The sequence below is a fragment of the Arthrobacter sp. AZCC_0090 genome (genome assembly GCF_014207375.1).
Classification (GTDB): Bacteria; Actinomycetota; Actinomycetes; order Actinomycetales; family Micrococcaceae; genus Arthrobacter.
This window is the reverse complement of record NZ_JACHEE010000012.1, coordinates 1-180,435: the sequence shown is the minus strand read 5'-3', so window position 1 is coordinate 180,435 and position 180,435 is coordinate 1. Positions and strand designations below refer to the sequence as shown.

173 protein-coding genes and 10 pseudogenes are annotated in these 180,435 nt (G+C 63.3%); 105 read left to right on the top strand and 78 right to left on the bottom strand.

Annotation, left to right across the window (positions count from 1 at the left end):
* Positions 1-207 (bottom strand): annotated as a pseudogene (locus tag HNP00_RS18375) (hypothetical protein); the annotation flags it as partial.
* Between the two features lie 133 nt (positions 208-340).
* Here HNP00_RS18375 and HNP00_RS18370 point away from each other — a divergent pair.
* A complete protein-coding gene (locus tag HNP00_RS18370) occupies positions 341-1,015 on the top strand; it encodes a Tn3 family transposase (RefSeq protein WP_221451627.1) in 675 nt (224 codons plus the stop codon).
* A 294-nt stretch (positions 1,016-1,309) separates the two neighbouring features.
* Here HNP00_RS18370 and HNP00_RS18365 read toward each other — a convergent pair whose 3' ends face one another.
* The 4 genes from HNP00_RS18365 to HNP00_RS18350 all read right to left on the bottom strand — a co-directional run bounded on the left by HNP00_RS18365 (position 1,310) and on the right by HNP00_RS18350 (position 5,432).
* Positions 1,310-2,263 carry a carbohydrate kinase gene (locus HNP00_RS18365; protein WP_184741157.1) on the bottom strand — a complete coding sequence of 318 codons (954 nt, stop codon included), beginning with the start codon at positions 2,261-2,263 and terminating at the stop codon, positions 1,310-1,312.
* Positions 2,264-2,381: 118 nt separating this feature from the next.
* Positions 2,382-3,176 (bottom strand): ATP-binding cassette domain-containing protein, encoded by a 795-nt coding sequence (locus tag HNP00_RS18360; RefSeq protein ID WP_184741156.1) that lies wholly within the window; start codon positions 3,174-3,176, stop codon positions 2,382-2,384.
* Positions 3,173-4,219 carry an ABC transporter permease gene (locus HNP00_RS18355; RefSeq protein ID WP_184741155.1) on the bottom strand — a complete coding sequence of 349 codons (1,047 nt, stop codon included), beginning with the start codon at positions 4,217-4,219 and terminating at the stop codon, positions 3,173-3,175. Before HNP00_RS18355 ends, HNP00_RS18360 begins: the two co-directional genes overlap by 4 nt.
* 97 nt (positions 4,220-4,316) lie before the next feature.
* Positions 4,317-5,432: a substrate-binding domain-containing protein gene (locus HNP00_RS18350; RefSeq protein WP_184741154.1), complete on the bottom strand. Its 1,116-nt coding sequence runs from the start codon at positions 5,430-5,432 to the stop codon at positions 4,317-4,319.
* A 166-nt stretch (positions 5,433-5,598) separates the two neighbouring features.
* Here HNP00_RS18350 and HNP00_RS18345 point away from each other — a divergent pair, with 166 nt between their 5' ends.
* On the top strand, positions 5,599-6,597 hold the full coding sequence (locus tag HNP00_RS18345; protein WP_184741153.1) for a LacI family DNA-binding transcriptional regulator: 999 nt from the start codon (positions 5,599-5,601) through the stop codon (positions 6,595-6,597).
* Positions 6,598-6,645: 48 nt separating this feature from the next.
* Positions 6,646-6,939 (top strand): putative quinol monooxygenase, encoded by a 294-nt coding sequence (locus HNP00_RS18340; protein ID WP_184741152.1) that lies wholly within the window; start codon positions 6,646-6,648, stop codon positions 6,937-6,939.
* A 380-nt stretch (positions 6,940-7,319) separates the two neighbouring features.
* Here HNP00_RS18340 and HNP00_RS18335 read toward each other — a convergent pair whose 3' ends face one another.
* Positions 7,320-9,944, bottom strand: coding sequence for a GH32 C-terminal domain-containing protein (locus HNP00_RS18335; RefSeq protein WP_311770612.1), 2,625 nt, complete (start codon positions 9,942-9,944; stop codon positions 7,320-7,322).
* A 463-nt stretch (positions 9,945-10,407) separates the two neighbouring features.
* Here HNP00_RS18335 and HNP00_RS23010 point away from each other — a divergent pair.
* From HNP00_RS23010 to HNP00_RS23475, 10 genes and pseudogenes are all read left to right on the top strand, one after another.
* Positions 10,408-10,530 (top strand): annotated as a pseudogene (locus HNP00_RS23010) (AAA family ATPase); the annotation flags it as partial.
* A gap of 195 nt (positions 10,531-10,725) precedes the next feature.
* Positions 10,726-11,796 (top strand): LacI family DNA-binding transcriptional regulator, encoded by a 1,071-nt coding sequence (locus tag HNP00_RS18330; RefSeq protein ID WP_184741151.1) that lies wholly within the window; start codon positions 10,726-10,728, stop codon positions 11,794-11,796.
* Between the two features lie 78 nt (positions 11,797-11,874).
* Positions 11,875-13,551, top strand: coding sequence for an ABC transporter substrate-binding protein (locus HNP00_RS18325; protein WP_184741150.1), 1,677 nt, complete (start codon positions 11,875-11,877; stop codon positions 13,549-13,551).
* A gap of 127 nt (positions 13,552-13,678) precedes the next feature.
* Positions 13,679-14,656: an ABC transporter permease gene (locus tag HNP00_RS18320; RefSeq protein WP_184741149.1), complete on the top strand. Its 978-nt coding sequence runs from the start codon at positions 13,679-13,681 to the stop codon at positions 14,654-14,656.
* A 10-nt stretch (positions 14,657-14,666) separates the two neighbouring features.
* Entirely contained in the window at positions 14,667-15,602 is a 936-nt protein-coding gene (locus HNP00_RS18315; protein ID WP_184741148.1) for an ABC transporter permease, read from the top strand.
* Entirely contained in the window at positions 15,599-16,564 is a 966-nt protein-coding gene (locus tag HNP00_RS18310; RefSeq protein WP_184741147.1) for an ABC transporter ATP-binding protein, read from the top strand. Before HNP00_RS18315 ends, HNP00_RS18310 begins: the two co-directional genes overlap by 4 nt.
* On the top strand, positions 16,561-17,631 hold the full coding sequence (locus tag HNP00_RS18305; RefSeq protein WP_184741146.1) for an ATP-binding cassette domain-containing protein: 1,071 nt from the start codon (positions 16,561-16,563) through the stop codon (positions 17,629-17,631). The genes HNP00_RS18310 and HNP00_RS18305 overlap by 4 nt, the downstream gene beginning before the upstream one ends.
* Positions 17,628-19,184 carry a glycoside hydrolase family 32 protein gene (locus HNP00_RS18300; RefSeq protein ID WP_184741145.1) on the top strand — a complete coding sequence of 519 codons (1,557 nt, stop codon included), beginning with the start codon at positions 17,628-17,630 and terminating at the stop codon, positions 19,182-19,184. Before HNP00_RS18305 ends, HNP00_RS18300 begins: the two co-directional genes overlap by 4 nt.
* Before the next feature lie 129 nt (positions 19,185-19,313).
* Positions 19,314-19,667 (top strand): annotated as a pseudogene (locus HNP00_RS18295) (glycoside hydrolase family 32 protein); the annotation flags it as partial.
* Positions 19,668-19,849: 182 nt separating this feature from the next.
* Positions 19,850-20,170, top strand: coding sequence for a hypothetical protein (locus tag HNP00_RS23475; protein WP_184741144.1), 321 nt, complete (start codon positions 19,850-19,852; stop codon positions 20,168-20,170).
* Positions 20,171-20,396: 226 nt separating this feature from the next.
* Here HNP00_RS23475 and HNP00_RS18285 read toward each other — a convergent pair whose 3' ends face one another.
* The 10 genes and pseudogenes from HNP00_RS18285 to HNP00_RS18245 form a co-directional block, all read right to left on the bottom strand.
* Positions 20,397-21,035, bottom strand: coding sequence for a TMEM175 family protein (locus HNP00_RS18285; protein ID WP_184741143.1), 639 nt, complete (start codon positions 21,033-21,035; stop codon positions 20,397-20,399).
* A gap of 760 nt (positions 21,036-21,795) precedes the next feature.
* Positions 21,796-22,239, bottom strand: coding sequence for a cytotoxic translational repressor of toxin-antitoxin stability system (locus HNP00_RS18280; RefSeq protein WP_184741142.1), 444 nt, complete (start codon positions 22,237-22,239; stop codon positions 21,796-21,798).
* Complete coding sequence (locus tag HNP00_RS18275; protein ID WP_184741141.1) at positions 22,236-22,676, bottom strand: prevent-host-death protein; 441 nt, start codon at positions 22,674-22,676, stop codon at positions 22,236-22,238. The genes HNP00_RS18280 and HNP00_RS18275 overlap by 4 nt, the downstream gene beginning before the upstream one ends.
* Before the next feature lie 137 nt (positions 22,677-22,813).
* Positions 22,814-23,266 carry a DEAD/DEAH box helicase gene (locus HNP00_RS23855; protein WP_395893836.1) on the bottom strand — a complete coding sequence of 151 codons (453 nt, stop codon included), beginning with the start codon at positions 23,264-23,266 and terminating at the stop codon, positions 22,814-22,816.
* 291 nt (positions 23,267-23,557) lie between these two features.
* Positions 23,558-24,189, bottom strand: a pseudogene (locus HNP00_RS23470) (IS701 family transposase); the annotation flags it as partial.
* A gap of 130 nt (positions 24,190-24,319) precedes the next feature.
* The gene (locus tag HNP00_RS18265) at positions 24,320-24,610 is read right to left on the bottom strand and encodes a hypothetical protein (protein ID WP_184741140.1); all 291 of its coding nucleotides are present in this window, start codon (positions 24,608-24,610) and stop codon (positions 24,320-24,322) included.
* A 52-nt stretch (positions 24,611-24,662) separates the two neighbouring features.
* On the bottom strand, positions 24,663-25,727 hold the full coding sequence (locus tag HNP00_RS18260) for a maleylacetate reductase (RefSeq protein ID WP_184741169.1): 1,065 nt from the start codon (positions 25,725-25,727) through the stop codon (positions 24,663-24,665).
* A gap of 111 nt (positions 25,728-25,838) precedes the next feature.
* Positions 25,839-26,117 (bottom strand): annotated as a pseudogene (locus tag HNP00_RS18255) (GNAT family N-acetyltransferase); the annotation flags it as partial.
* 108 nt (positions 26,118-26,225) lie between these two features.
* Positions 26,226-26,738: a YceI family protein gene (locus HNP00_RS18250; protein WP_184741168.1), complete on the bottom strand. Its 513-nt coding sequence runs from the start codon at positions 26,736-26,738 to the stop codon at positions 26,226-26,228.
* A 267-nt stretch (positions 26,739-27,005) separates the two neighbouring features.
* Positions 27,006-27,476 carry a MarR family winged helix-turn-helix transcriptional regulator gene (locus HNP00_RS18245; protein WP_184741139.1) on the bottom strand — a complete coding sequence of 157 codons (471 nt, stop codon included), beginning with the start codon at positions 27,474-27,476 and terminating at the stop codon, positions 27,006-27,008.
* 191 nt (positions 27,477-27,667) lie between these two features.
* Between HNP00_RS18245 and HNP00_RS18240 the strand changes: the two genes are divergently transcribed.
* The 3 genes from HNP00_RS18240 (at position 27,668) to HNP00_RS18230 (ending at position 30,106) form a co-directional block, all read left to right on the top strand.
* The gene (locus HNP00_RS18240; RefSeq protein ID WP_184741138.1) at positions 27,668-28,639 is read left to right on the top strand and encodes a ring-cleaving dioxygenase; all 972 of its coding nucleotides are present in this window, start codon (positions 27,668-27,670) and stop codon (positions 28,637-28,639) included.
* 7 nt (positions 28,640-28,646) lie between these two features.
* The gene (locus HNP00_RS18235; RefSeq protein ID WP_184741137.1) at positions 28,647-29,285 is read left to right on the top strand and encodes an alpha/beta hydrolase; all 639 of its coding nucleotides are present in this window, start codon (positions 28,647-28,649) and stop codon (positions 29,283-29,285) included.
* A gap of 113 nt (positions 29,286-29,398) precedes the next feature.
* Positions 29,399-30,106: a hypothetical protein gene (locus HNP00_RS18230; RefSeq protein ID WP_184741136.1), complete on the top strand. Its 708-nt coding sequence runs from the start codon at positions 29,399-29,401 to the stop codon at positions 30,104-30,106.
* A gap of 86 nt (positions 30,107-30,192) precedes the next feature.
* Here HNP00_RS18230 and HNP00_RS18225 read toward each other — a convergent pair whose 3' ends face one another.
* The 4 genes and pseudogenes from HNP00_RS18225 to HNP00_RS23840 all read right to left on the bottom strand — a co-directional run.
* Complete coding sequence (locus HNP00_RS18225; RefSeq protein WP_184741135.1) at positions 30,193-30,474, bottom strand: hypothetical protein; 282 nt, start codon at positions 30,472-30,474, stop codon at positions 30,193-30,195.
* Positions 30,475-30,581: 107 nt separating this feature from the next.
* Positions 30,582-30,785, bottom strand: a complete 204-nt coding sequence (locus tag HNP00_RS23850; protein WP_184741134.1) for a DUF1508 domain-containing protein — start codon at positions 30,783-30,785, stop codon at positions 30,582-30,584.
* Between the two features lie 126 nt (positions 30,786-30,911).
* Positions 30,912-31,187, bottom strand: a complete 276-nt coding sequence (locus HNP00_RS23845; protein ID WP_395893834.1) for a fibronectin type III-like domain-contianing protein — start codon at positions 31,185-31,187, stop codon at positions 30,912-30,914.
* Positions 31,188-31,381: 194 nt separating this feature from the next.
* Positions 31,382-31,996, bottom strand: a pseudogene (locus tag HNP00_RS23840) (glycoside hydrolase family 3 protein); the annotation flags it as partial.
* Here HNP00_RS23840 and HNP00_RS18210 point away from each other — a divergent pair.
* From HNP00_RS18210 to HNP00_RS23465, 5 genes and pseudogenes are all read left to right on the top strand, one after another.
* Complete coding sequence (locus tag HNP00_RS18210) at positions 31,892-32,611, top strand: alpha-galactosidase (RefSeq protein ID WP_311770611.1); 720 nt, start codon at positions 31,892-31,894, stop codon at positions 32,609-32,611. The pseudogene HNP00_RS23840 and the gene HNP00_RS18210 sit on opposite strands and share 105 nt — an antisense overlap.
* A gap of 103 nt (positions 32,612-32,714) precedes the next feature.
* Complete coding sequence (locus tag HNP00_RS18205) at positions 32,715-33,248, top strand: hypothetical protein (protein WP_184741131.1); 534 nt, start codon at positions 32,715-32,717, stop codon at positions 33,246-33,248.
* 557 nt (positions 33,249-33,805) lie between these two features.
* A complete protein-coding gene (lpdA, locus tag HNP00_RS18200) occupies positions 33,806-35,209 on the top strand; it encodes a dihydrolipoyl dehydrogenase (protein ID WP_184741130.1) in 1,404 nt (467 codons plus the stop codon).
* Between the two features lie 344 nt (positions 35,210-35,553).
* On the top strand, positions 35,554-35,823 hold the full coding sequence (locus HNP00_RS22995) for an MFS transporter (protein WP_311770613.1): 270 nt from the start codon (positions 35,554-35,556) through the stop codon (positions 35,821-35,823).
* A gap of 23 nt (positions 35,824-35,846) precedes the next feature.
* Positions 35,847-37,103, top strand: a pseudogene (locus HNP00_RS23465) (MFS transporter).
* A 301-nt stretch (positions 37,104-37,404) separates the two neighbouring features.
* On the opposite strand, the gene HNP00_RS18190 reads toward HNP00_RS23465, so the two are convergent.
* The 8 genes from HNP00_RS18190 to HNP00_RS18155 all read right to left on the bottom strand — a co-directional run bounded on the left by HNP00_RS18190 (position 37,405) and on the right by HNP00_RS18155 (position 46,085).
* Positions 37,405-38,442 (bottom strand): hypothetical protein, encoded by a 1,038-nt coding sequence (locus HNP00_RS18190; RefSeq protein WP_184741129.1) that lies wholly within the window; start codon positions 38,440-38,442, stop codon positions 37,405-37,407.
* A 220-nt stretch (positions 38,443-38,662) separates the two neighbouring features.
* On the bottom strand, positions 38,663-38,965 hold the full coding sequence (locus HNP00_RS18185) for a hypothetical protein (RefSeq protein ID WP_184741128.1): 303 nt from the start codon (positions 38,963-38,965) through the stop codon (positions 38,663-38,665).
* Positions 38,966-39,355: 390 nt separating this feature from the next.
* Positions 39,356-40,954, bottom strand: coding sequence for an alpha-N-arabinofuranosidase (locus HNP00_RS18180; protein ID WP_184741127.1), 1,599 nt, complete (start codon positions 40,952-40,954; stop codon positions 39,356-39,358).
* A 93-nt stretch (positions 40,955-41,047) separates the two neighbouring features.
* On the bottom strand, positions 41,048-42,145 hold the full coding sequence (locus HNP00_RS18175) for a Gfo/Idh/MocA family protein (protein WP_184741126.1): 1,098 nt from the start codon (positions 42,143-42,145) through the stop codon (positions 41,048-41,050).
* Positions 42,130-42,846, bottom strand: coding sequence for a ThuA domain-containing protein (locus HNP00_RS18170; RefSeq protein ID WP_184741125.1), 717 nt, complete (start codon positions 42,844-42,846; stop codon positions 42,130-42,132). The genes HNP00_RS18175 and HNP00_RS18170 overlap by 16 nt, the downstream gene beginning before the upstream one ends.
* Positions 42,847-42,903: 57 nt before the next feature.
* Positions 42,904-43,800 carry a carbohydrate ABC transporter permease gene (locus tag HNP00_RS18165; protein WP_184741124.1) on the bottom strand — a complete coding sequence of 299 codons (897 nt, stop codon included), beginning with the start codon at positions 43,798-43,800 and terminating at the stop codon, positions 42,904-42,906.
* Complete coding sequence (locus HNP00_RS18160) at positions 43,797-44,771, bottom strand: carbohydrate ABC transporter permease (protein ID WP_184741123.1); 975 nt, start codon at positions 44,769-44,771, stop codon at positions 43,797-43,799. The genes HNP00_RS18165 and HNP00_RS18160 overlap by 4 nt, the downstream gene beginning before the upstream one ends.
* A 3-nt stretch (positions 44,772-44,774) precedes the next feature.
* The gene (locus HNP00_RS18155; protein WP_184741122.1) at positions 44,775-46,085 is read right to left on the bottom strand and encodes an ABC transporter substrate-binding protein; all 1,311 of its coding nucleotides are present in this window, start codon (positions 46,083-46,085) and stop codon (positions 44,775-44,777) included.
* Positions 46,086-46,251: 166 nt separating this feature from the next.
* On the opposite strand from HNP00_RS18155, the gene HNP00_RS18150 reads away from it, so the two are divergent.
* A complete protein-coding gene (locus tag HNP00_RS18150; protein WP_221451622.1) occupies positions 46,252-47,274 on the top strand; it encodes a LacI family DNA-binding transcriptional regulator in 1,023 nt (340 codons plus the stop codon).
* A 28-nt stretch (positions 47,275-47,302) separates the two neighbouring features.
* On the opposite strand, the gene HNP00_RS18145 is transcribed toward HNP00_RS18150, so the two are convergent.
* The 8 genes from HNP00_RS18145 to HNP00_RS18110 form a co-directional block, all read right to left on the bottom strand.
* Positions 47,303-48,013: a CopD family protein gene (locus HNP00_RS18145; protein ID WP_184741120.1), complete on the bottom strand. Its 711-nt coding sequence runs from the start codon at positions 48,011-48,013 to the stop codon at positions 47,303-47,305.
* Positions 48,014-48,727: 714 nt separating this feature from the next.
* On the bottom strand, positions 48,728-49,096 hold the full coding sequence (locus tag HNP00_RS18140) for a Fic family protein (protein ID WP_184741119.1): 369 nt from the start codon (positions 49,094-49,096) through the stop codon (positions 48,728-48,730).
* Complete coding sequence (locus tag HNP00_RS18135; RefSeq protein ID WP_260405046.1) at positions 49,093-49,299, bottom strand: ribbon-helix-helix protein, CopG family; 207 nt, start codon at positions 49,297-49,299, stop codon at positions 49,093-49,095. Before HNP00_RS18135 ends, HNP00_RS18140 begins: the two co-directional genes overlap by 4 nt.
* Before the next feature lie 552 nt (positions 49,300-49,851).
* Positions 49,852-50,175: a 2Fe-2S iron-sulfur cluster-binding protein gene (locus HNP00_RS18130; RefSeq protein ID WP_184741118.1), complete on the bottom strand. Its 324-nt coding sequence runs from the start codon at positions 50,173-50,175 to the stop codon at positions 49,852-49,854.
* A 10-nt stretch (positions 50,176-50,185) separates the two neighbouring features.
* Positions 50,186-51,442 carry an NAD(P)/FAD-dependent oxidoreductase gene (locus tag HNP00_RS18125; RefSeq protein ID WP_184741117.1) on the bottom strand — a complete coding sequence of 419 codons (1,257 nt, stop codon included), beginning with the start codon at positions 51,440-51,442 and terminating at the stop codon, positions 50,186-50,188.
* Positions 51,435-52,694, bottom strand: a complete 1,260-nt coding sequence (locus HNP00_RS18120) for a cytochrome P450 (protein ID WP_184741116.1) — start codon at positions 52,692-52,694, stop codon at positions 51,435-51,437. The genes HNP00_RS18125 and HNP00_RS18120 overlap by 8 nt, the downstream gene beginning before the upstream one ends.
* A 107-nt stretch (positions 52,695-52,801) precedes the next feature.
* Positions 52,802-53,572, bottom strand: coding sequence for an IclR family transcriptional regulator (locus HNP00_RS18115; protein WP_184741115.1), 771 nt, complete (start codon positions 53,570-53,572; stop codon positions 52,802-52,804).
* A 57-nt stretch (positions 53,573-53,629) separates the two neighbouring features.
* Positions 53,630-55,348, bottom strand: coding sequence for an FAD-dependent oxidoreductase (locus HNP00_RS18110; protein WP_184741114.1), 1,719 nt, complete (start codon positions 55,346-55,348; stop codon positions 53,630-53,632).
* 166 nt (positions 55,349-55,514) lie between these two features.
* On the opposite strand from HNP00_RS18110, the gene HNP00_RS18105 reads away from it, so the two are divergent.
* The 6 genes from HNP00_RS18105 to HNP00_RS18080 all read left to right on the top strand — a co-directional run bounded on the left by HNP00_RS18105 (position 55,515) and on the right by HNP00_RS18080 (position 60,986).
* On the top strand, positions 55,515-56,300 hold the full coding sequence (locus HNP00_RS18105) for an IclR family transcriptional regulator (protein WP_184741113.1): 786 nt from the start codon (positions 55,515-55,517) through the stop codon (positions 56,298-56,300).
* Positions 56,301-56,405: 105 nt separating this feature from the next.
* A complete protein-coding gene (locus tag HNP00_RS18100) occupies positions 56,406-57,167 on the top strand; it encodes an SDR family NAD(P)-dependent oxidoreductase (RefSeq protein WP_184741112.1) in 762 nt (253 codons plus the stop codon).
* 73 nt (positions 57,168-57,240) lie between these two features.
* Positions 57,241-58,926 (top strand): FAD-dependent oxidoreductase, encoded by a 1,686-nt coding sequence (locus HNP00_RS18095; RefSeq protein WP_184741111.1) that lies wholly within the window; start codon positions 57,241-57,243, stop codon positions 58,924-58,926.
* On the top strand, positions 58,923-59,213 hold the full coding sequence (locus HNP00_RS18090; protein ID WP_184741110.1) for a Dabb family protein: 291 nt from the start codon (positions 58,923-58,925) through the stop codon (positions 59,211-59,213). Before HNP00_RS18095 ends, HNP00_RS18090 begins: the two co-directional genes overlap by 4 nt.
* A 47-nt stretch (positions 59,214-59,260) precedes the next feature.
* A complete protein-coding gene (locus HNP00_RS18085) occupies positions 59,261-60,640 on the top strand; it encodes an MFS transporter (protein ID WP_184741109.1) in 1,380 nt (459 codons plus the stop codon).
* Positions 60,641-60,824: 184 nt separating this feature from the next.
* A complete protein-coding gene (locus HNP00_RS18080; RefSeq protein WP_184741108.1) occupies positions 60,825-60,986 on the top strand; it encodes a hypothetical protein in 162 nt (53 codons plus the stop codon).
* A 173-nt stretch (positions 60,987-61,159) separates the two neighbouring features.
* On the opposite strand, the gene HNP00_RS23460 is transcribed toward HNP00_RS18080, so the two are convergent.
* From HNP00_RS23460 to HNP00_RS23455, 3 genes and pseudogenes are all read right to left on the bottom strand, one after another.
* Positions 61,160-61,357, bottom strand: coding sequence for a hypothetical protein (locus HNP00_RS23460; protein WP_260405045.1), 198 nt, complete (start codon positions 61,355-61,357; stop codon positions 61,160-61,162).
* Complete coding sequence (locus HNP00_RS18070) at positions 61,354-61,515, bottom strand: hypothetical protein (RefSeq protein WP_260405053.1); 162 nt, start codon at positions 61,513-61,515, stop codon at positions 61,354-61,356. The genes HNP00_RS23460 and HNP00_RS18070 overlap by 4 nt, the downstream gene beginning before the upstream one ends.
* Positions 61,508-61,555: pseudogene (locus HNP00_RS23455) on the bottom strand (hypothetical protein); the annotation flags it as partial. The pseudogene HNP00_RS23455 and the gene HNP00_RS18070, both read right to left, overlap by 8 nt.
* A gap of 643 nt (positions 61,556-62,198) precedes the next feature.
* Here HNP00_RS23455 and HNP00_RS18065 point away from each other — a divergent pair.
* The 4 genes from HNP00_RS18065 to HNP00_RS18055 are packed head-to-tail and all read left to right on the top strand — an operon-like array spanning position 62,199 to position 65,537.
* Positions 62,199-63,131, top strand: coding sequence for a sugar phosphate isomerase/epimerase (locus tag HNP00_RS18065; RefSeq protein WP_184741107.1), 933 nt, complete (start codon positions 62,199-62,201; stop codon positions 63,129-63,131).
* 1 nt (position 63,132) lies between these two features.
* Entirely contained in the window at positions 63,133-63,675 is a 543-nt protein-coding gene (locus HNP00_RS22980; RefSeq protein ID WP_221451621.1) for a Gfo/Idh/MocA family protein, read from the top strand.
* The gene (locus HNP00_RS22975) at positions 63,675-64,217 is read left to right on the top strand and encodes a Gfo/Idh/MocA family oxidoreductase (RefSeq protein ID WP_260405044.1); all 543 of its coding nucleotides are present in this window, start codon (positions 63,675-63,677) and stop codon (positions 64,215-64,217) included. The genes HNP00_RS22980 and HNP00_RS22975 overlap by 1 nt, the downstream gene beginning before the upstream one ends.
* 57 nt (positions 64,218-64,274) lie before the next feature.
* Complete coding sequence (locus HNP00_RS18055; protein ID WP_184741106.1) at positions 64,275-65,537, top strand: amidohydrolase family protein; 1,263 nt, start codon at positions 64,275-64,277, stop codon at positions 65,535-65,537.
* Here the strand turns inward: HNP00_RS18055 and HNP00_RS18050 are convergent.
* Positions 65,534-66,715 (bottom strand): ROK family transcriptional regulator, encoded by a 1,182-nt coding sequence (locus tag HNP00_RS18050; protein ID WP_184741105.1) that lies wholly within the window; start codon positions 66,713-66,715, stop codon positions 65,534-65,536. The two genes, HNP00_RS18055 and HNP00_RS18050, sit on opposite strands and share 4 nt — an antisense overlap.
* A 126-nt stretch (positions 66,716-66,841) precedes the next feature.
* On the opposite strand from HNP00_RS18050, the gene HNP00_RS18045 reads away from it, so the two are divergent.
* From HNP00_RS18045 to HNP00_RS18010, 8 genes are all read left to right on the top strand, one after another.
* Positions 66,842-67,936: a Gfo/Idh/MocA family protein gene (locus tag HNP00_RS18045; RefSeq protein WP_221451619.1), complete on the top strand. Its 1,095-nt coding sequence runs from the start codon at positions 66,842-66,844 to the stop codon at positions 67,934-67,936.
* A 57-nt stretch (positions 67,937-67,993) separates the two neighbouring features.
* Positions 67,994-68,902, top strand: a complete 909-nt coding sequence (locus HNP00_RS18040; protein ID WP_184741103.1) for a sugar phosphate isomerase/epimerase — start codon at positions 67,994-67,996, stop codon at positions 68,900-68,902.
* 160 nt (positions 68,903-69,062) lie between these two features.
* On the top strand, positions 69,063-69,233 hold the full coding sequence (locus HNP00_RS18035; RefSeq protein WP_184741102.1) for a hypothetical protein: 171 nt from the start codon (positions 69,063-69,065) through the stop codon (positions 69,231-69,233).
* A 381-nt stretch (positions 69,234-69,614) separates the two neighbouring features.
* Positions 69,615-71,135 carry an ABC transporter substrate-binding protein gene (locus HNP00_RS18030; protein WP_184741101.1) on the top strand — a complete coding sequence of 507 codons (1,521 nt, stop codon included), beginning with the start codon at positions 69,615-69,617 and terminating at the stop codon, positions 71,133-71,135.
* A 39-nt stretch (positions 71,136-71,174) separates the two neighbouring features.
* Positions 71,175-72,116, top strand: coding sequence for an ABC transporter permease (locus tag HNP00_RS18025; protein WP_184741100.1), 942 nt, complete (start codon positions 71,175-71,177; stop codon positions 72,114-72,116).
* Positions 72,113-73,927, top strand: coding sequence for a dipeptide/oligopeptide/nickel ABC transporter permease/ATP-binding protein (locus tag HNP00_RS18020; RefSeq protein ID WP_184741099.1), 1,815 nt, complete (start codon positions 72,113-72,115; stop codon positions 73,925-73,927). The genes HNP00_RS18025 and HNP00_RS18020 overlap by 4 nt, the downstream gene beginning before the upstream one ends.
* 11 nt (positions 73,928-73,938) lie before the next feature.
* On the top strand, positions 73,939-74,844 hold the full coding sequence (locus HNP00_RS18015) for an ABC transporter ATP-binding protein (protein WP_184741098.1): 906 nt from the start codon (positions 73,939-73,941) through the stop codon (positions 74,842-74,844).
* Entirely contained in the window at positions 74,841-76,010 is a 1,170-nt protein-coding gene (locus HNP00_RS18010; protein WP_184741097.1) for a Gfo/Idh/MocA family protein, read from the top strand. The genes HNP00_RS18015 and HNP00_RS18010 overlap by 4 nt, the downstream gene beginning before the upstream one ends.
* 116 nt (positions 76,011-76,126) lie before the next feature.
* Here HNP00_RS18010 and HNP00_RS18005 read toward each other — a convergent pair whose 3' ends face one another.
* On the bottom strand, positions 76,127-77,713 hold the full coding sequence (locus HNP00_RS18005; RefSeq protein ID WP_184741096.1) for a PAS domain S-box protein: 1,587 nt from the start codon (positions 77,711-77,713) through the stop codon (positions 76,127-76,129).
* Between the two features lie 109 nt (positions 77,714-77,822).
* Between HNP00_RS18005 and HNP00_RS18000 the strand changes: the two genes are divergently transcribed.
* The 8 genes from HNP00_RS18000 to HNP00_RS17965 all read left to right on the top strand — a co-directional run bounded on the left by HNP00_RS18000 (position 77,823) and on the right by HNP00_RS17965 (position 87,074).
* On the top strand, positions 77,823-78,962 hold the full coding sequence (locus HNP00_RS18000; protein WP_184741095.1) for an acyl-CoA dehydrogenase family protein: 1,140 nt from the start codon (positions 77,823-77,825) through the stop codon (positions 78,960-78,962).
* 22 nt (positions 78,963-78,984) lie between these two features.
* Complete coding sequence (locus HNP00_RS17995) at positions 78,985-79,365, top strand: hypothetical protein (RefSeq protein WP_184741094.1); 381 nt, start codon at positions 78,985-78,987, stop codon at positions 79,363-79,365.
* Between the two features lie 4 nt (positions 79,366-79,369).
* A complete protein-coding gene (locus HNP00_RS17990) occupies positions 79,370-79,867 on the top strand; it encodes a nuclear transport factor 2 family protein (RefSeq protein WP_184741093.1) in 498 nt (165 codons plus the stop codon).
* A gap of 28 nt (positions 79,868-79,895) precedes the next feature.
* A complete protein-coding gene (locus tag HNP00_RS17985) occupies positions 79,896-81,176 on the top strand; it encodes a Rieske 2Fe-2S domain-containing protein (RefSeq protein WP_184741092.1) in 1,281 nt (426 codons plus the stop codon).
* Positions 81,166-81,723: an aromatic-ring-hydroxylating dioxygenase subunit beta gene (locus HNP00_RS17980; RefSeq protein WP_184741091.1), complete on the top strand. Its 558-nt coding sequence runs from the start codon at positions 81,166-81,168 to the stop codon at positions 81,721-81,723. The genes HNP00_RS17985 and HNP00_RS17980 overlap by 11 nt, the downstream gene beginning before the upstream one ends.
* Before the next feature lie 7 nt (positions 81,724-81,730).
* Positions 81,731-82,489, top strand: a complete 759-nt coding sequence (locus tag HNP00_RS17975; RefSeq protein ID WP_221451618.1) for an SDR family NAD(P)-dependent oxidoreductase — start codon at positions 81,731-81,733, stop codon at positions 82,487-82,489.
* A gap of 48 nt (positions 82,490-82,537) precedes the next feature.
* On the top strand, positions 82,538-83,497 hold the full coding sequence (locus HNP00_RS17970; protein ID WP_184741090.1) for a PDR/VanB family oxidoreductase: 960 nt from the start codon (positions 82,538-82,540) through the stop codon (positions 83,495-83,497).
* Positions 83,498-83,606: 109 nt separating this feature from the next.
* The gene (locus HNP00_RS17965) at positions 83,607-87,074 is read left to right on the top strand and encodes an alpha-L-rhamnosidase (protein WP_184741089.1); all 3,468 of its coding nucleotides are present in this window, start codon (positions 83,607-83,609) and stop codon (positions 87,072-87,074) included.
* A gap of 53 nt (positions 87,075-87,127) precedes the next feature.
* Here HNP00_RS17965 and HNP00_RS17960 read toward each other — a convergent pair whose 3' ends face one another.
* Complete coding sequence (locus HNP00_RS17960; RefSeq protein ID WP_184741088.1) at positions 87,128-87,748, bottom strand: response regulator transcription factor; 621 nt, start codon at positions 87,746-87,748, stop codon at positions 87,128-87,130.
* Between the two features lie 233 nt (positions 87,749-87,981).
* Here HNP00_RS17960 and hpaC point away from each other — a divergent pair, with 233 nt between their 5' ends.
* Entirely contained in the window at positions 87,982-88,497 is a 516-nt protein-coding gene (gene hpaC / locus HNP00_RS17955) for a 4-hydroxyphenylacetate 3-monooxygenase, reductase component (RefSeq protein WP_184741087.1), read from the top strand.
* Positions 88,494-89,774: an amidase gene (locus HNP00_RS17950; protein ID WP_221451617.1), complete on the top strand. Its 1,281-nt coding sequence runs from the start codon at positions 88,494-88,496 to the stop codon at positions 89,772-89,774. Before hpaC ends, HNP00_RS17950 begins: the two co-directional genes overlap by 4 nt.
* A gap of 93 nt (positions 89,775-89,867) precedes the next feature.
* Here HNP00_RS17950 and HNP00_RS17945 read toward each other — a convergent pair whose 3' ends face one another.
* A complete protein-coding gene (locus tag HNP00_RS17945) occupies positions 89,868-90,137 on the bottom strand; it encodes a hypothetical protein (RefSeq protein WP_184741086.1) in 270 nt (89 codons plus the stop codon).
* A gap of 182 nt (positions 90,138-90,319) precedes the next feature.
* Here HNP00_RS17945 and HNP00_RS17940 point away from each other — a divergent pair, with 182 nt between their 5' ends.
* From HNP00_RS17940 to catA, 3 genes are all read left to right on the top strand, one after another.
* Positions 90,320-91,423 (top strand): enolase C-terminal domain-like protein, encoded by a 1,104-nt coding sequence (locus tag HNP00_RS17940; RefSeq protein ID WP_184741085.1) that lies wholly within the window; start codon positions 90,320-90,322, stop codon positions 91,421-91,423.
* Between the two features lie 47 nt (positions 91,424-91,470).
* On the top strand, positions 91,471-91,749 hold the full coding sequence (catC, locus tag HNP00_RS17935; RefSeq protein ID WP_184741084.1) for a muconolactone Delta-isomerase: 279 nt from the start codon (positions 91,471-91,473) through the stop codon (positions 91,747-91,749).
* A 71-nt stretch (positions 91,750-91,820) separates the two neighbouring features.
* On the top strand, positions 91,821-92,669 hold the full coding sequence (gene catA, locus HNP00_RS17930; protein WP_184741083.1) for a catechol 1,2-dioxygenase: 849 nt from the start codon (positions 91,821-91,823) through the stop codon (positions 92,667-92,669).
* A gap of 197 nt (positions 92,670-92,866) precedes the next feature.
* Here catA and HNP00_RS17925 read toward each other — a convergent pair whose 3' ends face one another.
* The 3 genes from HNP00_RS17925 to HNP00_RS17915 are packed head-to-tail and all read right to left on the bottom strand — an operon-like array spanning position 92,867 to position 96,361.
* Positions 92,867-93,679: an SDR family oxidoreductase gene (locus tag HNP00_RS17925; RefSeq protein ID WP_184741082.1), complete on the bottom strand. Its 813-nt coding sequence runs from the start codon at positions 93,677-93,679 to the stop codon at positions 92,867-92,869.
* A 28-nt stretch (positions 93,680-93,707) separates the two neighbouring features.
* Positions 93,708-94,523: an MBL fold metallo-hydrolase gene (locus HNP00_RS17920; protein WP_184741081.1), complete on the bottom strand. Its 816-nt coding sequence runs from the start codon at positions 94,521-94,523 to the stop codon at positions 93,708-93,710.
* Between the two features lie 29 nt (positions 94,524-94,552).
* On the bottom strand, positions 94,553-96,361 hold the full coding sequence (locus tag HNP00_RS17915) for an NAD(P)/FAD-dependent oxidoreductase (RefSeq protein ID WP_184741080.1): 1,809 nt from the start codon (positions 96,359-96,361) through the stop codon (positions 94,553-94,555).
* A 220-nt stretch (positions 96,362-96,581) separates the two neighbouring features.
* On the opposite strand from HNP00_RS17915, the gene HNP00_RS17910 reads away from it, so the two are divergent.
* The 22 genes from HNP00_RS17910 (at position 96,582) to HNP00_RS17805 (ending at position 116,871) form a co-directional block, all read left to right on the top strand.
* The gene (locus tag HNP00_RS17910; protein ID WP_184741079.1) at positions 96,582-97,538 is read left to right on the top strand and encodes a PDR/VanB family oxidoreductase; all 957 of its coding nucleotides are present in this window, start codon (positions 96,582-96,584) and stop codon (positions 97,536-97,538) included.
* 220 nt (positions 97,539-97,758) lie between these two features.
* The gene (locus tag HNP00_RS17905; protein ID WP_184741078.1) at positions 97,759-98,580 is read left to right on the top strand and encodes an IclR family transcriptional regulator; all 822 of its coding nucleotides are present in this window, start codon (positions 97,759-97,761) and stop codon (positions 98,578-98,580) included.
* A gap of 100 nt (positions 98,581-98,680) precedes the next feature.
* Positions 98,681-99,859, top strand: coding sequence for an LLM class flavin-dependent oxidoreductase (locus tag HNP00_RS17900; protein ID WP_184741077.1), 1,179 nt, complete (start codon positions 98,681-98,683; stop codon positions 99,857-99,859).
* A gap of 174 nt (positions 99,860-100,033) precedes the next feature.
* Positions 100,034-101,026 carry an alpha/beta fold hydrolase gene (locus tag HNP00_RS17895; protein ID WP_184741076.1) on the top strand — a complete coding sequence of 331 codons (993 nt, stop codon included), beginning with the start codon at positions 100,034-100,036 and terminating at the stop codon, positions 101,024-101,026.
* Positions 101,023-101,802 (top strand): SDR family oxidoreductase, encoded by a 780-nt coding sequence (locus tag HNP00_RS17890; RefSeq protein ID WP_184741075.1) that lies wholly within the window; start codon positions 101,023-101,025, stop codon positions 101,800-101,802. The genes HNP00_RS17895 and HNP00_RS17890 overlap by 4 nt, the downstream gene beginning before the upstream one ends.
* 34 nt (positions 101,803-101,836) lie before the next feature.
* The gene (locus HNP00_RS17885; protein ID WP_184741074.1) at positions 101,837-102,703 is read left to right on the top strand and encodes a 3-carboxyethylcatechol 2,3-dioxygenase; all 867 of its coding nucleotides are present in this window, start codon (positions 101,837-101,839) and stop codon (positions 102,701-102,703) included.
* 116 nt (positions 102,704-102,819) lie between these two features.
* On the top strand, positions 102,820-103,689 hold the full coding sequence (locus HNP00_RS17880) for an alpha/beta fold hydrolase (RefSeq protein ID WP_184741073.1): 870 nt from the start codon (positions 102,820-102,822) through the stop codon (positions 103,687-103,689).
* Complete coding sequence (locus HNP00_RS17875; RefSeq protein ID WP_184741072.1) at positions 103,686-104,855, top strand: thiolase family protein; 1,170 nt, start codon at positions 103,686-103,688, stop codon at positions 104,853-104,855. The genes HNP00_RS17880 and HNP00_RS17875 overlap by 4 nt, the downstream gene beginning before the upstream one ends.
* A complete protein-coding gene (locus HNP00_RS17870) occupies positions 104,852-105,304 on the top strand; it encodes a 3-ketoacyl-CoA thiolase (RefSeq protein ID WP_184741071.1) in 453 nt (150 codons plus the stop codon). Before HNP00_RS17875 ends, HNP00_RS17870 begins: the two co-directional genes overlap by 4 nt.
* Complete coding sequence (locus tag HNP00_RS17865; protein WP_184741070.1) at positions 105,301-106,602, top strand: Rieske 2Fe-2S domain-containing protein; 1,302 nt, start codon at positions 105,301-105,303, stop codon at positions 106,600-106,602. Before HNP00_RS17870 ends, HNP00_RS17865 begins: the two co-directional genes overlap by 4 nt.
* Entirely contained in the window at positions 106,595-107,092 is a 498-nt protein-coding gene (locus HNP00_RS17860) for an aromatic-ring-hydroxylating dioxygenase subunit beta (protein WP_184741069.1), read from the top strand. The genes HNP00_RS17865 and HNP00_RS17860 overlap by 8 nt, the downstream gene beginning before the upstream one ends.
* Positions 107,093-107,104: 12 nt before the next feature.
* Entirely contained in the window at positions 107,105-108,661 is a 1,557-nt protein-coding gene (locus HNP00_RS17855) for a class I adenylate-forming enzyme family protein (protein WP_184741068.1), read from the top strand.
* A complete protein-coding gene (locus HNP00_RS17850) occupies positions 108,661-109,494 on the top strand; it encodes a 2-keto-4-pentenoate hydratase (protein WP_184741067.1) in 834 nt (277 codons plus the stop codon). Before HNP00_RS17855 ends, HNP00_RS17850 begins: the two co-directional genes overlap by 1 nt.
* A complete protein-coding gene (locus HNP00_RS17845) occupies positions 109,491-109,715 on the top strand; it encodes a hypothetical protein (protein ID WP_184741066.1) in 225 nt (74 codons plus the stop codon). The genes HNP00_RS17850 and HNP00_RS17845 overlap by 4 nt, the downstream gene beginning before the upstream one ends.
* 151 nt (positions 109,716-109,866) lie before the next feature.
* Positions 109,867-111,132, top strand: coding sequence for an ABC transporter substrate-binding protein (locus HNP00_RS17840; RefSeq protein ID WP_184741065.1), 1,266 nt, complete (start codon positions 109,867-109,869; stop codon positions 111,130-111,132).
* A 25-nt stretch (positions 111,133-111,157) separates the two neighbouring features.
* Positions 111,158-112,048 (top strand): branched-chain amino acid ABC transporter permease, encoded by an 891-nt coding sequence (locus HNP00_RS17835; RefSeq protein ID WP_184741064.1) that lies wholly within the window; start codon positions 111,158-111,160, stop codon positions 112,046-112,048.
* A gap of 1 nt (position 112,049) precedes the next feature.
* Positions 112,050-113,108 carry a branched-chain amino acid ABC transporter permease gene (locus tag HNP00_RS17830; protein ID WP_184741063.1) on the top strand — a complete coding sequence of 353 codons (1,059 nt, stop codon included), beginning with the start codon at positions 112,050-112,052 and terminating at the stop codon, positions 113,106-113,108.
* Positions 113,105-113,770, top strand: coding sequence for an ABC transporter ATP-binding protein (locus tag HNP00_RS17825; protein ID WP_184741062.1), 666 nt, complete (start codon positions 113,105-113,107; stop codon positions 113,768-113,770). Before HNP00_RS17830 ends, HNP00_RS17825 begins: the two co-directional genes overlap by 4 nt.
* Complete coding sequence (locus tag HNP00_RS17820; RefSeq protein WP_221451615.1) at positions 113,763-114,494, top strand: ABC transporter ATP-binding protein; 732 nt, start codon at positions 113,763-113,765, stop codon at positions 114,492-114,494. Before HNP00_RS17825 ends, HNP00_RS17820 begins: the two co-directional genes overlap by 8 nt.
* A 48-nt stretch (positions 114,495-114,542) precedes the next feature.
* The gene (locus HNP00_RS17815; protein ID WP_395893835.1) at positions 114,543-115,520 is read left to right on the top strand and encodes an acetaldehyde dehydrogenase (acetylating); all 978 of its coding nucleotides are present in this window, start codon (positions 114,543-114,545) and stop codon (positions 115,518-115,520) included.
* Positions 115,517-116,536 (top strand): 4-hydroxy-2-oxovalerate aldolase, encoded by a 1,020-nt coding sequence (dmpG, locus tag HNP00_RS17810; RefSeq protein ID WP_184741060.1) that lies wholly within the window; start codon positions 115,517-115,519, stop codon positions 116,534-116,536. The genes HNP00_RS17815 and dmpG overlap by 4 nt, the downstream gene beginning before the upstream one ends.
* Positions 116,537-116,541: 5 nt before the next feature.
* Positions 116,542-116,871: a DUF4286 family protein gene (locus HNP00_RS17805; RefSeq protein WP_184741059.1), complete on the top strand. Its 330-nt coding sequence runs from the start codon at positions 116,542-116,544 to the stop codon at positions 116,869-116,871.
* Between the two features lie 127 nt (positions 116,872-116,998).
* On the opposite strand, the gene HNP00_RS17800 is transcribed toward HNP00_RS17805, so the two are convergent.
* On the bottom strand, positions 116,999-117,271 hold the full coding sequence (locus HNP00_RS17800; protein WP_184741058.1) for a hypothetical protein: 273 nt from the start codon (positions 117,269-117,271) through the stop codon (positions 116,999-117,001).
* Positions 117,272-117,505: 234 nt separating this feature from the next.
* Between HNP00_RS17800 and HNP00_RS17795 the strand changes: the two genes are divergently transcribed.
* The 3 genes from HNP00_RS17795 (at position 117,506) to HNP00_RS17785 (ending at position 122,052) form a co-directional block, all read left to right on the top strand.
* Entirely contained in the window at positions 117,506-119,662 is a 2,157-nt protein-coding gene (locus HNP00_RS17795) for an amylo-alpha-1,6-glucosidase (RefSeq protein WP_184741057.1), read from the top strand.
* A 742-nt stretch (positions 119,663-120,404) separates the two neighbouring features.
* Complete coding sequence (locus tag HNP00_RS17790; RefSeq protein ID WP_184741056.1) at positions 120,405-121,112, top strand: TetR/AcrR family transcriptional regulator; 708 nt, start codon at positions 120,405-120,407, stop codon at positions 121,110-121,112.
* Positions 121,113-121,230: 118 nt separating this feature from the next.
* Positions 121,231-122,052 carry a crotonase/enoyl-CoA hydratase family protein gene (locus HNP00_RS17785; protein WP_184741055.1) on the top strand — a complete coding sequence of 274 codons (822 nt, stop codon included), beginning with the start codon at positions 121,231-121,233 and terminating at the stop codon, positions 122,050-122,052.
* 73 nt (positions 122,053-122,125) lie between these two features.
* Here HNP00_RS17785 and HNP00_RS17780 read toward each other — a convergent pair whose 3' ends face one another.
* On the bottom strand, positions 122,126-122,893 hold the full coding sequence (locus HNP00_RS17780) for an SDR family NAD(P)-dependent oxidoreductase (RefSeq protein WP_184741054.1): 768 nt from the start codon (positions 122,891-122,893) through the stop codon (positions 122,126-122,128).
* 148 nt (positions 122,894-123,041) lie between these two features.
* Here HNP00_RS17780 and HNP00_RS17775 point away from each other — a divergent pair, with 148 nt between their 5' ends.
* From HNP00_RS17775 to HNP00_RS17755, 5 genes are all read left to right on the top strand, one after another.
* Entirely contained in the window at positions 123,042-124,217 is a 1,176-nt protein-coding gene (locus HNP00_RS17775; RefSeq protein WP_184741053.1) for a thiolase family protein, read from the top strand.
* 2 nt (positions 124,218-124,219) lie between these two features.
* Positions 124,220-125,116, top strand: a complete 897-nt coding sequence (locus tag HNP00_RS17770; RefSeq protein WP_184741052.1) for a PaaI family thioesterase — start codon at positions 124,220-124,222, stop codon at positions 125,114-125,116.
* 70 nt (positions 125,117-125,186) lie between these two features.
* Positions 125,187-125,969: an electron transfer flavoprotein subunit beta/FixA family protein gene (locus HNP00_RS17765; protein WP_184741051.1), complete on the top strand. Its 783-nt coding sequence runs from the start codon at positions 125,187-125,189 to the stop codon at positions 125,967-125,969.
* A gap of 13 nt (positions 125,970-125,982) precedes the next feature.
* Positions 125,983-126,954, top strand: a complete 972-nt coding sequence (locus HNP00_RS17760; RefSeq protein WP_184741050.1) for an electron transfer flavoprotein subunit alpha/FixB family protein — start codon at positions 125,983-125,985, stop codon at positions 126,952-126,954.
* 73 nt (positions 126,955-127,027) lie between these two features.
* A complete protein-coding gene (locus HNP00_RS17755) occupies positions 127,028-127,975 on the top strand; it encodes a cytochrome b/b6 domain-containing protein (protein ID WP_184741049.1) in 948 nt (315 codons plus the stop codon).
* A 458-nt stretch (positions 127,976-128,433) separates the two neighbouring features.
* On the opposite strand, the gene HNP00_RS17750 is transcribed toward HNP00_RS17755, so the two are convergent.
* The 7 genes from HNP00_RS17750 to HNP00_RS17720 form a co-directional block, all read right to left on the bottom strand.
* Positions 128,434-129,198 (bottom strand): SDR family NAD(P)-dependent oxidoreductase, encoded by a 765-nt coding sequence (locus HNP00_RS17750; protein ID WP_184741048.1) that lies wholly within the window; start codon positions 129,196-129,198, stop codon positions 128,434-128,436.
* 177 nt (positions 129,199-129,375) lie between these two features.
* Positions 129,376-130,410, bottom strand: a complete 1,035-nt coding sequence (locus tag HNP00_RS17745; RefSeq protein ID WP_311770610.1) for an NADPH:quinone oxidoreductase family protein — start codon at positions 130,408-130,410, stop codon at positions 129,376-129,378.
* A 43-nt stretch (positions 130,411-130,453) separates the two neighbouring features.
* The gene (locus HNP00_RS17740; protein WP_184741047.1) at positions 130,454-131,674 is read right to left on the bottom strand and encodes a CaiB/BaiF CoA-transferase family protein; all 1,221 of its coding nucleotides are present in this window, start codon (positions 131,672-131,674) and stop codon (positions 130,454-130,456) included.
* Positions 131,675-131,820: 146 nt separating this feature from the next.
* Positions 131,821-133,290, bottom strand: a complete 1,470-nt coding sequence (locus HNP00_RS17735; RefSeq protein WP_184741046.1) for an MFS transporter — start codon at positions 133,288-133,290, stop codon at positions 131,821-131,823.
* A 142-nt stretch (positions 133,291-133,432) separates the two neighbouring features.
* Positions 133,433-134,719, bottom strand: a complete 1,287-nt coding sequence (locus HNP00_RS17730) for an acyl-CoA dehydrogenase family protein (protein ID WP_184741045.1) — start codon at positions 134,717-134,719, stop codon at positions 133,433-133,435.
* A 60-nt stretch (positions 134,720-134,779) separates the two neighbouring features.
* Positions 134,780-135,544 (bottom strand): SDR family NAD(P)-dependent oxidoreductase, encoded by a 765-nt coding sequence (locus HNP00_RS17725; protein ID WP_184741044.1) that lies wholly within the window; start codon positions 135,542-135,544, stop codon positions 134,780-134,782.
* Between the two features lies 1 nt (position 135,545).
* Positions 135,546-136,610 carry a phosphotransferase family protein gene (locus tag HNP00_RS17720; protein WP_184741043.1) on the bottom strand — a complete coding sequence of 355 codons (1,065 nt, stop codon included), beginning with the start codon at positions 136,608-136,610 and terminating at the stop codon, positions 135,546-135,548.
* 85 nt (positions 136,611-136,695) lie between these two features.
* Between HNP00_RS17720 and HNP00_RS17715 the strand changes: the two genes are divergently transcribed.
* Together HNP00_RS17715 and HNP00_RS17710 are read left to right on the top strand one after the other, a co-directional pair.
* Positions 136,696-137,313 carry a TetR/AcrR family transcriptional regulator gene (locus tag HNP00_RS17715; protein WP_184741042.1) on the top strand — a complete coding sequence of 206 codons (618 nt, stop codon included), beginning with the start codon at positions 136,696-136,698 and terminating at the stop codon, positions 137,311-137,313.
* A gap of 96 nt (positions 137,314-137,409) precedes the next feature.
* A complete protein-coding gene (locus tag HNP00_RS17710) occupies positions 137,410-138,225 on the top strand; it encodes a tyrosine-protein phosphatase (RefSeq protein ID WP_184741041.1) in 816 nt (271 codons plus the stop codon).
* Between the two features lie 358 nt (positions 138,226-138,583).
* On the opposite strand, the gene HNP00_RS17705 is transcribed toward HNP00_RS17710, so the two are convergent.
* Both HNP00_RS17705 and HNP00_RS17700 read right to left on the bottom strand, forming a co-directional pair.
* A complete protein-coding gene (locus tag HNP00_RS17705) occupies positions 138,584-138,874 on the bottom strand; it encodes a hypothetical protein (protein WP_184741040.1) in 291 nt (96 codons plus the stop codon).
* 235 nt (positions 138,875-139,109) lie between these two features.
* Positions 139,110-139,604: a DoxX family protein gene (locus HNP00_RS17700; protein ID WP_221451614.1), complete on the bottom strand. Its 495-nt coding sequence runs from the start codon at positions 139,602-139,604 to the stop codon at positions 139,110-139,112.
* 185 nt (positions 139,605-139,789) lie between these two features.
* On the opposite strand from HNP00_RS17700, the gene folE reads away from it, so the two are divergent.
* Positions 139,790-140,416, top strand: a complete 627-nt coding sequence (gene folE / locus HNP00_RS17695) for a GTP cyclohydrolase I FolE (protein ID WP_184741038.1) — start codon at positions 139,790-139,792, stop codon at positions 140,414-140,416.
* A gap of 30 nt (positions 140,417-140,446) precedes the next feature.
* Here the strand turns inward: folE and HNP00_RS17690 are convergent, their stop codons facing one another.
* From HNP00_RS17690 to HNP00_RS17675, 4 genes are all read right to left on the bottom strand, one after another.
* Positions 140,447-141,127: a hypothetical protein gene (locus HNP00_RS17690; RefSeq protein WP_184741037.1), complete on the bottom strand. Its 681-nt coding sequence runs from the start codon at positions 141,125-141,127 to the stop codon at positions 140,447-140,449.
* Between the two features lie 38 nt (positions 141,128-141,165).
* Positions 141,166-141,978 carry a dihydropteroate synthase gene (gene folP / locus HNP00_RS17685; RefSeq protein ID WP_221451613.1) on the bottom strand — a complete coding sequence of 271 codons (813 nt, stop codon included), beginning with the start codon at positions 141,976-141,978 and terminating at the stop codon, positions 141,166-141,168.
* 62 nt (positions 141,979-142,040) lie between these two features.
* Positions 142,041-143,021: a glucosyl-3-phosphoglycerate synthase gene (locus HNP00_RS17680; RefSeq protein WP_184741036.1), complete on the bottom strand. Its 981-nt coding sequence runs from the start codon at positions 143,019-143,021 to the stop codon at positions 142,041-142,043.
* Between the two features lie 90 nt (positions 143,022-143,111).
* Positions 143,112-143,408, bottom strand: coding sequence for a hypothetical protein (locus HNP00_RS17675; protein ID WP_184741035.1), 297 nt, complete (start codon positions 143,406-143,408; stop codon positions 143,112-143,114).
* A 125-nt stretch (positions 143,409-143,533) separates the two neighbouring features.
* Here HNP00_RS17675 and HNP00_RS17670 point away from each other — a divergent pair, with 125 nt between their 5' ends.
* Positions 143,534-144,703 (top strand): amidohydrolase family protein, encoded by a 1,170-nt coding sequence (locus HNP00_RS17670; RefSeq protein WP_184741034.1) that lies wholly within the window; start codon positions 143,534-143,536, stop codon positions 144,701-144,703.
* 212 nt (positions 144,704-144,915) lie between these two features.
* Entirely contained in the window at positions 144,916-146,391 is a 1,476-nt protein-coding gene (locus HNP00_RS17665) for an MFS transporter (RefSeq protein ID WP_184741033.1), read from the top strand.
* A gap of 259 nt (positions 146,392-146,650) precedes the next feature.
* On the opposite strand, the gene HNP00_RS17660 is transcribed toward HNP00_RS17665, so the two are convergent.
* The 3 genes from HNP00_RS17660 to HNP00_RS17650 are packed head-to-tail and all read right to left on the bottom strand — an operon-like array spanning position 146,651 to position 149,477.
* The gene (locus tag HNP00_RS17660; RefSeq protein ID WP_311770609.1) at positions 146,651-147,625 is read right to left on the bottom strand and encodes an MDR family oxidoreductase; all 975 of its coding nucleotides are present in this window, start codon (positions 147,623-147,625) and stop codon (positions 146,651-146,653) included.
* 13 nt (positions 147,626-147,638) lie between these two features.
* The gene (locus HNP00_RS17655; RefSeq protein WP_184741031.1) at positions 147,639-147,977 is read right to left on the bottom strand and encodes a hypothetical protein; all 339 of its coding nucleotides are present in this window, start codon (positions 147,975-147,977) and stop codon (positions 147,639-147,641) included.
* 48 nt (positions 147,978-148,025) lie between these two features.
* The gene (locus tag HNP00_RS17650) at positions 148,026-149,477 is read right to left on the bottom strand and encodes an NAD-dependent succinate-semialdehyde dehydrogenase (RefSeq protein ID WP_311770608.1); all 1,452 of its coding nucleotides are present in this window, start codon (positions 149,475-149,477) and stop codon (positions 148,026-148,028) included.
* A gap of 196 nt (positions 149,478-149,673) precedes the next feature.
* Between HNP00_RS17650 and HNP00_RS17645 the strand changes: the two genes are divergently transcribed.
* Genes HNP00_RS17645 through HNP00_RS17630 form a run of 4 tightly spaced genes read left to right on the top strand, consistent with a single transcriptional unit; the run spans position 149,674 to position 153,291 of the window.
* The gene (locus HNP00_RS17645) at positions 149,674-150,543 is read left to right on the top strand and encodes a 3-hydroxyacyl-CoA dehydrogenase family protein (protein WP_184741029.1); all 870 of its coding nucleotides are present in this window, start codon (positions 149,674-149,676) and stop codon (positions 150,541-150,543) included.
* On the top strand, positions 150,540-151,958 hold the full coding sequence (locus HNP00_RS17640; protein ID WP_184741028.1) for a carboxyl transferase domain-containing protein: 1,419 nt from the start codon (positions 150,540-150,542) through the stop codon (positions 151,956-151,958). The genes HNP00_RS17645 and HNP00_RS17640 overlap by 4 nt, the downstream gene beginning before the upstream one ends.
* Before the next feature lie 29 nt (positions 151,959-151,987).
* On the top strand, positions 151,988-152,317 hold the full coding sequence (locus HNP00_RS17635; RefSeq protein ID WP_184741027.1) for a hypothetical protein: 330 nt from the start codon (positions 151,988-151,990) through the stop codon (positions 152,315-152,317).
* Between the two features lie 38 nt (positions 152,318-152,355).
* A complete protein-coding gene (locus HNP00_RS17630) occupies positions 152,356-153,291 on the top strand; it encodes a VOC family protein (RefSeq protein WP_184741026.1) in 936 nt (311 codons plus the stop codon).
* An 80-nt stretch (positions 153,292-153,371) separates the two neighbouring features.
* Here HNP00_RS17630 and HNP00_RS17625 read toward each other — a convergent pair whose 3' ends face one another.
* From HNP00_RS17625 to HNP00_RS17615, 3 genes are all read right to left on the bottom strand, one after another.
* Entirely contained in the window at positions 153,372-153,800 is a 429-nt protein-coding gene (locus HNP00_RS17625) for a MaoC/PaaZ C-terminal domain-containing protein (protein WP_184741025.1), read from the bottom strand.
* A 50-nt stretch (positions 153,801-153,850) separates the two neighbouring features.
* On the bottom strand, positions 153,851-154,390 hold the full coding sequence (locus tag HNP00_RS17620; RefSeq protein WP_221451612.1) for a MaoC family dehydratase N-terminal domain-containing protein: 540 nt from the start codon (positions 154,388-154,390) through the stop codon (positions 153,851-153,853).
* A gap of 74 nt (positions 154,391-154,464) precedes the next feature.
* Complete coding sequence (locus HNP00_RS17615; protein WP_184741024.1) at positions 154,465-155,829, bottom strand: VWA domain-containing protein; 1,365 nt, start codon at positions 155,827-155,829, stop codon at positions 154,465-154,467.
* Between the two features lie 70 nt (positions 155,830-155,899).
* Between HNP00_RS17615 and HNP00_RS17610 the strand changes: the two genes are divergently transcribed.
* Positions 155,900-156,568, top strand: a complete 669-nt coding sequence (locus HNP00_RS17610; protein WP_184741023.1) for an alpha/beta fold hydrolase — start codon at positions 155,900-155,902, stop codon at positions 156,566-156,568.
* 32 nt (positions 156,569-156,600) lie between these two features.
* Here the strand turns inward: HNP00_RS17610 and HNP00_RS17605 are convergent, their stop codons facing one another.
* A complete protein-coding gene (locus HNP00_RS17605; RefSeq protein ID WP_184741022.1) occupies positions 156,601-157,497 on the bottom strand; it encodes a MoxR family ATPase in 897 nt (298 codons plus the stop codon).
* A 69-nt stretch (positions 157,498-157,566) separates the two neighbouring features.
* Here HNP00_RS17605 and HNP00_RS17600 point away from each other — a divergent pair, with 69 nt between their 5' ends.
* The 3 genes from HNP00_RS17600 (at position 157,567) to HNP00_RS17590 (ending at position 160,976) form a co-directional block, all read left to right on the top strand.
* On the top strand, positions 157,567-158,793 hold the full coding sequence (locus HNP00_RS17600) for an acyl-CoA dehydrogenase family protein (protein ID WP_221451611.1): 1,227 nt from the start codon (positions 157,567-157,569) through the stop codon (positions 158,791-158,793).
* 14 nt (positions 158,794-158,807) lie between these two features.
* On the top strand, positions 158,808-160,046 hold the full coding sequence (locus tag HNP00_RS17595; RefSeq protein WP_184741021.1) for an acyl-CoA dehydrogenase family protein: 1,239 nt from the start codon (positions 158,808-158,810) through the stop codon (positions 160,044-160,046).
* A gap of 204 nt (positions 160,047-160,250) precedes the next feature.
* Positions 160,251-160,976 carry an SDR family oxidoreductase gene (locus HNP00_RS17590; protein ID WP_311770607.1) on the top strand — a complete coding sequence of 242 codons (726 nt, stop codon included), beginning with the start codon at positions 160,251-160,253 and terminating at the stop codon, positions 160,974-160,976.
* 69 nt (positions 160,977-161,045) lie between these two features.
* Here HNP00_RS17590 and HNP00_RS17585 read toward each other — a convergent pair whose 3' ends face one another.
* The 5 genes from HNP00_RS17585 to HNP00_RS17565 all read right to left on the bottom strand — a co-directional run bounded on the left by HNP00_RS17585 (position 161,046) and on the right by HNP00_RS17565 (position 164,618).
* The gene (locus HNP00_RS17585; protein WP_184741019.1) at positions 161,046-161,555 is read right to left on the bottom strand and encodes a hypothetical protein; all 510 of its coding nucleotides are present in this window, start codon (positions 161,553-161,555) and stop codon (positions 161,046-161,048) included.
* Positions 161,556-161,605: 50 nt separating this feature from the next.
* Entirely contained in the window at positions 161,606-161,869 is a 264-nt protein-coding gene (locus HNP00_RS17580; protein ID WP_184741018.1) for a hypothetical protein, read from the bottom strand.
* A gap of 66 nt (positions 161,870-161,935) precedes the next feature.
* A complete protein-coding gene (locus HNP00_RS17575; RefSeq protein ID WP_184741017.1) occupies positions 161,936-162,814 on the bottom strand; it encodes an alpha/beta fold hydrolase in 879 nt (292 codons plus the stop codon).
* Between the two features lie 4 nt (positions 162,815-162,818).
* Positions 162,819-164,309: a class I adenylate-forming enzyme family protein gene (locus tag HNP00_RS17570; RefSeq protein WP_184741016.1), complete on the bottom strand. Its 1,491-nt coding sequence runs from the start codon at positions 164,307-164,309 to the stop codon at positions 162,819-162,821.
* A 9-nt stretch (positions 164,310-164,318) separates the two neighbouring features.
* The gene (locus HNP00_RS17565; RefSeq protein ID WP_184741015.1) at positions 164,319-164,618 is read right to left on the bottom strand and encodes a hypothetical protein; all 300 of its coding nucleotides are present in this window, start codon (positions 164,616-164,618) and stop codon (positions 164,319-164,321) included.
* Between the two features lie 179 nt (positions 164,619-164,797).
* On the opposite strand from HNP00_RS17565, the gene HNP00_RS17560 reads away from it, so the two are divergent.
* On the top strand, positions 164,798-166,951 hold the full coding sequence (locus HNP00_RS17560; RefSeq protein ID WP_184741014.1) for an acyl-CoA dehydrogenase: 2,154 nt from the start codon (positions 164,798-164,800) through the stop codon (positions 166,949-166,951).
* A 196-nt stretch (positions 166,952-167,147) separates the two neighbouring features.
* Here HNP00_RS17560 and HNP00_RS17555 read toward each other — a convergent pair whose 3' ends face one another.
* Complete coding sequence (locus HNP00_RS17555; protein WP_184741013.1) at positions 167,148-168,368, bottom strand: CaiB/BaiF CoA-transferase family protein; 1,221 nt, start codon at positions 168,366-168,368, stop codon at positions 167,148-167,150.
* 267 nt (positions 168,369-168,635) lie between these two features.
* Between HNP00_RS17555 and HNP00_RS17550 the strand changes: the two genes are divergently transcribed.
* Positions 168,636-169,046 carry a Zn-ribbon domain-containing OB-fold protein gene (locus HNP00_RS17550; protein WP_221451610.1) on the top strand — a complete coding sequence of 137 codons (411 nt, stop codon included), beginning with the start codon at positions 168,636-168,638 and terminating at the stop codon, positions 169,044-169,046.
* Positions 169,043-170,188 (top strand): thiolase family protein, encoded by a 1,146-nt coding sequence (locus HNP00_RS17545; RefSeq protein WP_184741011.1) that lies wholly within the window; start codon positions 169,043-169,045, stop codon positions 170,186-170,188. Before HNP00_RS17550 ends, HNP00_RS17545 begins: the two co-directional genes overlap by 4 nt.
* A 143-nt stretch (positions 170,189-170,331) precedes the next feature.
* On the opposite strand, the gene HNP00_RS17540 is transcribed toward HNP00_RS17545, so the two are convergent.
* Positions 170,332-171,408 (bottom strand): enoyl-CoA hydratase/isomerase family protein, encoded by a 1,077-nt coding sequence (locus HNP00_RS17540; RefSeq protein ID WP_184741010.1) that lies wholly within the window; start codon positions 171,406-171,408, stop codon positions 170,332-170,334.
* A 91-nt stretch (positions 171,409-171,499) separates the two neighbouring features.
* Here HNP00_RS17540 and HNP00_RS17535 point away from each other — a divergent pair, with 91 nt between their 5' ends.
* Positions 171,500-172,813, top strand: coding sequence for a CoA transferase (locus HNP00_RS17535; protein ID WP_221451609.1), 1,314 nt, complete (start codon positions 171,500-171,502; stop codon positions 172,811-172,813).
* Positions 172,810-174,252, top strand: a complete 1,443-nt coding sequence (locus HNP00_RS17530; protein ID WP_184741009.1) for an amidohydrolase family protein — start codon at positions 172,810-172,812, stop codon at positions 174,250-174,252. The genes HNP00_RS17535 and HNP00_RS17530 overlap by 4 nt, the downstream gene beginning before the upstream one ends.
* 42 nt (positions 174,253-174,294) lie before the next feature.
* Here the strand turns inward: HNP00_RS17530 and HNP00_RS17525 are convergent, their stop codons facing one another.
* On the bottom strand, positions 174,295-175,002 hold the full coding sequence (locus HNP00_RS17525) for a pyrimidine reductase family protein (protein ID WP_221451608.1): 708 nt from the start codon (positions 175,000-175,002) through the stop codon (positions 174,295-174,297).
* A 115-nt stretch (positions 175,003-175,117) separates the two neighbouring features.
* Between HNP00_RS17525 and HNP00_RS17520 the strand changes: the two genes are divergently transcribed.
* Complete coding sequence (locus HNP00_RS17520) at positions 175,118-175,792, top strand: histidine phosphatase family protein (RefSeq protein ID WP_184741007.1); 675 nt, start codon at positions 175,118-175,120, stop codon at positions 175,790-175,792.
* Between the two features lie 101 nt (positions 175,793-175,893).
* Here HNP00_RS17520 and HNP00_RS17515 read toward each other — a convergent pair.
* Positions 175,894-177,179: pseudogene (locus HNP00_RS17515) on the bottom strand (aspartate aminotransferase family protein).
* 45 nt (positions 177,180-177,224) lie between these two features.
* Entirely contained in the window at positions 177,225-177,587 is a 363-nt protein-coding gene (locus HNP00_RS17510) for a metal-sulfur cluster assembly factor (RefSeq protein WP_184741006.1), read from the bottom strand.
* Between the two features lie 444 nt (positions 177,588-178,031).
* On the opposite strand from HNP00_RS17510, the gene HNP00_RS17505 reads away from it, so the two are divergent.
* The 3 genes and pseudogenes from HNP00_RS17505 to HNP00_RS17495 all read left to right on the top strand — a co-directional run.
* Positions 178,032-178,640, top strand: a complete 609-nt coding sequence (locus HNP00_RS17505) for a TetR/AcrR family transcriptional regulator (RefSeq protein ID WP_184741005.1) — start codon at positions 178,032-178,034, stop codon at positions 178,638-178,640.
* A gap of 365 nt (positions 178,641-179,005) precedes the next feature.
* A pseudogene (locus HNP00_RS23685) lies at positions 179,006-179,281 on the top strand (GntR family transcriptional regulator); the annotation flags it as partial.
* 225 nt (positions 179,282-179,506) lie between these two features.
* Positions 179,507-180,435, top strand: a 929-nt coding sequence (locus tag HNP00_RS17495) for an MmgE/PrpD family protein (RefSeq protein WP_184741158.1), incomplete at its 3' end; no start/stop codon positions are given.

The following is a 180,435-nucleotide window of genomic DNA, read 5'->3' as shown; positions in this document are numbered from 1 at the left end:
GCTGCTGGAGCCTTCACCGAACAACGAGATGCAACTCGCCGCGTCACCGAGCAACACCACGCGGCCGGCAGTCCACCGCGGTACGTCCACGCGGGCGATGGCGTCGAAGTACCTATCGTCGGACGCGCCCCATGCCTCGAGCGCGAGCGTGGTGAGCCATCCGCCCCCGGCGTACGTGGTCGCGACGAGGCGTCTGCCTTGTTCCACTACGAGGCGCTGCGGAACCTCTGGATCCGAGCAAGTTCATTTTTGACCTTCAAACGAGATTGACCAGGTCACTGGAGCAACTGGACAACCGGCTGCTGGCGGGGACTACCGGCGGGGTGAAGAGGCCTCGATTGTGGAGTTCGCGTTCACCGAACTCCTGTGTTTCAAGCTGTTGCCGAGGTTGAAGAATGTCGGCTCGATCCGCCTCTACCGGGCCAGCAACGACGAGGTTTACGGGGAGGTCAACCCGGTGCTCTCCAGGCCGATCGACTGGGATCTTATCGCCCAGCAATATGACCAGATGGTCAAGTACGCCACCGCCCTCAAACTCGGTACTGCCGAGTCGGAGACGATCCTGCGCCGTTTCATCCGGGGCGGACCAAAACACCCCACCTATCAGGCCCTGGAGGAGCTCGACAGGGTCGTGAGGACGATGTTCGCCGCCGACTTCCTCGCAAGCGAGGACCTCCGTCGGGAAATCAATTCCGGGCTGCAGGTGGTGGAGAATTGGAACAGCGGAAACGAAGTCGTGTTTTATGGGAAGAACCGTGACCTCACCGGTCCGGACCGGGAGACGACCGAAGTGTCTATGCTTGCCCTGCACTTGCTCCGATCCTCGCTGATCCTGGTCAACACGCTGATGCTGCAAACCGTGCTCGAGGTCCCGGAGTTCAATGGATTGATCGAGCCAGAAGACCCGCAGGGGTCTGACGCCGTTGTTCTGGACTCATATCAACCCCTACGGACGATTCACCCTCGACATGAACACCCACTTGGACCAAGGTCCGGTGTCTCCGGAGCCGCGTGACCGTGCAGTGGGGCCCCGTCTGGTCCGGGCGGCTGCTTTGTAGCGGAACGGATGATTTTTCGCGTCCTATTGGCCGGCGGCCACAAGCGCTCCCTGCGCCTGCTGACCATCATCCGAACCAGCGGCCCCGGTCGCCTCAATATTGGAACATCGAGCCGGTGGACTGCGTACGCCTCGTCGTCCCGTGGAGCGGCCTCAGATCGGGGTCTTGGAGCCTTCCAGTAGGAAGAGGTGCTTTGCACCTCTTCCTAAGTTCGCCCAGCGGAAGTGGTTTGGCGGAGACGGCTACCCGGACTAGATGGTGGCATAGGGTCGTTGAGGCTCGGCCAGCCGTGTAAGAAGCTCTTTGGAGGTCGGCGGGTTGGCTCCGGGCCGACTGACCGTGATTGCGGCGGCCATTGACGCTGTTTGTCCGATGTTTTGGAGTGCGGCCGGTCCGAATGCTTCGTCGCCCCGGGTCAGCAGTCCGAAGATGAGTGCGGCCATGTAGGAGTCGCCTGCCCCGATGGTGTCGGCAACTTCGGTTTTCACGGACGGCATGCTGAACCGGGCGCCGGGTGTGGCGAGCAGGGCACCGTCGGCGCCCTTGGTGATGACGGCCAGGCGCGCGCCATGTTGCAGCAAGTGGGCGGCCACATCGTCCGGGGACCATCCGGGGTAGAGCCAGTGTGCATCTTCGTCGCTGAGTTTGACGACGTCCGTGAGCGGAAGCAGGTCCTCGAAGATCGTCGTTGCCTCGGTGTGGCTGCCAAGGAGAGCAGGGCGGATATTGGGGTCGTAAGTGACCAGGCAGGACTGGTGGCACTGCTCGAGAAGAGTGCGGACGGTGCCGGCTCCCGGGGCCAGGAACGTGGCGATCGAGCCCGTGTGCAGAACTTTCGGGATCATGGCCGGCGCCACAGCTGCCAGCTGCCAGGCGATGTCGAACTCGTAGCTGGCTGAGCCGTCGGCAGCCAATGTCGCGGTGGCGGTTGCCGTCCTTTCAAGAGAATTGGATCCGGGAAGAAGCTCGACGCCTGCGCTGTGGAGGTGGTTGGTGATGGCGGTGCCGTGTTCGTCGTCGCCGATTGCCGTGAGCAGCCCGGTCCGGACGCCGAGCCGGCCGAGGCCATAGGCGACGTTGGCCGGGGACCCGCCCGGATAACTGATGGATCCTTCGGGGCCGTTGACGATGTCGATCAGGGCTTCGCCGATGACGATAACGTCTATCAGCTCGTGGCTGGAGCCGTCCGGTTGGGGCTTGTGCATCGGGGTTCTTTCTTCGGGTTGACTGGTGGGAGGCCGGTATGGATCCGTCCGCGGACCCGTTAGCAGGTCCGCGGACGGAGAAGGGGCTCCGGTGGAGCGGGAGGTGCCGGTGGGCCTGTCAGGCCTTTGCGGCTCCTGTCATGATGGCGACGGCGTCGGTCATACTGTGGGACTGCGGGGTGATGGTGGCCGCGCACTTGCCTAGGCGCTGGATGTGGATCCGGTCGGCCACATCGAACACGTGCGGCATGTTGTGGCTGATCAGGATGACCGGCAGGCCGCGGTCGCGCAGGTCGCGGACCAGCTGGAGGACCTGGTTCGATTCGCGCACGCCCAGGGCCGCCGTCGGCTCGTCCAGAACGACGACCTTGGACCCGAAAGCCGCCGCGCGGGCCACGGCGACGGCCTGGCGCTGGCCGCCGGAAAGGTTCTCGACCGGCACTGTGACGTCCTGCAGGGTGGAGATGCCCAGGCGGGTCAGCTCTTCCTTGGCCTTCCTGCGCATGCCTTTAGTGTCGAGCATCCGGAACAGGCTCCCCAGGGGGCCCGGGAGTCGTTCTTCACGACCGAGGAACAGGTTCGAGGCGACATCGAGGGCCGGTGAGACAGCCAGGTTCTGGTAAACCGTTTCGATGCCGTGGACCCGCGCGTCCTGCGGGCGTTTGAAGTGCACCTGCTGTCCCGATACGTAGAGTTCCCCGGTGTCGGGGATTTCGGCGCCGGTCAGGCACTTGATGAGCGTGGACTTGCCGGCGCCGTTATCGCCGATGACGGCCAGCACTTCGCCCGGGTACAGGTCCAGGCTCACGCCGTCGAGTCCGACGACGCGGCCGAAGGTCTTGACGAGGTTCCTGGCTTTGAGGATGGGTTCACGGGTGGCGGTGTGGGAGGCTGCAAATTCTGTCATGGTCATGACTTGACCTTTCGGATCCACTGGTCGATAGACACGGCAACGATGATCAGGATGCCGACGGCGAGAGTCTGGTAAAGGACGTCCAGGCCTGCGAGTGAGAGGCCGTTGCGGAAGATGCCGACGATCAATGCGCCAAGCAGTGAACCCCAGATGGAGCCGCGTCCGCCGAAGAGGCTGGTTCCGCCGATCACGACGGCGGTGATGGAGTCCAGGTTGAGATCGACCCCGGCGTTCGGGCTGGCGGCGTTGGTGCGGCCGATCTGGATCCAGGCGCCCACGGCAAGAACTGCGCCCGCGGCAAGGTAGACGCTCATGAGGACGCGGTTGACGGGGATGCCGGCAAGGCGTGCCGCTTCCTTGTCATCGCCGACGGCGTAGACGTGCCGTCCCCAGGCGGTCTTGCCCAGGATGAAAGCGACCACGACGTAGAGCAGGATCATCATGACGACGCCGGTGGAGATGCGTACGGGTCCGATCGGGAACGTGCTTCCCAGCCAGGTGAGCACCGGCGGCATCGCGGATCCGCGGACCGTGCTGCCGCCGGAGTAGAGCAGCGTCAAGGCGACGAAAATGTTCAGCGTTCCGAGGGTGACGATGAACGGCGGGAGCCGGAATCTGGTCACCAGGAAGCCGTTGAGTGCCCCGGCCGCCAGACCGACGGCGAGACCTGCAATGAGGGCGAGCGGCCCGGGGATGCCGTTGCTGACGGCGAGCTGGGCGATCACCATCGAGGACAGGATCATGACCGCCCCGACCGAGAGGTCGATGCCGGCGGTCAGGATAATCAGGGTCTGGGCGATCGCCAGGGTGCCCACCACAGCGACCTGCTGCGTGATGAGAGACAGGTTCTCCACCCGCAGGAAGCGCTCATTGAGGATCCCGAAGACCACCACCGCGATCAGCAGGACAATGGCGGGGCTGAGGGCCGGGTAGCGGTGGAGAATGTTGCGGATTCTACTGAGAGGGGTCCGGCGGTCGAGGAATTCCTCGGCCAGGTCAGCATGCCCGGCGCTCGGCGGGCCGGCGGTCTGTTGCTGGGTCACTTGAATAGCTCCTGAACTTCAATGTTCTATAACTGTTGTCGTGCTGGGTATGCTGCGGGGAGACGCCTTTAGCGCGGCCCCCCGCAGAGGGGAGGCGTTACTTGCCCCAGCAGATCTGGGAAGCAGCCGTCGTGTCGATGCTCTGCAGTCCGGAAACTGCCTTGTCGGTGACGAGTGCGGAGCCGGTGTTGAAGAAGTCCAGGCCCGCTGAGACCGTGGGTTTCTTGCCTGAGGTGGCCAGGTCCTGGATGGCCTGGACGCCCAGCTGGGCCATCTTCACCGGGTACTGCTGGGCAGTCGCGCCGATGATGCCGGACTTGACGTTGTTCACGCCGGTGCAGCCGCCGTCAATGGAGACGACCAGTACGCCCTTGTCCTTGCCCGCGGCCTTCAGGGCCTCATAGGCGCCTGCCGCGGCAGGTTCGTTGATCGTATAGACGACGTTGATGTTCGGGTTCTTCGACAGCAGGGTTTCCGTCGCCGTGCGGCCGCCGTCTTCGGCGCCCTGGGACGCCTGGTTGCCGACGATCTCGTAGTCCCCGCCCTTGCCGCCGGTGTACTTGCCGGTCTTGGCCTCGTCACCGTTCTTCGTCTTGTCGGCGGTGTCGATGCCCAAACCGGTCAGGAACCCCTGGTCGCGGTTGTAGTCAACCGAGACGACCTTGTCGCTGAACAGGTCCACCAGCGCAATGGTGGCCTTCTTGCCGTCCAGCTGCGCCGCGGTCCACTGGCCGATCTGCTTGCCGGCCGCGAAGTTGTCGGTGGCGAAGGTGATGTCCACGGCACTTGCCGGGTCCGGCGGGGTGTCCAGGGCGATCACGTACAGCCCCGCGTCGCGGGCCTTCTTGATTGCATCGACGACGGCCGGCCCGTTCGGGGTGATCAGGATGCCCTTGTCACCCTTGGAGATGGCGTTCTCGATGGCCTGGATCTGGGTGTCTTCGTCGCCATCGGACTTGCCCGCGGCGAGCTTCAGGTCAATATTGCCACCCTCCGCTGCCTTCTTCGCGCCGTCCTCCATCGCCACGAAATACGGGTTGGACGTAGTCTTCACGATCAGGGAAACGCCGATCTTTCCTGCGGCGCCTCCGCTGGACGACGAGCTGGAGGAACTGCCTCCGCAGGCGGTCAAGCTAAGTGCGCCGAGGGTCAGGACTGCGCCGGCGGCAAGAAGGCGGGTCGCGGCCGACCTCGGGGCTTTGGAACTCAACATTGAAACTCCTGTGTTTGTGGCGCCCTTCCGGCGCCAGACAACGATGTCATGTATCATGTAACCAAGCTCACACTGTGGAGTCAAGTGTTAATCGAAGATGAGGAGCAGTTCGTTGACAACGGTGTCTAATCGTTACCAATCCGTTTCCGGTCGGAGGCCTCCGACGATGAAAAACGTCGCGGATCTCGCGGGAGTAGGGATCAAGACGGTCTCGCGAGTCGTGAACAACGAATCCGGCGTTTCGGAGGAAACACGCCAGCGGGTGCTCAGGGCCACGGAACAGCTCCAGTATCACCTCGATATGACCGCGGGCAGCTTGAAACGGTCCGGTCGCAAGACCCAGTCCATCGGGTTGTTGCTGCCCAGTGTGTCCAATCCCTTCAGCGGAGAGATTCACCGGGCGCTGGAAGACGCGTTGACCGAGCGTGGGATTGCGGTTTTCGCCTCGAGTCTGGATGACGACCCGCAACGGGAGAAGAAGCTGATTTCCGCTTTCCTGGGCCGCCGGGTCGACGGGCTTGTCCTGACCCCGATCGCCAGGAGCCAGGCATACGTCATCCCGGAGCACTCACGGTCCCTGCCCATGGTGTTCATCGACCGCGAGCCGGTGGGCATCGAAGCCGACGCGGTGGTCACGGACAATGAGGTGGGCGCCTCAAAGGCGGCCGCGCACCTCATCCGCCACGGCCACACCAGACTCGCCTACCTCGGCGACCGGACGGACATCCAGACGGCAACGAAACGCCGCACGGGGTTCCTGGAAGAAATCGGCAGGGCCGGCATTGCGACATCGACCATCCCGGTGCGCAACGGACTCCACGACGAGGAGACCGCCCTCCGGGCGGCGATCGAGTTGCTCACCTCGGAGAACCCTCCCACCGCGATCTTCTCCAGCCAGAACCTGATCACCTTCGGTGCCATGCGCGCGCTGAGATCCCTCGGGTTACACCACAGGGTTGCCCTGATCGGATTTGACGACTTCACCCTGGCCGACATGATGGAACCGGGGATCACCGTGATCGCCCAGCACCCCGAGCGCATCGGCAAACTCGCCGCCGAACGGATCCTCGCCAGAATCGACGGAGACGACGGCGCCCCGAAAACCTACATCGTCCCGTCAGAACTGATCCCCAGGGGATCCGGCGAGATCCCGCCACTGAACTAACAACCAACTCTGCAAGACATCCGAACCCACCAAGCAAAAGGACCGGACATGACCAAAACACTGTACGCGGAATTCACCGTCAGGGAAGGCAGCGAAGCGAGGGTGGCCGAAATGATGGCAGAGCTCACCGGCCACGTCCGCCGGGAACCAGGGAACGTCATGTTCCTGCCCTACACCCGCGAAACCAACCCGCGGGAATACTTCGTGTTCGAGGTCTACCGCGATGAAGCGGCATTCGAGGAACACATCGGGGCGGAATACGGCCGGAAATTCAACGCCGAACTCGGCGGGCACATCGAAGGCGACGGCTCCGTCCTGACCTGGCTCCATCCACTGGCCTAGGTCCCGGGCAAGGCCGGAGGCCACGCACGGGCCGAAACGAACAGTTTCTGGCTCCTAGCGGTCGTTGCACCACCCGGATTTCCTCGGGGCGGCAACGGCCGTTGAGCATTTGACATCGAGACCAATTGGAGTCAGGAAGTCCATGTAGCCGGATATGCTTCTTCGCCGCGCCGGACGGCGGATCCAACGAGGACACGAACTGGCTGCTCAGGAGAATCCTCAAACGAGTGGGTGATGCGCGCCGGGAAATCGAAATCAGCGCTTTGCCGGTTGCGGGCCTCCAGGCTGTCGGCGATGAGCGACCCCGGGATGGGTGCTGCGCCCGCAGCGGGTACGTTGCGGGCGCAGCGGTCTGGTAGGTGTGTTGCCGGGATTCGCTGTTATTGCTGGGGGCTAGCTGATGGCAAGGCTGACTTCATCTGCTTGACGTCCAGGGAGGTGAGGGTCGCGTTTCCTCCGTTGGAGAAAGCTTCGATTCCTTGGCTGGATGGGTCGGGGAAGATCTGGTCTGTCAGGACGATCTTTCCGTCGTCGGCGAAGACTTCGACCGAGGACCAGTCGACCAGGATGTGAAGTTTGACCGCTCCTCCAGTTGTGGTTAGCGGCGCGGTCTGGACTCCGGGGAAGCTGGAGCTGAATCCTACGGCGCCGGACTTGGTCCGGTCGATGTAGACCTGTCCGGACTTATTGTCATAACCGATGAGAGTTTCCTGGCCGGACCCGGTGCGGACCTTCAGTCCATAGGAGCTGGCGGTACCGGCAGCGAAGGACGCGGTGATGTCGACCGCTTTCCCTGTGGCCGGCAGGACGGTGCTTCCGGCGGGCACGGACATTTTCTCCTCGTGGACGGACGGCCCTGTGGTGAGTTCGTTGAGCTGATTGACTGGTGCCTGCGCCAGACGGGTTACCCCGTCAAGGTTTTGAAGTGACAGCTCCCGGGGGACCGTCATCGCGCTGCGCCAGGGTGAGGTGGGGATGGATCCTCCGTAGTCCCAGTTGTTCATCCAGCCGATCATGATCCGTTTGCCGCCGGGGGCGTCGTTGAAAGTGACTCCGGCGTAGTTGTCCTTGCCGTAATCGACCCAGTGTGCGCGCTGGATTGCCGGTTGTGCAGCGGCGTCCGAGAGAGTGAACTGGTCGGCGAGGATATGCCCCCAGCCCCCTGTGTTGTTGTCGCTGATTTCGATGTGCCCGGTTTTTCCTTGAAGGTCGCTGAGGTCCCAGCTGTTCCAGTCCAGGCTTTCGCTGTCCTGTCCAGTGGAGCTTCGCACGACTTTTCCGTCCACCACGAGGTTGACGGAGGTCTGCGTGTCCCAGGGCTTGGCTGCGGCGTCGGCGAACACGATGTCGCCCACCATGAGGTGGCCCCATCCGCCGGTGGACCCGTCGTTCTGGTCCACGACCTGGATCTGTGCCTGCTGGCCCTGGTACTTGCTCACGTCCCAGTTCGTCCACGTCAGGTCAGGGCTGTTGGGGCCGGTGGTGGTCTCGACGACCTGTCCGCCGATGATCAGGTTGACCGCGGTCGGGTTCGCCTGACCCGCGGGGTGGTTCCCGCCGGCGACCTGGAGATCGATGTACGGGCTGTTGACCGTGAACGTCGGCGAGGTGATGGTGCCCGTGCCGGGATCTCCAGCGGGCGCATAGGTGTCCAGCACCTTCGGGCCGAGCTGGTTGGGCAGGCTCTCTGTCGACGGGCCGGAGTTGACGAAGGATCCGGTGGCGGTCCACCCGGCACCGTAGGTGGTCCCTGCGAAGTCATTGAAGACCTGACCAGTCGGCAGGGTGCCGAACGGTACCGTGTTGGGTACGTAGGGGTGGTTGCCGCCGCCGACGAGGAAGTTCAGGTGGGGCTTGCTGATCGTGAATGTCTGCGAGCTCAGCGTCCCGGTCGACCCGTCGCCGCCGTTGAAGCTGTTGACCAGGTAGTTGCCCGGGAATCCGGAGACGGTCTGCTGGTTGGGCAGCGTGCCGGCGGCGGGCGCGGTGCCGAACGCGGTGCCGGTGGCTGTCCAGCTCCCGAAGCTGCCGGTCTCGAAGCTGTCCAGCGGAGTTCCCGCCGGGGCGACGTAGGGTTTGTCATCGGAGGTGAACGTCGTACCGTCGAAACTTCCCGTGAAATACTGCACGCCCGAACCCCCGGCGATCCCGCCGGGGTTGAGGTTGACCGTCAGTACCCACTTCTGTTTCCCGGGATTGGCCGGGTCCGGCAAGGGGAACAGATCCGGGCACTCCCAGACGCCGCCGGTGGCACCGGCAGGTCCGAAATCACTCAGATGGTTCCACGTTTTCAGGTCAGGAGAACTGTAGAAAGTCACCTTGTGCTGGTCAGACAGCACGGCTGACATCAGCCACTCATGCCCGGCCTCGTACCAGAACACTTTCGGGTCCCTGAAATTGTTCGAGCCGATATCCAGGACAGGGTTCCCGGCGTACTTGGTAAAGGTCCGGCCTTTGTCCGTGCTGTAGGCGAGAGCCTGGGACTGCTTGCCTGTGGCTTTATCGGCCGCCGTGTAGATGGCCACCATGGCAGGGTTGCCCGGCTGTCCGAAGCCTGTGGTGTTGTTCTTGTCGATGACCGCGCTGCCGGAGAAGATCATGTCTTTCCCATCCTGCGGAATGGCCAGCGGTAGCTGGGTCCAGTGCACCAGGTCGGTGCTGACGGCGTGGCCCCAAGACATGTTGCCCCAGGTATCCCCGGAAGGGTTGTACTGGAAGAACATGTGGTATTCGCCCTGGTAGTAGAGCAGACCGTTCGGATCGTTCATCCAGTTCGTTGCCGGGCTGAAGTGGAACTGGGGCCGGTATGTCTCGGAATAGAGCGGGGAAGTTACGGCCGCTCCCGAGGCAGTTGAGGCCGCCCCGGAGTTGTCCGCAGCGAAAGCCGGTGCGGACAGCGGAAGCGCGCTCCCCGAGGCCATCACGGCGGCGAGGATCAGGGCGTTAAGGCGCTTTTTCGAGTGTGGTCCCGGTGCCAGCCCGGGACCGGAATGTGTGCGGCGCACGTATTCACCTTTCGTGTCGACAGTGACAAGCAGGTAATGCCGGTTGTCGCCCGGCCTGGTTCTGGTAGGGACTTGGTTGAATCAAATCCTGCGCGCGTTTTGCGCCAGAGTCGCCGGAACGTAGACAACGTTGTCAGGAGGGGAATCTACGACCTGTCCACCGGACAAGTCAACGGTTTCAAAGAAAATCACGGGGCAGGATATGCGATGCAGACACATCAACCCGGGGCCCTTACCGCCTGGTGGATGGATCAATCCCAGCACGCGGACCAAAGCAATCGCGGCAATTTCCCAAGCCCAATCCAACGAGTCATCTCCCGCTCGGATGCTCCGATCCTTCGGATCTGCCGGTCGGCGCGTGCCCCTATCGGGCCTACGAGGGAGCGGGGCGAACCTAACTAAATCGCCGGGCGGCGAGGAGTCGACTAGGAGGAGACAACGGTGTCGACCTCGGAGATTGGCCTTCACCGACCCGCGCCTCTGCGCGGCCATCGTGGACCGGCTCACCTTCAACGGAACCATCATCGAAACCGGGACCGGCTCCTACCGCCTCGCCCACACACTGGCCCAACAAGCGCCCAGCTAAGCCCCCACGAGGAAGTTCAAGGTGTGCTCGTGCGGGGTGGCATGCCGGTGGAAGCCGTTGACAGCTACGAGGTAACGCGTGTAACCTCGCTCACAATGCTGTAGGTAACTCGCGTTACTTACCGGCAAACGCGGGACACCCCAGACCGAACCCTGGCACAACACCCGGGACCAACAAAGACCACCGGAGCATTCAATGGCGAAAACCACGACCCCCCAGAAAGCCGCGGCTGTGCGGCAGCGGGGTGTCACCATGAGTGATGTCGCCCAGCACGCCGGTGTCTCCCGTACAGCGGTCTCGTTCGTGCTGAGCAACCGCGAAAACGCCAGCATTTCTGAGGAAACGCGCACCCGCATCAACGACGCCGTGCAGGCTTTGGGTTACCGCCCGAACGCCGGAGCACGCGCGTTGGCTTCCCAGCGCAGCGATTGGTACGGAATCGTCACCGAGATCGTGACGGCCCCGTTTGCAGTGGACATCATCAAGGGCGCCCAGGACCAGGCCTGGCTTGACCACCGGTTCCTGCTCATCGCGCCTTCCGACCAGGCCGATGCCGTAGGACCCAACCAAGGCCTGGAAGATGCAGCAACGGAAAAGCTGCTGGAACAACGAGTGGAAGGACTTTTGTACGCGGCAACATACCACCGCGGCGTGCATGTTCCGGAAAGCGCCCACGAGGTTCCCACTGTCCTGATCAATTGTTTCGACGCGGACGGGAAGCTGCCCTCGATCGTCCCGGACGAGCGCGCCGGCGGCAGGGTTGCCGTCGATCGTTTGCTCCGGGCCGGCCACAGCAGGATCGGAGTCATCAACCTGGACCCGGACATCCCCGCTGCCGTCGGGCGTTTGGAGGGTGCACGCGAAGCACTCGCGGGCGCCGGGCTGGAACTGGACCAGGAACTCGTCGTCTCAGGGCACGCGACAGCGGATGGGGGCTACGATGCGGCCTGCGAAATTCTGGACCGTTATCCAAAAGATCAAAGGCCGACCGCACTGTTCTGCCTCAATGACCGCATGGCGATGGGCGCTTATGACGCCATCAAGGAACGGGGACTGACCATCCCCGGAGACATCGCCGTGATCGGCTTCGACAACCAGGAACTGATTGCGGCCTACCTCAGGCCCAAGCTCACCACGGTTGCGTTGCCCTTCGAGAAAATGGGCGCACTGGGAGTCCAGACGCTCGCAGCTCTCACAGCAGGACAGCCGATCACTGCCGACCAGCAATTGGTCGACTGTCCGCTGCTAGAACGCTCTTCAGTCTGACCGCGAAATCACTACTGAAGAGCAAACCCTTACCCACCCCTTCACCTTGCTGATGAAGATAGGAAAGAGATACCCATCATGACACAAACCCGGTTCTTGAGGTCTGCCCGGATCACCGCGGCCGGACTGGCTGTGGGTGCAATGCTGCTGACTGGCTGCGCTGCCACCGTCAACAAGTCCGCAGGCACCGACGCCGGAGCCAACGCGAACGCCTTCCTGACCATCCCGCGTGAGGACATGAGCACCTTCGACCGTAACTTCAACCCCTTCGCCCCCACTGTGAACCCCATGGTCCAGCAGGCCATCTACGAACCCCTGCTGGTCTTCAACCCGGCCAAAGGCAACACCGTCCCCTGGCTGGGCGCCTCCTGGGACGCTGCCAAGGACGGCAAGTCCGTCACCTTCACCCTGCGTGAGGGCGTGAAGTGGTCCGACGGGCAGCCTTTCGTCGCCGATGATGTGGCCTACACCTTCCAGCTGCAGAAGAAGCTCAAGGGCGGCTTCGAGTACCTGGATTCCGTCACTCCGGTGGGCACCAACAAGGTGACATTCACCTTCAACAAGCCCTGGTCCCCCGCGCTCTATGAGATCGGGCAGCTCCCCATCCTCCCCAAGCACGTTTGGTCATCCATCGCCGATCCGGCGAAGGACACCAACGCCACCCCCGTCGGAACCGGCCCCTATACGCAGGTGGACAGCTTCCAGTCCCAGTCCTTCGTGCTGAAGAAGAACCCGAACTACTGGCAACCTGACAAGCAGAAGATCGCCGGCATCAAGATGCTCGCGATGTCCGGAAACGATGCCGCCAACCTGGCCACCGTCAACGGCGATGTGGACTGGTCCACCCAGTTCATCCCGAACATCGAGAAGACCTTCATCGCCAAGGACAAGGACCACCGCCACTTCTGGTTCCCGCCGACGGGCGCCATGATCAACTGGCAGTTGAACACCACCAAGGCGCCGTTCAACGACGACACGGTGCGCAAGGCCCTGAGCATGGCGGTTGACCGTGACCAGGTCACCAAGATCGGCATGAGCGGATACGCCACTCCGGCCGACTGCACAGGCCTCTCCGGCAACTACGCGAGCTGGAAGAACGCCGATGTGGCGAACAACTGCACTTGGACCAAGCTGAACGCCGACGAAGCGAACAAGATGCTCGATGCCGCCGGTTACCCCAAGGGCGCGGACGGCAAGCGCACCCTCAAGGACGGCAAGCCTTTCGAGTTCAAGATCTCCGTGGGCGCCAGCTCCTCCGACTGGCTCTCCGTGGCCAACGTGATCTCCCAGAACCTCCAGGCCATCGGCGTGACCGCCAAGGTGGACTCCCCTGACTGGGCCTCCGTCGTCTCCGGCTACGAGCAGGGAACGTTCGACACCGGCATCGTCTGGAGCTCGAACGACCCCAGCCCGTTCAAGTACTTCGGCTCCGCCATGGGCACCTCCACCGTCAAGCCGGTGGGCGCCAAGGCCACCGAGAACTACCACCGTTTCGGCGATCCAAAGGCCGATGATCTCCTGCAACAGTTCGCTGCTGCTGGCGACGAAGCCGCACAGAAGCAGATCGCGAACCAGCTTCAAGCAGAATACAACGCGGTGGCCCCGACGGTTCCACTGTTCTCCGGCCCCGAATGGGGCGACTACACGGACGTTCACTTCACGGGATGGCCCACTCAGGACAACCCCTACGCAACGCTCTCTGACCGCTCCCCCACCACGGTCCTGGTCCTGACCACTCTGGAACCGCGCAAGTAGCAGGCGCCAGTTCTCGGCCGGTGGCTGCCGCTACCATATTCCGGTTCCCACCGGCCGAGAACCTCTTCATCTTTCCCGCCCGGGGCCACTGTCGTCCAGGACCCCGCCTTTCCCGAACGGAGCCACCGTGCGCTTCATCCTGCGCCGCCTGGGTTTCTACCTGATTGCCTTCTGGGCCTCCATCACCCTGAACTTCCTGCTCCCGCGTTTCATGCCGGGAGACCCCGTCTCACGCATGTTCGCCCGTACCCAGGGCAAGATGCAGCCCGAACAGATCGAAGCCCTGCGCAAGATGCTCGGCGTGGATAAGCGGCCGCTCTGGGAACAGTACGTCGACTACATGCACAACATCCTGACCGGCCAGATGGGTGTCTCCATCTCGCGTTTCCCCACCCCGGTCACCGAGGTCATCGCCAGCCAAATCGGCTGGACCCTTTTGCTGGGCGGAACCGCCTTGGTGTTCGCCGCCATGATCGGCAATCTTCTCGGCATCCTGGCCGCCTGGCGACGCGGCGGCGCGATCGACTCCGGCCTGCCGCCGCTCCTGATCTTCATTGGATCCTTCCCGTACTTCTGGCTCGCCATGGGAGCCCTGTACCTGTTCGGCGTGGTGCTGGGCTGGTTCCCGATCCGCCACGCTTTCACCGATGGACTGGAGCCCGCCTTCACCTGGGAGTTCATCGGCGACGTCGGCGCGCACCTTGTGCTCCCGGCGCTGACGATCGTCCTGGTGTCCATCGGTGGCTGGATGCTGGGCATGCGGAATACCATGATCGCCACGAACTCGGAGGACTACATCACCATGGCCGAGGCCAAGGGTCTCCGGCCGGGCCGCATCATGCTCCGTTACGCGGCAAGGAACGCCATGCTCCCGTCGGTCACGAGCTTCGGCATGGGGCTGGGCTTTGTGGTGGGTGGTGCAATGCTCACCGAGGTGGTGTTCGCGTATCCCGGCGTCGGCTACCAACTCCTCAACGCCGTCCAAGGCCTCGACTACCCGCTTATGCAGGGCCTGTTCCTGACCATTACCGCCGCCGTGCTACTGGCGAACTTCCTGGTGGACATCCTCTACGTCCGCCTCGACCCGCGTGTGCGCAGCAACTGAGGGACCCATCATGACAACCGCAATTCTCAAGCAGCCCGCTGAGCCCACTGAGCCCACAGCTGCCCGCAAGCCCAACCGCAGTTTCGTCCACGGACTTATCACCAACAAGAAGGCCCTGGTGGGCATGATCGTGATGCTCGTGTTCATCGCGCTTGCGTTGCTGGCCCCCGTGCTGTTCCCCGGAGACCCGTCGCGGATCACCGCGATGGCCTCGATGGAACCGTCGCCCGAGCACTGGCTCGGCACCACGGCCAAAGGTCAGGACGTGCTTGCCCTGACAGTCCATGGCTCCCGCAGTTCCCTGTTCGTCGGGTTGACGGTGGGCTTTGCATCCACCTTCATCGGCATTTTGGTGGGCCTGGCGTCGGCGTACTTCGGCAAGTTCATTGACGAAGCACTGTCCCTGGCGACCAACGTCTTCCTGCTCCTGCCGGGACTCCCGCTCCTTGTCATCCTGGCAGCTTTTCTGCAGCCGGGTTTGGGAACAGTGATCCTGGTGCTCGTGGTCACGGGCTGGGCTGGATCGGCACGTGTGTTGCGCTCCCAGGCGTTGTCCATCCGCTCAAAGGACTTTGTGGCCGCGGCCGTGGTGTCCGGCGAACGGGCGGGCCGGATCATGTTCCGGGAAATCCTGCCGAACATGGCATCGATCGTCATGGGAACCCTGCTCGGCTGCGTGATTTACGGCATCGGCGCCCAGGCCGGCATGGAGTTCCTTGGCCTGGGCGACGTGAGCACCGTTTCCTGGGGCAACAACCTCTTCTGGGCCGGCAACGAGGGCGCCCTACTGACCGGCAGCTGGTGGGTCTTTGTTCCCTCCGGTGCCTGCATCGCGCTGGTCGCGTTCGCACTGGCCCTCATCAACTATGCCGTGGACGAGGTCACTAATCCGCGGCTACGGAAGATCAAAACCCCAAAGAATACCGAAAGGAGCGCCGCCAAGTGACAGTCTCCCAAGTTTCCTTCGGCTCCCATGAGCCCGTCCTGGACGTCAAGAACCTCAGCGTCAAGTACATCGGCGACACCCGCTCCACCACCGCCGTCGACCGTGTTTCCTTCAGCATCGGCACCGGTGAGGTGTTCGGGCTGGCGGGCGAGTCCGGCTGTGGGAAGTCCACCATCGCCAACTCGATCATGCGCCTCCTGAAGGACCCCGCGAAGATCGCCGGCGGCAGCATCTCCTTCGGCGGCAAGGATGTCCTGGCCATGAGCCCGGACGAGCTGCGGCGCTTCCGCTGGCAGGACGTAGCCATGGTGTTCCAGTCGGCCATGAACTCGCTCAACCCGGTACTGACCATCGGCGAGCAGATCGTGGATATTTTCACCACCCATGCGGGCCACTCGCGCAAGGAATCGCTGCGGCGCGCCGGCGAGTTGCTCGAATTGGTGAGGATCGACCCCGCACGCCTCAAGTCCTACCCACACCAGCTCTCGGGAGGCATGCGGCAGCGCGCCGTGATCGCCATGGCCGTAGCGCTCAAGCCGTCCCTCTTGATCCTCGACGAACCCACCACCGCGCTGGACGTCGTGGTGCAGCAGGAAATCATGGCCCAAATCAAGGAACTCCAACGCGAACTGGGATTCTCCGTCCTCTTCATCACCCACGACATGTCCCTCATGGTGGAGCTCTCGCACCGCATGGCCGTGATGTACGGAGGCCGGATCGTGGAGACCGCGAAAGCCCAGGACGTCTACGCCAACCCCCGCCACCCCTACACTCAGGCCCTCATGGGTGCGTTCCCGCCGCTCACCGGTCCGCGGATTCCGCTGACCGGACTGCCCGACGGCGTGAAGTTCCGAAACATCCCGGACCTCAGCCAAGCAGCACCCGGCCATTTCGTGGCACCGGTCAGTGCCGACGCTTCAGCGGCTGATGACACCGCCATCATGGAAGGAGCCGCACGATGAGCCACGCTGTGCTGTCATCCCGACGCCCCTCCGCCGACACCGAAGCTACGGCCCTCGAGGTCCGCGGACTAGGAAAGTCTTTCCCTATAGGTGGTTTGTTCTCCCGGGAGTCCGTCCGGGCCCTGCACGGCGTAGACCTGACCATTGGCCGCGGAGAAATCGTGGCCCTCGTGGGAGAGTCCGGGTCGGGTAAGAGCACCCTGGCCCGGTGCGTTGCCCGGCTGGAACGACCGAGCTCCGGCGCGATCCTGATCGACGGCGTCGACGTCCTCAAGCGCGACCGCTTCCAGGCATCGCGCGCCTTCCGCTCCCAACTGCAGATGGTCTTCCAGGATCCCTTCGGCTCGCTGAATCCTGCCCACAGAGTGGAGCATTTCCTGCGGAGGTCGCTAGCGATCCACCGGAAGGGCGGCAGCTCCGAGACAGAGACACAGCAGCGACTCGAGGAGCTTATGACCACCGTAGGCCTGCAGGCCGACATGCTGAACTCCTACCCGCACGAGCTCTCCGGCGGACAGCGCCAGCGAGTCGCGATCGCCCGGGCCCTCGCCGTGGAACCACAGGTCATCCTCGCTGACGAACCCACCTCCATGCTGGATGTTTCGGTCCGGATCGGCGTGCTGAACCTGATGCGCAAACTCCGCGATGAGCAGGGAACCTCCATGCTCTACATCACACACGACCTCGCTTCGGCCCGATACCTCGCGGACCGGACGGCCGTCATGTTCGCCGGTGAGCTCGTTGAAGAGGGCGAGTCCTTGGACCTCCTGGCCAACCCGGCCCACCCGTATACGCAACTGCTGGTCTCAGCCGTCCCGGATCCGGCCAGGGCGGGCTCCTACGATCCCGTCCGCCGGGCCGAGCTGCGGCAGGCTGTGATGGCTTCGACCACCTGCGCTTTCGACGGCGACCCAAACCAGGCCTGCTCGGCCGAGGAACCCGTTCGCCACGGTGTGGGCGACCCTGAAAACCTCCACTGGGTGCGCTGCCACCTCTACCGCCCGCAGGCTGGAGCCGGCGGCCACGCCCTGGCAACTGAACCTACCGACAACAAGGCCTCCGCATGACAGAATCGACGCACCCGCTCGCCACCGTCCCCCAGGACGAACTGATTGCCCGCGCCGATGCGGACCCCCTTCGGCCGCGCTTCCATTTCGTGTCCCCGGCCGGTTGGCTGAACGACCCCAACGGCGTGAGCCAATGGAACGGCACCTATCACCTCTTCTACCAGTACAACCCCGAAGGCGCCTTCCACCACCGCATCCAGTGGGGCCACGCCACCAGCACCGACCTCGTCCACTGGACGGACCAGCCGGTGGCACTGGAACCGTCCGCAGGTCCGGACGCCGACGGCTGCTGGTCGGGGGTGTTGGTGAACGACGGTGGCACGCCCACCTTGGTGTACTCGGGCCGGCTGGGCGAGAAGGAGTTGCCCTGCGTTGCCGTGGGCTCCGCAGACCTGCTGAGGTGGAGCAAAATTCCTCAAAACCCGGTCATCGCATCCCCGCCGGCCGGCGTGGAGATCACGGCGTATCGCGATCACTGCGTGTGGCGCGAGGGTTCCATCTGGCGGCAGTTGGTGGGATCGGGTATTCGTGGGCGCGGCGGTACGGCGTTCCTGTACGAGTCCCGCGATCTGCGCTCCTGGGAATACGTCGGGCCGCTGTTCATCGGTGACGCCTCCCAGGGCGATCCTGCCGATACCGACTGGACCGGGACCATGTGGGAATGCGTTGACCTGTTCCGGGCAGGCGGGGGCTCGTTGGGTACGGTTCGTACTTCTGCTGACGCGCCCGACGTGCTGGTTTTTTCCGCATGGGACGACGGCGACACCAGACACCCGCTGTACTGGACCGGTCGCTATTCGGAAAACTCCTTCGAGCCTGCCGGGCTGCATCGGCTCGACTACGGAGGACGGTTCTTCTACGCGCCGCAGTCCTTCCAGGATCAGTCCGGCCGACGCATCATGTTTGGCTGGCTGCAGGAGGGCCGCAGCAATGCCGCGATGGTGGAGGCCGGATGGTCGGGCGTCATGAGTTTGCCGCGCGTCACCACCCTGGCCGATGACGGGACCCTCCGTTTCGCACCCGTGCCCGAAATCGAGAAGCTGCGCCGGGACCACGTCGGCCTGCCGGAACAGGAATTGGTGCCCGGGGCACCTGTGCCTACCGGGGTGTCCGGCAACCAACTGGACCTCGAACTGGATGTGCAGCTCAAGCCTGGTGCTGTGCTGCGGCTGGGCTTGCTTGGATCGGCTGACAATGGTGTCTCCGGCAGTTCCAGGGAGGAAACAGTGATCGAGCTGTGCCGGACCACTGAAGGCGGCAGCCAAGGCACACTCCGCCTCGATCGTACTCAGAGCAGCCTCGATCCAACCGTTGATGTCGACGACAAGTCCGGACCGCTCCCGATGCCCGACGGCCGGGTGCACCTGCGCGTTCTGGTGGACCGGTCCGCCGTCGAAATTTTCGCCAACGGCAAGCCGCTCACCGCCCGCATTTACCCGACCCTGGCCGGTGAGCACGTGAGCATCGCCGCCGAGGGCACCGTGAGGCTGCTCTCCTTCGATGCCTGGACCATGGCTGAGATCTTTGGAGGAGCTCGGAACCTCTTCCCCTAACTCAGTCCGCCCTCTCCCGCCTTTGGAGTCATGTCCAACATCTGTTCAGCCGCCGAACAGCGCCCCGCGCCGTTCGCCGGCTGGATGGCCGCCCCACCCTTCCTCAGGAAGACGAAATGAAACGAGACTTTGATTCATGAGAACAACCCCTTCGGGAATGTCTGGGGAAACATGTCCTGGGGGCACGCCACCTCCACGAACCTCATCACGTGGACAGAACAACCCGTCGCCATTGCCTGCGACGAAAACGAGGACATCTACTCCGGCAGCGTCGTCTACGACCAGCACAACACCAGCGGACTCAGTGACGGAACTGCTGCACCCTTGGTCGCCATCTACACAAGTGCCTACAAGGAGAAGTCACAGCACGCCGGGATCCAGGCCCAGTCGCTGGCCTGGAGCACCGACGGCGGCTGCACCTGGTCCAAATACCACGGCAACCCCGTCTTGAGCAGGGACTCGGCCGAGTTCCGCGACCCGAAGTGGCGCACCGAGTTGTGGCACGCAGATCATCGACGAGACCACCGCAGGGATCGGCAGCCTGATGAATCTGGAACCAGAACCGGCCATCGCACTGCTGGATGATGCCCATGACGGGCTTCGAGCGGCTTGCGGGCCGCCCCTGATCAGGCAACCTAACGCCTTCACCCCCGGAGACGGTGGTCGTGGGCCTGCCGATACGCGGCAGGCTGCGGATTGTCGGCCGCTCCACTCCCCTGTCGGCTCGGGCAGCCCAAAATCTGGCGCGGTATCTGCACCCGCCGCAGGGGGACCATCCGTGGCCGGAGGAAATCAGCGAGAGGGTGCTGGACACGTTCAACAAGGAAAGCAGCACGGTCCGTCTGATTCTCGTTGAGCCGCTGGTCGTGGAGGTTTCGGCCGACGTCGCCTGGTCCGGGCGTGCGTTCCTGCACCCCGTGCGCCTGGTGAGGATCCGTCCCGAGTTGCGCCCGGATGAGGTTTCATTACCCTTTGATATCCCCTGAAATTCAAGGGACTCAGAAAGACGATAAGAGTTTGACGTCAGACGCCGCAAGGGAAGGCTTGCGCCATGTCTCAATGCTGTATTGGATGCAGCAACGAGTGAGCCGACGTTTGGGAACGGATTGGCAGGCACCCGCACCACTCGCACTAGTCAAGGACCCTCAGTCTTCTGAATCCCGAGACTGCACAGCAACCCAACGGTGGCACCAGAAAACGCCAGAACTCCGCCTAAGATGGCTGCGCGGCTGGCGCCAGCCGCGCAGCAGCTGATCGTCGATCGTAGACCCGTTGCAGTGGGACGGTCAGCAAAATAATCAACAGCGAGTAGAAGTTGATGGCCGGCACGAGCACTCCCACGATCAGGGCGATGAAGAACCCGATCGTCGAAACGGCGCTGGAGAAGACTTCGCGGCCGGGCATGGGATTCTCTTCCATCTCAAGCTGCGGATGCTTCCGGATCCACAACGTCATGGCCGTGAGCGTGAGGCTGCTCGCGGCCATCGTCCCGATGTATACGCCGACCGAGAGCGGCGAAGTCCTGAACTGGGACACCATTTCCGTCGGAAGCGGTAACACCACCACCGTGAACGCCCAAAACAGGCTGAGCAGCAGGAGTGGACTGCTGTAGGACCTGACATGCTCGAACGTCGAATGATGGGCGAGCCAGAGCCGGGCGATCACCACGAAACTCAACGCGAAGCCAGAGATCGCCGCGTAATTGTTCCCGATGAATTGCTCAGCACTCAACCCGTCGTGGGCTGCCTGGGTGACGGAGTCGACCAGCGGCAGCACGAGCAGAGTGATGGCGATGGCCGTCACGGCGTCCGTGAAGAAAACGAGCCTGTCCAAGCCGCGGGTTGTTTGCATTCATTCAGTATGTTCCGACCACTGTCCGAAGCGAACTCGGCGTCCGCCACCGGCACCCTCACCGGAGTCCGTTGTGGTTGGTGCAGGCGACTTCGAACTCTTCCTTGTCCGAAGTCGTCTGCACCAGCTCGCAGCTCCGAGGTATACGTCCAAAGTCGAATCCGGATGGCCTGCCGATCCCGGAGCATCTGATTGGATGACACCGTTAGAGTCGAGAAGAGAATCCGGGACGAGAGGTGCGGCGAGACCGTGTTGATTAGATACGACGGTACGGCGGATGCCGTCTACACCTGCCTCGATGCTGACATCCTCGAGCCGGCAACGCGGTCAACACCTATCCGTGAGATCCCATCGAAGTTCTAAGGGCCAAGAACAAGCTGCCACCTGAGGTACTGAGGACACACCGTCCCCAACGTCGTCGATAAGCAGAGCGCGTCTTGGAAGGTCACCGCGGCGCCGGGGGCACTCTTGCGGTGAGAAGGGCCCACAAAAAAGCTGATTTGTGCACAGTCAGAGGGCCAAAGGCCCCCTGACCAGCAGAAACACGTGCCCGAGGTGGGACTCGAACTGCATTCCAGCCCCCGGAAACACAGGGGAATTCCCGAAAACATGCCGAGTACGAGCCAGTCCGGCGGCGGTACGGCCCAGTCCGGCGGCAAGAGTGTGCACATTGTGCACACCCCTCTTTTCACGGATTTGATTGAGACGAATGTCCCGCTACAGCAGGTGAAACCCTGTCCGACCGACCGGGCCAAACGTATCAGTTGTCCTGACCGGCCCCTTGCGACATCCAGTAATCATTGATCGCCTGAACGGCCTGCTCTTTCGTCATCCGGGCAACATCTCGCTCATCCATTCCAACGGTGTGGGTGAGTTGCCAGACCAGCGCTAAGGGAATAGCCGAAGCGGGAGGGGCTGCCATTCCGCGGGCCGGCAGCGTCCCGTCATCGACGCACGCCCAAAACTCATCCTCACCGACCTCGAGCTGATCTTGGAGAATATGGTTCCAGATCGAACTCGAATACGTGGTGCGATCCACCGGGCGCGAAATCCGGGTCCGCAAGATCCGTCCATCTTGCAGACTCAACCGGTAGGTCGCGTGATGGCGCACTGGTTTCCCGCGGGCATTCGTCACCAGCTCCCAGCGCTCGGTTAGACAGAACTTTTCATGGTCGTCCCGTCCGCCCAGGCGTCGGACGCTCATGCCACCGAGCCGGTGAGCCACGCGGTCAATTGCTGATCGGTGGACAGGTCAATGAGCTGAACCAAGGCCCAGTTCTCGCGGTGATTGGGCGCCGCGTTCAAATGGTCCTCCCAATCCTCCGCGTAGTCCCGCAAAGCATCGACAAAGTCCGCCAAGGCTTCAGCCAGGTCCGTGGCCTCGGCGGCAAAAGGCTGCCCTGGCATGAAGACAGCCCATGCTCCGTCCTCATTCACGACCTGGACATTGGCGACGACCGTCAGTTCCAGATACCGACGCAAGCTCTCTCCGTTGACGACGGCGGCCGTGGCCCGGTCGGGCCGCCGTATCGTGGACAGCCCTCCCCGCTCGCTGGCATCGAGGATCGTCTTCAACGAATCCCGTGCTTGGGTAAACCCGTAGACGTGTCCACCGACTGTCTCATGTGCGGGGGTGCTCATATATCAATCATCCGCACGTACATCAAGTACGTCAAGTACTTCTACGTCGCTTTTCGTTCCGTGGTCGTCACTCGGACCATTTGGTGGCTGATGCCGTAGCAAAATCACCGAAGACTGTTCCCGCGGGGATGACGACGTCACTCGCTTGGCAATTTCCGCGGATCAGGGAACCCGAGCGAGACGCACCCAGGCGCCCGCTTGTTCAGCGAAGCTGCCAGGACCGGAGTGGACTCATCATGGTAGTCGTGAACGGTCGCCACCGTTTTCCCTGCGTATAGTCGGATGATTCGGCCGGCGTATTGGACCAGCCTGCCCTTGAAGGAAATGGGTGCCGCAAGGAACAAGGTATCCAGCTTCGGACAATCAAAGCCCTCGCCAATGTACGAGCCGGTTCCCAGCACCAGCAGCGGCTCTGGGTCATCGGAGTTGGAAAGACGCTCGACGGCGGCTTGCCGATCCTTCGCCTTCATTGCCCCGGTGAAGACCACCGGCTTCAGACCAGCTGCCTCGAACCGGGACCTGAAGGAATCAAGATGGGCTTTCCAGGTCGTCAGCAAAAGAATTCGCGAGTTCTGATCGTGAGCCGCCATGACGTCGTCGTAGATTTGCTGCAGGCGATCCTCGTTCGCGATCAAGTCCTTGTAAATGGCGGAAATCCCGCCAGGCTCGCTGGGGTCAGCGCCGCCGTCGTAAGTGTAAGACGTCCGGTGCAGCTTCAAAGCCAGCGTCGGCTCGGCAACCTCCCGCGGGTGGTGCGGAGCAGGGGGCGAGATGGTGTGCGTGATCTTGCCGAGCTGGGGGTAAATCAGTGAGTCCAGTTTGTCCCGCCGGTACGGCGTAGCCGTAAGCCCCAACCAGTACCGTGCCGGGATCTGGTTGCCGCGTTCTTCCAGGGTGCGGCGCAGCCTGTGGTACTGCCCGTAGACCGCGTCACCTGCCGCCCATTTCGCCGGAACCCCGGCGTCCAGGGCGCGTTCGATCATGTCGATGGCCAGCGCCGGCTTGGTCTTGAAACAGCGGTCCTGCGGGATGCCGGCTCCCGCACACCGGCCCGGATCATCCGTCCATTCCTTGGGCAGGTAGAGTTCCCGGTCCAGGAACGTGCGACCGTGCCTTGTGGCATAGGTGAGGAACACGCCGATCTGGCAGTTCTCCACCCGTCCCGCGGTCCCCGAATACTGGCGGGCGACGCCGGCCGACCGGCGGCCTTTCTTCAGAAAACGGGTCTCGTCGACGACGAGCACTCCGTCCGGGTCGCCGATCTTGTCCGCGACGTAGGAGCGCAGGTCCTCCCGCAGCCCGTCGGGTCCCAGTCCGTGGTCGAGAGCAGCCGCTGCATCCGGTCCGGCACCCGGTGGCCGGCGCGCTCCGAGAGCGTCCAGGAGTTCTTCCGCTCCTCGTCCGAGAGCAGCCCCCTGACATACTCCACCGCGTTCGCCCGCGGCTCTGACCGGGCGAACCGAGCCGCGATCAGCTCCCCGACCTCGACCAGCCCGTCCGCCCATTCCCGCACCTCAGCCACACAGATATCATCACTCACCGGACAGGATTAACACTTCCGGGACGAGAAATCCGGTTAAAACGCCGACATGGACGAAAATAAACGCGACTGTGTACTAGCCGTTGAGAGGCCAGCCAACCAGCTAGCCGTTCATGGGGCCTTCAGCATGCAGCTTGCCGGCTCCTGGGCCTTCAAGATGCACTGTGGCGCGGACCACCAGGCTGTCCGGGGCGGTGTCCATCTCAATCAGGGTTTCGTGGGCGTTCAAGATGGCGAAGACGTCGGAACCGGCCTCGACCGTCAACCCCTTGGCTTCCGCCGTCTGCCGGGCATTATCCAAAGCCACGCGCTGAAGCTCCTCAACATACTTGCCGTCATCTTCTCGGGCGGCATCGCCGAATGCCCAGCCGAACAAAGTCCCTGTGTTGTCCATGGCAGCGATACTACTCGCAACGGCTCGGGAAGGGTTTTCGTATCGGATGTGCTCACCCGGGCATTCCGGCGTGGGCTGCCACGAGCAACGCTGTGAGGTTTTCCTCGGTGACGGGACGGGGGTTGGAGGCAGGGATGGTGGGAAGGATGAGCCGGACGGCTTCGGCTATGCTCTCCTTGGCCAGTCCGAGGTCCTTAAGTGCGGTGGGTGCGCCCAGCGTGTCCTGCAGTGTGTCTAGGCCTTCCAAGGCGTTCTCAGTTCCGAAGGCGGCTGCGATTCTGTCGATGGCAGCGGGGGCCGCGGGGGCGTTGAATGCCAGGACATATGGGAGCACGACGGCGTGGGTTTGGGCGTGGGGAAGGTTCCATCTGCCGCCGAGGACGTGGCAGATCTTGTGGTGCATCCCGGATCCTGCGGACGCGAAGGCAACGGCGGACAGATAGGCCCCATACAGGGCCTGCTCCCTGCCGCTGAGATCGTTCAGGTTCTTGCCGATAACAGGAAGCGCGTTGTTCAGGGCGCGGATGCCTTCGGCGGCAAGTGCCTGGTTGATGGGGTCGGTGCGGTGCGCCCACATGGAGTCGATGCAGTGGGCCAAGGCGTTCAGACCCGAGGCGATGCTCAGCTCCCTGGGCAGAGACAGTGTCAGCTCGGCATCGTAGATGACGGTCACGGGCAGCACGCGGTCATCGACACCGGTGGTCTTGCGTGATGCTTCGGTCAGCCCCCACACATTGGTCGCCTCCGAGCCTGCGTAGGTGGTCGGAACGGCGAGGATGGGCAGGCCGGTTGTCAGGGCGATGGCTTTGGCGAGGCCTGTGGCGGAGCCGCCGCCGATGCTGACGAGCAGGTCGATACCGTTCCGGATGGCTGCGTTTCGGGCCGTGTCGGCCTTGTGAACGGGGACGTGCGGGGCGACGTCGTCATAGCTCAGCGTCACGTTGATGCCGGCGGTGATCTTTTCGGCTTCTGGCCGTTCCCTGGCGGAAGAGATGACCATGACGTTCCTGGCTCCAAGGCGTTTGATCTCTCCGGTGAGATGTTCGGCCGCCTTTCCGGCGCCGAACAGCACCCGCTGCCCCAGGGTGATGTGTTCAAATGTAAGTCCCGCGCCCATTCCGCTCACGGCTGGTAGACGCGGTCGACGGCGGCCAGGTGCCCGGGTCGGATCGGTGCGGCGTGCTGCTGGTAGTCCGGGTCGGATCGGTGCGGCGTGCTGCTGGTAGTCCGGGTGGCGGCGCATCCAGATCTTGATGTAGGGACACACAGGGATGATGGTCAGCCCGGCGGCGATGGTGTCGTCCAATGCATGCTTTGCCAGGACCGCGGCGAGGCCCATGCCTGCGTAGGCGTCGCTGACTTCGGTGTGGTAGAAAATCCTTTCCCTGTCGGCCGGGCCACTGGCGGGCACGTACTCGGTCTTGCCGATGGCGGTCTCCCCGTCGACGAGCTCGTAGCAGTGGTTGTCGGGGACGTGCCGGACGGTGATGGTTTTCTCTGGTTCCATTGCGACTCCTGGTGATCGGTTGCCATCCACGGAGATGCGGCTGGGTGTCGGGCAGCCCGCCTGCCCGGCCGCGTCTGCGACCTTGAGTGCGAGCCCGTTCAGGGGCCGTTAGCTCGCGGGGAGAACGAAGGCCGAGTCGATTGTGATGGTGACCTTGTCGCCGACGAGGACTCCGCCGGCTTCCAGGGCGGCGTTCCAGGTGATGCCGAATTCCTTGCGCGAGATCTGCGCGGAGGCGGAGAACCCGGCGCGGGTCGCGCCGAAGGGGTCAATGGCCACGCCACCGAACTCAACGTCGAAGGTTACCGGCCTGGTGGATTCTTTGATGGTCAGGTCGCCGCTGAGGCTGAACTTCTCCTGAGTTCCCTGGACCTCGGTTGCCGTGAAGGTCATGTTCGGGAACTGCTCAACGTTGAAGAAGTCCGGTCCCTTGACATGGGCGTCGCGGTCGTTGTTGTTGGAGTCAAACGAGGCGGTCTTCACGCTGGCCTCGACGGACGAGGTGCCGAGGGTGTCGCCGATGACAAGCGTGGCGTCTGCCTCGGCGAACTGGCCGCGGACCTTGCTGATGCCGGCGTGGCGCACGGTGAAGCCTACTTCGGTGTGTGCCTGGTCAAGCATCCAAGTGCCGGGGATGAGTTCAATCGTGGTCACGGTCTGTCTCCTTGGTGGGTCGTCGCAAGTAGCGGATTTACATGCGTATGCATATAACTATCGCCACCCCATGGGCGCTTGTCAACTAAGAAGATTCTTTTCGGCAAATAGTTTTCTGGAAAACTACTTACAGTCGAACGCGATCGAACCCTGCGTAAAGTTTCAACCCCACGGGGCCTGGAAGCGCCGCCCCGCGACACGTTCGGGCCTCTGCGCGAAGGGGCGCACGAGTACCTACAAGGTGGCGTTGGCTTCGCGCAATTCAGCCATGGCTTCGGCGACCGTTGTCGCCCTATCAGCCCCGAGGACGTCGATGTAGGTTTTGCGGACGATGTCGGCAACGAGGTTCTGGAGTTCGTCGGCCAGCCTAACACCGGCCGCGGTCAGTTCCAGATAGACCACCCTGCGGTCGTCGGCGCAAGGGGTTCGGACGACCAGGTCGCGCTTGGCCAGGCGGTCCGCGATCTTGGTAAACCCGCCCGTACTGAAGGCCGCCTCACGAGCCAGCGCCGCCATGGACATCCTGCGCTCCGGGCTTCGGGTGAGGCGCAGCAGAGTCTCGGCTTCGGCTGGATCCAGGGAGAAAGCGGCGGCCACCGCCCGGTGCAGCTTCCTGGTCGTGATCTGGAAGCCTTCAATAACCAGCCCCCACTGGGTGACCGGATCAAGACTCCGGCCAACCTCCGCTTTCGCATGCTCTGCCATGTCCAGTCCTTTCCGCTCCCAATGATACTGCGCCAGAGAAGCTACTTCCACGAAACTTACTTGGTCAGCAGTATCTTGCCGTGTTGACGAATTTATCTTCCTAGGAAATAATTTTCTCGATAGATGCATTTGCATATACGTCACCGGCCGGGGGCTTCCTGGCCGGATCAGTCCGAACAGGAGGGGTCAACATGACCGCGAATACCTCAGGCTTGCACCACGTCACAGCCATCGCCGGCGATCCGCAGGCAAACATCGACTTTTATATAAGGGGCCTAGGCCTGCGCATGGTGAAGAAGACGGTCAACTTCGATGATCCGTCCACCTACCACTTGTACTACGGCGACGAGTCCGGCCGACCCGGCACCCTAATGACATTCTTCCCGTGGCGGGGCATCGCTCCCGGCCGCATCGGGGCAGGACAGTCGACCTCCACCGCGTTCTCGATCCCGGAGGGCACGCTGGGCTGGTGGCAGAAGCATTTCAAGGCGCTGGGTGTCGAATCCACCATCACCCGTGAGTCTGCCGACGAAGAGCGCCTCTCCCTGCGGGACCCGGACGGGCTGCAGCTGGATCTGGTCGCATCCTCCACCATTGATCCCCGGAACCCCTGGGATTCCGCCTCCGTGCCCGCCGAGTATGCCGTGCGCGGCCAGCACTCCTCCGTGCTCACTGTGGCCGACCCGGACAAGACCGTGGCCGTGCTGACCGAAGACCTTGGCCTGCACCTGGTCGGCACCTCCGGTAACCGCACCCGACTGGCGGCCGGCAACGGCGGTCCCGGAAACCTCATCGACGTCATCGCCGACCCCAAAGCCCAGCCCGGTCTCACTGCAGGCGGCACCGTGCACCACATCGCCTTCAGGGTCCCTGACGTCGCCACCCAGGAGAATTGGCGCCAGGAACTGGTCGGACACGGATTCCACGTCACGGACATCCTGGACCGCCAGTACTTCACCTCGATCTACTTCCGTGAACCCGGCGGCGTGCTTTACGAAATTGCGACCGACACCCCCGGTTTCGACGTCGACGAACCGCTCCTGGAACTCGGCCGCTCCCTGAAGCTGCCGCCGTGGCTCGAGCCCTCCCGCGAGGCCATCGAACATTCCGTGGCACGCATCGAATTGCCGGCAGAGAACAACCCCGCCCTGGCTGGACGGTAGTTCGCCGATGAGTATTCCAACCAGCGCGGTCACCGGCTGGCGGCATCTCTTCAGCCCCGGCGAGGCAGGGGCCCCAGTGCTGCTGATGCTGCACGGCACCGGCGGCAATGAACACGAGATCGCCTCCCTCGCCGCCGAACTTCAACCCGGCGCCGGCGTGCTCGCACCCCGGGGGCAGGTGCAGGAGCACGGCATGCTTCGCTGGTTCCGGCGCCACGGCGAAGGGCTCTTCGACGTCGACGACGTCATCGCAAGGGCAACAGATCTGGCCGTCTTCCTGGACGCCGCCCGGGAACACTACGGACTCGGCAACAGGCCCGTGATAGCAGTCGGGTTCTCAAACGGTGCCAACATTGCCTTGGCCGCAGCCATCCTGCACCCCCAGACCTTGGATCGGGTCATCGCATTTTCCGGTATGTACCCCTTCGGGGACCGGGAAACTTCGACCGACCTCAGTGGCACCAGGCTGCTGGTCCTGAACGGCGAGTCCGACCCGATGGCCCCGCTCGCCAGCGTCAGGACACTCGTCACTGCACTCCACCAAAACGGCGCCGATGTAAAACAGGTGCTGCGTCCCGGCGGACACGGCATCGCGCACGCCGATCTCGACGCCGCAAGACTGTGGCTGGAAGAAGCCAGCAGATAAACGAAAATCCCGATGGAGCGACATCAACTGGACGACAGTGGTCATCACTTACGTGGAGTAGTGGTACTTTCAGCGAAACAAACAGTAGTCCGACAAGAGCAGAAGGGGATTCAGTGAAACGTGACGGTTCTGATGTGGCGCCGGAGGACCATGGCGATACACCAGTGCTACCCCAGGCCGGGGATTCGTTTCACGCTTTACCTGACCGGTCCCAAGCTTTCCTTAGCGCGCTGCTGACCGAGCATTTCGTGCTGGAGTCTGCCAGGGGAATAACGGTCTCCGAGTCCAGCAGCAGAGCGTCGCTGTACTTGATGACACTGTCGAGTTCCCTGGTCGCGTATGGGTTCCTTGCACAGTCTTCCGTCGCCTTCCATTTTCTCGCTGTCGTCATTCCTGTGGTCGTTGTACTGGGCCTCTTCACCTACGAGCGGCTGGTCCAGACGTCATTGGAAGACGTCGCCGCTTTGAACTCGATGCAGCGCATTCGCCGGTATTACGCTCGCATTCTCCCTGGGGCCGATGAATTCTTTCCGGTTCCACACGGACAACACGCACTGAATGAGCTACTTGAAATCGGAAGTCGAGGATCCTGGCGTGGCGTCTTCTTCACGATGTCCACGGCCATAGCTGTGGTGAATTCCATCGTGGCGGGCGCCGGCGTGGCGCTTATCAGTTACATCACTGTCCCTAGTGACACTGCCGCCATCGTGATCGGTGCAATTTTCGGGGTTATCCTCCTCGTGGGGCACGCTCTCTATCAAGTGCACCGCTACAACAAGATGATTCGCATTATTCTGGCGGGACACCGCCCTCATCGATAGTCGCAGTTGCTCATCTGGCCTCGTCGTTAGCTCCTCGGCAGCCAACTGCTCAAGCCGTCGGTCGAGCTCTTCGGGAACGCGGAGACTCATTGCCCTTTTCTGATAACGGTTAAGGGTGCTGTGTCGAAGAATCGGTATTCCCCCATGGGGGCGCGGATTGTTCCGGCGGCTTCGGCCTTCCCCCGGATAAAGTCATGGTCATCTCTGGAGAGCACCACCTGTCCTTTCGGGTCAAGCTCAACGTCCCCGCGCGAGTCTTTGCAGAATTTCGCCGACATTGCCGGGGGCAGGAGCAGACTTGCCGGATTTTCCAGAAGCCATGTCCGGGTCTCGGAATCTAGCCGGTCCCACTCATCCTTGATGTTCACGCTTACTGATACCGCCTTCCTGTTCGTCTTGCCGAAACTGAATTCCGTCCAGACTATGCCCGACCCGAAAAGAATGGGTCAATCAAAAATGGCCGGGTGCCCGGTCGTCACGACTGTCGAGAATGGGATTTGGTTGTGCAATCCACAACATGCGCCGTGGCCGCCTGTTCCCGGATGGCCCTGACAGCAGCGGCTGCTGTCGCCATGTCTTCGTACGTCTCCGACTTTGCCAGGGTTTCCCCGGCGGAATTGACGAGGTTTATCCGGACCCCTCGCGGTTCTGCGTCTACAAGTTCGAATTGGCCAGGCATCGGTGTCCCCTTCACGATTGGCTGCGTTGACGTTCGTGCTGGCGAGCGTCGCCGAAACAAATATTATATGACAAATATGTCAATAATTTTGAATTTAACGGAAAAATGCCTGTTATTCCTGCACGGTCAGCTGACCGGGCCGCCGATCGACCATGGTGTGCGCAGCACGCGCTCCGCGAGCAGTCGCCGCTCGCCGATGATAGTCACTTCGGCCGTCACTGCGGCCTCGGCAGCCGACGGGCCAGCGATGAGCCGCATCGGGCCGGGGTCGACTCCGAGCGCCCCGTCTTCGCCGGTGATCGCGAGCCGGGCAGCGTCCACGTGGAAGGAGACCGTCCGCGATTCACCGGACCCGATCGGGATCCGGGCGTACCCGATGAGTTGGACAGCCGGGCGAACCACCGGAAGGCCGGGTAGAGCTGGACGACCTCTACGGTGTTATCGCCGTCATTGCGTATCGTCACGGCCGCATCGAGCGAGCCCCCAGTGCTGAGGCTCGCGGCGGCGGTGATTATTTCGTAGACGATCGCACCCCGAGTGAGCCCGAACCCGAACGGGTACAGCGGAGTGTTGTCCAAGGCGGTAATCCCGGGGTTCGAGAGCCCGAGCGCCGGCTGGAGGTACGTCGTCGAGGCGTACGGATGCCAAGGAATCTGCACAGGCAGGCGTCCTGTTGCTGGGACGCGGCGGGAGAGTATTCCCGCAACCGCAGCGGCGCCGTCGGCTCCGGGGAAGAACGCTTGGACGATGGCGCGCGCCTTCCCGTAGTCGCCAAGGGCATACGGGCGACCAGACAGCACCACCAGGACAGTCGGCACCCCCGTGTCCAGGACGGCGGTGACGAGCCCGTGCTGCCCGCCGGGCAACCGAAGGTCCGCGGCGTCACAGCCTTCGCCTGAGGTACCGTCGCCGAACAGCCCGGCAATGTCTCCGACCACCACGACCGCGACATCGCTGTCGCGAGCGAGCGCAACAGCGGCGGAGACGGCGTCGGAGTCACCGGAAGTGATTTCACCACCGGCCTCGAATCGCACCCGGTCCGCTCCGAACTCTTCGCGGATAGCGGCCAGCACCGTCGGAATCTTAATGCCGAGGTCGTGCCCGGGGTGTTTCGAAAGCACGTGGTTGGGGAACGCGTAGCACCCGACGAGACTGCGGAATTGGTCAGCCGCCGGACCGAGGACCGCGATGTTCCCCGAACTGAGAAGCACCACCCCCTCGACCGCTCGCGAATGCTCCGCTGGACCGGACTCCTCGTCCCGCCGGAGATGCTCGGCTCTCACGTCGCCTCAACCGTCTCCTCCGTCACCGGCCGCACGAGTGATCTGCACACCCGCTGCGCGATCGCGTTCCTCGGTCATTTCGGCGTCGAGTGGGACATCAGAGAGCTGGAAGACGCGGAGGCGGTCATCCTTTCCCGCTGGATCTCCGCATATCAGGAGCATCGGGAACTCATCAGCACCGGCCGCGTCGTCGCCGACGGCGACTTTGACCCTGACGCACCGGCCCTGCGCGGTGTCGTGGCCACCGACGGCTCTGAGGCGATCTACACGATCGTGACGCCGCCTCTGTCCGCGGATTCGCGACGTCGAGTCCGCTTGCCAGGGCTTTTGGCAGAGGCGCGGTACCGTGTCGAGTCCGCTCGCCCAGGCTCCCTCGGCCCCTGGTGGCTGAGCCCGCACTGGCTGGACGAGACCGCCGGTCTCGACTCCGACGCCGACGCCGCGTCCTACTCCGGGAGCCTTCTCCGGGAGGCGGGTCTCGACCTGCTCACCCTCCACCCGGACCGGGCCCTCGTATTGCGACTGGTCCGCGTCGACGACTGACCTTTACCGATCCGCCGCGCCCGCACACCTTCGGTACGAGTTCATGGCACTTTGCGAGTTGCCCACGCCGACGCCTACCCCGCGCAACAGCGGGTCAGGCACAGTGCAGGAGTTGGCCGACTGGGTCGAGTATCTGACGGGCGCGGCCAAGTCCCGGCTGCCCGACCTGCGCCGCTCACATGGACGCGAGCAGCCGTGGGTCGTCGCATTCTGGGTCCTCGGCAACGAAACTTGGGGCTGTGGCGGCAGCATCGACTTTGTTTGGCGACTTCCGGGGCTAAGCAGACTTCTTTCTGCTCCAGGACCTGGTCACATACGATTACGGCGCAATCCGGTTCTTCCCGCCGTCCGCCGCCTCACGGCTCCTGCGGTACCGACAACGAAGTCAAATGCACCCTATTTCAACGGTCTCCTAGCCCAGCTTCAGGAAGATACCTGCTTCAGTGAGTTCGTCGACGAACGCCTGGACCGTCTCGGTTCGATTCCACTGCCCTTGTTTCGACCAGTGGCCACGTTTACCGTCGATAAGACGATCGGAATACCGAATGTGCGAGCGAGCTTTACCGTCGTCGCGATGTTTCGGATGAGTTGCGCTCTGTCGATCGAGTTGATCGACTGCACTTGTGTCGGCTGCTAGTCGATGAGGAGAAGGGCGGAGTTTTCCGGGGTGAGAAGATCGTCGGTGAGAGGATCGCGGCGAGGCTCGCTAGTCATGGGGTGAACGCCTTTCGTGCAGATGCTGATGGAGGAATGTCGCGGTGTAGTTGTATACGTCATCCAGAGCTGCGCACCGCGAGGGCTCGCCACTTAAAGTGCTGGACGAATCCGCGAATGCTCGGTGGAAGAGGACGACGGATGGCTTTGGCATAGACTCTCCCGCAGGCTCGGCAGACGTGGTGCTCGTTCCAAGCCTCTACTCTGGGTTCACTATCGTCAACGTCCCGCAGCATGAAGCGCAGCCGTATTTGTCACCCGGAGAATCTTGTACCAAAACCGTCAGGTCCGAAGGACGCGATTATCGTGCCGCAGCAGGCATTTGATGGCAGAACGGGCTATCGGCGGGCATGTTCCGGTCCTCGTGTCTACGGGGCGGGGAGGCGAATTTCACGGGTGCGCGGGCCATATCGCAACTATGCTGAATCTGCCGTCATCGGTGGGTTACCCCGTGCCCGAACCCAAGGAGAGTTGGTTGTCATGAGTGAACAATTCGACGTCGTGATCCTCGGGGCTGGCCCCGGCGGCTATGTCGCGGCGATTCGTGCCGCGCAGCTTGGCCTGCGGGTGGCGGTTGTCGAAAAGAAGTACTGGGGCGGTGTGTGCCTGAATGTCGGTTGCATCCCATCGAAGGCCCTGCTGCGCAACGCAGAGCTTGCACATATATTCAATACTCAGGGGGAAATTTTCGGGATCACGGGGGATGTGTCCTTTGACTTTGGCGCCGCCTTTGACCGAAGCCGCCAGGTTGCCGACGGACGGGTCCGGGGCGTGCATTTCCTGATGAAGAAGAACGGGATCACCGAATACGACGGCTCCGGAACCTTCAAGGACAGCCACAGCATGGACGTGGACCTGAACGCCGGGGGAACCCAGACCCTCACCTTCGACCACGCCATCATCGCCACCGGATCGACCGTGCGGATGCTGCCCGGGGTCGTGGCAAGCGCGAATGTCGTGACATACGAGGAGCAGATTCTGGACCGGGAGCTGCCCCGATCCATCGTGATAGTCGGCGCCGGCGCCATTGGCATGGAGTTCGCCTACGTCCTGCGCAACTATGGGGTCGACGTGACGATCATCGAGTTCTTGGACCGAGCGCTCCCAACCGAAGACGCGGACGTTTCCAAGGAAATCTTCAAGCAGTACAAGAAGCTGGGGATCCCAATCCTCACCTCGACGAAGGTGGAAACGGTGCTGGATGAGGGATCATCAGTCACCGTCACCTACACCGGCGGCGACGGTGCGGCCGGAAGCCTCCGGACGGACAGGGTGCTGGTCTCGATCGGGTTTGCCGCGAACGTCAGCGGCTTCGGACTGGAAAGCACAGGGGTGGCGCTAACAACCGACCGAAGGGCGATCGCCATTGACGACTACATGCGGACCAATGTTCCGCACATCTACGCGATCGGTGATGTGACGGCCAAGCTTCAGCTCGCCCATGTCGCCGAGGCGCAGGGCGTCGTAGCTGCCGAAACCATCGCCGGAGCAGAGACCATGCCCTTGGGCGACTACCGCATGATGCCGCGCGCCACATTCTGCCAGCCGCAGGTCGCCAGCTTCGGCCTTACCGAACAGCAGGCCAGCGACGAAGGCCGTGACATCAAGGTCAGCACGTTCCCGTTCACGGCCAACGGCAAAGCGCACGGCTTGGGAGGGCCCACGGGCTTCGTCAAACTGATCGCCGAAACGCAGCACGGTGAACTGCTGGGCGGCCATCTCATAGGGCCGGATGTCTCCGAGCTGCTTCCCGAGCTCACGTTAGCCCAGAAATGGGACCTCACCGCCACTGAGCTGGCACGGAACGTCCACACTCATCCGACCCTGAGCGAGGCCCTACAGGAATCTTTCCACGGGCTCACCGGACACATGATTAATCTTTGACAGTCGCAGCCGTCCCCGCCCAACCTTCTGCGCGGATTGCTCGAAGTGGTGAATATCCTCCCAATTTGGATAGCCTGGCATGTTACTTCGTATCGGGAGCGGAGCTGATCCTCCCGGGTACGACTCCGACAAAGTAGCAGCATCAACCGTCAACAATCACAGTTGACACACATTTACTGACCACAAAGATATTGAATGCGTAGAGTCGAGCCGAGCGGAACTGATCTGACGGTACGGCAGGCCGACGTGGCAACCGAGGCAGGTGGGGCCGATGGCTGACCAGGTACGTCAGGGCCCCGAGCCGTCCACCTGGGCGCCGATGGCCTCGGTGATCTTCCGAGGCCATCGGCGCCCAGCTTGGCTCCAATGTGGGCACCTGGATGCAAACGGTAGGCGCCCAGTGGACGCTAGTCACTGAACCGAATGCGGCCACCCTGGTTTCGCTGGTGCAGGTCGCGACCACGCTGCCGGTGATGCTGCTGTCCCTGCCTTCCGGCGTGCTTGCCGACCTGCTTGACCGGCGTCATTTGCTCATTTCGGTGCAGACGGCAATGGCGTTGACTGCCGGCCTGCTGGCGGTCCTCACCTGGGCCGGGGTGACCACACTCCGGTAGTGGTGTTGGTGCTTTTGTTCCTAATGGGATGTGGTCAGGCCCTGACGGCCCCGGCCTGGCAGGCGATCCAGCCGAGTCTAGTGCCAAGGGCACAGATTCCAGCGGCTGCAGCGCTCGGCAGTATGAACGTCAATGTCGGGCGCGCCGTGGGGCCGGCAATCGCCGGGGTGCTGGTGTCGATATCGGGTCCGACACTGGTGTTCGGGCTCAACGCGGTCTCGTTCATAGGGGTCGTGGTGGTCCTCATTGCCTGGCGTGAGAAGAAGCAGGCCGCGCAGTCCCTGCCGATGGAGCGCCCCGTTGCTGCGTTGGGCACCGGTCTGAGATTTATCCGCAGCGCCCCCGCGGTACGGCGAATCCTTCTGCGGTCGGTGTTGTTCATCGTTCCGGCCAGTGCCCTGTGGGCGCTGCTGCCCGTCGTTGCTCACGGCCCCCTGCGCCTGGAGTCGGCGGGCTACGATGGTCTCCTAGGTGCGCTCGGGCTGGGTGCGGTGCTTGGCGCATTCGGCCTTTCCCGCCTCAGGATGGGTTCAGCGCCAACGAGTTGATGGGCGGCCTCAGCGATCGTTTTCGGTGCCGCGACGGTGGTGCTAGCCATGGTCCCCTCCGTGATCGTGGTCGCGCTCGTCCTTATTCTGGCGGGCACCGCATGGCTGGTGGTGCTCTCCATCTTGAATTCGTCGATGCAGCTGATTCTCCCCAACTGGGTGCGAGCACGGGGCCTTGCCGCATACATGGTGGTCTTCATGGGTGGCCAGGCGGTCGGGTCGCTACTTTGGGGAGGCATTGCCGGGCTGACGAACACCGCCTGGGTGTTGATCATGTCCGCCATTCTGTTGGGTGTTTGTGCCATGTCGGTGGCAACGTGGCCGCTCCCGCCGATTATTGGCCAGCTCGACCTCACCCCCTCGGCGCATTGGCCCGAACCCGCACTGGCCTTTGAACCCGACCCCTCAGACGGCCCGGTCATGGTCCTGAAGACCTATCAGGTCGCTGCCGAAGATGTTGATTCCTTCACCTCACTGATGTGCAAGGTCGGCGAGGCACAACAACGCTCCGGCGCGATGCAATGGGGGCTCTTTGCCGATGGCAACGCCCCGGGCCGTTTCGTCGACAAGTTTCTGGTTCGCTCCTGGGAGGATCACCTGCGCCAACACCAGGAAAGGAATACTGCCGCCGATCAGGCCGTTCAAGCGCAGGCAGAAGCCCTGAGCAACGAGAGGCCAACCGTCAGGCACCTCATCGCAGCAACGGCCAGCGCACGCCGGAATGGAAAATAGACTCTCGAGTTCGATCAGTGCCGCGGTGCTTCTCGCCGCGATCACGCCAAAGTCGGATCCAGGAGGAGCCTTACTTTCCCGCCACCGGTTCCAGACTGCACAGCCCCGGCACGCTGCCGCGTCGTCCAGGTCGAAGGTGCGGATCTGCACTTCCCATACCTATCACGAGGCTGCCGGCGCCAACCGGACCTCATGCCCGAGGACGAATACCTGACCGCCGCCCGGCTCGGACCCGGAGGACAACGCCCAACACCGAAGAGCGACGGGCACGGCCCGGGCCCCTGAACCTGCGGGGCGGGCGTCAGATCCAGCCGTCCGGGACGCCCGGGACCATGCCGTCCCGGTGCACCCCGATCATCTGGGTCGCACTCATCCCCCTCAGATACCCCTCGGCCACCTGCGGGGCGGTGATCCCCGCGTCGACCAGCCTCATCAGGTCGCGCTCGCCCGGCAGGAGTGACGGCCCTGCCACCCGCGATGCCGCGGCCAAGACCTCAGCCCCGAATAGGATCAGGCGCCGCTCGAAGTCGAGACCGCGCCTCCCGCCGTAGGCGGCACGCGAGAGGCCGCTGGCAAGCCTCATGGTGCGCAGATCCCGCGGGATCCGGGCAGCGAAGTCGCCGCCGTGCCGCACGGCGAGCCGGTAGACGCCCGTCTTGACCTCATTCGGGGTCGCCAGCCCGATCCCGAACCGTTCGATCCAGCCGCTGATCTCCTCGGCGAGGACCGGTTGATCTGCGCCAGACTTCAGGCTGGCCAGCATCCCACTGAGAGTACCGTCGTCGTCCTCGGCGTCGAGGAACCGCGAGATACCGATCTGGAGGATGTCCCGCAGATCGATCCTGCGCTCCTGCACGGCGGCCCAAACCGTCCGGTGCCCCCGAAGCTTGCCGAGCAGGTCCTCCCCCAGCTTCTCCTCGAAGCCCTCCGGATCCTCATAGAAGGATACGGGCGAGTGCTGGAAACGGTCGAGTACCTCCGAAGGCATCGCCGCCCAGCGCAGCGCCGCCTCCGCGGCGTCGTGGTTGTCCTCAACGAGGTCCTCGAGGCCCTGCTCTTCGAGGAACATCACGGCTTCGTCTGCCGAGGTGATCCCCGCGTCGAGCAAGGCCACGGCGGTCTCCGGGGACGCCACGCAGAGGACCTCGCAGAAGTCGTATGGAGTGGACGTGAACTCGAACTCGGCTTTGCGCCCTCCGCGGCTCGTGCGCTTGGCGAGGGCATCCAGCAGGCTGTTGCTATTGGAGAGATCCCGGGCGTACGTCTCCACGACGCGGCCGTGCACATCGTAGGACGGAGTGTCCGGGAACCTCCCGCCCGGGACGGAATCGCTGCCCATACCTCCGAGACTAAACCTTTTCCGCGTCGCCGGAGGTCCTCAGGACGGGAACCCCGAAGCCAACTGTGGATGCGTCCCGTATAGCAACAGGATGAAGGGTACCGGCAACTTACCGAATAGCATCCGAACCAATAGCCGCCGTCCCAATGTCAAGGCTGGTGACAACTACACGAGAGTATGTCTAAGGGATTTATCGGCAGTTCATGGGCAAGGGCTGGGCTCAGTGAAAGGGAAGCCCTGAGCCTTGTGGGAAAGGCAAGACTCCTTGTGCGGGGGTCATTGTGAACCACTCGCCGCCCTGCTTGGTCGCAATAATGATAACCCTCTGACTGGTATCGAGCGGATCGCCGTCGAGGTAGGACTCGCTTCCAGAGCAGGTCTGGGGCATGGATGAGATGCGCAGGTTCCCCTCTCCGGGCTCCCCCTTGAGAACCTGCTCGACTTCAACAAGGTGGGTTGCGGCCTTGGAACAGTAAATGGTGGTCTCGCCGACCTCGCCAACAGACTTTCCGATGAGCACCACGGCAGCCTTATCGTATTGGTCCTGAGGGGTCTCGAACCGGACCCAATCAACGCATGCTATCGGGCCACCGCGCGCTTGATTGTCGCCGATTAGGATGAGTTAAAAGTGAGTCGGTTGCAATTGCGTCCCCCAGTAATGCCCGCCCTGCCCGTGTCCGTCACCATGCCCTGCTGAGCGCTGCGGATTCACCCACCAGGGACGCTTCTCGGCCTTGAATCTGGACACCTTCCGCGAACTGCCTCGGAAAGCCTGCGGCGCTAACGGAGACTTTTAGCGCGGCCGATATGCGCGGTTCCTGCACCGTTACCCGGATACGCGCCGGGGCCATCGGGGCCCCTTGCGCCCCACCGCAACCAGGGCACGATGGGGTACCTGTTGCCGTATCACTGCTCAGCAGTTGAGGCATGGCTTGCTGCCCATGGTTGAAGCGGTGGCCACCGCGGCGGCAGCAACAGTCTCGGGCATCTGACCGGCCAGTGCGCCGCGAACCGTGGCGAACGAGTGGGCCGGCAGGCGGAGTACCAGCTGGCTGTCGCGTTCCTTCACCTCCAGCGGACGGGGTGCGACGGCGTAGGGATGGGCAGGCGCATTGAACGCTGCGACGCTGTCTCCGCCGAGTACCAGGGCCTCCACTTGCTCCAGCCGGCCGCCACGCAGATCCAGGACCACCTCGCTCTCATCCTCCAGCCCAAGATTGGCCACGGAGATGAGTACCTGGCCATCCTTGGTGCTGGCAGACGCAGTAAATGTCGGGAGCTGGGCACCATCCAGCTCATGCGGGGCGCCGGAGTCCATGTGCGTGTGCAGCACCGCGGCGTCCTGGTGACCGGCGTTCATGGCGAAGACGTGGAAGGTGGGGGTCTTGACCAGGGCGCCGCTCTCCGGGTCGGTGAGCAACATGGCTTGAAGGACGTTGACGGTTTGGGCGATGTTGGCCATGACCAGGCGGTCCGCGTGGCGGTGGAAGGAGTCGAAGTGGATGGCCGCCACCAGGGCGTCCCGCATGGTGTTCTGCTGATACAGGAAGCCGGGGTTGGTGCCGGGCTCCACGTCCCACCACGTACCCCACTCATCCAGGACCAGACCCACTGCTTTGTGCGGGTCGTAGACGTCCATCATGGTCGAGTGGGCACTCAGCAGGGTCTCGATCTGCTGGGCTGCCTTGACGGTCTTCCAGTACTCTTCCTCGCTGAATTCGGTGGCAGAGCCCTTCGCGTCCCAGTGGCCGGACATTGTGTAGTAATGCAGGGAAATCCCTTGATATGGGAACGCCTTGCGGTCCACACCTCCCTTGTCATGCAGCACCTCCATCAGGGCCTTGGTCCAGGCCACGTCATCGGCGTTGGCACCGGCTGCGATCCGGTACACCTCGTTTCCATTGTGGGAACGGACGAACGTGCTGTACTGCCGGGCCACATCTGCATACGCCTCCGCGCGGAAGTGGCCACCACACCCCCAGGGCTCGTTGCCGATGCCGAAGAAAGGGACCTTCCAGGGCTCGTCCTGGCCGTTCTGCCGTCGGAGGGCGGCCATGGGTGAGTCATCGGCGCGGGTGAGGTATTCGATCCACTCGCTCATCTCCTGGACTGTGCCGGAACCCACATTGCCGTTGACGTAGGCGTCCGCGCCGAGCATTTCGCAGAGGTCCATGAACTCATGAGTACCGAAGGAGTTATCCTCAACAACGTCGCCCCAATGGGAATTGACCATGCGCGGGCGCTGCTCGCGGGGGCCGACGCCGTCACGCCAATGGTATTCGTCGGCGAAGCAGCCGCCCGGCCAGCGCAGATTGGGGATCCGGAGTTCGCGCAGAGCTTCCACGACGTCATTCCGGATGCCCCGGGTGTTGGGGATCCCGCTGTCCTCCCCCACCCAGAAACCGCCGTAGATACAACGGCCCAAGTGTTCAGCGAAATGGCCGTAGACATGACGGCTGATAGTGGGGCCCGCGATATCCAGATTGACGACGAGCCGGGGCGAAGATGCCATGGTCAATTTCTCCAAAGTCTATGAGTAGATTCAGCTAGGTTTCCGGACGATGAGCCGGAAGAGGGCGCGGTGCGCCATACGCGATTCGCGCAGCTACCAAGTGTCGGGTGCCGCGCCAAAGGGCACGACGGCCGGTCTGTCGACCGTGCTGTCCACTTCAATGACCCGACGCTCTTGACTCGCGCGCGTGATGGCATCCATGACCTCGAGGACGTGGAACGCTACCCGTCCGGAGGCTCGATGTGGGCGGTCTGTCTTGATGGCTCTGGCCATGTCTGCGAGGCCGTAACCTCGCCCGGCGTCCTCGTAACCAGCAGAGGTTGGCACCTCACGCCGTTCCGGTTCTTCACTGGTCACGAGTTCGACGGGGTCGGAGAATCGGTTCGGGTCTGGGACAGCGATGGTACCATCGGTGCCGTAGATCTCGAAGAGCGGTGTCCGGGTCGCCCAGACTTCGAAGCTGACCGTGATCGTGGTGGTCACCCCGTTCGCGTGCTCGAGGATCGCGCTGACATGGGTGTCGATCTCCACGGGAATCGGAGTGCCGGCCAGGGGGCCGGTCTCGACGGTTCGCGCACGGTCGGACCTAGTGGCCACTCCCGATACGCGGACGACCGGTCCGAAGAACATGACGAGGCTGGTCAGGTAGTAGGGACCCATATCGAATAGTGGGCCGCCGCCGGGTTGGTAGTAGAAGAGTGGTGACGGGTGCCAGCGTTCGTGTCCCGGTGCGGACCAGTGAACTTGCGCCGCTACCGGCGCGCCGATGGCACCTGAGTTGAGCAGCTGCAGGGCAGTTTGGACGCCCGTACCGAGGACCGTATCGGGGGCACTACCGACTCGAAGTCCCAAAGAGTCGGCAAGCTCCAGCATGGGGAGGGCTTCTTCCGGGGACAGCGCAAGGGGCTTCTCGGCAAAGACGTGCTTGCCGGCGTGGAGCGCCCGCGTCCCGACTTCGATGTGCGCTGCGGGGATGGTCAGGTTGATGATCGAGTCGATTCGGTCGTCGGCGAGGAGCTCATCGACTGTCAGGGCTTCAACACCCTGCTCGGCCGCGACCTCGTGCGCACGTTCTTCGTTGATGTCTGCGACAGCGACGAGCTTGAGACCGGGCAGCTTCGGGAGGCTCTCGAAGTACTGTTCGCTGATCTTTCCGACGCCGATCACTCCGACGGTTAGCGGGACGCCCACAGCAATCCCCTTTCGATGATGGTTTTGACGTTCGGGTTCTCGAGGATGTCGACACGGTGACCGGGCGTAGAGACGAAGATGCGGCCCTCGCCCCACTGCCTGGTCCAGATGGCGGGTGAGGTGATTTCGCGTTTCCACGGATCCCAGGGCCGGACGGCTTGGGTGGTGGTCGCTAGCACGTCGTTGTAGTCGTCGTGGAGTACCCAGTACTGCTCAGTGGTCAGCTCGAAGTTGGTGATGCCTTCGGTGATGGGGTGCGAGGCTGCCGCTTCGGTCATGTTGATGGTGTGAGGACGATAGTTGTCGGACTGATCGCCGGTGAGCTCTCCGGGAGCTTTGCCGGGGTGCGCAGCGAACTGACCTCCGATCAACTGCAGATAGTCGGAGTTGTTGCGATAGGAGTCGGCGATGCCGCCATGCCAGCCTGCGAGTCCCGTTCCCGCTTCGACGGCGGACTGAAGACCTTCGAACTCTTCCTTCTCGATCGAGGTCATCGTGTTCGACTGGACGATGAGGTCGACCGAGGGCATGTAGTAGCTGTCAGCATAGACCGCGGGTGATTCCTCCACACGCACCGTGTAGCCGCGCGCCTCGAGGAACGGGATGAAGAAGTTTGTGGCCTCGACGGGCTGGTGCCCGTCCCAACCGCCGCGCACGACAAGTGCGGTTTTGGTCGTGAATCGTGGATCAGGGGTACTCATGTTTTCCTTGCTGCCGCCATGCGACATGGTTCGTTGATGCGTTCTTGCAGGCGTCGCTCAGCGGCTGGAAAGCGACCCGCCGATTCCGCCGATCGAGAAGTGCTTGTTGAGGAACGCGAACAGGATGATCGGCGGGAGCATCATCACGACGGCGACCGCCATGACGAGTCCCCAGTTGGTGGCATTCTGCTGGAAGAAGGATTCCAAGCCGACCGGAAGGGTGTAATTCGGGTCGGACCGGAGGAACACGACGGCGATGAGGTAATCGTTCCAGGCCAGGAGAAACGAGAAGATCGCGGTTGAGAGGATGCCCGGCAGGGAGTTCCGGAGGACGATGCGGGTGAACGAACCGAAGATCGAGGCACCGTCTATCCAGGCGGCTTCTTCGAGAGCGATGGGGATGGAGTCGTAGTAGGCGGCCATCATCCAGATGGCGACCGACATCGTGGCACCGACGTAGATGATCACGACGCCAAAGAGGCTGTCGACCAACCCGAGGTTCGCGAACAAGATGAAGAGCGGTATCGCCGAGGTGACGACAGGCAAGGACTGCACGACGAACAGGATGAGCGAATATCCCGACACGAGCCGGTTGCGGGACCTGGACAGAACGTAACCGGCGGGAGCCGCGACCGCGACGGCGACAACGACGGTGAAGGCGGTGATGACAAGGCTGTTGCCGAGCCAGGTCAGGACCGCCGTCTGCGTGAAGATGTTCCCGAAGTTCTCGAAGGTGAGACCTTCTGCATTCGAGCCGAGTGACGGTGTCAGCGACAGTCCGAAGACGGCGACGATCGGGACCAGGACGACGGCGGTCATGAGCAGGATCAAGACGAAGCGGGGCCACTTGCCTCTCTGACGGATGTCCTGAGAGGTCTGGCGGTCGGCCGGAGGCCCGCTCCTGTCCCTGTGTCCAGTTCGGACTTCTTCTTGGGGAGCACTGGTCGTTATCATTCGACGTTGACCTTTCGGATCTGGCGGTAAAGAACGACCGAGATCACCACGAGGACGAACGTCATCAAGAACGCGATGGCGACGCCGGGCCCGGTCTGGAAGTTCTGGAACACAGTGAGATAGGCGAGGAGGACCAGCGACGTCGTCGCATGTGCCGGACCCCCGCCGGTGAGCAGGAAGATCGTCGGGAAGTCGTTCACGCAGAAGATCGTCATCAGAATCCACGACACAAACGTCGTGCGCGCAATCAGCGGGAGTGTTATGAGCCGGAACGACTGCCACCCTGTCGCCCCGTCGACCTTCGCCGCCTCGTAGACGTTCGTGTCGACTGAGGCGAGAGCCGACGACATCATCATCATCATGAACGGGAACGAAATCCACACTTTGAAGAGGCAGACGACGACCTGCGCAAGCATCGGGTCTGCCAGGAAGAGCACGTTTCCGAAGCCTAGATGCTCCGCGATCACGGGAAGCGGGCTCTGGGGTGTTGCAACCAGCCAGTTCCACGACGTCGCGGAGACCACCGTGGGAACGATCCACGGCAGGAGAAGCAGTACCTTGAACAGTCCGCCTGCCGGGATGTGGGTGCGAAGCAGCAGGCTCAGTGCGAGTCCGACGAGCCAGGAGCCGAACACGCCAACGACCGTGAAGACGACGGTGAAGGACGTCTCCGACCAGAACGAGGGCTGGGCGAGTACGTCGCCGAAATTCTTCAATCCGACGAAGGGCCCGGTTTCGAGAAGGGTTCCGTCATGGAGTGCTTGAATCAAGGCATAGACGAGCGGGTAGACGTTCAGGAGCAGGAGGAGGATGAGCGATGGTGCTGCGAATGCTATGAGTGTCCAGGTGCGCGGTGTAAACCGTTTCCTAGCCCGAGCGGCGGGCGCCGGACCGGGCTTGCGTCCCGCCCCGGCCGGTCCGACCCCACGGCGTGCGCGTTTGACGCTCTCGGCGATGCTCGTGGATGTCATGGTTCAGTCCTTGATGAGCGACGTCAACGTCGACTGGAATGTCGTCAGGGCGTCCTTCGCAGACTTACCCGAGAGAACGTTCTGGCCGAAGTCGGAGATGGCAGGCGTGCTGTCGACGTAAGAGATGTTCGAGAAAAGGGCGGTTCCACCGGGCGCCGCCCAGGTCTTGGCGATGGGCTGCCACATCTTGACGATCTTGACTGCGTTTGGGTCCGACTGGAATTCCGGGGTCGCCGCGATTGATTTCAGAACCGGGAGGCCGATGCCGGTGTTCTGGGTCCATAGGGCCTTCATGTTCTGGTAGTAATAGGTCATGAACGCCTCCGAGCCCTTCTGGCTAGGCGTGTTCTTGTACATCATGATGTTGTTCGGGAAATACAGGGCGCCCTTTTTGCCGCTGGCGCTAGTGAGCGGATCGCCGACCACCAACTGCGATGAGGACGCTCCACCGACGTTGGCCGCGAGGTTGGGGACGTCGAAGCCCATGCCGAACTTCTCGGCCTTCCACTGCGAGTTCGCGTTCGTCGCCGTGTAGCTGATGGCGGCAGGGTCCATGTAGCCCTTGCTGATGTTCTCGCGCACGAACTCGAGCGCTTCGATGTTCGCGGCGGTCACCAGATTCGGCTTGTGCTCCTCGTCGAAGATGCCGCCGCCGTTGTTGATCATCAGGCCCACGATCATCTGGAAGGCGTTACCGCCACTGGCGTTGCCGTTAGCCGCGAACCCGTACACGTCGATCTTCTTCAGAGCGGCCGCTGCGTCGAGGTAGGACTGCCAGTCGGTGGGAGGAGTCGCGCCCGCCTTTTCGAGGAGCTCCTTGTTGTACCAGTTCACCCGCATGTCAAGGTTGTACGGAACGGCGACGTATCCGGCGTCGGTCTTCATCGCGTCGAGGACTCCAGGGAGGAAGTCATCGTAGATGCCATTGGATTTCCAGCTCTCGATGAGGCCGTCCGCGGGAGCGATAAAGCCTTGCTTGGCGAATTGGAACGCCTGGGTTCCGCCGCCCGAGGAGATGGCGGGCCCGGTCTTCGACGCGAGGGCAGACGAGAACGTCTGGTTGAAGTTTGCCCACTGGATTGCCTGATACGTCGCCGCAGGAAGCCCCGACTCCGGCTTGTAGCCAAGGGTGATCTTGCTGTCGAGCGTGTTGAACGCGGGAGTACCCCAGGGCATGTTCCAGAACTTCAAACTGGCACTCGCCCCACCGCCACCGCCCCCAGTCGAGCAGGCCGCAAGAGCAGCGACGGCCGCGCCGGTTCCGACAAGGCCCAAGAAGCCCCGCCTCGATGTAGTAAAACGTGAAGTCTCCATCGACTTTCCTCCTCGACCCGCCACCGGGCCATCGACTATTGAAAAGTTGCGCAATTTTCAAATATCCTTTTGCGCAGAGAGAGTATACATATCGCAATTTGGAGATCAAAGGAAAACTTTTTTGCGCAAAAACATGAGTCCCGCAGCGGATGGCAAGAATCCGACCTTGGCCGATGTAGCAGCCGCGGCCGGCCTCAGCACACCGACGGTGTCAAAGGTGCTCCGCGGAGCGACAGACGTGTCCTTCGCAACGCGTGAACGCGTGGTCCGGATCGCACAGGAGATGGGCTACGCGAAGGCTAAGGGACCCCGCCCGGTGGGTCGCTCGCTCGCGGCCACGCCTCGCCTCGTCGACCTTGTGGTGAGCAACATCGAAGGCTCATGGGCCAACAGCATCCTCGCTGGCGTCGAAGAAGCCGCGGCGGTCGCGGACTGCGACGTGGTCCTCACGATCGCCCGCGCGGGCCGCGACTGGGTGAGCCGGCTCCTGCGCCGCCCGTCAACCGGAGCCATCGTCGTCCTGGTCGATCCCACGTCGACACAGCTGAGTGCACTCGATACGGCTGGCATACCCGTGGTCCTCGTCGATCCGATGAGCCCGGCTCCGCGTAGTGCCGCGAGCGTGGGCGTGGCGAACTGGGAAGGCGGACGGATTGCGGCGGAGCACCTACTGAGCCTCGGGCACAAGCATTTCGCCCTCATCGGAGGAGTGAAGAACCACCTCTATAGTCGAGCGCGCCTCGACGGTTTTCGCTCTGCCCTGTCGGCCACGGACCTGCACGTCGAGCCTCGGTTGGTGGGTGCCGGCGATTGGAACCGCGACGAGGCACGCGACTTCGCCGTAGACGTCCTGAGCCGCGAGGACAGGCCTACGGCCATCTTCGCAGCGTCGGACCTGATGGCTCTCGGCGTCTACGACGCCGTGCGCTACCTCGGGCTAAACATCCCCGGGGACGTCAGCGTCGTCGGATTCGACGACATTCCCGAAGCAACTTGGGCTACACCACAACTGACCACTGTGAGGCAGCCTATTCAGGAAATGGGAGCGACCGCCTTTCGCATGCTCCTGCGCCTAACGAATCAGAGAGAAGGCATCGACGCAACCACGGAGGGGCCCAGGGTTGAGCTCGCAACGAGGCTCGTCACACGGGGTTCGACCAGCTTACCCCGGGCTCAAGCGGACACGTAACTGACGGGTCTTACCCGCCGCGGCACCGCTAGGCATGGGCGGCGATCTGGTGTCGGGCCAGGGCATCCGAGGCCTTCGCAGAGGCGTAGAGGGAAGCCGCCAGCGTGAGGGAGAGGACAACACCGGCGGTGCTGAGGCCTGGGTCAACGGGCGGGGCGCCTTGGCCCGTCGCCTCGACGCGGGCCGACCCGTTGAAGACGGTAAGGGCTGTCAGTACGCCTACACCGAGGGCGACCTCGGTCCAGACGACCTTCGGGAAGTGACCAAGGGTCAGGTGCACGAGGGAGGCGGCCGGGTCGGCGTGACGGGCCAGGGCGATGCGTGGCATCAGCCAGAACGAGTTCACGGCGCCGGCAGTGATCATGCCCAGTACCAGAATGATCTTGACCAGCAGGATCAGTCCATTGGTCGTGGTCCACAGCTGCGGGATGCTGCCGATGTGCTGCCAGGTCAGCCACAGGCCAGAGATCAGTACCGCTCCGACGCTTATCAGTGCGACAAAGCCGAAACGCTGCCACATGTCCGCCCACAGCAGGCCGGCGCGATCGCTCAGACTGCGACGGGTGCCAGCAAGGACGACGAGCGGGGCCAGACCGCCGAGCCAAATGCCGCCACGGACAATGTGGGTTTGCAGGAAGACCTTGGTTACCAGAGCCTCTGTGGTCGCGAAGGGGGCCGGCGGTACGAGCCTGATCAGCGTCCCAGCCCGGACCGGAAGAAGAGTCCGGATCCCACACACCTGGACTCTGCCGACGGATCGGACCCAAGCGCCCAAAGACGTTTCCGCTGACAGGAACGTCCAATGACACCGAGGATCCAGGCCGCGATGTCATGTCGCGTGCAACAGAGATTTGCATGAACCGGTGTCGGAGACACCTGTAGGAAGGGGATCAAAATGCAGGTCCAAAAGCCGCCCGTGCACAAAGGTGTGCACAATGTGAACGCCCTCTTTGGCCGGACAAACACGCGATCAGCGGACTCTACCTGGTACGCAGAAAGCAGCTCTACGATGAAGATCCTCGAGAGAATTCGGCTTCGTCATGTCGTCCCCATAACTTCTGGCCATGAATGAGTGACGGCCAACAACTGGCCCACCGGAACAGCAAGAAAGGACGGCACTTACCCTAGATTCCACCAGGCGCACGGGCCACCAGCAAGCACCCTGACCTCGCCACCCAAACAACCGAACAGGCCGCCGCGGGGCCAGGCATAAACCGCGGCCAACGTCAGAGGGACCCGCAGAGGATCAATGTCCACACATTAAAGCAAAAACCCCTCTGACGAGAGGTCATGCTGTGCCCGAGGTGGGACTCGAACCGGGTTCCGGGCCTTGAAAATACTGGGAAGTCGCAGAAACATACGCAGTACGGGCCAGTTCGGCCCCGGTACGGGCCAGTCCGACGGCAAGAGTGTGCACATTGTGCACACCCTCTTTTGCGCGATTCAGGCGCGTCTAGCGTCGGACCAGATGCCGTGAAATCACCGCAGCGGAGTCCTGCAGTTCAAGGTTGCCGGCGGCGACGCCGACAACGACGTCGAAGCCTTCGTCGGTCGTGAAGTCGTGGCGGTAGCCATTGATCCACAAGAGCAATACCGTCAACGTCCAGGCCGTGCGTTTGCTGCCGTCGATGACCGGATGGAATCTGGCAACGGACTCAAGGAGTGCCGCCGCTTTCATGGCCAGGTCCGGATAGGCTTCGGCGCCCATGACGGTTGTTGCCGGCCGGGCCAAGGCCGAGGCGAGCAGTCCGACGTCGCGGATGCGGAAGCCGTAGCGGTCAACCACCTGGAGGGCATCCTCGATATCCAGGTACGCGGTCACGCGTCCTCAAGGCGGGTGAGCAGCCCGGCGTCATGACTCATCACAAAGTCCAGGCCCTCACTAATTTCGCGGCGGCGGGCATGGCGCTGCAGGACCAGCTCTGCCCCCTGGAGCAGAAGCGCGGACTTGGACGTATGCTCCTCGGCGGCAAGCTGCTCGAGCCGGCGATCGAGGTCTTCGGGAACGCGGAGATTCATTGCCATACCGACCATCGTACCAATGTGGTACATCGGTTCGACCCGCGCCGACTCACGTCGACGCTCGCAAGGCGGAACCCGGACAGGCGATCCACGATTCCACTCAGCCGCGCCATGGCATGGATCAGGCACCTCCCAAATCCTCACGCGTCTGCCCGCGGACCAAGACCCAGAAGACACCTACAGAACGGCCGGACGGGCAGGCACTATCGGAGGAGTTGGCCAATCCGACCATCTTCATGCTCTCGGATGCTTGTGGCTACATCACCCGCCAGACCATCACGATGGACAGGGTCAGATGCTGGCTGGCCCGGAACATTTGCCGCGCTCAACGCCATGAGTGATAACGACCGGGCCAGGCACGGGACAAGAGCAAAGCTGCCACGGCAACCACCAAGGCCCAGCGTTCCGTCTGAGACGGACCCCGCATGCCTCAGGCCCTTCGCACCTGCGCAGGGCCTGAGTCAGGCTGGTCATGGGGTCGCAGAAGATTTGCGTGTCTGGGTGGTGGCTCGGTCCACATCGCGGCGTTCGAGAAATTCCGTAGCCTTCATATTTCTAACCCTCAGGCGCCAGCGTGACCGTGACGCCGTCGAGGTTCTGGCTGAAGTCGACCTGGCAGGAGAGTCTGGAGCCGCATTCCTGGTAGCCCTCGGCTTCCACAAGCAGTTCGAGTTCGTCCTCGCTGCGTTCGCCCAGGGTTTCGAAGACCTCTTTTTCGAGGAACACGTGGCAGGTTGCGCAGGATGCGGTGCCGCCGCAGGAGGCCAGGACCGGGAGGTCGTTATCCCGGAGCGCCTCCATCAGACTCTGGTCTGGCTCCCATTCAAGGTCATGGGTGGCGCCTTCACGGTCGACGACGGTTACTTTGTTGTTGCTCATGGTGGTTCCTTTAAAGTGAGGGCTGCAGCGCAGCGTCAGTCAATGAAATGCTGGGTTCTGCGGCAAGCGAGGGATCGATTTCCGCCGCCCGGGCGATGAGTTTCTTGGCCGGGCGGAAGTCGCTGAGGCCTCCGACGGTGTCGACGGCGGAGAGCCGTCCGTTCCGGAGATAGACCACCGAGAACTTTCCTTCCGAGGGCGTTCCGCGGACAATGACGTCGTCGTCGGGGTGGCGCACTCCTGCGGTCTGCAGACGGACGCCGTGCTGAACGGTCCAGAACCAGGGGATCTCGGGATCCGACGTCGGCTGGCCGGTGATGTGCGCGGCGACGCTGTCCGCTTGGGACATGGCGTTCTGGATGCACTCGAGCCGCTGGCTCTGGCCATCGATCCTGCTGGTAAAGTGGGTGACGTCGCCGGTGGCGTAGATTTCCGGGTCCGAGGTGCGTCCGTCGTCGTCCACAAAGATGCCGTCCTTGCAGTGCAGTCCGGCCGCTTCAGCGATTTCCTGGTTGGGGATCACGCCTATTCCGGCGAGGACGACGTCGGCGGGGAACCGCGCGCCGTCGGCCGTCACCACGTGCTCGGCCCGGTCCGTTCCCTCGATGGCTGTAACCGCGGCGCCGAAGACGAAGCGGACGCCCTTTTGCCCGTGGACATTCTCGAAGAAGCGGGAAACGGGAGCCGAGGTAACCCTGCTCATGACCCGGTCCTGGAATTCGAGGACAGTGACTTTGCAGCCTCGCGCAGCCGCCGCGGCGGCGACTTCCAAGCCGATGTAGCCGGCCCCGATGATGGCAACCTGCGCGCCTGGGACCAGGACGCGCTTGAGTTCGAGCGCGTCGTCCCTGGTCCTCAAGGCCAAGACGCCCGGGAGATTGGCGCCGGGAACCGACAGTGCCCGGGCCCGTGAACCAGTGGCGATGACGAGGCGGTGGTACCCGTGACGGCCGCCGTCGGAGAGGAGGACGGCCTTGCCTGGACGGTCTATGGACTCGACGGTGAGTCCCGCCAAGCGCTCGATGCCCTTGTCTTGGAAGAACTTTTCCTTGCGCAGTGGCGTCGACTCGTCCGGGGCACCGGCCTTCAGGAGTTCCTTCGACAGTGGCGGGCGTTCGTATGGGGTTTCCTTTTCGGCGTCGAGCAGCAGGATGCGGCCTTGCCACCCCCGGGTGCGCAGTCCTGCAGCGACAGCGACGCCGGAGTGGCCGGCACCGATGATGACAACGGGCTTTTGGTTCTCCTGTGGGATCTGCTGCTCACGCATCGAACTTCTCCAGCTTCACGTGGAGGTGCTCCGGGCCCGAGTTCGTGAGGTTGTTTCCGCGGACGTAGTCAATCGGTTTGTCCTGATCCAGAATCAGGGAACCCAGTTTCTGGGCCAGGATTTCGATCGTCACCTGGGTTTCCAGCCGCGCCAAGGGGGCACCGAGGCAGCTGTGCACGCCGTGGCCGAAGCCCAGGTGGCCGTCGTTGTTGCGGTCGATGTCGAACTTCTCGCCATCGGGGTATTTGGCACTGTCCCGGTTGGCGGCGGCGGGCAGGAGCCGGACAATGGCTCCGGCAGGCAGGGTTACCCCGGCAACTTCGACTTCTTCGGTGGTGATGCGGCTGACGCGCTGCACTGTTCCTCGGTAGCGGGCAAGTTCCTCGAGGAAGAGGTTCGCGTCCTCGGGACGCTCGCGGATCCGGTCCAGCAGTTCGGGGTGTTCGCTGAAGAGCCTGAAGGCGTTGGCGAGCAGGATCGTCGTCGTGTCATGTCCGGCGACGAAGACGAACGCGCACAGTTCCTTGGCCTCTTTCTCGCTGAGCAGGCCTTCCTTCCACATCCTCGCGATGTGGCCGCCCACTGACTCGCTCTCATCTCGATAGAGGCGCTCCATGGTGTCCTTCAGGTAGGCGAAGAACGCGAAGGTGCTTTGTTCATCCGTGCCGGTCCCCTCAGCTTTGCGAGCGAGCCTGCCAAAGTAGCTGAACGTCTCGTCAGACCAGAACTTCATCTTGTCGAAGTCAGCGGCAGGCACATCAAGCAGGGCGCTGATCGTGGACATGCTCAGTGGAATCGCGTAGTCGTCCACGGCGTCCCCGCCTCTGGCGGCGATCATCGGGTCCAGGTATTTGTGCGCGTTTTCCCGGACCCGCTCCTCGAATCGGCCGATGGCTTTCGGGGTGAAGGCCTGCGCGACCACTTGGCGCAGGCGCGTGTGGTTCGGTGCGTCGAACAGAGTCAGGAAGGTCAGCGGCACCGGCTCTACGACCTGGGAGGAGAAGACCTTGGGTGCCCGCATGGCCTTGCGGACGTCGTCGTACCGGGAGATGAACCAGACATCGGAGACCGGCGAGTAAGCCCGGAGCACGGGAGCATGCTCCCTCATCCATTCATAGTGCGCGTAGGGATCGCCTTGCGATCCGTCGTCGACCACTTTGAAAGGTGCCATTCCTTCCGGCCAGTCCAGTTCATGGGAATACGGGGGCAGCGCCGCTGGGCTGCTGGTTTTTTCTGTGGTGGGGGCAGACATCGTTGTCCTTCCTTCCGGGATAGTGATCCGTGTCTCACCAAGAATGCCGACGGCGGCACGCCACCGGCCACAGGACTTCCGTTCATCGGCTCAAGTTGCCGAAACGCCTAGCGGCGCGGGGAAGTGCCGGCCGATTTCAGGGCTCGGGAAATGCCGTGGGCAGCCGTCAGCAGTGCAGGGACTGTAAAAGGAATGTCGGCTTCGTTCCTCGGAACAATCGCATTCAATGCCGCGGCAATCTCGTTGTTTGCCCCGAAGACCGGAACCGCGATGCCGGTCCATTCAGTGACGCCGATCCCAGGCAACGCCACGTAGCCCCGCTGGCGGATCTCTGCCAGATGCTTCCGAATCAGCAACGGATCGGTGATCGTCTCAGGGGTTACCTTCGCCAGAGGGGCAGAGAGCACCTCGTCCTGGAAGGCAGACGGAGAGTACGCGAGCAGCACCAGCCCAGAGGATGCCGCGTGGATGGGCATTCTTTGTGCGATGTGCGCCGCATTGAGTTTGGAATCCGGCGATGACAGACGCTCCACGTACAGCACCGTCCTCTGGTTCAACACCGCCAGGGTGGTGTGCTGGTGGACGGTGGCCTGGACATCTTCCATGAACGGAAGCGCCACCTCCTGGAGGTTCAGGGCCCGTGAAGCCCGCGCAGCGAGCTCCCACATCCGCATCCCGGGCCGCAGATCGCCGTCGGGAAGCCGCTCAATCAGGCCATGCAGGACGAGATCCTCCAGCAGCCGCCGGGTAGTGGTCAGCGGCAGGTCGGCGCGGCGCGAAAGGCCGGACAGTGTCATGCTCGGCACATCCCGGTCGAACGCACTCAAAAGACGCACGACGCGGCTGATCACGGATTCACCGGTTGGGGAATTCGCCATGATGAAATTCTCCTACGCAGCGCCCGCGGACGGCAGGACCCACGGACGCCCCACTCCTCAGTTTGCCGCCACCCGGGAGACCCCACGCTCGGCGGCGAGCCGTTCGATGTCACGGCCTGCCCGGTAGCCGAACACAAGGGCCGGGCCGATATGCGAGCCGTAGCCCGGGTAGCCGCCGCCGAAGACGCTGACCGCTGCCGCGCCGACGGCGATCAGGCCAGGAACGGGGGTTCCTTCTGCCGTCACCACCTCGGAGCGTTCATTGACACCGATTCCGGCAAAAGTGCCCAGGTCACCCATCTGGATCTTCGCCGCGTAGTACGGCCCCTTGCCGACGGGAGCAAGGTTGGGGTTCGGCTTGTGTTCCATGTCACCCCGGAAGTGGTTGTACAGAGTGGAGCCCCGGCCAAAGGCCGGATCCTCGCCACGTTCTGCCGCGGGATTGAATTCGGACACGGTAGCCTTCAGGCCTTCGGCGTCGATGCCGAGCTTGCCCGCGAGTTCCTCCAGTGTGTTCCCCTTGACCAAATAACCGGTCCGGTAGAAATAGCCACGCGGCATGGGCCAGGGCTTGGCGTAGCCGATGCCGTACTTGTGCATTGTCTTGGCATCGCCGATCACGTAGCCGAAGGTCTTCTCCTCGCCTTTGTTATGCGCGATCATCGCCCCGCCGAAGTCGTGGTAGCTGAGGGCCTCGTTCCCGAAGCGCTTACCATGGCGGTCGACGGCGATCAGGCCCGGGAGCCCGATGGCGCGAAGGTGCGGGAAGAGGCGCTGGGCACCATTGAGGTACTTGAAGACGGTCACCGGAGCCCAGGATCCCACGCTGAACACGGAGTCGTCGATGTGGCCACCGGCGCTGATCGCCAGGTTAGCCGCGTCTCCTCCGTGACCCACGGTCGGCGTGAAGTGGTCGTCTCCGTCGGCGTCGTGCGGGAAGTACTCCTGCCGCAACTTCTTGTTGCCGGAGAATCCGCCCGCCGCGAGGACGACCCCCATCCGGGCCGTCACCGTGGCGGCATGTTCTCCCCCGATGACCGCTCCGCTGATGGCTCCGTCGTCGCCACGGGTCAGGGAAAGCACTGGTGTGGCGTTCCACAACCGCACTCCCAAATCATCGGCGCTCTTCACCATGCGGGTCATCAGCGCGTTGCCGTTGGAGCGCAGGACGGCGCGCTTGTAGCGGGCCGCGTCGGACCACGTGCGGAGCAGCTTTTTCGCCACATAGACGAAGGACTTGATCGATTGGTTGACGTGGAAGAACTCGTTGATATCCGGCCCGACCTGCGGCATGTAACCGAACACGGTGTAGGAACTCATGTACGGCTGCATCAGGAGGCGCTTGTCCCCGAGAACCCTTGCGTCGACGTCACGTGGCAGGATGGCACGGCCGGAAAGTCTCGCCCCGGGCAGGTCCATCTGGTAGTCCGGGGCCTTCTCCGGGTACGTGAATTTCACCTCGGTCTCGTTCTCGAAAAAGGAGATTGCTTCGGGCACGGTATCCAGGAAGTCCCGGACTCCTGCTTCGTTGAAGGTGTCCGGGGCGAGGTTCTTCAGGTAGGTTTCCGCATCCTCGCGGGTGTCCCCTTCCTCCACGCCCTGTTTGTTTCCGGGGACCCAGGCCCAACCGGCGGAAATGGCAGTGGTGCCGCCGAAGTATCGGTCCTTCTCGGCAACGATCACGTTCAGTCCTTGGGAAGCGGCCTTCAGCGCCGCGGCCATTCCGGCGACGCCGGAGCCGACCACCAAGACATCACACACAACGGTCTTACTCATGGTTCTTGCTCCGCTCAATCGGCTGCCCGCTTTGATGGGCTGCCGCCTCAATCAACTGCCCGCCTCGGTGCGGCCAGTCGGGCAGATTGCCAAGCTTCAGGACATACCTTAGAAAGGCAGACGGGGAGCAGGATTACCATTGAGTGGGAATCCGGGAGGAGGAAGAATGGCCAACTCGGCATCGGGCGAGTCGATCATTAGGCGGTTCATCAGGATCATCAGCGCCTTCGACGACAAGCACACGTCCATGAGCGTCGCCGAACTCAGCCGCCGTACCGGGCTTCCCGTCACCACCACCTACCGGCTGGTCGACGAACTCCTGCTTGAGCGGCTCCTTGAGCGCGACTCCAACGGGAACATCGAGCTTGGAACCCGGATGTGGGAGCTCGCGTCTCGGGGATCCAAAACGCAGGGCCTACGGGAAGCTGCGTTGCCTTTCATGGAGGACGTCCAATCGGTGGTCCAGCACAGCACCACCCTGGGCGTGCTGGATTCGGACGAAGTCCTGTATATCGAACGGCTCGGCAGCACCTCGACCATCATGGACATCACCAAGGTCGCTGGCCGCCTTCCGGTGCACGCGACGTCGTCCGGGATGGTGCTGCTGGCCAATTCCCCCTCTGCCTATCAGGATATGATCCTGTCCCGTCCGCTCACCAAATACACCGAAACAACCCTGACCGACCCTGCCGCGCTGCGCCGCCATTTGGCCGAGGTCAGGCAACGCGGTTTCGCGGCCATGCCCGGGGTGATCGTCCCCGAATCCAGCGGCATCGCAGTCCCTGTCTACGGTCCGGACAACACGGTAGTCGCCGCGCTCAGCGTGGTGGTGCCACGGGACGAGGAAAACGCCGCCGCGCGCGTGCCCCTCTTGATGGCCGCCGCCCGCGGTATTTCCAGGGCCCTGGGCTGGCGCGCCAAACTCAAGGGCACTCTCCGCCAAAGCCACTGAGGATTTTTTCCGTTCATCGGCAATCCCGTGGTTCCCGTCACAACTCCCCTGCCACTCTGCTTAGACGCAGCGAGGCCGCAACGTCGCGGCAGGAGGAGCACCACAATGAATCAAACACCACACCGCGTGGCCGGGAAGACCGCCGTCGTGACCGGCGGACGCGGGGACCTGGGAAGCGCCACCGCGGCGCTGCTCGCCCACCACGGCGCAAAGGTCGCAAGCCTTGACGTGGCCGGGATTCCTGCCGCGGTCAGCCATGAAAACATCAGCGAGTACGACGTCGATGTCACCAGCGAGGACAGCGTCGCCGAGGCCATCCGTCGCGTCCGCGACGAGCTTGGGGCCCCGGACATCCTTGTCAACGCGGCCGGAATCATCGGAGCGGCTGGGGCCTCCCACACCGCGTCGCTCGCCGACTTTGACACGATCTTCAACGTGAACGTCAAGGGCGTGTGGCTGATGACCAAGTATGTGGTCCCGGGAATGATCGAGAACGGCGCCGGCAGCATCATCAACTTCTCGTCCATCCACGGCATCACCGGCGGCAGAAACGTTCCGCTGTACCACGCCACCAAGGGCGCCGTCCGGCTGTTGAGCAAATCGGACGCCGCGGCCTACGGCGCCTACGGAATCCGGGTGAATTCCATCCATCCCGGTTCGATGAACACCCGCATGAGCCGCCGCTCCGCCGAGCAATCCGACATCGGCCCCGAGGCTTACTACAAGCAGCTCGTGGGCTCCAACCCACTGCCCCGGCAAGGCGAGCCGAACGAGATTGCCTACGGTGTGCTGTACCTGGCCTCGGACGAGTCCCGTTTCACTACGGGCTCGGAGCTCGTGATCGACGGCGGCTACACCGCCGTCTGATCCGGACCGAGCACCCTGCATCTGCAGCCGTGCTGCGGAAAGTTCGAACGCAAACTTCGTGAAAGGCAACACCATGAAATTCGTCAATGGAACCGAGTCGGACAGCTACGACGTCGTCGTTGTCGGCTCCGGCGCCGGCGCCCTCACCGCGGCCGCCACCGCAGCGCGGGCGGGCAAGTCCGTCGTCGTCCTTGAAAAAAGCGCCCTGCTGGGCGGAACGTCAGCTGTCTCCGGCGGCATGCTGTGGGTGGCGGACAACCACCATGCACGCGAAGCGGGCATCACTGATTCGAAGGAAGCCGCCGCTCAGTACGTGCGCGCCGTGGCCCGGGGGCGTGGTCGGGAGGAACTCCTGGAAGCTGCCCTGAACTACGGAGACCAGATGCTCCGTTTCGTTGAACTGGAATGCGGGGTCCGTTTCATCTTCCTCAACAACTTCCCGGACTACCGCCAGGATCTTCCCGGCGCCGTGGCAGGAGGCCGCACGGTTGAGCCCGAACTGTTCAACAGCAAGGAAGCCCTCGGCCAACTCATGGCTCACGTCCGCACCGACGGCCGGGCACCGTTCACAATGCAGGAATACGAAAACTGGGGCGCCTTCACCAAGTTCCCTTGGGAGGAACTGAACCGCCGCCAGGCCGACGGACTGGTGGCTAAGGGCCAGGCGCTTGTGTCTATGCTGCTCGCCAGCCTAGTTCGCGACGGCGCCGCACTCGTCACCGGGGCGCGAGGACACCGGCTCCTCACCGGCGGCGGCCGGGTGACCGGCGTCGAACTGGAAACCGGCGAGGTGATCCGGGCCAACGACGGCGTGGTACTGGCCACCGGAGGTTTCGAATGGGACAAGGCGCTGGCGGACTCGATGCTGGCTTCGCGGCTGTATACGATGTGCTCGCCGCCCTCGAACACCGGGGACGGCCTGCGGATGTCGCAGCGCATCGGCGGCCAGACACGCGGCATGCGTGAAGCGTGGTGGGCACCGATGGCGATCACCGGCGACGTGCGTGACGGGCAGCCCGTGGGCACCCTGCTTCGTTTCGAGCGCCAGGGCCCGGGATCGCTCATGGTAAACCGGCACGGCCGGCGCTTCGCCAATGAATCCCAGAATTACAACGACCTGGCCCGTTGTCTTCAGTCCTGGGACTCCCCGAACAACCAGACCCTGAACACTCCCGCACACGTCATCGTCGATCACTCCTACATGGAGCGCTACGGCATCCTGGCTCATCGTGTCGGCCAGCCCACACCCGGCTACCTCACCGAGGCAGCGACGTTGGAGGAACTGGCCGCGAAGATCAACGTCCCCGCGGCGAACTTGACCGAGACGGTGGCGCGGTTCAACGAGTTCGCGGTCAGGGGCGAAGATCCGGACTTCGGACGCGGCGAAAGCGCGTACGACAAGTACTGGGGCGACGACGACAGCCTCTGGCCGAACCCGTCGCTGGGCCCGCTGCAATCTGGCCCGTTCTACGCGATGGAGGTGGTCAACGGGGCGTTCGGAACCAACGGCGGCGTGGCCACAGACGGGCGCGCCCGCGTCCTGGACGTGGACAACCGGCCCATCGAGGGCCTCTACGCAGCCGGCAACACAAGCGAAAACGCCTACGCGGCCGGGTACCCCGGCGCCGGCGCCACCCTCGGCCCGATCATGACCATGGGCTACCTCGCCGGACGCACCATCGCCGGCATGAACCCCGAATACGTCTCAGTAGCGGCCCCTGCCGAACCGGCCGCTGAGATGGTAGGAAGCCTGACATGATCCGCCACGCCGTGCTTTTCAAGTTCAAACCGGACTTCCCGACCGCCGAGAAGCAGGCCTGGATCGCCGGACTCAACAGGATGGCCGGCAACATCCCCGGCATGGTCAGCCTGACCCACGGCCCGGATTTGCTCAACCAAGATCGTTCCTTTGACTACGCCATTGTGGCGGACTTCGAAAACGTCGAGGACATCGCGGCGTACAACACGCATCCGCTGCACGAGCCACTGAAGGCTTACTCATTCCCCAACAGCCAGCAAATCCTGTCGGTGGACTTCCACCTTTAGGACCCCAGCCGGCTTCTAGCAAGACAACGTTGTCTTAGGAGATTCCCATGCAGAGCCCATCCGCCGCCCCCGCGGCACCGCGCAAGACCCCGGGGAAGGCCGCCTTGGCTTCCTTCCTGGGCAGTACCCTGGAGTACTACGACTTCTTCATCTACGGGACTGCCGCCGCCTTGGTCTTCCCGCACCTGTTCTTTCCGTCGGCAGACCCGGCCATCGGCCTGATCGGCGCCTTTGCCACCTTCGGTGTCGCCTACGTGGCGCGTCCGGTCGGCGGGCTGGTCATGGGCCACTTCGGCGACAAGCTGGGACGGAAGAAAATCCTCCTGCTCACGTTGGGCATCATGGGACTTGCCTCGCTGGGGATCGGATTCCTGCCGAGCTACGGGCAGGTCGGCGTCTGGGCCCCCATCCTGCTGGTGGCCGCACGCCTGGCCCAGGGCTTTTCCGCGGGGGCCGAGTCCGCGGGAGCCTCCACCCTCACCCTGGAGCACTCCCCCGAAGGCAAACGCGGCTTCTTCACCAGCTTTGTGATGACCGGCTACGCCTCAGGCATGGTGCTCGCCACGCTGGTCTTTGTCCCGGTCACGGCGCTGCCGCAGGAGACGATGATGAGCTGGGGGTGGCGCATCCCGTTCTGGCTCTCGATCGTGGTCCTGGCCATCGCCTATTGGGTGCGGACACACCTAGATGAAACTCCGGTCTTCGAGGAAGCCCAGGAACACCAGGAAGTCACCCCGATGCCCATCAAGGAAGTCCTCAGGTTCCAGGCTCCGGATGTGCTGCGCGTCGTCGGAATGTCCATCATGTCGGTCATGCAGACCATCTTCACCGTCTTCGGTCTGGCGTATGCCACCTCCGCTGTGGGCTTCGACCGGGCATCCATCCTGACCGTCAACGCCGTCGCCATCGGGCTGTCCATGTTCGCCATGCCGCTGGCCGCGAAACTTTCTGACCGGATCGGCCGGCGCCCCCTGCTGCTCACCGCCGCCATCGGTTGCTCCGTCACGATCTTCCTCTACTTCCTGGCGCTGTCCTCGGGCAACATCGTGCTCGTCTTCCTGGCAGCATTCCTGAACATGACAGTCCTGTACTCGGGTTTCAACGGCATCTGGCCGTCGTTCTTCGCCGAGCAGTTTGCAGCACCGGTGCGCTACACGGGGATGGCGCTGGGCAACCAGCTAGGCCTGGTCCTCGCCGGCTTCGCCCCCATGATCGCGGGCATGCTGATGACCCCCGGGGTCAACGGCTGGGTTCCCGTGGCCGTTTTCGGAACGGTCTGCATGATGATCGCCGGTACCTCCGCCTTCCTGTCCAGGGAGACGGCCAAGACGCCGATTCATGAACTGGGCGCACCTTACCTGGAAGGAACAGCCCGGCGGCTTCGCGACCGGCGCGCCGAGCATCAGGCAGCCGTCCTACTCCCCTAAGCCAGGCCGTGGGCAGCCCGGGCGCCGTTTCGGGGCGAAGTCCGGGCTGTCCGCGCCTGTAAACCATCAGTCGCGGCAGCTGCCCACGACAAACGAGGAAGTCGATGAAAGCACGACAGATCATCACAACCGTGCCGCTACATAGAACGCCAGCGTTGCGGCGCATGATCAGAAAGAAGCGCCCATGTTCACGGATACCGATTATCAAGCGACACCCCTGCTCCGAAGACCTGAGCACGACGCTGAAGCAAAAGACACAGAGCCGGCCACCGGGCGGTACCCGTACAATGAGGAACTCACGGCTTCACCGTGGATCGGACTCCACTACCGCAACGAACACGGCTAGCACGGTGAATCTGCGCTACACTGCTTGCTCCGGAGCGGATGGCCGGGCTCATGCTGATCGACACCACCCCCACGGCCAGGAGGGCGCCACCCTGGGCCGGCTGCGGGCTCTCGGGGAGGCATGGGCCAAGGAGGTCCCACTCCCGAATTGTGCGCGATCTTGGGCCCCGATGGTCAGGGGGACGCAGAGCTGGCACCTGGATCGCGAACTGGAAGGCTCCGAACCATGACGACTTTGCCAACGCCTTCCGGGCCCATGACGGTCGTTGCGGGCCGCTCCAGGGCCGAGGCGAGTAGCCCAATGTCACGGATGTGGAACCCGTATCGGTTGATCACCTGCAGTGCGTCCTCGATTTCGAAGTACGAACTCATGCATCCTCAAGGCGCTTGAGGAGATCCGCGTCATGGCGCATCACGAAGTCCAGGCCCTCGCTGATCTCGCGGCTGCGGCCGTGGCGCTGCAGGACCAGCTCGGCCCCCTTGGAACAGCAGCGCGGACTTGGACGTGTGCTCCTCGGCAGCAAGTTCATCGAGACGGCGGTCGAGGTCTTCGGGAATGCGTAGATTCATGGCCATACCTCACGGTACCAAAACGGTACCAAGAAAGACTTGACGTGAGGAGATTCGAACTCCTGACCTCTTCTCACGGGAGGGCACTTTTCGTTGTCTGCCAAGGGCTGGTGTTGTCCTGAAAATCCGCGGAATGTAGACGTTTTCGGCTCGATGGACAGGCCGTGACATGTCAGCGCTTGTCATCGTTTCCGTCGGGTAAACGTGTGGCGGACATGGACCCAGGTCAAACCGGCGCAGGAGTCCAGCGATACAGCGACAGTCTGAACGCACTGCCCCACGCGACGGCGCTCTCTTGGGCCGATCCGGGAATCGCGCCTTCGCAATGTCTCTAAGGTCGCAGTGACCCGCGAAGGTCCGTTGCTCGTTCAACCGTTTCCCTGCTTTCTCCCTAACGTCCAGACTTGCCTGGAACGGGGGCGGTTCTGGGGGTTTTTGAAGCCAGCAACAGGCTATTTCCACGTTCCGTGGCGGAGCCGTAGCGAATGACGGTGAGGAGTCCCAGCCGCGGGCAACCCAGCTGGGTCCCAGCCTTCGCCTCCGGAATCAAACCAAGAAGAGCACTCACCCACTCGATTAAGTTCGGTCATCGAATATTTATCGCCATCTATTGGCGAATTCTGTTAAGTTCTAGTGTTTTGACATGACACCTTTCGACCCCGCTGCTGGAGCTGACAGCACTCTAAAGAAATTCTCAATCAACCCAATCCAGTGGCTGGCGACCTCCGACGGATGGATTAATCCGGCGCTCGCCCCTCCGGTGGACGAGCAGCTCCGAATTGTGGCGGAAGCGGGTTTCACCTCCGTCAAGTCGGTTGTTCCGACGGGATCGAACGTGACGGAGTACGGTCAGAAACTCGCGGACCACGGGTTGGTCCCCGGACCCGGGTACGTCGCCTTGCCATGGCACGAGGACGCCTCCGGCCGCCTGCCATTTTTGGACCGAGCAAGCGCTCTGGCATCCGACAACGTGCAGCTCGGTACACCGTTGGTGTTTCTCTCCATGGGTATGAGCCAAGATGCTCCCAGGGTGCGGCATCCTGCGGAGGGCCATTCCCATGCCCTTGATAGGTTGGAGCGCGTACGCGATTACATAGCTTTGGCGGCCGGCCGGATCTCCGCGGAAGGTTGCGTCGCCGCTCTCCATCCGCACGTAGGCACATGGGTGGAGACAGCGGATGAAGCCCGCTTTGTCCTGGACACGGTTGATGAAGAGTTGCTCAAGTTTGGACCGGACTCAGGCCACTTGGCCTGGACAGGAGTGAATCCTGCGGAAGTCATTGCCGAATATGCGCCCCGTGTTGCGGGCCTCCATATCAAGGACCTCAAAATGGAGATCGCCCGACAGGCGCGTATCGCGCGGTTGGACTATCGATCGACTGTGCTTCAAGGTCTCTGGACGGAACCGGGACGTGGGGACGCGGACCTCCTCGAACTGCTGGCCGCTCCAGGGCCTGAGTTCGATGGCTGGGTTGTAGTAGAGGTCGATCGCGCCACCACATCGCCTGAGGAGAGCATCCGATACTGCGGCGAGTGGCTCACTCGAATGCTTCACTCAGGTCGGAAAGGCGAATGACGTGAGGAAGAAGATCCGGCTGGTAATAGTAGGCGCAGGCGTGATCGGCTCGCACCACGGCAAGGTCATCAACGAACTCTCCAACGAGATCGAGTTGGCCGGAGTCGTCGATGTCGACCTCGCCAAAGCGCAGGCTCTCGCATCCAGCCGCGGTAGCGCTGCTTTTGTGTCCCTGAAGGACGCGCTCGCGCAAGCCGAATTCGAAGCAGTCGCCGTTTGTACCCCTACCGGAACCCACGCGGAAGTTGCAATCGAAGCCCTCAATGCCGGCAAGCACGTGATTATCGAGAAGCCTGCCGAAGTAAGCCTTGAGAAGACGGACGCGATCATCGAGGCCCAAAGGAATGCCGGCACAGTGGTGACGGTCATCACTCAACATCGTTTTGACCCTGCCACGGAAATCCTCCTTGAAGCGATCGATAAGGGCGAACTTGGCCGCTTGACCTCGGGTATCGCATCGATCGACTGGTGGCGGAGCCAGGATTACTATGACTCCGCCGGGACTGGCGCGGCACTTGGGACATGGATGGCGGCGGATCGCTGATGAACCAAGGCGTGCACACTGTCGATCTACTCGTAGCGGCACTCGGAAAGCCCGTGAGTGTGTTCGCCTACACAGGGCGCCTCGCCCACGAGAACATCGAAGTTGAAGATGTAGCAGTGGCCGTCGTCAAGTTCGAGAACGGAGCCTTAGGGGTCCTGCATGCTTCCACAGCTGCCTTCCCGGGACTAAGCGCACGCCTCCAAGTGCACGGAGACAAGGGCTCGGTGGTCATTGAGGGCGACCGCCTGACTTTCGTTCACACAACTCCGGGGCAAGCCGAACGCGTGCGACTCCCGCTCCGGGACGGAGTCGAAGCCAACCAGCTAAACCGATACAAGCTTGCCGATGGTTCCCTTGCCTCCGCCGGAATGAACCCCGGCGAACTGTCGGACGCACATCGGTATCAATATGGGGACTTCCTAAATGCGCTCGGCGGGGGTACAGGCGTCCGCGTCGGGCTGACGGTCAATCGACAATCGATCAGTGTCATCCTCGGTGCCTACGAGTCGGCAAGGACCGGGATGGAAATTTTCCTTGATTAATCAGCTTGCAGCTCCCCTGGACCATTGCCCCCGCCACAAGGATAGGAGCACCGTCAAATGCCCTACGTCGTGATGCGACTTGAGCACGCTCGCCTGATTGACGGCACGGGCAAAGAGCCCATTGAGGATGCAACAGTTATCGTGGACAAAGCAGGGAGAATTGCGTACGCCGGTTCGGCAGGATCCGCCCCGCAAACTCCCGAGGTACCCGCACGGGATCTGACTGGAATGACCGTTCTCCCGGGGTTCATTGATGCACATGTGCACTTCCTTTTCGATCCCACAACATCTGGCACCACCCAGGACCAGGCCCTTGTCACGTTCCAAGTTGCTGAGCGAATGCACCAGACCCTGTGCGCTGGCATCACGTCAGTGCGGGATCTGGGCGGCCTTTCCAGCGGCTACTCGACGGCGCAAAGAGACGGCCTAATTGAAGCTCCGCGGCTGCTGACGGCTGGCCGAATCCTCGGGCATACGGGCGGTCATTGCGATGCCACGGGACCAGATGGTTACAACCCGACAGCCAGGTTTACGATTCTGGCCGACGATGAGCGCTCGGCGCGGGTGGGCGTCCGCACCTTACTCCGCGACGGGGCGGACGTCATCAAGATCTGCGCCACTGGCGGCATGGGGAGTCCACATGACGACCCGGACGACGAGGACCTTAGTGAGGCTGAGATCAAAGCTGTTGTCGACGAAGCCCACCGACACCGCGGCAAGAAGGTCGCCGCACATGCCCAGGGAACAGCGGGCATACTCAACGCACTCAGGGGTGGTGTTGCCAGCATTGAGCATGGTTATGGCATGACGGACGAAGCATGCGAGCTTGCTCTTGCCAAAGGGACTTATCTGGTCCCAACGCTTGCCACCGCGTTCCACCCGCTGGATCCCGCAAAGGTGTCTCCCGCGCATTTTGAAAAGAAAACCCGGTGGGCCGACAAAACCCGAGAAAACATCGCTTTAGCAATAAACCAGGGAGTTGCAATCGCGATGGGTACCGACGCCGGGGTGAGTCCGCACTCACGCAACCTCTTGGAGTTGTCGTTCTTGGTGCAGCTGGGCATGACTCAACTCCACGCCATTAGCGCCGGAACCTTGAACGGTGCCCGACTGTTAGGCATTGACGAGTTTGTTGGAAGTGTCGAAGCTGGCAAGCTCGCCGATCTCTTAGTAACAGATATTGATCCGCTCAACGACATTGCAGGTCTTGCAAACTCAGAACACATCCGACTTGTCCTCCAGTCCGGAACCGTTCGCAAGGATACGTTACCCGCCTGGACTAGGTCCGACGCGGACATCCAAGCCATCACCTTGCGCTAGCTACTCCGTGCAGACGACCCATCAAGTAGCTCATCGGCCCCCAATCGTGCAGCTCCTACCAAGGCAGCCTTGTTTCCGAGCCGCGAGGGGCTGATTACCAAGCGGCGAGTAGCGATGGACATCGCCTCTTGATAAACAACCCCCCTGATTGTTGAGAGCACATCATCGCTGAGTTCAACCATTGGTCCGCCCAGAACGATCGTCCTCGGATTGAACATATCCACCAGGATTGCGGTCAGCTGTCCCAAGTGACCGGCCGCATCACGTAACGCCGCCAATGCGGCTGGATCTGCCTTTCGAACCATCTGCGAAAGGGCCTTCTGTCCGGCTCGCGGATCGACATCCGCGCCTTGTTCAATACCGAGCTGGGACATGACGGCATGAAGGCTCGCGTAGGCGCCTATGCAACCGACCTTGCCGCACTGGCAGCGCGCGTCCGCGAGGTTGTCTATGCGAAGATGGCCGATGTCTCCTGCGGAACCGTCGGCACCGCGGTGGATCTTTGCATCCGCCGTGATGAGTCCTGCACCGATCCCGGTCGAAAGCTGCAGGTGCAGCAATGGCAGCTCGTCACTATGCAAAGTTGTGGCCGCCCCTAAGGCCATAAGATTTGCATCGTTATCCATGAGTGCCGGGGCGCCGAAATACTCACCCAGGATTCTCGCGATCTGAATGCCCTCCCAGCCCGCCATGATGGAACGGTGTGCCGTGACCCCCTCATGGAAATCAACGGGTGCCGGGACGCTGGCTATGACCTGACGAATGTCGGAATGCAGAAGACCATGGTCGGACAGGAGATCGTCTGCAGTACCGAGAACTTTCTCCATAACGGCCTTTGGGTCCGGATTCAAGAGAATATCGATGATACGTGACTGCACAATGGCGGCGCTGGCATCTGAAATGGCCACGCACGTATTTGTCCGATCAAAGATCACATCCACGACGTAGCCGGCGCCCCTGCCCACCGTCAGTTCCTTCGCCGGACGACCCCTCGCCCCTTGGGCCTCCTCCATCTCTGTCAGAACCTCATCGCGGAGCATTTGATCCACGTGCAGCCCGATGGTCGAGCGGGCCATCCCAGTCACTCGCGCGGCTTGGGCACGGCTGGTCACCTTACCTGCGGCCACCAAACGCAGGATCGCATTTGCCGGCGACCGGTCCGGTGCTATCTCGCTCATGCATTCATTATGCCCCAGATCATCAAGTTAAATCCGATGATCGGACTTAAATCGGCATCTTGTGGCACAAAGACGCCCGCCGATAGCCTCCCAATAGCGGCTTCCGCGTCTCTGAAAGGAAATCAAGTGACTCTCAACATCGGCATCGTGGGTGCCGGCAATATCTCAGCCCGCTACATGCAGGGACTGCAAAAGTATCCGCATCTGAAGGTCAGCTACATCGCAGACATCGATCACGCGCGGGCCGCTTCGCTTGCCTCGGAGTTCTCGGTTCCAGGCTCCGGCGGCACTGACGCCCTTCTTGCGAACGAGAGTATCGACGTCGTCATCAACCTAACGCCGCCCAACCTGCATGCATCTACCGTTATCCGAGCGCTGGACGCCGGCAAGAGCGTTTACGTTGAAAAGCCGCTGGCAACCACCCGGGAAGATGCCCTGCTCATGCTCAAGGCCGAACGGGAGAACCCGGGCATTCTCGGATCCGCACCGGACACCTTTCTCGGCAGCGCCGGGCAAACGGCCCGGCACGCGATTGACTCCGGCTACATCGGGGCACCCATCGGAGCGAGTGCGTTCGTGCGTTCGTCCCGGGCCGAAACATGGCATCCGAATCCCGGTTTCCTGTTCGAGCCGGGCGGTGGACCGGTCATGGACATGGGCCCGTACTACATAGCCGCACTCGTCAACTGCCTCGGTCCGATCCACCGGGTGAGCGCGGATGCGCGCATCGGATCCCCAACACGAAAGGTCACCGCACCGGGCCGCGTAGTGGACGAGATCCCGGTCTCCGTCAACACACACACCTCGGCAGTGTTTTCCTTTACCTCTGGCGCTATAGGCACGGTACTCATGAGCTTCGACGTATGGGACACGACACTGCCCAGGATCGAGATCTATGGCACCGAAGGAACACTCAGCCTGAATGACCCGAATACGTTCGACGGCGATGTCCGGCTTAAGCGGCACGAGCACAGTGACTGGCGGGTGCTCGCACCTGTCACTCAGCTTTTCGGACTCGTGGGAACGCCGGAGCAACACCGCCGCGGTCTTGGTGTAGATGATTTGGCCGGAGCCCTTGCCGGTGGGCCTCATAGGGCCAATTCAGGTTTCGCTTTCCACGTCCTTGACACCATGCTCGCGATTGACGAGGCCGCGGCCGCCGGCCAATCCATCGTCCTTCAGAGTCGGACCGACCGCCCGGCGCCGCTGTTCAATTCCTGACGGCGGCTTTCAGACACCATCCAAGGGCTTCGGCCACTTCACCGAAAAGAGTTTGATTTGCCAATCTCCCCCAGCCAGTTCGCCATCAATCCCCTCCAGTGGGTCGCCACGGACGACGGATGGATCAACCCGGGACTTGCGCCTGCGCTACCGGAACGCCTTGCGAGAATCGCTGCCGCAGGCTTCACCGCGATCCAATCCGAGGTACCGGCCGGATCCAGTGTGGCCGACTACGCACGGGCTCTTGAATCCGCGGGCATTCGTCCCGGTCCGGGCTATGTCGGCATGCCCTGGGAAGAGCAGCCCGGAGACCGCGCACAGTACCTGGAACGCGCCAAAGTACTTGCCGCCAACAACGTTGAGCTAGGAAATGAGCTGCTCTTCCTCGCAATGGGCATGCAACGTGACGCACCCCGGGTGGCGCATCCCGCCGTCGGCCATGGCCTTGACCTTTCCCGGTTGGAACGGGTCAGGGACTATCTCGCCGAAGCTGCGCAGATCATCACGGCCGAAGGCGCCGTGGCCGCCCTGCACCCGCACATTGGAACCTGGGTGGAAACCGCTGATGACGCACGGTTCGTCCTGGACAGCGTGGACGAAAGGATCCTGAAGTTCGGTCCCGACGCCGGCCACTTTGCGTGGACGGGCATCGATCCGGCCCTGATCATCGCCGAATATCGCGACCGCCTCGCCGGGATCCACATCAAGGACTACCGCCTGGATGTCGCACTCAGGAGCCGCACGGAGGACATTGACTACCGGTCCACAGTCCGTGCTGGAATCTGGACCGAGCCGGGAACCGGCGACGCCGACATCCCCGGAATCTTGGCCGCCGCCGGTGACGACTTCACAGGATGGGTGGTTGTCGAAGTGGACCGCGGCACCACGGAAGCCCCCGAAGAGAGCGTTGATCTTTGCGGCCGCTGGCTCTCCAACCACTTCGGATTGGAGGCCGCTTCCCGCTGAAGCCGGAAACGACAACGGCGGCGAGAAGTCCCCGGCCGGCTGCTTATCTCCCGAGCAGCCGGCCGATCCTGTCCCGCGCCACTAGCAAGCTGCCCCGATTCCCCGTCGCCGCTGAAGGCAGCGGAAGCATCCCGGCCCAGTCACCCTCGGAGGACCCCGTTTGACTCTCCGTAGAAGATTCCATTCCGTCCTGGTCCACGCCGGAGCGATCTGCGCCCAGTACAGCATGATCATGGCCGGGCTGACGCCCGAATGGGAGCTATTGCCCGCCATCAATCCTGAGTCGAGCAAGGCCGAGCTTCCGCCACAATTACGCCGATCAGAAAACTAATTCCGGCATCTTGCGAACAGATGAACGCTAAATGATGCTTAAACAAAGCAGTGACGGGGGCCACAGCAAAGCACTGTAGAAAGGCCTGGACGTGAAACTGATCCGACCACAACCGTCAGCAACGTCCTTACGCAGGCCGGACTCTTTCGAAAGGCATCCGGGCAGGCCAAAGAATGGCAACCATCCAGGACAGCAGTCCGGCCCGCGCTTATCTGCAACAACGCGACTTTGTTCACCCAGCAGGCATCCATCCGCCGCCTCTGACAGACAGGCTCCCCTAGCCGCGCGGCTCCCGATAATCCGATCTTCCGCACACCAGCAAGCCCGAGCTTGCAATTGATTTCCAGTCATCCAAAGAGTTCCCCAACGAGGAGTAAGACCATGAAACGAAAGCTCATACTTGCCGGCGCCGTGTCGCTGGCGCTGGCGATGTCAGCCTGCGGGGGTAGCGGGGGCGCTGCATCAGGTGGCGCCAAAGCCGGTGGCACCCTGAATCTTGCTGTATCCCAGTCCCTGAAGTCTTGGGATCTGGCCGAAGCAAGCATGGGGAATGCCGAACAGTACTACGAACCGGTCTTCGATGCGCTGCTTCACATGGACGCCAAGGGTGCTCCCACCGCGAACCTCGCTACTTCGTGGGACTACGACGCATCCCTGACTACTCTGACGCTCAAGCTGCGGACCGACGTGAAGTTCAGCGACGGAACCCCGCTTGACGCAGAAGCGGTCAAGGCCAACCTGCTGCACACGAAAGCCGGAAAAGGTGAAGCTGCAGCCCTGATCAAAGCAATTTCTGACGTTCAAGTTACAAATCCTTCAACTGTCGTGGTTAAGTTGTCCACCCCGACTCCATCGCTTCTGAGAAGCCTGGCGAATGTTCCCGGTATGATCGCCAGCCCGAAGTCACTCACGAGTCCCCAGGTCCCCGTGGGTTCGGGACCCTACACCCTCGACGCGGCTACCACCACGGCCGGCACCGAGTACGGATTCGTCGCGAATCCGAACTATTGGGAGAAGAATTCCTACCCGTTTGAAAAGGTAGACATCAAGACGATGTCCGACCCGACTGCGCGGACCAATGCGCTTCTGTCTGGTCAGCTCGACGGCGCCGGCATTTCACCGGACCGCGTCGACGCTGCCAAGGCCGGCGGCCTCAAGGTTGACACGGTTACTCCCGGGGTCGTTGAAGGACTCTACATCTGGGACAAGAAGGGCGCGATCGTACCGGCTCTTGCCGATGTCCGAGTGCGTCAAGCTCTCAACTACGCGTTCGACAGCGCATCCATTGTAAAAATCGCCAAGAAGGGCCTGGGGACGCCGACGACCCAACATTTCACGTCCGACAGCGAAGCTTTTGTGCCCGAACTGGATCAGACTTACAAATATGACCCTGCGAAAGCCAAAGCGCTGCTCGCTGAGGCTGGCTACGCTAACGGTTTCGACGTTGTCATGCCCGACATTTCATCGCTCTTCCCAGAGATGCAGGCTGCCATGGTTGAGCAGTTGGGGAACGTCGGTGTGAGGGTCAAACTGGACAAAATTCCATTCGATCAATTCATGCCCTCAATTCTTGCGGGCAAGTACGCCATGTCCTACTTCAAGACAGGAGGCGCCGATCCCTGGATCGCCATCCAGCTCATCGTTTCCAAGCAGGCCACGTGGAACCCATTCCACTACGAAGACCAGCATGTAACTGACTTGTTGTCTCGGATCAGTACCTCCACCGGATCTGCGCAGGTCGCCCTGTATAAGGAGCTGAACACGTACTTGGTCCAGCAGGCCTGGGATGCACCTTGGGATGTTGTGAAGGACGTCTACGCTTCCTCGAAGAACGTCCAGGTCACAATGCATCCGTTCTACCAGACCCCGCCCTTGTTCAACTTCAAGCCAGCTAGCCAGTAGCCCCGGCTCAAGACCACCAGTAACTAGAAGGAGGACGGGATGGCCGTGTTTCTGATTCGGCGCCTGTTGGCAGGGATCCTGCTCGTGATCCTTGTCGCCAGCGCGACCTACATCTTGCTGAATTACACAGGATCTGACGTGGCTCGCAACATTGTGGGGGAAACAGCGACGCCGGAACAGGCCTTGGCCAAGGCCGCGGAACTCGGGCTCGACCGACCGCTGGGGGCCCGCTATTTCGATTGGCTCGGTACAACTCTCAGCGGCGACCTGGGCAAGTCGTGGTTCAACAACGTGCCCGTCTCAACCACGTTGTTCAATGGCCTGCCCGTGACCTTGTCGATCATTTTCGGTGCCTTGATCCTGTCAGCCTTGGTCAGTGTCATCCTGGGCTCGCTGGCAGCTGTCCGTGCCGGCTGGTTCGATAAGACCGTCCAGGCTTCGGCGGTACTGGCCGATTCGATCCCCGGGTTCCTCGTGGCGCTCGTTCTGGCCATGGTGGTCGCGGTCAACCTCGGTTGGCTGCCAGCGACAGGTTTCGTGCCATTCCAGCGCTCTGCGGTTGAATGGTTGCGATCCATTACCTTGCCGTCGGTTGCACTGGCATTCGGAGCCACCGCCGCAACCACCCTGCAACTTCGCGGCTCCATGCTTGACGTGCTCAAACTGGACTACGTACGCACACTCCGCAGCCGCGGCTTGAGCGACCGGCGGATTGTATTCAAGCACGTCCTCCGCAATGCGGCACCTCCGGCTGTTACCGTGCTCTCCCTTCAATTCATCGGACTGGTCGGAGGAGCTGTCATCGTCGAAAAAGTCTTCGGGCTTCGGGGCATCGGCAGCATCGCGACTTCGGCGGCGGTCCAGGGAGACGCGCCGGTGGTGCTGGGCGTCGTGATCGTGATGGTCCTGATCGTTGTCGTCGTAAATCTCATTGCTGACCTGGCCTACGGCTGGCTCAACCCCAAGGTGCGTGCAGAATGACCATCCCTCCTATTGACGGCACAGTGACCGCCACAGCTGCGAGCGGGGAGACGGCTAAGCGACGTCACATCGTCGTCAGGCTGCTCCAGGACCCCGTCGCCATCTGCTGCATCTTCGTCCTGTTGCTGCTGACTGCCGCGAGCGTTCTGGCTCCTTTCCTCACGGACCAGGATCCGATTAAGTCATCGCTTGCCGAGACCCTTGCGCCAATGAGCCAGCAACACCCCCTTGGTGCCGATGGCGTGGGGCGCGATGTTGTGGCCCGATTGCTGTACGGAGGCCAGACCAGTCTGGCTGCAGCTTGCGTGGCCGTTTTGGTCGCGTTTGCCGTGGGTGTACCCGCCGGTCTCTTTGGCGGCTACTATCGCGGTCGTGCCGACGCCATCCTGGCCTGGGCCAGCAACTTCATCATGGCGGTCCCGGCCATCATCATCCTCCTTGTGGTCATGGCCGCGGTTTCCCAGAGTACTTACGTCGCCATGGCGGTCCTCGGACTGATCGTTTCGCCGTCCGTCTACCGGTTGGTTCGGGCATCCGTAGTGTCAGTACGCGAGGAACTGTTCGTTGACGCGGCGAAGGTCTCGGGTCTGTCTGATGCGCGGATCATGCGCCGGCACATCCTTCCCGTTGTCCAAGCCCCTTCCATCATTCAGGCTGCCCAGATCTTCGGCGTTTCCATCGGTATCCAGGCCGGCATCGCCTTCCTGGGTCTGGGTTCGCCCACCGAAGCCAGCTGGGGCGCAATGTTGAACGACGCGTTCGCGAACATCTACTCCGCGCCGCTGTTGCTCCTATGGCCCGCACTGATCATCTGCATGACCACGGCCTCGCTCGCCCTGCTGGCCAACTCCCTGCGCGATAGCCTCTCTGGCTCCAGGAGGCGGCCCACACGGCACTCAGATCGCGTCCGTGATGGCGCACCGTCGAGCGAAGGATCGGCTGCTGGGGATTTCGCCGAAGTGGCGGACGATGTCCTGCTCGCCGTGGACAATCTGAAGGTGGATTACCCGGTCGACGGCGGTCGGCGAACCGTGGTTGACGGGGTATCCCTGACCGTCCGCCGCGGTCAGGTCCTGGGACTGGTGGGAGAATCCGGTTCCGGCAAGAGCCAGACAGCCTTTTCCCTTCTCGGCCTGTTGCCTCCGGAGGCGAGGGTTTCGGCTGGCCGGCTGCTGTTTGATGGCGCGGAGATGAAAGGACTGGGGCGTAGCGCCATGAATCGACTTCGTGGAAAGCGCATCGCTTACGTGCCACAGGAGCCTATGTCCAACCTGGACCCATCGTTCACCATTGGTTCCCAATTGGCAGAGCCGGTACGCCAGCACATGAAGGTCTCAGCCAAGGAGGCAAAGGCACTCCTGCTCGGTCTCCTTGAACGCGTGGGCATCAACGACCCCGCCCGGGTGTACTCCTCGTATCCGCATCAAATATCAGGAGGCATGGCACAGCGGGTACTCATCGCCGGCGCGATTTCCTGTGATCCTGATCTGTTGATCGCGGACGAGCCGACTACCGCTTTGGACGTCACGGTCCAAGCCGAAATACTCGACCTGATCCGGTCCCTGCAGGCGGAACGCAACATGGGCGTCATCCTCGTGACCCACGATTTCGGCGTGGTTGCCGACATCTGTGATCGCGTGGCCGTCATGCATACCGGAAAAATCGTTGAAACTGCCTCCGTCAAGGAGCTGTTCTCGGCCCCGCAGGATGCATACACGCGGATGCTGCTGTCATCCACTTTGGAGGACGCCACGCCGAGGTCCCCTTTGAAAAGCATGCCGAAGTTGCCTAAAAGGGCACAAACCGCCTGATGGGAAGCCACATGATCGCCTCCGTTGAAGTCCCCGCAGAATCACACAATGGATCCGACGGTCCGTTGCTGAGCATTGAGAACGTAACCGTCCAATACCCTTCCAAAAAATGGCGCAGCCCCGATTTCCTAGCCCTCAAGGGGGTCTCACTAGACATACGGGCGGGCGAAACAGTTGGATTGGTGGGCGAATCAGGCTCGGGAAAGACCACCCTGGGCCGTGCAGTTCTCGGACTTGCACCGGTTACCACTGGACTCATCCGCTACGACGGCCAAGTCATCTCGGCCATGAACCGCAACCAGCGGCGGAGCCTCAGCGATGAAATCCAGGTCGTGTTCCAAGACCCTTACACGTCACTTAATCCGGCCCTGACCGTGCTTGACATCCTTACGGAGCCCTTGCTCACCGCAGGCACCAGGCGGGCTGAGGCCGAACAGCGGGTGAAAGACCTGCTTGAACAGGTCCATCTTCCACGGGACGCATCAAACCGGCTGCCCCGGGAATTCTCCGGCGGACAACGTCAGCGTATCGCCATCGCCAGGGCACTGTGCCGGGATCCGCGCCTGATCGTCTGCGACGAGCCTGTCAGCGCACTCGACCTGTCGAACCAGTCACGTGTCCTTGACCTATTTATCGAAATCCAGGAGCGCACGGGGGTTTCGTACCTCTTTGTGACCCACGACCTCTCGGTGGTGCGCTACATCAGCCATCGTGTTGCGGTCATGTACAAGGGAGAAATCATCGAAACCGGAGACGCCGCCAAGGTCACCACTCAGCCGAAAGAGGCCTACACGCAGAAGCTGCTGCTGGCCGCTCCTGTTCCCGACCCTGCCCGCCAAGCAAGCCGCCGTGCTGCCCGCCAAAAGTTCAGTGCCAAGCTGCACGTGGCGGGTCCATTCGAAAACCCCGCCTCATGAGTGGCACAGAACATGGTTCCAACCGTCAGTCGCCCTCCCCGTTGGGCGTAGCCGTCATCGGATACGCCTTCATGGGAAAGGCACACTCGAATGCGTGGCGAAACGCGGCCAGCTTCTTCGACGTCCCGGCCTTCGAACAGAAAGTGCTCGTTGGCAGGGACGTCCGGCAGGTCACCGAAGCCGCTGCCAAGTACGGATGGGCTGAGGCCGCCACAGACTGGCGCGAAGTGATCGCCCGGGACGACATCGACATCGTGGACATCTGCACGCCCGGCTGGATGCACGCCGAAATCGCCATCGCCGCACTCGAAGCCGGCAAGCACGTCCTCGTCGAAAAACCCCTGGCGAACACCCTGGCCGAGGCCGAAGCCATGGCTGCGGCCGCGCGCACCGCCCGCGAACGCGGCATCCAGTCCATGATCGGGTTCAACTACCGCCGCGTTCCCGCCCTGGCCCTCGCGAAGGAACTGATCGCCGAAGGCAGGCTCGGCACCGTCCGGCACGTTCGCGCTGCTTACCTGCAGGACTGGCTTAGCGACGCTCGATCCCCTATGACCTGGCGCCTTGCCAAGGACACCGCAGGCTCCGGCTCCCTGGGCGACATCGCCTCCCACGCTATCGATCAAGTATTGTTCCTGCTCGGCGATTCCGTCACCGAAGTCTCCGGGCGACTGCACACCTTCGTGACCAGCCGCCCGGGAACGAACGGTCCCGAAGATGTAACAGTTGACGACGCCGCATGGGCCACCCTGACCCTCGGGTCCGGGGCAATCGCTTCCGTGGAAGCATCGCGTATGGCGACCGGGCAGAAGAACTCCCTCAAGCTCGAAATCTATGGGGACAAGGGTGCCCTGCTTTTCGACCTCGAAAAACTCAACGAACTCGCTTTCCTCGATGCCACCCTTCCCGTCAGGGAACAAGGCTTCAGCCGCATCCTCGTCACCGAACCCGAACACCCCTATATGAACGCCTGGTGGCCGCAGGGACACATCATCGGCTGGGAACACACCTTTACCCACGAAATCCGCGACTTCCTCACCGCAATCGGAAACGGCACCGAGCCCTCGCCGTCATTCGACGACGGCCTGTCCGTGCAACGCATCCTGGCCGCGGTCGAGGAAAGTTCTGCCGCCAAAAGCTCCCTCATCCAGGTAGCGGGGCATTAGACATTAGGACCTAACGAGCATCGCAAACGTAAACCCGACGTCATGGACCCTTGAGCGCCCCACCGCTCAGGGGTCCATGACGTTGAATCCCAAAAATCGGCCCACTGGTTGTCACCTCATGAGCCAACGTCTCTGGCCAAAGGTAATTCGAACGTGAACGAGGCACCCCTGGACTCATTTTCCTCGGCGTAGATTCGGCCGTGCTGGCGCGTGATAATGCGGTGGCTGAGAGCTAGGCCAATGCCGCTTCCAGTGGACTTTGAGGTGAAAGCTCCGTCGAAGATGCGGCCGTCCGGAATGTGGGACAGGCCTTTGCCGCGATCGGCCACCCGGAAAACGCCGGCCGTCTCGGTAGCGTACGTCGTGATGACGACGTGCCGCTCGCGCTGCGGCCAGCCAGACATCTCGTCGATGGCGTTATGGCAAAGGTTCAGGATCACCTGCCCCGTGAGGACCTTCTCGCAGCGGATCCAGATCGGGTCCCCGCTCAGGACCAGCTGCAATTCCGTCTCTTGTTGATCGGCCCGCAGCCGTATGAAATACAGGCAATCCCCGACGATTTCATTCAGGTCCACCACTTGTTCGGAATGCTCCAGCTGCACGACGAAATCGCGCAGGCTCTTCACGATCTGGTTTGCCCGGTCGATTTGCAGCCGGGCATTATCCAGCCCGTAAAGAAGATCATTAATGCTACTCTCGGGATCCCTTACCCGACGAGACACTCCCTCCACGAAGTTCGTTGCTGCCGCAAGTGGCTGGCCGAGCTCGTGGGCGATCGCCATGGCCATATCGCCCATCGCGTTGTACCGTCCCAGGTAATTCAGGTGCTCAAGATCCCGCCGGTGCTCTTCTTCGGCCGCAACCTGCTCCGTAATGTCCTGGAGCAGCAGCATGGCACCGGTGAGGTCCTTTTCAAGTGCTAGGTACTGGCAGCTGACGCCGAACCATTTGGTGGGACCGTCGGGATGCCCAACTTCGATGCGCAGACTCGAGGAGGATCCGTCAGCGGGGTCCCTGGCCAGAGCTTTCTCCAGGGCAGGCCTCGAGGAGAGGGTGCAAAGTTCGACGAAGCTCTCCCCCAGCAGTTCCTCCACTTCATGCCCCAACTGACCCGCTGCTGCACCACTGGCGAAAGTGATGCGGCCCTCCCAGTCCAGAACGAGGATGCCCTCAGCCATGCGCCGCAGGAACGCCTGCAAACGCCCCTCTGTCCGCTGTAGGTCCGATTTCAGGGACTCTTCTTTTTCGATGTCCCGGAACTGAACCATGATGGCCTCGCCGGCTGTCAGTTCGACCCGGACTGCAATGGCTTCGGTCAGGAATTCGCGCCCGGTCTTGGACCGGTACATCCACTCGGTTCTGCTGATTCCGTGGTCGGCCGCATCCTGAAGCCATTGCACACCCACCGAGCGGCGGAATCGGGAATCCGCGCTACTCATGTCCGGCGCCTTGAGCGGTTTCAATTCCTCCAAGGTGAAGCCCAGCATGTCGCAGGCAGCCTGGTTGGCCCAGAGGATGTCCTTGGTGACGGCGTCATGGATCAGGATGCAGTAACTCAACGACTGGACAAGACGCTCGTAGTCTTCGACGGCGGGGATCGGCTCGCCGGACGCTGAGGGAGCTTCACTCTCCGAGGAAATAGGCACAAACAATCTTAGCGCGTGAACGCCATTTCCCGCATAGGTATTTCCTTTACTTTTCATTGGTATTTCCTTGGTTCACGGCTACGAATCACCGATTGAAGGCAATCGGCCCGACAAATACTCTTAATGCCAGAAGACATTTGTCCGCAGTATTGATTGGAGAAATTCGATGACCGACGTTCTGGATACCGCCCCGCAAACCACCCTCGACGGCGTGCTCGAAGTCATCGCCCGGCGCCGGGAAGAATTCGGAGAAAAGAAGTTTGTCCCTCGGGACATCATTTCGGAATTCAAGAAGGTGGGTATCTACCGTGCCGCCACTCCGCGGCGCTTCGGCGGCGATGCCCTTCCGCCGAGCCGGTTTCTTCGGATCATCGAAAAAATCTCCGCGGTGGATGCCTCAGCAGGCTGGGTGGCCAGCTTTGGCTCCTCTGTCTACCTGGCTGCCCTCCCCCTCGCTACCCAGGCCGAGCTCTACGGAGACGGCCCCGACGTCGCATTTGCCGGGGGACTTTATCCCGTGCAGAAGGCCGAACGCAGTGACGACGGCTGGAATGTAGCGGGTGAATGGAAGTTCTCCAGCGGCTGCAGAGGCGCCGACATCCTTGGCGTTGGACTCGTGGGGAACGAACACACCGGCGGCAAGCCGCTGACCGCCCTGCTCCGCCCCGAGCAAGTCGAGATCGTTGAGAACTGGGACGTCATCGGCCTCAACGGCACGGGCAGCCATGACCTGAGAGTCACCGGCCAGGTGGTGCGGGACGAATGGACTTTTGTCCGCGGCGGCGAGCCCACCGTTGACGAGCCCTTGTACCGCTACCCCGCCATTGCCTACGCAGCCCAGGTACTCGCGGTCGTCAATCTCGGCGCGGGCCGCGCAGCCCTGGACTACGCCATCAGCACGGGCAGCGGACGCACCGGAATTACCGGTGCACCCAAGCTTGCAGACAGGGCATACTACCGGATGGACGTTGCCAAAGCCGAGGCGGAACTTCGCTCGGCACGGGCGTTCTTCTACGAGATCTCCGATGAGGTGTACGCCACGGTGGAGGCTGGCGACCCGGCCACGGACAAGCAAAAGGCGCTGTTGCGCCTGGCGTCCACCCACGTGGCCCGGGTCGGCGCCAAGGCCGTGCATACTGCCTACACTCTCTCCGGAACGGCTGCCATCTACGACACGAACCCGATGCAGCGCTATCTGCGCGACGCGTCGGTCGTCACGCAGCACGCCTTTCTGGGCGACGGGATCTACGACGGCGCGGGCGCTGTCCTGATGGACGTCCCGCCGTCGATCCCTGCCTTCATCTGATATCGCACCCCAAGGAACTGACATGAGCGAAACCCCAACCACACAGCCGCTGCGCGTGCTGTTCTGCATTGGCATCAACCAGAACTTCTTCGATCTGCCCAAAAGCGAAATCGGCACGGTCTGGACTGCCTTCTCCGGAATGATGTCCGAGATGTCTCGCATGCCCGGTGTCAACGTCATCGGCAATTTGGATGACGATTCCCACATGGTGGGACCGTCGGACGGCTGGCCGTGGACGTGCTACATCCTTGCCGACGTTGACACCCAAGAGACCGTCAAGGCAGCCTGCAACCTCTTCCGGACCACCGTGGTGGGCCAGTACGCCCTGTGGCGGTACGCCAAGATCGAGGCGCGCATCGGCCGAGCCCTGGCCATCCGCGACGACGTCGAAACGGCTGGCTAGCCACATGGCAGGCGACACGGCAGCCACGTTGGCCGAGCGCTTGGCGGTCCTGGAGTTCCAGGAAGCGGCACGGGCCACGCTCTCCCGCTACATGGACCTGTGCGACGTCCCGCGGCCTTCCTTCCACAGGGATGACATGGCCTCGCTATTCACCGAGCATGCGGTCTGGGAAGGCATCGGCCCCGAATACACCGGGAAGTTCGGCCGTCTGGAAGGTCGTCCCGCGATCCTCTCGATGCTCGCGGACTTCCTCCCGCCGTCGTCGCACTTCAAACGCAACGTCCATCTGCTGGGCAACGGCAGCGTCGCCCCAGCCGGCGACGGCACCGCCAGCGGCCAGTGGATCATGCAGCAGCTTTCGGAGTACGACGGCGGCGCCACGGAGCTGATCTCGGCCCGCCTCACGGTCGATTTTGAGTATGCCGGCGGTGCCGCCCGCATCTCCCATTTCCGCACCGAAAAGCTGTTCACCTCCGATCTCGTCAACCCCGTCCATGCCTAGCACCGAGAAAGATACCAAGGAGTACCTAATGACTTCACCAACGTCAGAGAAGGCCGGCGGGTTCGCCAGCCTGGCTGCGGGCGACCGGGTCGCCGCACAGCTCTACACCGATCCGGAGATCTTCGACTGGGAGATGGAAAAGATCTTCTACAGCACGTGGGTCTGGGTGGCGCATGAGAGCGAAATCCCGGAGGCCGGCAGCTTCAAGATGTCTCACATCGGCCTGCAGCCGGTGATCGTGAACCGCGACCGCAAAGGCAATTTCAACGTCCTGCTCAACCGCTGCCGCCACCGCGGCGCCAGCGTCTGCGAGGTCCCCAAGGGCAAGGCGAACGGCTTCACCTGCCCGTACCACTCCTGGTCCTATTCGCTGGAGGGTAACCTTCGCGGCATTCCATATCCGGACGGCTACGAGGGCGTGACCGAAAAGCGCGACCTGCCCTTGCAGCGCCTGCGCGTCGAAAGCTACAACGGCCTCATTTTCGCCAGCTTCAAACCCGACATCGAGCCGCTCGAGGAGTTCCTCGGAGATGCGAAGATCTGGATCGACCGCTTCATGAAGCAAGGTGCCGGTTTCCCCGTCAAGGTCCAAGGCGAGCACAAATTCCGCTTCAACGGCAACTGGAAGATCCAGCTCGAAAACACCACTGACGGCTACCACTTCCCCATCGTCCACCGCTCCTGGATGGCCTCCGTGGATGCCGAGACGGCCGACATGCTGTCCTTCATGACAGATGAGAACGCGGTCACCCACGCCCTCGGCAACGGACACAGCGTAGCCGTCATGGTCCCCGAACACGTGGACCTGGAAGAGGACGACGGCACCGAGGAACTGCAGGAACGCTTCCGCCACATCATCGATGAGCTCTCCAAGACCATGCCGCCGGAGCAGGTCCGCCGCATCATCCGGTCCATGCACGGCGCGGGCTACAACCTGAACCTGTTCCCAAACCTTTCACTGTCCATGTCCTTCTTCCGGGTCCTGCGCCCCATCTCAGTCAACGAAACCGAAATCCAACACATGGCCCTTGGCCTCGACGGCGGCCCAGAAAGCGTAAACCGCGAGCGCCTGCGCATCCACGAGCACTTCCAAGGGCCCTTCGGTTTCGGCACGTCAGATGACTCCGAGGCCTGGGACCGGGTACAGCGCGGCGCCGTGGCAAACCCCGACATGCCGATCCTGGTAAACCGCGGCTTGGGCCGTGAAGTGACCGTGGACGAAGGCTGGAAGACCTCGCATGTGACGGACGAAACCGGCATGCGCGAATCGTACGCAATGTGGAAAAGGATGATGAGCGATGAAAACTGAGACCGTCGAAGAAGTGGCCGCCATCGACAACCGTCCGGCACTCCAGCCGTTCGACCTGGGGCTTGGCCGGCTGTCCGATCCCCTCGTGGGCCGTGCCATCGAACTCATCTGGCGCGAGGCCCAACTGCTGGACGACAAGGACTACGAGGCCTGGCAAACGCTCTACACGGAGGATGGCAAGTACGTCATCCCTGTCGATCCGGACACTGAGGACTTCGAGTCGTCCCTGAACATGGTGTACGACGACGCGCGGATGCGCCACATGCGTGTCACCCGCCTAGTGCAGGGGTACTCGATGTCCGCCGTCGCCGCCGCCCGCACCTCACGAACCATCTCCCGTTTCACCGTGGAAGGGATCACCGAGGACACCGTCACGCTGCGCTCGGCGCAGGTCCTGGTGGGTTTCAAGCGGGACAGGTTCCAGATGCTCGGGGCGGACCTCACGCACCGTATCCGCTTCACCGGGGACGATGCCCGGATCGAGCTTAAACTCATCCGACTGGTCAACTCCGACTCCGCCGTCAACGCTTCCGGCTTCCTCCTCTAGGATCACCATGAACTTCGGACCTACAGTGAGCCATGTCGCGCTGGTCACCGGTGCCGCCCGCGGCCTCGGTGAAGTCATCGCCCGCAAGCTGCACAAGGAAGGCTTCAGGGTGGCCATCACCGGCACCAGCGCTGCCTCCGTACAACCCATCGCGGACAGTCTGGATCTTTCCGGGGAAACCGTTTGGGCCGGCGCCCTGGATGTCCGGAAAAAGGCCGACTTCGAGGCCGTTCGGGACCTCCTTGTTGAAAAGTGGGGCGGCACAGATGTGCTGGTGAACAATGCCGGACGTTCCCAAGTCGCGCCTTTGCTGGAGATCACTCCGGAGGAGTTCTCCGCGAACGTAGAGATCAACCTCAACGGCACCTTCCTGGGCTGCCAGGTGTTCGGTCCGCACTTCCGGGACCGCGGCTACGGCCGGATCATCAACATCCACTCGCTGGCAGGCCACAACGGCGGCACCGCCACCGGAGCCCACTATGCAGCCTCCAAGGGCGGTGTCTCCACCCTGACCAAGGTGTTCGCCCGGGAGTTCGCATCCTCGGGCGTCACCGTCAACGCCGTATCCCCCGGGCCGCTAGACCTGCCGGTGGTCTATGAAACGGTCGACCCGGACAAGTTGGACACCATCAAGGCCAACATTCCGGTAGGCCGCTTCGGAGACGCCGAGTTCATCGCAGACACCGTGGCCCTCTTGGCCTCCCCCGGCGCATCCTCCGTCACGGGAGCCTGCTGGGACATCAACGGCGGCCTCTACATGCGCTAGGGCCGGCCGGCCCATTTACAAGCTGACAGAAGAAAGGAGCGTTGCCCCATGGGTATGTTCAAGGTACGAGTAACCGAAGTGCTGGAGGAAACCAGCAACATCAAGTCTTTCCGCCTGAAGCGCACGGATGGGGCACCGTTCGATCCCTATCCGGCGGGCGCGCACATCGACGTCCTCGGCCCGACGGCTGTGGTGCGCCAGTACTCGCTGTGCAGTCCACCGGAGGAACTCGACGACTACGTCGTCGCAGTCAAGCTCGAACCGGAGTCACGTGGCGGTTCGCTGGCACTCCATGACCAGGTCCAGGTAGGCCACGAGCTGGAGATCAGCGCCCCGCGCAATCTCTTGTCTGTCGCCGAAGGTGCCGACCGGCACATCCTGGTGGCGGCGGGCATCGGCGTCACCCCGATGATCAGCATCGCCTACCACCTGCATAAGGAGGGCGAAGAGTTCGAGTTGCACTACTTTGCCCGTTCCCGTGAGGATGCCGCCTTCTGCGATCTCCTCGCCGAGCGAAGTGGTTTCGGCGAACGCGTCCTTTTCCACTTCGGGCTGAAGCGCGAGGAACAGCCTGCCGTCCTAAGCAACGCGTTCGCGGGCCTCAGCGCTGCCTCGCACGTCTATACCTGCGGACCCCAGGGGTTCATGGAGCGCGTACGGGAAAGCGCGGCTTCCGTGATTCCTGAGGACAACGTCCATATCGAGCACTTCCAGGCCGCCGAGCCCGTGGACACAGCCGGCGATACCCCTTTTGAGGTGGAACTCGACGACGAGGTCTATGAGGTGCCCGTTGGTCAGTCCATCGTGCAGGTCCTCGCGGATAACGGGGTCGAAGTGGACACATCGTGCCAGGAAGGGATCTGCGGCACATGCATCATGGGCGTCCTGAAAGGCGAACCGGACCATCGAGACCAGTGCATGTCCAGCAGCGAAAAGAACGCCAACGACCAGATCGCGGCCTGCGTTTCCCGGTCAAAATCCCCCAGGCTGGTTCTGGAGCTATTCTGACAGCCGCTTGCCTGACATACCTGAGGTCACGACCAGTCCGGTCCCGAGCGCTCCGGCCGAGAACATTCTGGTTCGAATTCAAGATTGAAGAAGAGGTCGACTAAGAACCATGGCTCGATTGACAAATCTGCGCATCAACCGGCTAACTCGGCCTTTGGCCATTGATACGGACACTCCGCGTTTCGGCTGGGCGCTCGAATCTGAGGATTTCAATCATCGCCAGGAATACTTCCAAATAGAAGTAACCACCGCGGCCGGAGATCCCGTGTGGGACTCGGGCCGCGTCAGTTCCGCTTGCTCCCAGGAGATTGCTTTCGGCAATTGCGGCGAAGTGCACTGTCAGCTGACGCCCGAAGGCAAATACCGATGGACTGTAACGGTCTGGGATAACAAGGGCCGTGAACTGTCCGCGGTGTCCACGTTCGAGACAGCGATGTTCGCCCAGAACATGTACGCCTGGGACGGGGCACAATGGATCGGCGCAAGCCGCCCCCACCTTGATTCGCACAGCCTGGTTGTGTATCGGGTCAGGTGTCTGTTCAGAATCCCGCAAGGCAGCACGACGGCCTCATTCATTCTGGGGGCCAATGACTTCCGGCTTCGCCACGAAATGCTGAACGAGTACCGTCTAGCAGGCGAAAACCATGTTCGTTTTTCAGTGGACGTCAGTGATCCATCAAAACCGGCATTCCGTATATTTCGACTGGGATATGCTACCGGCGACCGGCCAGACCTGCCGCTGATCGATATAAACGCAGGCGCTTGCGCCACAAACCTGCCCGAACTCTTGCCGGCGCAACAGGCCCATCAGGAGAACGAGATTGAACTCATCTGCGAGTCGTCCACATTCAAGGTGCGAATCAACGGAACGTACCTGCTGTGGAATGGAAGCGATATTCTCCAAGTAAACCCTCGAGGCGTGGACGACGTCGCCGCCTATCCCGTCCTTGGCGAGGTCGGCTTTCAAGTTCTTCCGGCCGAGCAACTCGACATCAGGAACTATGAGATCAGGAACTACCGGGACCCCCAGGAAGCCCTGTTCGATTCCAGGGACTATCATGTCTTCGCTCAGGCCGGAGGGGTTGGGATTGATGGCAATTGCCTAGCGGTGCACGGCGGCGAAGACGGACGGACCATCGTTCGGGACCCTAGTCGAGGCGCTTTGCCCATTCTCCGCCGAAAGTTCCGGGCCCAGCGGGAAGTCACTGGGGCCAAGATCTACATCACTGCGCGAGGAATCTACGAGTTGCGCGTCAATGGCGAGAGGATCGGCAACGATTGGTTCAATCCCGGCAGCTCGGACTATCGGTACACCATTGAATACTCTGCCTATGACATCAGCGAACAAGTTCGCACGGGAAACAACACCCTCACCGTCACTCTCGCCCCAGGGTGGTGGGCGGACATGATGAGTTTCATGGAAACCAACACCAACTTCTACGGGGACCGGCCTTCCTTATTGTGCAAAATGGTCCTCGACTATTCCGACGGAAGCAGTCAAACACTTGTGTCCTCGCCGGGAAGTTGGGAGGTGCACACTGGCGGCCCGACGAAGAACGGCAGCTTCTTCCAGGGTGAGCGCTATGACGCTCGTGACGAATTGTCCCTCACTGACGAAAGCCGTTGGGGACCGGCCGCAGTGGTTATGCCTTTGGAGCGAAATGCGCAGCCGCAGCTTGTTTCGAAACCCGACGAACCCGTGAGTGTATTTGAGGTGCTCGAATCGACCCCTATAGGCGAGGCACGGCCCAGTTCGGACTCCTGGATATACGACATGGGCGTAAACATGGTTGGAGTGCCCGAGCTGACGTTTGACGGTCGTGAAGGCCAAGAAATCGTCATTCGTACTGCTGAGGTCCTGTATCCTCCCCTGGAGGAGTATCTTGAGCGGGATATCGATGGACTCCTGATGACGGAGAACCTACGCGAGGCCATGTCCACAGACGTCTACACGTGCCGTGAAGGGCTACAGAAGTTCACCCCGCGCTTTACGTTCCATGGTTACCGATACATCCAGATTTCCGGGACCCGGGGCCCGATCCCCGCAGCGAACGTCAAGGGCATCGTGCTCAGTTCCATCGCTGGGATAACTGGAACAGTGAGCACTTCCAACCCCCTTTTGAACCAGCTCGCTGACAACATCCACCGCTCACAGATCGGAAACTTTCTTTCGATTCCAACTGATTGCCCTCAGAGAAATGAGCGTATGGGATGGCTCGAGTCTGTCACCGAGTTTGCCCGGACTTCCTGCTTCAGCAGCGATGTCCAGAAATTCTACGAACACTATCTGCGCATTGTCCGGGACTCACAGGTTACCGAGGAGATCCTCTCTTCAAAGACTGATGCCATAGGTTTCTATGGACCTGGATCCCGGCTGTTCAATGGAGACGTTGTCACCGGAATGTACCCCAGCTACGCTCCGGCCTACGACGCCTATCGGTCGTGGGGAACGCCATGGAGTTCTGCCGGCGTCCTTCTGCCCTTCGAGGTTTATTCCCAATACGGCACGACGTCAGTCATCGAGCAGTCGTTTGAATCAATGCTGACTTATCTGGAGGCTATGGAGGGCCTCAGGATGCGCGGTGCAAAATCCATTTCCATCGACGGAGGGGCGTGCGGGGACTGGCTGTCGCTGGACAAGCCGCCGTACAGCTACACCGATGCCAGCATTTACGTCTACATGCTCGGCTGCTTCGCCAAGATGGCCACGGCTATTGGTGAGGACGAAGTTGCCAGCATCTACCAGTCTCGCCACGCTGCAGCCAAGGAAGAGTGGAACGAGTTATACATAGACCCGGAAACGGGTAGTTTCCGGGATGATTTGACGCTCGTAAACGTCTCACAATCGTCGTGCTCGCTGGCACTACACTTCGACCTTCCTCTGGAAAAGTACAGCTCCTCCATTTTCGAAGCGCTCTGTGAAAAGGTCGCGGAAGGCTATGCGGGACGGCCGTACTGCATCACGACGGGACTCTTCACCACGCCGATGATAAATCTCGTGCTCTCGGACCATGGTCGGTCAGATCTGGCCTACAGGATGATTGAGAACACGGCCTTCCCGTCATGGCTTTATCCCGTCACGCAAGGAGCCACATCCAGTTGGGAGCGATGGGACTCGTACACTGCAGAAGATGGTTTCGGCGGCAACAACGCCATGAATTCGTTTAATCACTTCTCGCTTGGCGCAGTAGGAGCCTGGCTTTTCAACCGCGTTGCGGGAATCGACCGCGATGCGGAGTCGGCCGGAATGCAGCACTTCGTCCTGCACCCGGTGCCGGGGGGTTCGCTGACCCATGCGTCAGCCGCCGTGATGACCGACTACGGCCGCATTCAGGTCCAATGGACAAGGGATGACGAAGGCCGCTCGTGGCATTGCCGTTTGCGGATTCCGGCCAACATGTCCGCGAGGATCGAACTCCCCTGGGCGCCGCACAGTGCGCATTCTTCCGTGCCGGCCGACGTCAATGTGGTGGACGATAAAAACCGCCATTTTCAGGTTCCCTCGGGCAGTTGGCACTTGAGCGTTGATCAAGAACTCTTGGTCATCGAGAAAAGCCCCGAGAAATTCACTGCGTGAGTTGAGTCAGGTGCTTGGCAGCTTCCAACGCAGTAGCTGGAGGTGCTGCTGCCTCAGGCCACAGTGATGTCGTTTTGCAGGATGTCCCGCACCAGGGTGGCGATGCTGTCTGCCCCAGTCTTCGCCTTGATCCTGGTGCGGTGGACGTCGATGGTTTTCACGCTGGTCCCCAGCTTCCTGGCAATGTTCTGGCTCGGCAGGCCGTCGATGACCAGGGCCAGGATCTCGCGTTCGCGCGGTGTCAGGCCGGCGATCCGCTGTTCGATTTCCCGCCGTCCGCGGCTGGATTCGAAGCGTGTCCGGGCGAGCTCAAGTGTTTCCTGCACAACATCGAGCATCTGCTGGGGATCGTATGGTTTCTCCAGGAAATTGACGGCCCCCTGGCGCAGCGCCTTCACGGACATCCGGATGTCTCCATGGGCGGAGACAAAAATGACGGGTATCGGCGAAGCGATCTGGTTCAGGGTCTCCTGCAGTTGAAACCCGCCGGCTCGCGGCATCCTGACATCCAGGACCAGGCAGGACGGGATGTCAGGATCGTACTCGGCCAGGAACGACGCAACGTCATAGAAACTGCGTGACTGGATGCTGACGGACTCAAGCAGCCAGGCCAGGGAGGCACACAGCTCCTGGTCGTCGTCGACGATGTAAACGAGGGCTTCGGGTGAATCCATGTAGGGCGACCTTGCACTGCCTGGGGCGTAGTAGGGGAAACTCGACGGTATCGAGTCCAGGGCATGGCAGTCAATCAATAACGCGGTAAGGAAACTACCTACGCAGCTGAAGCGAATTCTGAAACGGAGTGGGACAAATCGTAATATCCATTAAGTCCGGTCCCGCATAGATTTTTATCACAAGGATTCATGGAATGACCAGAATTACTGGTCACGACAGTTGGAGAAGAGAAATGACTGAGCTCACGCAAATCCAAAAAGATTTCCGCTCTGCGATGGCACACCTGCCCGCGGCCGTGAACGTTGTGACCACGGCCGGCCCACACGGGCGCGTGGGGATCACCGTCAGCGCCGTCTGCTCCGTTACCGACTCCCCGCCTACGGTCCTGGTCTGCGTCAACCAGAACAGCGCCACGCACGATATCTTCAACAGCAACGGCCAGGTCTGCATCAACGTCCTCAGCGGCGAACACGAGGAACTCGCCCGGCATTTCTCCGGGGCCACGAGTGTTCCCATGGAGGAACGTTTTGGCTGGGACATCTGGGAGAAGGGCACCGGCTCCGTGCCCGTGCTGCGTGACGCCCTCGTCAAGATCGTGGGTCGCATCAGCGGCCGCAGCGTCCAGGGCTCGCACTCAGTAATTTTCGTCCAGGTGGAACGCGTTGAGGTCCAGGAGGAGCGTGACAGCCTCATTTACTTCAAGAGGCAGTTTCATCGCCTTTCCGTAACTCCGGAGCTCGTCGCTTGAGCTCCGGAGGTTCGCTCCGCGAGCTCTCCATGGCCCTGGCGTCCGGCGCAGTGACGCCGAGCTCCGCCGTAGAACAGGCCTGGCAGCGCATGCAGGCTACGGAACCCGAGATCCGGGCCTGGGCCGAGATCGATGCGGGCGGTGCCCGGTTCGCTGCACGGGAACTGGAGCGCTCGACAAATACCCGCGGGCCGCTTTGGGGAGTGCCCGTGGGCGTCAAGGACCTGATCGACGTCCAGGGGCTTCCCACCCGCTGCGGCAGCGTGCTGCGCGGTGGCGAACCAGCCGGCTCAGATGCCGATTGCGTGAAACTTCTCCGGCAGGCAGGCGCCGTGGTCATGGGCAAGACAGTCACCACCGAGTTCGGCTACTTCGCCCCCGGCCCCACACGGAACCCCGCGAATCGGGCCCACACACCCGGCGGCTCATCCAGCGGATCAGCGGCCGCCGTCGCCGCCGGAATGGTCCCCCTGGCCATTGGAACGCAGACAGCTGGATCACTTACACGACCCGCATCGTTCTGCGGGGTCGCAGGGTTCGTCGCACCCAAGGGACAGTTCTCCATGAGCGGCGTCACCGGGCTGAGCCCTTCATTGGACTCCCTCGGCTTCCTGGCACGGACAGTGACGGATCTTCATCTCGCGTGGAGCGCCCTGATTGGCGATGGGCCGGCGTCGGAGCACACGGTCGACGGCGTTTCCGCGCACCTCCTGCTATGGAACGGCAGGGGCCTCGGCGAGGTCTCCGCAGACATGGCTACCGCCGTCGAACAGGCCGTCGCCGCGATCAGTCATGAAGGTGTCCACTGCGAAGACTGGACCGATCATGATATCGTCCGCAGGCTCGCCGACGACCACGCCACAATCATGGCCTTCGAAGCAGCTCGCGAGCGCTCTTGGGAGCTGCAGCAGCTGAACCGGCTGAGCGTCCCCCTGGCTGAATTGTTGGCGACCGGCGCCACCACACCCGAGGCGGACTATGTGGCGGCCCTCTACCGTGTTGCGGACGCCCGATGGTCCGTGGAAGCTGCGCTCGAACAGTTCGACGCCATCCTTGGCCCGGCCGCCCTCGGCGCCGCGCCCGCCGGCATCGACGCCACAGGCACTCCCGTGCTGAGCCGGCCCTGGCAGGCCCTGGGCCTCCCGGTCATTACCATCCCCGGCCTTCGCGATCCTGCCGGCATGCCCCTCGGCCTTCAACTCATCGGATCCCCCGGCCGCGAACACCGCCTTTTCTCCATCGCGGAACGGATTGAAGCTGCCCTGGCTCTCCTATAGCCAGGGCAGATCCGGTGCACGAAGGAAGGTCCCGTTTGGAAAACCAAACGGGACCTTCCATTTATGCGCAAAACCGTATTACGGCCCTCGGACTCACGCCCAGACCGCGTCAGCAGTCCAGTACTCGGAACCGTTGGCGCTTATTCCATGCTTCCATTCGGACATCCGCTTGAGCCGCGGTTCAACCCGGGCGGTCACCGCGTCGGCGGCCTCAGGTCCGTCTTGGTCCACTTGCCAATGAACCCAGTTCACCTCCAAATCGTGCTCATCGTGGACGAACAGGTCGACATGGTGCCAGCCGTAGCCGAAAGTGTCCGCATAGCAGGTTAGGAACATCCGGTCGTGCTTCCCGGGATGGGCCATCGGGCGTTCTCCTTTCACGTTGTTTATCAGCAGGGTATTGGGGATTTCCTTACCTCGGAAGGGTAGAAAGCTTTACAACTGCCTGTGGTTTCTCGCATTTTCACGCATCGAGTTCCGCACAAGGATATTGAGGGAAGGCATCGCCTTCGTGACCAACCATTCCAAATCCCTGAAGGCATCCCGTGAAGATTGAGCGCATTGAGGCGATCCCATACTCGATCCCTTACTCCAAGCCCTTGGAGTTCGCCAGCGGGCGGGTGTCCGACGCCGAGCACGTCCTCATTCGGGTCCACACCGACGACGGTGTAGTGGGCACAGCGGACGCGCCACCCCGCCCGTTCACCTATGGCGAGACGCAGGATTCCATCATCTCGGTGATCACCAAGATCTTCTCCCCCGCCGTTACGGGACTCGACCCCATGGACCGCGGGAAGATCCAACAGATCCTAGCCAGGACAATCCATAACCAGGTGGCCAAAGGCAGCCTGGACGTCGCCCTCTGGGACATCATCGGCAAGGCCACCGGAACTCCGGTCAGCAGGCTGCTGGGAGGCTTCACCGACTCCATGGAAGTCAGCCATATGCTCGGCTTCCAACCGGCGCAGCAACTGCTGGACGAGGCTCTGCGGTTCCAGGACGAATACGGCATCAACACCTTCAAGCTCAAGGTAGGGCGCCGCCCGCTGTCATTGGACATCGAGGCCTGCCGCGTACTGCGTGCGGGGCTGGGCCCGGACACCGAGTTGTACCTCGATGCCAATCGCGGCTGGACCGCCAACGAGGCGCTCGAGGTGCTGCGCCGCACGGACGGCCTGGGACTTTCCCTCCTGGAGGAACCATGCGATGCCAAGGAGGGCATGAGTCGCCGACGTCTGGTGGAGAAGTCGCCAATTCCCGTGGTCGGTGATGAAAGCGTCCCCACGGCCGGCGACGCATCCCGGGAGCTGCTCTCCGGCGGATGCAACGCCATCAGCATCAAGACCGCGCGCAGCGGATTCACCGAGGCGCTGCAGATCCTTGGCCTTTGCACCGGACTGGGCGTCGACGTCGTGATGGGAAACCAGATCGACACCCAGCTTGGCACGATCGCCACTGTAACGTTCGGCGCCGCGCACGAGGCCACGTCGCGGCGTGCCGGCGAATTGTCCAATTTCCTCGATATGACCGATGACCTCTTGGCCGAGCCGATAGCCATTCACGACGGCCGGATCGGAGTCCGGGATGTCCCCGGCGTCGGAGCGGATATCGACGAGGACAAGCTCGCGCGCTACCGGCAGGACAAATAGCCGGCCCGGACCAAACCACCCATCCCCCTCGAATGCAAAGGAGCATTGTGCTGTACCTGGTCCGCATGGACGTGAACCTCCCCGCCAATCTGCCCGAAGATCAGGCCACCGCCATCAAGGAGAAAGAAAAAGCCTACTCCCAGGGCCTCCAGCGCGACGGCCGTTGGCCGCACCTATGGCGGGTGGTGGGGCAATACGCCAATTACTCAGTCTTCGATGTCGAAAGCAACGACGAGCTGCACGAACTTCTGCAGAGCCTTCCGCTGTTCCCCTATATGGACATTGAGGTCACCGCCCTCGCCAAACACCCGTCGTCGATCTCCTGACGGCGTCGATTAACCCACCCCTGCTATTACCGCCTCGCCGCTGAGTCGGAATGACAACGAAAGGACAAACTATGTCTGTCGAAACCACCACAACCGCAGCCGCATCCGGCGCCACCGCAACCGAACGCTTCCGCTCGGACAAGTCCGTGGCCGCGGAAGTTAGCACCGAACGCGTCAACGTGCTTGCCTCCCGCGTCATCAAGGCACTTGTGGACACAGTGATGGAAGAAGAAGTCACCTACGACGAATACAACGCCCTGAAATCCTGGCTCATCAAGGTGGGAGAAGACGGCGAATGGCCCCTGTTCCTGGACGTGTGGATCGAGCACGCGGTCGAAGAAGTGGCCAACGCGGAGAGGGAAGGCAGCAAGGGAACCATCGAGGGGCCTTATTACGTTCCAGGGTCACCCGCTCTCGAGACCCCGGCAACGCTTCCAATGCGCGACGACGAGCCCGGCACGCCGCTGCTGTTCCAAGGCCGCATCACGAACATCAACGATGAACCGCTCGCGGGTGCCAGCGTGGAGATCTGGCACGCTGACGACCTCGGCTTCTACTCTCAATTCGCCCCAGGCGTTCCCGAGTGGAACCTTCGCGGAACAGTCATTGCCAACTCCGAAGGGGCTTACCAGATCAACACAGTACAACCGGCCCCATACCGGATCCCCACCGACGGCGCCTGCGGCCAGCTCATCACCTCCGCCGGTTGGCATGCCTGGCGCCCGGCGCACCTACACCTCAAAGTCAGCGCGCCCGGACACCAGCTCATCACCACCCAGCTGTACTTCACAGCTGACGAGCACCTTTCGGACGACATAGCCTCGGCCGTCAAACCCGAGCTCGTCCTCGAGCCGAAGGACAAAGCGGACGGCACCGGCCGAGAGGTCAGCTACGACTTCGTCCTCGCTTCGGGGGCCTAGGCGGGCCGTCAGTACCGGATGAAGGCGTGCAGCTCGGCTCGATCCGAACTGCACGTCTTCCCTGTCCGACTGCCCAGCTCCCATGACACGCGGTAGCTCTGTGTTCTGCACGAGTCCTCCGGACAGGAGGGACGGCCTCCTCGTCGGCGACAAGACAGTTTCTCCGTGCGACGGCGACCCGAAGGCCGGAGCCACAATCAGAAGGTGAGAGCCTGCGCCCGCTCCGCGATGAACCGGCGGGAAGCCTCCGGGTTCGTGTGCACGCGCAGCTCACCTCTGGCCACGCCGTCGAAGATGATCCGGGCAGCATCGAGGGGGTCAAGCCCTGTCTGCTCCATCGACGTGGCGAGGATCCGTTTGCTCTCCGCCCCCGCGCCGTCTTCGTCGGTAGTGAATGCGCTCTCGAAGATCTGGCTCCTCACCGATCCAGGCAGTACCGCCGTGACCTTGATGTCAGGCGTCACCGCTTCGAGTTCTTTGGCCAAGCACTCAGTCAGGGCTAGGTTCGCATGCTTGGTCGCAGCGTAGGCGGATGTCCCCGGATTCGTGCGCAGAGCAGCCACGGAGGAGACGTTGACCACGTGTGATCGTGTCCTGCCATTGATCATCCGGGGCACGAAGGCACGGACGCCGTGGAACACGCCGTTGAGGTTGATGTCGATGACTCGATGCCAGTGCTCGACCGGGAGTTCCCAGGTATTGCCGTGAAGCTCGATGCCGGCGTTGTTGACCAGCACGGTCGTCTCCCCCCAACGGCCGTACACCTCGTCAGCCAGGGCTTCAAGATCCTCCGGCTTGCGCACGTCGACCTGGCGCCACAAGGCGTCGACACCCGCTGCGATCAGCTCCTCGGTTCGCTTCGCAATCGCCTCTGCGTTGACGTCGGCGAGAGCAACCTTCATTCCCAGTTCCGCTGCCCTGGTGACCAGGCCGGCTCCGATCCCTGATCCGGCGCCGGTGATCACCGCTACTTTTCCTGTGAAGGCCGTAATCGTGTTCTCTGCGTTCATATCATCCATCTCTTCATGGCCGTCGTGGTCAATTAATCGCTTCCCAGAGGAATCTGTCGCCCGAATCCAGCACCCTGCCCCAAGACATCCCAGTGAAGTGGGCCGCGGAGCACGGGATGTTAAGGTCGACCAGCAGTGCCCTGACTCGGGCGATCGCGTCAAGCGCTGCCTGGCTGTCGTGGTGAACGGGAAACCGCCAGCCGAAGAGCAACTCGTGGATCGAATGGACAACATCTCCGAGCAGCATGGCACTTTCGCCGTCCGACTCCAGGAGGAAGGCGTTCGTCCCCGGGGTGTGGCCCGCGGCGTCGATCGCCGAAATGCCGGGGAGAATTTCGGCGTCCCCCTCCCAAAATTCCATCCGGCCGGCCAGCGGCGCGAGACGGACCTGTGCTGCGTCGAACTCCGGGTGGGTCGACGCAGCCTCCCAAGGCTCTATCTCGTAGTCGGGCGACATGAAGTGGTCCCAGTCGCGTCGATCGCAGCGGTACGTGGCGTTCGGGAAGAACGGAACTCCGTTCTGCGTGGCCCAGCCGATATGATCCGCATGCAAGTGGGTAAAGATGACATCAGTGATCTCATCCAGCGCAATGTTGCGCGCGAGGAGGCCCGAGCGCAGGGCTCCTCCGATGAAGGATCCTGTCGGCTGGGAGCCAACGCCGGCATCGAAGAGGACCAAGCGGTTTCCATGACGGACGACATAGGACCCGATCGTCATCACCAGCTCTCCGGTGATGACATCGCTGAAAGCCTCGGCTTCCGCCCTCTCGGCCGCGGGTGCGTCCGGGTAGAGAAAATCCACCGTGCGCCGGGTCTCGCCGTCTACGACAGTCTCGACCGTCATCGATCCGATTCGCAAGCCGCCATCCCCTTTCAGTTCGCTGCCTGGAAGACGCTGCGGTCGGAGTACGACGGCGCGAGACCGCTCAGCTCGGCGAGCAATTGCATTGCGAGCAGCGGGCTGAAGGTGCGGCAGTACTGGATGCTGCCTGAACCGAACCAGAGGCCGGGCTGCGCGGTGGGGCGCCACGTATTGTTCACCTCGCGCTCCTCGTCATAGCCGCCAATCCGGCCGATCCGATCGGCGATTTCCTCGCCCAGTTGCTCGCGCGTTGCGGTCTCCTGGTTCTTGAATCCGGTGGCCATGATGACGGCATCGAAGGCATGGGTTGCGCCTTCGCGCATGATCATCTGCGAGCCTTCGAAGCGCTCGACGTCATCGGTCTGAAGGACCTTAACCCGCCCGTCGATGATGAGTTGGGAGGCGCCGACGTCGATGTAGTACCCGCCGCCGCGACTGATGAATTTTCGGACCCACCCGGTCTGCTCCTCGCCGTCATCCAGGCGCAGGCCCCTCGCGGTCAGACCTGCAAGGAGATCCCGGTCCCGGTCGTTGTTGCGCTTCGTTGCGGCTTGGAGGGTTTCGCGCTGCACTGGCCCGACCCAGCCCAGGGCGGAGATCGTGTCAGCCTCAAGGACCGGAATGCCGGTGGAGTAAAGGCCGAAGATATCGTTGGCGCTCTCGAGGCTCGTCACCGTAACGGCGCCGCGTTGAAGCATGGCGACGCCCGCGGCACCATGCAGGTCGAGGTTGTACGCGATATCGTGGGCACTCGTCCCGGTGCCGACGACGAGCACACGTTTGCCCGTGTATTCGCTGCCCGAGACGAAGTCCTTCGAGTGGAGGACGTTTCCGGTGAAGGATTCGATACCCGGAAGATCCGGGATGTTCGGGATGACGCCGGTACCACCGGTGGTCATCACGAGGTGTCGTGGATGCAGGGTACGGGGCCGGCCATCCCGGTTCAGTTCAACATTCCAGCGGCCGGCGGCCGCATCGTAGCGGGCCCCAGTGAACGGGGTGTTGGTCCAGAAGTTGATTTCGAGGGCGTCCACATAGTCCTCGAACCAGTTCGCGAGCTTGTCCTTGGGGATGTACTCGGGAAAAACGCTGGGAAAGGGCAGGTACGGAAACTGCACAACGTGCGTCTGGTTGTGCAATTGCAGCGAGTCGTAGCGCGTGCGCCAGTTGTCCCCGACCCGTCCGTGCGTATCCACGATGAGGTTGTCCACGCCGAGCCGGTTGAGATGAGCGGCGAGCATGACGCCGGCCTGCCCGCCACCGACGATGAGCACATCTGGCTCGCGGTCGGCAAAAGCTTGCTTCCAGGCTCGACGGCTGGCCCAGGTCACCTTGCCGCCTTGCTTGTCGTAGCCGACGCCGCCTGGACGCTCGCCACCCCTCACGCTCGGGGAGCCGGCCACGGACTCGATCTGGGTGAGCAGCATCCAGGCGCGCACGCCGGTGCTTGGCCGGTCGTCAGGGATGAGGCGCACGAGGCCGACAGCCGAACCGTATGCGACGTCGAATTCGAAGAAGGCCTCGATCACGTCCCGCCCCGTGCGCGACTGTCGGGACGGCGCGCTGTACCCCGGTGCGAGACGGAAGTTCCTGGGGGTCGCCCACTCCGTCGCGGAGATCAGCCGGTCCACGAGCTCCGATCGTCCGCTGACCTGACGAGTGTCCCAGGTGAGCGCCACGAGATCCCGCCAGTGGCTATCGTCAATGAAGAGCCGAAGGAGGGCACTCTCGTCGGGTTCGCCTTCGAGGGCGTCTCCGAACGCGGCAATCCATTGCGCCGCTATTCTTATTTCGGGAGGCGTTTCCGCGCGCTCAGTCATCCTTGACTCCTTTTCGTACATCTCGTTGCTGTACTCTCGTCGATCCGGCTCTCAGCGTTCACCAGTGGTATGACAGTTGCAAGCGATGCGTGCCACTGAGCGAGACAATGCCCCGGCGAACACATCAGGTCTCGCTCAATGGAACGCCACCCTTGATTCGCAGTCACCACTGAACAACTCTCAAGGGGAACAAGCTCAACAAAGAGGAGGCGGCCCGTTCATGCGCCTGCAGGTTAAGTCCATCGAGAGCCGGGCCGCCGGTGTGCTCGCCATAGAATTCTCGGATCCCGACGGTGCACGCCTGCCCGCGTGGCAACCGGGCGCCCACATCGACCTGGTGCTCGACGACGGCCTGATCCGGCAGTATTCGCTCTGCTCAAACCCGGCCGACCTTTCGAGCTATCGCATCGGGGTTCTCCTCGAAGAAACAGGTCGGGGCGGCTCGCGCCACGTGCATTCGTGTCTCGCCGTCGGCGACATCCTCACCGCGCTCGGGCCGAGAAACCACTTCGAACTCGAGCCTGCGGAACACTACATGTTCATCGCGGGCGGCATCGGCGTGACCGCGATCTTGCCCATGATGCGGCGCGTGCATAGTGATGGCGGCGATTTCTCCGCCATCTACCTTGGCGGCTCCCGGGCGTCGATGGCTTTCATAGACGAGTTCGAGGCCTATGGCGACGCAGCTCGCGTGGCGCCGAAAGAGGAACTCGGAAGAACAGCCGTCAACAGCCTGATCGACGGGCTGGCCCCGGGAACCCTCGTCTACTGCTGTGGACCCGAATCGCTCATCGCCGACCTCGAGGCCGCCTGCCAGGGATTGGCACCAGACACGCTGCACATCGAACGATTCACCGCTCTGCCGCTTATCGAGTTCGATAACGCGGCTGGGGTTGCTTTCGAGGAGGAGACATCCTTCGAGGTCTATCTCGACCAGTCCGACGTCACCATCACCGTCGGGGCCGACCAGACCGTGCTCGACGCACTCGAGGCGGCCGGGGCGGACATATACAGCGACTGCAAAGAAGGCATCTGCTCGACCTGCGAGACCGTCGTGCTCCAGGGGATCGTCGAACATCGGGACCACGTTTTATCCGCGAAAGAACGGGACTCAAACAAACTCATGATGGTGTGTGTCTCGCGGGCCGTGAGCCCTCGGCTGGTGCTCGACCTTTAGTACTAAAGCCATCAGCGGCCTGAGCCGACCCAGGACCCGCCCCAACCCGGCAGCAATCTCAACGGCCGCCGACAGGAAGGCCTGCGCCTGGAGGCACCTTTACCGTTGATCTTACTGTAATATGTTTCACAGTTGTGGGTGACTTCGCAGTTGTAACACTTGACTGCCCCCAACCAGAACCACAGTGTCGTGCCTTTTGTCAGTTCAAGGAGGAACTCAGATGAAGACGGGTATTGCATCGCGTCCCAGCAGCACTGTGGATGGCCAGGAAGGCATTGACCATCCCGTCGAAGACAAGTCCGTCATGGGACGAGGCCTGAGTCTGCTGGAGGCGCTAAGCCGGGCGGGCCGACCACTTTCCCTTGCAGAGCTCTCGCGGGAGACGCGGCTGCCCAAGTCGACAGTGCACCGGCTCTCGGCCCAACTCGTGCAACTCCGCCTGCTCGACCGCGTTGCCGACGGTTTCTGTCTCGGACTGCGGATGTTCGAATGGGGCAGCCATGCAGAACGGCAGCGTCACCTGAGGATGGCCGCGATCCCCTTCCTTACCGAGATGCACTCCCGCTTGCGGGAAACGGTGCACCTCGCGGTGCTCGATGGGCGGGACATCGTCTACATCGAGAAGATCGAGTCGCACCGGGCTGTACACTGCCCCACCTACGTCGGCGACCGCAAGCCCGCTCACGCAACCGCGCTCGGCAAGGCCATGCTCGCCTTCTCCCCACGGGAGGCCCTGCATACGACCTTCAACAATCCGCTTACCCTCAGCACTCCGCGCACGGTCATCACCCCCGGCATGCTCAACCAGCAGCTGCAGAAGATCCGGGAAACCCGTGTCAGCATCGAAATCGAAGAATCGTTCCTCGGCGTCGCGTGCGTTGCTGCGCCGATTGTCGATAGCGCCGGAGTCGTCCTCGGCGCGATCTCAATCGTCACTCCGACATTCAGATTCGATCCGAACAAGCTGGCTCCAGAAGTGCGGACCGCCGCGCGCAAGATCGCGGAGCAGCTGGAAGTATCGCATCCCGCGATCGCATATTGATGGGCGTGCCGCTCACTGGACCGTTTCGCTTGGTCTGACGACCCGCATCCGGCACCATCGCCTGAACAGATCGTCAACCCACCAGGGAGAACCCAGCCACATGGCAAGCACCGCATCGCCGCTGAAATTCGGGGCCTTCATCTCGCCGACCCACTCCAATCGGGTGAATCCGACCCTTGCCATGCAACGGGACGTCGAGCTCATCGAGCACCTGGAGCGACTCGGATACGACGAAGCGTGGGTAGGTGAACACCACTCGACCGGTTGGGAGATCATCGGATCACCGGAGATCCTCCTGAGCTTTGCGGCGGCCCGAACCAACCGCATCCGCCTTGGGGCCGGCGTCGTCTCGCTTCCCTACCACCACCCGCTCAACGTCGTCGAGCGCTTCGTCCTGCTCGATCACCTCTCTCGCGGCCGCATCATCCTGGGCGTCGGACCGGGGGCCCTACCCTATGATTCTGAGGCGATCGGCGTGAGCCCCCTCGACACTCGCACCCGCATGGAGGAGTCGCTCGAGGCGATCCTCGCGTTGCTCGACGGCGAACGCGTCTCGATGACGACCGACTGGTTCCGGCTCGACCGTGCAGCGCTGCAGCTCATGCCGTATAAGGCGACCGGACTCGACCTAGCCATCGCCGGGACCATCACGCCGAACGGTCCGCGGCTCGCCGGCCGGCTCGGTGTTCCACTCCTTTCCATGAATCCCGCACGGCCGGCCAGCTTCCCAGTGCTCGCCGAGCACTGGGAAATCATGGAGGACCAGCACCAGCGCTACGGGACGCCCGTTGATCGCAATGACTGGCGCGTGGTCGGGCCCATGTACGTCGCGGAGACAGAAGAGCAGGCCTACCGGGATGTCGCGGAGGGCATCGAGAAGTGGGCCTACTACAACGAGAAGGTGAGCACGCAGCCAATTCTCCCCATCGGGGGAAAGGCCGGCACCTGGGCCAGGACGCTCGTCGAGGCCGGGTTCGCCGTGATAGGAACACCGGAGCAGGCCGTCGCGCAAATCCAGCGTCTGCAGGACCTGTCCGGGGGCTTCGGCACCTACCTCATCTGGGCGAACGACTGGGCGAACCCCGTGAACACGCATCGCTCGTACGAGCTGATAGCGAGCGAGGTTTTTCCACACTTCAGTCCCGGCTCCAGGGCTCTGATCGACGCGGAGGAGTGGGCGATCCAGCGGCGTCCCGATCTCACCCCTAACGTCTTGGCTGCGCGGCAGAAGGCCCGTCTGGAGTTCGAGATTGAGCAGTATTCGGCTCCGCTTTCATGAACGAGGCTGACAGCGTCAGCACAGCTTCCGCAAAGGGGCGCTGACGGGCTCACGCCCTGACGCCGAGCTGTCCGTGATCCCCGGCGCGAGCCAGTGGCGGCGATGGAAGGCAGCAAGACCATTCAACCAATCCGTACTCGAGAATCCGTCTCGGGATGAAAGGAGCGTGTCGGCATGACGCACACGTATGCAGTGGCCGGAGACGCCTCCGGCGCCGGAGCGGCGACAAAGGCGCTGCTCGAAGCAGATGGAGCAGTCCCCCGCGGCGAGGCCGCAGACGACGCGGGCACGCTCTGGGAATCGCTGCTCGGCAGCGAGATTCGCATGCTGGATGCCGGTGGGGTGCAAACCCGCGTGCTGGAGGCGGGATGCGGCGAACCCGTCATCCTGCTTCACGGCACCGGCGGACACGTCGAGGCGTGGGCAAACAACCTGCGCGAACTGGCCAAGCAATTTCGCGTGATCGCGATCGACATGGTCGGGCACGGGCTGACGGCCAAGCCCGATCTCGAGTACGTGCTGCCGGACTACACGACGCATGTGCGGGCCGTGATGGATGCCCTCGGCATCGCCCGGGCACATTTCGTCGGGCTCTCACTGGGCGCGTGGGTTGCATCATGGCTCGCCCTCGAGACCCCGGAACGGGTGCTGCGGATCGTCAACTGCACGGGCGGTGTCTTCCGCTGGCCGGAGGGCCAGGACGAGGACGAAGCGGCCGGCCGGAAAAAGTTTGTCGGCACCAGCTCCGGCCTCTCCGACCCGACCCGCGACACCGTGCGCCAGCGGCTGCACCTGCTGTTTCATGACCCCTCGAAATGCCCGGAGGAACTCGTCGCTGTACGCCTCGCCCTCTACACCCAGCCCGGGGCCGCCCAGACGATCCCTCTGCTGCACCACATGCTCGCCTACGATTCCCCCGATCGGGTGAAGTACAGCCTCACCGTGGACCGTCTGCAAGCCCTGCGTTCGCCTGTGCTGTACCTATGGGGCGAGTTCAACCCTGGCGGCTCGGTCGAGAACGCTGCGCGTGCCGCTGATCTCACTCCCGACGGCGAACTGCAGGTAATCCCGGGCGCGGGCCACTGGCCGCAGTGGGAGACCGCAAGCGAGTTCAACCAATCCGTCCTCGAGTACCTGTCCCGGGCTGAAGGGGACGAGTCGGCATGACCCGCACATACGTAGTGACCGGAGCCGCCTCCGGGATCGGAGCGGCAACGAAGGCGCTGCTCGAAGAGCAGGGTCACTGTGTGATCGGCGTCGACCTTCACAATGCCGACGTCACCGGTGACCTCGCCTCGCCGTCAGGGCGCGCCGCGATCATCGAGAGCATCAAGAATGCTGCGGGCGACTCGCTCGACGGCGTCATCACCTGCGCAGGGCTGCGCGCCGCAGCTCCGGACACAATCTCTGTGAACTACTTCGGCACGGTCGAACTCCTCGAGGGCCTCCGTCTGCTGCTCGCGAAGTCTCCGGCGCCGCGCGTCGCGGTGGTCAGCTCGCTTTCGTCAGTGTCGCCGCAGGACCCTGCAATCGTCGACGCCGCCCTCGCCCGAAACGAGCCGCTGGCCCGGGCCGCCGTTGAAGCATCCATACCTGACCACACAGGCCGGCCGAGGGTCTACTCATCGTCGAAGACCGCAGTGTCACGATGGGTGCGCCAGAACGCCATCAAGGCGGAATGGGGTGGAGCGGGCATCCTGCTGAATGCGGTCGCGCCCGGCACTGTGAAGACGGCGATGACGACTGATGTCACGGCCTCCCCCGAAGCCACGGCAAGCTGGCTGGCTAACCTGCCGAATCCGCAGGACCGCATCGGCGAAGCGAGCGAGATCGCCGCGGTGCTCGTCTGGCTCGCGTCAGCCGAGAACTCGATGATCCTCGGCCAGACGGTCTTCGCCGACCTCGGCACCGAGACTCTGCTTCGTGGCGACTACATCTGGTAACGACGACCATTCGAAACCCTGAGAGGAACCAATCATGACGGACACAATGGCGTTCTGCGCCTCGCACAGCCCCCTTATCGACACTGTGGACGGAGGGGCTGAGGGCGAGCGCTTTCTCGCCGCACTCGAGACAGCGAAGTCTGCGATCCAGGAGTTCGATCCGGAACTCGTCGTGTTCTTCGGCCCGGATCATGCCAGGGCCCTGGACAACCTCGTGCCGGCCTTCACGGTCGTCACCTCGGCAGATGGCTACGGCGACTGGGGCACACCGAAAGACGCCTATGATGTGCCGGCCGAGGAAGCGACCGCGCTTGCTACGGCACTTCTCGGCCAAGGCTTCGACGTCGCGCTTGGCAGCAACATCCACCTCGATCACGGCTTCAGCCAGACTTTCGTTCAGCTGTTTGGCACCCTTGGCGCCATTCCGACGCTGCCGATCGTCATCAACTGCGCCCGCGCACCGCAGCCGCCGGTCGAGCGGGTCGTGGACTTTGCGCGCGCCGTCGGCTCGTCGCTCGCCACCTCCGGCAAACGCATCCTGTTCGTCGGCTCCGGCGGCCTTTCACACACGCCACCGTCGATGAGTAAGGAGATGCTTAGCCTGTCCGAGGAGGAGCGCGAAGCAGTCTCCCGCCGCACCGTGGAGAAGGCCGGCGAGCTCATCCGGCCTGAATGGGATGCCGGGTTCCTCAGGCAGATGTCTGCGTCGGACTGGGACTCGCTGCGTGCGATCACAGGGACCGAACTCGACTCGATCGGTTCGGGAACCCACGAAATCCGGACCTGGCTCGCAGCGTGGTCGGCCGCCGATGCGCCGTCGGGGTTGTCCACGTATGAGTCCGTCGTGCCATGGATCACCGGCATGGGCCTGATCTACAGCGAGCCGATCCCCTCCCGCTGACATGTCGCACTACGTTTTTGTTCCAGCCGGTGGAACAGCTTTGTTGCCGACCTGGCCCGTTGCGCGTGATGGTTGGCTCCTCAGAACACCACTCAACGAAGAGAAGGAAGAAGATAATGACCACAGCAGCCAGCACGTCCGCGTCCCCCGTGGCAGACCCGGAGATCGGCCTTGCGCTGCGCCACGGTCGCTTCACGACCAATTACCATGACCTCGGTTCCGGACCTGTCGTGTTGCTGTTGCACGGCTCCGGACCGGGCGTCTCCGCCTGGGCGAACTGGCGGCTTGTCATGCCTCGGCTCGCAGAGAACCATCGGGTGATCGCGCCCGATATTGTCGGCTTCGGCTACACCGAGATCGACGACGACGTCGTGCCCACTCTGCCGGTCTGGCTCGAGCACATCACCAGCTTTCTCAGCACACTGAATGTCGACCGGGTGCTCCTCGTCGGCAACAGCTTCGGCGGAGCGATTTCGCTCTGGCTGGCATCGGAGAACCCAGAATTGGTCGAGAGGATCGTGCTCATGGGGAGCGTCGGATCTGACTTCAAGATCACGGAGGGTCTCGAAGCGGTGTGGGGCTATGAGCCTTCGGTAGAAGGCATGGCCAATCTCCTCGATGTGTTCACCCACGACACAGCGAAACTGCCATCGACCCTCGCGGCCGCACGCTTCGAGGCATCGAACAAGCCCGGCGCGGCAAAGCGCTGGAATTCGCTCTTCCCGGCTCCCCGCCAGCGCTGGATCGAAGCACTTGCGCTCGGTGCCGACCGCCTCGGCCGCCTCAAACAGCCGACGCTGCTTGTGCACGGGCGAGAGGACCAGGTCATCCCGCTCGAGAGTTCGTACCAGCTGCTTGAGCACATTGACGATGCTCAGCTGCATGTCTACCCTCACTGCGGACACTGGGTGCAGATCGAACGCGCAAGCGACTTCACCGAGCTCGTGGCCGACTTCTTCGCAACCACCGCGTCGGCACAATCGTGACTGCTGCGGCCGCGATCTCCGGGGTCGGGCTGGTCGTCGCGGAGCGCGACGACTTCTCGACCGCGACCACCCTCGCGCTCAGGGCCATCGACGAGGCATGTGCCGACGCCGGAATCGCCATCGGGGACATAGACGGCCTGCTGCTTAACCACAACGAGCTTCTCGCAGACGACAAGGTCACCCTCGACATCGGCAGGCAGGGCGCCTTCGGCGAGCTGCGGTTGCTCTACGAACTGAACGCAAAGGGCACAACGTTTTCTGTTCTCATCGACCTCGCCCGCCAGGCAATCGCCGCCGGCCGCGCGAACACCGTCGTGGTGCTGTTTGCGGATGCCGCGATGCGGCCTGGCGTCGGGTCCGGCGCCGCGTTCGCCGCCATGGGCGGATCCCGCGGCCAGCGTGGGCTGGAGCGGTCCGGCGGAATGCTCGGGGCGGTCGCCGCGTACGCCTTCCTCGCCGCCCACTACCTGCAGGAGACCCCGGCCACGGCTGACGATCTGCGCGCGGTCGCTGTCGCTCAGCGCGAATGGGCCAAGGGCAACACGTTCGCTAGAACCCGCACCACCCTCACGAACGACGAATATCTTGCCAGCCCATTCGTTGCCGAGCCGCTGCGTCGGCTCGATTGCGCCCGTCCCGTCAACGGCGCGGCAGCCGTCATAGTCACGACCGCCGACCGTGCGGGCTCCGGGCGGCACCGCGCCGTGCACATCGCCGGGGCCGCGCAGCGTTCGATCGAACGGCGTCGCCACGCCCCGGTCTCGCCGTGGGAGCCGGTCGGCGCAGCCGAGGCCTTCGCCGACGCGCTCGGCCAGTCGGGCATGACGGCAGCGGACGTGAATGTGTTGCAGGTCTACGATCCGTTCACCCTCGTTCCTCTCATTCTGCTCGAAGCGTTCGGCTACGCGGAGCGCGGAGGCGCAGGCGACTTCGTGAGAGCCGGCCAGACCGGTCCCGGCGGCTCGATCCCGACCAACACCGGTGGCGGCCAGGTCTCGAGCTACTACCTGCAGGGCGTCACGCCGGTCATCGAGGCCATCACCCAGCTGCGGGGCACAGGCGGAGCACGGCAGGTGATTGACGCGAGCGTCGCCGCGATCGCGGCGGTTGGCGGCCGGCTCGAGCACCATTCGACCCTTGTCCTGGATCTCGAGGTGCCCCGGTGAAGGCGGCCCTGGAGGACTGGCTGGTGCTTGATGCCGCTGCTCCGAGCACTGACGAGCCGTTGCGCACTTTTCTGGATGGCGCGGCGCTCGGCGACCTGCGCTTACCCTTCTGCACCAACGGCCATCCGCTCGATTTCGATCAGGGCCGCTGCGAGCAGGACGGCTCATCCGATCCCCCGGTGTGGGAATCGGTGCCGAGCCAGGCCACCGTGATCGCGTCAATCGTGATGCATCGCATCGAGAAGACCTTCGTGAAGGCCTTGGTGCCCTACCCGGTGATCGAGGTCGAACTCGTCTCCGGCCACCGCCTCTACGTATCGACGGACCGGGAGCCTGCGCTGAGTTACCAAACGGGAGACGAGGTCAAGCTGACTTTCGTAAGCGTCGGCGAGACGCGTATCCCGCGGATCCAAGTTGAAGAACATAACGAGAATAGGAGTGGACAATGACCATACGACTGGAGCAGGACCGCCTGGCGGCGGACGCCGTCGATTACGAGGAGCTCATCCAGCGCGATCGTGTGCACGGTTCGCTCTACACGGACGCCGACATCTTCCAGAAGGAGATGCGCGACATCTATGAGAGCCAGTGGGTGTTCGTCGCGCACGAGAGCGAAATTCCGGAGGCCGGCGACTACGTACGCCGCCGCATCGGCGGGCAGCCGCTTATCGTCGCCCGCGGCAAGGACCTCAAAGTGCGTGTGATGCTCAATCGCTGCACCCACCGCGGCAACATGCTCTGCCAGTCCGACGCCGGCAACGCGACGTTGTTCCGCTGTTCCTTCCACGGCTGGACTTTCAGCAACGACGGGCGCCTCCAGGGCGTCTCGTTCCGCGGAGGCTACGAGCAGTCCCTGGGCGAGCTGCGCAGCGAGCTCGGCCTCGCCGAAGCTGCCCAGGTCGGCACCTACGGTGGGTTCATCTTCGCGAACCTGACCGGCGACGCGGGCGACCTCGAGGACTACCTCGGCAACGCAAAGGATGCGATCGACCGTCTCGTCAGGATGTCCCCGGCAGGCGGGATCGATCTTTCCGCCGGCTGGATGAAACACGACAACAACGCCAACTGGAAGGTCGTCAACGAAGTACAGGTCGACGGATACCACCCGCTGTTCGTGCACGAGTCGCTGTACAAGGCCATCAAACCGGCCAAGGTGGACTATAGCTCCGACGAGCTGCGCGTGGCGGTGCGCGACCTCGGCGGCGGGCACAGCGAGGTCGACTACACGGCCGAGTACCAGGCACAGGACCGCGAGTTCATCTGGTTCTCCGGCATCCCCCGCAGCCGGGTCCCCAACTACATCGAAGCCATGGAAGCACTGCACGGCCCGGAGAAGACGCACGACATCCTCGTCGAGGGCCCCCCACATACGTTCATCTGGCCGAATCTCTTCCTGGCCGAAATGCAGGTCATGTATATCGAGCCGCTGTCTGTCGAGCAGACGATCCAGTACACGGCGCCGATCAAGCTGCTCGGCGCCGAGGAAATGAGTGCGCGCATCATCCGCCAGACCGAGGGCGCGATGGGGCCAGCGGGTTTCCTCATCGCCGACGACGCCGAGATGGGCGAGCGCAACCAAGTCGGCCTACACGCCCAGGAGCCGGAGTGGGTGCTGTTCGCCCGGGGCTTCGACACCGAGAAGATCGAGCCCCGTGGCATCACCTCCTACGACCGCACCTCTGAGACATCACAGCGAGGCATGTGGCAGCACTACCGCACCCTCATGACGGAGACCTCCAATGACTGACATCCAGGCAATCGCCACCCCTACCGGTTCCGTGCCCGCAGAACTCGTCGACTTCGTTGTCCACGAGGCACGCCTCGCGGACGAAAACCGCTACGCGGAATGGGAGTCGCTGTGGGCGGATGACGGCATCTACTGGATTCCGACGGGCGATCACAAAGACCCTCAGACCCAGGTGTCGTTCGTCTTCGACAACCGCCATCGCATCGGCTCGCGCATCGCACAGTTGCTCTCCGGCCGGCGTCACTCGCAGACTCCGCCATCCAAGATGCGGCGCCAGCTCACCAACTTCGAGGTGTTGTCGGACGAGGGCGGCGAGGTCGAGCTCGCGGCAAACTTCTCATTGTTCGAACACCGGTACACAACCACAGTCTGGGCTGGTCGTTACCTCTACCGCCTGCGCCACACAGCAGACGGACTCTCACTCGTGAAGAAGACGGTGCTGCTCATCAACAATGAGAGCGCCATCAAGACCATAGCTTTCATCCTCTAGTTAGGAAATATCATGCTGGTTGGAGACATCCCCCGTCTCAATGCTCGCCGGTACCCAGGCAAGGCTGCCGTCATCTGCGGTGACCGGGAGCTCACCTGGTCCGGTGTGAACGAGCGCGCGAACAGGCTCGGCGCCTACTTGCTGGGCGCAGGCCTGCAGCGGGGCGATCGCGTCGCCGTGGTTGCCTCGAACATTCTCGAATGGCCGGAGATCTCGTTCGGGATCTCGAAGGCCGGGCTGGTGCTAGTGCCGGTCAACGTTCGTCTCGCAGTGCCAGAGATCATCTTCTTGCTCGGAGACGCCGGGGCGAAGGCACTGATCTTCGACTCAGGGAGTGCAAACGTTGCCAGTGAGGTGATCGCTTCCGGCAACGAACTCAGCGTCGTACTGCAAATCGGCGGAAGCGATCTGGCGCCGGAGTATGAGCGCGGGATCGAGGGCGTCGGCTCGGCCACCCTCTCATCGGCGGGCCTTTCCCCGGACGACCTGCGGGCGCTCATCTATACCAGCGGCACAACGGGCCTGCCAAAGGCCGTGACGAACACCCACCGTGCCATGATCTACGGCGCCATGGACCACGTGCAGACCGTCGACGCGAAATCGACGGATGTCGGGCTCGCCATTACGCCGTTCTTCACCTCCGGCGGGGCCATGCGCACGATCTCCTGGGCCTACCTCGGGCAGACGATGGTGGTGCTGCCGAAGTTCAACGAGGAAGAGATCGTGCACCACTTCAAGCGCTACAACGTGACGAACACGATCATGGTCCCGACCATGATCAGCAGGCTGTGTGAGTACCTTCAGGCCCAGCCGCACCAGGACTTCCCGGCGCTTAGCTCGATCGGCTATGGATCTGCACCCAGCTCACCCGCCCTCATCCGCAGTGCGATGGACCTGCTCGGCTGCGACTTCTGGCAGCGCTACGGCCAGAGCGAAGTTGCCGGATTCGTGACCCATCTGTCTCCGCAAGACCACCGCGGCATCGTCGCCGGGCGGTCGGAGATCGCCAAGTCGTGCGGCACCGAGTCGGCGTCCTCGGAAATCGCCGTGCTCGACGACGACGGGCAGGAGCTTCCGCCCGGCGAGATCGGCGAGGTAGTAATCAAGTCCGATGCCGTGAGCAACGGCTACTGGAACCGCCCGGATGACACAGCGGAGAGATTCCAGAACACTGGACTGCACACCGGCGACATGGCCTATCGTGACCAGGAAGGCTACCTGTACCTCGTCGACCGCAAGAACGATCTCATCATCAGCGGCGCTTTCAACATCTACCCCGGCGAGATCGAGCGGATCATCAACACCCACCCCGCCGTGCGCATGGCGGCCGTTTTCGGCGCGCCGCACCCCACCTGGGGTGAGACGCCGATCGTCGCCGTTGTGCCTAGCGACGACTGGGTGGCGGGAACGCCCGCCCTCGAACAGGAACTCAAAGACCTGTGCAGAGCCAACCTGGCCGGCTACAAACAGCCGGGAGGGTTCGAATTCCTGGATGAGTTCCCGGTGAGCGCCGCCGGAAAAATCCTCAAGACAGAACTGAAGAAGCCTCACCAGAAGCAGGGCTCCTGATGCCGGCGCCCGCGGCATCCGTCCCGAGGGACGCCACGATCGCCCTGGCCGCGGTGGAGCTGCGCCGCTCGGAAATCAAAGCCGTGCCCGTCGGCGCCGTCAGCGGGGAACCGTGGTTCGTGCAGCCTGGTGAGGCCTACCGGGTGCAGCTCGCCCAAGCTGCGACCCGCACAGAGGCCGGCGGCATTCGTCGGGGCTTCAAGGTCGGTCTCACGAGCAGCGGCATGCAGAATCTGCTCGGAGTGACGGAGCCTGATTTCGGCCACCTCTTCGCGGACATGGAGGTGGAGAACGGGGGCACCTTGAACCCGCGGGAATTCATCCTCCCGAAGGCAGAGCCCGAACTCGCGTTCGTCCTTCGGGCTCCTCTCGGTGCAGACCGGGTACTCCCCGAAGACGTCATCGCAGCGACCGACTACGTCACGGTCGCGATCGAGGTGGTGGACAGCCGGATTCGCGATTGGAAAATCACCTGGACTGACACCGTTGCCGATAACGGCTCGTCGTCACGGTTCGTGCTGGGTGACGCCCGGATGTACCTGGCTGACGCGGCCGGCACTTTGCGCTCCTTGCGTACCGACCTCGTCAAGAACGACGAGCTCGTCGGCACGGCACCGCTGTCTGAAGTCATGGGCGATCCGATCACCTCAGTCTGCTGGCTGGCGGAGACGCTGTATCGATTCGGGATCGAGATGCAACCGGGGGATGTAATCCTTTCCGGTAGCCCGTGCGCGGCGACAAACCTCCTTCCGGGGGACCACGTTGTGGCCAACATCGAGAACATCGGATCTGTCACTGTGACGGTCGACGAAGAAAGGAAGGGGACGCCATGAGCGACCTGGACGGCACGGGCGAGGCCCTCATTTGGAACGAGTTCGCCGAGATCCGGATCACCCTCGACTTCAAAGGCATAACGCCGAGACTCTTCCTCGAGAACCTTGAGACTGGCGCCTCAACCTACCTCGACCCGCTCGAGCTCGCGACCATCATCGACACCCCCGACGAGCTCAAATTCCGCTGGCTCAACATCGGCGCGTACAGCAATAACAACTGAACGGGCGGCTGCCCATGCCCCGTGCAGATCGTGTTGAGGGCGAGCCCACTGGCTGGAACGCAACGCTTGCCGGGGGCCGATCGCACCGCGAAGCTGATGCACACCGGAGTGGGCAATGAGGCACACTCCTGAAGTCTGGAAGGAAAGACGGATGCCCCTCACCCGGAAGAAGCTTCGCGTGCAGCGCGCCGCAGTCATTACGGCAAGCGCCCTCGGCATCACCCTCGCACTCACAGCATGTGGGTCGAATAGCTCGACGAACTCGGCCACTGCAAGTGACGCGTCGCCGATCAGGATCGGCGTCGATCTCTCCCTCACCGGCCCGATCGCCTTCGCTGGCGTGCAGGAATACGCCGGATTCAAGCTGGCTGTGGCGGCCATCAACGACTCGGAGGCAAAGGTCCTCGGCCGCAAGATTGAACTCGTGCCGCTTGACGACAAGTCGACGCCTGACCAGTCGGTACTTAACATACGAAAGCTGGTCCAGCAGGAAAAGGTCGTGGCGATTGCCGGGCCCGGCAGCTCGAACTCCACCGTGGTAGGCGCGCAGACGGCGACGACCCTCAAGATTCCCCTCATGGCAAGCCCGTCGACCACTGGGGACATCTGGGAAGGCCCGAACGTCGCCAAATGGGGCTTCGGCGCCGCCGGTAACGGTTCGGCTCTCGGTAACGGCTGCATCAACTCGGTAGCGGCCGCCGAGGCGAAGAATGGCACCAAGATCAAGACGATCGCCATCGGTGAGGAGACCAACCCCGGCCCTCAGTCCTACGTCGCCGGTGTCAAGAAATGGGCGGAACAGAACAACGTCCAGGTGCTGACAACGGTCGACTGGGCCAGTGACTCGACGAACCTCACGACGCAGATGAACCAGCTCCTGGCCGCGAAGCCTGACGCCATCTCCATCTCGGCACTGCAGGCGACTGACACCCTCGCGGCGAAGGCTCTCGATCAGCTCGGTGCCCTCGGGACGACGCCGGTCGCGAATTGTTCCGCGATCACCCTCGGAACGTTCTACCAGGCGATGGGTGCGACGGCAGAGAAGCCGCACTTCTACACGCAGATCCTCCTCGCCGATGCGTACCCGGCTATCAAGACCGGTCAGGAGAACGACGCCGAGCGACAGAAGGTCGTCAACGCGTTCGCCAAGTACCCGGATGTCGCGGGTGTGCCCAACCTGAGCAACTTCGCCCACGGCGGCTGGGACGTCATCCAGGTGCTCGCAAGGGCCATCGAAAGTGCCAAGTCGACCGACCCGGACAAGATCAGGCAGGCGCTCGAGAGGACGAACTACGTAGGCGCACAGAACACGATGGTCTTCAGTGACACCCAGCACCGGTCGACCTACGAGGACTACGCGAAGATCGCGAGCGTCGTCGTCTTCGGCGCTGGCGGCGCCATCTCCATTCCGAAATAGCCCCGAAGAACAGGTAAGCACTCTCATGGACTTGGCATTTTTGCTCCAGCTGATCGTCACCGGGGTGACGACAGGAGCCATCTATGCGGCTGTGGCCATGGGCTTCGTTCTGGTATTCCGGGTGACCGGGATCCTGAACTTCGCCCAGGGCGAGCTGCTGATGGTCGGCGGCATGCTTATCATCAGCTTCCGAGGTGCAGGGTGGCCGCTCATCGCGGCCGTCCCTGCCACCATCGCGCTGGTTTTCCTGCTCGGGTGCGCTATCTACGCATTCGCACTCGGGCCGGCGATCAAGCGGGGGACGAACATCTCCCTCCTCCTGATCACCCTGGGCCTTTCCCAGATCATGCAGGGACTTGCACAGATCGGTTGGGGTAGTGATCCGCGATACACGCCTGACTTCACCCCGGCCGATCGCCCGCTGACACTCTTCAACGTCTCCGTCACGTCACAGTCGATCTGGATCATGGGAGGCGTGATTGTGGCCCTCGGGGTTACGTACGTCGTGCTGGAGCGCACAGGCATCGGGCGGGCGCTCCGGTCATCATCGATCGACCCGATGATGGCCAGGCTTTCCGGCATCAACGTACGACTGATCTCGCTCATCGCGTTCGGCGCGGCCGGGGCCCTGGCCGCGGTCGGCGGCCTGCTGCTCGCCCCGGTGATCGGCATGACCTATGCGACGGGAAGCCTCATCGGGGTCAAGGGCATCGCTGCAGCCGTCATCGGCGGCTTCGGGAGCATTCCCGGCGCCATCGTCGGCGGCATCGCGCTCGGGCTGCTCGAGTCGATTGCCTCTCTCATCTCCACCGGGCTGCAGACAGGTATCTCGCTGCTGGCAGTAGTGCTGGTGCTTCTCATCCTTCCGGACGGCATCCTCGGCGGCCGGCGCGTCAAGACAGCTGTGGGGGTCTGATATGAAATCACCTCTAATGCTCAAACGGCGTCGTCAACATTTCATCTGGCTTGGGGCTGTCGTGGCGGTAGCCGTCATCCCGCTCATCTTCGGCGACGGGTACTCGCAGACGGTCATCCTCACCATTGGCCTTTACGCCATCTTCGGGATCGGTCTGCAGATGACGATGGGCACCGGCGGCATCCTCAACATGGGACACGCAGCGTTCATCGGCATCGGCGCGTACTCGTCGGGGATCGTGACCGTCAACGGCGGCAATGCCTGGGTGGGGATGCTCGTCGGTATTGTCGCGAGCGGTGCCCTGGCGTTCATCGTCGGGCTGCCAATCCTGCGGCTGCGTTCGCTGTACTTGGCAATCGCCACACTCTGCATTGCTCTCGCCATCATCAATATCACCGGGTTCTGGACACCGGTGACCGGCGGCCAGAACGGCCTGTTCGGCATCAAGCCGTTCGCCGTCGGGGATTTCGTCTTCACCGAGCTGCCTTCGCAGATCTACTTGGTCTGGGGCTTCCTGCTCGTCGCGGTCATGATCAGGATCAATCTGCGCTACTCCGTCGTCGGGCGCGAGTTCGAGGCCATCAAAGACAGCGACCTCGCCACGTCGGCCCTTGGCATCAACCACGGCGCACGCAGGCTGCAGATCTTCGTGATCGGATCCGTCATCGGTGCAGTGGGCGGCAGCCTCTACTCGACCTATCTGTCAGCAATTACCCCTGACCTGTTCGGTTTCCAGCTCCTCATCCAGATCTTCGTGCTGGTGGCTCTTGGCGGCATGCTCTCGCTGTGGGGTGCCCCTATCGGCGCGATCGCCGTTGTTTGCCTGCATGAATTCCTGATCCCGGCAATCTCAGGGGGCGCCCCAGGGCCAATCGAGCTCGTGATCTTCGGCGCGATCCTCGTAGTGGTGATGGTCTTCGCCCCGAACGGCGTCACAGACCAGGTAGTAATCACCGGGCGGCAGCTACTCCGCCTCGCACGTCGCAAGCGCAGACCGGACGTCCCGGCCGCGCCCGAGACCACGGCGGTCAGCCCAAACGCGAAGAAGGTTGCCGTATGAGCGTTGCATCGGCCCAGCAGGTCGACACCGCACTCACCATCCGCGGGATCACCAAGAGCTTCGGTGGAAACCATGTGCTGCGGGGAGTCGACATGTCCGTCGCCCCCGGCAGCCTGCACTTTCTCATCGGGCCCAACGGCGCAGGCAAGACGACGCTGTTCGACAGCCTCACGGTGGCCGAAAACGTGCTCATGGCGCTACACGCTGATATGAAGGGCGGCCTGATGCGCTCAATGAGCGGCCTATTCGTAGACCGGGAAGAGAACCGGGAATACGCGAAGGCCTTCGAATGGCTCGACCGATTCGGCCTCGCGAAGTACGCGTCGTCGATGCCCTCCGATCTCTCCTACGGCGATCGCCGCCTGGTCGAGATCATCAGGGCCTTCGCCACCCAGCCGAGGGTGGTGCTGCTCGATGAACCCGCAGCAGGGCTTGGCGTCAGCGCACGCGCGAACCTTTTTTCCGTGCTGAAAGACCTCCACGCGGAGAACATGACAATCGTGCTGATCGAGCACGACATGAAGTTCGGGATGGCCTTGGCCGACGAAGTCACCGTTCTTGACATCGGTGCCCGAATCGCCCACGGATCCCCAGCAGCGGTGCAGCAGGATGACGCCGTCATCTCCGCATACCTCGGCAAGGGAAAGGCAAACGATGACTGAGCCGGCCGACACCATCCTTGAGATCGACTCCGTCGTTTCGGGCTACGGCGAGCTGGAAATCCTGCATGGAGCGACGCTCGATGTCCGCGCCGGTGAGATCGTGGCGCTGATCGGATCCAACGGCGCAGGCAAGACCAGCCTCATGAAGACCATAACCGGCCTGCTGAAAGTGCGCAGCGGCGACATCCGTCTGCACGGGCAGTCGATCACGGGGGCAAGCGTCGAAGCGATCGTGCGGAAGGGCATCAGCCTGGTGCCGGAGGGCAGGCATGTCTTCGCGGGAATGAAAGTCGAAGACAACCTGTTGCTCGGCGCGTACGGGCTCTCCAAGTCCGAGCGCGACGCCAAGCTCAAGGAGACGCTCGAGCGCTTCCCGCTGCTGCAAGAGCGTGCAAAGCAGGATGCAGGCTCGCTCTCCGGCGGGCAGCAGCAGTTGCTCGTCGTTGCCCGAGCGCTGATGCGTTCGCCATCCGTCCTACTGCTCGACGAGCCTTCACTCGGCCTCTCACCGCTCATGGTGGAGACGGTGTTCGAGGTCATCGCTTCGCTTCGGCAGTCGGGCGTGAGCGTGCTGCTCGTCGAGCAAAACGTCGTGGCAGGCCTCGAACTAGCCGATCGCGCCTATGTCATCGAGAACGGCGCGATCGCCCGCTCCGGGATCGCAAGTGACCTGCTCGCGGACCCGACTCTGTCCAACTCTTTCCTCGGAAGCGCAGCCCAGTGACAGCTCACTGCTCCCAGGGGCCCAAACCCCTCCTCATTTAAGTAAGGAATCACGGTGAAAACAAAGATAGCCATTATCGGCTCCGGCAATATCGGTACAGACCTGATGTTCAAGGTCATGCGCAGCTCAGAGTCGCTCGAGGTCGGCGCACTCGTGGGGATCGACCCGGAATCCGACGGGCTGCTCCGCGCCCATCGTCTCGGCATCCCCACCGTGTCGACCGGCGTCGCCGGGCTCATCGAACTCGACACCTTTGACGACATCGCCATCGTGTTCGACGCGACGTCTGCACAGGCCCACATCGCGAACGCCGAGTTGCTCGCACCATACGGCAAGCGGCTGGTGGACCTGACTCCGGCCGCGATCGGGCCATACACAATTCCCACGGTGAACCTCGAACAAAACCTGGGCGCACCGAATGTCAACATGGTCACATGCGGAGGGCAGGCCACCATCCCGATCGTCGCCGCCATCTCGCGGGTCACCCCAGTGCACTACGCCGAGATCGTCGCGACCATCGCGTCGGAATCCGCGGGCCCCGGCACCCGCGCGAACATCGACGAGTTCACCGAGACGACGAGCCTCGCGATCGAGCGTGTCGGCGGCGCAAAGCGCGGCAAAGCGATCATCGTTCTCAATCCGGCCGACCCTCCGGTGATCATGCGCGACACTGTGCTTGCCCTGATCGATCTCGCGGACGAAGCGGTACGGGGGCAGGTGACGAAGTCGATCGCACAGATGGTCGAAGAAGTATCCCGGTACGTGCCGGGCTACCGGCTCAAGCACACCGTACAATTCTCAAATTTCGCGCCGGAGACGCCGATCCACACACTCGTCGACAGAATCCCGGCGAATGCACTCACCCAGGTCTCGGTCTTCCTGGCAGTGGAAGGCGCCGGCGCGTATCTTCCGTCTTACGCGGGCAACCTCGACATCATGACATCGGCGGCCTTGCGCGTCGGCGAGCGGATCGCCGAGCAAGCCGACGCCATGTCCATCTCAGCAGGAAAGGCGACAGCGCGATGAGCGACAGTCACAAGCTCTATATCCAGGACGTTACGCTGCGCGATGGGATGCACGCAGTCCAGCACCGTTACTCCGTCGACCAGGTCACGGAGATCGCCGCGGCGCTCGACACAGCGGGGGTCGACGCGATCGAGATCGCCCACGGCGACGGACTGGGCGGCTCCAGCCTCACCTACGGTCCGGCCGCCCACACCGACGAAGAGTGGATCGTGGCCGCGGCATCCGTCGTCAAGAACGCGAAGCTCACCACCCTGCTGCTGCCGGGTATCGGCACAATTCACGATCTGAAGCGTGCCCACAGCCTAGGGGTCGCCTCGGTGCGCATTGCCACGCATGCGACGGAAGCAGACATAGCGGCCCAGCACATCGAAGCTGCGCGGAACCTCGGCATGGATGTCTCCGGCTTCCTGATGATGAGCCACATGAGCGAGCCGGCCGACCTTGCAGCCCAAGCAAAGAAGATGGAATCGTACGGGGCACACTGCGTCTACGTGACGGACTCGGGGGGCCGCCTCACTATGGATGGGGTCCGGGCCCGCGTGCGCGCCTACCGTGATGTCCTCGACGAGCGGACCCAAATCGGCATCCACGCGCATGAGAACCTGTCCCTCGCCGTTGCCAACTCGATCGTCGCTGTCGAGGAGGGCGCCTACCGGGTGGATGCCTCGCTTGCGGCCCAAGGTGCTGGGGCGGGCAACTGCCCGATCGAGGCGTTCACCGCCGTCGCGAACCTTTACGGCTGGGACCAGGGCTGCGACGTTTTCGCACTTCAAGATGCTGCTGAAGACCTTGTGCGCCCGCTGCAGGACCGCCCGGTGCGGGTCGATCGCGAGACTCTCACGCTTGGCTTCTCCGGAGTCTATTCGAGTTTCCTGCGCCATGCGGAGCGGGCAGCCGCTACCTACAGCCTCGACGCCCGCGACATCCTCGTCGAAGTCGGCCGCAGGGGATACGTCGGCGGCCAGGAGGACCTCATCGTCGATGTGGCCCTCGACCTCGCGCATTCCAGCCGGTGACCGCGGTGCCGACCTCGATCTACTTCGTGCAAACTAACGCCGTCGGCGGCGAAGACGAGGAGTTCAACCACTGGTATGACAATGTGCATCTCCCGGAGATCCTCCAAATCCCCGGCTTCGTCGCCGCCCAACGGTTCGAGTTCGACGCCGAAGCAACGACGGCACCGGCGCCCGATTACCGGTATGTTGCGGTCTACGAAGTCGAGGGAAGCGGGGCGGAGGCCGCTGCCGCTCTCCGCCGGGCCATCCCGCTTCTGCAGATGAGCGAGACTCTCGACGCAAGCCGCTCCCTCGTTCTCTACAAGGCAATCACCGATCGGATAGTCGCGCCCTAAGAATTCGGTGATTCGCGCCGCCGGGGCGGGCCGGTCTCTGGGACCGCGATGCGAATCACTGTGGACAGCCGGAGCGGTCAGGAAGCGCGACACGACTCATGCAGCCCGGCATCCCGTGCCAGCGTCGTCACCGGCAGCAGCCCGGTTCCCAGCAGGGCCGCCTGCGGATCCGTAAGCTGCAGCGCCCCTCCTCGCGCAACATCGGAACAAGCTCAGGCATCTGCGCCGCCAGCAGCCGTCCGGCCGGGGCCCGCAGCACCGCCCGCGCATAGTCCCGGTGCCAGCCCGTCAGCTCAACCACCTCGTCCAGGATCCTGCCCTTCCGGACCCGATCACCGGCCCGGTAGGTCCTGGCCAGCTGCTTCGTCACGGCCTTGCGTTCGCCCATCGTCAGTCCCATCCACCCTGCGTAGCCCGGCCCACGCCCACCCCCCGAACCAGCCGGAGAAATACTTATGAGGCAACGTATGCCCCTTCGCGGAGGTTTTTGACGAGTCAACTCGGGGGCTGGCATCACTTGGTGCACGGGCGTAGCGTCGGTTGGACAAATGAAGGCAGCGATCGATTGGTCGATTACGGACCGCGCGGTGCCGCCTGCCGAAGCCGTTGTAGTCAATCCTTTGAAGGAGCCGGGATGGCTGGATGGAATGCTGACACTGCTGCCGGGCCGCTGGGTGCCGGGACGGTCACCTTGGTGGAGGGCTCGTCCTTTTGCATCTCCTCGGCGAACGGCGATATCCATCCTGAACACCCGCACGGGGTTTTCTTCGAGGACACCCGCATCCTGTCCCGCTGGAATCTGACCGTTAATGGTGAGCCCCTGGAGCCGCTGGCCGCCAAGACGACGGAGCCGTATCGTGCCCTCTTTGTCGGCCGCGTACCCCGCTCGGACGGGTACGCGGACAGCCCGCTGATCGTCGAACGCCTCCGCGAGGTAGGTGCCGGAATCCTGGAGCAGATCACCGTATGGAACTACTCACCGGCCCCTGCCGAGTGCCTGGTTTCCCTTAAGGCCGAGGTGGACTTCGCGGACCTCTTCGAGGTGAAGGAGGCACGGATTCAGCGGCGCTGGGACAAGTCCCTCGAAGCGGATGGCGAATCGCTGACGATCCGGGCCGCCTGGCAGGATGTCCGGAAGGGCGTCGTCGTTTCGGCCGGCGGCGCCGACGTCGCGCCGGAGGCCTTGACGTACCGTGCCGTTGTCCCGCCGCACGGACAATGGAGCGCCACCGTGAGTGTGGCGCCTACGGTCGAGGGATCCGGCGCGGTGGCGCAGTTTGTTCGTCCCAACGAGAGCGAGACATCTCCGCGCGACCTGCGCCGGCAGGCGTGGGTGTCCAAGATCCCGGTCCTGCAGATGGGCAACCGCTCCATCGAACGGACCCTTCTGCGCAGCTACGACGATCTGGGCGCTCTTCGCATCGAGGATCCTGACCACCCGGACCGGATCGTGGTGGCCGCCGGCGCGCCATGGTTCATGGCGCTTTTCGGCCGGGACTCGCTGTGGGCGTCCCTCATGGCGCTACCGGTAGATCCGTCCCTGGCCCTTGGGACCATTCAGACTCTCGCCGACCGCCAAGGCAGCGTGGTGAATCCGATGAACGAGGAGGAGCCGGGCAAGATTCTGCACGAAGTCAGGCTCGATGTCTCCAGCGCGCTGGCGCTGGGAGGCAAGTCCGCCTACTACGGAAGCGTCGACGCCACGCCGCTGTTCGTGGCGCTGCTCGGCGAAGTCAGCCGCTGGGGATTCGCCCCAGAAACCATCGCCGCCCTGATGCCCCATGTGGACCGGGCGCTGGACTGGATACAGAACTACGGCGACAAGGACGGGGACGGGTTCGTCGAGTATGAACGTCTCAACGACCAGGGCCTGATCAACCAGGGCTGGAAGGACTCTTGGGACGGTATCAATTTCGCCGACGGCAGGAGGGCCGAGCCGCCGATCGCTCTGTGCGAGGTGCAGGCCTACGTCTACGGCGCGTACCTGGGTCGCTCCTGGCTGGCCTACAACGCCGGGGACGTGGACTTGGCCGTCACGTACCGGGACCGCGCCGTACGGCTGAAGAGGCAGTTCAACGAACAGTTCTGGCTGCCTGAGCACGGCTACTACGCTATCGCGCTGGACCGCGACAAGCGGCCGGTTGATGCATGCGCTTCCAACATGGGCCACTGCCTGTTGTTCGGCCTCATCGATGAGGACAAGGCCCCGCTGGTAGTCGAACGGCTGATGTCCCCGGAGATGTTCAGCGGGTGGGGCGTGCGGACCCTGGCAAGCAACATGGGCGCCTACAACCCCGCGAGCTACCACAACGGGTCTGTCTGGCCCCACGACAATGCGATTATCCAGGCTGGCTTGCTGCGCTACGGCTTCGTGGAGGAGGCGCAGCGGATCTCCACGGCTCTGTTGGAGGCGGCCGAGTACTCGGAGGGGCGGCTGCCCGAACTGTTCTGCGGCTTTAGCCGCGAGCACTTTGACGAACCCGTGCCCTACCCCACGGCGTGCTCGCCCCAGGCCTGGGCCGCTACCACTCCCATCATGCTAGTCAAGAGCCTGATGGGCTACTATCCGGATGTTGCCCTCGGCGGCCTCTGGATGAATCCCGTGCTCCCGGAATCCTACGGCGATCTGCACGTCACCAACGCCCCCATGGCGGAGGGCCGGATCACCATCGACATCTCCGGTTCCACCGTGTCCGTCCAGGGGCTGCCCGAGGGCATGCTGTTCCACCACGGGTCCCGCCCGTGGGCGGTTGACCTCGTGGAACAGGCCAGAAGGCACGGAAAGCCCTAGCCGGATCGTCAGTCCGATTGTCTCCGGCCGCCGCATGGGGGGTGCCTTCGTGTGACGAGGCTGGCCAGTTCATCTCGACTGCGGACGACCTGCATCGTCGCGCCTGCCCGTTTCACCAACAATTTTAACGGCCCTATTCCAGCTGACCGGCGGCCACCGAGGCGCGACACCGATTGTGGAACTTGCAAATGGTGGATGGTCCAGGTGTCAGAGCGTGGCGCGATGTTGTAGACCAGTTCCACCCATTTCGGACAGGAAGCCTCCGTCGGCACCGTTGGCTGTGAGCCCCTCCCCTGCATTTCACCCCGACCCCATCGTCCTGGCTGAACCTGGTGGAACGCTGGTTCAGGGGCCTGAGGCGAGAATCCAATGGTGTGTCCCCCAGCGCCGGACGGGCGTGATCACCGGCGAAGTCGGCGCCGGGAAGACCGTGGCCGTGCGCGCCGGCCCAGTCCAGCTCGAGGCCTCCCGACACCCAATCATCTGCATCGCAGACCCCACGATCGGCAGGTGCGGGCTCCAGTCCCAGATCGTGACAGCCTCGGGAGGACAGCCGGCGTTCCACTTCAGGGTCCTGGCGCACCAGGCCGCTTCACTGCTCTCCGGGGAACTGGGGTCAAGGCCTCCCCCGGCTCGTTACAGTAATGCTTACGGGTTGTTGTTAGACTGGCTAGAAATAAGGTTCTGCGCGCACATACGGGGCGGCCCCATGCGGGGCTGTTGCAAGATTCAGGAGTTAAACATGAGCCAAAGCACGGTGAAGACAGGTGTCCGTCAGCGGCGCGAACGCGGATCGATCACCCCTGAGGAGATCATCAAGGGTGCCTTTGCCGTGGCCGACCGCGACTCGCTCGACAACCTCAGCATGCCGGAACTCGCGCGCCACCTCGGCGTGGGCGTAACCAGCGTCTACTGGTACTTCCGCAAGAAGGACGATCTGATCCAAACCATGAGCGACCAGGCCATCCAAACAGTGCACAGCCAATTGCCGCAGCCCGGGGACCCCGCTCAATGGCGGGCTTTTCTTGCAGGTTACTGCCGCAAGATGCGGGAAGTCTACCTGGCGAACGATACGATTTCCGACTTGGTGCTTGTCCGGACGCGCTCGTACTCACTCCCGGCAACCCACCTGACGTACCAGGCGGTCGAGGCCGCTCTCGAGATGCTCGTCAGGGCAGGATTCACGCCACTCACGGCATGGAACCTCTATAGCGCCCTCTCGATTTACACCCGGGGAATAATCATCTCCGAACGGATCCAGCGCATGAACAATGCACCCTCGCTGGACGACCGGCAGATCAAGCTCCTTGAACCTGAAAGGATGCCGCTGCTGACCACGCTGGTCGAACAGGAATCCATATCCCTGTCCATGGTCGGCGACGACAACTTCGAATACGGGCTTGAGGCCATGCTGGAGACGTTCGAGCGGCAGCTTCAGGCCGAGAAGTAGGAGTCCGTCACACGGACCGTCCGCTCAGGGCATTGAAACTACTTTTGTAGGGCATACTGTAAGGCTTTCGATTATGATGAGGAGACCATCCCAGTTAGACCTATCAGTAGGAGCGGATATGACCAGTACCGGAACGGCTGAAACCGTCGAGACCTTGCAGGACGTCCTCGTCGAACGAGTCGGCCAGGTCAGCCTGATCACCATTAACCGGCCCGATGCCCGCAATGCCGTCAACCAGGCGGTCTGCATCGGCGTCGGCGAGGCCTTGGAGGCAGCGGAGCAGGACCCGGACATTCGAGCCATCGTCATCACCGGCGCCGGCGACAAAGCCTTCTGCGCGGGGGCTGACCTGAAAGCGATTACCCGCGGCGAGGCAATTCTCCCCCCGGGCCGGGAACACTGGGGACTTGCCGGCTTCGTGAACCATCCGGTCAGCAAACCCACCATTGCGGCCGTCAATGGGGCCGCACTGGGCGGCGGAACGGAAATCGTCCTCGCTGCTGATCTGGTAGTCGCCGCCGATACCGCTTCCTTCGGACTCCCCGAAGCAAAACGCGGCCTGGTGGCCGGTGCCGGCGGCGCGTTCCGCCTGCCGCGCCGGATCCCGCCACTGGTGGCCATGGAACTCTTACTGACCGGTGACCCGATCGACGCCAAGACAGCACTTGAGCTGCATTTAGTGAACAAGGTGGTGCCAGCGGCAGATGTAGTGGCCGTTGCCTTGGCCCTTGCCCAGACCATTGCGGCGAATGCCCCCCTGTCGGTTCGGGCCCATAAGCGGATCGCGCTGGGGCTCGACGAAAACAGCCTGAGTACTGCCGACGCCACCGGGTGGGCCATGACCTCCGAGGAAATCGCCCGCACCTCGGGCTCCGAGGACGCCAAAGAAGGTCCACGTGCCTTCGCCGAAAAGCGCGCCCCCCAGTGGACTGGCCGCTGAACAAAAAATTCGTGCTGCCCGCCGAAGCCGGAACGGCTTCGGCGGGCAGCACGAACCCGTGGCACCCGGACTGCTAGATATTGAAGCGCAGACCGGCATCAATACGGATGACTTCACCGTTGAGGTAGTCGTTCTCCGCGATGTTTAGGGCCAGCTGGGCGTATTCGTCCGCCCGGCCCAGCCGCTTGGGGTTCGGAATACCTGTGGCAAAGCGTGCGTGCGCATCCTCCTCGGACATTCTGTAAGCGGGCGTGAAGAATGTTCCGGGAGCAATGCACATGACACGTACACCGATCGGCGCCAGGTCCCGGGCCGCGGTCAGGTTCAAGCCGATGACCCCGCCCTTGGCGGCGGAGTAATCGCTCTGGCCCACCTGTCCCTCGTATCCGGCAATCGACGCCGTCGAGATAATCACGCCGCGCTGGTTCGATTCGAGGGGATCATTCTTCGCCATTTCGGCTGCAGCCTGGCTCAAGACGTTGAACGTACCGGTCAGGAAGATCTCCACTGTCCGCCTGAAAGTATCCAGTGAATAGGTCTTTCCTTCCCGGTTGACAATCCGCGCACCTGCCGCGGGCCCGCCATGGACAATCACCGTTGTCCGCAGCGGCCCCAGCTCGCGCGCAGCCTGGATCGCTGCGGCGACAGACTCCTCATTGCAGACGTCGGTTTTGATGTAGGTGACTTTGTCGCCGAGCGCCTTCGCCAGTGCCTGTCCCTTCTCGTCAGCAAGATCGGCAATGACGACCTTGACTCCTCTTTCGACCAAGCGCCGCACCGTTGCTTCGCCAAATCCTCCAGCGCCGCCGGTAACGAGGGCCGAACTTCCGGTCAGATCCATAGTCTCTCCTTAAACTTGGTGTGTGCAATTCCTACCATATAGCCTACTGTTGGGTTTACGGTATAGAATTCAAGCGATCCATCGAGAACACAGTGCAGCGTCACGGGAATCAACCGGCGTTGGCCCGATCCAGGAAGAGTGAACAGACATGAGCAACCCGGTCATCGTCGGAGCGGCGCGCACCGCTGTCGGCACCGCAAACAAAGGTACCCTTGCCAACACTCCCGCGGAGGAACTAGCCGTCTCGGTCCTTAAGGAGACGGTCCACCGGTCCGGCCTGGACCCGCAGCGATTCGATGATGTCATCTTCGCCGAATCCATGTACGGCGGGGGCGTCCTGGCCCGGCACGCCGCCGTCGCGGCAAACATGTTGTCGGTACCCGGCCAGGCCCTAAACCGCCACTGCGCCGGCAGCCTCACCGCCATCGGCGCGGCCGCGGCGTCGATCAAATCCGGAATGGAGAACGCAATAATCGCCGGTGGCGTGCAGTCGAGCTCCTTGAGCCCGAAGCTGCGCCAGCGGGTGCCGGGGACGACCAACCACTTCCAGGATCCGTGGATGCCTGTAACGCACCCCTTCCGGGAAAATGCTCCAGCTGACGACATGTCCATCTCGGTGGGATGGAACACGGCTCAGCACGTCGGCCTCAGCCGCAGCCAGATGGATGAATGGGCCTTCCGCTCGCACCAGCGCGCCATCGAAGCCATCGACGCCGGATACTTCGAGGACGAGATCTTCGCTATCACCGTCAAGAACGGGCGGGGCGAACTGGTCCAGTTTTCGGTGGATGAGCATCCCCGCCGTGGGTCCTCGCTGGAGAAGCTCGCCTCTCTCCGGCCCATCCATCCGGAAATCGAGGGCTTCTCCATTACCGCCGGCAACGCCAGCGGCGTGAATGACGCCGCTGCCGCGGTGGCCGTGACCAGTGCGGAACTAGCCAGGGACGAAGGGCTCACACCCCTGGCGACCATCCGGGCCTGGACCGCGGTGGGCGTCGACCCGGCACTCATGGGCATGGGTGGCGTCCTCGCCATTCCCCGCGTCCTGGCCAAGGCGGGGCTCGAAGTCAAAGACGTTGACGTCTGGGAAATCAACGAGGCCTTCGCTGCAGTTCCGTTGGCGGCCTGCAAGGAACTCGGCATCGACGACGCAATTGTCAACATCCACGGCAGCGGATGCTCCATCGGCCATCCCGTAGCGGCCTCGGGAGCACGCATGGTCAATACGCTGATCCGCGATCTGCAGCGGCGCGGCGGCGGCATCGCCGTTGCTTCGATGTGCGCCGGTGGCGGCATGGGCGGCGCCCTGGTCATTGAGGTCTGAAGATGTCCATCGTAGCGTCAGACGTCCCAGGTACGACCGAGACCAGCGGGCCATTCCCGGAGCGTCTGGCCGGACACTCCCCGCTGTCCCTGTTCGGAATCACCCGCACCTCAGCCGACGGGCAGTTCGGCACTGGCATGAATCCAGGCCCGTGGATGACGGATGGTAGCGGAAATCTGCGCCCGGGATCGCTGGCTGTCCTGTTGGACCTGGAGCTCAGCTCGCCCCTGTTCTCAGGCCGGCCCTCGCCCCGGGCCGGACTCGCGACCTCTGAACTGTCCATTGACTTCGTTGCGGACGCCGCACTGCTGGGGGGTCACTTGACTGCCAAGGCGTCGCTAGTCCATAAGGATGAGGACGGTGGACTAGTCCGGGGGCAGGTCACCAACGACGGCGGGATCGTAGCTATTGCCACACTGGCGGGCCGGTATCTGAAGATGCCTGAGGATTACCGCGGTGCAGTCGACCTCAATCCTGGTACACCGGATCCCAGCCTGACGATGCGGCAGGTCTTTACCGATCTGCCGCAGATAACGGCGGAGGGGTCGGCCCTGAGCTTGCTGTCGTCCCCGTGGCTGGCAAATCCCCGAGGGGTCATGCACGGCGGCATCCTGGCGGTCCTTGCAGAGTACGTTGCCTCAAGCGCGCTCGACGGCGGCGGCGGCGCGTGGCAACCGTCATCGCTTCGGATCAACTACCTTCGGCCCTCGCCACTCGGCGAGGTCCTGTCGGTACGCGCAGCGCGCATCCAGCAGGGGCGCAAGCTGGCCCTCGTGAAGGTTGAGACGCTCAGGCCGGATGGCAAACACATCACCTCAGCGCAAGTATCCTTCACCAGGAAACCGGCGTCCGCCGATTCGCCGGGGCGGTGTCGGAATTGCAATCCCGGAATTGCATGAGGCAATCGGCCTCCCCCAGCATGACCCCCATTCCATCTTCGGAAATAGACATGACCAAAGGAGCGGTTCAATGAAGATCATCGTGCTTGTGAAGCAGGTGCCTGATACCTACGGAGAAAGGAAGCTCGACCCGAGCACCGGCCTGCTCGATCGTGAGGCGAGCGATACCATCGTCGACGAAATCAACGAGCGCGCCCTGGAAGTAGCCCTGCGCTACAAGGACAAGAACAAGGGCACGGAAGTTGTTGCTCTCTCCATGGGTCCCGCGTCCGCGACGGCAGCCCTGCGCAAGGCCCTGTCCATGGGCGCGGACTCAGCGGTCCACGTGCTCGACGACGGGTTGTCCGGATCCGATCTAGGGTGGACATCTACCGCGCTCGCCGCGGCCGTGGCCCAGACCGGCTATGACCTGATCATTGCGGGCAACGAGTCCACCGACGGCCGCGGGGGCGTGGTTCCGGTGATGTTGGCCGAGCACTTGAACCTGCCGCACCTCAGCTTCCTCGATTCCGTTGGTTTCAACGAGGACGTCGTCAGCGGAGAACGCGGCACCGAAAGCGGCAGCCTGGCTGCGCATGCTCCGCTCCCCGCGGTCGTCTCTGTCACCGAACGCGCTGCGGAAGCCCGCTTCCCGAACTTCAAGGGAATGATGACTGCCAAGCGCAAGCCGCTTGCCGTCCTGACACTCAGCGATCTCGGCCTCGACCCGGCCCAGGCGTTCGCCGGAGTCGGGCGTTCAGTTATCAAAACCACCATCGAACGCCCGGCACGCACCGCCGGCAGGAAGATCATCGACGAGGGGAACGCGGGCGTCGAGCTCGCGGAGTTCCTCGCCGCTGGCCGCCTGATCTAAGGGAGGAACCAACATGTCGAACATCCTTGCATTCATCGAGGTCTCGAACACCGGCCAGATCCGGAAGAGCGCACGCTCCCTGCTTACCGCGGCCGCCGCGCTCGGCACGCCGGTGGCAGTCGTGGCCACCGCACCCGGCACCGGCGGCTCACTCGTCGACGAGCTCGGCGCCCTGGGCGCCGAACAGGTCTACCTCGCCGAAAGCGACCAGCTCGGCACCTTGCTGGTCGCCGCACAGCTTGAGGCGCTCACCGCAGCCGCCGCCGAGCTGGCACCGGCCGGGATACTGCTCTCAAATTCGATTGAAGGCCGCGACATCGCCGGTCGCCTGGCCGTACGGCTGGGCGCCGGACTCGTCGTCGACGCCGTCGACGTTCGGCTGGAGGGCGGACAGATCCTCGCCACTCAATCAGTCTTCGGCGGCGCATACACGGTGGAGTCGGCCGTCGACGGCGGCCCGGCGATCGTGACGGTCCGCCAGGGTGCAATAGAGGGACAAGCCCCCGCCGCCACGCCCACCGTGACCGCAGCATCCGTGGCAACCAACGCCGCCCACTCCGCGGTGATCGACGCCGTGAACGACGCGACCACCACCTCGACCCGCCCGGAACTGCGGGATGCCCCGAAGATTGTCTCCGGTGGCCGCGGCCTGGGTTCGAAGGAGAAGTTTGTGCTCGTCGAACAGCTCGCCGACGCGCTCGGTGCAGCGGTGGGTGCCTCCCGTGCCGCCGTCGACTCTGGTTTCATCCCGCAGACATCCCAGGTCGGCCAGACCGGCGTGACAGTGTCCCCGCAGCTGTATGTAGCTCTCGGGATTTCCGGTGCCATCCAGCACCGGGCTGGCATGCAGACCGCGAAGACGATCGTCGCAATCAACAAGGATGCCGACGCCCCGATCTTTGAGATCGCGGACTTCGGCGTCGTGGGTGACGTTTTCACCGTTGTGCCGCAGCTCATCGAAGCGATGGCAGCACGCGCCAACTAAGTCCGATTCCCGGCCGGACCATGCCCGGCAGGGATAGCGCCTCACCGGCCACCCATCATCTAGTGGAGATAAAATGCAGTCACCAACGTCCACAGCGACAAAACCGACAGCACCCGCCAAAAACAGGTGGTTCAAACTCGTATGGATCGTGCCAGCCGTTCTCGTGCTGCTCATCGCCCTGGTCCTCGCGGCCCGCTGGCTCCGTGAAGTGCCGTCCGTGCAGTCGTTCCTGACTGACTACCCGGGAGGGTCGCACCTCCCGGCAGCCGCGCCGGTTGGGTTCCCCGCATGGCTGGCCTGGCAGCACTTCCTGAATTCGTTCCTGATCCTGCTGATCATCCGCTCCGGATGGCTGGTCCGCACCAGGACCAAGGCACCCGCGCAATGGACGCGAAACAACCAGGGCCTGATCAAAACCAAGGGCAGACCGACCAAGATCAGCCTGGACCTCTGGTTCCACTTGAGCCTGGACGCGCTCTGGGTGCTCAACGGCATCGTCTTCTTCATCCTGATCTTCGCGACCGGGCAGTGGATGAGGCTCGTCCCGACCAGCTGGGATGTCTTCCCCAACGCCCTCTCCGCCGCGCTCCAGTACGCATCGCTGAACTGGCCGGTCGAGAACGGCTGGGTCAATTACAACGGCCTCCAGCTGCTCGCCTACTTCACCACGGTCTTCATCGCGGCCCCACTGGCCCTGATCACCGGCCTGCGTATGTCCGGGGCCTGGCCGAAGAACGCCGAGAAGCTGAACAAGACCTACCCGATCGAGGTGGCCCGCGCCGTCCATCTGCCGGTCATGCTCTACTTCGTCGCCTTCATCCTGGTCCATGTCACCCTGGTGATGGCCACCGGGGCACTTCGGAACCTGAACCACATGTACGGGGTGCAGGACGGGGACAGCTGGGTGGGCTTCTGGTTCTTCGCCGGCTCACTGGTCGTCATGGTCGTCGCCTGGGTGCTGGCCCGGCCGCTCTTCCTTCGCCCGGTCGCAGCCCTCACCGGATCAGTGACCAAGAACTGACTTACGAACTTAACCCAGACCAAGCCGCTGTCCTGGCGGTTGCCACCGCCGGCAACCGCCAGAACAGTCTCAATATGAAACACCCTCATTCGAGATTTGCGGCCTGGAAGGGGCGCCATCGGCGCTGTCACCCGCTCATGCGCGGACACGAGGTCGCCGGGAACATCGCAAGGTCGGCTCCGCCGTCACCAAGCAATGCACCTGGCGGCGTGCCGTGAACGCCCACGGTCACTTCCAAACCCAGCAGGCCGTACTCAAATGCGTCTACCTGGCGCTCATGGGCCTGGAATGCACCAGGACAGCGGGCAGGCGCCGCTGAAAAGCATTCGAAAATCACCTTTGGCGGACGCCTGTCCACCAGCCGGAAATGAAATCAAAAAAGTGGCACCCATATTGACGGAGCCACGACACCCCTCCTCGGAGGCACCTTGGTGCGTCAGCATAGAAGCGATTGGGGGTCAGCGCACCATGAGTGTGCCGCCGTCGATGGAGATCACCTGGCCGGTGACGAAACCGGCGCCCTCGGAAGCGTAGAAGGCCATGACGGGAACGAAGTCGCTGGTGACGTCGCCGAGCCGGCCACCTAGCGGGATGGCTCTGGAGAGCTGCTCGTCGTGCGCGGCAAGCAGCTCGGGCGTCATTTCGGAGCGGGTCTTGTCGTACATCGGGGTCCAGATGGCGGGGGCGATCATATTGACCGATATGCCATAGCGCGCCCATTCACCGGCGAGGGTACGGCTGAATGCCACCACGGCTCCCTTGCTGGCGGCGTAGGCTGCTTTGTTCCGAAGCCCGGTGATGCCGGCGGCGGAGGCAAAGTTGATGATGGAGCCTCCATTGTCCTTCAACGCACGGAATGCGGCCTGGTTGGTCAGGAGGGTTCCCAACGAGTTGACCGACAGTACCCGGGTCCATAGATCGACGCCGGTGTCTTCGGCCGGGGACGAGGGGGCGATGCCGGCGGCGTGGACCAAGACGTCGAGCCCGCCGAGTTCCTCGACAGCGGCGTCAAAGGCCGCGTCGACGGATTGCTTGCTGGAGACGTCCACCTTGATGAACCGGGCGCCGGCTTCCGCTGCGATCCGGGTTCCGGATTCCTCGGTGAGGTCAAGGGAGACGACCTTCCCGCCGAGCGCAGGGAATGCCCGGACGAGTGCTTCGCCCATGCCGCTAGCGCCCCCGGTAATGATGATGCGACGGCCGTCGAGACGTGTGGTGCTCATTTCTGTTCCTTCTTTCTGCGCACTTCCAGCGCATGCATAGTAGTCATTGCCCTTGATGGTTGGGGGTGTGCCCTGACGGGTGCCTCCCGAAAGGAGCGCCCGTGCTGAACACCGCCGACTGGCATTGAGGTATTCCGCCGGGTCACGGCCCTGTGAGTCGCAGCGGTGCTCGGCAGTTCATCGCGCGCTCGCTGAGTGCTGCTCGGGCACCACATCGATAATCGTCTTGCCAACTGACATCCGGTTTTCCAGATTCCGCAAGGCCTCGCCCGTCCGGGAGAGCGGGAAACGCCGGTGGATCAGCGGGCGGATCCGCCCGGCATTCCAGAGGGCAGTGAGTTCCGTGCGGTCCCGCGCCGCGGAGACCGGGTCATGGGCGGCGAAGGTGCGCATTTCCATCCCCTTCACTTCGGCGCCTTTGAGAAGCACAAGGTTCAATGGAATCCGTGGGATCTCACCGCTGGCGTAGCCCAGGGTGATGAAACGGCCGCCCCAGGCCAATTCCCGCAACGCGGACTCAGCATGAGGCCCGCCGACAGGGTCGAGGACGACGTCGACCCTTCCCAGTCCGATCGCCTCACGCACCTTCTCGCGCAGATCGTCTTCCTGGTAGTTCACTGTGGCGGTAGCCCCCTTCAGGCGGGCCGCCTCCAGTTTGTCCTGCGATGACGCCGCAGCTATGACCGTGCCGCCGAGCAACGTGGCAATCTCCACCGCGGCAAGCCCCAGGCCGCCGCCCGCGCCGAGCACCAGAACGTTGTCACCCGGAGAGATGTTCGCTACCGAACGGCAGGCGTGATAGGCGCCGAGGTGGCAAACCCAGGTTCCCGCCGCCTCGGCGAAGCTCACTTCTTCGGGAATCGGGACAGTGCTGGCCGCGGCCACGGTGACATACTCGGCAAATGCTTGCGCGCCCAGTACCGCCACGCGGTCTCCCTCGCTGACGTCCTCGACTCCGCTTCCGAGTGCGACAACGATACCGGCCGCCTCATGTCCGGGGATAAACGGGAGCGGCTGCTGCACCTGGTACTGCCCGGCAATCGTGAGGACATCCGGAAAATTCACCGCGGCGGCGTGGATGGCCACCAGCACCTCGCCGGGGCCCGGCTTCGGGATCGCGATCGAATCGATACTGATGGTATCCGGGCCCCCGTACCTGTGGACGCGTGCCGCGGCCATCAGGGTCGGGGAAGGGTGGAAGCTTGTGGCCACTTCAGGGCTCCTCGAGGTCGTGTCGGGCAGTAAAGGACGCCGATCAGAGAACGGCGCCGGCATCTTTCATGTGGCCGATGTCGGTCCAGCTCAGGCCCAGCTCGAGCAGGAGCTCCTCGGTGTGCTCACCGTGTTCGGGGGCACGTCCGATGGCCGCCGTCGACTCGTTGAACTGGATGGGCGGGGCGATCAGTCGGTATTCCTCGCCCGCTGCGTCGGACGTCGATGGCAGATAACCATTGGCTGCTGCCTGCGGATCGGTGAGGACAGCCTGGGGTGAGGCGATGACGGACCACACACCCGGTTCGTCGCGGAGTGCCTGAATCCAGTGCTCCAGATCCTCAGCGGCGAAGGTCTCGCGCAGCAGCTTGACCGCTTCCTCGGCGTGGGCCACCAGGTGCTGGGCCGGGGTGAAGCGGTGATCGTCGGCCAGCTCGGGCCGGCCGATCCGGACGCAGAAACCTGCCCAGAACTTGTCCGGCTGCAGGAAGACCAGCTGGACCCAGCGTCCGTCCTTGGTCTTATACGCGTTGACCACCGGATTCATCGCCGAACCCGGAGGTGCCTTGGGGATCATGTCGATGCCGAAGAAATCGGCCGCGACAATATCCGGGGCCATGGTCCACATGCCTTGCGCCATCAGCGACACATCCACGGTGGCTGCCTGGCCCGTGCGTTCGCGGTTGTACAGGGCGCCGAGCACGCCGCCGGCGAGCGTCAGGCCGCTGGGCAGATCCCCGAAGGCCGGCCCCTGATTCAGCGGGAAACCGCTGTCGGAGGGAGTCAGCGCATAGGACACACCGCTGCGGGCCGTGAAGCTGGAGGAGTCGTAACCACCTTGGTTGCGGTCCGGCCCACGGGTGCCCTGGCCGGTGCCGCGGGCCACGATGATGTTGGGGTTGATTGCCCGGACCTGGTCCAGGCTCAGTTTTGCCCGTTCCAACGGACCCGGCAGCCAGTTCGTCAAGAAAACATCCGCGGACTTCAGCAGTTTGGCCAGGACCTCATAACCGGCTTCGGACTTCAGGTCCAAGCCGATGCTCCGCTTGCCGCGGTTGCCGATCTCCAGCATGTAGTTGGCGTCGACCCTGGACTTGTCCCGGGTCAGGCCGGAGATCACCAAGGCCCGTCCGGGATCCCCGGCCCGGGTGTCCTCCACCTTGACGACATCCGCACCCCAGTCCGCCAGGGCCGCCCCTGCCGCCGGAACGAACGCCCAGGACGCCAGTTCAACGACTCTGACACCATCCAAAATTCCTGCCATACCAACCTCCAACCTTCAGCTCCGTACGGGAGCGCCACCAGGACCTACCAATATCGTCATCCTTGCCGTGCCGGCGCTGCGGCCCACGGCGTGCTTGCTGTTTGTCGGCCGGGTCCGGGCCGCCAGCCCGGACCCGGCCGCCAAACTCAGTTCTTGGTCGCGTAGCCCAGATCCGGCTCGTTGACGGTGTCCCCGGGAAGCATCGTCTGCGCCGTGCCGAAGCGCTTGCTGAACGGCAGGAGGATGGCGACAGCCAGACTGAGCGCCCCGCAGATGCCCCAGATCACGTAGAACGACTCCAGGCTCGCGATCTTGGTGCCGGAGACGAACATGGCCCCCATGATCCCGGCGAACACGGCTCCGCCGACGGCCCCCGCCAGCGTTCTGGTCGTGTTGTACATCGCCCCGGCGATGCCCGAGGCACTCATAGGCGCGAGCTGAACCACGATAGCGGGCAGCACCGCAGTGAAAACACCCACCCCCAGTCCGCCAAGGCCCTGCACCGCGATAAACATCGGCAGGTTGGTGGAGAACGCGATGAGCAGGGCGAATTTGAGCACCACCAACACATTCGAGCTGATGAGGGTTGTCAGCTGGCCGAACCGGCGCACCAGATGATAGCCAATGAACGAGCCGACCATCGACATGAGCACCCACGGCACGATCGTGAGCGAGACACCGAGGGAGTCAAGGCCGAAGCCGTACCCCACCTTCCCAGGCTTGGACGCCGCGAACAGTGAGGCGATCGGTCCGGACCCGAGCTGCTGGGCGCCGAACAGAAGCATCAGGATCAGGAAATAGCCGACCCCGCCGCGCGTGACCAGACTGATATCGATCAGCGGCAGACTGACCTCCTTCTCGACCCGGACGAAGACGATAAGGGCACCGATTCCGACAATGAACATGCCCAGGATGGCCGGTGAGAGCCAGCCCCATGAGTTGCCGTTCATGATGGCGTAGAGCGTGAGCGCGAGGCCGAGCGCCAGCAGGGCGGCGCCCTTCCAGTCCACGCGGCCCTCGCCGCGGACCGTCGTCTCCGGGACCGTGAAGATAATGAGTACCAGCGAGATAAACACGACAACGCCCGGGGCCAGCAGCACCCAGGTCAGGTCCAGGAAGGTGCCCATATACCCGGAGGCCAGAATACCGGCCACCCCGCCGGCACCCAGGCACCCTACGAGCAGTCCTATCCCCTTGGAGGCATGTTTCCCGGCCCGGTCCCGGACAATGGCCATCTCCAGCGGCAGCAGCGCCCCTACGGCCCCCTGGACCAGCATGCCGGCGATGAAGACTGGGAAGCTGGTGGCGAACGCCGCGATGACTGCACCGACCGTCACGATGGCCAACGAAATCATCACCATCCGCTTGTGCCCGTAGAGATCGCCGAGCTTGGCCAGCACAGGGATGAGGATGACCGAGGAGAGCAGATAGCTCGCACTGATCCAGTTCAGCTGGGCCGCGTCTGCATGAAGCCGGACCCCCAACTGGCTCAGCAGCGGCCCGTACACGGACTGCATATAGGCACTGCCGAACTCCGAGAACGCCAGGCCTCCCACCAGCGCCACGAGCCCGGTGCCGGCTCTCCCGGTATTTTTCTTGCTACGTTGAAGACTCATTGCATATCCGTTCGAGGAGAGCCGGCGAAAGCGGCTACGGTGAACTAAACAACTGGAGATATTTCATTGATGCGGGTGATTGACGCTGGCCTTGAGTTTTCAGGAGCCCTGGACCACCACCGTGTACGTGTGGGGCGGGTGGTCAGACGGCGGCTGGGGCCAGCAATTCGGCTTCGGCTGCGGCGCGCCGCGTCGGAATGTGCATCGACGGCCACATTCCCTCCGCCGGCCGGTAACCCCGCAGCAACTGGCGGGCCACCGTCGACTGGTGCACCTCGGTCGGCCCGTCCGCCAGGGCGAGCATGAGGCCGCTGGAGAACATGCGGGTGAGTGGCAGATCATAGGTGACGCCGAGGGCGCCGTGAATCTGGATCGCGCGTTTGGCCACTGCCTCCATGACCCGCGGGGTCTGGACCTTAATGGCTGCAATGTCCCTGCGGACCCGCATGTAGTCGTTGTAGGTGTCGATCTGCCAGGCGGTATACATCACCATCAGCCGGAACTGGACAATCTCGATGTAGGAGTCGGCCAGCATTGCCTGCACGGCCTGTTTGTCACCGAGCGCCTGACCCTTGGTGGTGCGCGACAGGGCACGCTCGGCCATCATGTCCAGGCACAGCTGGGCATTGCCCACGGTGCGCATCGCGTGATGGATTCGCCCGCCGCCGAGCCGGGTTTGGGCGACACCAAAGGCATTGCCCTCTTCGCCCAGGAGCGCGGAGGCAGGCACGCGGACGCTGGTGTAGCGGACCAGGGCCTCGGAGCCGTCATGCTCCGGTTCGCCCAAATGCGCAAGATTGCGGACAATCTCGATGCCGGGCGTCTCCGCCGGGACCATGAACATTGACATCCGTTTCACCACGGGGGCCTCAGGATCGGTCACTGCCATCACGATGAAGAAGGAGGCCCACCGAGCATTCGAGGAGAAGAACTTCTCCCCGCTGATGACCCAGTCGGAACCGTCACGGACAGCCTCTGTGGTGAAGACTCCGGGGTCAGCCCCGCCCTGCGGTTCCGTCATCGAGAAGCAGGAGACAATCTCCCCGTCGAGGAGTGGCTGGAGGTACGCCGCTTTTTGCTCTGGCGTGCCGTAGTGGGCGATGATTTCCGCATTGCCGGTGTCAGGGGCCTGGGTGCCGAAGATCCGGGGACCCCAGATGGACTTGCCCAGGATCTCGTTGAGCAGTCCAAGCTTGAGCTGGCCGTAGCCCTTCCCGCCGAGTTCGGGGCCTAGATGGCAGGCCCACAGGCCCTGGTCCCGGACGGCCTGCTTGAGCGGGTCGACAATGGCCCGCTGCTGGTCGGTCATCGGCTTATAGACGTCATGCGGCCAGAGCAGGTCCACAGGCCAAACCTTTTCCCTGATGAAGGTATCGGTCCAGTCAAGTAGTTCCTGGAATTCGGGGTCGACGGAAAAGTCCCAAGCCATAGTTGTGCGCTCCTAATGAGAAATGTGAGGGTGAAATACTGACAGAGAATCCGGAGCCGGCTACTTCAGGCCGCCGTCGACCCGGATGGTCGCCCCGGTGGTGTAGCTTGAGGCATCGGACGCCAGATACAGTGCCGCACCAACAATTTCGTGCGGCTGCCCGGCCCGCTGCAACGCTGTGGTCTTCTGGATGGTGGCGTTGAATACGTCCATGTCCCAGGCCTTGGAGACGTCGGTCAGCATGGTCCCAGACATGAGCGTGTTGACGCGCACGGTGGGACCGAACGCCTGGGCGAGGCCCTCGGTCATCGAGTTCAGTGCGGCTTTGGCTCCGGCATACGGGATGATGCTCTTGCTTGAGCGGATGGAGCCGCTGGAACTGACGTTGATGATCGACCCGCTGCTGGCCTTGACCATCCTCTCTCCCACCAGGGCGGAGAGCCGGAACGGGCCCTTGAAGTTGAGGTTGACCACGCTGTCAAAGAGTTTTTCGGAGACGTCGGTGAGTTCCCCGTACAGCGGTGACATTCCTGCGTTGTTGATCAGCACATCGATTTTTCCAAAGCGCTCATATGCAGCATCGACCAGTCCGTCGAGTTCTTCCCAGCGTCCTACGTGCACCCCGTAGGCCATCGCCTGGCGCCCGGTCGCTTCCTTGACTTCCTTGGCCACCAGCTCGCAGCTCTCGAGATTGCGGCTGGCAATCACCACATCCGCACCCGCTTTCGCGGCGGCCAGAACCATCTCTTTTCCCAAGCCCCGGCTTCCGCCGGTGACCAGCACCACCTTGCCGGTGAGGTCAAACAACTCGTCCACATAACTCATCTCAATTGCCCTTCCGTGTGAGCGTCCGCGACAGTTCCGCCGCTTTGCGCATAAGTTCCAGGATCATCGCGCCGAAGCTCGCAAACTTGGGGTCGACCGTCCCGCCCGAGGCACCGCGCGCATAACTCATTTCCAAAACGATGGCGAGCTTCCACCGCGCCAGAATGATGTAGTAATCAATGTCTTCCGTGGAACGGCCGCTGATCCGCTCGTAGTGTTCGAGGAGGTCGTCGCGCGCAGGCATCCCATCCAGGTTCAGGTAGCGGGACGCCGCCATGTCATCGCCCTCGGGCCCCCAGGACATCAAAGCCCAGCCCAGGTCCAGCAACGGGTCGCCGATCGTGGTCATTTCCCAGTCAATGACGGCTGCCAGGCTGGTCGGTGTCTGATTGCTGAACATCACGTTGGCAAACTGGTAGTCGCCATGCATGATGCCCGGTTCCCACTGCCGCGGGCGGTTGCGGCGCAGCCACTCTGAGGTCTCCTCGAGTCCCGGCAGGTCGCGGAACTGGTATTTCTTCAAGAAGGCCAACCAGCGGTCAACCTGCCGATCGTGGAACCCATCCGGCCGCCCGAAGTCCGCGAGACCGCGTGCTTTCCAGTCCACCCGGCTCAGCAGCGCGGCACCCTCAACCAGACCGAAGGCCAAAGGCGCCTTGGCGCTGAAGTCCGCATTGAAAGACTCCGGCCAGCCCTCAGATCCACTGGGCGACCATCCGTCGATCTCCTTCATCAGGTAGAACGGAGCTCCCAGTACCTCAGCATCATCGCAGCCGGCCACCAGTTCCGCATGTGGGACATCAGTGCCTTTCAAGGCCCGCAGCAGCGCGATTTCCCGCCGCAGTCCATCGTGGCGTTTGGCATCCGAACCCGCAGGCGGGGTGCGCAGCACGATGCGCTGGTCACCCTGGGTGACCAGATACAACTCGTTCTGGGAACCGCCGCTAAGCCGGGAAAGCTGCGGGACCTCGTCTTGCCCGGGGAGCTTCTGTTCATTCATCCAGCGGGCGAGCCGTTGCGGGTCCACCGCCGGGGGGGCAAATGTTTCCAAATCGTTGGTTGTCATAAGGACAGAATGTCATTCTCGTGTCTAAGAATCAAGATCTTTCAGGGAAGAATATTCTTCTGAATGTGCCTGTAGACTGTTCTCCATGAGAGTGAATGACGCACCTTTCCCTGTCCGGGCAGCAGTGGATCGTGCACTGGCGAAACAGACGCAGGAAGCGACGCGGGACGTCGAGTCGATTCTTGATGCCGCACTCCGCGTGGCGCAGCGGTGTGCACCCGAGGCCCCGCGCGTGGCCGATATCGTCGCAGAGGCAGGTATCTCCAACCAGGCCTTCTACCGGTACTTCGCGGGCAAGGATGACCTCATGAACGCCGTCTTCGAACGCGGCGTCCAGCGGCTGGGCAGCTACTTGGCCCATCAGATGGACAAGAAAACGGACCCGCGCGAGCAGATTGCCGCATGGATCCGCGGAGTTCTGACTCAGGTAACGGACCAAACCGCGGCCAGCCAAAGTGCCGCCGTCATCGGCCAACTCAAACGCGGCCCCCATGCGAGCGGGACCGACCCGCTCACGGCGCTCGGTCATATGCTGGTTGACCCGATAAGGCAGGCCGGCAGCCACGAGCCGGAATTGGATGCCGAAGTCATTCAGGAAGCCGTCACCGGCTCTCTGCGCCGGCACCTGACTGCGCTGACCGCACCGGATCAGAAAGAGAGGGACCACATCGTGTCCTTCTGCCTGCGCGGACTCGCCGTCTGAGCCACAGTTGAACAGGAACCGGTACTCCGATCCCGGATAACATCACAGCCGGCCCGGCTCAGCCGGGCCATCCACAGAACCATGGCCAGGAGCCCAATGAAAACGGTTGGAAACACCGTGCCGGTACCGATGGCACTGACAAATCTTCGTGACCTGGGGGGCCTGCCCGTCGCGGGCGGAATCACGGCCCACGGGGTGGTCTGGCGGTCCGACGACGTATCCTGTGTCCCAGACGATGAAGCAACCATGCTCCATCGGAATGGGCTCCGTACCGTCATTGACCTGCGGTCCCCGCGGGAAGCGTCCTTCACCGGACGTGGGCCGTTGGGGGCACTCGCGGCAGTTTCGTACCACCACATACCGTTCACGGCAGACGTAGCTGCACCCAGACCGGGTGACGGCTCGGCGATGAGTCTAACCCGCGGGGCGCAGGCCTTCGGCCGATGGTATGCCGCCCTGGTTGAAGAGCGGGCGGCGGAAGTCACGCTCGTCCTGAACATTATTTCCGCCGCCCGCGGCGCCACTCTGTTTCACTGTGCCGCGGGCAAAGACCGGACAGGCGTCATGGCCGCCGTGCTCCTGAGCGCCATCGGCGCAGCGGATGAGACCATAGTCGCGGACTATGTCCGGACTACGGACAATCTGGAGGCCCTGCATGAGCGTCTGACCGTTGTCCTGGGTCCGCTCCTCGCCGCCCTGCCAAACAAACGGCCGCCGCTGGATGGCCGGGGCAGCGCCATGATGGGCGCGCATGCCGAGACCATGAGGACTATGCTCACGACCCTGCGGCAACGGCACGGCAGCATCCTGGAACCCATGCATGCCGCCGGCCTGGACCAATCAACCATCCAACGGCTACGATCGCGGCTGCTGATCGAGCAACCGCGGGGGCCGGAATCAGTCACTGGCTAGCGCGCGCTGGCCGCGATCGGCTCCTTCAGCGTAATGGGTTGGGGCCGGATATCCGGTGTCGGACGGCTTCGGCACCTTCCGTGTTCGGCACGAAATCATTGACCCAGGACAGACACGCCCTCTGATGCACGCCTGCGGAGTGATCGTCACGTTTCGGACCGTGACCGGTTCCGACGGGTCAACGGTCATTGGGCCGGGATGTGCTGGTCACCGGCCCGGGCCGCAGTCATTAGTTTCGATTTGTCGCTGCCCTGAGCCATACAAAAGTCCCTCCGGCTGGATGACCGGGCAGACCGGGATGAACACTACTACTGAATTCCCGCACCAAGCGGACAACAGATTCAGAATAAAGCGGGATTCATTCAGCACGCGACACAACCTTCCATGGAGCTGAAGAATCACATGCTGCGACAACGAGTCCCCGAACAACACAAACCCATCGATCCGCCGCATGGAAATCAGGCGGCACTACGGCCAACCGTGGATAGTCACTGATGAATACTGGCAGCGAATACGCTGGACCGTCGGCAATCAGCACCACCCCGATGCCGGCAGCGGCATCCAGGTCCCTCAACTCCGAAAGCAGCACGGCGAGGGACCATCGCTCCTCCGGATCATAGCCAACCAGCACGACGCTGGGCAGCTGCATGCCTTGACTCGCAGGCTGGGCTCGCGCGGCACTGAGCCACTCCCGGGCAGTGTACGTATCCTTGGCATCGATCAACGCCACCGGCCGGGACCGGTCCCCTATCCCCTGAGTTATCACCGACTGCTGTGCGGCATCCGTATTTACGCATAGGATGTTCGCACCCTGCGGAAAGAACGGCGAAACGCGTTCGGCCCCGGGCATACTGAACCTCGTGTTCTGCGTCAGCAAAGTTGCCTCATTTCGTCTGTGCCGAAGCGGGAGCCGGACGCCAGCTCACGGCCAGAAGCACGGCCGCACCGCCCACACCCAGGACGGCCGCTATGCCTGCGCCGGCCCAGCCGGAGGACATGACATCGATGCCCATGCCATGGTCAACCGACAGGGAGCCCGGACCGGCCACTGCGACGGCGACACAGGTCAGCGCAAGGAGCAGAACGTATTCATACCCATCCTTGAAAACAAAGAACCCGTTCTTCCGGTGGGCCGTTACCGTGGCCACAGCACAGACACTGATCAGGGCCGCCGCCATCAGCGGCGTGAGCAGACCCAGGACCAGGCCCAGCCCGGCGGCAATCTCAACGGCCGCGGACAGGAAGGCCTGCACCGGCGCGTATTTCATGCCCATGCTGTCAAACCAGCGGGCCGTGCCAGCCAGACCACCAGGGCCGAAGGCGTGGTTGTAGCCGTGGGCAATGAAGGTCCCCCCGACCGCCACACGCAGGATTAGCATAGCGACGTCCAAGTCGTCCAAAGGGATCAGCTCCTCAAATTTCTGTATCTGTGCGGTGGCACGGAGTGCACTCCGGTTCGACGAACACGGAATAATCGAATCGACCCATACCGTTGACCTTACTGTAATATAGTTCACAGTCAAGGCCCAACAACCAGGGCCGGAAGATGTAAGGAGATCCTTGAATGACCATCATCGAACTGGAAACAGAGTTGTACACGTCTTCCGCTGTTCCGGTCGGCCCGGTCAGCCCGGTCGGCATCGACCGGGCTGCCGCCACAGCGGCTGTCGCCGACCTGCTCAGGGCACTAGGGCGCGATCCAGACAGCGTGCACCAGGCAGAGACGCCCCGACGAGTGGCGGATGCCTTCATTGAGCAGCTAACCCCCAAGCCCATGGTGCTGACCACCTTTCCCAACGACGAAGACTACGATGAACTGGTCCTGGTTCGTAACATCCCGTTCCGGTCGCTGTGCGAGCATCATCTCCTGCCCTTTTCCGGCGTCGGGCATATCGCCTATCTGCCGGGTGAGCGGATTATCGGCCTCTCAAAGCTTGCAAGGATCCTCGAGCATTTTGCCAGCGACTTCCAGGTCCAAGAACGCCTCACCAAGCAGGTCGCCGATCTGCTGCAGGAACGGCTCGCGCCCCGCGGCGTCGGCGTCGTGCTGGAGGCCGAGCATATGTGCATGACACTGCGGGGTGTCCGCTCCAGCGGTTCAAGCACCGTAACCAGCACCTTCTACGGAACCCTCCGGGAAGACGCCCGCAGCCGGGCCGAGTTCATGTCACTCGCCGGCGTTCGGAGCTGACGAGCCGGGAACCGGACAGCCTGCCCGGCTTCAGCGGACCGGGGCGGGCTGCCAGGTCGAAACAATGTAGTGGACCCCGTAGGGATCACCCGCGTAGAGCAGATCAGCTTCGACCTGCGCCGTTCCGGCAGCACCGGCGAGCGCCTGCCACGCGGTTCGGCCCTGGACCAGCAAGGCCTCGGCAAGGTCCTCGTCCAGATTCAACAGTGCTTCCGCGTCGCCGTTACCCAGTGCGTTGGTGACCTGATCGTCGTAGGAGGCGGATCTCGGGTCCAGATATCCCGGTGCTTTGGGTCCCCGCCGGGCACTGGCATCACCCATCACCAGCAGTGCCGTGCGCCCTGGTTCTTCGACCAGTGTCCGGCCGATCTTGGCGTATTGTTCGGCAGACCGGTCAGAGCTGAGCGCCTGGAATCGGCGGGGCCCGTCCCATCCCGCTTCATCGAGCAGTCTCGCGCCGACGCCCAGGCTAAGTGGCAATCCCGGAGTCACCGTGGCCGCCTCCCCTGCGCCGGGAACGCCGAGGCCGCCCGCATAGCGGTCGACGAAAAACGGTGTTGATGCGCTGTATTGCTGTGTGACCTCGCCGCCCCCGATGATGACGACGAGATCCGGCGACTGTCCCAAAAGCCATTGCACTGCCCGGACACAGGCGTTCGAAAGCTCCACGACAGGCTCCGGACGGCGGCCGGACGGTAGCAGCTCAGTCATGAGCAGGGGCGGGTGCGGACACACGGCCGCGGCGATCATCATGCCAGACCCCGCAGTGTCAGGGCAGGCTCCCGGGTCCCCCGTATTGCGCCAACCATATCCAGGACCTGGCGCGTCGGAGCGACCTGGTGGACCCGGAAGACGCTGGCACCGAGCCAGGCGCAGATGGCTGTGGCGGCAAGGGTTCCGGTCAGCCGCTCGCCCACCGGCAGATCAAGTGTTTCCCCCACGAAGTCCTTATTGGACAGAGAGACCAGCACCGGCCAGCCCGTCGCCGTCATCTCGCCGAGGCGCTGCGTCACCGCCAGGCTCTGCCGGGTGTTCTTCGCAAAGTCATGTGCCGGGTCGATCAAGATGCTGCGCGGGTCAACGCCCAAGGCAACCGCCCGGTCCGCCAGCGCCAAGGTGCGCTGGAGCACGTCCGTCATGACGTCGTCGTAGGCGGCGCGGTGTGGCCGGGTCCGCGGGGTGACGCCGCCTGCGTGGGTGCAGACCAACGCCGCACCGTACTCCGCGGCGACCTCGGCGAGCCGTTCGTCATAGCCGCCCCACGCGTCATTGAGCAAATCCGCTCCCGCTTCGCAGACCGCACGGCCCACCTCATGGCGCCAGGTATCGACGCTAATGACGACGTCGGGGTAGGCGTGGCGCACGGCTGCGACAAATCCGACCGTGCGCCCCAGTTCCTCAGCTACATCCACGTCGGCTCCGGGAGCCGCCTTAACGCCGCCGATGTCTATGATTTCCGCCCCTGCCGCCACCACCTCGTGCACGCGCTCCAGTGCCGCCCCAAACTCATAGGTGGCCCCCCGGTCGAAAAAGGAATCAGGGGTGCGGTTGACAATAGCCATGATCAGCAGCCGGTCGCGGTCGAATTCCCTGTGCCCCAGCCTGAGCACGGGGCGGCCGCCGCTCAACTGAGCACCGCCGACTTGCCGTAAGCAGGCACACTGGCTGCGGCGGGACGCTCCGCCAGCGGAATTGGCCGCGCGGCAGGAAGGACATCCTGCCCGTCGGCGGACCGTGTGTACTGCAGCAGCTGGTCAGTTGGCTCCGTCCAGGCGCGGTCCGGCCGGCGTCGATCGGCGACGGCGAGCAGTTCCGCCGCCATCAGGGCCAGATCCTGGGTACTCTGGTGCTCATGCGCCCTGGCCCCCAAATCAACCTGCGCTATGGCATCCAGACCGAAAATCGCGTAAGCGTCAAGGACGGTGGCGAGTTCCACACCGTAGCCCACTGGGACCCGGATCGATTCCATCAGGCTGCGCCGCACCGCCCATTCACCGGCGAGGGGCTGAACCAGGCCGGCCAGATCCGGCCACCAGAGATTTAGCAGCGGGCGTGCCACCAGTTCCGTGACACGGCCACCGTCGGTCCCTGTCGGCCGCCCCGGATGAGCCGAGACGCGATCGTAAAAACCCTTGACCAGCCGGATATCCGTGCTATCCAGAAGGGGCCCCAGCAGGCCGGTGACGAAGTGAGGTCCCCACAGCGTCAGATCCGCGTCCATGAAGACGATGATGTCTCCCGAAGTTACAAAAAGCGATTTCCACAGCGCCTCGCCCTTGCCCCGCAGCGGAGCCAGGTCTGTGACGATGTCGCTGGCCGCGTAGACCTCGGCGCCGGCGCTGGCCGCAATGCTGGATGTTGCATCGGTGGAGTCCGAATCGATAACAACCAGCTCGTCAATCAGCGACACCTGCTCCATGAGCTCCCCCCGCAAGGTCAGGACCACATCCGCAATCGTTCGTTCCTCGTTGTGGGCGGGGATCACGACACTGATCCGGTGGTTCCCCGTTGCCTTCGCCGCCATGAGGGCCGGAACCGGCCAATCGCTGCTGCGCGAAGACCGCCGGACAAACCACGAGGAAGGCTTCGGTGTCAAAGGGTGCATTGCTTCTCTTTCATGTGGGTACACCAGCATGGAAAGTGGTGCCGCTGAAGGCGTCCCTGTCCGCAGCGGCACCGCTCATTCACTGTGGTGTTAGTCCACCAAACTCGAGCCCGGGCCGTTGTACCGCAGGAAGCCGGAGGAAATTTGGTCGTTGGCTGCGGCCCGGGAATTACGGGCTGCCGAGTCCTGCAGGCTGTTGAGCCGGGTCGTGGCGGATGTAATCAGGGCCAGCTTGGCCCCGTCGGCGGTGTCCGGCTGGGCCAGCAGGTCCGCAAGGACCACTTGAGTTTTTTCAATCTCTTCCCGCAGCCGCGCGGCCGACTCATTGTAGGTGAGCAGATCGTGGTCGTCTTCGATTTCGCGCCCAAACAGCTCTTCGGTGTTCATGATGCCCCTTAATTTCAATTGGGCCTTCCACTATCGAAAGGTTATCTGTAAGCTCCACAGTATCGGATTTGGAGAATCAAATCTAGACAAATTAGCACTGCTACCCAGTGATAGGAGCCTAAGCGATGCCGCTTCAGGACCACATGCAGATCATCTCCGTCGATGATCACCTGATCGAACACCCGAAGGTCTTCAGCGACCGGCTGCCCAAAAAGTTCATCGAACAGGGCCCCCAGATCATCGAAAACGAACAGGGGCACCATGTCTGGAGAATGGAAGGGCAGATTTACCCCTACATCGGCCTGAACGCGGTTGCCGGCAAGACGCCCGAGGAATTCGGAATGGAGCCGCTGCGCTATGAGGACATGATCCCCGGCTGCTATGACCCCATCGCCCGTGTCAAGGACATGGACACCGACGGCGTACAGGCAGCCTGCTGCTTCCCGTCCTTCCCCGGGTTTGGCGGAGGAGTCTTCCACCGCGGCAAGGACAAGGAGCTGATGCTCGAATGCGTCAAGGCGTGGAATGACTTCAGCATCGATGAATGGTGCGGCTCTGCGCCCGAGCGCTATGTGCCACTGTCCATCCTCCCGACCTGGGATATTGATCTCTGCGTTGCTGAAGCGCGCCGGACCGCCGAGAAGGGCGCCCGCACCATCTCCTTCCCCGACAGTCCGATCCCGCTGGGCCTGCCGTCCTTTGCAAGCGACAAATGGGGACCACTGTGGGACGTCTTCGAAGAGTACGACATCCCGGTCAGCCTGCACTTCGGCTCCGGCAGCTTCGTCCCGGGTTTCCCGTACTCCGCCTCGGCGCTCTCCCCGGTCCCGTTCACCCCCGATGGTCCGTACGCCGTGGCCATTGCTTCCTTCGCCACCAACCTGATGTGGTCCGCCACGGAATGGCTCTTCTCCGGTCAGCTCCAGAAGCACCCCAACCTGAAGATCATGCTGTCCGAAGGCGGCATCGGCTGGATCCCCTATATCGCCGAGCGCGCGGACTACACCTGGGAACGCCACCGCTACTACCAGGACATCGACCGCACCACCCGCCCGTCGGATCTACTCAAGAAGCACTTCTGGGGCTGCTACATCGATGACAACTTCGGCATCGAGAACCGCCACAAGATCGGCGTGAACCGAATCTGCCTGGAGGTCGACTACCCGCACTCCGACTCCAACTGGCCGAACAGCCGCAAGATCGTGGCCGACAGCCTCGTCAATGTTCCCGACGATGAGGCACACCGCATCGTGGAACTGAATGCCCGCGAGGTCTTTAACTTCCCGCGCATCTGACACCTACGGATAGCACGGGGGACTCCAGGCCGTCGCGGCCCGGCGTCCCCCTTGCTGTTGTCCATGCCTTGTCCCGGATCGATGCAGCCCTGGGCGAACATTTCCCCGCTGCGACGAAGGCGTCATCCGGCAAGACGGCGCCAGGAATCTTCCCCTGGAAGATCTGCACTTCACTCAGCCGATTTCATCGGCTCTCTTCGAACGGATATTAAATGAGTCTTCAAGTTGGTAAAGACAAGGTCGGAGCGATCGGCGCCGGCTTCGGCATCATGACCGTTGTGGGCGGGCTGGCCTTCTCGGAATTGGCGAGCGCCTACCTGCAATCGACGTACGGTCCGCTGCTGAACCTGCTCGGGGTTCGCCTTGGTGCCGACGCCGCACAGCTGAACTGGATCAGCGCCGCATATTTGCTCTCCTCCGTCGTCTGTGTCCCGGTCCTGGCGAAACTCGGTGACCTCTATGGGCACAAACGCATGGTGGTCATCACGCTAGTGATCGTGATCGTCGGCACGGTACTCGCGGCGTTCGCCACGACATTCCCCCTTTTTCTGTCCGGCATGCTCGTGCAGGGCGCTGTCAGCGCGCTGCTTCCACTTGAAATGGCCATCGTCCGGGAGCGGGCCGGCGATCAGGCCAGCAAGGGAATCGGTCTCCTGGTGGGCTGCCTCGGTGGCGGCGCCGTCGTGGGCATCCTTCTCACCGGGCTCCTGGGAACCGTCCTGGATCTCACCCTGGTCATGCTCGTCCCGGCCGCTCTCTTGGTTCTCTCTCTGTTGATCATCATCCTCACAGTGCCGGAGACCCAGATCCGCAGCGAAGGCCGAATCGACTGGAAGGGCGCGTCCCTGCTCGGTATTGGACTGGCCCTCGTGCTATACGCTATTAGCAACGGCAAGACGTTGGGCTGGCTCTCACCGGCGATCCTGGGCATGATTGTTGTAGGGCTGGCTTTGCTGTTCCTGTTCGTCCGGGTCGAAAAAACCGTGCGTCACCCGCTGATCGATATCAAACTGGTGACCCGGGGCGGCGTGGGTTTTTACCTGATCCTCATGCTCCTGTTCGGGATTCAGCAGCTGGGCTCCGGACCGGTCAATTCCCTCTACGTTGCCTCCAAGCCGGGCAAGGTCGGATACGGCTTCGGTCTTGACTCCCTGGGCGTTTCCCTGACGCTCGTGCCCTACGCGCTTATGCTGATGATCGGAGCCGTCGTCGGCCATGCCCTCGTGCGCCGCATGGGACAGATGCAGACCCTGATTTGGGCCAATGTCCTCGTCATTGCCAAGTACGCCATGCTCATAGTTTTCTCCCGCGATCTGGCAATCTTCACGGCGGCCCAGTTCGTCGGCGGCCTGGGGGTGGGTATCTTTATCGCGGTGCTTCCCGCCATCATCGTCGGCCTGGCGCCCAAGGATGCCTCGGGCATTGCCGGTGCAATGTACAACACAACCAGAACGCTCGCCGGCGCCGTCGGCGGGGCAGTGTTTGCCGCGATCATGTCCTCGATGTTCCTTCCCGCCGCAAAGGTTCCCAGCTTGGATGCATTCCTCGTCATCTGGGCAATCTGCGGCGGTCTGAGCGTCGTGATCATGGCGTTCCTGCCCTTCAGCAGGCACCTCGGACGAGTCCGGACGACGATGTCCGATGAGACCCTTCAGGACCAGGATCTGGGACTCGTTTCACAGGATTAGGCCGGGCAATCCTGTCCACCAGGTTCGTCCCGCCCAAGACCTCGCGGAGGCCTGAGCCTATCCTGGTGAGGCGGCCTCGTTGATGTAGTACCGTCGGCGGCGGACCAGACACTCGCAGTGTCCGGTCCGCCGCCAACGGCGCGGGCATGTAGAAAGCCACCGCGGGGCGGATGCCCTCCTGCGGCTGGTGGGCGGCGAAGCCGCCAGAGAGGTGTCTGGGGCAGTCCTGTGCAATTCCGCAGTCCGCGCGGCCCCGCTGCTACCGTGATACGTCGATAACCACTCGCCCCCGGATACTTCCCGCCAGAATATCTTGGGCAAGCTCCGGCAACCGGGACATCGGTTCGACGGTGGTGATGGATTCCAGGGATTTCACGTCCAGGTCGCGGGCCAGGCGGCTCCACGCCGAGCGGCGCTTCCCCATCGGAGCCATGACAGAGTCGATGCCGAGCAACGCTACGCCGCGAAGAATATGTGGCAGTACCGTTGCCGGAAGATCTGTGCCGGATGCCAGACCGCAGGCGGCAACGGCGCCACCGTATTCCGCCTGGGCCAAGGCGTTGGCGAGGGTGGTGCTGCCGACTGAATCCACAACTCCGCTCCAGGTCTCCCGCTGGAGCGGCCGTGCTGGCTTCAGCAGGTCCGCCCTGTCAATGACCTCCGCGGCCCCGAGCTGCTTCAGGTATTCGTGGTTAGCGGGACGCCCCGTTGACGCAGTGACCTGGTGTCCGGACTGCGCAAGGAGGGCAACGGCTACCGAGCCGACCCCTCCTGCTGCGCCGGTGACAAGAACCTTCCCCCGCCCTGGCCGCATGTGTCCCCACTGTTCAAGCGCGTCAACGCACAGCGCTGCGGTGTAGCCTGCCGTGCCGATCGCCATTGCTTGAAGGGGCGTGAATTCCGTGGGCACCCGAAGCAGCCACTCGGACTTCACACGCTGGAAGCGGGAGTAACCGCCCCAGTGCACTTCCGAAAGTCCGAAGCCGTTCAACAAAACCTGGTCTCCAGGGCGCCAGAGGGGCGAGCCCGACTCGACAACCGTGCCGGCCAGATCTATTCCACCGATCATCGGAAGCCGTCTGGCCACCCTGTTACGGTTCCCGGAAAGGGCCAAGCCGTCCTTGTAATTGAGCGAGGAATAGCTGACCTCAACAAGCACGTCATCATCTGGGAGGTCCGCCAGGGTGAATTGGCGGAAGGTCGACACCGCCTTGCCGTCAATTTCATCAATCACTATTGCGGCAAAATCATTCATCGACTGTCATGTGCCCTCCCATGACCCAGTACGCCTGAGGAGACCCTAGACGGATCCATGCTTCGACCCCGTCAGACCTGAGGACCAGTTGCCTCTCGAAGACGCCGTCCCTGGCCAGCCAGAGGACACTTCCATCCGCCGCCACCATATCAACTTGGCCCTCACGCAACGCGTGGCCATCCTCGGTGATCTGCACCCGCATGTCCTGCAGCCTGGACCAGTCCTGAACCATCATCGAGGCGTGCGTTCCGCCGTCGTCCAGCCCAAGCTCCGACAATGGGCGGGCCTTCTGGCGGACGGCCCCATCAAGGTACTCCGTGTCTTCAGTCAATTAACCCTCCTGGATACTTTCAAGGCAGTTCGGTGGTGACCACTCGGTTCACACCGTCATTCCAACGAGCTTCACGTCCAGGTACTCATCGATTCCCTGGGCCCCGCCCTCCCGCCCGATGCCGCTGTTCTTCACGCCACCGAACGGTGCTGCCGCGGAGGTCGGGTTGATGTCATTGATGCCGACGATGCCGAACCGCAGTCTTTCGGATACCCTCGTGGCCCGGACCAGGTCGGTTGTGTACACGTACGATGCCAGGCCGTAGTCGGTGTTGTTTGCCATCCGGACAGCCTCGTCCTCGTTGTCGAAAGGAATGACCGCGGCGACCGGGCCGAACGTCTCCTCGGTGTAGATCTCCATCTCCGGGGTGACGTCGGCGAGCACGGTTGGGGCGTAGAAGTTTGTTCCGGCCAGGCCGTCGACACTGACCCGGCTGCCGCCTGTCAGCAGTCGTGCACCTTTGTTCCGGGCATCGGCGACGTGCCGTTCCATCTTCTCGGTGGCGGCGGAATCAATGAGTGGCCCGATACTGACCCCGTCCTGGTGGCCGGCACCCACGGTGAGCCGGCTGGCCCGTTGTGTGAACGCCTCGATGAAGCGCTCGTAGCCGGAGCTGTGGACGTAAATGCGGTTTGGGCAGATGCATGCCTGGCCAGTGTTGAGGAACTTCGCCAGGACCGCGCCCTTGGCTGCGTGGTCCATGTCCGCGTCTTCGAACACGAGGAAGGGCGCATGGCCGCCGAGCTCCAGGGAAACCCGCTTCATAGTCGACGCGGCGCGGGCTGCGAGTTCCGTGCCCACGGCGGTTGAGCCGGTGAACGTCAGCTTGCGGACCTCACGGGATTCCAGCAGAACGTCTCCAACGGCTTCGGGGTTTCCCGTAGTGATGAGGTTGACCACTCCGGGCGGAAAGCCGGCTTCTTCGAAGATCTCGAACATGGCAATGGCGCACAGGGGCGTCTGCTCGGCCGGCTTGAGTACCACGGTGCAGCCCGCCGCAACGGCCGGGGCGACCTTCCGGGCAATCATGGAAATCGGGTAGTTCCAAGGCGTAATGGCTGCGACTACGCCGACAGGTTGACGCAGCACGGTCAGCCGCTGGTTGGCGCGTGCCGAAGGGATCGTGGTGCCGTAGACCCTCTTGGCCTCTTCAGCGAACCAGCTGAGGAAGTCGGCCCCATAGAGGACTTCGTTCTTCGCCGCTCTCAGCGGCTTACCCTGTTCCAGCGTCATCAACGCGGCGAGCTCATCCGCACGGCGGAGCATGATCCGGTGGGCCCGTTCCAAGGCGGCGGCCCGCTGGTATGCTGTCTGGTTTGCCCAACCTTCGAAGGCCGCAGAGGCGGCGGCCACAGCGGCTCGGGCGTCGGCCGCACCGCCGTCGGACGCCCTCCCGATAACGGCTTCCGTGCTCGGGTCCAACACATCGAACAAAGAGCCGTTCCCTGCCGACGTCCATTCTCCGTTGATGAATAACGTCCGGTCATCTTCTCGGGTCACCGCGAACAACCTTTCCCTGCGCCATTGCTGGCGATCTGTTATCGTGTGCATTACAGTAACACTTACTGGTGCGGCAATACCAGAGAATTGGCACCGGACCAAGACGGTCTGATCACCACCCCTGCGGCTCCTCAGTGCGCTCCAGGCAACCGTCCCGCCGGTGCGGTCATGAATACCCCCGAAGGAGAAACGGCAAATGCAAATCAAGCGAGTGGCAGTTGTAGGGTGTGGCACCATGGGTGGCGGCATTGTTCAGACCGCGGCCCAGAACGGCTTCCAGACCGTGGGGGTTGAAACGTCCGAGCAGGCTGCTGAAGCCGCCCATGCCCGAATCGCAGCGGGCCTGAACCGTTCCTTCGCCCGGGGAAAGATCACCGAAGCCCAGCGGGACTCGGCCCTGGCCAATTTCACCATCAGCTCGGACCTTTCCGACATCACTGACGCGGACTTGGTTATCGAGGCCGTCTTCGAGGACGTGGAACTGAAGAAGGAGATCCTCGGCCGAATCGACAAGCTCGTTGCCCCCGAAGCCTTCATCGCCTCGAATACCTCTACGATTCCGTTGGTCATCCTGGCTGCGGCGACGACCCGGCCGGAGCAGGTGGTCGGAGCGCATTTCTTCAATCCCGTACCGTCAATGAAGCTGGTAGAGGTCATCAAGACGCCGGTGACCCTGCCCGAAAATGTCCAGACTTTTGTCGACTTCGCCAAGGCGCTCGGCAAGAGCCCCGTCGTCGTCAATGACGTCCCCGGGTTCATCGGCAATCTGCTGATTGTCCCCTACCTCACGGATGCGATCCGCGCCTTTGAACGCGATGTGGCCGACATGGAATCCATCGACGAAGTGATCAAGCTCGGTTTCAACCACCCCATGGGCCCCTTCGCCCTCAGCGATTTGATTGGCCTGGACATCGTCCACGACATGGCCGCCTCGATGTACGAGGAGTACAAGGACCCGCGCTACTTCCCTCCGACCCTGCTGAAGCAGTACGTGCGCCTGGGCTGGCTGGGACGCAAGACCGGGCGCGGCTTCTACACGTATGACGAAAACGGCGCGCGGTCGTGACGCAGGTCAGTGAACGGCTTCCCGAAGCTGAGGCACAGGTCTCGTTCGCCGAGGAGTGGGATACGGACCTGCGGTCCAACAATCCGCTTTCGTTTGACGGATACGAACCCCCGCTTGCAGATGAGGAATCCGTCCGGGCAGGCCTGGTAGAGGGCGAACTGGGCTCCTACGTGCTGATTTCGTGCGATTTCAGCAAATCGGGCGGCACCATGGGTGCCGTCGCCGGCGAGCGGATCGTCCGGGCTTACCGCCGGGCCACGGAGCGCGGACTTCCCGTCGCCCAGCTGGTCAGCAGCGGCGGAGCGCGCCTGCAGGAGGGCATGGTCTCCTTGGTGCAGATGGCCCGCACTTCCTCAGCCGTTTCGGCTCACCGTGCGGCCGGACTCATGAGCGCCAGCGCCCTCCGCTCCCCCACCACCGGCGGTGTCTACGCTTCATGGGCCTCCCAATCAGATGTCCGGACCGCGTCCCCCGCGGCGGTAATCGGGTTCGGTGGACCCCGTGTGGTGGAACAGGTCACCGGCTCGCTGCCGCCCAAGACTTCACATACGGCGGAATCGGCCTTCCGCCACGGCCTCATCGATGCAATTACCCCGGTCACAGACCAGCGTAAGTGGCTGGAGCAGGCTTTGGGGGTCGCCGCGGCGCCGCCGCTTCAGGTTACCGCGGAAGCGCCGGCGGGCACCGCGACCCAGCCCACCAGCGCCTGGCAGTTGCTGCAGGAAGTCCGCTCGCCCTTGCGTCCGTCCGGACTGGACTGGGCCGCCTGGCTGACGGACTCATGGGTTGAGCTGCGGGGCAGCGATCCGCGTATCCGTGCCGGGCTGGCCACCATGGACGGCCGGCGGCTAATGGTGGTCGCGATGGACCGGGCACGGGCGGAAGAGGATCACGCCCTCGTTGGGCCAGCCGGCTTCAGGCTGGCCCAGCGCGCGATCGAGCTTGCGGGACGGCTGGGAATGCCTCTGCTGACCATCATCGACACCCCGGGGGCGGACCCGTCCGCCCCCTCCGAAGCGGACGGCCTGGCCCGTGAGATTGCGCGGACGATCGGTGCGATGGCGGCGCTGCCGACCGTGAGCGTCGCGCTTTGCGTCGGCGAGGGCGGAAGCGGCGGCGCAATGTCACTCGCCCACGCGGACAGTTTCCTGATGCTGACCGGCTCGGTCTTCTCCGTCATCGGCCCAGAGCCGGGCGCCGTCGTGCTCTACCGGGACAACACCCGGGCAGCCAAGTTGGCCGGGGATCTGAAGATCTCCGCCGGGGATCTGTTCAGCATGGGGGCCATTGACGCCGCCGTGCCGGAGTCGGTTCCGGCGGTTCGGGCGTCCGTGCTTAATGCGATCAAAACAACACCGGCGGGCAAACGAAATGTCCGCATCGATGCACTCACCGCACGGGCGCTGGCTTTCTAGCCTCCGCCCTCATCAGAAAGGACCCGGTCATGGCGAAATCATTGCTCATTGCCCTCACCAGCCCCGCCAGTGCCAATAGCGTGGAGGACTTCACCACCTGGTACGAAGAAACCCACATTCCCGAAATCCGCGCCGTCATACCCTCCGTCACCGAGGTCAGCCGTTACGTGCTGGCGTCAGTTGGCAACGCCGGAAACGATTTGCCGCGCTTTCTGGCAGTTTATGAGATAGACGACGCGGACCCCACCGCGGCAGAAGCCGCCCTCGGTGCGGCCATGGGGGCGGGTCAGCTCACCATGACCGCTGCCCTGGACGGCACCGTCAATCCGCCCGTCCTGCAGTTCTTCCGCGGCATCTAGCCACCGCTACCCGAACAACTAGAACCAAGGAGCAACAGATGGAAAAGACAGTCAAGAAAAGCGGAGATCACGGCATCGGCCTGATGATCCACATGGTCCACATGACCGACGACGTTCCCAAGCTGAACGCCTTCTACGAAGATGTCTTTGGCGGACTGGTATACATGGGTGTCGACGAACCGAACTTCCTGCCCGTGGAAGACCGGCTGGCCGGACTGCTCATGGTCTCGGACCTCTGCGTTGAAACCATGGCACCGAAGTTGCCGGTCAACGTGGAGAAGCCGGTTGGCAAGTTCTACTCCAAGTTCGGCCAGCATCTGCACTCCGTGGGCTACAAGGTGGATGACCTCGAAGCGCTGGGCAACCGCCTGATTGACCAGGGCGTATACATTGGCAAGCCGGGCGGCGGAAAGCTCGACGCCATGGATCCGGACGAGGTGTACTTCTACCCGAGCCCGCGGGACACCGCCGGCCTCATGGTGGAACTCTGCCGTATTGATATGCCCAACGATCCGCGCCAGCAGGACACGTGGTCCTCGCAGGTGAAGATGTGGCGCAGCCACCCGCTGACGATCGAGCGTCTGAGCTACATCACACTGGGTGTCAAGGACCTCGAGGCCGCAGTGCATGCCTACGTCGACGTCATCCAGGCCGTTGCAGTGGACAAGGGCGTCGACGAAGATACCCATGTGCAGTACCAGACCGTCCAGCTCGGCGACAGCCTGCTTCAGCTGGCCCAGCCGCTCGAGGAGGGCTCTGATCTCGGCCGGCATGTCGCGAAGTGGGGCAACATGATCTACAGCGCGACGTTCAAGATCACTGACGTTGATTCCGCCGAGAAGTGGCTCAATTCCAAGGGCGTCCGGACCACCAGGATCCGGCCCACGCTGCTGGCAGCCAACCCGGAAGACACCTTCGGTGCGCCGTACTTCTTCAGCGCAGAGGATATCCCCAACGATCCCTTCGCCGGCTGACCAGCCTGGAGACAACTGCGGCGGCAGGGCCCTTAGGGATCCTGCCGCCGCATTTTTTCGTCCGGTTGTTGGTCTGCTGCCTAAGACCGGTGCAGTGCCAACTGCACCGTGGCCTTGCCCGGGGCAAGCTTCGCACCGGATTCGTCCACGGTCCAGAGATCCAGCTCCGCGTACTGTCCGTCCGCTTCATCCCGCACCGCTGTGACGATGCCGCGGGCGGTTACCGTTCCCTTGAGGTTGGGTTTGCGGAATTGGCAGGACAGTTCCACGATCCGGGCGTCCTCGCCCGCCCAGTCGCGCACCAGGTTGTGCAGGTACGACCACTGAAGATTGCCCATCCCGAAGGCGCCCGGCTGCCCGGCTGCCTTTCCGGCCTCGTCATCCATGTGGATCGGCACAAATTCATCATTGACGGCAGCGAACCTGTTCCAGGCCGCAAACCCTGTTTCACGCACAAAGGGACCGAGCTCATCGCCGACCTGGACCGGGCGTACGTTTGTAACGGTCATGTTGTTCTCTCCTGCTTCTTGGTCATTCGTAAGTGGAGCCGTGTCCACGGCTAGTAGCGGATCAGCGTGAAGACGGTTCGCTTCACCAGCTCGTCATTCTGGTTGGTCCACACATCCTCGATGGTGCTGAGCAGCATATTTCCCAGCGACCCTGCACGCTCGGTGTAGCCGCCAAGCCGGGACACGCTGGTGATGACGTCGCCGGGATGGATGCGCGAACCGTAGGTAGTGCTGAGCCCGCCGTTCATCTGAAAGGACAGGCCGGGGCCCTGGATCCCCACCGTCCGCTCCGTTTTGTCCGGGTCATTCGCATCGATCGGCTCGGTGGCGGCCGAGCCCTGCGCGGCCACGGCCCAGGCGAAGGGATTGAACTCCTCCGGCGCCACGATTCCGCCGTGGACCGTCCTGGCCGCGTAGTCGGGATCGGTGAACAGTGCCGGCGGCTCTTCCGGCCAGTACACCGCGATGGCCCATCTGCGGATATCCGATTCGGAGACGCGGAAGCTGATCCGGCGCCCCATTTCGCGTCCCACGGCCGCTTCCATTGCTGCCGAGATGTTACTGTCAACTTCCTTGACTGTTTCAGTCATGCGCTGCTCCTGTCGTGATTCATGATGCGGTGGTTGGTCTTTGGTGTGGGGCCGGCCGGCGGGTGCTGCGCGGCTCAGGCGAGCGATTCGACAAAGTTCCTTAGATCGTTGATGTTGCGGCATTCGAAGACCGCGTCGCAGTGCTTGGCATATTCGGCCAGGACCGAATCACCTTCGTTCCAGCTGGCCCGCCGCTCCGGGTTCAGCCAGAAAACCCGGGCCGCACGCGCATGCAGCCCGGCGAGGACCTCTGCGTGCGGCTCGTGGTAGTTCCCCCGGGCGTCGCCGAGCAGCAGGACCGTGGTGCGTGAGTCGACCACGTCGGAATACTTCTCCTTGAACAGCTGAAGAGCGTGGCCGTAGTCGGAGCGGCCGTCGAACCAGAAACCCCGCCGTTCGGTGTTGATCCGCGACGTCGCATCCCGGATCGTGGGGCCAGCCGTCAGCAGGTCCGTCACCTCGTCCATGCCGTCGATGAAAACGAAGGAGCGCAGCGAGGAGAACCGGGTCTGCAGCGCCGAGGTGAGCTGCAGCGTAAACTGCGCGAACGTCGCCACGGACCCGGAGATGTCCGCGATGACCACCAGCTTGGGCTTGGAAGGACGCGGCTGGCGCAGGTGCAGCCGGGCCGGCACTCCGCCGGTGGACAGGGAGTCCCTGATGGTCGCGCGGAAATCGAGGTGGCGTCGGCCGTGGCGCCGGCATTTGGCGGTGAGGGCGTGGCCCAGCGCCCGCCCCAGAGGATCCACCACCGTCCGCATGTGCTCGATGACTTGGGTCGAGGCCGTCAGGAAGTCCGCATCCGCTGGCAGCGGGCTGCGCACCGTAGCCGCGACGGCTTCCGCGCCGCGGTCCTCGACCAGCAGCCGCCGCACTTCGGTTTCGACCATCCTTTCGAAGGCGACGACGGACCGGCCTGCGCGCTCGCGGGCCAGGCGCAGGCTCAGCGACCGGGTGGGGCCTTCGGCTGGGGGGTCCAGCACCACCACATCGTCCGCCAGCGTATCGGCCTGGATCGAGCGGAGGGCCCGGAAGATGTAAAACGTGCCGGCGACCGCCCGGCCGGCTTGCATGCCGGCGTGGCGGTCCACGATCACCCGCGCCACCTCGCGCATGGTCGAGGTGCCCCCAGCGGTCAGTGCCTGGAGCAGGATCTTCCTTAGCTCGTCGTCGGGCAGTTGCTCGAACAATCGCCTTTCGTCGGTTACCCGCTGCCCCGCGGCATCGTCACGGGGCCAGAACAGGTCGAAGACAATGCTGTAGGCGTCCTGGTGGGGGACGGACTTGGCCAGGCAGGCGCCAACGGCAGCCTTCACGGCCTCCCGGTCGGCCGGCGGAACTGCACGCAGGCTCCGGGCCGCGTCGATCAATTCGCTTGTGGACACGGGGACGTTCATGCGGCGCAGTTCGGCCGCGACACCCTCAATGACTGCCAGCATCGGCCCACCCTTCCCGATGGTGTACGGAAACAGATACCGATTGGCTTACAGTTTGCTCTAAGCTTCCAGCATGAAACCAAGAATCGTGTTTGTCCATGGACTGGCGTCGAGCTACGAATCCACCTGGGCCCGCTACGGCTGGCCGGAGCTCATCGAAGATCTGGGCGGCGAAGCGGTACCGTTCGAGCTTCCCGGACACGGCACCTCGCCGATCGAGCCGGGCGACGACGCGGCCGCCGTCGACGCCCTCCTCGCCTTCACCGCCGGGAACAATGCGGACACCGCCGTCGGCTTTTCCGCCGGTTCTCTCCTGCTGCTGCGCGCCGCGGCCCGCAAACCCGACGCCTTTGCCCGCCTGGTGCTCACCGGTGTGGGTGATGGAATGTGGAACTCCGGCGAGGGCTTGCGCCGCATCGCCGACGCCTTCGAGCGCGATGAACCCATCGAGGATCCGGGCCTGCGGATGCTGGCCACTATGGCCCGCTCTGCGGGCAACGATCCCAAAAAGGTCAGCGCCTTCATCCGGGGAGTGCCGCGGCAGCCCTCCCCCAAGGCCCTGCGCGCCATCGAAGCCTCGGTGCTGATCGTCCTGGGCGACAAGGACGACGTCGGTCCCGCCGACGCGCTGCTGGGTAACCTGCAGACGGCGCGCCTGGTGAGCCTGCCCGGCACCGACCACTACAAGACGCCCTCGGATCCGCGGGCATTCGGCGCGGTTTCGCGCTTCCTTTCCGACTAGCCGGACCGCGGCCGGCCGGGTCGCCAACGTGCTCACGAGCCGCCGACGCCTAGCTCGGAGGTAGCCCGTTCTATATCGCTGCGGTGTTTGAGCAGCACCGGCAGGTGCTCGACGACGGCACCGGCGTCGAGCTCCTCGGTGCCGAACAGTGCCAGGGTTCGGGCCCAGTCCAAAGTCTCGGAGACGGACGGGCTCTTCTTCAGCTCCATCGCGCGCAGCGATCCGACTGTAGCGCTGATCTGACCGGCGAGGAAATCCGAGATGCCGGCGACACGGGACGCCACGATGTCGCGCTCGCGGTCCACGTCCGGGTAGTCCATGTGCAGGAAAAGACAGCGGCGCTTCAGCGCCTCGGACAGCTCGCGGTTGTTGTTTGATGTCAGGAAGACCAGGGGACGCCGCGCGGCGGTCACCGTGCCCAGCTCCGGGATCGAGACCTGGAAATCGGACAGGATCTCGAGCAGGAGCGCCTCGGTTTCGACGTCCAGCTGGTCAACCTCGTCGATCAGCAGCACCACGGGACCCTCGGCCCGGATAGCCGCCAATAGCGGGCGCTCCAGCAGGAACCCCTCCGAGAATACGCCCGCCACCCTGTCCTGCGCCGCGGAGGATTCGGACGCCTGGATGGCCAGAAGCTGCTTGCGGTAGTCCCACTCATACAGGGCCCGCGATTCATCCAGCCCTTCGTAGCACTGCAGGCGGATGAGCCGGGCCCCCGTCATGGCGGCCACGGCCTTGGCAAGCTCGGTCTTGCCCGTGCCGGCGGGGCCCTCCACCAGCACCGGCTTCTGGAGCGCCGCGGCAATGTAGACGATATTCGCCGTGGCGGCATCGGAAAGGTAGCCCTGTTCGGCCAACGCCTGCCTGACCCGCCCGGCCGACCCCAATTCTTCACTTCTCCCGGAATCGATCACCAGTGTGCTGCTCATCCCAGACTCCTGCTCCAGCTATCGCCATTGGTTAACGTTTGTTATACCGTTTAGCTTACCGTAAGCCGCTTGACATGGCGAGCGTTCAAGCGCATCCTGTTTTACGGCGAGCTATGTGAGCCCGGCGTTGCCGGGACCAAGAACAACTTCGATACAGGAGGATCCGTGATGACGGTAGACACCGCGGCGGAACAGAAACTGTTCCGCGACACCACCGCTGATTTCATTGCCAGTGAAACCCCGCTGGCGATTGTCCGCGCGCTGAATGCGAGCGGAGAATCGTTCAACCGGGAGTGGTGGCAGCGTGCCACCGAGATCGGTTGGGCCACCCTGCTGGTGCCGGAGGAGCTCGGCGGCGGCAGCGTCTCGGGAGAAGGAGTCCGGGACCTCGTCGGGGTAGCCACGGAACTCGGCAAATCGGTAGGCCCGGGACCGCTGCACCCGGTGAATGTTGTCCTGGCCGGGCTGGTTGATGCCACCGACGGCCCCGACCACGGCGAGCTCATCGACGCGCTCGTGTCCGGGACCAGCATCGCAACCTGGGCTGTGTATGAACCCGGTTCCCCATGGAATCCGGCAGCGCCGGGCCTGACGGCTTCGGCTTCCGGCGCCGGCTATGTGCTCAGCGGTGTGAAGGACCGCGTCGAAGCGGCTCCGCAGGCTGACGTCTTCCTGGTCACCGCCGCCACCGAAAACGGTCCGCTGCAGTTCATCGTCACCACCAGCTCCCCGGGCGTCACCGTCGAGCCGTCCGGCTCGCTGGACGCCGTCAAGCAGTACGGCACGGTGACCTTCGACAATGTCGAGGTATCCGCCGACGCGGTGGTCGGAAGCACCGCTTCAACGGCCGCATTGATCGAACGGCAGGGCCAGATTGCCAACCTGCTGCAGTTGGCCGAAACCGTCGGCGCCCTCGACACGGTCTTCAACTTCACCGTCCAGTGGGCCTTCGACCGCTATTCCTTCGGGCGCCCGCTGGCCTCCTACCAGGCCCTCAAACACCGATTCGCCGATATGAAACTGTGGATCGAGGCTAGCCGCGCCACGCTCGACGGCGCCACCCAGGCCGTCCAGGACCGGGCGGACAACGCGCCGTACCTGGTCAGCGTGGCCAAGTCCTACGTGGGGCAACGCTCCGTCGAAATCGTCCAGGACGCCGTCCAGCTCCACGGCGGGATAGGCGTGACCTGGGAACACGATCTCCATCTCTTCCTCCGCCGGGTCACCGTGAACCGGCAGCTCTTCGGAACCCCCGGCGAACACCGCCGCCTCATTGCCTCCCAGCTCGGTCTGTGAAAGGAAACGACATCATGACGGAAACGGCTATCGAGACTGTTGAAGAATTCCGCCTGAGGGCCAGGACCTGGCTGGCGGCCAATGTGGCCCGCGTCGATCCGGATGCCCCGCCGCCTTCGTCGGGCGACGACGACGCCGAGTGGCTGCACGCACGCGAGCTGCAGAAGCGGCTCTACGCCGGCGGCTTTGCCGGCATCTGCTTCCCGAAGGAATACGGCGGCCTGGGGCTGTCGCACGAGTACCAGGAAGCCTTCACCGAAGAAGCCGACGGCTACGAGATGCCACTCCTGCTGAACGTCCCGACCCTCAGCATTTGCGCCCCGACCATCTTGGACATGGGCAGCGAGAAACAGAAGAAGGAACACCTCAGCGCCGCCATCCGCGGCGACGAGGTCCTGGTCCAGTTCCTGTCCGAGCCCAGCGGAGGATCCGACCTTGCCGGCGTCCTGACACGGGCGGACCGCGACGGCGACGAGTGGGTCATCAACGGCGCAAAGATCTGGAGCACGAGCGCCTATGCGGGCGACTACGCGCTGTGCCTGGCCCGGACGGACTGGAACGCGCCGAAGCACCGCGGCCTGACCATGTTCCTGATGAAGATCAATTCCCCCGGTGTTGATCTACGCCGCATCAAGCAGGTCAACGGTTCGACCGAATTCTGCGAGGAGTTCTTCGACAACGTGGTAGTGCCGGCGGACGCTGTCGTCGGAGAGGTCAACGACGGCTGGACCGTCGCCTCCCGCCAGCTGTTCCACGAGCGCACCGCGGTCGGCGGCGGCTCGCCGTATACCAGCGGCCGCGGCAAGCGGGACACCCGCAAGGCATCCGACGACTTCGTGGCGCTGGCCAGGGAAACCGGTCAGGCGGACGACGTCCATGTCCGCGAACTCGTGGGCCAGGCCTACGCCCACCGCACCGTGCAGGAACAGCTGATCAAGCGCGTCGCGACCGCCGTCGAGAGCGGCGAACTGCCCGCTCCGGCCATGTCACTGATCCGCCTGTTCCACGCCGAAACGGACTGGCTGAACACCGACATCGGGCTGGAATTGGCCGGCAGTTACGCCGTGGCAGGGCCTCTGGGCCGCGGACCGCTGGAACTGGGCACCGGTTACCTCTCCCGCCAGGCAGCCAGCCTCGGGGGTGGCAGCTCGGAGATGTCCCGCAACATCATCAGCGAGCGCCTGCTCCAGATGCCGCGCGAGTACGCCGCAGACCGCGATGTGCCGTTCAGCGAGGTCAAGCACAGCAGCTGACCCCCGGCACGAACGAATGGCAGGCCCGCTCCGGCGGACCCGCCATTCGTTTGATCACGGGTTCCCGGGCCGGCCGGGGCGCGTCCGGCAGGCCGTCGACGCCTCCGTTGAGTACCGCCGGCGCCACGGCAACCTGCCCGCCCGCGGCCGGCAGAGGCAGACGGGCGTGTAAAAGGGGAAAGGGAAGAGGACAGTATGGGACGTATGGACGGAAAGACCGCGTTGATCAGCGGCGGAGCGAGGGGCCTGGGTGCTTCCCACGCCCAGCTGTTGGTCGCCGAGGGCGCCAGGGTCGTCATCGGCGACATCCTCGATGAGGAGGGAGCCCGGACTGCAGCGGAACTTGGCGACAACGCGGCCTACGTCCACCTGGATGTCACCCGGCCCGGGGACTGGGAGGCGGCCGTCAACACCGCACTCTCCCGCTTTGGCGGGTTGGATGTCCTAGTCAACAATGCGGGCATCGCCAATTCCTCCAGCATCGAGGAGTTCTCGCTGGAGCAGTGGAACGCAGTCATCGGCATTAACCTGACCGGTACGTTCCTGGGCATCAAGGCGGCGATCCCGGCCCTGAAGAAGTCCTCCGGCGGTTCCATCATCAACGTTTCCTCCGCTGCGGGGCTGGCGGGCTATGCCGCGCTGCCCGGCTACACGGCCTCCAAGTTCGGCGTGCGCGGGCTGACCAAATCCGTGGCCCTGGACCTGGGCCGCTACGGCATCCGGGTGAATTCGGTACATCCCGGCACGTTCAGGACCCCCATGACCGCCGGTATCGACGCCCCGGAAAGCCACGTTGCCCTACGGCGCCTCGGAGAGCCCGCCGAGTTGTCCCAGCTCGTGCTGTTCCTGGCCAGTGACGAATCCACGTTCTCCACGGGAGCCGAGTTCGTGGCCGACGGGGGCTCCACCGCAGGCCGGGCACGGATTTAGGACGGCCCGGGAGGGCGCCCACAATAACTCCAGCACGCGGTCGCGGCCGTCGAGGGGTTCGGGTGGCTTTCATGCCGTCGTCAAGTTTTGAGTATCAGTTTGTGGTTGATTCGGGTTACGCGGCCAGGGGTTCCTGGTCGCGGGTCTGACGGGTGGCGAGGACCTCTGCCGGAGGGATGCCGCCAGCCCGCCGATTTGGCCGGCGGCCTGCACGCCCTTGGCATTGAGCACCAGGGTCAGCTGGTCACGGACGGCGCGCGGGGAGGGACCCGCGGGGTTGCGCCACCGGTAGAACGAGGCCCGGGATGCCTTCAGGGTGCGGCGCCTTCTCCCGGCCGGCCTTACCCGATCCGGATTATCCGCCCGGTACACGCGCACCCACTTCCCCAGTGTGCCTTCAATGCTGAGCACCACCGCGTTCTCCGGCGACGACATGTACAGCCCGACCACATCACGGAGCTTGGGTTCGAGCTGTGGGGCGGTGGAGAACTTGAAGGTCTCGATCCGGTGCGGCTGGACACTCCGCTTGCGCCCGATCCGCGCGAGCGAGGAGGACGATACCCCGTGGCGGGGGGCCATGATGCGCGCGGACCAATGACGGGGTCCCCGATTCCTGCTGCGGGATCCCGTCATTGGTCAGTGTCGACAACTATCGCCAGTTCATCGTCCCGGGCTCCCGGCCCAGCCTGGGGTGCGTCCGACAGGCCTTCGACGCCCGCCGTTGCGTACCGCAGGCGCCACTTCAACACCGTCGGGCGCTTGAATCCGGTCGACTTCTCAATCTCAACATTGGGCAAGCCAGCAGCACCGTCCTGGCCCGCGGCGCCAGCGTCGCCGACGAGGACTTCCCGCGTCAATGCCTCCAGCTGCTCCCGGTCGCCTCCACGAAACACCAGTGCCTTGCCACATGAACCAAGTCTGACGAAACCCAGACCTAAAGGAATCAACGACCTGCTTCTCTAGGAGGCTCTGGGCCCCTGTCGCGGCGCGTCTTCAAGCTGTTCCAGGAACGCGGCCACCGCATCGGCGAAACGGTCGTTGTCATCGCCGGCAACCATATGTCCGGCATTTTTGACTTCGACGACGGTGCTGTCCGAGAGTGCGTCCTGAAGTTCTTTGATTCCGGACGCGTCGACGACGTCCGAGAGCGCCCCCCGGACGATCAGTACGGGAACCTTGATCTTCGCGGCCAGCCGCAGCAAGTGTTCCGGATCAGGTGCGCCCGACTCACGGTCGACGCGCGTCATCATGGCCGGATCCCAGTGCCAGTACCATCGGCCATCCTCGGACAGGCGCACGTTCTTGCGCATCCCGTCCGGGTTCGCCGGCCGCTTCCGGCCCGTGTAGGCAGCGACCGCTTCCGAGGCTTCCGTCAAGGAGCCGAAGCCGCCCAGATGGCCCGTCATGAAGGCCTGGATCCGCTTCACGCCCGTCTGGCTGGGGCGCGGAACGATATCGACCAGCACCATGGCCCGGGCAAGTTCGGGATCCCCAGACAGGGCAGTGAGTGCCGTGAGCCCGCCCATGGAGGCGCCAACGAGCACCGCGCCGGGACCGAGTTCCCTGATGACGTGCCGCAGGTCCGCCGCGTGGGCCGGCAGTCCGTAGTCCGCACTGCGCGACCATGAACTGTCGCCGTGCCCGCGCAGATCCAGCGTGGTGCAGGTCCACCCACGGGCAGCAAGTTTCTCCGCCGTCGTCCCCCAGGAATGCCTCGTCTGGCCGCCTCCGTGCAGGAAGACGACGTGGCGGGGCGGACCTGACGGGTCCGCCGCGGTCCATTGCTCCCCGGCGATGACGACATCGCCGCAGTCGAAGTTCAGCTGCCTACCGGCCATCTCCTCACCTGGCCGCTTCGGTGGCGAGCGACCGCACCAGATCGCGGCGCAGGATCTTGCCTGTCGGCGTCGTCGGCAGCTCGGGGACGAAGCGCACCAAATCCGGGGTCTTGGAACTGCGCAGCTGCGACCGGACCCAGTTCTTGAGCTCGTCCTCTTCCTCCGTTTGGCCCTCTTTCAGAACGACGAATGCGCCGATGCCTTGGCCCCATTCCTCGTGCGGAATCGCTGCGACTGCGACGTCGGCCACCGCTGGGTGCCGTGCAAGGACGTCTTCGATTTCCGCAGGTGCGATGTTCTCGCCGCCGCGGATGATCGTGTCATCCGAACGGCCCTGAACGAAGATGAATCCCTCCCCGTCGATATGGCCGAGGTCGCGGGTGTGGAACCAGCCCGCGGGATCGACCAGGCTGCCGGACTCCTTGTATTCACCGGCAATCTGCGGGCCGCGGACAACGATGTCGCCGACCACGCCCGGAGCGCACGGCCGGCCGAGGGGATCATGGATCTCGATTTCGACTCCGGGCAGCGCCCGGCCAACTGATGCCAGGCGGGCCCGGACATGCGGGTCTTCGCTGGCCAAGGCGTCGCGGTGGTCCTCCGGTCCGAGCACGGCAATCGATGACGCCGTCTCGGTGAGTCCGTAGGCGTTGACGAATCCGGTGGTGGGGAACAGGCGAAGGGCATCGGCCAGGACGGTGGCAGCGATCTTGGCACCGCCGTAGGATAGCCCGCGCAGGGAGCCAGGGCCCGGCGTGCCGCGCTTGTCTAGCTCGCGCACAATCCGGACGAGCATCGTCGGAACCACCATGGCATTGGTGATCTGTTCCTTGGTGACAATGTCCAGCCAATCGGCAGCCGTGAAGTGGTCCAGATAGACCACCCGGCGGCCAGCGTAGAGGTTGGAGATCAGGTTTGCCACAGCCGCGATGTGGTACGGCGGAACACAAACAATCGTTGCGTCACCGGGTTCAGCCGAGGCAAACTCGACGGACCCGAGCACATAGGACGTCAGGTGGCGATGCCGTAGTACGGCGCTCTTCGGCGCTGCCGTGGTTCCGCTGGTCATCAGCAGGACAGCGATGTCCTCTCCGTCGGCCCCGCCGGGTTCGTGAGGTGCACCGCCTGGTGCCGCAAGGTTCAGGAACTCCTCGAGGGACAGCGCCCCGTGCCCGGTACGCAGCGGGTCGTCGCTGATGAGGAAGGGTTTCGGTTGCCGTGCCAGGATCTCGTCAATCTGTTCCGCACTGAGCCGGTAATTAAGCGGCAAGAAGGGCACGGCGGCATAGGCCGCTGCGAACAAGGCGACAGGAAAAGCCGGACCGTTTCCGCCCAGGTAGACCACTGTCTGGGACCCGGCGTCCTGAATCAGCTTGGCACCGGCGCTCGCTCGCGCACGCAGCTCTTCTCCCGTGAGTCCCTGCTCCTTGCTGCCGATCAGCACCGTGTCGCCGTTTCCGGAGGCGACCATCTCGAGCAATGTGGTGAGATTCACTTGTTCCCCTCAATCCGACGCGGGGAGGGCTTTGGCTGCCTTCAGCGACAGCTCCCGCCCGTCGAAGCTCAAGGGACCGGCACCTGGCTTGACCACCAGCACCTCTACACCGGATTCCGTATCGGTATAGCGCTTGCCAACAGGCAGGGTGCTTCCGCCCGCGTCGCCTGATGCGGGCTGCGCCGGGGTTTCCGCAACCATCTGCCCGCCAGCACACAACAGCGCCCCCTCCGCCTCGGTTCCCCGAATCACTACTACCTCGCAGCCGGAAGCGGACGTGCGCAATTGGCTTCCTGTCTTCAACGCCATCGAATTTTCTCCTTATCGAGTCACCGGGAACGCTTAGCACTCTCCACTAAATTGTTTACCGTAAGCCATACAGTACCACTATACTGGGGTTAGCACGACGGTCTTTTGTACCCGTTTTCGGGCCCCGGCGCAGCCGCGCCGACACAAAACACACACTAAATCGGTTCTTAGGAGAACACATGGGTCTGGCGATCAATGAAGAGCACCAGCAGTTGGCTGAGGTAGCCCGGGTCTTCCTGAAGGAAGCAGACGCCCACGGCGTTGTCCGGTGCGCCCTGGACGGAGACCTGTCCGGTTTCGGCCGGCTCTGGTCCGGCATGGCTGAGCAGGGCTGGCAGGGACTGCACCTTCCCGAAGAATACGGCGGCGAGGGGTTCGGCCTCCCTGAAATTGCCATCGTGATCGAAGAACTGGGCCGCACCCTGGCGACCGGGGCGTTCACGGCCACCGCCGTCACCTCGGCGGTCCTCGCTGCCGCGGCTTCCGACGACGTCCGGGCCCGGCACCTGCCCGGCCTGGCCAGCGGCAGCACCGTGGCGTCCTTGGGGCTGGCAGGGTCACTGATCCGGAGCGAGGATTCGTACACCGGATCCACCGGTCCGTTGATCGGCGGACAGTTGGCATCGCTCGGTCTGTTCATTGCCGGCGAGGATGCGGTCCTGGTTCCCTTGGACGCCCCCGGGGTGACTGTCACCCCGGTCCAGTCCTTTGACCCCACCATGGCCATCGCCGAGGCCCGCTTCGAGGAGCTGGCGCCCGCTTCGGTTGCCGTGTTCTCCGGCGGCGCCCATCTCGTCAGGCAGCTGGCCCGCACACTGGCAGCGGCCGAAGCCAGCGGCGCAGCCCGCGCCTCGCTGGACCTGGCGCTGGACTACGCGAAGATCCGCCATCAGTTCGGCCGCGCCATCGGCTCGTTCCAGGCGATCAAGCACCATCTGGCCAATATGCTTGTACAGTCCGAGCTGGCCGTGGCCGCGGTCTGGGATGCGGCACGGACCGGCATAACGGATCCCCAGGCGGATCTGGCCGCTGACGCGGCAGCCGCCGCGGCGTTCAAAGCGCTGGTCTTCAACGCCCAGCAGAGCATGCAGATCCACGGCGGAATCGGCTTTACCTGGGAACACGACAACCACATCTACATGCGCCGCAGCCGCGCCCTCCCCGCGCTGTTCGGCCCCGAGCACGTCGTCAACGACGCCATCTATGACCGCACGGCCACCGGCGAGTACCGCAAGTTCGCCCTGGACTTGCCCGAGGAAGCCGAGGAGTTCCGCGCCTCTTCCCGCGCCTTCCTGGCAACCTACCGTTCGACACCGCAATCCGAGCGCCGTGAACTACTCGCTTCCTCCGGATACCAGGTCCCACACTGGCCGGCCCCCTTCGGCCGCGGCGCGGGTGCGGTCGAGCAGCTCGTCATCGAGGAGGAACTCGTCGACGTCGAACTGCCCAGCCTTGGTATCGGCGGCTGGGTTCTGCTCACGCTGGTGCAGCAGGCCAACCCCGAGCAGATCGAACGATGGATTCCGGCCAGCCTCCGTGGCGAGCACCAGTGGTGCCAGCTGTTCAGTGAGCCCGGCGCCGGTTCGGACGCGGCAGCGGTCAGTACCCGCGGCGTCAAGGTCGAAGGCGGCTGGAAAATCAACGGGCAGAAGGTTTGGACCAGCGGCGCCCAGGACTGCAACCGCGGCCTGGCGACGGTGCGCACAGACCGCGACGCCCCCAAGCACAAGGGCATCACGGCCATGGTGGTGGACATGCATGCCCCCGGCGTCACCGTCCGGCCACTACGCGAAATCACCGGAGAATGCCTCTTCAACGAGGTCTTCTTCGATGACGTGTTCATCCCCGACGCCGATGTAGTCGGCGCCGTCAACGACGGCTGGACGGTGGCCCGGGCGACCTTGGGCAACGAGCGCGTCTCCATCGGCGCCGGCAGCCGGGAGGGCCTGACCGCCCAGTCGCTCATCGACATCCTCGGCAAGGAGAATCTGACCAACGACACCTTCTTCACCCGCCAGGTCAGCGACCTGATCGTGGAGGAGCATGCGATGCGCCTGCTGAACCTCCGCAGCGTGGTCCGGGCCGTCATCAACGCCGGGCCGGGACCCGAAGGCAACCTCAGCAAGCTGTTGTCGGCCGAGCATGCCCAGCGCGTGTCGGAGCTTGCGATCAAGGCAGGCGGTGCGACGGCAATCCTGGGCGGCCACGCGGAGGCCACCTTCGAGTACCTCTTCGACCGCGCGCTGACCATCGCCGGCGGAACCTCGGAGATCACCCGCAACGTGATCGCCGAACGCCTCCTCGGCCTCCCGCGGGATCCCCTGAACAAATAGCAGGAAACAGCGCCAAGGGCAAAGGGACGGCAATCCGAGAAATTGCCGTCCCTTCCTCTGTCTCCCCTTGCTGCGTCTCCGCGTCCGTATCTCCCCCTCCCCCCGCACAGCCCAACCCCTCGGGCGCGGAAAGGGCGCCAATCCTTGGTGGATTGCCGCCCTTTTCCGCTTGGATTAGCGAGGACACCCAGGTCAGTTATAGTACTGCGCCAGACTCCTTGGCTGCAGCTATTTCTTCGCGGCCCAGACCGAGTTCGAGCAAGAGCTCTTCGGTGTGCTGACCGTGTCCGGGTGCCCGGCCGACGGGTTCCGCCGATTCGCCGAACTGGATTGGCGGGGCGACCAGCCGGTATTCCTTGCCGTGGGAATCGGCAGAGCCGACCAGGTAGCTGTTGGCCGTGGCCTGCGGATCGAAGAGCACTTCCTGGGGGGACGCGATAACGGACCACACGCCGGGCTCATCCTTGAGCGCCTCGGTCCAGTGGTCCACGTTCTCCGCAGCGAACGTCTCTTGCAGCAGCTTGATCGCTTCGTCGCCGTTGGCCACGAGGTTCTGTGCCGGCGTGAACCGCTCGTCCACGGCCAGGTCGATGCGGCCGATCCGGACGCAGAAGCCGGCCCAGAACTTATCCGGCTGCAGGAAGACCAGCTGGATCCAGCGGTTGTCCTTGGTCTTATACGCGTTAACGACCGGGTTCATGGACTTGCCTGGTCCGGCCTTCGGGATCCGGTCGATGTCGAAGAATTCGGCCGCGACGATGTCCGGGGCCATGGTCCACATACCTTGGGCCAGCAGGGACACATCCACGGTGGTCGCCTCGCCCGTACGTTCCCGGTTGTACAGAGCTCCGAGCACGCCGCCGGCGAGGGTCAGGCCGCTGGGCAGGTCGCCGAAGGCCGGTCCCTGGCTCATCGGAAATTCGCTGTCGGCCGCGGTCATCGCGTAGGAGAAACCGCTTCGGGCCAGGTAGCTGGCCGCGTCGAAGCCGCCCTTGTCGCGGTCCGGGCCGCGCGTGCCCTGGCCGGTGCCGCGGGCAATAATGATGTTCGGGTTGATGGCGCGGACTTGCTCGAGGTTGAGGTTGGCTCGTTCCAGCGGACCGGGCAGCCAGTTGGTCAGGAAGACGTCGGCGGTCTTGAGCAGCTTGACCAGCAGGTCGTAGCCCACCTCGGACTTCACGTCCAGTGCCACGCTGCGTTTGCCGCGGTTGCCGATCTCCAGCATGTAGTCCGCATCGACCTTGGCCTTGTCCTTGCTCAGGCCGGATACGACCAGGTAGCGGCCCGGATCTCCGCCGCGGGTATCTTCGACTTTGATGACGTCGGCACCCCAGTCCGCGAGCGCGGCGCCTGCTGCCGGCACGAATGTCCAGGAACTCAGTTCAACAACCCTGATACCGTCAAGGATCCTTGTCATGTCAACCTCTCACTTCTGCTCCGCACCTCGCGGACGTTGGACTCCGTCTTCGGGGCCCGCCTATACCGTAACCCTTACTGTGACACTTACGCTAGTGGGCGGCAAGGCAGGAGTTTCCGGCCGCGGCACGGTCGGCACGACCTTCCAAAAAGGCTTCCCGTATGGTAAACAGTATAAGAAAGCCGAAGCTCGACGAGGACTCGGGGTTCCCTGAAAACTACGTGCGACCGCCTGGTCGCACACAAAGGGGTGACGATGGAAAAACCTATGCCAGTACCCGACCGCTATAGCGCGTTCTACTGGGGGCATGCCGCCGAAGGCAAACTCGCAATCCAGGGGTTTGAGGGCAGCGACCATGTTCAATACCCACCCAATGCCGTCGCGGAGACACCGGACGTAGACGGCGCCCCGATTCCCGTCGTCGCCGCCGGGACCGGCGTCCTGTACGCCTACACCGTACTGCACCAGGCGTTTCACCCGGCCTGGGCCGATTCGCTTCCGTACGTCATCGGACTGACCGAGCTCACGGACCACCCTGGCATCCGTATTCTGACCAACATTGTCGAGGTCGACCGCGCCAAACTGCGATCCGGCATGCCGGTGGAAGTCACCTTTGAAGACCGCGGGACCATGCGGCTGCCGCAGTTCCGCCCCGTAGAAACTGGAGACCGCGCATGAGCGCCGGACGTGCAACCGCCATTGTCGGAGTGGGCTACTCGCCCATCTACCGCGAAAAGGGAATCGACAGCCGTCCGCTCGCCTCCCAGGCGGCCAAGGATGCCATTGCCGACGCCGGCCTAACCGCCACCGAAATCGACGGCATCTTCGAGTACCCGGGTCTGCCGAACGAAATCTCGATCACCATGCAGCGCATGCTCGGGATCAAGAACCTGGCCTCCTTCGGCGACTACGCCAGCTCCGGTCCGTCCGGCATGGCGGCGGCCCTGGGCGCCCACATGGCGGTCGCCTCCGGCGCTTGCGACGTGGCTCTTGTCTACCGCTCCATCAGCCGGGAATGGGGCCAGCAGAGCGGCCAGGTGCACTTCCCGCCCGCCGAAGGGCCCTCGCAGTACCAGTTGCCCTACGGCGTGGCCGGGGCGGTCATCCCGGTCATGGGCATGAAGAAGCAGCGGCGTTTCGCCGAGCTCGGCGGCAGCGAAGAGGACTATGGCCACATCTCGGTCAACGCCCGCAAGTGGTCCGCGCTGAACGAGCGTGCGGCGCTGCGCGATCCAATCACCATGGACGACTACCTCTCCTCCCGGTTTGTGGCCGAACCACTGCGCCTGCTCGACTGCGACTACCCGATCACGGGTGCCTGCGCAATCATCATTACGACCGCGGAGCGCGCCGCCGGACTGAAGCAGAAGCCGGTGCTGATCGATTCGACATCGCTGGGGACCGGGTCCAGGCCCGACTGGACCTTCACCGACGATTTCATCTTCGGTGGCACCCGGGAGGCTAGCGACCTGCTGTGGAAGCGCTCTTCGGTGACCCCCGCCGACGTCGACGTGGCGCAGCTCTATGACGGCTTCACGCATATCGCCATCTCCTGGGTGGAAGCCCTGGGCCTATGCGGTATCGGAGAGTTCGGCGACTGGGTCGACGGCGGAAAAACCATCGGCCCGGGCGGCTCCATGCCGATGAACACCACCGGCGGCCAGCTGGCCGAGGGCCGTATGCACGGCCTGAGCTTCGTGGCCGAGGCCGTACTGCAGCTCCGCGGCCAGGCCGGCGCCCGCCAGGTGCCGGACGCGAACGTGTCCGTCGTTGCCAACGCCCACGGCCCGCAGTGCGGCGCCATGGTTCTCACTACCTAGCCACACGCCACAGTCTCCCGCCGCCGGAATGTGACCCTACCGGCGGCGGGCACCAATCCCGCACCATGACGAGCGCCCGGCCGAAGCCTTCCGGCCGGGCGCTCGTCATGTCCGGCAGAGGGATCCGCGGAGAGCCACCGGCCTCAGGGCCTGCTTTCAATTCCGTCGATCAAACCCCACAGCAGTGCCGTCGGCGCGTCCAATGTCATGCCGGTCGCGCACAGGTAAAACGTCCGCCAACGGCCGATACGCCGCGGAAGGCTCGTCGCACCCCCAGCCGCGGGAATCAGCCCCATCCCCACTTCCGGCAGCCGGAAAAGTGTGCCCGGATCGGCTATCACGCGCCCGGCCAGTGCGGGAATTTCAATTCCCGCACCTACGCAGTGTCCATGCAGACGGACCTCCGTCCGCCCTGCCAGCAAGTGCATAAGGCGACCGGCACCACCACGGGTCCGGATCAGATGCGCCGTTGCCGGATCCGGCGTTGTGCCGAACTCGGCCAGGTCCCCTCCGGCGCAGAATGACGGCCCGTTCCCATCCAGCAGCACATGGTGTACCGAAGGATCTGCCACTGCCACCTCCAGCGCGGCCACCAGCGCATCCCTGACGTCGGCCCCGTAGGCATTGCGCCGTTCTGGCCGGTTCAATGTCAGTGCCAGGCGGTCGCCCTCACGCCGTATCAGGACGGCGTCATGGGCAGCCGGCTGCGGCGGTTTCTGCGGGCCGCGGTTCTCGAGCCAGCGCCGGAATTCCGGGCCGCCTAAAAGTGTAGAGTACGCCAGCGATTCAACATCCAGCGCTGCCGGTACTGACAGGGTTTCGGATGCCCTCAACGTCTGGCCAAGGATCATGGCTGCCTGCGGGTTCGCCCGCACGCCCGCACAAAGTGACTGCAACGCATCCTCGGGGTCCACCGCCGGGACGACGGCCCGCGGTACGGCGGCTGCGTCCCTCATCGCTGGGACACCAGCCGGCCCGATTGTGGCATCCAATGACTGCAGCAGCTCCTGCAGGCCTGGCGAGGGCACGCCTGTTCGTCTTCCTGGCATGATGCCCACCAGCAGCCGGCTGCCGGCACGGGCCTTCGCTGCGGCCGCGGCCAGCACCGCTTCCTCAGCGGCCGGGTCGACGCGGACCACGACGAGCGGGGAATCCAACTCCCCGCCTTCCGAAAACAGCGGGTGGCCGGCCGCTCCGCTGGCGAGATCTTCAACAGTCATCCAGCTCGAATCAACAGCCACCACCGTGCAACACCATCCACTGTTTGAGATACCGTATGAGCAATTAGTGACATAGCGTAACATCAACTCCGTGCCCACCAGCGACTCCCGAAACGCCGCCGCCAGCGACACGGCCCCGCCGAACGCGAGCAGGGATTGGGCCGAAAGCGGTGTCATGGCCCTCACCGGACACCGCAACGGTCCCCCGGTGCTGCCACCCGGAAGGGCTGCAACTCTGGCACGGAAACTATCCACCCGCATCGCTGCGGCCAGCGCGTTGGGTGGACTTCCCGTCCTCCTGGACGGGGCACGGCTGCTCTCCGAACGGGCGGCATTCACCGGCCGCGGCAGGGCCGGGCGGATCTCTCCCGGCGGCGCCAGCAGGCTGCTCCCGGCCGCGGACGGGTGGGCCGCGGTCTCCTGCGCCCGTCCCGATGATCCGCTCTTGCTCGGAGCGCTGGTCGGCCGGGACCTCGGCGCAGATCCGTGGCCCGAGGTCACTGAGTGGGTGCTTCGGCACCCGGTCCGCGAGCTTGCCGTGCGGGCTGAGCTCCTCGGGCTCGCCGCCAGCCCTGTGACGTTTCCGACCGCGCCCGCGCCCTTCCAGCCGTGGTTCGACCATCCCGTGCGGCCGGTCTCCGGCCTGCTCGTGGTGGATTTCAGCGCCCTATGGGCCGGGCCCCTGTGTGCCCACATTCTGGGCCTCGCAGGCGCGCGTGTGATCAAAGTAGAGACCCCTCAACGCCCGGACGGTGCGCGGCGGGGAAACGCCGGCTTCTACCGGCTCCTTCACGCAGGCCACGCCTCGGTGGTGCTGGATCCGGGTACTGCCGAGGGCCGCCGTGCGATGGCCGCGCTGGTGGAGCAGGCAGACATTGTCATCGAAGCCTCCAGGCCACGGGCTTTGGCGGGATTTGGCCTCGATGCCGCAGCGGCCGTGGCGGCAGGCTGCACCTGGATCTCCATCACGGCGCATGGGCGGGGATCTGACCGGGTGGGGTTCGGCGACGATGTTGCGGCAGGCAGCGGACTCGTGGCGGCTGACGGGGACGGGCTGCCCCTTTTTGTTGGCGATGCACTGGCGGATCCCCTCACAGGACTCGCCGCCGCAGCATTGGCCATGTCAGAGCCTGCGGCCGGGGGCGGAATCCTCTGGGACCTCCCGATGTCCCGCGTGGTGGCAGCAACCCTGCCGGCTGCCTCTGCAACAGGATCTCCAGCCGGGTCTGCCACTGCCGGCTCTGCCAGTGCCACCCTGGACGCTGCCGGTCGCTGGCAGTTGCGTGCGGGTTCCGATTCGTACCGCGTTCAGAGTCCGCAGCCCCGCAGTCCCACCGGCGACGCATCCGCCAGCGGTGCGGACACCGGATCAGTGCTGCGGAGGCTCGGAATCCGCATCCCATGACCGGCCTGCTCATCCGCAACGTTCTCGTCGACGGTTTCCACGGCCAAGGACAACCCAGCGATGTCCGGGTTGACGACGGAGTAGTGAGCGAGATGGGTACAGGACTGGCCGCGGCGGGTTCCGTGATCGTCGTCGACGGCCGCGGCGGCGCGTTGTTACCGGGCCTCTGTGACCATCACCTCCATCTGCACGCCATGGCCGCCGCCGCCTCTTCGGTGCCGTGCGGTCCGCCTCAGGTCGCCGACGCCGGTGGACTGAGGAAGGCGTTGGCCACGGCTGCCGGGAATGAATACGGCTGGGTGCGCGGCACCGGCTATTTTGAATCGGTCGCGGGTGACCTGGACGCCGCCGCCATCGACAGGCTGCATGATGCCAGGCCGGTGCGTATCCAGCACCGCAGCGGCGCCCTCTGGATGCTCAATACGGCAGCGGCCGCAGCAGTCGGGTTGGACGCCGGGGAGCACCCGGGGATTGAGCGGGACACCAGCGGCGGTGCCACCGGCCGGCTTTGGCGAGCCGACGAATGGCTGCGATCCCGCCTGCCTGCCGCGGCCCCGCCATCCCTGGGCGGCATCGGGACGACCCTATCCAGCTTGGGCATCACTTCTGTCACCGACGCGACGCCGGAGCTCTCCGCGTCCTCCGCCGCCGCCATCGCGGCGGACATGGCCGCCGGCAGGCTGCCGCAGCGGGTCCAGTTACTGGGAACGCCGCTGTCCGCCTCCACCCCCGGCGCGAGCGCACCCGGGCCAGGACGGCAGCCAACCACCGGGCCTTACAAGGTTGTCATTGCGGATTCCCAGCTTCCTGCGCTGGATGACCTTGCCGCACTTATTGCCCGCGCGCACGCTGCCGGCCGGCCGGTCGCCGTGCACTGCGTCAGCCGCGTGGCCCTATTCCTCCTGCTTGCCGCCCTGGACGCAGCAGCCGTCATGCCCGGGGACCGGCTGGAACATGCCGCCGTGGTGCCGGCCTCGACCATAGAGCCTCTGCGGCGGCGCGGACTCCGCGTGGTGACCCAGCCGGGCTTCATCGCTTGGCGCGGGGATGATTATCAGCGGCTGATGGAGCCTGAAGAGCTTCCGGATCTCTACCGTTTCCGGACCCTGCTGGCAGGAGGTGTGCGCGTGGGGCTCTCCAGCGATGCACCCTACGGGCCACTGGATCCGTGGGCTGTCATGCAGGCTTCAATGGACCGCCTGCCGCCGGGCGGCGGCCAGTCACTGGGGCCCCAGGAGCGGGTTACCGGGGTTGAAGCGCTGGCCGGCTATCTTTCCGGACCGGCGGATCCGGGCGGAGCCCCGCGGCAGATCCGGCCCGGCGGTGCCGCGGATCTGGTCCTGCTTCATTGTTCGAAACGGGAGTTGCTTGCCGGGCCGGATGCGGCCATGGTGCGGATGACCGTCATCGCCGGAGAACCTGTCTTCGGACAGTACTAAGGCGGCTGATGCTCAGGTCCCGCCCCTCGACCAGCGCCGGCGTCAGCGGCTGCGCATATAGCGGAGCATCAACATGTCCCCGGCGGTGAGGACATGGGCCAGCCGCATGGCGTGCAGTCCGTGTTCTGAACCTGCGGTGATCCGCCCGGCTCCTCCCCCGGCGAGGACCGGCGATAGGGTCAGGCACAGCTCGTCCACGGCATCGGCCGCCGCGAGGGAGCCGAACAATCGCGGGCCGCCTTCTGTGAGCACCTGGGTCAGGCCCCGGCGGTTGAGGACTGTCCACATCCCAGCCACATCCAGGCTGTGCTCACCGCAAATCTCGACATCGGCTACCGCAGCCAGCTCCGCAGGGGCTCCCTGGTGGAAGCGGCCGTGCGTGAAAACCAAAGGACGGACCGGGGCCCGGCTGAAGACTTCCGAACTGTGATCCAGCTCCAGCCGGGCAGAAACGATCGCAAGCACCGGCTGCGGCGCCAGGCCCTGTTCCACTCGCCAGGCCACCGCGTCGTCATCAAGGATCAGCGGACCGTAGTCTTCCGTCCGCAACGTCCCTGCCCCGACCAGGACCACGTCGCTGAGCATCCGGAGGGTGTCGAAGACCTGTTTGTCAGCGGCGTTGTTCAGCGGACCGCTGAGGCCGGCGAAGCTGGCAGCTCCATCCACACTGGCGATGAAATTGGCCCGCAGGTGGGGGGTCTCGCGCTCATTTACGCTGTAGCGGCGGATCAATTCAGAACGGTCGAACATGTGGCCCTTTCTCGATGCCATCACGCTACACGCGGAACCTGATTACCCACCACCGAACCTCCTACTGCGAGAATGGAGTCAAGACATGGTTTCCGGCGGAAGGTCAGAAGTTCAAATGTCACACGTTCAAAGATCCCCGGGCCTGCGGAGACTTGTCCTTTGGCGGCACGGTCAGACCGACTGGAACATCCAGGACCGCGCCCAGGGACATGCGGACATCACCCTCAATGAAACCGGCAGATTGCAGGCGAGGGAGGCTGCGTCTTTGCTGGCAAGCTATGCACCCGCGTTCGTCTGGTCCAGCGACCTCGTACGGGCACGCCATACGGCGATGGAGCTGCTGGCCCTTACCGGAAATTCGCTCGTACTCGATCGCCGGCTGCGGGAGTACGACGTCGGCATTCGGCAGGGCAAGACCCTGGAGGAATTCCGGAGCGCACATCCCGATTTGCATCAGCGGTTTTTCGCCGGGGACGACTTCCGGATGCCCGGTGCGGAGCTGCCCTCGGAGGTCAGCGCCCGCATGGCCTCGGTGATGCGGGACGCCGTTGCCGCCCTGGGCGAAGGAGAAACAGCTGTCCTGGTGGGCCACGGCGCTTCCCTCGCAAGCGGTCTGCTGGCATTCTTCGATGCCCCGGCCCATCTGCGTGAGATGTTCGCGGGAATGGCGAACTGCGCCTGGACCGTACTGGAGGAAAACCCAGAGCGAGGCTGGCAGATTGTCCACTTCAACTCACAGACATTGTCAAACTCCTCGGCTGCATTGTCCGCCGACCGGCCCTTGGGATAGGAACAGGCTGCAAAACAAACCCGCGCCGGCGGTTCCCGTTCGGCGCTGCGTGCGATGACCGCTGCAGCCATGACCGCGTGCAGGGTGTCCCTTCGGACAACCTACACGGTGTGCCCATCCGCAATGTCCAGGACTTTATCCAGAATATCCAGGCCCTGCTGTGCCTCCGCCGCGGAGATGTTGCACGGGGGGACCACATGGATCCGGTTGAAGTTGGAGAACGGCAACAGGCCCCTGGCCTTGCATTCGGCGACCAGTTTGTCCATGAGCGAGCTGGAGCTTCCGTATGGCGCAATCGGTTCCTTGGTCAAACGATTCTTGACCAGCTCAATGGCCCAGAAGACGCCAATACCGCGGACCTCACCTACCGATCTGTGATGATCAGCGAAACCCCGCAGGGCGGGCCCAATGACAGACTCACCGATGGCCGCCGCGTTCTCCACCATTCCCTCGTCCCGCATGGTGTTGATCGTGGCGACCGCTGCCGCCGCCGCCAAGGGGTGCCCGGAGTACGTCAGACCGCCGGGGTATGCCCTTTTACTAAAGGTTGCAGAGATCTCCGGTGAGATGGCGACGCCGCCCAACGGCACATAGCCGGAGTTGACTCCCTTGGCAAAAGTCAATAAGTCCGGCACTACGTTGGAATGCTCGACGGCGAACCATTTTCCACTGCGCCCGAAGCCCGACATGACCTCGTCGGCGATTAAAACGATGCCGTGCCTGGTGGCCAGTTCGCGCACACCGGCCAAGTATCCGGGTGGGGGGATCATGATGCCGGCAGTTCCGGGGATGGACTCAAGAACTATGGCCGCGATATTGTCTGAACCTTCAAAAGCGATCAGCTGCTCGAGATGCTCCAGCGCACGGTCGGATTCCTCCCTCTCGGTAACAGCGTGGAATGCCGTCCGGTAAAGGAACCTCCGTGGTAGGACCTGAACGCGGACAAGATCTTGTGACGTCCCGTGTGAAGCCGTGCCATCCGCACGGCATGCTCGACCGCGTCGGCCCCACCATTGGTGAACAAGATTTTATTGAGATCGCCGGGCGTGACTCCGGCGATCAGCCTGGCTGCCTCGGACCGCGCATCATTGACGTATTCCGGCGCGATGGTGCACAGTTTTGCGGCCTGATCCTGAATCGCTTGCACTACATGCGGGTGCTGATGCCCGATGTTGGTATTGACGAGCTGTGACGAAAAATCAAGGAGCCGGTTCCCCCCGCCGTCCCAGACATATGATCCCTGCGCCGCGGTTATGGTCATCGGCGTGAGGAGATCTTGCGCTGCCCAGCCATGGAAAACATGCCGGCGGTCCAGCTCATAGGCGTGTCCTGCCCCGCGCAGGCTCGCTTCGCTGAGGGGCAGGGCTTCTGCCGCGGGAGAAGTCATGGTCATTTCCTTCTGATGCGTCCCTTCGGGCCTGGGCAGGCGCTGCTACGTCGCGCGAGACGGCGCGCGCATCTGGTTGCGGCCGTCGTGGGTGATCCGATCAGGACCCCACGGAGGCATCCACACCCAGTTCAGCCGCCACTCGCTGACAATCCCTGCGAGGGCTTGTGCGGTCTCCTCCTCGATGACGTCGGTGAGTTCGCACGCCGCCGTGGTGAGCGTCATGTCGATGAGCAGCGTTCCGTCCTCACAAAAGCGCAGGCCATAGATCAGCCCCAAGTCGACGACGTTGGCGCCGAGTCCGGGATCCACCACATGCTTGAGCGCCTCTTCGACGTCCACCAGGCTGGCCCGGACAGGGTCCACGGCACCCACGATGTTTGACGCGGTCGTACCGGTATCGTTCATGATTCCCCCGAAGCTTGGGACTCGGCAGATTTCCAAATAATCATTGCGCCATACGCGGCGCCTGACGGCATTACACATCACCAACAGACTGAAAGGCCGGTACGGACGCCGGAGCAATTGCCGACGTTGTGATGCATCTTATAGTAGATCAAACAGTAGCACTTACTGGCAACCCATTAGTAACCGTTCGGCCCGTTGCCATTTGGGCCCCCAGTCACGCGCAGCGGGATGGTGGGACCCGCCCGGTTCAACCCCAAGCCGCCCTTCAGCTTCACCCGCCAAGGGAAGGCCCGGCGCCGGCGTCACCGCCAGGCCAGCACGTGGTCATGTCCCGCTGAAGGGGTGGCAGTTTCTGTCACAAGCTGCTAGATTTGCGCGTGAGCTACACCACACCGATGTGGAAGGGCGGTTTACTGCCAGTAGCAAGTGCCGAGAGGAACAGGGTTGAACATTCAGACAGCCCCCGCAGTCCAATTCCTGCCAGCCATCCGGGCGCAGACCGTACTTCAGGTCTCGACTTCGGTCATGGAGCTATTCCTTCACAGCAGGGACACGGCCTTCACTGTCAAGGAACTTGCCGCCCACGCCGGCATCTCTGAGCGCTCGTTCTATCGGTACTTCCCTCGGAAAGAAGACGCCGTCAAGCCCTTCCTGACAGCCGGCGTTGAAATGCTGGTGCAGGCAGTATCCGAGCGGCCGGTCGACGAACCCTTCGAAACGTCGCTGGCGATGGCCTGGGATGGTTCCTGGTCCGCAGACAATATTGAGCGCGTGCAGGTTCTGCATCGAGTCCTGGGCAAAACAGACCGATTTCGGTCCGTTTGGATGGACGTGATTACCGAAACTGAAGCCAGGTGGACTCAGGTAGTTGCTCAGCGCTTGGGCATTGAGCCATCATCGCGCCAGGCGGCCCTCGCCGGGGCAGCCATCGTCGCCGTCCTACGGCTTTCGACAGAAACCTTTGGCGATGCCGAACCCGATGAGGACCCAGCCACGATCCTCGCCGCCAATCTCGACCTCCTGGGCAACCGGCTCTTTACCGTCCGCCGCTAGAGATACGAGGCAGCCGGGCCTTTGGGCTTGGAACCTCCTTTTCAAAAGTTGACGGAGGTGGCCTGGCGCTTTTGGCAGACCGTTGACAGAAGTACCGGCAATCGACGTCTCCAAGGTCGGCTGACGTTGCGACATAGAGCGCCGAGCGGCATGAAGCTGTTGCAATTTTTCTCAGAATGGGGCCCTGGTCCTACGTCTTTCCACCCAGCCGCCAAAGCACACTGAAGGCCGTGAAACGCCGTTAGGTCGACGTGACGCAACCTCAGCTTCGCCCTATCGACGGCCCAACTTGTAGCGCAATGTATACATAGCACCACACTTTCTTCGTAAACTAGAGCCATCTTGAAGGAAATCGCAATACGTGTATACACTCAGGGCATGGGCACTCAGGGTGGAGGCCACGTCAAAGCCAGCGACCGGCCTATCAATGGCTTAGCGAAGACATCCCGGAGTGGCGGCCCAAGCCCGGGCCCGTGCTCGCAGAGGTGGACCAGACTGAACGCCTAGGCTTCTCCCGGACTCCTCTGGGGGAAGCGCGCAGACGGCTGAGCAACGAAGGTCTGACCACCGGTCAGGAAGGCCGCGGCGTTGTCGTTTCAGAAGTTTCGCTGGATGACATCACCGAGATGTTCGAATTGCGCCTGCCCCTGAGTGCACCGCAACCGTCCCCGCGGCACGCCTCGGAAACGCTCGGCCGGAAACGCGCAACGATTGCAAGCACCGTCGCCAGCGGTGACGGCACCTTGACCCAAGCAGCCACGACCATTCTTCTGCACAACAGCCTCGAGAAGCCGGGCCGATTGTCGCGCTCGCAGGATTCGACCCGAGAACCCGACGCTTCAGAGGACCCCGTGAAAGGACAACCCATGACAGTCATCCATAAGGTCCGCGTCTACAAGAGCGAAGAAAACCTTGCCCGTGCGGAGCAGCTGGCGCACAAGATCGCCACGGTCGCCGCCGACCCCGTCGACGTGACGCCCGAAGTCACGGACATGATCATCAACCGGATCATCGACAATGCCTCCGTCGCCATTGCCTCGCTGAACCGGGCCCCGATCATCGCGGCCCGGGTCCAGGCCCTGACCCACGCCCCGACCACCAACGGCAAGGGCTCCTCCGTCTTCGGAATCAGCGACAAGGTCTCCCCCGAATGGGCAGCCTGGGCCAACGGCGTCGCAGTGCGGGAACTCGACTACCACGACACCTTCCTGGCCGCGGACTACTCCCACCCCGGCGACAACATCCCGCCGATCCTCGCCGTGGCCCAGCACACCGGTGCCAGCGGCAAGGACCTGATCCGCGGCATCGCCACCGGATACGAGATCCAGGTGAACCTGGTCAAGGCCATCTGCCTGCACCAGCACAAGATCGACCACGTCGCCCACCTCGGCCCCTCCGCCGCCGCCGGCATCGGCACCCTCCTGGGCCTGGACGTCGAAACGATCTTCCAGTCCGTCGGCCAGGCCCTGCACACCACCACCGCCACGCGCCAGTCCCGCAAGGGCGAAATCTCCACCTGGAAGGCCCACGCCCCCGCGTTCGCCGGCAAGATGGCCGTCGAAGCCGCGGACCGTGCCATGCGCGGGCAGACCTCCCCCGTGCCCATCTACGAAGGCGAAGACGGCGTCATCGCCTGGATGCTGGATGGCCCGGACGCCTCCTACGAAGTACCCCTGCCCGAAGCCGGGGAAGCCAAGCGAGCCATCCTGGACACCTACACCAAGGAACACTCCGCCGAATACCAGGCCCAGGCCTGGATCGACCTCGCCCGCAAACTCCACAAGGAACACCCCGA

Bases quoted from the DNA above. Each gene is read 5' to 3' on its own strand.
- HNP00_RS17780 (WP_184741054.1), bottom strand. From the start codon at position 122,893: ATGGATCTGACCGGAAGTTCGGCCCTCGTTACCGGCGGCGCTGGAGGA.
- HNP00_RS17850 (WP_184741067.1), top strand. From the start codon at position 108,661: ATGCCGGCGCCCGCGGCATCCGTCCCGAGGGACGCCACGATCGCCCTG.
- HNP00_RS17520 (WP_184741007.1), top strand. From the start codon at position 175,118: ATGTCACACGTTCAAAGATCCCCGGGCCTGCGGAGACTTGTCCTTTGG.
- HNP00_RS17890 (WP_184741075.1), top strand. From the start codon at position 101,023: ATGACCCGCACATACGTAGTGACCGGAGCCGCCTCCGGGATCGGAGCG.
- HNP00_RS23460 (WP_260405045.1), bottom strand. From the start codon at position 61,357: ATGAGTTCGTACTTCGAAATCGAGGACGCACTGCAGGTGATCAACCGA.
- HNP00_RS17945 (WP_184741086.1), bottom strand. From the start codon at position 90,137: ATGGCCCATCCCGGGAAGCACGACCGGATGTTCCTAACCTGCTATGCG.
- HNP00_RS17530 (WP_184741009.1), top strand. From the start codon at position 172,810: ATGACCGGCCTGCTCATCCGCAACGTTCTCGTCGACGGTTTCCACGGC.
- HNP00_RS17845 (WP_184741066.1), top strand. From the start codon at position 109,491: ATGAGCGACCTGGACGGCACGGGCGAGGCCCTCATTTGGAACGAGTTC.
- HNP00_RS18285 (WP_184741143.1), bottom strand. From the start codon at position 21,035: ATGCAAACAACCCGCGGCTTGGACAGGCTCGTTTTCTTCACGGACGCC.
- HNP00_RS17995 (WP_184741094.1), top strand. From the start codon at position 78,985: ATGAGCGAAACCCCAACCACACAGCCGCTGCGCGTGCTGTTCTGCATT.
- HNP00_RS18055 (WP_184741106.1), top strand. From the start codon at position 64,275: ATGCCCTACGTCGTGATGCGACTTGAGCACGCTCGCCTGATTGACGGC.
- HNP00_RS17675 (WP_184741035.1), bottom strand. From the start codon at position 143,408: ATGAACACCGAAGAGCTGTTTGGGCGCGAAATCGAAGACGACCACGAT.
- HNP00_RS17970 (WP_184741090.1), top strand. From the start codon at position 82,538: ATGGGTATGTTCAAGGTACGAGTAACCGAAGTGCTGGAGGAAACCAGC.
- HNP00_RS23850 (WP_184741134.1), bottom strand. From the start codon at position 30,785: ATGCCTGGCCAATTCGAACTTGTAGACGCAGAACCGCGAGGGGTCCGG.
- HNP00_RS17880 (WP_184741073.1), top strand. From the start codon at position 102,820: ATGACCACAGCAGCCAGCACGTCCGCGTCCCCCGTGGCAGACCCGGAG.
- HNP00_RS17980 (WP_184741091.1), top strand. From the start codon at position 81,166: ATGAAAACTGAGACCGTCGAAGAAGTGGCCGCCATCGACAACCGTCCG.
- HNP00_RS17820 (WP_221451615.1), top strand. From the start codon at position 113,763: ATGACTGAGCCGGCCGACACCATCCTTGAGATCGACTCCGTCGTTTCG.
- HNP00_RS18095 (WP_184741111.1), top strand. From the start codon at position 57,241: ATGAAATTCGTCAATGGAACCGAGTCGGACAGCTACGACGTCGTCGTT.
- HNP00_RS18070 (WP_260405053.1), bottom strand. From the start codon at position 61,515: ATGAACTTGCTGCCGAGGAGCACACGTCCAAGTCCGCGCTGCTGTTCC.
- HNP00_RS17905 (WP_184741078.1), top strand. From the start codon at position 97,759: ATGAAGACGGGTATTGCATCGCGTCCCAGCAGCACTGTGGATGGCCAG.
- HNP00_RS17585 (WP_184741019.1), bottom strand. From the start codon at position 161,555: ATGGCCCCCCGCCACGGGGTATCGTCCTCCTCGCTCGCGCGGATCGGG.
- HNP00_RS17565 (WP_184741015.1), bottom strand. From the start codon at position 164,618: ATGGCGTTGAAGACAGGAAGCCAATTGCGCACGTCCGCTTCCGGCTGC.
- HNP00_RS17740 (WP_184741047.1), bottom strand. From the start codon at position 131,674: ATGGCAGGAATTTTGGATGGTGTCAGAGTCGTTGAACTGGCGTCCTGG.
- HNP00_RS17985 (WP_184741092.1), top strand. From the start codon at position 79,896: ATGACTTCACCAACGTCAGAGAAGGCCGGCGGGTTCGCCAGCCTGGCT.
- HNP00_RS23855 (WP_395893836.1), bottom strand. From the start codon at position 23,266: ATGGCGGCTCACGATCAGAACTCGCGAATTCTTTTGCTGACGACCTGG.
- HNP00_RS18000 (WP_184741095.1), top strand. From the start codon at position 77,823: ATGACCGACGTTCTGGATACCGCCCCGCAAACCACCCTCGACGGCGTG.
- HNP00_RS22975 (WP_260405044.1), top strand. From the start codon at position 63,675: ATGAACCAAGGCGTGCACACTGTCGATCTACTCGTAGCGGCACTCGGA.
- HNP00_RS17790 (WP_184741056.1), top strand. From the start codon at position 120,405: ATGAGCCAAAGCACGGTGAAGACAGGTGTCCGTCAGCGGCGCGAACGC.
- folE (WP_184741038.1), top strand. From the start codon at position 139,790: ATGACCATCATCGAACTGGAAACAGAGTTGTACACGTCTTCCGCTGTT.
- HNP00_RS17630 (WP_184741026.1), top strand. From the start codon at position 152,356: ATGGAAAAGACAGTCAAGAAAAGCGGAGATCACGGCATCGGCCTGATG.
- HNP00_RS17835 (WP_184741064.1), top strand. From the start codon at position 111,158: ATGGACTTGGCATTTTTGCTCCAGCTGATCGTCACCGGGGTGACGACA.
- HNP00_RS18280 (WP_184741142.1), bottom strand. From the start codon at position 22,239: ATGAGCGTCCGACGCCTGGGCGGACGGGACGACCATGAAAAGTTCTGT.
- HNP00_RS18315 (WP_184741148.1), top strand. From the start codon at position 14,667: ATGACAACCGCAATTCTCAAGCAGCCCGCTGAGCCCACTGAGCCCACA.
- folP (WP_221451613.1), bottom strand. From the start codon at position 141,978: ATGGCTATTGTCAACCGCACCCCTGATTCCTTTTTCGACCGGGGGGCC.
- HNP00_RS17965 (WP_184741089.1), top strand. From the start codon at position 83,607: ATGGCTCGATTGACAAATCTGCGCATCAACCGGCTAACTCGGCCTTTG.
- HNP00_RS18120 (WP_184741116.1), bottom strand. From the start codon at position 52,694: ATGTCTGCCCCCACCACAGAAAAAACCAGCAGCCCAGCGGCGCTGCCC.
- HNP00_RS18005 (WP_184741096.1), bottom strand. From the start codon at position 77,713: ATGAAAAGTAAAGGAAATACCTATGCGGGAAATGGCGTTCACGCGCTA.
- HNP00_RS17730 (WP_184741045.1), bottom strand. From the start codon at position 134,719: ATGGCTTGGGACTTTTCCGTCGACCCCGAATTCCAGGAACTACTTGAC.
- HNP00_RS17975 (WP_221451618.1), top strand. From the start codon at position 81,731: ATGAACTTCGGACCTACAGTGAGCCATGTCGCGCTGGTCACCGGTGCC.
- HNP00_RS17830 (WP_184741063.1), top strand. From the start codon at position 112,050: ATGAAATCACCTCTAATGCTCAAACGGCGTCGTCAACATTTCATCTGG.
- HNP00_RS18340 (WP_184741152.1), top strand. From the start codon at position 6,646: ATGACCAAAACACTGTACGCGGAATTCACCGTCAGGGAAGGCAGCGAA.
- HNP00_RS18240 (WP_184741138.1), top strand. From the start codon at position 27,668: ATGACCGCGAATACCTCAGGCTTGCACCACGTCACAGCCATCGCCGGC.
- HNP00_RS18265 (WP_184741140.1), bottom strand. From the start codon at position 24,610: ATGGACAACACAGGGACTTTGTTCGGCTGGGCATTCGGCGATGCCGCC.
- HNP00_RS18030 (WP_184741101.1), top strand. From the start codon at position 69,615: ATGAAACGAAAGCTCATACTTGCCGGCGCCGTGTCGCTGGCGCTGGCG.
- HNP00_RS17550 (WP_221451610.1), top strand. From the start codon at position 168,636: ATGCCAGTACCCGACCGCTATAGCGCGTTCTACTGGGGGCATGCCGCC.
- HNP00_RS17525 (WP_221451608.1), bottom strand. From the start codon at position 175,002: ATGTTCGACCGTTCTGAATTGATCCGCCGCTACAGCGTAAATGAGCGC.
- HNP00_RS17715 (WP_184741042.1), top strand. From the start codon at position 136,696: ATGAGAGTGAATGACGCACCTTTCCCTGTCCGGGCAGCAGTGGATCGT.
- HNP00_RS18180 (WP_184741127.1), bottom strand. From the start codon at position 40,954: ATGGCATCTTCGCCCCGGCTCGTCGTCAATCTGGATATCGCGGGCCCC.
- HNP00_RS17895 (WP_184741076.1), top strand. From the start codon at position 100,034: ATGACGCACACGTATGCAGTGGCCGGAGACGCCTCCGGCGCCGGAGCG.
- HNP00_RS17645 (WP_184741029.1), top strand. From the start codon at position 149,674: ATGCAAATCAAGCGAGTGGCAGTTGTAGGGTGTGGCACCATGGGTGGC.
- HNP00_RS18330 (WP_184741151.1), top strand. From the start codon at position 10,726: ATGGCGAAAACCACGACCCCCCAGAAAGCCGCGGCTGTGCGGCAGCGG.
- HNP00_RS18080 (WP_184741108.1), top strand. From the start codon at position 60,825: ATGTTCACGGATACCGATTATCAAGCGACACCCCTGCTCCGAAGACCT.
- HNP00_RS17610 (WP_184741023.1), top strand. From the start codon at position 155,900: ATGAAACCAAGAATCGTGTTTGTCCATGGACTGGCGTCGAGCTACGAA.
- HNP00_RS17635 (WP_184741027.1), top strand. From the start codon at position 151,988: ATGGCGAAATCATTGCTCATTGCCCTCACCAGCCCCGCCAGTGCCAAT.
- HNP00_RS18025 (WP_184741100.1), top strand. From the start codon at position 71,175: ATGGCCGTGTTTCTGATTCGGCGCCTGTTGGCAGGGATCCTGCTCGTG.
- HNP00_RS18275 (WP_184741141.1), bottom strand. From the start codon at position 22,676: ATGAGCACCCCCGCACATGAGACAGTCGGTGGACACGTCTACGGGTTT.
- HNP00_RS18125 (WP_184741117.1), bottom strand. From the start codon at position 51,442: ATGCGTGAGCAGCAGATCCCACAGGAGAACCAAAAGCCCGTTGTCATC.
- HNP00_RS18130 (WP_184741118.1), bottom strand. From the start codon at position 50,175: ATGAGCAACAACAAAGTAACCGTCGTCGACCGTGAAGGCGCCACCCAT.
- HNP00_RS18160 (WP_184741123.1), bottom strand. From the start codon at position 44,771: ATGACATCCACGAGCATCGCCGAGAGCGTCAAACGCGCACGCCGTGGG.
- HNP00_RS18010 (WP_184741097.1), top strand. From the start codon at position 74,841: ATGAGTGGCACAGAACATGGTTCCAACCGTCAGTCGCCCTCCCCGTTG.
- HNP00_RS17705 (WP_184741040.1), bottom strand. From the start codon at position 138,874: ATGCAGCTGCCCAGCGTCGTGCTGGTTGGCTATGATCCGGAGGAGCGA.
- HNP00_RS17785 (WP_184741055.1), top strand. From the start codon at position 121,231: ATGACCAGTACCGGAACGGCTGAAACCGTCGAGACCTTGCAGGACGTC.
- lpdA (WP_184741130.1), top strand. From the start codon at position 33,806: ATGAGTGAACAATTCGACGTCGTGATCCTCGGGGCTGGCCCCGGCGGC.
- HNP00_RS17900 (WP_184741077.1), top strand. From the start codon at position 98,681: ATGGCAAGCACCGCATCGCCGCTGAAATTCGGGGCCTTCATCTCGCCG.
- HNP00_RS17800 (WP_184741058.1), bottom strand. From the start codon at position 117,271: ATGGGACTGACGATGGGCGAACGCAAGGCCGTGACGAAGCAGCTGGCC.
- HNP00_RS17615 (WP_184741024.1), bottom strand. From the start codon at position 155,829: ATGCTGGCAGTCATTGAGGGTGTCGCGGCCGAACTGCGCCGCATGAAC.
- dmpG (WP_184741060.1), top strand. From the start codon at position 115,517: ATGAGCGACAGTCACAAGCTCTATATCCAGGACGTTACGCTGCGCGAT.
- HNP00_RS17865 (WP_184741070.1), top strand. From the start codon at position 105,301: ATGACCATACGACTGGAGCAGGACCGCCTGGCGGCGGACGCCGTCGAT.
- HNP00_RS17720 (WP_184741043.1), bottom strand. From the start codon at position 136,610: ATGACAACCAACGATTTGGAAACATTTGCCCCCCCGGCGGTGGACCCG.
- HNP00_RS18090 (WP_184741110.1), top strand. From the start codon at position 58,923: ATGATCCGCCACGCCGTGCTTTTCAAGTTCAAACCGGACTTCCCGACC.
- HNP00_RS17560 (WP_184741014.1), top strand. From the start codon at position 164,798: ATGGGTCTGGCGATCAATGAAGAGCACCAGCAGTTGGCTGAGGTAGCC.
- HNP00_RS17700 (WP_221451614.1), bottom strand. From the start codon at position 139,604: ATGCTAATCCTGCGTGTGGCGGTCGGGGGGACCTTCATTGCCCACGGC.
- HNP00_RS18105 (WP_184741113.1), top strand. From the start codon at position 55,515: ATGGCCAACTCGGCATCGGGCGAGTCGATCATTAGGCGGTTCATCAGG.
- HNP00_RS17710 (WP_184741041.1), top strand. From the start codon at position 137,410: ATGAAAACGGTTGGAAACACCGTGCCGGTACCGATGGCACTGACAAAT.
- HNP00_RS17725 (WP_184741044.1), bottom strand. From the start codon at position 135,544: ATGAGTTATGTGGACGAGTTGTTTGACCTCACCGGCAAGGTGGTGCTG.
- HNP00_RS17910 (WP_184741079.1), top strand. From the start codon at position 96,582: ATGCGCCTGCAGGTTAAGTCCATCGAGAGCCGGGCCGCCGGTGTGCTC.
- HNP00_RS18170 (WP_184741125.1), bottom strand. From the start codon at position 42,846: ATGAGTACCCCTGATCCACGATTCACGACCAAAACCGCACTTGTCGTG.
- HNP00_RS17755 (WP_184741049.1), top strand. From the start codon at position 127,028: ATGCAGTCACCAACGTCCACAGCGACAAAACCGACAGCACCCGCCAAA.
- HNP00_RS18235 (WP_184741137.1), top strand. From the start codon at position 28,647: ATGAGTATTCCAACCAGCGCGGTCACCGGCTGGCGGCATCTCTTCAGC.
- HNP00_RS17915 (WP_184741080.1), bottom strand. From the start codon at position 96,361: ATGACTGAGCGCGCGGAAACGCCTCCCGAAATAAGAATAGCGGCGCAA.
- HNP00_RS18305 (WP_184741146.1), top strand. From the start codon at position 16,561: ATGAGCCACGCTGTGCTGTCATCCCGACGCCCCTCCGCCGACACCGAA.
- HNP00_RS17925 (WP_184741082.1), bottom strand. From the start codon at position 93,679: ATGAACGCAGAGAACACGATTACGGCCTTCACAGGAAAAGTAGCGGTG.
- HNP00_RS18345 (WP_184741153.1), top strand. From the start codon at position 5,599: ATGAAAAACGTCGCGGATCTCGCGGGAGTAGGGATCAAGACGGTCTCG.
- HNP00_RS18245 (WP_184741139.1), bottom strand. From the start codon at position 27,476: ATGGCAGAGCATGCGAAAGCGGAGGTTGGCCGGAGTCTTGATCCGGTC.
- HNP00_RS17680 (WP_184741036.1), bottom strand. From the start codon at position 143,021: ATGCACCCTTTGACACCGAAGCCTTCCTCGTGGTTTGTCCGGCGGTCT.
- HNP00_RS17690 (WP_184741037.1), bottom strand. From the start codon at position 141,127: ATGACTGAGCTGCTACCGTCCGGCCGCCGTCCGGAGCCTGTCGTGGAG.
- HNP00_RS17620 (WP_221451612.1), bottom strand. From the start codon at position 154,390: ATGACTGAAACAGTCAAGGAAGTTGACAGTAACATCTCGGCAGCAATG.
- HNP00_RS18165 (WP_184741124.1), bottom strand. From the start codon at position 43,800: ATGATAACGACCAGTGCTCCCCAAGAAGAAGTCCGAACTGGACACAGG.
- HNP00_RS17670 (WP_184741034.1), top strand. From the start codon at position 143,534: ATGCCGCTTCAGGACCACATGCAGATCATCTCCGTCGATGATCACCTG.
- HNP00_RS18325 (WP_184741150.1), top strand. From the start codon at position 11,875: ATGACACAAACCCGGTTCTTGAGGTCTGCCCGGATCACCGCGGCCGGA.
- HNP00_RS17960 (WP_184741088.1), bottom strand. From the start codon at position 87,748: ATGGATTCACCCGAAGCCCTCGTTTACATCGTCGACGACGACCAGGAG.
- HNP00_RS17795 (WP_184741057.1), top strand. From the start codon at position 117,506: ATGGCTGGATGGAATGCTGACACTGCTGCCGGGCCGCTGGGTGCCGGG.
- HNP00_RS18135 (WP_260405046.1), bottom strand. From the start codon at position 49,299: ATGGCAATGAATCTCCGCGTTCCCGAAGACCTCGATCGCCGGCTCGAG.
- HNP00_RS18015 (WP_184741098.1), top strand. From the start codon at position 73,939: ATGATCGCCTCCGTTGAAGTCCCCGCAGAATCACACAATGGATCCGAC.
- HNP00_RS17775 (WP_184741053.1), top strand. From the start codon at position 123,042: ATGAGCAACCCGGTCATCGTCGGAGCGGCGCGCACCGCTGTCGGCACC.
- HNP00_RS18065 (WP_184741107.1), top strand. From the start codon at position 62,199: ATGACACCTTTCGACCCCGCTGCTGGAGCTGACAGCACTCTAAAGAAA.
- HNP00_RS18360 (WP_184741156.1), bottom strand. From the start codon at position 3,176: ATGACCATGACAGAATTTGCAGCCTCCCACACCGCCACCCGTGAACCC.
- HNP00_RS17920 (WP_184741081.1), bottom strand. From the start codon at position 94,523: ATGACGGTCGAGACTGTCGTAGACGGCGAGACCCGGCGCACGGTGGAT.
- hpaC (WP_184741087.1), top strand. From the start codon at position 87,982: ATGACTGAGCTCACGCAAATCCAAAAAGATTTCCGCTCTGCGATGGCA.
- HNP00_RS17825 (WP_184741062.1), top strand. From the start codon at position 113,105: ATGAGCGTTGCATCGGCCCAGCAGGTCGACACCGCACTCACCATCCGC.
- HNP00_RS18260 (WP_184741169.1), bottom strand. From the start codon at position 25,727: ATGGGCGCGGGACTTACATTTGAACACATCACCCTGGGGCAGCGGGTG.
- HNP00_RS17575 (WP_184741017.1), bottom strand. From the start codon at position 162,814: ATGGCCGGTAGGCAGCTGAACTTCGACTGCGGCGATGTCGTCATCGCC.
- HNP00_RS18250 (WP_184741168.1), bottom strand. From the start codon at position 26,738: ATGCTTGACCAGGCACACACCGAAGTAGGCTTCACCGTGCGCCACGCC.
- HNP00_RS17765 (WP_184741051.1), top strand. From the start codon at position 125,187: ATGAAGATCATCGTGCTTGTGAAGCAGGTGCCTGATACCTACGGAGAA.
- HNP00_RS17510 (WP_184741006.1), bottom strand. From the start codon at position 177,587: ATGAACGATACCGGTACGACCGCGTCAAACATCGTGGGTGCCGTGGAC.
- catA (WP_184741083.1), top strand. From the start codon at position 91,821: ATGTCTGTCGAAACCACCACAACCGCAGCCGCATCCGGCGCCACCGCA.
- HNP00_RS17605 (WP_184741022.1), bottom strand. From the start codon at position 157,497: ATGAGCAGCACACTGGTGATCGATTCCGGGAGAAGTGAAGAATTGGGG.
- HNP00_RS17595 (WP_184741021.1), top strand. From the start codon at position 158,808: ATGACGGAAACGGCTATCGAGACTGTTGAAGAATTCCGCCTGAGGGCC.
- HNP00_RS17590 (WP_311770607.1), top strand. From the start codon at position 160,251: ATGGACGGAAAGACCGCGTTGATCAGCGGCGGAGCGAGGGGCCTGGGT.
- HNP00_RS17840 (WP_184741065.1), top strand. From the start codon at position 109,867: ATGCCCCTCACCCGGAAGAAGCTTCGCGTGCAGCGCGCCGCAGTCATT.
- HNP00_RS18155 (WP_184741122.1), bottom strand. From the start codon at position 46,085: ATGGAGACTTCACGTTTTACTACATCGAGGCGGGGCTTCTTGGGCCTT.
- HNP00_RS18100 (WP_184741112.1), top strand. From the start codon at position 56,406: ATGAATCAAACACCACACCGCGTGGCCGGGAAGACCGCCGTCGTGACC.
- HNP00_RS17625 (WP_184741025.1), bottom strand. From the start codon at position 153,800: ATGACCGTTACAAACGTACGCCCGGTCCAGGTCGGCGATGAGCTCGGT.
- HNP00_RS18300 (WP_184741145.1), top strand. From the start codon at position 17,628: ATGACAGAATCGACGCACCCGCTCGCCACCGTCCCCCAGGACGAACTG.
- HNP00_RS18190 (WP_184741129.1), bottom strand. From the start codon at position 38,442: ATGGGCAGCGATTCCGTCCCGGGCGGGAGGTTCCCGGACACTCCGTCC.
- HNP00_RS17665 (WP_184741033.1), top strand. From the start codon at position 144,916: ATGAGTCTTCAAGTTGGTAAAGACAAGGTCGGAGCGATCGGCGCCGGC.
- HNP00_RS17555 (WP_184741013.1), bottom strand. From the start codon at position 168,368: ATGACAAGGATCCTTGACGGTATCAGGGTTGTTGAACTGAGTTCCTGG.
- HNP00_RS18085 (WP_184741109.1), top strand. From the start codon at position 59,261: ATGCAGAGCCCATCCGCCGCCCCCGCGGCACCGCGCAAGACCCCGGGG.
- HNP00_RS17760 (WP_184741050.1), top strand. From the start codon at position 125,983: ATGTCGAACATCCTTGCATTCATCGAGGTCTCGAACACCGGCCAGATC.
- HNP00_RS18110 (WP_184741114.1), bottom strand. From the start codon at position 55,348: ATGAGTAAGACCGTTGTGTGTGATGTCTTGGTGGTCGGCTCCGGCGTC.
- HNP00_RS18115 (WP_184741115.1), bottom strand. From the start codon at position 53,572: ATGGCGAATTCCCCAACCGGTGAATCCGTGATCAGCCGCGTCGTGCGT.
- HNP00_RS18350 (WP_184741154.1), bottom strand. From the start codon at position 5,432: ATGTTGAGTTCCAAAGCCCCGAGGTCGGCCGCGACCCGCCTTCTTGCC.
- HNP00_RS18365 (WP_184741157.1), bottom strand. From the start codon at position 2,263: ATGCACAAGCCCCAACCGGACGGCTCCAGCCACGAGCTGATAGACGTT.
- HNP00_RS18050 (WP_184741105.1), bottom strand. From the start codon at position 66,715: ATGAGCGAGATAGCACCGGACCGGTCGCCGGCAAATGCGATCCTGCGT.
- HNP00_RS17540 (WP_184741010.1), bottom strand. From the start codon at position 171,408: ATGACTGTTGAAGATCTCGCCAGCGGAGCGGCCGGCCACCCGCTGTTT.
- HNP00_RS17735 (WP_184741046.1), bottom strand. From the start codon at position 133,290: ATGAGTCTTCAACGTAGCAAGAAAAATACCGGGAGAGCCGGCACCGGG.
- HNP00_RS17885 (WP_184741074.1), top strand. From the start codon at position 101,837: ATGACGGACACAATGGCGTTCTGCGCCTCGCACAGCCCCCTTATCGAC.
- HNP00_RS17770 (WP_184741052.1), top strand. From the start codon at position 124,220: ATGTCCATCGTAGCGTCAGACGTCCCAGGTACGACCGAGACCAGCGGG.
- HNP00_RS18020 (WP_184741099.1), top strand. From the start codon at position 72,113: ATGACCATCCCTCCTATTGACGGCACAGTGACCGCCACAGCTGCGAGC.
- HNP00_RS17860 (WP_184741069.1), top strand. From the start codon at position 106,595: ATGACTGACATCCAGGCAATCGCCACCCCTACCGGTTCCGTGCCCGCA.
- HNP00_RS17990 (WP_184741093.1), top strand. From the start codon at position 79,370: ATGGCAGGCGACACGGCAGCCACGTTGGCCGAGCGCTTGGCGGTCCTG.
- HNP00_RS17855 (WP_184741068.1), top strand. From the start codon at position 107,105: ATGCTGGTTGGAGACATCCCCCGTCTCAATGCTCGCCGGTACCCAGGC.
- HNP00_RS17750 (WP_184741048.1), bottom strand. From the start codon at position 129,198: ATGAGCACCACACGTCTCGACGGCCGTCGCATCATCATTACCGGGGGC.
- HNP00_RS17545 (WP_184741011.1), top strand. From the start codon at position 169,043: ATGAGCGCCGGACGTGCAACCGCCATTGTCGGAGTGGGCTACTCGCCC.